The organism is Lelliottia nimipressuralis, from assembly GCF_041464075.1.
GTDB lineage: Bacteria > Pseudomonadota > Gammaproteobacteria > Enterobacterales > Enterobacteriaceae > Enterobacter > Enterobacter nimipressuralis.
In genome coordinates, this window is record NZ_CP167172.1 from 286737 (window position 1) to 514566 (window position 227830).

At 55.9% G+C, this 227830-nt stretch carries 222 protein-coding genes, 5 tRNA genes, 3 rRNA genes and 1 pseudogene (2 of these 231 only partly in view); 135 read left to right on the forward strand and 96 right to left on the reverse strand.

The window, feature by feature from the left end:
- From tyrB to ACB496_RS01335, 3 genes are all read left to right on the forward strand, one after another.
- Nucleotides 1–567: the end of an aromatic amino acid transaminase gene (gene tyrB, locus ACB496_RS01325; RefSeq protein WP_102105616.1), read on the forward strand. 627 nt of this gene lie to the left of the window's left edge; 567 of the gene's 1194 nt are visible here — the last part of the coding sequence; its start codon lies beyond the left edge, outside the window; it ends in the stop codon at nt 565–567.
- Nucleotides 568–842: 275 nt separating this feature from the next.
- The gene (gene aphA / locus ACB496_RS01330) at nt 843–1556 is read left to right on the forward strand and encodes an acid phosphatase AphA (protein WP_100778052.1); all 714 of its coding nucleotides are present in this window, start codon (nt 843–845) and stop codon (nt 1554–1556) included.
- Nucleotides 1557–1673: 117 nt separating this feature from the next.
- On the forward strand, nt 1674–2027 hold the full coding sequence (locus ACB496_RS01335) for an MmcQ/YjbR family DNA-binding protein (RefSeq protein WP_100778051.1): 354 nt from the start codon (nt 1674–1676) through the stop codon (nt 2025–2027).
- 3 nt (nt 2028–2030) lie between these two features.
- Here ACB496_RS01335 and uvrA read toward each other — a convergent pair whose 3' ends face one another.
- Nucleotides 2031–4853, reverse strand: a complete 2823-nt coding sequence (gene uvrA / locus ACB496_RS01340; protein WP_100778050.1) for an excinuclease ABC subunit UvrA — start codon at nt 4851–4853, stop codon at nt 2031–2033.
- A gap of 246 nt (nt 4854–5099) precedes the next feature.
- Between uvrA and ssb1 the strand changes: the two genes are divergently transcribed.
- Entirely contained in the window at nt 5100–5627 is a 528-nt protein-coding gene (ssb1, locus tag ACB496_RS01345; protein ID WP_371974118.1) for a single-stranded DNA-binding protein SSB1, read from the forward strand.
- Nucleotides 5628–5776: 149 nt separating this feature from the next.
- Here ssb1 and ACB496_RS01350 read toward each other — a convergent pair whose 3' ends face one another.
- Both ACB496_RS01350 and ACB496_RS01355 read right to left on the reverse strand, forming a co-directional pair.
- The gene (locus ACB496_RS01350) at nt 5777–6538 is read right to left on the reverse strand and encodes an EAL domain-containing protein (protein WP_371974120.1); all 762 of its coding nucleotides are present in this window, start codon (nt 6536–6538) and stop codon (nt 5777–5779) included.
- 227 nt (nt 6539–6765) lie between these two features.
- Nucleotides 6766–7014 (reverse strand): hypothetical protein, encoded by a 249-nt coding sequence (locus ACB496_RS01355; RefSeq protein WP_100778046.1) that lies wholly within the window; start codon nt 7012–7014, stop codon nt 6766–6768.
- Between the two features lie 174 nt (nt 7015–7188).
- On the opposite strand from ACB496_RS01355, the gene ACB496_RS01360 reads away from it, so the two are divergent.
- The gene (locus tag ACB496_RS01360) at nt 7189–8175 is read left to right on the forward strand and encodes a lysozyme inhibitor LprI family protein (protein WP_100778045.1); all 987 of its coding nucleotides are present in this window, start codon (nt 7189–7191) and stop codon (nt 8173–8175) included.
- Nucleotides 8176–8256: 81 nt separating this feature from the next.
- Here ACB496_RS01360 and ACB496_RS01365 read toward each other — a convergent pair whose 3' ends face one another.
- From ACB496_RS01365 to ACB496_RS01395, 7 genes are read right to left on the reverse strand one after another with little or no spacing between them, the layout of a single operon-like run.
- Nucleotides 8257–10353, reverse strand: a complete 2097-nt coding sequence (locus tag ACB496_RS01365) for a flagellar biosynthesis protein FlhA (RefSeq protein ID WP_100778044.1) — start codon at nt 10351–10353, stop codon at nt 8257–8259.
- A complete protein-coding gene (flhB, locus tag ACB496_RS01370) occupies nt 10340–11476 on the reverse strand; it encodes a flagellar biosynthesis protein FlhB (RefSeq protein ID WP_371975201.1) in 1137 nt (378 codons plus the stop codon). Before flhB ends, ACB496_RS01365 begins: the two co-directional genes overlap by 14 nt.
- Nucleotides 11473–12246 (reverse strand): flagellar biosynthetic protein FliR, encoded by a 774-nt coding sequence (gene fliR / locus ACB496_RS01375; RefSeq protein WP_371974123.1) that lies wholly within the window; start codon nt 12244–12246, stop codon nt 11473–11475. Before fliR ends, flhB begins: the two co-directional genes overlap by 4 nt.
- Before the next feature lie 5 nt (nt 12247–12251).
- Nucleotides 12252–12524, reverse strand: coding sequence for a flagellar biosynthesis protein FliQ (gene fliQ / locus ACB496_RS01380; RefSeq protein ID WP_100778041.1), 273 nt, complete (start codon nt 12522–12524; stop codon nt 12252–12254).
- Nucleotides 12525–12526: 2 nt separating this feature from the next.
- Nucleotides 12527–13279, reverse strand: a complete 753-nt coding sequence (gene fliP / locus ACB496_RS01385; RefSeq protein ID WP_100778040.1) for a flagellar type III secretion system pore protein FliP — start codon at nt 13277–13279, stop codon at nt 12527–12529.
- Complete coding sequence (locus tag ACB496_RS01390; protein ID WP_100778039.1) at nt 13276–13677, reverse strand: FliM/FliN family flagellar motor switch protein; 402 nt, start codon at nt 13675–13677, stop codon at nt 13276–13278. Before ACB496_RS01390 ends, fliP begins: the two co-directional genes overlap by 4 nt.
- On the reverse strand, nt 13670–14551 hold the full coding sequence (locus ACB496_RS01395) for a FliM/FliN family flagellar motor switch protein (protein WP_371974126.1): 882 nt from the start codon (nt 14549–14551) through the stop codon (nt 13670–13672). Before ACB496_RS01395 ends, ACB496_RS01390 begins: the two co-directional genes overlap by 8 nt.
- Before the next feature lie 486 nt (nt 14552–15037).
- On the opposite strand from ACB496_RS01395, the gene ACB496_RS01400 reads away from it, so the two are divergent.
- Genes ACB496_RS01400 through ACB496_RS01450 form a run of 11 tightly spaced genes read left to right on the forward strand, consistent with a single transcriptional unit; the run spans nt 15038 to nt 25362 of the window.
- Nucleotides 15038–16069 carry a sigma-54 interaction domain-containing protein gene (locus ACB496_RS01400; RefSeq protein WP_100778037.1) on the forward strand — a complete coding sequence of 344 codons (1032 nt, stop codon included), beginning with the start codon at nt 15038–15040 and terminating at the stop codon, nt 16067–16069.
- Between the two features lie 20 nt (nt 16070–16089).
- Nucleotides 16090–16464, forward strand: a complete 375-nt coding sequence (gene fliE, locus ACB496_RS01405; RefSeq protein ID WP_100778036.1) for a flagellar hook-basal body complex protein FliE — start codon at nt 16090–16092, stop codon at nt 16462–16464.
- A 10-nt stretch (nt 16465–16474) separates the two neighbouring features.
- Nucleotides 16475–18148, forward strand: coding sequence for a flagellar basal-body MS-ring/collar protein FliF (gene fliF, locus ACB496_RS01410; protein ID WP_371974129.1), 1674 nt, complete (start codon nt 16475–16477; stop codon nt 18146–18148).
- On the forward strand, nt 18117–19151 hold the full coding sequence (locus ACB496_RS01415) for a flagellar motor switch protein FliG (protein WP_100778034.1): 1035 nt from the start codon (nt 18117–18119) through the stop codon (nt 19149–19151). Before fliF ends, ACB496_RS01415 begins: the two co-directional genes overlap by 32 nt.
- 2 nt (nt 19152–19153) lie before the next feature.
- The gene (fliH, locus tag ACB496_RS01420; protein ID WP_102105612.1) at nt 19154–19900 is read left to right on the forward strand and encodes a flagellar assembly protein FliH; all 747 of its coding nucleotides are present in this window, start codon (nt 19154–19156) and stop codon (nt 19898–19900) included.
- On the forward strand, nt 19893–21212 hold the full coding sequence (fliI, locus tag ACB496_RS01425; RefSeq protein WP_371974131.1) for a flagellar protein export ATPase FliI: 1320 nt from the start codon (nt 19893–19895) through the stop codon (nt 21210–21212). Before fliH ends, fliI begins: the two co-directional genes overlap by 8 nt.
- 6 nt (nt 21213–21218) lie before the next feature.
- Nucleotides 21219–21662: a flagellar export protein FliJ gene (gene fliJ / locus ACB496_RS01430; protein ID WP_100778031.1), complete on the forward strand. Its 444-nt coding sequence runs from the start codon at nt 21219–21221 to the stop codon at nt 21660–21662.
- Between the two features lies 1 nt (nt 21663).
- Entirely contained in the window at nt 21664–23043 is a 1380-nt protein-coding gene (locus ACB496_RS01435; protein ID WP_371974133.1) for a glycosyltransferase family 2 protein, read from the forward strand.
- A 34-nt stretch (nt 23044–23077) separates the two neighbouring features.
- On the forward strand, nt 23078–24016 hold the full coding sequence (locus ACB496_RS01440; RefSeq protein WP_371974135.1) for a hypothetical protein: 939 nt from the start codon (nt 23078–23080) through the stop codon (nt 24014–24016).
- A 28-nt stretch (nt 24017–24044) separates the two neighbouring features.
- Nucleotides 24045–24716, forward strand: coding sequence for a hypothetical protein (locus ACB496_RS01445; protein WP_371974137.1), 672 nt, complete (start codon nt 24045–24047; stop codon nt 24714–24716).
- Between the two features lie 34 nt (nt 24717–24750).
- Nucleotides 24751–25362, forward strand: a complete 612-nt coding sequence (locus tag ACB496_RS01450; RefSeq protein ID WP_371974139.1) for a glycosyltransferase family 32 protein — start codon at nt 24751–24753, stop codon at nt 25360–25362.
- 36 nt (nt 25363–25398) lie between these two features.
- Here the strand turns inward: ACB496_RS01450 and ACB496_RS01455 are convergent, their stop codons facing one another.
- From ACB496_RS01455 to flgA, 3 genes are all read right to left on the reverse strand, one after another.
- Nucleotides 25399–25836 carry a flagellar protein FlgN gene (locus tag ACB496_RS01455; RefSeq protein WP_312070058.1) on the reverse strand — a complete coding sequence of 146 codons (438 nt, stop codon included), beginning with the start codon at nt 25834–25836 and terminating at the stop codon, nt 25399–25401.
- Between the two features lie 2 nt (nt 25837–25838).
- Nucleotides 25839–26111, reverse strand: a complete 273-nt coding sequence (gene flgM, locus ACB496_RS01460) for a flagellar biosynthesis anti-sigma factor FlgM (protein ID WP_100778025.1) — start codon at nt 26109–26111, stop codon at nt 25839–25841.
- A gap of 128 nt (nt 26112–26239) precedes the next feature.
- Nucleotides 26240–27025: a flagellar basal body P-ring formation chaperone FlgA gene (flgA, locus tag ACB496_RS01465; RefSeq protein ID WP_371974142.1), complete on the reverse strand. Its 786-nt coding sequence runs from the start codon at nt 27023–27025 to the stop codon at nt 26240–26242.
- Between the two features lie 87 nt (nt 27026–27112).
- On the opposite strand from flgA, the gene flgB reads away from it, so the two are divergent.
- The 17 genes from flgB (at nt 27113) to ACB496_RS01550 (ending at nt 41870) form a co-directional block, all read left to right on the forward strand.
- On the forward strand, nt 27113–27463 hold the full coding sequence (gene flgB, locus ACB496_RS01470; protein WP_100778023.1) for a flagellar basal body rod protein FlgB: 351 nt from the start codon (nt 27113–27115) through the stop codon (nt 27461–27463).
- A gap of 19 nt (nt 27464–27482) precedes the next feature.
- On the forward strand, nt 27483–27908 hold the full coding sequence (flgC, locus tag ACB496_RS01475; RefSeq protein ID WP_100778022.1) for a flagellar basal body rod protein FlgC: 426 nt from the start codon (nt 27483–27485) through the stop codon (nt 27906–27908).
- Between the two features lie 3 nt (nt 27909–27911).
- Nucleotides 27912–28604: a flagellar hook assembly protein FlgD gene (gene flgD, locus ACB496_RS01480; protein ID WP_100778021.1), complete on the forward strand. Its 693-nt coding sequence runs from the start codon at nt 27912–27914 to the stop codon at nt 28602–28604.
- A 12-nt stretch (nt 28605–28616) separates the two neighbouring features.
- Complete coding sequence (flgE, locus tag ACB496_RS01485) at nt 28617–29804, forward strand: flagellar hook protein FlgE (RefSeq protein ID WP_100778020.1); 1188 nt, start codon at nt 28617–28619, stop codon at nt 29802–29804.
- Entirely contained in the window at nt 29804–30535 is a 732-nt protein-coding gene (locus ACB496_RS01490) for a flagellar basal body rod protein FlgF (protein WP_371974145.1), read from the forward strand. Before flgE ends, ACB496_RS01490 begins: the two co-directional genes overlap by 1 nt.
- A 30-nt stretch (nt 30536–30565) precedes the next feature.
- Nucleotides 30566–31351 (forward strand): flagellar basal-body rod protein FlgG, encoded by a 786-nt coding sequence (gene flgG / locus ACB496_RS01495; protein ID WP_371974147.1) that lies wholly within the window; start codon nt 30566–30568, stop codon nt 31349–31351.
- Nucleotides 31352–31370: 19 nt separating this feature from the next.
- Nucleotides 31371–32036: a flagellar basal body L-ring protein FlgH gene (flgH, locus tag ACB496_RS01500; protein ID WP_371974149.1), complete on the forward strand. Its 666-nt coding sequence runs from the start codon at nt 31371–31373 to the stop codon at nt 32034–32036.
- 11 nt (nt 32037–32047) lie between these two features.
- Nucleotides 32048–33139, forward strand: a complete 1092-nt coding sequence (locus ACB496_RS01505; protein WP_181827182.1) for a flagellar basal body P-ring protein FlgI — start codon at nt 32048–32050, stop codon at nt 33137–33139.
- Nucleotides 33140–33148: 9 nt separating this feature from the next.
- A complete protein-coding gene (locus tag ACB496_RS01510) occupies nt 33149–33541 on the forward strand; it encodes a rod-binding protein (protein WP_129036130.1) in 393 nt (130 codons plus the stop codon).
- A 3-nt stretch (nt 33542–33544) separates the two neighbouring features.
- Nucleotides 33545–34915: a flagellar hook-associated protein FlgK gene (gene flgK / locus ACB496_RS01515; protein ID WP_100778014.1), complete on the forward strand. Its 1371-nt coding sequence runs from the start codon at nt 33545–33547 to the stop codon at nt 34913–34915.
- Between the two features lie 21 nt (nt 34916–34936).
- On the forward strand, nt 34937–35851 hold the full coding sequence (flgL, locus tag ACB496_RS01520; protein ID WP_100778013.1) for a flagellar hook-associated protein FlgL: 915 nt from the start codon (nt 34937–34939) through the stop codon (nt 35849–35851).
- Nucleotides 35851–36846, forward strand: a complete 996-nt coding sequence (locus ACB496_RS01525) for a hypothetical protein (RefSeq protein WP_371974152.1) — start codon at nt 35851–35853, stop codon at nt 36844–36846. Before flgL ends, ACB496_RS01525 begins: the two co-directional genes overlap by 1 nt.
- Before the next feature lie 231 nt (nt 36847–37077).
- Nucleotides 37078–39069, forward strand: coding sequence for a type VI secretion system tube protein TssD (gene tssD, locus ACB496_RS01530; protein ID WP_371974154.1), 1992 nt, complete (start codon nt 37078–37080; stop codon nt 39067–39069).
- Nucleotides 39066–39734 carry a DUF2931 family protein gene (locus ACB496_RS01535; protein WP_371974156.1) on the forward strand — a complete coding sequence of 223 codons (669 nt, stop codon included), beginning with the start codon at nt 39066–39068 and terminating at the stop codon, nt 39732–39734. The genes tssD and ACB496_RS01535 overlap by 4 nt, the downstream gene beginning before the upstream one ends.
- A 41-nt stretch (nt 39735–39775) precedes the next feature.
- Nucleotides 39776–40444, forward strand: a complete 669-nt coding sequence (locus ACB496_RS01540; protein WP_371974158.1) for a DUF2931 family protein — start codon at nt 39776–39778, stop codon at nt 40442–40444.
- A 41-nt stretch (nt 40445–40485) separates the two neighbouring features.
- Complete coding sequence (locus ACB496_RS01545) at nt 40486–41157, forward strand: DUF2931 family protein (protein ID WP_371974160.1); 672 nt, start codon at nt 40486–40488, stop codon at nt 41155–41157.
- A gap of 41 nt (nt 41158–41198) precedes the next feature.
- The gene (locus tag ACB496_RS01550; protein WP_371974162.1) at nt 41199–41870 is read left to right on the forward strand and encodes a DUF2931 family protein; all 672 of its coding nucleotides are present in this window, start codon (nt 41199–41201) and stop codon (nt 41868–41870) included.
- Between the two features lie 24 nt (nt 41871–41894).
- Here ACB496_RS01550 and ACB496_RS01555 read toward each other — a convergent pair whose 3' ends face one another.
- Together ACB496_RS01555 and ACB496_RS01560 are read right to left on the reverse strand one after the other, a co-directional pair.
- Nucleotides 41895–42359, reverse strand: a complete 465-nt coding sequence (locus tag ACB496_RS01555; RefSeq protein WP_102105714.1) for a hypothetical protein — start codon at nt 42357–42359, stop codon at nt 41895–41897.
- Nucleotides 42337–43299, reverse strand: a complete 963-nt coding sequence (locus tag ACB496_RS01560) for a transcriptional regulator (protein ID WP_194514355.1) — start codon at nt 43297–43299, stop codon at nt 42337–42339. The genes ACB496_RS01555 and ACB496_RS01560 overlap by 23 nt, the downstream gene beginning before the upstream one ends.
- A 679-nt stretch (nt 43300–43978) precedes the next feature.
- On the opposite strand from ACB496_RS01560, the gene ACB496_RS01565 reads away from it, so the two are divergent.
- From ACB496_RS01565 to ACB496_RS01620, 12 genes are all read left to right on the forward strand, one after another.
- Nucleotides 43979–44827, forward strand: a complete 849-nt coding sequence (locus tag ACB496_RS01565) for a flagellin (protein WP_123429890.1) — start codon at nt 43979–43981, stop codon at nt 44825–44827.
- A gap of 184 nt (nt 44828–45011) precedes the next feature.
- Nucleotides 45012–46331, forward strand: coding sequence for a flagellar filament capping protein FliD (gene fliD, locus ACB496_RS01570; protein ID WP_371974164.1), 1320 nt, complete (start codon nt 45012–45014; stop codon nt 46329–46331).
- A gap of 16 nt (nt 46332–46347) precedes the next feature.
- Nucleotides 46348–46743, forward strand: coding sequence for a flagellar export chaperone FliS (gene fliS / locus ACB496_RS01575; RefSeq protein ID WP_100778003.1), 396 nt, complete (start codon nt 46348–46350; stop codon nt 46741–46743).
- Nucleotides 46736–47041, forward strand: coding sequence for a hypothetical protein (locus tag ACB496_RS01580; protein ID WP_371974166.1), 306 nt, complete (start codon nt 46736–46738; stop codon nt 47039–47041). The genes fliS and ACB496_RS01580 overlap by 8 nt, the downstream gene beginning before the upstream one ends.
- Nucleotides 47041–48090 (forward strand): flagellar hook-length control protein FliK, encoded by a 1050-nt coding sequence (locus tag ACB496_RS01585; protein ID WP_371974168.1) that lies wholly within the window; start codon nt 47041–47043, stop codon nt 48088–48090. Before ACB496_RS01580 ends, ACB496_RS01585 begins: the two co-directional genes overlap by 1 nt.
- A 3-nt stretch (nt 48091–48093) precedes the next feature.
- Entirely contained in the window at nt 48094–48561 is a 468-nt protein-coding gene (gene fliL / locus ACB496_RS01590; protein WP_100778001.1) for a flagellar basal body-associated protein FliL, read from the forward strand.
- A 22-nt stretch (nt 48562–48583) separates the two neighbouring features.
- Complete coding sequence (locus tag ACB496_RS01595; RefSeq protein WP_164971819.1) at nt 48584–49276, forward strand: FliA/WhiG family RNA polymerase sigma factor; 693 nt, start codon at nt 48584–48586, stop codon at nt 49274–49276.
- A gap of 7 nt (nt 49277–49283) precedes the next feature.
- Entirely contained in the window at nt 49284–50147 is an 864-nt protein-coding gene (gene motA / locus ACB496_RS01600) for a flagellar motor stator protein MotA (RefSeq protein WP_100777999.1), read from the forward strand.
- Complete coding sequence (lafU, locus tag ACB496_RS01605; RefSeq protein ID WP_102105717.1) at nt 50147–51067, forward strand: putative lateral flagellar export/assembly protein LafU; 921 nt, start codon at nt 50147–50149, stop codon at nt 51065–51067. Before motA ends, lafU begins: the two co-directional genes overlap by 1 nt.
- An 11-nt stretch (nt 51068–51078) precedes the next feature.
- Nucleotides 51079–51837, forward strand: coding sequence for a C40 family peptidase (locus tag ACB496_RS01610; protein ID WP_371974170.1), 759 nt, complete (start codon nt 51079–51081; stop codon nt 51835–51837).
- A gap of 37 nt (nt 51838–51874) precedes the next feature.
- Nucleotides 51875–52924, forward strand: coding sequence for a plasmid segregation protein ParM domain-containing protein (parM, locus tag ACB496_RS01615; protein ID WP_371974172.1), 1050 nt, complete (start codon nt 51875–51877; stop codon nt 52922–52924).
- Complete coding sequence (locus ACB496_RS01620; RefSeq protein WP_371974174.1) at nt 52917–53456, forward strand: hypothetical protein; 540 nt, start codon at nt 52917–52919, stop codon at nt 53454–53456. The genes parM and ACB496_RS01620 overlap by 8 nt, the downstream gene beginning before the upstream one ends.
- Before the next feature lie 72 nt (nt 53457–53528).
- On the opposite strand, the gene ACB496_RS01625 is transcribed toward ACB496_RS01620, so the two are convergent.
- Entirely contained in the window at nt 53529–53810 is a 282-nt protein-coding gene (locus tag ACB496_RS01625) for a YjcB family protein (protein WP_100777994.1), read from the reverse strand.
- A 496-nt stretch (nt 53811–54306) separates the two neighbouring features.
- On the opposite strand from ACB496_RS01625, the gene ACB496_RS01630 reads away from it, so the two are divergent.
- Entirely contained in the window at nt 54307–55704 is a 1398-nt protein-coding gene (locus tag ACB496_RS01630; protein ID WP_371975202.1) for a diguanylate cyclase, read from the forward strand.
- 338 nt (nt 55705–56042) lie between these two features.
- Nucleotides 56043–57629, forward strand: coding sequence for an EAL domain-containing protein (locus ACB496_RS01635; RefSeq protein ID WP_102105722.1), 1587 nt, complete (start codon nt 56043–56045; stop codon nt 57627–57629).
- Here ACB496_RS01635 and soxS read toward each other — a convergent pair.
- Nucleotides 57626–57952: a superoxide response transcriptional regulator SoxS gene (soxS, locus tag ACB496_RS01640; protein WP_100777992.1), complete on the reverse strand. Its 327-nt coding sequence runs from the start codon at nt 57950–57952 to the stop codon at nt 57626–57628. The genes ACB496_RS01635 and soxS overlap by 4 nt on opposite strands.
- 98 nt (nt 57953–58050) lie before the next feature.
- Here soxS and soxR point away from each other — a divergent pair, with 98 nt between their 5' ends.
- The 4 genes from soxR to ACB496_RS01660 all read left to right on the forward strand — a co-directional run bounded on the left by soxR (nt 58051) and on the right by ACB496_RS01660 (nt 63115).
- Nucleotides 58051–58509, forward strand: coding sequence for a redox-sensitive transcriptional activator SoxR (soxR, locus tag ACB496_RS01645; protein ID WP_371974177.1), 459 nt, complete (start codon nt 58051–58053; stop codon nt 58507–58509).
- 366 nt (nt 58510–58875) lie between these two features.
- A complete protein-coding gene (locus ACB496_RS01650; protein ID WP_371974179.1) occupies nt 58876–59544 on the forward strand; it encodes a glutathione S-transferase family protein in 669 nt (222 codons plus the stop codon).
- Nucleotides 59545–59848: 304 nt separating this feature from the next.
- Nucleotides 59849–61198 carry a guanine/hypoxanthine transporter GhxP gene (gene ghxP / locus ACB496_RS01655; protein WP_371974181.1) on the forward strand — a complete coding sequence of 450 codons (1350 nt, stop codon included), beginning with the start codon at nt 59849–59851 and terminating at the stop codon, nt 61196–61198.
- 273 nt (nt 61199–61471) lie between these two features.
- Nucleotides 61472–63115: a Na+/H+ antiporter gene (locus tag ACB496_RS01660; RefSeq protein WP_231276214.1), complete on the forward strand. Its 1644-nt coding sequence runs from the start codon at nt 61472–61474 to the stop codon at nt 63113–63115.
- A gap of 69 nt (nt 63116–63184) precedes the next feature.
- Here ACB496_RS01660 and ACB496_RS01665 read toward each other — a convergent pair whose 3' ends face one another.
- On the reverse strand, nt 63185–64072 hold the full coding sequence (locus ACB496_RS01665) for a LysR family transcriptional regulator (RefSeq protein ID WP_100777987.1): 888 nt from the start codon (nt 64070–64072) through the stop codon (nt 63185–63187).
- A gap of 102 nt (nt 64073–64174) precedes the next feature.
- Here ACB496_RS01665 and ACB496_RS01670 point away from each other — a divergent pair, with 102 nt between their 5' ends.
- Entirely contained in the window at nt 64175–64585 is a 411-nt protein-coding gene (locus tag ACB496_RS01670; protein WP_371974183.1) for a CidA/LrgA family protein, read from the forward strand.
- Nucleotides 64578–65267 (forward strand): LrgB family protein, encoded by a 690-nt coding sequence (locus tag ACB496_RS01675; RefSeq protein WP_100777985.1) that lies wholly within the window; start codon nt 64578–64580, stop codon nt 65265–65267. The genes ACB496_RS01670 and ACB496_RS01675 overlap by 8 nt, the downstream gene beginning before the upstream one ends.
- Before the next feature lie 36 nt (nt 65268–65303).
- Here the strand turns inward: ACB496_RS01675 and actP are convergent, their stop codons facing one another.
- The 3 genes from actP to acs all read right to left on the reverse strand — a co-directional run bounded on the left by actP (nt 65304) and on the right by acs (nt 69314).
- Complete coding sequence (gene actP, locus ACB496_RS01680) at nt 65304–66953, reverse strand: cation/acetate symporter ActP (protein WP_371974185.1); 1650 nt, start codon at nt 66951–66953, stop codon at nt 65304–65306.
- Nucleotides 66950–67264, reverse strand: a complete 315-nt coding sequence (locus tag ACB496_RS01685; protein WP_100777983.1) for a DUF485 domain-containing protein — start codon at nt 67262–67264, stop codon at nt 66950–66952. Before ACB496_RS01685 ends, actP begins: the two co-directional genes overlap by 4 nt.
- A 91-nt stretch (nt 67265–67355) precedes the next feature.
- Nucleotides 67356–69314 (reverse strand): acetate--CoA ligase, encoded by a 1959-nt coding sequence (gene acs / locus ACB496_RS01690; protein ID WP_371974187.1) that lies wholly within the window; start codon nt 69312–69314, stop codon nt 67356–67358.
- Between the two features lie 421 nt (nt 69315–69735).
- Between acs and gltP the strand changes: the two genes are divergently transcribed.
- Entirely contained in the window at nt 69736–71049 is a 1314-nt protein-coding gene (gltP, locus tag ACB496_RS01695) for a glutamate/aspartate:proton symporter GltP (RefSeq protein WP_100777981.1), read from the forward strand.
- Between the two features lie 57 nt (nt 71050–71106).
- On the opposite strand, the gene ACB496_RS01700 is transcribed toward gltP, so the two are convergent.
- From ACB496_RS01700 to fdhF, 3 genes are all read right to left on the reverse strand, one after another.
- Nucleotides 71107–71781: a tetratricopeptide repeat protein gene (locus ACB496_RS01700; protein WP_102105727.1), complete on the reverse strand. Its 675-nt coding sequence runs from the start codon at nt 71779–71781 to the stop codon at nt 71107–71109.
- A 117-nt stretch (nt 71782–71898) separates the two neighbouring features.
- The gene (locus ACB496_RS01705; RefSeq protein WP_102105728.1) at nt 71899–72051 is read right to left on the reverse strand and encodes a Hok/Gef family protein; all 153 of its coding nucleotides are present in this window, start codon (nt 72049–72051) and stop codon (nt 71899–71901) included.
- Between the two features lie 324 nt (nt 72052–72375).
- Nucleotides 72376–74523, reverse strand: coding sequence for a formate dehydrogenase subunit alpha (gene fdhF / locus ACB496_RS01710; RefSeq protein WP_371974190.1), 2148 nt, complete (start codon nt 74521–74523; stop codon nt 72376–72378).
- 258 nt (nt 74524–74781) lie between these two features.
- Here fdhF and ACB496_RS01715 point away from each other — a divergent pair, with 258 nt between their 5' ends.
- Nucleotides 74782–75513, forward strand: a complete 732-nt coding sequence (locus ACB496_RS01715; protein WP_100777977.1) for a response regulator — start codon at nt 74782–74784, stop codon at nt 75511–75513.
- Here the strand turns inward: ACB496_RS01715 and ACB496_RS01720 are convergent.
- From ACB496_RS01720 to ACB496_RS01745, 6 genes are all read right to left on the reverse strand, one after another.
- A complete protein-coding gene (locus tag ACB496_RS01720; RefSeq protein WP_231276205.1) occupies nt 75510–76502 on the reverse strand; it encodes a carbohydrate kinase family protein in 993 nt (330 codons plus the stop codon). The two genes, ACB496_RS01715 and ACB496_RS01720, sit on opposite strands and share 4 nt — an antisense overlap.
- A complete protein-coding gene (locus ACB496_RS01725) occupies nt 76502–77362 on the reverse strand; it encodes a ketose 1,6-bisphosphate aldolase (RefSeq protein WP_100777975.1) in 861 nt (286 codons plus the stop codon). Before ACB496_RS01725 ends, ACB496_RS01720 begins: the two co-directional genes overlap by 1 nt.
- Before the next feature lie 10 nt (nt 77363–77372).
- The gene (locus ACB496_RS01730) at nt 77373–78059 is read right to left on the reverse strand and encodes a D-lyxose/D-mannose family sugar isomerase (protein ID WP_100777974.1); all 687 of its coding nucleotides are present in this window, start codon (nt 78057–78059) and stop codon (nt 77373–77375) included.
- An 80-nt stretch (nt 78060–78139) separates the two neighbouring features.
- A complete protein-coding gene (locus tag ACB496_RS01735; protein ID WP_100777973.1) occupies nt 78140–79081 on the reverse strand; it encodes an ABC transporter substrate-binding protein in 942 nt (313 codons plus the stop codon).
- Nucleotides 79082–79113: 32 nt separating this feature from the next.
- Nucleotides 79114–80109 (reverse strand): ABC transporter permease subunit, encoded by a 996-nt coding sequence (locus ACB496_RS01740; RefSeq protein ID WP_100777972.1) that lies wholly within the window; start codon nt 80107–80109, stop codon nt 79114–79116.
- A complete protein-coding gene (locus ACB496_RS01745) occupies nt 80106–81623 on the reverse strand; it encodes a sugar ABC transporter ATP-binding protein (protein ID WP_371974193.1) in 1518 nt (505 codons plus the stop codon). Before ACB496_RS01745 ends, ACB496_RS01740 begins: the two co-directional genes overlap by 4 nt.
- 144 nt (nt 81624–81767) lie before the next feature.
- Between ACB496_RS01745 and ACB496_RS01750 the strand changes: the two genes are divergently transcribed.
- Nucleotides 81768–84047, forward strand: a complete 2280-nt coding sequence (locus ACB496_RS01750; protein WP_371974195.1) for an ATP-binding protein — start codon at nt 81768–81770, stop codon at nt 84045–84047.
- Between the two features lie 104 nt (nt 84048–84151).
- Nucleotides 84152–84472, forward strand: coding sequence for a DDRRRQL repeat protein YjdP (yjdP, locus tag ACB496_RS01755; protein WP_100777969.1), 321 nt, complete (start codon nt 84152–84154; stop codon nt 84470–84472).
- A 43-nt stretch (nt 84473–84515) separates the two neighbouring features.
- Here the strand turns inward: yjdP and phnP are convergent, their stop codons facing one another.
- The 16 genes from phnP to ACB496_RS01835 form a co-directional block, all read right to left on the reverse strand.
- Nucleotides 84516–85274, reverse strand: a complete 759-nt coding sequence (gene phnP, locus ACB496_RS01760) for a phosphonate metabolism protein PhnP (protein ID WP_371974197.1) — start codon at nt 85272–85274, stop codon at nt 84516–84518.
- 46 nt (nt 85275–85320) lie between these two features.
- Nucleotides 85321–85755 (reverse strand): aminoalkylphosphonate N-acetyltransferase, encoded by a 435-nt coding sequence (gene phnO / locus ACB496_RS01765; protein WP_107702424.1) that lies wholly within the window; start codon nt 85753–85755, stop codon nt 85321–85323.
- Complete coding sequence (gene phnN / locus ACB496_RS01770) at nt 85748–86299, reverse strand: ribose 1,5-bisphosphokinase (protein WP_371975203.1); 552 nt, start codon at nt 86297–86299, stop codon at nt 85748–85750. Before phnN ends, phnO begins: the two co-directional genes overlap by 8 nt.
- Nucleotides 86296–87432, reverse strand: a complete 1137-nt coding sequence (gene phnM / locus ACB496_RS01775) for an alpha-D-ribose 1-methylphosphonate 5-triphosphate diphosphatase (RefSeq protein ID WP_231276194.1) — start codon at nt 87430–87432, stop codon at nt 86296–86298. The genes phnN and phnM overlap by 4 nt, the downstream gene beginning before the upstream one ends.
- Nucleotides 87429–88109, reverse strand: coding sequence for a phosphonate C-P lyase system protein PhnL (gene phnL, locus ACB496_RS01780; protein ID WP_107702422.1), 681 nt, complete (start codon nt 88107–88109; stop codon nt 87429–87431). Before phnL ends, phnM begins: the two co-directional genes overlap by 4 nt.
- A gap of 9 nt (nt 88110–88118) precedes the next feature.
- A complete protein-coding gene (phnK, locus tag ACB496_RS01785) occupies nt 88119–88874 on the reverse strand; it encodes a phosphonate C-P lyase system protein PhnK (protein ID WP_194514336.1) in 756 nt (251 codons plus the stop codon).
- The gene (phnJ, locus tag ACB496_RS01790; RefSeq protein WP_100777962.1) at nt 88871–89716 is read right to left on the reverse strand and encodes an alpha-D-ribose 1-methylphosphonate 5-phosphate C-P-lyase PhnJ; all 846 of its coding nucleotides are present in this window, start codon (nt 89714–89716) and stop codon (nt 88871–88873) included. Before phnJ ends, phnK begins: the two co-directional genes overlap by 4 nt.
- Nucleotides 89709–90773 carry a carbon-phosphorus lyase complex subunit PhnI gene (locus ACB496_RS01795; RefSeq protein ID WP_371974201.1) on the reverse strand — a complete coding sequence of 355 codons (1065 nt, stop codon included), beginning with the start codon at nt 90771–90773 and terminating at the stop codon, nt 89709–89711. The genes phnJ and ACB496_RS01795 overlap by 8 nt, the downstream gene beginning before the upstream one ends.
- The gene (gene phnH / locus ACB496_RS01800; RefSeq protein WP_371974203.1) at nt 90773–91357 is read right to left on the reverse strand and encodes a phosphonate C-P lyase system protein PhnH; all 585 of its coding nucleotides are present in this window, start codon (nt 91355–91357) and stop codon (nt 90773–90775) included. The genes ACB496_RS01795 and phnH overlap by 1 nt, the downstream gene beginning before the upstream one ends.
- On the reverse strand, nt 91354–91806 hold the full coding sequence (phnG, locus tag ACB496_RS01805) for a phosphonate C-P lyase system protein PhnG (RefSeq protein ID WP_100777959.1): 453 nt from the start codon (nt 91804–91806) through the stop codon (nt 91354–91356). Before phnG ends, phnH begins: the two co-directional genes overlap by 4 nt.
- Complete coding sequence (gene phnF, locus ACB496_RS01810; protein WP_371974205.1) at nt 91807–92532, reverse strand: phosphonate metabolism transcriptional regulator PhnF; 726 nt, start codon at nt 92530–92532, stop codon at nt 91807–91809.
- 20 nt (nt 92533–92552) lie between these two features.
- Nucleotides 92553–93332 carry a phosphonate ABC transporter, permease protein PhnE gene (phnE, locus tag ACB496_RS01815; RefSeq protein WP_100777957.1) on the reverse strand — a complete coding sequence of 260 codons (780 nt, stop codon included), beginning with the start codon at nt 93330–93332 and terminating at the stop codon, nt 92553–92555.
- Between the two features lie 51 nt (nt 93333–93383).
- Nucleotides 93384–94406, reverse strand: a complete 1023-nt coding sequence (phnD, locus tag ACB496_RS01820) for a phosphonate ABC transporter substrate-binding protein (protein ID WP_149045011.1) — start codon at nt 94404–94406, stop codon at nt 93384–93386.
- A 63-nt stretch (nt 94407–94469) separates the two neighbouring features.
- Nucleotides 94470–95258: a phosphonate ABC transporter ATP-binding protein gene (gene phnC, locus ACB496_RS01825; protein WP_194514330.1), complete on the reverse strand. Its 789-nt coding sequence runs from the start codon at nt 95256–95258 to the stop codon at nt 94470–94472.
- A 132-nt stretch (nt 95259–95390) separates the two neighbouring features.
- Entirely contained in the window at nt 95391–95822 is a 432-nt protein-coding gene (yjdN, locus tag ACB496_RS01830; RefSeq protein ID WP_100780778.1) for a VOC family metalloprotein YjdN, read from the reverse strand.
- 145 nt (nt 95823–95967) lie between these two features.
- Entirely contained in the window at nt 95968–96303 is a 336-nt protein-coding gene (locus tag ACB496_RS01835; RefSeq protein ID WP_100777954.1) for a zinc ribbon domain-containing protein YjdM, read from the reverse strand.
- Between the two features lie 601 nt (nt 96304–96904).
- Here ACB496_RS01835 and crfC point away from each other — a divergent pair.
- Together crfC and ACB496_RS01845 are read left to right on the forward strand one after the other, a co-directional pair.
- Nucleotides 96905–99259, forward strand: a complete 2355-nt coding sequence (gene crfC / locus ACB496_RS01840; protein WP_107702414.1) for a clamp-binding protein CrfC — start codon at nt 96905–96907, stop codon at nt 99257–99259.
- Nucleotides 99256–100137, forward strand: a complete 882-nt coding sequence (locus tag ACB496_RS01845) for a diguanylate cyclase regulator RdcB family protein (protein WP_102105749.1) — start codon at nt 99256–99258, stop codon at nt 100135–100137. The genes crfC and ACB496_RS01845 overlap by 4 nt, the downstream gene beginning before the upstream one ends.
- A 34-nt stretch (nt 100138–100171) precedes the next feature.
- On the opposite strand, the gene kdgT is transcribed toward ACB496_RS01845, so the two are convergent.
- Entirely contained in the window at nt 100172–101167 is a 996-nt protein-coding gene (gene kdgT / locus ACB496_RS01850) for a 2-keto-3-deoxygluconate transporter (protein WP_100777951.1), read from the reverse strand.
- 653 nt (nt 101168–101820) lie between these two features.
- On the opposite strand from kdgT, the gene proP reads away from it, so the two are divergent.
- Complete coding sequence (gene proP / locus ACB496_RS01855; protein WP_100777950.1) at nt 101821–103323, forward strand: glycine betaine/L-proline transporter ProP; 1503 nt, start codon at nt 101821–101823, stop codon at nt 103321–103323.
- A gap of 33 nt (nt 103324–103356) precedes the next feature.
- On the opposite strand, the gene ACB496_RS01860 is transcribed toward proP, so the two are convergent.
- Both ACB496_RS01860 and ACB496_RS01865 read right to left on the reverse strand, forming a co-directional pair.
- On the reverse strand, nt 103357–104310 hold the full coding sequence (locus ACB496_RS01860; RefSeq protein ID WP_371974210.1) for a nickel/cobalt transporter: 954 nt from the start codon (nt 104308–104310) through the stop codon (nt 103357–103359).
- A 64-nt stretch (nt 104311–104374) separates the two neighbouring features.
- Nucleotides 104375–105736 carry an HdeD family acid-resistance protein gene (locus ACB496_RS01865; RefSeq protein WP_371974212.1) on the reverse strand — a complete coding sequence of 454 codons (1362 nt, stop codon included), beginning with the start codon at nt 105734–105736 and terminating at the stop codon, nt 104375–104377.
- A gap of 501 nt (nt 105737–106237) precedes the next feature.
- Here ACB496_RS01865 and ACB496_RS01870 point away from each other — a divergent pair.
- The 4 genes from ACB496_RS01870 to rrf all read left to right on the forward strand — a co-directional run bounded on the left by ACB496_RS01870 (nt 106238) and on the right by rrf (nt 111274).
- Nucleotides 106238–107777 (forward strand): 16S ribosomal RNA (locus tag ACB496_RS01870).
- An 85-nt stretch (nt 107778–107862) separates the two neighbouring features.
- Nucleotides 107863–107938, forward strand: a tRNA-Glu gene (locus ACB496_RS01875).
- Nucleotides 107939–108157: 219 nt separating this feature from the next.
- Nucleotides 108158–111063: ribosomal RNA gene (locus tag ACB496_RS01880) — 23S ribosomal RNA — on the forward strand.
- 95 nt (nt 111064–111158) lie between these two features.
- Nucleotides 111159–111274 (forward strand): 5S ribosomal RNA (gene rrf / locus ACB496_RS01885).
- The 16S, 23S and 5S rRNA genes sit together here with 1 tRNA gene alongside, the layout of an rRNA operon.
- 343 nt (nt 111275–111617) lie before the next feature.
- Here rrf and ACB496_RS01890 read toward each other — a convergent pair.
- Nucleotides 111618–111693: transfer RNA gene (locus tag ACB496_RS01890), tRNA-Phe, on the reverse strand.
- 170 nt (nt 111694–111863) lie between these two features.
- On the opposite strand from ACB496_RS01890, the gene ACB496_RS01895 reads away from it, so the two are divergent.
- The gene (locus ACB496_RS01895; protein WP_158238460.1) at nt 111864–112709 is read left to right on the forward strand and encodes an AraC family transcriptional regulator; all 846 of its coding nucleotides are present in this window, start codon (nt 111864–111866) and stop codon (nt 112707–112709) included.
- Between the two features lie 36 nt (nt 112710–112745).
- The gene (locus ACB496_RS01900; RefSeq protein WP_371974214.1) at nt 112746–113336 is read left to right on the forward strand and encodes a LysE family translocator; all 591 of its coding nucleotides are present in this window, start codon (nt 112746–112748) and stop codon (nt 113334–113336) included.
- Here the strand turns inward: ACB496_RS01900 and ACB496_RS01905 are convergent.
- The 5 genes from ACB496_RS01905 to aspA form a co-directional block, all read right to left on the reverse strand.
- On the reverse strand, nt 113333–113908 hold the full coding sequence (locus ACB496_RS01905) for a transcriptional regulator (protein WP_102104422.1): 576 nt from the start codon (nt 113906–113908) through the stop codon (nt 113333–113335). The genes ACB496_RS01900 and ACB496_RS01905 overlap by 4 nt on opposite strands.
- 47 nt (nt 113909–113955) lie before the next feature.
- Nucleotides 113956–115644, reverse strand: coding sequence for a protein-disulfide reductase DsbD (locus ACB496_RS01910; RefSeq protein WP_371974216.1), 1689 nt, complete (start codon nt 115642–115644; stop codon nt 113956–113958).
- Nucleotides 115620–115943: a divalent cation tolerance protein CutA gene (gene cutA, locus ACB496_RS01915; protein WP_095280450.1), complete on the reverse strand. Its 324-nt coding sequence runs from the start codon at nt 115941–115943 to the stop codon at nt 115620–115622. The genes ACB496_RS01910 and cutA overlap by 25 nt, the downstream gene beginning before the upstream one ends.
- 111 nt (nt 115944–116054) lie before the next feature.
- The gene (locus tag ACB496_RS01920; RefSeq protein WP_100777922.1) at nt 116055–117356 is read right to left on the reverse strand and encodes an anaerobic C4-dicarboxylate transporter; all 1302 of its coding nucleotides are present in this window, start codon (nt 117354–117356) and stop codon (nt 116055–116057) included.
- A 115-nt stretch (nt 117357–117471) separates the two neighbouring features.
- Complete coding sequence (gene aspA / locus ACB496_RS01925) at nt 117472–118908, reverse strand: aspartate ammonia-lyase (protein ID WP_100777921.1); 1437 nt, start codon at nt 118906–118908, stop codon at nt 117472–117474.
- Between the two features lie 334 nt (nt 118909–119242).
- Here aspA and ACB496_RS01930 point away from each other — a divergent pair, with 334 nt between their 5' ends.
- The gene (locus tag ACB496_RS01930) at nt 119243–119713 is read left to right on the forward strand and encodes an FxsA family protein (RefSeq protein ID WP_371974219.1); all 471 of its coding nucleotides are present in this window, start codon (nt 119243–119245) and stop codon (nt 119711–119713) included.
- A gap of 75 nt (nt 119714–119788) precedes the next feature.
- Here ACB496_RS01930 and yjeH read toward each other — a convergent pair.
- A pseudogene (gene yjeH, locus ACB496_RS01935) lies at nt 119789–121022 on the reverse strand (L-methionine/branched-chain amino acid transporter).
- 178 nt (nt 121023–121200) lie between these two features.
- Between yjeH and ACB496_RS01940 the strand changes: the two are divergent.
- The 3 genes from ACB496_RS01940 (at nt 121201) to ACB496_RS01950 (ending at nt 123702) form a co-directional block, all read left to right on the forward strand.
- Nucleotides 121201–121494 carry a co-chaperone GroES gene (locus ACB496_RS01940; protein ID WP_003855929.1) on the forward strand — a complete coding sequence of 98 codons (294 nt, stop codon included), beginning with the start codon at nt 121201–121203 and terminating at the stop codon, nt 121492–121494.
- A gap of 40 nt (nt 121495–121534) precedes the next feature.
- On the forward strand, nt 121535–123178 hold the full coding sequence (gene groL, locus ACB496_RS01945; RefSeq protein ID WP_100777917.1) for a chaperonin GroEL: 1644 nt from the start codon (nt 121535–121537) through the stop codon (nt 123176–123178).
- 170 nt (nt 123179–123348) lie between these two features.
- The gene (locus ACB496_RS01950; RefSeq protein WP_100777916.1) at nt 123349–123702 is read left to right on the forward strand and encodes a DUF4156 domain-containing protein; all 354 of its coding nucleotides are present in this window, start codon (nt 123349–123351) and stop codon (nt 123700–123702) included.
- Between the two features lie 111 nt (nt 123703–123813).
- On the opposite strand, the gene epmB is transcribed toward ACB496_RS01950, so the two are convergent.
- Nucleotides 123814–124842 (reverse strand): EF-P beta-lysylation protein EpmB, encoded by a 1029-nt coding sequence (gene epmB, locus ACB496_RS01955; RefSeq protein WP_371974224.1) that lies wholly within the window; start codon nt 124840–124842, stop codon nt 123814–123816.
- Between the two features lie 41 nt (nt 124843–124883).
- Here epmB and efp point away from each other — a divergent pair, with 41 nt between their 5' ends.
- The 3 genes from efp to ecnB all read left to right on the forward strand — a co-directional run bounded on the left by efp (nt 124884) and on the right by ecnB (nt 125897).
- Nucleotides 124884–125450 (forward strand): elongation factor P, encoded by a 567-nt coding sequence (gene efp, locus ACB496_RS01960; RefSeq protein ID WP_095280459.1) that lies wholly within the window; start codon nt 124884–124886, stop codon nt 125448–125450.
- A gap of 58 nt (nt 125451–125508) precedes the next feature.
- A complete protein-coding gene (locus tag ACB496_RS01965) occupies nt 125509–125640 on the forward strand; it encodes an entericidin A/B family lipoprotein (protein ID WP_100777914.1) in 132 nt (43 codons plus the stop codon).
- 110 nt (nt 125641–125750) lie between these two features.
- Nucleotides 125751–125897, forward strand: coding sequence for a lipoprotein toxin entericidin B (gene ecnB, locus ACB496_RS01970; RefSeq protein WP_100777913.1), 147 nt, complete (start codon nt 125751–125753; stop codon nt 125895–125897).
- A gap of 40 nt (nt 125898–125937) precedes the next feature.
- Here ecnB and ACB496_RS01975 read toward each other — a convergent pair whose 3' ends face one another.
- The gene (locus tag ACB496_RS01975; RefSeq protein WP_371975204.1) at nt 125938–126537 is read right to left on the reverse strand and encodes a LuxR C-terminal-related transcriptional regulator; all 600 of its coding nucleotides are present in this window, start codon (nt 126535–126537) and stop codon (nt 125938–125940) included.
- Nucleotides 126538–126800: 263 nt separating this feature from the next.
- Here ACB496_RS01975 and sugE point away from each other — a divergent pair, with 263 nt between their 5' ends.
- Nucleotides 126801–127118, forward strand: a complete 318-nt coding sequence (sugE, locus tag ACB496_RS01980; protein WP_100777912.1) for a quaternary ammonium compound efflux SMR transporter SugE — start codon at nt 126801–126803, stop codon at nt 127116–127118.
- Here the strand turns inward: sugE and ACB496_RS01985 are convergent.
- The 6 genes from ACB496_RS01985 to frdA all read right to left on the reverse strand — a co-directional run bounded on the left by ACB496_RS01985 (nt 127115) and on the right by frdA (nt 132206).
- On the reverse strand, nt 127115–127645 hold the full coding sequence (locus tag ACB496_RS01985; protein ID WP_100777911.1) for a lipocalin family protein: 531 nt from the start codon (nt 127643–127645) through the stop codon (nt 127115–127117). The genes sugE and ACB496_RS01985 overlap by 4 nt on opposite strands.
- Nucleotides 127646–127709: 64 nt before the next feature.
- Nucleotides 127710–128852 (reverse strand): CMY2/MIR/ACT/EC family class C beta-lactamase, encoded by a 1143-nt coding sequence (ampC, locus tag ACB496_RS01990; protein WP_371974225.1) that lies wholly within the window; start codon nt 128850–128852, stop codon nt 127710–127712.
- Nucleotides 128853–128912: 60 nt separating this feature from the next.
- Nucleotides 128913–129272, reverse strand: coding sequence for a fumarate reductase subunit FrdD (gene frdD / locus ACB496_RS01995; protein ID WP_371974226.1), 360 nt, complete (start codon nt 129270–129272; stop codon nt 128913–128915).
- A gap of 10 nt (nt 129273–129282) precedes the next feature.
- The gene (gene frdC, locus ACB496_RS02000) at nt 129283–129678 is read right to left on the reverse strand and encodes a fumarate reductase subunit FrdC (RefSeq protein WP_100777909.1); all 396 of its coding nucleotides are present in this window, start codon (nt 129676–129678) and stop codon (nt 129283–129285) included.
- A 10-nt stretch (nt 129679–129688) separates the two neighbouring features.
- Nucleotides 129689–130423, reverse strand: coding sequence for a succinate dehydrogenase/fumarate reductase iron-sulfur subunit (locus tag ACB496_RS02005; RefSeq protein WP_100777908.1), 735 nt, complete (start codon nt 130421–130423; stop codon nt 129689–129691).
- Complete coding sequence (gene frdA, locus ACB496_RS02010; protein ID WP_371974227.1) at nt 130416–132206, reverse strand: fumarate reductase (quinol) flavoprotein subunit; 1791 nt, start codon at nt 132204–132206, stop codon at nt 130416–130418. The genes ACB496_RS02005 and frdA overlap by 8 nt, the downstream gene beginning before the upstream one ends.
- A 308-nt stretch (nt 132207–132514) precedes the next feature.
- Here frdA and epmA point away from each other — a divergent pair, with 308 nt between their 5' ends.
- Nucleotides 132515–133492, forward strand: a complete 978-nt coding sequence (gene epmA, locus ACB496_RS02015; protein ID WP_100777906.1) for an elongation factor P--(R)-beta-lysine ligase — start codon at nt 132515–132517, stop codon at nt 133490–133492.
- A gap of 93 nt (nt 133493–133585) precedes the next feature.
- Here the strand turns inward: epmA and mscM are convergent, their stop codons facing one another.
- The 3 genes from mscM to rsgA all read right to left on the reverse strand — a co-directional run bounded on the left by mscM (nt 133586) and on the right by rsgA (nt 139033).
- Nucleotides 133586–136897, reverse strand: a complete 3312-nt coding sequence (gene mscM, locus ACB496_RS02020) for a miniconductance mechanosensitive channel MscM (protein ID WP_102104430.1) — start codon at nt 136895–136897, stop codon at nt 133586–133588.
- A 17-nt stretch (nt 136898–136914) separates the two neighbouring features.
- Nucleotides 136915–137883: an archaetidylserine decarboxylase gene (gene asd / locus ACB496_RS02025; RefSeq protein WP_102104431.1), complete on the reverse strand. Its 969-nt coding sequence runs from the start codon at nt 137881–137883 to the stop codon at nt 136915–136917.
- A 97-nt stretch (nt 137884–137980) separates the two neighbouring features.
- Nucleotides 137981–139033, reverse strand: a complete 1053-nt coding sequence (gene rsgA / locus ACB496_RS02030) for a small ribosomal subunit biogenesis GTPase RsgA (protein WP_102104432.1) — start codon at nt 139031–139033, stop codon at nt 137981–137983.
- A gap of 107 nt (nt 139034–139140) precedes the next feature.
- Here rsgA and orn point away from each other — a divergent pair, with 107 nt between their 5' ends.
- The 4 genes from orn to ACB496_RS02050 all read left to right on the forward strand — a co-directional run bounded on the left by orn (nt 139141) and on the right by ACB496_RS02050 (nt 140175).
- Nucleotides 139141–139686, forward strand: coding sequence for an oligoribonuclease (orn, locus tag ACB496_RS02035; protein WP_100777902.1), 546 nt, complete (start codon nt 139141–139143; stop codon nt 139684–139686).
- A 188-nt stretch (nt 139687–139874) separates the two neighbouring features.
- Nucleotides 139875–139950 (forward strand) — tRNA-Gly (locus tag ACB496_RS02040).
- 37 nt (nt 139951–139987) lie between these two features.
- Nucleotides 139988–140063: transfer RNA gene (locus ACB496_RS02045), tRNA-Gly, on the forward strand.
- A gap of 36 nt (nt 140064–140099) precedes the next feature.
- Nucleotides 140100–140175 (forward strand) — tRNA-Gly (locus ACB496_RS02050).
- Between the two features lie 270 nt (nt 140176–140445).
- Here the strand turns inward: ACB496_RS02050 and queG are convergent.
- Entirely contained in the window at nt 140446–141585 is a 1140-nt protein-coding gene (queG, locus tag ACB496_RS02055; RefSeq protein ID WP_319424112.1) for a tRNA epoxyqueuosine(34) reductase QueG, read from the reverse strand.
- On the opposite strand from queG, the gene nnr reads away from it, so the two are divergent.
- From nnr to rlmB, 14 genes are all read left to right on the forward strand, one after another.
- On the forward strand, nt 141584–143110 hold the full coding sequence (gene nnr, locus ACB496_RS02060) for a bifunctional ADP-dependent NAD(P)H-hydrate dehydratase/NAD(P)H-hydrate epimerase (RefSeq protein ID WP_371974228.1): 1527 nt from the start codon (nt 141584–141586) through the stop codon (nt 143108–143110). The two genes, queG and nnr, sit on opposite strands and share 2 nt — an antisense overlap.
- On the forward strand, nt 143103–143564 hold the full coding sequence (tsaE, locus tag ACB496_RS02065) for a tRNA (adenosine(37)-N6)-threonylcarbamoyltransferase complex ATPase subunit type 1 TsaE (protein WP_371974229.1): 462 nt from the start codon (nt 143103–143105) through the stop codon (nt 143562–143564). Before nnr ends, tsaE begins: the two co-directional genes overlap by 8 nt.
- 16 nt (nt 143565–143580) lie before the next feature.
- A complete protein-coding gene (amiB, locus tag ACB496_RS02070; protein ID WP_100777898.1) occupies nt 143581–144924 on the forward strand; it encodes an N-acetylmuramoyl-L-alanine amidase AmiB in 1344 nt (447 codons plus the stop codon).
- A 9-nt stretch (nt 144925–144933) separates the two neighbouring features.
- Nucleotides 144934–146775, forward strand: coding sequence for a DNA mismatch repair endonuclease MutL (mutL, locus tag ACB496_RS02075; RefSeq protein ID WP_371974230.1), 1842 nt, complete (start codon nt 144934–144936; stop codon nt 146773–146775).
- Nucleotides 146768–147718, forward strand: a complete 951-nt coding sequence (miaA, locus tag ACB496_RS02080; RefSeq protein WP_371974231.1) for a tRNA (adenosine(37)-N6)-dimethylallyltransferase MiaA — start codon at nt 146768–146770, stop codon at nt 147716–147718. The genes mutL and miaA overlap by 8 nt, the downstream gene beginning before the upstream one ends.
- An 85-nt stretch (nt 147719–147803) precedes the next feature.
- A complete protein-coding gene (hfq, locus tag ACB496_RS02085; protein ID WP_006810391.1) occupies nt 147804–148115 on the forward strand; it encodes an RNA chaperone Hfq in 312 nt (103 codons plus the stop codon).
- 74 nt (nt 148116–148189) lie between these two features.
- Nucleotides 148190–149470 (forward strand): ribosome rescue GTPase HflX, encoded by a 1281-nt coding sequence (hflX, locus tag ACB496_RS02090; RefSeq protein ID WP_100777896.1) that lies wholly within the window; start codon nt 148190–148192, stop codon nt 149468–149470.
- 60 nt (nt 149471–149530) lie between these two features.
- On the forward strand, nt 149531–150793 hold the full coding sequence (gene hflK, locus ACB496_RS02095; RefSeq protein WP_100777895.1) for an FtsH protease activity modulator HflK: 1263 nt from the start codon (nt 149531–149533) through the stop codon (nt 150791–150793).
- 2 nt (nt 150794–150795) lie between these two features.
- On the forward strand, nt 150796–151800 hold the full coding sequence (gene hflC / locus ACB496_RS02100) for a protease modulator HflC (RefSeq protein WP_100777894.1): 1005 nt from the start codon (nt 150796–150798) through the stop codon (nt 151798–151800).
- Nucleotides 151801–151871: 71 nt separating this feature from the next.
- Nucleotides 151872–152069: a DUF2065 domain-containing protein gene (locus tag ACB496_RS02105; protein ID WP_095280484.1), complete on the forward strand. Its 198-nt coding sequence runs from the start codon at nt 151872–151874 to the stop codon at nt 152067–152069.
- Nucleotides 152070–152171: 102 nt separating this feature from the next.
- Nucleotides 152172–153470: an adenylosuccinate synthase gene (locus tag ACB496_RS02110; RefSeq protein WP_100777893.1), complete on the forward strand. Its 1299-nt coding sequence runs from the start codon at nt 152172–152174 to the stop codon at nt 153468–153470.
- Between the two features lie 202 nt (nt 153471–153672).
- Nucleotides 153673–154098 (forward strand): nitric oxide-sensing transcriptional repressor NsrR, encoded by a 426-nt coding sequence (gene nsrR / locus ACB496_RS02115; RefSeq protein ID WP_100777892.1) that lies wholly within the window; start codon nt 153673–153675, stop codon nt 154096–154098.
- Between the two features lie 38 nt (nt 154099–154136).
- Nucleotides 154137–156584 carry a ribonuclease R gene (gene rnr / locus ACB496_RS02120; RefSeq protein ID WP_100777891.1) on the forward strand — a complete coding sequence of 816 codons (2448 nt, stop codon included), beginning with the start codon at nt 154137–154139 and terminating at the stop codon, nt 156582–156584.
- A 70-nt stretch (nt 156585–156654) separates the two neighbouring features.
- Entirely contained in the window at nt 156655–157386 is a 732-nt protein-coding gene (gene rlmB / locus ACB496_RS02125) for a 23S rRNA (guanosine(2251)-2'-O)-methyltransferase RlmB (protein ID WP_095280487.1), read from the forward strand.
- A gap of 84 nt (nt 157387–157470) precedes the next feature.
- Here the strand turns inward: rlmB and ACB496_RS02130 are convergent, their stop codons facing one another.
- The gene (locus tag ACB496_RS02130) at nt 157471–158760 is read right to left on the reverse strand and encodes an MFS transporter (protein ID WP_181827213.1); all 1290 of its coding nucleotides are present in this window, start codon (nt 158758–158760) and stop codon (nt 157471–157473) included.
- Between the two features lie 191 nt (nt 158761–158951).
- Between ACB496_RS02130 and ACB496_RS02135 the strand changes: the two genes are divergently transcribed.
- A complete protein-coding gene (locus ACB496_RS02135) occupies nt 158952–160574 on the forward strand; it encodes an isovaleryl-CoA dehydrogenase (RefSeq protein WP_371974232.1) in 1623 nt (540 codons plus the stop codon).
- On the opposite strand, the gene ACB496_RS02140 is transcribed toward ACB496_RS02135, so the two are convergent.
- The 3 genes from ACB496_RS02140 to bsmA all read right to left on the reverse strand — a co-directional run bounded on the left by ACB496_RS02140 (nt 160571) and on the right by bsmA (nt 163428).
- A complete protein-coding gene (locus ACB496_RS02140) occupies nt 160571–162502 on the reverse strand; it encodes a methyl-accepting chemotaxis protein (RefSeq protein ID WP_100777888.1) in 1932 nt (643 codons plus the stop codon). The two genes, ACB496_RS02135 and ACB496_RS02140, sit on opposite strands and share 4 nt — an antisense overlap.
- 172 nt (nt 162503–162674) lie before the next feature.
- Nucleotides 162675–162962, reverse strand: a complete 288-nt coding sequence (yjfN, locus tag ACB496_RS02145; protein ID WP_371974233.1) for a DUF1471 family protease activator YjfN — start codon at nt 162960–162962, stop codon at nt 162675–162677.
- 136 nt (nt 162963–163098) lie between these two features.
- Nucleotides 163099–163428: a biofilm peroxide resistance protein BsmA gene (gene bsmA / locus ACB496_RS02150; RefSeq protein ID WP_100780773.1), complete on the reverse strand. Its 330-nt coding sequence runs from the start codon at nt 163426–163428 to the stop codon at nt 163099–163101.
- Nucleotides 163429–163566: 138 nt separating this feature from the next.
- On the opposite strand from bsmA, the gene yjfP reads away from it, so the two are divergent.
- A complete protein-coding gene (gene yjfP, locus ACB496_RS02155) occupies nt 163567–164295 on the forward strand; it encodes an esterase (protein ID WP_312155534.1) in 729 nt (242 codons plus the stop codon).
- On the opposite strand, the gene ulaR is transcribed toward yjfP, so the two are convergent.
- A complete protein-coding gene (gene ulaR / locus ACB496_RS02160; RefSeq protein WP_100777885.1) occupies nt 164292–165047 on the reverse strand; it encodes an HTH-type transcriptional regulator UlaR in 756 nt (251 codons plus the stop codon). The two genes, yjfP and ulaR, sit on opposite strands and share 4 nt — an antisense overlap.
- A 111-nt stretch (nt 165048–165158) precedes the next feature.
- A complete protein-coding gene (gene ulaG / locus ACB496_RS02165) occupies nt 165159–166223 on the reverse strand; it encodes an L-ascorbate 6-phosphate lactonase (RefSeq protein WP_107702393.1) in 1065 nt (354 codons plus the stop codon).
- Nucleotides 166224–166583: 360 nt separating this feature from the next.
- On the opposite strand from ulaG, the gene ulaA reads away from it, so the two are divergent.
- The 6 genes from ulaA to ACB496_RS02195 are packed head-to-tail and all read left to right on the forward strand — an operon-like array spanning nt 166584 to nt 170992.
- Nucleotides 166584–167981 (forward strand): PTS ascorbate transporter subunit IIC, encoded by a 1398-nt coding sequence (ulaA, locus tag ACB496_RS02170; protein ID WP_129035686.1) that lies wholly within the window; start codon nt 166584–166586, stop codon nt 167979–167981.
- A gap of 15 nt (nt 167982–167996) precedes the next feature.
- Nucleotides 167997–168302, forward strand: coding sequence for a PTS ascorbate transporter subunit IIB (gene ulaB / locus ACB496_RS02175; protein ID WP_100777882.1), 306 nt, complete (start codon nt 167997–167999; stop codon nt 168300–168302).
- Nucleotides 168303–168311: 9 nt separating this feature from the next.
- Complete coding sequence (gene ulaC / locus ACB496_RS02180; RefSeq protein ID WP_102104443.1) at nt 168312–168779, forward strand: PTS ascorbate transporter subunit IIA; 468 nt, start codon at nt 168312–168314, stop codon at nt 168777–168779.
- A gap of 13 nt (nt 168780–168792) precedes the next feature.
- Nucleotides 168793–169443 (forward strand): 3-keto-L-gulonate-6-phosphate decarboxylase UlaD, encoded by a 651-nt coding sequence (gene ulaD, locus ACB496_RS02185; protein WP_100777880.1) that lies wholly within the window; start codon nt 168793–168795, stop codon nt 169441–169443.
- A gap of 9 nt (nt 169444–169452) precedes the next feature.
- Nucleotides 169453–170319, forward strand: coding sequence for an L-ribulose-5-phosphate 3-epimerase (locus ACB496_RS02190; RefSeq protein WP_371974234.1), 867 nt, complete (start codon nt 169453–169455; stop codon nt 170317–170319).
- Nucleotides 170306–170992, forward strand: coding sequence for an L-ribulose-5-phosphate 4-epimerase (locus ACB496_RS02195; RefSeq protein WP_371974235.1), 687 nt, complete (start codon nt 170306–170308; stop codon nt 170990–170992). The genes ACB496_RS02190 and ACB496_RS02195 overlap by 14 nt, the downstream gene beginning before the upstream one ends.
- A 78-nt stretch (nt 170993–171070) precedes the next feature.
- Here the strand turns inward: ACB496_RS02195 and yjfY are convergent, their stop codons facing one another.
- On the reverse strand, nt 171071–171346 hold the full coding sequence (gene yjfY, locus ACB496_RS02200; protein ID WP_100777877.1) for a DUF1471 family protein YjfY: 276 nt from the start codon (nt 171344–171346) through the stop codon (nt 171071–171073).
- A 342-nt stretch (nt 171347–171688) separates the two neighbouring features.
- Here yjfY and rpsF point away from each other — a divergent pair, with 342 nt between their 5' ends.
- The 5 genes from rpsF (at nt 171689) to ACB496_RS02225 (ending at nt 174216) form a co-directional block, all read left to right on the forward strand.
- The gene (rpsF, locus tag ACB496_RS02205; RefSeq protein ID WP_100777876.1) at nt 171689–172084 is read left to right on the forward strand and encodes a 30S ribosomal protein S6; all 396 of its coding nucleotides are present in this window, start codon (nt 171689–171691) and stop codon (nt 172082–172084) included.
- A 6-nt stretch (nt 172085–172090) separates the two neighbouring features.
- Nucleotides 172091–172405, forward strand: coding sequence for a primosomal replication protein N (priB, locus tag ACB496_RS02210; RefSeq protein WP_100777875.1), 315 nt, complete (start codon nt 172091–172093; stop codon nt 172403–172405).
- 4 nt (nt 172406–172409) lie between these two features.
- Nucleotides 172410–172637, forward strand: coding sequence for a 30S ribosomal protein S18 (rpsR, locus tag ACB496_RS02215; protein ID WP_000135199.1), 228 nt, complete (start codon nt 172410–172412; stop codon nt 172635–172637).
- 41 nt (nt 172638–172678) lie between these two features.
- Nucleotides 172679–173128, forward strand: a complete 450-nt coding sequence (rplI, locus tag ACB496_RS02220) for a 50S ribosomal protein L9 (protein WP_059179941.1) — start codon at nt 172679–172681, stop codon at nt 173126–173128.
- Nucleotides 173129–173280: 152 nt separating this feature from the next.
- Complete coding sequence (locus tag ACB496_RS02225; RefSeq protein WP_371974236.1) at nt 173281–174216, forward strand: DMT family transporter; 936 nt, start codon at nt 173281–173283, stop codon at nt 174214–174216.
- A 34-nt stretch (nt 174217–174250) separates the two neighbouring features.
- Here ACB496_RS02225 and ACB496_RS02230 read toward each other — a convergent pair whose 3' ends face one another.
- Nucleotides 174251–174895 carry an OapA family protein gene (locus tag ACB496_RS02230; RefSeq protein WP_371974237.1) on the reverse strand — a complete coding sequence of 215 codons (645 nt, stop codon included), beginning with the start codon at nt 174893–174895 and terminating at the stop codon, nt 174251–174253.
- A gap of 233 nt (nt 174896–175128) precedes the next feature.
- Between ACB496_RS02230 and fklB the strand changes: the two genes are divergently transcribed.
- Nucleotides 175129–175749 carry an FKBP-type peptidyl-prolyl cis-trans isomerase gene (fklB, locus tag ACB496_RS02235; protein ID WP_181827225.1) on the forward strand — a complete coding sequence of 207 codons (621 nt, stop codon included), beginning with the start codon at nt 175129–175131 and terminating at the stop codon, nt 175747–175749.
- 309 nt (nt 175750–176058) lie between these two features.
- Complete coding sequence (gene cycA, locus ACB496_RS02240) at nt 176059–177468, forward strand: D-serine/D-alanine/glycine transporter (protein WP_100777871.1); 1410 nt, start codon at nt 176059–176061, stop codon at nt 177466–177468.
- A gap of 87 nt (nt 177469–177555) precedes the next feature.
- Here cycA and ytfE read toward each other — a convergent pair whose 3' ends face one another.
- A complete protein-coding gene (gene ytfE, locus ACB496_RS02245) occupies nt 177556–178218 on the reverse strand; it encodes an iron-sulfur cluster repair protein YtfE (protein ID WP_371974238.1) in 663 nt (220 codons plus the stop codon).
- Between the two features lie 248 nt (nt 178219–178466).
- Between ytfE and ACB496_RS02250 the strand changes: the two genes are divergently transcribed.
- Nucleotides 178467–180116 carry a methyl-accepting chemotaxis protein gene (locus ACB496_RS02250; protein WP_100777869.1) on the forward strand — a complete coding sequence of 550 codons (1650 nt, stop codon included), beginning with the start codon at nt 178467–178469 and terminating at the stop codon, nt 180114–180116.
- Nucleotides 180117–180195: 79 nt separating this feature from the next.
- Here the strand turns inward: ACB496_RS02250 and ACB496_RS02255 are convergent, their stop codons facing one another.
- The 3 genes from ACB496_RS02255 to ACB496_RS02265 all read right to left on the reverse strand — a co-directional run bounded on the left by ACB496_RS02255 (nt 180196) and on the right by ACB496_RS02265 (nt 182994).
- Nucleotides 180196–181164, reverse strand: coding sequence for a DMT family transporter (locus ACB496_RS02255; protein ID WP_371975205.1), 969 nt, complete (start codon nt 181162–181164; stop codon nt 180196–180198).
- Between the two features lie 75 nt (nt 181165–181239).
- Nucleotides 181240–182064: an AraC family ligand binding domain-containing protein gene (locus ACB496_RS02260; RefSeq protein WP_371974239.1), complete on the reverse strand. Its 825-nt coding sequence runs from the start codon at nt 182062–182064 to the stop codon at nt 181240–181242.
- An 81-nt stretch (nt 182065–182145) separates the two neighbouring features.
- Entirely contained in the window at nt 182146–182994 is an 849-nt protein-coding gene (locus ACB496_RS02265) for an SDR family oxidoreductase (RefSeq protein WP_371974240.1), read from the reverse strand.
- A gap of 169 nt (nt 182995–183163) precedes the next feature.
- Between ACB496_RS02265 and ACB496_RS02270 the strand changes: the two genes are divergently transcribed.
- Genes ACB496_RS02270 through ACB496_RS02290 form a run of 5 tightly spaced genes read left to right on the forward strand, consistent with a single transcriptional unit; the run spans nt 183164 to nt 187100 of the window.
- The gene (locus ACB496_RS02270) at nt 183164–183523 is read left to right on the forward strand and encodes a copper resistance protein (protein WP_371974241.1); all 360 of its coding nucleotides are present in this window, start codon (nt 183164–183166) and stop codon (nt 183521–183523) included.
- Nucleotides 183524–183571: 48 nt separating this feature from the next.
- Nucleotides 183572–185584, forward strand: a complete 2013-nt coding sequence (locus ACB496_RS02275; RefSeq protein WP_371974242.1) for a protein-disulfide reductase DsbD family protein — start codon at nt 183572–183574, stop codon at nt 185582–185584.
- A gap of 2 nt (nt 185585–185586) precedes the next feature.
- A complete protein-coding gene (locus ACB496_RS02280; protein ID WP_312155545.1) occupies nt 185587–186171 on the forward strand; it encodes a DsbA family protein in 585 nt (194 codons plus the stop codon).
- The gene (locus ACB496_RS02285) at nt 186161–186664 is read left to right on the forward strand and encodes a protein disulfide oxidoreductase (protein ID WP_371974243.1); all 504 of its coding nucleotides are present in this window, start codon (nt 186161–186163) and stop codon (nt 186662–186664) included. Before ACB496_RS02280 ends, ACB496_RS02285 begins: the two co-directional genes overlap by 11 nt.
- A gap of 49 nt (nt 186665–186713) precedes the next feature.
- Complete coding sequence (locus tag ACB496_RS02290; protein WP_100777862.1) at nt 186714–187100, forward strand: winged helix-turn-helix transcriptional regulator; 387 nt, start codon at nt 186714–186716, stop codon at nt 187098–187100.
- 58 nt (nt 187101–187158) lie between these two features.
- Here the strand turns inward: ACB496_RS02290 and ACB496_RS02295 are convergent, their stop codons facing one another.
- Entirely contained in the window at nt 187159–189102 is a 1944-nt protein-coding gene (locus tag ACB496_RS02295) for a bifunctional 2',3'-cyclic-nucleotide 2'-phosphodiesterase/3'-nucleotidase (protein WP_371974244.1), read from the reverse strand.
- Nucleotides 189103–189292: 190 nt separating this feature from the next.
- Between ACB496_RS02295 and cysQ the strand changes: the two genes are divergently transcribed.
- Nucleotides 189293–190033, forward strand: a complete 741-nt coding sequence (gene cysQ, locus ACB496_RS02300; protein WP_100777860.1) for a 3'(2'),5'-bisphosphate nucleotidase CysQ — start codon at nt 189293–189295, stop codon at nt 190031–190033.
- On the opposite strand, the gene ACB496_RS02305 is transcribed toward cysQ, so the two are convergent.
- Nucleotides 190027–190584, reverse strand: a complete 558-nt coding sequence (locus tag ACB496_RS02305; protein ID WP_100777859.1) for a YtfJ family protein — start codon at nt 190582–190584, stop codon at nt 190027–190029. The two genes, cysQ and ACB496_RS02305, sit on opposite strands and share 7 nt — an antisense overlap.
- A gap of 320 nt (nt 190585–190904) precedes the next feature.
- Here ACB496_RS02305 and ACB496_RS02310 point away from each other — a divergent pair, with 320 nt between their 5' ends.
- Nucleotides 190905–191111: a DUF1107 domain-containing protein gene (locus ACB496_RS02310; protein ID WP_012015808.1), complete on the forward strand. Its 207-nt coding sequence runs from the start codon at nt 190905–190907 to the stop codon at nt 191109–191111.
- Nucleotides 191112–191185: 74 nt separating this feature from the next.
- On the opposite strand, the gene ACB496_RS02315 is transcribed toward ACB496_RS02310, so the two are convergent.
- From ACB496_RS02315 to ACB496_RS02340, 6 genes are all read right to left on the reverse strand, one after another.
- Nucleotides 191186–192523: a hemolysin family protein gene (locus ACB496_RS02315; protein WP_100777858.1), complete on the reverse strand. Its 1338-nt coding sequence runs from the start codon at nt 192521–192523 to the stop codon at nt 191186–191188.
- 193 nt (nt 192524–192716) lie between these two features.
- Nucleotides 192717–194255 (reverse strand): MFS transporter, encoded by a 1539-nt coding sequence (locus ACB496_RS02320; protein WP_123429602.1) that lies wholly within the window; start codon nt 194253–194255, stop codon nt 192717–192719.
- 58 nt (nt 194256–194313) lie between these two features.
- The gene (locus ACB496_RS02325; protein ID WP_371974245.1) at nt 194314–195339 is read right to left on the reverse strand and encodes a Gfo/Idh/MocA family protein; all 1026 of its coding nucleotides are present in this window, start codon (nt 195337–195339) and stop codon (nt 194314–194316) included.
- 12 nt (nt 195340–195351) lie between these two features.
- Nucleotides 195352–196419: a Gfo/Idh/MocA family protein gene (locus ACB496_RS02330; protein ID WP_371974246.1), complete on the reverse strand. Its 1068-nt coding sequence runs from the start codon at nt 196417–196419 to the stop codon at nt 195352–195354.
- 2 nt (nt 196420–196421) lie between these two features.
- Entirely contained in the window at nt 196422–197600 is a 1179-nt protein-coding gene (locus ACB496_RS02335; protein ID WP_371974247.1) for a Gfo/Idh/MocA family protein, read from the reverse strand.
- A 17-nt stretch (nt 197601–197617) separates the two neighbouring features.
- Nucleotides 197618–198772 (reverse strand): Gfo/Idh/MocA family protein, encoded by a 1155-nt coding sequence (locus ACB496_RS02340; RefSeq protein ID WP_371974248.1) that lies wholly within the window; start codon nt 198770–198772, stop codon nt 197618–197620.
- Nucleotides 198773–198962: 190 nt separating this feature from the next.
- Between ACB496_RS02340 and ACB496_RS02345 the strand changes: the two genes are divergently transcribed.
- A complete protein-coding gene (locus tag ACB496_RS02345) occupies nt 198963–200021 on the forward strand; it encodes a LacI family DNA-binding transcriptional regulator (RefSeq protein ID WP_100777852.1) in 1059 nt (352 codons plus the stop codon).
- Here the strand turns inward: ACB496_RS02345 and msrA are convergent, their stop codons facing one another.
- Nucleotides 200022–200663 carry a peptide-methionine (S)-S-oxide reductase MsrA gene (gene msrA, locus ACB496_RS02350; protein ID WP_107702372.1) on the reverse strand — a complete coding sequence of 214 codons (642 nt, stop codon included), beginning with the start codon at nt 200661–200663 and terminating at the stop codon, nt 200022–200024. It lies immediately after the preceding gene.
- A 224-nt stretch (nt 200664–200887) separates the two neighbouring features.
- On the opposite strand from msrA, the gene tamA reads away from it, so the two are divergent.
- Genes tamA through ACB496_RS02365 form a run of 3 tightly spaced genes read left to right on the forward strand, consistent with a single transcriptional unit; the run spans nt 200888 to nt 206741 of the window.
- On the forward strand, nt 200888–202621 hold the full coding sequence (gene tamA / locus ACB496_RS02355) for an autotransporter assembly complex protein TamA (RefSeq protein WP_100777850.1): 1734 nt from the start codon (nt 200888–200890) through the stop codon (nt 202619–202621).
- Nucleotides 202618–206394 carry an autotransporter assembly complex protein TamB gene (gene tamB / locus ACB496_RS02360; protein ID WP_371974249.1) on the forward strand — a complete coding sequence of 1259 codons (3777 nt, stop codon included), beginning with the start codon at nt 202618–202620 and terminating at the stop codon, nt 206392–206394. The genes tamA and tamB overlap by 4 nt, the downstream gene beginning before the upstream one ends.
- Before the next feature lie 2 nt (nt 206395–206396).
- Nucleotides 206397–206741, forward strand: coding sequence for a gamma-glutamylcyclotransferase (locus tag ACB496_RS02365; RefSeq protein WP_095280525.1), 345 nt, complete (start codon nt 206397–206399; stop codon nt 206739–206741).
- 41 nt (nt 206742–206782) lie between these two features.
- Here the strand turns inward: ACB496_RS02365 and ACB496_RS02370 are convergent, their stop codons facing one another.
- The 3 genes from ACB496_RS02370 to ppa all read right to left on the reverse strand — a co-directional run bounded on the left by ACB496_RS02370 (nt 206783) and on the right by ppa (nt 210623).
- A complete protein-coding gene (locus tag ACB496_RS02370) occupies nt 206783–208765 on the reverse strand; it encodes a TonB-dependent receptor domain-containing protein (protein ID WP_371974250.1) in 1983 nt (660 codons plus the stop codon).
- Between the two features lie 71 nt (nt 208766–208836).
- Nucleotides 208837–209907 (reverse strand): YncE family protein, encoded by a 1071-nt coding sequence (locus ACB496_RS02375; RefSeq protein WP_371974251.1) that lies wholly within the window; start codon nt 209905–209907, stop codon nt 208837–208839.
- A 185-nt stretch (nt 209908–210092) separates the two neighbouring features.
- Complete coding sequence (gene ppa / locus ACB496_RS02380) at nt 210093–210623, reverse strand: inorganic diphosphatase (RefSeq protein ID WP_064324598.1); 531 nt, start codon at nt 210621–210623, stop codon at nt 210093–210095.
- Nucleotides 210624–210929: 306 nt separating this feature from the next.
- Between ppa and ytfQ the strand changes: the two genes are divergently transcribed.
- The 5 genes from ytfQ to ACB496_RS02405 all read left to right on the forward strand — a co-directional run bounded on the left by ytfQ (nt 210930) and on the right by ACB496_RS02405 (nt 217185).
- Entirely contained in the window at nt 210930–211886 is a 957-nt protein-coding gene (gene ytfQ, locus ACB496_RS02385; protein ID WP_095284160.1) for a galactofuranose ABC transporter substrate-binding protein YtfQ, read from the forward strand.
- A gap of 110 nt (nt 211887–211996) precedes the next feature.
- On the forward strand, nt 211997–213499 hold the full coding sequence (gene ytfR, locus ACB496_RS02390; protein WP_371974252.1) for a galactofuranose ABC transporter, ATP-binding protein YtfR: 1503 nt from the start codon (nt 211997–211999) through the stop codon (nt 213497–213499).
- Nucleotides 213500–213509: 10 nt separating this feature from the next.
- Entirely contained in the window at nt 213510–214535 is a 1026-nt protein-coding gene (ytfT, locus tag ACB496_RS02395; protein WP_371974253.1) for a galactofuranose ABC transporter, ATP-binding protein YtfT, read from the forward strand.
- Entirely contained in the window at nt 214522–215523 is a 1002-nt protein-coding gene (gene yjfF / locus ACB496_RS02400; RefSeq protein ID WP_371974254.1) for a galactofuranose ABC transporter, permease protein YjfF, read from the forward strand. Before ytfT ends, yjfF begins: the two co-directional genes overlap by 14 nt.
- A 93-nt stretch (nt 215524–215616) precedes the next feature.
- A complete protein-coding gene (locus ACB496_RS02405) occupies nt 215617–217185 on the forward strand; it encodes a methyl-accepting chemotaxis protein (protein ID WP_102104470.1) in 1569 nt (522 codons plus the stop codon).
- 34 nt (nt 217186–217219) lie between these two features.
- Here ACB496_RS02405 and ACB496_RS02410 read toward each other — a convergent pair whose 3' ends face one another.
- On the reverse strand, nt 217220–217513 hold the full coding sequence (locus ACB496_RS02410; protein WP_100777842.1) for a LysR family transcriptional regulator: 294 nt from the start codon (nt 217511–217513) through the stop codon (nt 217220–217222).
- Nucleotides 217514–217661: 148 nt separating this feature from the next.
- Complete coding sequence (gene fbp / locus ACB496_RS02415; RefSeq protein WP_100777841.1) at nt 217662–218660, reverse strand: class 1 fructose-bisphosphatase; 999 nt, start codon at nt 218658–218660, stop codon at nt 217662–217664.
- Nucleotides 218661–218858: 198 nt separating this feature from the next.
- On the opposite strand from fbp, the gene mpl reads away from it, so the two are divergent.
- Nucleotides 218859–220235, forward strand: a complete 1377-nt coding sequence (gene mpl / locus ACB496_RS02420) for a UDP-N-acetylmuramate:L-alanyl-gamma-D-glutamyl-meso-diaminopimelate ligase (RefSeq protein WP_102104471.1) — start codon at nt 218859–218861, stop codon at nt 220233–220235.
- 63 nt (nt 220236–220298) lie between these two features.
- Here the strand turns inward: mpl and yjgA are convergent, their stop codons facing one another.
- Entirely contained in the window at nt 220299–220850 is a 552-nt protein-coding gene (gene yjgA / locus ACB496_RS02425; RefSeq protein WP_095280536.1) for a ribosome biogenesis factor YjgA, read from the reverse strand.
- Between the two features lie 94 nt (nt 220851–220944).
- Here yjgA and pmbA point away from each other — a divergent pair, with 94 nt between their 5' ends.
- Entirely contained in the window at nt 220945–222297 is a 1353-nt protein-coding gene (gene pmbA, locus ACB496_RS02430; protein WP_100777839.1) for a metalloprotease PmbA, read from the forward strand.
- 101 nt (nt 222298–222398) lie between these two features.
- The gene (gene cybC / locus ACB496_RS02435) at nt 222399–222785 is read left to right on the forward strand and encodes a cytochrome b562 (RefSeq protein ID WP_371974255.1); all 387 of its coding nucleotides are present in this window, start codon (nt 222399–222401) and stop codon (nt 222783–222785) included.
- Between the two features lie 69 nt (nt 222786–222854).
- Here cybC and ACB496_RS02440 read toward each other — a convergent pair whose 3' ends face one another.
- Nucleotides 222855–223010, reverse strand: a complete 156-nt coding sequence (locus ACB496_RS02440) for a Hok/Gef family protein (protein ID WP_100777837.1) — start codon at nt 223008–223010, stop codon at nt 222855–222857.
- Between the two features lie 412 nt (nt 223011–223422).
- Here ACB496_RS02440 and ACB496_RS02445 point away from each other — a divergent pair, with 412 nt between their 5' ends.
- The 7 genes in view from ACB496_RS02445 to ACB496_RS02475 are tightly spaced (at most 42 nt apart) and all read left to right on the forward strand, a layout consistent with a single transcriptional unit that may run on beyond the window.
- The gene (locus tag ACB496_RS02445) at nt 223423–223761 is read left to right on the forward strand and encodes a glycine dehydrogenase (RefSeq protein WP_100777836.1); all 339 of its coding nucleotides are present in this window, start codon (nt 223423–223425) and stop codon (nt 223759–223761) included.
- Between the two features lie 11 nt (nt 223762–223772).
- On the forward strand, nt 223773–224135 hold the full coding sequence (locus ACB496_RS02450; RefSeq protein WP_100777835.1) for an SFCGS family glycine-rich protein: 363 nt from the start codon (nt 223773–223775) through the stop codon (nt 224133–224135).
- Between the two features lie 2 nt (nt 224136–224137).
- Nucleotides 224138–224437: a DUF4312 family protein gene (locus ACB496_RS02455; RefSeq protein ID WP_100777834.1), complete on the forward strand. Its 300-nt coding sequence runs from the start codon at nt 224138–224140 to the stop codon at nt 224435–224437.
- Nucleotides 224438–224459: 22 nt separating this feature from the next.
- Nucleotides 224460–225236, forward strand: a complete 777-nt coding sequence (locus ACB496_RS02460) for a DUF4311 domain-containing protein (RefSeq protein ID WP_103947894.1) — start codon at nt 224460–224462, stop codon at nt 225234–225236.
- 13 nt (nt 225237–225249) lie between these two features.
- On the forward strand, nt 225250–225891 hold the full coding sequence (locus ACB496_RS02465; RefSeq protein WP_095280544.1) for a DUF4310 family protein: 642 nt from the start codon (nt 225250–225252) through the stop codon (nt 225889–225891).
- Nucleotides 225892–225933: 42 nt separating this feature from the next.
- On the forward strand, nt 225934–227067 hold the full coding sequence (locus ACB496_RS02470) for an amidohydrolase/deacetylase family metallohydrolase (RefSeq protein WP_371974256.1): 1134 nt from the start codon (nt 225934–225936) through the stop codon (nt 227065–227067).
- A protein-coding gene (locus ACB496_RS02475) for a DgaE family pyridoxal phosphate-dependent ammonia lyase (protein WP_100777832.1) crosses the window boundary here: on the forward strand, nt 227051–227830 show its 5' portion. It continues 339 nt past the right edge of the window; only the first 780 of its 1119 coding nucleotides appear in the window; the start codon lies at nt 227051–227053; the stop codon falls past the right edge of the window. Before ACB496_RS02470 ends, ACB496_RS02475 begins: the two co-directional genes overlap by 17 nt.

Consider the following 227830-nt stretch of genomic DNA (forward strand, 5'->3'; position numbering starts at 1 on the left):
TTCCTCGACATCGCCTATCAGGGCTTTGGCGCAGGCATGGAAGAGGACGCCTACGCGATCCGCGCGATTGCCAGCGCCGGGCTGCCAGCACTGGTGAGCAACTCCTTCTCGAAGATTTTCTCCCTGTACGGCGAGCGCGTCGGCGGGTTGTCGGTGGTCTGCGAAGACGAACAGGCAGCAGGCCGCGTGCTCGGCCAGCTCAAAGCCACCGTCCGTCGTATCTACTCCAGCCCGCCGGCTTTCGGTGCGCAGGTCGTGGCGACGGTTCTGGGCGATGAGGGCCTGAAAGCGACCTGGCTTGCTGAAGTGGAAGCGATGCGTACGCGTATTCTGGCGATGCGTCAGGCGCTGGTTAACGCCCTGAAAAGCGCGTTACCGGAGCATAACTTCGATTATCTGCTCAAGCAGCGCGGGATGTTCAGCTACACCGGGCTGAGCGCGCAGCAGGTCGATCGTCTGCGTGAAGAGTTTGGCGTCTATCTGATTGCCAGCGGCCGTATGTGTGTCGCAGGGCTGAATGCGCATAACGTTCAACGCGTCGCACAGGCGTTTGCGGCTGTAATGTAAGCACTCACTTACTCTTTTGGGTTCGTACCTTTTAACGCCCGGTTGCGCTGTGCGTACCGGGCCAACAACGGCGACCACGACCTGAATCGCAGGCCGGGTAAGGCGCAATGGCCACCCGGCTTTTTTGTTTTTCTCGCTTTGTGATATCCCTCCCTTTACCAGGGACAATCTGAAAAATTTCCTTTCCTTCGCCTGGCTCAGGGGTTAAGGTCTGATAGATTTTTGACCATTCGCTCAATTTAAAACGATAACAAACTGAATATTCAGGGGAATACATGCGCAAGATCACACTGGCGCTCAGCGCCGCCTGCTTATTGTTCTCGCTTAATAGTGCAGTCGGTGCCCGAGCCTCCGCACCAACGCCGCTTTACACCGGAACCACCGCCGCCATTCTGGCTGAACAAGCCCCCATTCACTGGGTCTCCGTGGCACAAATTGAAAATAGCCTGATGGGCCGCGCGCCAATGGCTGTCGGTTTTGACATCGACGATACCGTCCTCTTTTCCAGCCCTGGCTTCTGGCGAGGCAAAAAAACTTACTCGCCTGAGAGCGAGGAGTATCTGAAGAACCCGGAATTCTGGGAAAAAATGAACAACGGCTGGGATGAATTCAGTATCCCGAAAGAGGTGGGTCGCGCACTGATTGCGATGCACGTAAAACGCGGCGACAGCATCTATTTCATCACCGGTCGCAGCCAGACCAAAACGGAAACCGTCAGCAAAACCCTGCAGGGCGATTTTTCCATTCCGCCAGCGAATATGAATCCGGTGATTTTTGCCGGGGACAAGCACGGGCAAAACACCAAAACCCAGTGGCTGGAACAGAAAAATATCAAAGTGTTCTACGGCGATTCGGATAACGATATCTCTGCCGCCCGTGATGTCGGTGCTCGTGGCATCCGCGTTCTGCGTGCCTCCAACTCGACGTACCGCCCGCTGCCCATGGCCGGCTCTTTTGGCGAAGAGGTGATTGTTAATTCTGAATACTGATAATCGATGATTATTTGTACAAATCGGGCCTGCCCGGGTTTACCTTTTGTCGTCTTGCTGCACACTTAAAGAGGCAAGTCCTCAGGTCGCACTCAACCCACTCACAGGGGAGCAAAGATGACAATTTCGGAGATACTGCAATATTGCATGAATAAACCGGGCGCCGGGCAAAGTGTCCACAGCGACTGGAAAGCCACGCAGATCAAAGTGGCTGACGTGCTGTTTGCGATGGTAAAAGAGGTAGAAGGGCGTCCGGCGGCATCGTTAAAAACCAGCCCGGAACTGGCGGACCTGTTGCGTCAGCAGCACAGCGATGTGCGCCCGAGCAAGCATCTGAATAAAGCGCACTGGAGCACTGTCTATCTCGACGGCTCGCTGCCCGATTCGCAGATTTACTATTTGGTGGATGCCTCTTACAAGCAGGCCTTTGAACTGCTGCCGGAAAATACCCGACAGCAGCTTTCAGACTGAGGATTACAGCAGAGGTTTAAGGAAGCGCGCGGTGTGCGAGGCTTCGCACTCGGCAACTGTCTCTGGCGTACCGGAGACGAGGATTTCACCGCCGCCGCTGCCGCCTTCCGGACCGAGATCCACAATCCAGTCTGCGGTTTTGATGACATCCAGATTGTGCTCAATGACCACAATGGTGTTGCCCTGATCGCGCAGCTGATGCAGCACTTCAAGCAACTGCTGGATATCGGCAAAGTGCAGGCCGGTGGTTGGCTCATCCAGGATATACAGCGTCTGGCCTGTGCCGCGTTTCGACAGTTCACGCGCCAGCTTCACGCGCTGGGCTTCACCGCCGGAGAGCGTTGTCGCTGACTGCCCGAGACGAATGTAGGTCAGCCCCACGTCCATCAGCGTTTGCAGCTTACGCGCCAGCGCAGGCACCGCATCGAAGAACTCACGCGCCTCTTCAATGGTCATATCCAGCACTTCGTGGATCGTTTTGCCTTTGTACTTAATCTCCAGCGTTTCGCGGTTATAGCGCTTGCCTTTGCACTGATCGCACGGCACGTAGATATCCGGCAGGAAGTGCATTTCAACTTTGATCACACCGTCGCCCTGACAGGCTTCACAGCGGCCACCGCGCACGTTAAAGCTGAAACGTCCTGGCGTATACCCACGCGAGCGTGATTCAGGAACACCGGCAAACAGTTCACGTACAGGCGTAAAGACGCCCGTATACGTAGCCGGGTTTGAACGCGGCGTACGGCCAATCGGGCTTTGGTCGATATCGATCACTTTATCGAAATGTTCCAGGCCCTGAATGTCGCGATACGGCGCTGGCTCGGCGAGCGTTGCACCGTTCAGCTGAGTCTGTGCAATCGGGAACAAGGTATCGTTAATCAGCGTCGATTTACCGGAACCCGACACCCCGGTGACACAGGTGAACAGCCCAACCGGCAGCGTCAGCGTGACGTCTTTCAGGTTGTTGCCGCGCGCGCCAGTCAGCTTCAGCACTTTCTCTGGGTTGGCCGCAACGCGCTGCTTCGGCACGTCGATTTTGCGTTTGCCGCTCATGAACTGCCCGGTCAACGACTCCGGAACGGCCATGATGTCGGCCAGCGTCCCTTCGGCGACCACCTGGCCGCCATGCACACCCGCGCCAGGGCCGATATCGATGACGTGGTCTGCGGCGCGGATTGCGTCTTCGTCGTGCTCGACCACAATCACCGTGTTGCCCAAATTACGCAGGTGGATCAGCGTGCCGAGCAGGCGTTCGTTATCGCGCTGGTGCAGGCCGATGGACGGCTCATCCAGCACGTACATCACCCCGACTAAGCCCGCGCCAATCTGGCTTGCCAGACGGATACGCTGCGCTTCGCCGCCGGAGAGGGTCTCCGCTGAGCGAGAAAGTGACAGATAGTTCAGGCCGACGTTCACGAGGAACTTCAGGCGATCGCCAATCTCTTTCAGCACTTTCTCCGCAATCTGCGCGCGCTGGCCGGAGAGCTTAAGATTGGTGAAGAAGTCCATCGCGTGGCCGATGCTCATGTCTGAGATGGTCGGCAGCGCCGTGTTCTCGACAAAGACATGGCGAGCCTCGCGGCGCAGACGCGTCCCTTCACAGGTGGTGCAGGAGCGGTTGCTGATAAACTTCGCCAGCTCCTCGCGCACTGCGCTGGACTCGGTCTCTTTGTAGCGGCGTTCCATGTTATGCAGCACGCCTTCGAACGGATGGCGGCGCACGGAGGTATCGCCGCGATCGTTCATGTACTTGAACTCGATGTTCTCTTTGCCGGAACCTGACAGCACCACTTTATGAACATTTGGGCTTAAACTCGCCCACGGCGCTTCGATGTCGAACTTATAGTGTTCGGCCAGAGATTTCAGCATCTGGAAGTAGTAGAAATTACGGCGATCCCAGCCGCGAATCGCGCCACCCGCCAGCGAAAGCTCCGGATTCTGAATGATGCGATCCGGATCGAAATATTGCTGCACGCCCAGACCATCACAGGTAGGGCACGCGCCAGCCGGGTTGTTGAACGAGAACAGACGTGGTTCCAGTTCGCGCATGCTGTAGCCGCAAATCGGACAGGCAAAGTTCGCGGAGAAGAGCAGCTCTTCGGCTTTCGCATCGTCCATATCCGCGACGATAGCGGACCCACCCGACAGCTCCAGCGCCGTTTCGAACGATTCGGCCAGACGCTGCGTGAGATCGTCGCGCACTTTAAAGCGGTCAATCACCACTTCAATGGTGTGTTTCTTTTGCAGTTCCAGCTTCGGCGGATCGGAAAGGTCACACACTTCCCCGTCGATACGCGCGCGGATGTAGCCCTGGCTTGCCAGGTTTTCCAGCGTTTTGGTGTGCTCGCCTTTCCTGTCTTTAATGATAGGCGCCAGCAGCATCAGGCGCTTGCCTTCAGGCTGCGCCAGCACGTTATCCACCATCTGACTGACGGTTTGCGCGGCCAGCGGCACGTCATGATCCGGGCAGCGCGGCTCGCCCACGCGGGCAAACAGCAGGCGCAGATAGTCATGAATTTCAGTAATCGTACCGACCGTAGAACGCGGGTTGTGGGACGTTGATTTCTGCTCAATGGAAATCGCAGGCGACAACCCTTCGATATGGTCGACGTCCGGCTTTTCCATCAGTGACAGGAACTGACGCGCATAGGCGGAGAGCGATTCAACGTAACGACGCTGTCCTTCGGCATACAAGGTGTCGAAAGCCAGAGATGACTTGCCAGAACCCGATAGCCCGGTCACGACAATCAGCTTGTCGCGAGGGATTATGAGGTTGATATTCTTGAGATTATGGGTGCGGGCGCCCCGTACTTCGATCTTATCCATTCACCTTTCCCGGTAGAGACTCGGATGCCTGGTTTGTTTGAAGGACAAACGGCAGAAACGGCTAATTATGACACAATCTGACCTGTTTTAATATACAGTATTGGAAAGCAGGTTCCGATTTAATGTGCAACAATGTTTAGGTAGCGTGAGTTCTGTGGAATCGCGGTCGCAGCTATCAAATTGCACCGTGGAAATGGTACACTCGCGCGTTTACACTATTAAGAAACGTATTCAGGAGACACAATCATGGCCAGCAGAGGCGTAAACAAGGTGATTCTCGTCGGTAATCTGGGCCAGGACCCGGAAGTACGCTACATGCCGAGTGGTGGCGCAGTTGCCAACATTACGCTGGCTACTTCCGAATCCTGGCGTGATAAAGCGACCGGTGAGATGAAAGAGCAGACTGAATGGCACCGCGTTGTGCTGTTCGGCAAACTGGCAGAAGTGGCTGGTGAATATCTGCGTAAAGGTTCTCAGGTGTATATCGAAGGTCAGCTTCGTACCCGTAAATGGACCGATCAGTCCGGTGCAGAAAAGTACACCACTGAAGTTGTGGTAAACGTCGGCGGCACCATGCAGATGCTGGGTGGCCGTCAGAGCGGTGGCGCACCTGCGGGCGGCGGCCAGCAGCAGCAGGGCAGCTGGGGTCAGCCTCAGCAGCCACAGGGCGGCAATCAGTTCAGCGGCGGCGCGCAGTCTCGTCCGCAGCAGCAGTCTGCTCCAGCACCGTCTAATGAACCACCAATGGATTTCGACGACGATATCCCGTTCTAAGACTCAGACCGTGCTGTCGCCTGGCGGCACGCTGTTTGCACTGGCCTGCTCATCATTTTGCAGGCCAGAGAAGCGCAGCGCCGCCCGGTGATAAAACGCAAAAGCCCCTTTTTGGGGCTTTTTGTTTTTTATCTCTCCAGGGAAAATGGCTAGCGTTCGGGCTGCATATACTCCTGGTGAAAATGCTCTTTACTGATCGGGCGGGAGAAGAGAAAACCTTGTCCGTATTTCACACCGTGGCGCAGCATCGCGGAGACGTGCGTGTAATTTTCCACGCCTTCAATAATGACATCGATATCAATCTCATTGATATAATCCAGCATTAAAAACGTCTTTTCGATATTTCCGGCAGTCAGACAACTTCTGTCGAGCTTAATATAATCTGTTGTCCAGATAGCAAGCCGTGATTTCAATGTCTCCAGGCTGTCAATACCATCCCAGGCGAGCTGAATGCCGGCTTCGCTCAGCCGGTCGAGATTTTGGCAGACAGATTCTTCCGGTGTATCGATGATATCCGTAATTTCAAAAATAAAGTTTCGCGGTGACAGATTATTTTGCTGCATCATGTCTAACGCGCGCGCCGAAAAATCATTATCGTTCAACTGTACCTGTGAAATATTCAGGGTAAAAAGCGGATTTTCCCGCAACGCCTGCGGCTGTCTGGCGATAAATTTAAATGCCTGGGCCATGACATAATCACCCATCGGCAAAATTCCGCCCGTCTCTTCCAGCTGGCTGATAAAACAATTCGGTGGCACGATATTGCGCCGATGGGTGCCGCGCACCAGAACTTCACCGCCTATACAGGCGAAGCGCGAAAGATCGAAAATGGGTTGAATAACAAAATCGATACCAGCATCGAGCTTGTTTTTTTCGACACACTGAACAACAAAATGTGTACTTTTTTCCATGCCAGCCTCATCACCATAACGTTACCCGTTCAAAGCGACACACTCTGCGCCAGACTTAAACAGGAAGGGTAACAATGCGGCGGTGCAGAATAAGCCAGTGTATTACAGAATTCTGCAGGAAGTATAAATACGGAAAAGCGTTTGAAACGGGAAAGAATAATATTATGGGAAATTTTATTGTTTTACATCTGGAAATGAAATTTCCCATAGAGTGAATAACAATAACCTCATTCGTTCTTTAAATCGTATTCGATAAGTTTCCAGGTGACGGGGTAGCCATTTTGCCAGGGCATCGTGTCACCCTTTATAACATTTACCACATTGGTCACCGCAGGGTTATCTATTCGCCAGTAACCGCTTTGTGGACATGCATTTCCACTGGAGCGTTTTATACCTAAGGGGCTGCGCGAGGATTCTGTTTGCGATCCGTAGGCGGCTACGGTTGCCATGGTCAAATTACTACTGTCAATTTTCATTATTAAGTATCCATAATTTAATCATCCCATTTTTAATATTGCGACAAAATACCAACAAAACTTAACACCTCATTCTCATTAATTATAAATATAGATACCCTGAATGGGTTTATATTGCAAAGTGGGGAGGCATTCGCCACAATAGAGCTATTATTGGATGAAAGTTGAGCAATTATGATCTCTCGCCGCATTCTGTTTTGCCTCATGCTAATGTTGAGCAGCAGCGCCATGGCGGTGAACTGCCAAAGAGCCGTCACGCCGCTGGAAAATACGATTTGTAATAACGACAACTTGCACTGGCTCGACAGCACCCTGTCGGTGGTTTATCAGCAGGCGATTCATCAGGATGGTCTGGCGGCAAACGATAAAGAGTATCTCCACTGGGAAAAACTGCTGGAAAAATGCACAACCGCTGTCTGCATTGAACGTGCGTACTACGCCGGGATCAGTGGGATTTCCAACGTTAACCGCGATTTTAAGTGGGAAGGCAAATGGTGGAACATGCTGGCGCCCAATATGAGCGGCGGGGTGATCCAGTTCAGTCGCAGTGCCCAGTGGAGCGAGACGCTGGATATTCGTGCCTGGGCGGGGTTAAACAAAGATGAATTCACCGCTGAGGCACGCAAACTCTACGGGATGCTGGTGGTCGAGAAGGTGGTGGACACCAATAACTGCAAACTGCTGCTGATCCCCAAACACGACGGCTCCCTCCAGGTTTACAGTAACTCCGACTGGGGCTGCCGCATGTCGATGCCAGCCGGGGTATTCCTCGATGGCGCTTATCAGATGGCGGAACACGATCCGCGCCCCAAAGCGACGCTGCTCACCCTCGGGATCTTCCAGGATGCCGCCCTCGACGACAAATTCCGCACGCTGGTCGGCGACGATTACCAGAACTTCGTCAACAGCGCGAACGTCTATATTTATCAGAATGATATCGACAACATCGGTGCCCGCGTGATCTCCATGTGGGTGCAAGGTGCGGCAAATAAACACACGGCTATCGTGATGTACACGCCGAAAGGGGAAATCTGGGCCGGGCTGATTTCGCCAGCGAAAGGGGGTGGCCTGATGTTCAGCTATTACAGCACCGACGGTAGCGATCAGCGCCATATGCCGCGCACCCTCGCCGGATGGAAACTGCGTTTTTTGGATGATTAATTGGCAGGAATTGCCGGGTAACGCAGCGCTTGCCCGGCTGACAAAACCGCTCACGCAGTGCCGCCGGGCATTCATCACGGACTACGACAACGTCCCCACAATCGTCAAATCACTGTCATCCGGCACCTCGTTATACGACAGCACATTCAAATTGCTGGCAAACAGACGTCCATAGCGTGAAATCAATGGTCGCAGCTGCGGCGTCACCAGCAGCAGCGGTGGCATCCCTTTCGCTTTCATCTGCTCCTGAATAATCGGCATCGTGTTCTGCAACTGCGTCAGAATGTTCGGGTCGACCGGGAAGCTATCCAGCGCCACTTTTCCACTCTGTTGAGACTGATTTAGCGCGCCCAGCAGCATATTCTCCAGCGCGTTATCAATGGTGTAGGCCGCCAGCTTCTGCCGGTCACCATTGATATTATGAATAATGGCGCGACGCAGGGCGTAACGCACGTCGGAGGTCAGCAGGATCGGATCTTTAGTCACTGCCGAGCTTTCCAGCAGCGTCGAGGCGATGGTGACGATATCTTTCAGTGACACCTGCTCCAGCAGCAGCTGGCGATAAATCCGCAGCAGCAGGCTAAAGTTGAGGGCGTTCGACAGATCCTCCGCCAGCTTCGGTGCCTGTTGCGCCAGACGGGCGTGCAGATGGGTAATATCGTCGTAATTAAACAGTTCCGGCAGATGCTCGCGGGCGACTTTATTCACGTGCGTCGCGACCACGCTGGCGCAGTCCACTACCTGATAACCCAGATTTAATGCATTGGCTTTCTGTTCCGGGTCGATCCAGACGATCGCCATGCCGTACGCCGGATCCGTATCCAGCACGCCGTCGATTTCGCCGTAAAGCTCCGCCCCTGGAATCGCCATCAGTTTTTCAGCATACACCTCCGCCAGCGCAGTGCGGATGCCGTTGATATGAATCGCATATTGCGCAGGCTTGAGGCGGAAATTCTCCCGGATGCGAATCTCCGGCAGCAGCACGCCACACTGCTCAGACACCACCTGGCGCACCCCGCGAATACGTTGCGACAGCGGGCTGCCCTTTGCCGAGTCAATCAGCGTCACCAGTTTGTACCCCAGATTCAGGCCAATCGGCTCCACCAGCGGAATGCTTTCCCAGTTGATGGCAGGCGCGACATCCTGGCCCAGTGCATCGGTGATCGCCTCGTAATCCGTCTCTTCTTCGGCGGGTTTAACCACTTTGCTCTGCCGCCAGGCGGCAAACAGCAGTAAACCGGTGAAGCACAGAAACGCGATATGTGGCATACCGGGGACAATCGCCAGAATAAACATGACGAAGGCGGCGGTGTAGAGCACATGCGGTTTGGCCAGCAGCTGGGTTTTGATCTCATCGCTGACGTCATCGCCGTCGCTGACGCGCGTCACGATAATCGCTGCGGCGGTCGCCAGCAGCAGGGAAGGGATCTGCGCCGCCAGGCCGTCACCGATGGTCAGCAGAACGTACTGCTGGAACGCGTGGCTGGCATCAAGATCGTATTTGAAGATACCGATACAGATCCCGCCGATGACGTTAATCACCAGCACCATGATCCCGGCGATGGCGTCACCACGGACAAACTTCGAGGCTCCGTCCATCGCGCCGTAGAAGTCGGCCTCTTTCGACACCTCTTTACGCCGATCGCGCGCCTGTTTCTGGTTAATTAGCCCCGCATTCAGGTCGGCGTCGATCGCCATCTGTTTACCGGGCAGGGCATCAAGGGTAAAACGCGCCGACACTTCGGAGATACGTTCTGCCCCTTTGGTGACCACCACAAAGTTGATGATCATCAGGATGATGAATACGACAAAACCGACGACGAAATCGCCGCCGATCACCACCTGTCCAAAGGCCTCGATCACCTTACCGGCTGCACCTTCCCCTTCGTGGCCGTGGAGTAACACCACGCGCGTGGAGGCGACGTTCAGGGTCAGTCGCATCAGGGTGGTGATCAGCAGGAGCGTCGGGAACACGGCAAAATCGAGCGGACGCTGCATGTTTACCGCCACCAGCAGGACCGTCACGGCCAGCACGATGTTGAAGGTAAACAAAATATCCAGCATCAGCGGAGACAATGGCAACATCACCATCGCCAGCACGCTGAGCAGTAATATCGGTACGCCGATGCGGCCCTGACGGAGAATGGCAAGCATTTGCTGTGACTTACTGTTCGCCATGGGTTTTTAATACCTCTTTAGGAATGTTGATCTGTTTGTTCAGGTTCGGTTTGGCCTCAAGCTGGCCGGTGCGCCAGGATTTGAGCTGCATGACGTAGGTCAGCACATGCGCAATGGCGCGAAAAAGCTGGGCCGGAATTTGCTGGTTAACGCGCGTGGAGTGGTAAACCGCTCGCGCCAGCGGCGGAAACTCCACCACTTCAATCTGGTGCTGGCTTGCCACTTCACGGATGTAGAGGGCGATATCATCGACCCCTTTCGCCACGATGTACGGGGCTTCTGCTTTGTTCGGATCGTATTTCAGCGCCACCGCGAAATGGGTTGGGTTGGTGATGATCACGTCCGCTTCCGGTACGGTGCGGTTAATCTGCCCCATCGCCATCTGGCGCTGGAGCTGGCGGATACGCCCCTTGATCTGCGGATTCCCGTCGTTATTTTTGTACTCTTCCTTCACCTCTTGCTTGGTCATGCGCATCTTTTTGGTGAACATGAATTTGGTCAGCGGCACGTCGAGCAGAGCAAAAATCACAATCACCGAAATGAAGTAGATCAGCACATGGTGAAAAATGCCAAAACCGGCGTGGATCGCCTGGTTGAGGTTCAGGCGCTGCAGATGCAGCAGCGGATTCAGGGAGCTGTGAACCATCGAATACAGCACCGCCAGAATCACCCCGCACTTGAGCATCATCTTGCCCACTTCCACGTAATGGCTGGCGGCAAACATGCGCTTTATGCCGCTGATCGGGCTGATTTTTTTGAAATCGGGCTTCAGCTTCGACAGCGTAAAAATCCAGCCGCCGGGGATCAGGCTCGCCACAATACAGGCCAGTGGAATCGGCGCGAGGGTGGCGATAAAGCGCAGGATCACCGAGACGTTGAGCATCAGAAACTGGCTCAGCGCGCCGCTATCGTCCAGCCGCCCGGCCATCATTCCCACCGAGGTAAAAGATTCCGTAATCAGCTGCTGGTAATAGGGGAAAAAGCTGCTCAAAGTGATAAACGAGGTCAGCAGCCCCACCGCCATGGTCAGGTCTTTCGAGCGCGGCAGATCGCCCTTTTCCCGTGCCTTGCGCAGTTTCTGGGGAGTGGGTTTTTCGCTCTTATCTCCGCCCTGGGCCATCAGTGGCTCCTTACGGCTTCGAGCCTGGCCAGAATTTCATTGGTCAGGTTGAGATAGTGGTCGGGAATATTGGTCATCATCATCGAAATACAGAGCAGGCCGAACAGCATGCTGATGGGAAAGCCGAGCGAGAACAGGTTCAGGGTCGGAGAGATGCGGTTCAGCAGGCCAAACCCCCCTTGCACAATCAGCATCACAAAGGTGGTGGGAAGGGCGATTAATGTCGCCGCAGACATTATCCAGCCCAGGCTTTGTACGATTAATAATAATGTCGGTTTATTAATCGCCTGACCGAGGGGCCACCAGACAAAGCCTTTAAACAGAATCGTCACCACCAGCAGATGCCCGTCCATAATGAAAAACAGCAGGGCGCAAAAGGTGTAAATAATCTGCGAAATCACGGTGGTTGAGCTGCCGTTGACCGGGTCGTTCATCATCGCCATCCCAAGGCCCATATTCATTGAAAGAATATGTCCGGCGGTTTGCAGGGCGACAAACACCAAATGCATTGCCATGCCAAACAGCATGCCCCACAGCATCTGCTCGCCGATGAGCAGAAGGGTACGCACCGACAGCAGCCCGGTGAGCAGCACTTTTTCCGGCAGCATCGGGGTGATAATCACCGACAGCGCGAGGGCGAGCGCCGCTTTGATGCGTTTGCTAAAGGCGCGGTTATCCAGCACCGGGCAAAAGTGGATAAACGCCAGAATGCGCACAAACGGCAGAACGAGCGCCATCAGCGGGTTAATCAGAGTGAGAATATCGATGCCCATGGCCGTCAGCCCACCAGCGCCGCCGCCTGGTGAAAGAGATTGACGGTAAAGTCGACTAACTGGGTCAGCATCCATTTGCCGCCAATGATCAACACCGCCAGCGTCACCAGCAGACGCGGCAGAAAGCTCAGGGTCTGTTCGTTAATTTGCGTGGTCGCCTGAAAAATACTGACGCACAGGCCGACGATCAGGCTCGGCACAATTGCCACCGCCGAGATAATCAGCACCAGCTTGATGCCGCTCGCCATGATGTCACCGGCAATATCCATCGTGACCATGGCTATACCCCTTGCACGCTGGAGGTGAGGGTGCCGACAATCAGCGTCCAGCCGTCACAGAGCACAAACAGCATCAGCTTGAACGGCAGCGACACAATCAGCGGCGACAGCATCATCATCCCCATCGCCATCAGAATACTGGCGACAATCAGGTCGATAACCAGGAACGGGATGTAGATCATGAAGCCAATCTGGAAGGCGGTTTTCAGCTCGCTCAGCAGGTACGCGGGGGTAACCACCGTCAGATCCTGCTCGCGCGGATCGCCCGTCACTTTGGCGATATCCATCATCTGCGCCATTGCTTTATTGCTGGTTTGCGCCAGCATGTAGTTCTTCAGCGGCGTCTCCGCTTTGCCAAACGCCTGTTTCATGGTGATTTCATCATTCTGAAACGGCACGATGGCCTCATCGTAAATCGTCGTCCAGACCGGGCGCATCACCAGCAGCGTCAGGGCCAGCGCGATGCCGGTGAGGATTTTGTTCGGCGGGCTTTGCTGCAGCCCGAGCGCCTGGCGCAAAATCGCCAGCACGATGATAAACCGCGTAAAGCAGGTCATCATCAGCACCATCACCGGCAGTAACCCCAGCAGGGTCATCAGGATCAGGATTTCAATTTTGACGTTGTAATCCTGGCCGCCGTCGGTGGTGGCCGAGCTAAAGAGCGTAATATCGCCGTTCGCCGCAAACAGCTGCGGTGAAAAGAGCAGCCCGGCAAACAGCAGCGCGGGCGCCACGGCGCGAAGCAGCGGTTTCATCGCGTCAGTTCACCCAGTTCTTTGCTGTTGAACTCCAGAATGCGCAGGCCGTATTTATCGTTCAACACCACCGCTTCGGCTTTACCGAACAGAATGCCGTTCACTTTGATGTCCAGCGCTTCACCGGCCATTTTATCCAGCTCAATCACCGAGTCATGGTTGACGGTCATCAGGTCGGCCAGCGAAATCTCCACCGACGCCACTTCCAGGGTCAGGGTGACCGGAATGCGGCTGAACAGCGCCATTTTGCGCAGATCGTCGATGCCGCTCGCCGTCTCAGGTTGTTCCTGAATATCCAGGCGGATATTGCCTTCAACCGTCTCTTCGCGCGGCATATCGCCGAGGTTGAGATCGCTGAAATCCAGGGACTGGCTCAATTCTTGTTGCAGATCACTCATAAGGCTTCTCGATGGTTCTGTCGTTAAATCCACAGAGGAATAACTTGCTGTGGTCTTCGGCGATGTTGGCGTCAAAAATCTGCTCTTTCCCGATATACACAGGAACGGGATCGTTGATGCTCATAGGGATGATGTCGCCCGGCTTGATTTTGGCCAGTTGGGCGACGGTTAAATTCAGGCTGGCGACTTTGCCGCTCAGTTTTAGCGGCAGGCTGTAAAACAGACGTTCGATCTGCGAACGGTCCGGCGTGGGTTTAGGGCCTGCTTGGCTGTCCGTCAGCGGGTCGCGCAAATTCATCAACATGTGATCGACGTGCTGATTATCAAATAACAGCGTAAAACTGCCGTGCTCATACCCTTCGAGACTAAAAGTGACGCACCACGCCCACTGATTAATAATGGTGGTGTTATCGCTTTTAATTTCGAGGTCCTGGCCAAAGGTCTCTTTATCAATCAGCAAACGGGTGAGATCCAGCCCGATTTTTGTTTTCAGACGATCTTCTGTTTTGGTTACCGGTTGGCTGATGTCCGGTGAAATATTTCCGCTCTCTTTCCCCAGACCATAATAGTCATGAAGAATGTGCAGGAGTAATGAACGCTCGATGCTAAACGCAATGGAACCGAGCGGCGTGGAAAAAAGTTGGGTGTTTTTATGCGTCTGGTCAATCGCAAACGTCATCGATTCCAGTGCGACATTTACCCGCAATTTTTTAAGAAAATAAATGCTCAGACGCGAATCAAAGATATCGAAGCTGTCATTCATTAACTTGGGTAATTTATGCCATGGGCGACCGAGCTTGCTCACATCGAGCTTCACCATGTCGGGAATCGCCTGACGTGGGTAGATTCTGATTCGCTGAGGAGCTGCTTGCATAGTTCTTCCGCATAAAAAGAGTGATAAGCGTAAAGCGTCAGAGATAAAACAAAAAACGCTAATCGGTTCTAAAATAATTTAAGTTTCTTAAAACGGTGCCGCTTTACCTATTCAGGAGGAATTACCTGCCAGAGATAAATCCAGACGCACACAGTTTATTAAGGACAAGAATTAGACTCTTTTTAGACGATCGGTACAAGATTGTCCGGGTTATTAATTCCTTATTTTACAGGCGCTTATTAAGATTAATAACTTTTGTAACTCTATGATATTTATAGATTAATATTTTAATACCCATTAAAAACAAGACATCTCACCCCGCACCGATATACTGCGCTTCAGTCATGAATTCCGATGCTTCACTGTATCCGGTGACTTTCGTAACCCATATCGAACTTATGCATTTATAAATATCCGCGCCAGGCGGCGGAATATCTGTGCAGCAGTTTCAGGTTAATGAATTGATTAAATTGTTGGTGAGTTGTTATGAGTATTGTTATTGAACATGAAGCCCAAAATGAAAATGGATTTGTTGCCAGCGCACCAGAAAGCGTCAATGTATTTTCATTAGCGCGTCGCGTGGCTAAATATAATGTATCGGTACTTATTACTGGCGAGACCGGAACAGGAAAAGAGTGTATCTCCCGCTATATTCATGAGAATGCATTAGGTGCCGATGCACCTTATGTTGGCGTGAACTGTGCGGCCATTCCGGAAAGCATGCTTGAGGCAATTTTATTCGGCTACGAAAAAGGTGCTTTTACCGGAGCGGTCACAGGCGTTGCCGGTAAATTCGAACAGGCGAATGGCGGAACCTTATTGCTCGATGAAATCGGTGATATGCCGTTAGCCCTGCAGGCGAAATTATTGCGCGTCTTGCAGGAGCAGGAAGTTGAGCGTCTCGGCAGCCATAAACGTATTCCTCTGGATATTCGCCTGGTCGCCTCCACCAATAAAGATTTACAGCAGGAAATTGCCGAAGGGCGTTTTCGTCAGGATCTCTTTTACCGTATTTCCGTCGTGCCCATTCATATCACCCCGCTGCGTGAACGCCGTCAGGACATTATTCCTTTAGCGCTGCGTTTTATTGCTAAATATAAAGCCTTCCATAAAGGCAATATTCGTCTGAGCGACGAAGCGCGCCACGCGCTGCTGGCTTACGAATGGCCGGGCAACGTGCGTGAGCTGGAGAACGTTATTCAGCGCGGCATGATTCTGAGCAACGGCGAAGAGATCACGGCGGTGGATTTTGGCCTGCCGGTGATGATTCCTACCGTCGAAATGCCCGACCTCGACGTCATGCCTGCCTACCGCGAGCAGCAGAGCGCGGCCAGCGCGATGAGCAACGTGAAGCTTCATGGCCGTATGGCGGAGTTCCAGTACATCCTCGAACTGCTAAAACGTCACAACGGCAACAAATCTAAAACGGCGGCTTTTTTGGGTATCACCCCGCGCGCGCTGCGCTATCGACTGGCGTCAATGCGTGAAGAAGGCATTGATGCCGGTTGCTACTCGTAACGGCATAAGGGACTTAACCAATGGACAAAATTACCGCTATCGGTCTTCACGCCAGCCAGCAGGCGATGCTGGACAAAATGCACAATACGGCCGCGATGGCGGCGTCTGGCGCAGTGAATCAGGGGCAGATGATCGCCCCCGGTGCGTCGTTTCCCGACGTGGCGGGCGCAGGCAATCTCTCCTTTTCCCAGGTGCTGAATAACGCGATCGATAACGTCGATGCGGTCCAGCACTCTGCCGGAGCAAAGCAAAAAGCGATTGAAATGGGACAGAGCGACGATCTGGCTGGTGCGATGATCGAATCGCAGAAGGCGAGCGTGGCCTTCTCCGCCATGATGCAGGTTCGCAACAAACTCACCACTGCGCTCGACGAAGTGATGAATACTCCGCTCTAAGGTCTCCTCCGTGCTGAATAAGTTAAAAGAAAAACTCTCCGCTTTACCCTTGCCTGCCGGGCGGCTGAAACCCCAGTGGCTGATTACCGCAGGTGGCTTGCTGCTGGTGGGGGCGATCGTCTTCTCCCTGTGGCGCAGCAATCAGGGCTATGTGGCCCTGTACGGCAGCCAGGAAAATATTCCCGTGGCGCAGGTGGTGGAAGTTCTGGGCGCAGAGGCGATTGCCTACCGCATAAACCCCGACAACGGCCAGATCCTGATCCCGGAAAACAAGCTCCCGCGTGCACGCATGGCGCTGGCGGCGAAAGGGATTACGGCGGTGATGCCGGAAGGCTACGAGCTGATGGACAAAGAGGAGATGCTCGGCAGCAGCCAGTTTGTGCAGAACGTTCGCTACAAACGCAGCCTCGAAGGGGAACTGGCGCGCAGCATTATGGCGCTCGACCCGGTGGAAAGCGCCCGTGTGCATCTCGGCCTGAGCGAATCCAGCTCCTTTGTGATGACCAACAAACCCCAGAGCAGCGCCTCGGTGATGTTGCAGTTGCGCTACGGCAAACATCTGGATGAGCAGCAGGTCGCCGCGATTGTCCAGTTGGTCGCCGGCAGCGTGCCGGGCATGCAGGCAAACAGCGTGCGCGTGGTGGATCAGGCGGGCAATCTGCTGTCGGAGAACGGCCAGCAGGGCACCACCAATATGGCCAGCATCCGCCAGGGGCGCGATGTGATTGAGCGTATCAAACACGAAACCACCAGTAATATCGCCGGGCTGCTGACACCGCTGTTTGGTAGCGAAAACTACCGCATCAGCGTGACGCCGTCCGTGGACATGAGCAGCGTCGAAGAGACTCAGGAGCGCTTGGGCAAAGAGCCGCTGGTCAGCGACGAGAATATCTCCCGCGAAAACACCACCAACGAGCTGGCGATGGGCATTCCTGGCTCGCTCAGCAACCGTCCGGTGACGCCACCGGCAGCCGCCACGGCACCTGACGCGCAGCAGCAGACCACGCAAACTCAGAGCAGCGATCCGCGCTCCCTCACCAACCGCACCCAGGAGCAGCGTAAGTTTGCCTTCGATCGCGATATCCGCCACATCCGTCATCCCGGCTACAAGCTGGAGAAACTGCGCGTGGCGGTGGCCCTGAATCAGGCCGCGCCATCTCTCGCCTCGATGACGCCGGAACAGCTCGCCACGCTGACGCGGCTGGTCGAGGACGCCGCTGGCATCGAAAAAGATCGCGGTGACTCCCTGACCCTCGACCGTCTGACCTTTGTTGATATCACGGGCGACGGCCTGCCGGTGCTGAAATGGTGGCAAGACCCGTCCATTCAATACTGGGGACAAATGGGCGGTATCGGCCTGCTGGCGCTGTTAACCCTGCTGTTTGGCGTGCGACCTCTGGCTCAGCGCCTGGCGCGCCGCGACACGCCTGCCATCGATGCGATTGAAGCGAAAGGGCTGGACGACGCACCGGAAAATGAGCTGGTCACCACCGAAAACGGCCTGACCGGATTGCCAGGCCCGGCATTCAATCAGGATACCGACTTGCCGCCACTCAGTTCTGGCCTTGAAACCAAGGTGGAATACCTGCAAATGCTGGCGGAAAACGAAACCGAACGTATGGCTGAAGTACTGAAACAATGGATCAACAGCAATGAGCGAACACCTAATAAACAAGAGCAGTAAAGGTAGCGTCAAAAGTGGACGCAGCCGCCTGGAGCAGGCCGCCATTCTGTTGCTCAGTGTGGGCGAAGAAGCTGCCGCAAAGCTGATGCAGAAGATGAACCGTGATGAAGTGATTTTACTCAGCGACACCATGGCGCGGCTGCACGGCGTGAAGGTGGACCACGCGCGCTATGCGATGAACAACTTTTTTGACGACTACCGCGAGCAGAGCGGTATCAACGGCGCCTCGCGCAGTTATCTGCGCAGCATTCTGGAGAAAGCGCTGGGCGGCGAAATCGCCAGCAGCGTGATCAACGGTATCTACGGCGACGAGATCCGCCACCGCATGGCGCGTCTGCAGTGGGTCGACGTGCCGCAACTGGCGGCGCTGATCGAGCAGGAGCACCTCCAGTTACAGGCGGTATTCCTTGCTTTCCTGCCGCCGGACGTGGCCGCTAGCGTGCTCAGCGCCCTGTCGCAGGAGCGTCAGGACGAAATCGTCTGGCGTATCGCGCGCCTCGATGACGTTAACCGCGACGTGATTGACGAACTGGATCGCCTGATCGAACGCGGCGTGGCGGTGCTGTCCGAGCACGGCTCGAAAGTGGTCGGCATCAAACATGCAGCCAATATCGTCAACCGTATTCCGTCCAACCAGCAGCAACTGCTCGATCAGCTGCGCGAACGGGATGCGGGCGTGGTGGAGGAGCTGGAAGAGGAGATGTACGAGTTCTTCATCCTGAGTCGTCAGACGCCAGCCACGCTGCAGCGTCTGATGGAGGAGATCTCCATCGAAGAGTGGGCGGTTGCCCTGAAAGGCACCGAGCCGGTACTGCGCCAGACCATTTTCAACGTCATGCCGAAACGCCAGGTTACCCTGCTGCAATCCACCACTACGCGTCTGGGTCCGGTTCCTGTGAGCCGCGTCGATCATGTGCGTAAAGAGATCATGGCCACCGTCCGTCAGCTGGCGGAAGAGGGCGAGATTCAGGTGCAGCTGTTTGCCGAACAGACCATGGAGTAACCATGTTTAAAAAGCACAGCTTACCTTTAAGCGCCCTGACCCCGACCCGACAGGCGGTGATCAAACCGCGCCTGTACAAATTCCCGCCGCTGCGTAAACGCCGCCCGGCACACAGCGTGGCGGATGATATTCCCGCTGCGGCTGACGGCGCGGCGATACAGGAGCAGCTTCAGCAGGGATTTCAGGACGGCCTGAACCGTGGATTTGCCCAGGGTATGGAGGAGGGTAAAGAAGAGGGATATCAGGAGGGGCTGCGCCTCGGTTTTGACGAAGGCGTGCGGAAAGGGCGATCCGAAGGGAAAACCCAGGCGCGCCAGCAGTTTCTCGACGCGGCCCATCCGCTGGATGAGATCATTCAGTCGATGGAAACCTTCATGGCGAACTACGAACAGCGTCGCCGCGAGGAGTTATTACAGCTGGTGGAGAAAGTGACCCGGCAGGTGATCCGCTGTGAACTGACCCTGCATCCTACGCAGATTTTGACGCTGGTGGAGGAAGCGCTGAGCGCATTGCCCCAGCAACCCGAGCAGATCAACGTCATGCTCAACAGCGAAGAACATCGCCGCATCAGTGAAGCCGAGCCGGAAAAAGTGGCCCAGTGGGGGCTAATGGCGGACCCCGATCTGGCCCCCGGTGAATGCCGCGTGGTGACCAACACCACTGAAATGGACGTGGGCTGCCAGCACCGACTGGACCAGTGCATGGACGTGCTGAAAGAGACGCTGCTGCCGGAATCCCGCGATGAGTAACACCGATTTCGCGCAGGTTTTGCGCTCCATCGACAACATCAACCTCGCCCGCGTGGCCGGGCGCCTGGTGCGCGTGGCGGGCATTTTGCTGGAGTGCGTCGGGTGCCGTCTCGCCGTCGGCCAGCTGTGCCAGGTCGAAAGCGCCGAAGGGGAGTTTATCGAGGCGCAGGTGGTCGGGTTCGATCGCGACGTAACCTTTTTAATGCCCTTCAAACAGCCTTCCGGCCTGATGGCGGGCGCGCGCGTTTATCCCGCCGATAAACAGCAGGGGGTGCTGATTGGCGATCAGTGGCTCGGGCGGGTGGTGAACGGCCTCGGCGAGCCGATTGACGACAAAGGCAAACTCTCCGGCGACACGGTACTGCCGCAGCAACTCCCGCAGGTGCATCCTCTGCGACGTCAGCCGGTGGCCGCACCGCTCGACGTGGGCGTGCGGGCGATTAACGGCCTGTTGACCATCGGCAAAGGCCAGCGAGTGGGGTTAATGGCGGGGAGCGGCGTTGGCAAAAGCGTGCTCCTCGGCATGATCACCCGCTATACCCAGGCCGACGTGGTAGTCGTGGGGCTGATCGGCGAGCGCGGGCGCGAAGTGAAAGAGTTTATCGAACATTCGCTGGGTGAAGAGGGGCGGCGCAAATCCGTGATCGTCGCCGCACCAGCCGACGAATCGCCGCTGATGCGTATCAAAGCCACAGAGCTGTGCCACACCATCGCCAGCTACTACCGCGACAAGGGTAAAGACGTCCTGTTGCTGGTGGACTCCTTAACCCGCTACGCCATGGCGCAGCGTGAAATCGCCCTTTCGTTGGGCGAACCGCCCGCCACGAAAGGCTATCCGCCATCGGCATTCGGCATGATCCCGAGACTGGTTGAAAGCGCGGGCAACAGCGAAAGCCACGGCTCAATGACCGCAATCTACACGGTGCTGGCAGAAGGCGATGACCAGCAGGACCCGATAGTCGACTGCGCCCGTGCGGTGCTGGACGGGCACATCGTCCTGTCGCGCCATCTGGCGGAAGCGGGCCACTATCCGGCCATCGACATCGGGCAATCCATCAGCCGCTGTATGAGCCAGGTGACGGAGCGCGAACACCAGCTTTCGGCGCGCACCCTCAAGCAGCTGTACGCCGAATACCAGAGCATCAAGCCGCTCATCCCGCTGGGCGGATACGTGGTGGGCGCCGATCCGATGGCCGATAAAGCGGTCAATCTCGCCCCGGCAATCACCCGGTTCCTGCAGCAGGAAGTGCAGGATGCGGCGCTGCTCGACAAAACCATCTCCGATCTCAACGTACTGGCGAAAGCAGGATAATCGACGATGAGTAAACTGATTCAGACCCTCGAACAACTCCATGTGCTGCGCAACCGCGCGGTAAAAGATCTCAGCAGTAAACTCGCCACTCAGCAGCAGCTGTGCCAGCGCCTGGAGAAGAACATTCACGCCCTGTCGAACCTCGTCAACCACAGCACGCCGGAGATGCAGGGCAGCGCGACCATGCTTCACAACCAGTCGTTCTACAAACGCAATATCCAGCGAGTGATCGACTGGCAGCGGCAGGAGCAGGCGCTCGCGACAGTCGAAGCGCAAAAATTGCAGGGGAATTTGCTGGCGGAATCGCGCCGGGAAAAGAGCCTCGAACTGGTGCTCGATGGTCGTCGACAGGACCTGCGCCAGGCGCAGGAGCGACGCGAGCAAAAAGTCACTGACGCCGTCTCCGCGCAGTGTTGGTTAAGACAACAACAGGCCCAGCGGCAGCGATAAGATGGCTACTAATTTGATGCAGTCGCTGCTCAAACGCCAGCAGCAGAAAAAAATCACCGAATTCCCGTTTGTCAGCGTGATCTGTCCGACGTGGGAGCGCCGGGCGTTCCTGCCCTATCTGCTCTATCTCTTTCAGTATCAGGACTATCCGGCCGATAAACGCGAGCTGGTGATCCTCGACGATTCCGCGCAAAGCAACGAAGATCTGATCGCCATGATGGTCGATGCGCGCGTGGACAATGTGCGTTATATCCACAGCCCGGAGCGGCTGGATCTCGGTGAAAAACGCAACAAACTCAACGAGCTGGCCAAAGGGGAGTACATCGTCTGCTTTGACGATGACGACTACTACCCGCCGAACAAAATCAGCGCGCAAGTGGGCGAGATGCAGCGCAACAATGCCCTCTTTTCCGGCAGCGACACCATTTACATCTGGTACAGCCATCTCGATAAAATCTATCGCACCCATTCGTTTGGCGCCCACCACGCCCTGAACGGCACCTTTGCCTATCATCGCCACTTCCTGAAAAACCATCGCTATGAAGACTCCGCGAGGCTGGCGGAAGAGCAGGCGTTTCTGAATAACTTCACCGCGCCAGTGCTGCAAATCGATCCCCGCGAGGCGATTTTGTGCATTTCGCACAGTGCTAACACCTACGACAAAGATTTCGTGCTCGGCTCCAGCCAGCCGACGGCGCTGACGCTGGAAGATTTCGTCTCCGATCGCAATCTGCTGAACCACTATCGCCGCCTGAGCCACGCGCCGCTCAGCACCTCCGTGCAGTGGTCGGCGTTCGATAAGGTGGCGGTGCTGTATGACCAGCCCGATGAGCTTGAACATCAGCGTCAGGCGCTGGTCGCTCTTGGACTCGATGCGCAACAGCTGGTGCCTTTTGCCCGCGACGGGCAGGACGGGCTGACGTCCCACTGCCAGGTGCTGGACACGGCGATGCGCGAGCAGTGGCAAAGCGTGGTGCTGGTGGATGCGTCGGTGAAATACGTGCGCAAAGAGATGTCGATAAAAACGGTAAACCAGCTCCTTTCCCGCCTGGCTCATATCGACTGGCAGGTGGTGGTGCTGGGGGCGCGCTATCAGCGTATTTCACCTCTCAAGGCGTTGCCGGGCGTGGCCCGCATAGCGCGCGCTGACTGCGGCTGCGCGTATGCCGTCAACGGCGAATACATCCCCGAGCTACTGGCGTGCTACCGCCAGGCCATCGCGCAACAGCTCACTCTTGATGAATGCTGGCCTGCGCTCATGCAGGCCCGCTGCTGGCTTGGTCTGCAGCCGAGCTTTGCTTTTTTACCCGAGATATCCGACCGCGAAAGCGGGAAGCGTATCGATTGCACCCACTGGTTTTTTCGCAAAAACTTTCAATGAAGAAGGGCCGCCACTCCAGCGGCCGGAGTACCCTATGGAACTGATTGAGCACTACCAACCCGAATATGTCGTCCGCTTTGCCGAGCGGGTACGGCCCTGCGAATGCCCTGCCTGTCAGGGGCGTACGGACGACTGGCCCGTCACTCACGTGAAGCTGAAAAACCAGCAGCGCGACAGCCTCGACGCGGGCTGCGAGACTGCGGCCCGCGAGATCCTGCTCAACCCGCAGGCCTTTGTTCTGCATACCTCAACGACCCGGCCGCAGAGCGAGCAGGGGCTGAGCGCCTGGGACGAAACCCTGAACCAGCAGTGCATCAACCTGGCGGTCCATCCGGCGCTGACGCTGGAGAGCAGCCTGTACGCCATCGGCGTGTTGCTCAGTAAAGCGCAGCGTTATCTCGACAGCGATCAGTGCGAGCCGCACCAGCTGCTGGAGATGGGCGAGCAGCTTTCGGCGCTGGCGGAGCGCGGGATCCTCGACGAACAGCTGCGCCTTCTGCCGCCGATTGAGGTGAATCGCGTGGAAGCGCTGGAGCAGATGGGCGCGATGCGCCTGACCCTCAATCTGCCCGTAATGCAGAAAATGAGCATGATGCTGAAACTCAGCGAGCTGGCGGTGATGCAGCCTGCCCGTCTGCAGGATCGCTTACGCGAGCTGGAAGCCGGTGCGGCGCGCAACGCCCTGCTGAACGAACAGCCGCATATCCTACGCAACGCCCTGATCTATAAACTGTATGGCGAATGTTTGCCAGGTCCCGACGCCGACAACTACGGTGATGTGCTGATGTCCCTGACCCGCATGATGTTCCAGCTGAAAATGCTGTGCGCCATGTGGCTCGAGGACAACGCTCAGCTCACCCACAACGATGTGGTGGCGCTGTTTAGCGCATGGTTTAACTGGCAGAGCGGAAATGTGTGGAAGGGCGCAAATTCTGCGGATTACACGTTACTGTGTGGGCTGTCGTTGATTTGATGTACATGAGCCATGTGGAAGGAAAATCATGAGCATAAATTGGGATCTGATCGATAAGGTTATTTACATTAATTTGAAAGATCGCGTCGACAGAAAAAAACGAATTAAAACGGAGCTGCAATTTCTCGGCATTCCCGAAGATAAAATTGTTCGTCTCAATGCGACTTACCACATGGTCGCTCAGATTGGCTGTGCACAATCACATATGAATGCAATGACGATGGCGATCAATGAACGTTGGGGAAATGTGCTGGTGGTTGAAGACGATATGGTCTTTAACCGGGATGATGAGTCTCAAGCGCGTATGCACTATTTCCTCAGCGCACTCGGGCATGTTGAATGGGATGCCGCTTTGCTCAGTGCTAACTATTTCAAAGTGAAAACGCTGAAAAGCACTTCCAGAATTGTGAAACCTGTTCAGGCATTGTGCGCCTGCGCCTATCTTGTACATGCAAATTATCTTCATACTCTGCGTGAAGTCTTTTCGCAGTCTGTTGAACGCCTCCTGAAAGGGGGGCATAAATATGATCATGCAGTCGATGTCGCCTGGCTGCCTGTAATGGCACGGGATCGCTGGTTGGGGATCTATCCTGTGGCGGGGCATCAGGCTCCTGGTTATTCCGATATAGAAAAACGGGTTATGGATTACACCGAACATTTTTATAAAGATTTGGCCGCCATTTCGGCGTCAGGAGGCTGATATTAACATCCCAAAAAAAATCCATATTGTCTGGGTGGGTGATGAATCAAAGACGCCTCGCGCCATGATTGATACCTGGAAAAAGCGCAATCCCGAATGGCAAGTGACGGTGTGGGGGAATGCTTCCCTGAAAAAAACAAAATGGATTAACCAAAAGCATATTAATGCGATGGCTGCATCAGGACAGTTTTGTGGTGTGGCAGATATCATGCGCTATGAGATTTTGTTTCATCACGGCGGATTTGCGATTGATGCCGACAGTATTTGTCTCCGTAAACTTGACGACTGGCTTTTTGACAGTCAGGTCTGTGCCAGCATGGAAAACGAGGTTGCGCGCCCAGGGCTTATTGCGAATGGCTATCTCGCCAGTGAACCAGGTGCCGCTTTGATGGCTGAACTCATTATGGGGCTCAGTGCGAAGAATACAGTCATTGATGACTTGCCGTGGAAAACGACGGGGCCTCAATATTTAACCGAAACGATCCATCGGTTGAAATATTCCAATATTACTCTCTGGCCGAGTCATTATTTTATTCCGGAACATTTCACCGGACAGAAATATCTCGGCAAAGGTCACCATTTTGCCTGTCAGATATGGGGATCAACCAAAGGGATTAATGATCGCCTTAACAACCTCGCTATCTAATCTATAAACAGGGCGTTCCTGCAACGCCCTATCATCTTACACCTGCCGATAAAGCCAGTTCTCCGGCTCGCCTACGTTAAACAGGTTTTGCAGAACCTCCTGCTGCATCGCCAGCACCATGCCGTTGCTGTCGTTCAGCGTTTTACATTCTGCGGCTAGCTGCTCCAGCGAATCCCAGAGCGTGTTGAGCTGCGACTGATTGGCGGCGGGCAGGCGGGTGAAGAGCGTGCGCAGGCCGTGCGCACCGGCGGGGATACCGAGCCGGGTCAGGAGCTGATAGCGCTGTTTGCTGTTTTCCAGAAGCTGTTCATACACCGTGAAAATGCTGGCGTTCAGCGTCTCCAGTGCCTGCGCGTTACGCGCGATCAGGAACTGGCGCTGATCCGTCAGCAAGGTCTTTAGCTGGTTGTAATGGTTGCGATCGTCGACCATGCCCTGAATCAGCGTTCTGACGCTCTGTGCGGCGTTACTCATTTTTACCTCTGATAGTATTGCTCTATCGCGCTGGTCAGGGCATCGAGATCGACGCTGATTTTCCCGCTGGCGATAGCCTCTTTCATACTGGCGACGCGCGCCATATCCACTTCTGGCAGGCTTGCCAGCTGCGTCTGCGCATCACCGAGAACCGGATCAATCGCGGTGGTGCGTGCGACTTTCATCTCCTCAGCACCTGCGGTGCGAGTCTGTGCCGTCGCACTGGACTGATTAATCGCGCTCGTCATGGCGTACTGGGGGGATGTCACTTTCATCGCTTACTCCATCTTCTTGGTTGTGCAGGTTGCGTCAGCTGTTCAGCGGGCGGAAAAAACGTTTCCGATCTCCATACCCCTGTAAAGCGACGCACTCAGGGCGAAACTTAAGCCCTGCGTAAAGTTTTTTAATTTTTCGCGCTCAGGCTGGTTCTGACCACGCCCATCTCGCTGACGATGGCGGTCACTTCCCGCTCGCTGCTCTCATTCTTCACTTTGATCATCTCGCCTTTGCGCCCTTTTTTGCTGGCGATCCCCATGGTGCGGGCCTCGACGCCATCCTGATCGGCAATCATCAGTACCCGCTGACCGCGCTCAACCATCACCGGCGAATCGAGTTGGCTCATGCTTAAAGGCTGGAGTTCCCGCACGCGGCGCTTGAGCGTCAGGCCAACCACATCATCCGGATGGGTGACGTAACCGCTGCGCAGGTTGCTGATATTGAACTTCTTCAGAGTGATATCGGACGGGCCGAGCACGTGCCCGCGCTCCAGGGTGTTTTTGGCCATCAATACGGCGAGATAGATGTCCGGTTTGACCGTCACCGCCACTTCCCAGCCGCCCGCGTTTTCACAACGCACGTCAAAACGCAGCCGGCGCAGATCGAGGCGTTCGCCCGTCGGCATGCTGACGGTGAGCGGGGCGGCGCAGGGGGCGTACTGCGAGATCTCAGAGGGAATAAACAGATTGAGCTTTGCCTGGTAATCCTCCCAGCGGCTGCGCTGGGCTTCCTGACGAATCGCCTCGGAGGCCGCCTGCTGGACGCGGGAATGCACCTGCTTACGGGCGGTGGTGGGCTGGGGCGGCGCGGCGGCGGAAGCCGCGGAAAAGCACAGTATGGCTGCGGTCAACGAGGAGCGGAAAAAGCCCTTCCCATTGCGCGGTGAAAACAGTGATAAAACGCTATTAATCATGATGTTATGAACCTGGCACGATAGTTGCTTTAAAGATTGTAGCAACACGGACTATCGGCACTGTCCACCATCACGAAGGAGTGAGTTGTGAGTATTAGTTTTGATAAGGCATTGGGCGTTCATCCGCAAGCTGTAGCACTTCGACTTTCCAGGGCGGAACTGCTTTCAGCAAACCTGGCTAACGTCGATACACCCAATTTCCAGGCTAAAGATATTGATTTTGCCGCGGAGATGCAACGTTCGCAGCGGGATTTCTTTCCCGGCTCGGCGGCGCAACAGATGTATCGCGTGCCCTATCAGCCCTCCTCGGACGGCAATACCGTTGCGCTGGATGTGGAACAAACAGAGTTTGCCAAAAACGTTCAGGACTACCAGATGAGCCTGGCGTTTTTGAATATGAAATTCACTGGTCTCAAAAAGGCCATTGAAGGTAAGTAATTGAATCAGGTAACGATAAATGGCTTTTACCGATATCTACCGAGTGTCAGGCTCGGCCATGACGGCACAGACCGTCCGCCTGAATACCGTCGCCAGTAACCTCGCCAACGCCGACACCGCGGCGACGGCAGAAGCGGGCGTGTACAAAGCGCGCCGCCCGGTGTTCGCGGCGGTGTATCAGAACGACGAGCTGATGAACAACAACGGCTTGTCCGGTGCCCGCGTGCAGGTGATGGACGTCGTGGAATCCGGCAACGCGGTGCAGCGGTACGAACCGCATCACCCGATGGCGAACCCGGACGGCTACGTCTGGTATCCGGACATCAACGTGGTGGAGGAGATGGCCGACATGATGTCCGCGTCGCGCAATTTCGAAACCAACGTCGATGTTCTTAACAATGTAAAAAGCATGCAGCAGAGCCTGCTGCGTCTGGGCGAGGCGTAATAGATGAGCGTGAATGGCGTTTCCACTCAATCCGGTACTACCCCTTACGATAGTGGTGTATCCGCCAATGACAACAGCGCGGCAGGAATGAACAACCTGTTTATGCAGCTGCTGGTGGCACAAATCCAGAATCAGGACCCGCTGAACCCGACCGATGGCACGGAATACGTCGGCCAGCTGGCGCAACTGACCCAGGTGCAGTCGATGGAGACCATGTCGCAATTAATGGCCAACAACGCGGTGCTGATGGACAACCTGCAAACCCTGTCGACGGGCAATCTGGTCGGGCAGAAGGTGATGGTTCAGACCGATACCCTCCAGAGTGATGGCAGCACCAATATCGAAGGCCGCCTGACGCTGGATCACGCCGCCAACACCGTCACGGTGATCGTCAAAGACGAAAGCGGCAACGAGACCAAAATCGAGCTGGGCAAACAGGAAGCCGGTTCCGTGGACTTTACCCTCAACCCGCAAGAGCTGGGGCTGAAAGAGGGCAAATACACCATGACCGTCATGACGGACAACGAACCGGCCAAAGTGCCGATTGAAGTCGGCGGTGTGGTGAACAACGTGCGGATCCCGCTCGATGGCACTGCGACCATGCTCAACATCAGCGGCATCGGTGAAGTGGCGTACCACAACATCACTCAGTTCGGCCAGTCGAACGACAAAAACCCGAAGGGATTAACGAGTTAATCAGGAATTATTATGAGTTTTGATATTGCAGTTTCTGGCCTGAATGCCATCAACCAACAGCTCGGCGCGATCTCCAACAACATCGCTAACTCCGGCACCGTGGGCTTTAAATCCGGGCGCGCGGAGTTCGCGTCCCTGTATGCCGAAGGTCAGCCACTGGGCGTGGGCGTGACCGCCGTTGCGCAGAGTATTTCCAAAAGCGGAGCCATTTTTGCCTCTGCCAACAGCCTCGATTTGGCCATTAATGGCGACGGCTTCTTTATGATGCGCGACAGCACCGGCACCACCGCCTACACCCGCGCCGGCTATATGGCCACCGACAACAACGGTAACCTGGTTAACAACCTCGGCATGTACCTGCAGGGCTATCCGGTGGATGCCAACGGCGTGGTGCAGACCGGGACCATCGGCAATCTGACCATCAGCAGCGGCTCTATTCCGGCGAAAGCGACCAGCACTCTCGACTTCACCGCCAACCTGAATGCCAACGAAAAGTTGCCGGAAAATCCCGATTTCGATCCGACCGACGAGAAATCTTACAACCACACCTACGCCACTCAGGTGTATGACTCTCTGGGCCGCGAACACACCATGAAGCAGTACTTCGTTAAAACCACCGACAACGAGTGGGAAGTGCACTACTACATGGACGATCAGGATCTTGGCACTACCGAGAAAATGACCTTCACCGAGCAGGGCGTGCTGCAGACGCCGACCGGCCCGGTCACCATTAATGCCAGTATTCCGGGCGCAGACGGCATCGAACTGACCCTGAGCTACAGCGGCACCACTCAGTTTGGCTCCGATTTCTCGGTCAGCAAAAACTCCGGTAACGGCTACGCCTCAGGGGAACGTACCGGGCAAATGATCGACAAAGACGGCAGCGTCTACGCCACCTTCTCCAACGGTGAGCGCCTGCTGCAGGGCCAGCTGGTGCTGGCGAGCTTCTCCAATCCGAACGGTCTCTCTTCGCAGGACGGCACCACCTGGTCGCAAACCGCCAGCTCCGGTACGCCGCTGACGGGCGCGCCGGGCACCGGGCTGCTGGGGTCGATCAGCTCCAACACTCTCGAAGGCTCCAACGTCGATCTCACCGCCGAACTGGTCGGGCTGATGACGGCGCAGCGTAACTACCAGGCCAACACCAAAGTGATCAGCACCAACGACAACATGATGTCGGCGCTGTTCCAGGCACTGTAATGGACCACTTAATTTATACCGCCGTGAGCGGAGCGTCCCGCAGCCTCGCGCAGCAGCAGATCCACGCGAACAACCTGGCGAACGTCAACACCCAGGGGTTTCGTCACGATCTGGACAGCGCGATGTCGCAGCAAATTCAGGGGGAGGGTTACGCCTCCCGTTTCTTGGTGCAACAGCAGCAGGGCGGCGTCGATCTGACGCCAGGGGCAACGCGTGAGACGGGGCGCGATCTTGATGTCGCCGTCAAAGGCAGCGGCCTGATTGCGCTGGTCAGCGGCAACCGCGAGGTCTACACCCGCAACGGCCAGATTGAAGTCGGCCCGGAGGGCGATCTGACCATCGACGGCCTGCCGGTCTCCGGCGACAACGGCCCGATCGTGCTGCCGCCGTTTTCGTCCGTCAGCATCGCCGACGACGGGGTCATCACCATCGTGGCGGATGACGGCGACATCGCCGCGCCGATGGACGTCGACCGTATCAAGCTGGTGGATATCGCCGCCAGCGAGCTGAGCAAAAACAGCGCCGGTTTCCTGGTGACCAACGCCAACGTCAATCCGCGTACCGAAGAGGTCGAGGTGGTTGCCGGGCACCTGGAAACCTCTAACGTCTCGGCGATTAACGAAATGGTCTCCAGCATCGCGCTTAACCGTCAGTTCGAAGCCCAAATCAAAATGATGAAGGCGGCAGAAGATCTGGCGACGGCGGGCAATCGCCTGCTGCGTAACGTCTGATTTTTGCCCGTTTAGCCAAAAGGAATAACGATGAATCCCGCTTTATGGATCAGTAAAACCGGTCTTGCCGCGCAAGACGTGAAGATGAGCGCCATCTCCAACAACCTGGCGAACGTTAACACCACCGGGTTTAAGCGCGATCGCGTGATGTTCGCCGATCTGTTCTATCAGAATCAGCGCACGCCGGGCGGTCAGCTTGACCAGAACAATATCTCGCCGACGGGCATTCAGTTTGGTACCGGCGTCAAAATTGTCGGCACCCAAAAAGAGTTCACCACCGGCAATATCCAGAACACCGGACAGTCGCTGGACGTCGCCATCACCGGACAGGGCTTTTTCCAGGTTGAAACCAGCGACGGCGATATCGCCTATACCCGCTCCGGTAACTTCCAGAAAAACCCGGACGGCCTGCTGACTAACGCTCAGGGGCTGCCGCTGGTGCCACAGATTGAACTGCCGGACAACGTTAAAGACCTGCAAATCGGCAAAGACGGCACCGTCACGGCCACGGTCGCGGGCGAAGCTGATCCGGTCGAGCTTGGGCAGATCACGCTGGTGAACTTCGTCAATCCGGCCGGACTGGAAGCCCTCGGCGGCAACCTGTATCGCGAAACGGCAGCCAGCGGCGAAGCGGTAGAAGGCGTGGCGGGCGAAGAGGCTTTCGGGCAGCTCGAACAAGGCTCGCTGGAAGGCTCCAATGTGCAGGTCGTGGAGGAGATGGTCGATATGATCACCGTTCAGCGCGCCTATGAGATGAACGCCAAAATGGTCTCGGCGGCGGATGACATGCTCAAATTTGTCACGCAGTCGATGTAACGCGTGAAGTGAAAAAGAAATGAAAAAGCAGTTAGTTATTGGATGCATTGCACTGCTGCTGGCCGGGTGTGAAAGCCCGGCGCTGTTAGTGCAAAAAGATGACGCGGCCTACGCGCCGCCAGAAGATTTCTCCATGCCGACCACCAAAGTGCAGGGCGGCGGGCTGTATAACGGCAACTACAACTGGTCCCTGACGCAGGATCGCCGCGCCTACCGCGTGGGCGACATCCTGACCGTCAAACTGGACGAATCCACCCAGGCCAGCAAACAGGCGCGGACCAACTTCGGCAAGAAAAATGACGTCTCGATTGGCGTGCCGGAAGCCTTTGGTCACTCCGTCGATAAGCTTTCCGGCTCCATCGACGGCAGCCGCAACTTCAACGGCAACGCCACTTCCCAGCAGCAAAACAGCATGCGCGGAGCCATCACCGTGGCGGTCTACAAAGTGCTGCCCAACGGCGTGCTCGCCGTGCGCGGTGAAAAATGGCTGACCCTTAATCAGGGCGATGAATACATGCGTGTAACCGGGCTGGTACGCGCAGAAGACGTGGAACGCGACAACTCAGTCTCCTCCCAGCGGATCGCCAACGCGCGTATCTCCTACGCCGGACGTGGAGCGCTTAGCGACTCCAACTCCGCAGGCTGGCTGACGCGCTTCTTTAACCATCCGCTGTTCCCGATTTAATGGAGTCTGCCATGCGTAAAGCGATGCTATTTCTGATGCTGCTGTGGACGACGGCGGCAACCGCAGAACGACTGGGAAATGTGGTCGATATTCAGGGCGTGCGCGGTAACCAACTGGTGGGATACAGCCTGGTGGTCGGCCTCGACGGCACGGGCGATAAAAATCAGGTGAAGTTCACCAGCCAGTCGGTGACCAACATGCTGCGCCAGTTTGGCGTTCAGCTGCCGACCAAAATCGATCCAAAAGTGAAAAACGTTGCCGCCGTGGCGATTAGCGCCACGCTGCCGCCGGGCTACGCGCGCGGGCAGAGTATCGACATTACCGTCTCGTCCATCGGCGACGCCAAAAGCCTGCGCGGCGGCACCTTGCTGCTGACGCAGCTGCGCGGAGCCGACGGCGAAGTCTATGCTCTGGCGCAGGGGAACGTGGTGGTCGGCGGTGTGAAAGCCGAAGGCAACAGCGGGTCGAGCGTCACCATCAACACCCCGACCGTGGGTCGCGTGCCGAACGGAGGGTCCGTTGAGCGCGAAGTGCCGTCCGATTTTCAGCAAAACAACCAGGTGATTCTCAACCTTAAGCGCCCGAGTTTTAAAACCGCCAACAGCGTGGCGGTGGCGCTGAACAGCGCCTTTGGCTCCGGCACGGCGACGGCGCAGAGCGCCACTAACGTGGTGGTCAACGCTCCGCTGCCGGCGGGCGAGCGCGTGGCGTTTATGTCGATGCTGGAAGATGTGCAGATCAACGCCGGTAAACAGCCGCCGCGCGTGGTATTTAACGCCCGCACCGGCACGGTGGTGATTGGCGATGGCGTGGTGGTTCGCGCGGCGGCGGTGTCGCACGGCAACCTGACCGTCACCATTCGCGAATCGTCGAACGTTAGCCAGCCGGGCGCGTTCAGCCAGGGTCAGACGGTGGTCACACCGCAAAGCGACGTCGATGTGAATCGCGGTAGCGGCCAGATGGTGACCATTGCAGCAGGCACCAGCCTGCGCAGCATCGTGAATACCATTAACAGCCTCGGCGCGTCGCCGGACGACACCATGGCGATCCTGCAGGCCCTGCATGAAGCAGGCGCGCTGGATGCCGAACTGGTTGTGATTTAAGGAGAGACAATGCTACAGGCGATCAAACCCCAGACCAGCGTGCTGCCCGGCGATTTTACCGGCCAGGTAAAACCGCAGAATCTGGAACAGGCAGCGGAACAGTTCGAAGGTATTTTCCTGCGTTCGATGCTCCAGCAAATGCGAAAAGCCTCCGAAGCGCTGGTGGACAACAACCCGTTCGACAGCAAGCAGCAGCGCATGATGCGCGACTTTTACGATGACAAGCTGGCGTCACAGCTGGCTTCCCAGCGCAGCACGGGCATCGCCCAGATGATCATCACCCAGCTCGGCCCGCAGGAGAGTGCGCCGCTTAAGAATTCGCAGGGAATGGTCGCTTTACAGGAACATCCGAAGACATTAACGCCCCCCGTCGTCCCGGTAATACGTCGCGGGCAGGAGTAATCCATGAACATGATTAACATTGCCTTTAGCGGCTTGCAGGCCGCGCAGTTTGGGATGAGCGTGACCTCCATGAACATCTCCAACGTGCTGACTCCGGGCTACAGCCGTCAGGGCATTATCCAAAGCTCCGTGACGACGATGGGGCCGGGCGGTATGTCCGCCGGGGCGGGTGTGCAGGTGGACAGCATCCGCCGGATTTCCGATCAATACCTGACGGGCCAGGTGTGGCAGAGCAACAGCAAAGCTAACTACTACGGCATTAACAACCAGTATCTCAGCTCGCTGGAGAAGGTGATTGGCACGGATTCCACCAGTCTCGGCACCGGGCTGGACGATTTCTTCTCGGCCCTCGGCGCCTTAACCGCCGGGCCAGAAAGTGAAGCTAACCGCCAGCAGTTGTTGAACCAGGCGCAGTCCCTGGCGACCCGTTTCAACAACATGAACGACTTCATCAACAGTCAGAAAACCTCGGTCGGTAATCAGCGCAACACCATTGTCGAGCAGATGAACACCCTGACCACCGGGATCGCTGACTACAACAAAAAAATCATGGAGATGGACTCCACGGGCGGCAACAGCAACGTGCTGCGCGATCAGCGTGACGAGCTGGTGAAACAGCTCAGCACCTACAGCGACGTGAAAGTGGTGGAGGACAGCAACGGCAGCTACTCCGTATCGATGAAAAACGGCCAGCCGCTGGTGAGCGGCAAAGTGGCTGGACAGCTCAGCGCCAGCACCGATGCCAACGGTAACTCTGTCTTAACGCTGAAGTTTTCCGGCAGCGATTTCTCGTTAAATCCGTCGACGGGCGGCCAGCTTGGCGCGCTGTACGATTACGAAACCGGTGAACTGGCGAACATGCAGGCCTCGGTCCAGGGGATGGCAGAAACCGTCGCCACGCTGTTTAACGATCAGCTGGCGCAAGGTTTTGACAAAAACGGTAATCCGGGCAAACCGCTGTTCAGTTTCGATCTCACCAATCCGGCGGGCATTTTGCAGGTCAACGATTTGAAACCCGACGAACTGGCGCTCTCCGGCAAGCCTGACGAGCAGGGGAATGGCGACAACCTTGAGGCACTGATCGATCTGAAAAATAAAAAGGTCGATATCGGCGGGATGGGCAACATGAGCCTGAACGAAGGGGCGGCGGCGATCATCTCCAACATCGGTATTGCCAGTAAACAGTCGCAAAGCGAGCTGGAAGCGGCGCAGGCGGTGTTTGACCAGGCACAGCTGCAGCGCAACAACCTCAGCGCCGTCAACCAGGACGAAGAGGCGATAAACCTGCAGGTTTATATGCAGGCGTATCAGTCCAACGTCAAAGTGATCGCCACCGGCAACCAGATTTTTACTGACCTGTTAGGCATGTTTTAACCGGCGTTAAGGAACGAATTTATGCGAATCAGTAGTCTTTATAATTCCGACGCCATGCTGGCGCAGCTTGGCGTTAATGGCACGCGCATGAGCAAGCTGATGGAACAGATGGCGACCCAGAAACGAATCAACGTCCCGTCGGACGATCCGGTTGCCGCCACGCGTCTGGTGCAGCTGAACCGCGAGCAGTCGGCCATTAAGCAGTATCAGAGCAACATTTCGCGCCTCAGCGGGTCGCTCGCGAGCCAGGAAGCGCACGTCAGCGCGATGAGCAATCAGCTGTTGTCCCTCAACGATAAACTGCTGGCGGCGGCCAACGGCACCCACAGCAGCGAAGATATGAACGGTTTTGGCACCGAACTGTCGTCGATGCTGGACTCGCTGGTGGCGTCGATTAACGCCCAGAATGAGAGCGGCAGCTATCTCTTCTCCGGCACTAAAACCGACGCCAAACCGGTGGTCTGGGACGAGGCGCAGGGGAAATACGTTTATCAGGGCAACGACGGCTCGCGAGAAACCACGGTGGCAAACGGGGTGAGCGTGACGGAAAACACCAACGTCGTGCAGGCGTTTGGTAACGGCAGCGATCTGGAGATGCTGAACAAGCTGAAAGCCCTGAGCGAGAAGATGCAGGACCCAGACATTCCGGTCAGCGATTATCAGGATGAGATGCAAGAGATGCTGACGCTCTCCTCCGACACGCGCGACAAAGTGGCGGCGATGTTTACCGATCTGGGTGGGCGTCAGAATCGCCTGACGATGCTCGGCGATGCCCACACGGACGTCAGCACCGCCAACGATCAGGTGGTGCGCGACCTGTCGGACACCGACTGGGCGACCACCAGTATCAACCTTCAGCTGTACACCAACTCCGTGCAGGTCACTAACAAAGCGTACAGCATGATCAGTCAGCTTTCGCTCTTCAGCATGTTGTAATGGTTATGCAGGTAGGATTAAAAACCACCACCGCCTCCAGCACTGCGTCCGCCGTCCGGACGCTGCCGGGGGCACCGGCCCAGATTGCCCGAACAGAACGCGTCGCCACCCCGAATCGTGTGACGCCGCCCTTTCCTGAAGCGGCGCTGCTGTCGCGCCGTCCGCTGCGCTATAACGTGCAGCTTAATCAGCAGCTGACGGCGGTTCAGCAGGCGGATAATTATCTGTCCGAAACAGAAACCCAACTGCTGGTGCTGCGCCATCAGAACGGTTCTGCGCCGTCGGGGCTGAACACGCTGCTGAATCAGCGCGGAAAGCTGTCGGGCGGTACGATCGATCGGAACTTCAACATCACGCTCCAGCAAAAAAGCCAGGTCACGTTCACCCTGCCGGGCGTGGAAAAACTGCTGGAGCAGCCGCAGGGCGAGACGCTGGTATTTCAGCTCGGCGGCGGCCAGCGTGAACTCACCGCCGTGGCGCTGCCCGAGCAGGCGTCTCCGCGTCAGATCCTGGCCCATCTCAATGTGGGATTGGGTCGCCTGGGAATCAACGCGACGCTCGCCCCTGAGGGGAAAGTCGCTTTCCAGGTCGACGAAGCGCGCTGGTCGCGCGTCAACCAGCATCTCAGCGTGCGCGGCGAAGGGCAACACTTCCCGGCGGATGCTTTTACCCTGCTGGCTCCGCAGGCAGAAACCAGCCGCGAAGACGAAATCAGCCAGCTGGCCCTTCGCTGGGAGCGCGGCGACAGTAAAAAGCTGCAGCAGACGCTGGACCAAATCACCCGCGAGCGCAGTAAATTGCATTTTCACCAGGATCGCGTTTCGACGCGGATTCAGGATATGTCGACGGTTTATACCCCAGGCGAGGCGCTCGAAACGGCACGTGCGCTGGGTGATGCCCTGGCGGGGAGCGGTAAGCAGTTTGGCCTGCTAACGCAAGCGCTGGCGGCGCAAGGGAACGTTCATCAGGTGACGGTGAAGAATTTGTTAGGCTAGCCCTGCGCGGTCATTTCCTCTCCTTGCTGGGAGGGGAAACCCGCGACTCAGGTTTTATACTCTCTCTTTATTTTATTTATTCCTGCCACATAGCATTCCTTCATTTTCGTTTTACTTTCCATTTTCATGATCTCAGCTGCGATATTGTAAAAATAAAAAAGACTACACTGCTGCCCAGCATAATTAATGATTGCAATATATTTTGTTGGAAAATGATAAGGACATCATTGAGTGAGCAACGTTATCTATTTAACGCTGACGGGTGAGCGCCAGGGGGAAATATCCGCAGGCTGTGGAACAGAAAAGTCTATTGGTAATCGCTTTCAGTACCGCCATGAAAACGAAATTCTGGTTTATCAGCTCTCCTCCAGCAGCGTCAGCACCGCGGGCGGCGTGCATCATCAGGGCCTGCGCTTCACCAAACCCACCGACAAAAGCTCACCACTCCTGACCACCGCCATTAATGAGAATGAAAAACTGCGGCTCAGTTTTGACTATTACCGTACTAACCGCTTCGGCCGTCAGGAAAAATATTATCATATCGAACTGCGTGGGGCGTCGATTAAGGGGATAACCAGCTCGCATAATAAAGACAGGCTGGATACGGAAAGTATCACTGTGAGTTATGAATATATTCGCAGTAAACATCTTATTGCGAATACAGAGTTCAGCAATCTGCTCCTGCCTGACGCCTATAACCAACTGTTTCCACCCGATGAAATAAAACAACCTGAAAAACGCAATATTACCCTGACGCTCGGTGTTTTTTTTGATGGAACCGGTAATAACGCCGTGAACACGCAAAACATGCTCGCGGCCTGTACCGCCGCGCACTTTGACATTTCTGACCCGGATGCAGAAAGCATTCTTGCCCGCATGGCGCAGGAGCAGATGGGCGTCTCCGGCACAGGGGCCACCAGCTACACCGGCGGGTATACCAATATTCACTGGTTAAATACGTTGTACAAAACGGATCTCCCCATTGAATCAGGACAGGCGCAGGCGGCCATTTATGTAGAGGGGATTGGCACCGAAGCCGGCAGACCGGACAGCATGATTGGCCTGAGTTTAGGCGTGGCCGATACGGGGGTGATCGCGAAGACGGACCTTGCGGTGAAGCAGATTGCCGAGGCGATAAAGGATGCTCTGCGCAAGTTGCAGCAAAAAATGCATGGGTGTGTGGTTAAGGTCACCTCCTTCCAGTTCGATATTTTCGGATTTAGTCGCGGCGCAGCGGCGGCACGCCACTTTGCCAATCGCATTCAGACGGAAGATCGGGCCGTTATCAATGCGATTCGCTACGGAATGAACGATGTCGAATACGCTGGCGCACCGGCCGGGAAAACGCGTTTTATCGGTATTTTCGATACCGTCGCCGCCATTGGGACACCGCAAAATGGTCTCAACCCGCACACAGCGAATACCGGTGACGTGAATATCGTGTTGCGTCCCGGCGTGGCGGAGAAAGTCCTCCATATCACGGCGCAGCACGAGTGCCGCTTTAACTTCGCCCTGAACAGCGTGCAACCCGCGTGGCCGGAGCTGGCTCTGCCCGGCGCGCATTCCGATATTGGCGGCGGCTACCTGCCTGCGACACGGGAAAACATCTACCTGACCCGACCGGAAGCAGTAACCGTGCCGCTGGATACCCCGCTGGCGGATACGCGAACTTACAGACATGCCATGGAACAGCTATCGATACTCGAATCCTCTACGGTCGCGGCACCGCTCATTCGCACTAATGACATTACGGCTGATGCCTGGGAGGACACGAGAATGCCTTCCCATCCAAGAGACGGGATGCAGAAGCGCGCATTTGCTGCTCTGACAATGAAAAAACGGATCGTGAAGAACGACTGGTCGAAGGTGGTGCTGCGGGTGATGATCGATGCTGCACAGGATGCGGGGGTGGTGTTTAAGCCGATAACGCATGAATACAGTGAATTAATTTTGCCTTCAGTTCTTTCACCTCTGAGTGAGAAAGCAATTGTATCAGCAGCCGCGATACGCTCAGGCATAACTGCAAATACTTTTACTCGTGCTGAGATCGATATCATTGCCCAGGACTATATCCATTGCTCGGCAAACTGGAACAGCATTGTTTTTGATAGTACCAAAAAGCCCTACGGTGGCACCTCCGTGTCGGAGATCCTTAGTTTCGTAAACCGGCCAGATCAAAACTGGCAGAGGACAATCTACAACATGGATGGTAACCAGAAATGAAAGGTATTAAACAACTATTTTTCACCCTATTACTGACACTATCTGGGTGCCATTACAGCGATGCAACAACACCTGAAGCAACGGGTGAAATGCCTTATGGATTATGGGGCTTCGCTTTTTTTACCCCCAAGGATCTGCCTGCTCGAGTGACTTATGTTGGAATCATTGATGATAAAAAAGTCCTCTATTCGTTCAGAAATCTTGATAACACAGAGGATGATGACTCAAGTATAAATCGCTGGGATAAGCGATATATGCGCTTTGCACAGTTTAACAAAGCCCGTCATCCACCAGTCACTATGCTTTTTTGCTGGGACTCTATTATCGATAAAAAAACCTATGAAACACGGATCATCTTTCCAGAGACAGTACGGGAAAAAATGAGCGTATCGACGGGAGTGGATATGTTCGGCGACAAGGCGTGGTACAGCACGATGTTATTTGGCCTGGCGCCAGAAGGGAAGGTCAGAGTCTGGCTACAAAATAGTGGCGGCGGAGACAATTTGCCCGTAGAACCAAAAAAAATTACCACACTTTCCGGCGATAAGCTGGAGGGGTGTAAAGGCATTACCCTCGCCAATTTCGATTACAGCATCCCTGATGGATACGACCAAAATATAAAAGACTTTATCAAAGGCAAAACCTATCCGTACGGCGAATGGTGAGGTTTAGATGAGTAACGCATTCAACATGGAAGGAATTAGAAATGAATTATGGAAAACAGTCTTTACTCATAATGCTGCTTGTTTTATCAGGCTGTCATACTGGCGAACCCGCATTGCCAGAAGAAACTGGCGCAATGCCATATGGGATGTGGGAATTTGCTTTTTTCACTCCTAAAGGACTTCCCGCTCGAGTGACCTATGTCGGTATCATCGATGATAAAAAGATCCTGTATTCCTTCAGAACACTGGACAGTACTGAAGATAGCTACCTTACAGTCGATAAATGGAATAATAAGGTTGGAAGACATGCACAGTTTAATAAAGCTCGGCATCCCCCTGTTGCGATGCTTTTTTGTTGGGATTCAATCATTGATAAAAAAACCTACGAGACACGAATAACGTTTCAGGCATCGTTGCGAGAGACAATGAACAAGTCTACAGGGACAGACAGGCTAGGGGAAAAAGCATGGTATAACAGCCTCCTGTTTGGCCTGGCGCCTGAAGGGAAGGTCAGAGTCTGGCTACAAAATAGTGGCGGTGGAGACAACTTGCCCGTAGAACCAAAAAAAATTACCACGCTTTCCGGCGATAAACTGGAGGGGTGTAAAGGCATCACCCTCGCCAATTTCGACTACAGCATCCCCGATGGCTACGACCAAGATATAAAAGACTTTATCAAAGGCAAAACCTATCCGTACGGTGAGTGGTGAGGTTCTGGCGAGTTACAGAATAAACATGGACGGAATTAGAAATGAATTATGGAAAACAATCTTTACTCGCAGTGTTACTTTTTTTATCAGCCTGTCATTCTGATGAGTATGCAACACCGGAAGAAACCGGGGAAATGCCGTATGGACTTTGGGAATTCGCCTTCTTTACGCCGAAAGATCTTCCGGCATTTGTAAACTACGTAGGTATTATTGATGACAAAAAGATCGTCTACTCTTTCAGATCTCTCGACAGTGTAGATGATAGCTGGGCAACCGTAGGTACATGGAATAATAAAGTAAGACGGCATGCGCAGTTCAATAAAGCCCGCCATCCACCAGTCACTATGCTTTTCTGCTGGGACTCAATCATCGATAAAAAAACGTATGAAACGCGGATAACCTTCCCAGAGTCCCTTGGAGACCAAATGAGTGTTTCAACCGGGTTAGATCATTATGGTGAAAAGGCGTGGAATAACACGCTGCTCTTCGGCCTTGCTCCTGGAGGCAAGGTGAGGGTCTGGCTTCAAAATTCTTCAGGAGGTAATGGGAGCATACCTGTGGAGCCGAAAAGAATAACAACTGTGTATGGGGATAAACTGGAGGGATGTAAGGGGATAAGCAACCTTGATATGTCTTATGAAATTCCTGATGGCTACGACCAAAATATAAAAGACTTTATCAAAGGCAAAATCTATCCGTACGGCGAATGGTGAGATTCAGGCAAGTAACAGTTTAAGCATGGACGGAGTTAGAAATGAATTATGGAAAACGGTCTTTACTCATAATGCTGCTTGTTTTATCAGGCTGTCATACTGGCGAACCCGCATTGCCAGAAGATACTGGCACAATGCCATATGGGATGTGGGAGTTTGCTTTTTTTACTCCTAAAGCACTTCCCGCTCGAGTGACCTATGTCGGTATCATCGATGATAAAAAGATCCTGTATTCCTTCAGAACGCTCGACAGTACTGAGGATAGTTGGGCAACCGTGGGTACCTGGAATAACAAAGTAAGACGGCATGCTCAGTTCAATAAAGCTCGGCACCCTCCGGTCACAATGCTTTTTTGTTGGGATTCAATCATCGATAAAAAAACCTACGAAACGCAAGTCACGTTTCCTCAAAGTATCAGGGAAAAGATGAGTATTTCATTTGGGTTAGATCACCATGATGAAAAAGCCTGGTACAACACGTTGGTGTTTGGTCTGGCTCCTGAAGGTAAGGTGAGGATTTGGTTACAGGATACCGTTGGGGGGAATGGGAACTTGCCCGTAGAGCCGAAAAAAATTACCACACTTTCCGGCGATAAGCTGGAGGGTTGTAAAGGCATTACTCTCGCCAATTTCGACTACAGCATCCCTGATGGCTACGACCAAAATATAAAAGACTTTATCAAAGGCAAAACCTATCCGTACGGCGAATGGTGAAGCGGGTGGCGGCTGCCACCCTGCTTACTTCTTCAACGGATACAAAAATATTGCCCCACTTTGCCCCACCACCAGCTGCTGATTGCCGACAAACAGCGGCTGCATCCAGATATCAATGTGCAGCAGCATATCCACCAGACCATCAATCATCAGCCCTTTTTGCGCGGTGCTGTAGTAGATGGGGGTGTAGGCGAAAAACTGTCTGCCGTTCTGTTCGTTAATGCCGGTGAACTTTCCTTTCAGCACGAAGCGGTTGTCGTTCGGGCTGGTGATGGTCGTTAAAATCGAACCATTCACCGTCTGCATGTGCGAATCGTAAATCTCTTTTCGCATCGACATCAAATCGTAAAACCCCAGCTGCAAAAACCCCTCGACGTTTGACTGCGGGACGTTTGCGGTTTGCATAACTCGCAGCCCCGCAAAAGCGAGCGCCACAAGCAGAAAGCAGGACAGGGCCAGTTTCCAGTTAAGCGCAGGTTTCCATCTCACTGATTTTTCTCCTCGTCTCACGCAGTATCAGGTTGTTCAGTTGGGTCGGGTCGATGCGCCAGTGATAGATGGCCATCACCAGCTGTTTTTTGTCGCAGCGGCTATTCAACGCAAAGGTGTAGTTCAGCGTTTGATCGATACTCTGGTAATAGACCGTCATGGTCATGGACTGGGTTTTGATCTGCTGGTTAATGGTATACAGCGTGTCTTTGATTTTGCTGTAAAAATCTTCTTTGCTCATCTCCAGGCGGTTGGACTCGGACAGCTCGTAAATATGAATGTTGCTGTAAACCGCGACTTCCTGCTCTGCCGCGACGATTTTTGGGCCCTGATTACCGGCATAGTGCCAGCCAAAGATCGCGCCAATCATGACGGTGACCAGCAGGGCCGCCAGGGTGATGAGCGGATGCTGAAACCGGGGTTTGGCCGGTACAATAACGGGGCGTTCAGCGGGAACCGCGATCTCAATGGAGGGCGTTTCCATCACCTTAACGGGTTCAGAAACGATGTCCGGCTCGTCGGCAGCGTTGTGCTCAACGGTTGGGCTGAGCGTGGGCAACACAAAGCCATCGATCTCCGTGTCCGGCAGATCAATCTCTTCGCTCTCTTTCTCAACGAAACGGCACCACGCCTGCTCAAGCAAATACCCCTTTTTGGGGATTGTTTTGATAATTTTTTGTTGTTTGCCGTCGTCTTCTAAAGCAGAGCGTAAAGCATGGATGGCATTGGGCAGACTATTATTACCAATAACCCGACGCTCCCAGACCAGCGTCGTCAATTCTTCGCGAGTGAGAATTTTTCCTGCATTTTCAAGAAGTACATCTAATAGTTTTAATTGATATTCCCCCAGGCGTTTTCTTTCGCCTGTGACCATGCTTATGAGGGAGCCGGAGGGTAGATCAACTAACCAGTTATTAACGGTGGAATATTTTTTTCTCATGGCGACAGGTGACAAAAAGCCACTCCTGAATCAATTATTCATCTCCGCACCGAGCGAAAAAGTCGCGCAATGCTTAATGTAAATTAATCATTAATTCCGTTTAAAATTCATTTGAGAATTGCCGCGTGCCTGCGGAGATTATGCAAAAACGAGCGGTTTTACGACGTAAACAGGGATTTCGCTCTGCGGAACGGCATGTGCTTGCCGGTCATTTTCCGCCTTTTCCAGTATGAGATTAGGAAGTTTCTCTTCCTTGACACATTTTTACGCGATAAAACTGTGATGTGCAACAAATTATTAAGTTAATTCTCTAAACAACCATTAATGAGAATCGTTAAACGTTAATAGTGATCTGTGGATGTATTTTATATTAATAGATTGTTCTTTTATGTGAATTTGGTGTTTTGTTTTTTCCCGACGATAAAATATTGTTACATTTGGATAAATGAATACATTAAATATTTTTAAGTTGTGTTTAAGTTAAGGAGAGAGTGTGTCGCATTGGTTTTTAATTTAGCTTTCGCAATTTATGCGGTTATTACTCAGTCCAGGCTTTTTCTTATAGACGTAATTTTTAATTTTTTTTCATCGCCGATTTAATTCTCCCTTTCAGTGTGTCGTTTTACTTGAGTACCAGAGAGAAGAGCCTGACAGACAGGTTCACAAGGAGATTACTAACATGGCACTTTCTATTTTCACTAACGCGTCTTCCATGGCTTCTACTAACGCACTGAATAAATCCAACAGCATGCTGTCTACTGCAATGGAACGTCTGGGTACCGGTAAACGTATCAACTCCGCAGCGGACGATGCAGCTGGCCTGCAAATCGCAACCCGCCTGCAGGGTCAGAGCAATGGTATGGCTGTTGCACAGCGCAACATCTCTGACGCGACTGCGCTGCTGCAGACCGCAGAAGGTGCTTTTGATGAAGTGAGCAACATCATGTACCGCATGAAAGACCTCGCAACACAGGCAGCGAACGACACGAACGGTACTGAAGATCGCGCTGCGCTGCAGTCTGAAATGGACGAACTGAACGCTGAACTGACCAACATTATGGACAACACCAAATACGCAGGCGAAAACCTGTTCGGTGCGAGCGGTAAATTCGCTTCTGCAATGAACTTCCAGATCGGTGCATCTGAAGGCGAGAAACTGACTGTAGACGTGAGCGCAGAACTGACCACCGTGACCGGTTCCGGCGGTATGGGTGGACTGACTGCTTCTGGCGCGCTGACCACTGTTTCTGGCGCACAGGCGATGATCACAAGCGTAGAAGGCGCTATCTCTGAAGTGGGTACCCTGCGTTCTAAACTGGGTGCAAACATCAACCGTCTGGGCCACACCGCGGCTAACCTGGCGAACATGAAAGACAACACCGACCTGGCGCTGGGTAACATCCGTGATGCTGACTTCGCGTCTGAAGCCTCCAGCATGACCCGTAACCAGATGCTGGCCCAAACCAGCATGTCCATGCTGAAGCAGTCCAACAGCATGTCCGGAATGGTGATGTCTCTGCTGGGCTAATCCCAATCCGTTCGATGAAAACACCGCTGTAAGGCGGTGTTTTTGTTTGCGGCCTTTCCCCTTCCTGTCTTTTCCCATTCGGGGAAAGTTGCCTTCCCGGTAAATCGTAACTAACTGAATTAACTAAATTTAAAAACTGGCACGATGGTTGCATTAACTGAGCGTGGTTTAGCAACAGGTGCGAATGGAGACAACTACTATGGCAGATTTCAGCAGCATAGATCCGACGACGCTGGCGCAGTCGCTGGCGTCCTACGACATCATGTCGATCCAGAATCAGCTGAAGACCAAAACAGCCACGATGACGTCGCAGAAAAAAGCGCTGGACGCGCTTCGCACCGCATTAACCGATTTTCGCAGCGCCATTAAAGGGCTGAACAGCACCAATGACGGGATGTTGCAAAACAGCGCCACCGTCAACCGCGAAGGGATTGCGACCGTCACGGCCAACTCCTCGGCGCAGAAGGGCACATACAACATCGAAGTCGATCAGCTGGCGTCCGCCCATCAGATCGGTTTCGGCGATCTGACGGATGATGCCATCAATGATGCCACCGGCATGATGGAGATCACCCTCGGCGAAGGGGCGGATGCGAAAACCATCAACGTTGATATGGACAGTATCAACAGCCTGAGCGATCTCACCAAAGCCATTAATGGCGACGAAAATAACCCCGGCGTCACCGCTTCGCTGATTCGCACCGACGGCAAAGTGACGCTGATGCTGAGCAGCGACGAAAGCGGCGCAGCCAATAAGGTAACCGTCGGCGGGACGGCAGGTTTTGACTCGGCGAACGCCAAAGAGATCTCGAAAGCGCAAGACGCCAAATTCCGCATGGGCGAAATGGAATTTTCCAACAGCAGCAACACGCTGGATAAGCTCATCGACGGCGTGACCATCGAACTGACGTCGAAGACCGAAGCCGACAAGCCTCTGACCATCACCATCGGCACAGATACAGCGGCCACCAAAGAGCAGCTGCAGACCTTCATTACCTCATACAACACCCTGCAGGACACGCTGCAAAAGCTGACCAAAAGCGGCAGCGGCGACGGTGAAGAGCGAGGTGCGTTTGCGGGCGATGCCACCATGGCCTCCCTCGATCGCGAGCTGAACGACGTGCTGCGCACCCAGTTTGGCGGCAAGCGGATGTCCGATTTCGGCATCACAGCGGATAAAGACGGCAAGCTGGAGATCGACAGCAAAAAGCTCGACGCCGCGCTGACCGCCGATCCGCAGGCGCTGACGGGCCTGTTCAACGGCAAAGACGGGCTGATCGCGGCGGTGGATAAATCCCTCGACCGTTACCTCAATTCGACCACCGGCCTGCTGAAAGGTCGCCAGGAAGTGCTCGACCGCCAGCAGAGCGATATCGACACCAAAACCGAAGCCATGAATTCGCGTTATGACTCCTCGTATAACCGCTATCTGAAGCAATTTACTCAGTTGCAGCAGGCCATGGCCCAGATGGAAAACACCAAGAGTATGTTTGGTTTAGAGTAAGGAAAACAGAGCTTTTATGTACGGGAACGAACAGCAGGGCTTCGGCCATTACCAGCAGTCCGACTTAGCAATTCAGGCGGCGGCAGCGAATCCGCATCAACTGGTTTTGATGCTGTTTAACGGCCTGATGGATGAACTGGTGCGGGCAAAAAGCCACATCGCAGCGCGTCGCTATGACCGTAAGGTCCAGAGCATTAACAAATGCATCGACATCCTTAATGCCCTGACCAGCTCGCTGGATTTCGACAAAGGGGGCGAGCTGGCGCTGAGCCTGGCGAACCTCTACGACTACTGCGTCTATCGTCTGTATGACGCCAGCCATAAGCTCTCCGTTGAGCACGTTGAAGAGGTGGAAGTGATCCTCCGCAACCTGCAGGACGGCTGGGAAAAAATGGGGCAGCAGAATGGATGATCTACAGGTTATGCGTTTTCTGGCGCGTTCCCTGGAGCAGGCGGCTAGTCAGCACGACTGGCCGAAAATGCAGGAGGTCGACGCGCAGATCGCCGGGCTATTGATCTCCCTGCAAGGGCAGACGCTGACAGCGGAAAAACGTGAGGCGCTGACGGCACTGCGCACGGAGCATCAGCAGGTGAGCCAGTACAGCCAGCAGCAAAGCGATGAGCTGGCGCAGCAGATGGCCCGCGCGCGTCGCAACCGTGAAGGCGCAAGTGCCTACGCGCAGTTTGCCGATGTGGGAGAGAGAGGCTGATGAATCTGCTGCTCACGCCACTGACGTTAACGCCTGCCACCCCGGAGCCGGGAGCCATTGCCCCGGCGCTGCCCGCGACGGACACAGCATCGGCGACGATGCCGGGTACGCCTGTCGGCGAGCCCGCGCCTGCGGTGTTCAACGACGCGCTGCTCAATATCATCAATAACCTGTTGGGCGGTGAGAAAACGCGCGACACCACCATGGTGCTGGCGGGACTTAAGACGGATGACGAAGACGACGACGCGACGACTAACACCGCCGACCGCGCACAACCGGCGCCGGATACGCTAACGCCACCGCAGGCGCTGCTGGACACCTTGCTGATGGCAAGCCAGATGCCGGTCAAAACGCTGAATGCCGCCCCGGCCGCACCGCAAAGTGGCGAAGCGCTAAAAATGCAGACGCTGTCGGCGGGGCTTATGCCGCAGGCCCACGCGTCACAACCGACGCCTGTGCCCGCACCATTACCTGTGGCGCAGGCGCAGGCAGTCGAGCATACCAAACCGCTCGCCGCCGAGGTGGTGAAAACCCTGGCTGACGTGCTGCCTGTTGCAGGGCAACCGGTCGCCAGCGGGCAGACATTCTCGACGGCGATGGAGAAGCAAACCGTGCATTTGCCGCCGGTCAAACTGGACGCAGACGAAACCAAATGGGCGCAGCAGTTGCACAGCGCGCTTAACGATCGGCTGCAGATTCAGGTCAAAAACCAGGTGCAGCACGCCACCATCCGTCTCGATCCGCCAGAGATGGGCAAAGTGGATATCTCGCTGCAGATCGAAAATGGTCGGATGCAGGTGCACATCAGCGCCAGCAACAGCGAGACGGCGCGCGCGCTCCAGCAGATCAGCAATGAACTGCGCCAGAGCCTGACAGAGCAAAACGTTGTCCAGGTGAACGTGCAGGTATCTACCCAGTCCGGACAGCAGCAAGGACGCGGACAGCAACTGCCATCCCAGGCAGACAGGCCTGAAGCAGGGGCAGAGATAGCCGCAGAGGACGCACACTCCACTGACGGTACAGACGATTCAGTATTACTTACGGTTTAACTTATGACTTTGAAGACTTTTTCTTTAGGGCTGGTGATTGCCCTGATAGCAGCCACTTTTGCCGCCGTACTGACCGTCATGGGCACGCATTTGCTCAGCCAGGACGAGCATAAACGCTCCATCATTTCTGATTTCTTCAGCTCGTCGAAAGAGAGCGTGGTGGAGTTTGTCGAAATCAAAAACGTGGTTGTGACCTTAAAAAGCCCCGGCGATTCCGAGCGCTATCTGCTGCTGGAGCTGGCCCTGACCACTGATTCCGCCGCCGACACCAGCCGCGCGGAGGAGATGTCTCCGGCCATTCGCGGCGCGACGGTCAATGCCCTCTCGGCGATGGACTACGACGCGGTGCGTGAAATGAGCGTGGAAGCCCTGCGCGATAAGCTGATGAATGCCTACACGGCCCGCTTTGAGAGCCTCAATACGCGTATGCCGTTTAAAGACGTCATCATCAGCAAAATGGTTTTCCAGTAAGAAACGGTAGTCGACTGACATGATGGATTTTATTGCGGATGACGCGCTGACCCCGGCTGATGAAGCGAAGTACATCAACGCGTACTTACCGCTTGTGCACCGGGTGGTGAAGCAGCTCTCCTGGCAAACCAGCAGCGTAATGGACAAAGAGGACATGGAGCAGATCGCCCTGATGGGTCTGCTGACCTCCCTGCGCCGCTACGGCCACCCCGATGAGCAGTTTGGCGCTTACGCGGCTGCGCGCGTGCGTGGCGCGGTGCTGGATGAGCTGCGCGAGCTGGACTGGCGTCCGCGTCGGCTTCGACAGAAGAGCCACAAAATCAACGATGCGATCCGCGACATCACGCGCAAGCTGGGGCGCACGCCGACGTTTGAGGATCTCAGCGAGCACCTCTCCATCACCGCTGACGAATACCACGAGTATTTACTGCTGGATTGCGCCAGGACGCTGGAAAGTCTCGATGAATTATTAGGTGAGGATGCGCTGCACGGCACCCTCAACACCCGCTCGCTGGAGGACGAAATGGTCACCAGCGGCACGTTAAAGGCTGCGCTGGCGAGCCTTGATGAGCGTGAACAACTGATTCTGACGCTCTATTACCAGCAGGAAATGAGTCTGAAAGAAATCGCGCTGGTTCTCGATCTGACCGAGGCGCGCGTCTGCCAGCTTAATAAAAAGATCGCTCAAAAGATCCAGTGTTTTTTCCAGAAGTGAAAGGTATATGCAAAAGTTTCTCGGTATTTTCATTATTTTTGCCTGCGTTGTCGGCGGGTTTCTGATGTCCGGCGGCCGTCTCGCCTCGTTCTGGCAGCCCGGTGAAATCATCATCATTTTAGGGGCCGGTCTGGGGGCGATGGTGCTCGCGAATCCGCGTCCGGTTCTGGCGGAAATGTATCGTCAGTTTCGCGGCATTATGCGCAAAAACGAGTACACGGATGAGTATCAACGCCAGCTGCTGATGCTGCTGTTTGAACTGCTGGAGCTGGTGCAGGACGGTGGTCTGAAGGTACTGGATGCACACATCGAAGTGCCGGAAAGCAGCCCGCTGTTCCAGAAATATCCGCTGATCCTGCAGAACAAAGCGCTGATCACCTTTATCTCTGACAACTTCCGCCTGATGGCGATGGGCAAGATTAACGAGCACGAGCTGGAAGGGATTCTGGAGCAGGAGCTGGTGGCGATGGAAGAGAACCTGCTGCAACCGTCCCGCTCGCTGCAACGTACCGCAGAAGCGATGCCGGGCTTCGGTATCTGTGCGGCGGTACTGGGGATCATCATCACCATGCAATCCATCGACGGCTCCATTGCGGTGATCGGCGTGAAAGTGGCGGCGGCGCTGGTCGGGACCTTCCTCGGCGTTTTCTTCTGCTATTGCCTGATGGACCCGGTGGCGAACGCCATGGAGCAGAACACCAAAAAACAGCTCGCGGTGATCGAGTGCGTGCGTACCGTGCTGGTGAATCACGTGGCGGGCAAGCCCACGCTGCTGGCGGTGGATGCCGGACGTAAAATGCTGCCGCTCGATTCGAAACCGACCTTCGCCACGCTCGACGGCTGGGTGAACCAGATGACGGGTGAATCCTGATGCGCGGCACACGCGGAAAAGAACATACCACCATCATCAAACGCTCCTCGCGCAAAAGCCACGACACCTTTCATGGCGGGGCGTGGAAGGTGGCCTTCGCCGACTTTACTCTCGCGATGATGGCGCTGTTTATGGTGCTGTGGATCATGGGCTCGGTGACGGAAGAGGAGCGCAAAGAGATCGTCTCTCAACTCAACGGCGAGTCGATTTTTGAGGGCAACTCCCTGACGCCAATCACCCAGCCGCACGGCAGCGGCGGTAAAATTGCGGTCACGGAAAAACGCGATCGCGAAGCGAAAAAATCATCCGCAGAAAAACCGATGACTATTCAGGCGGGGCTGAAAGGCGAAAGCCTGGAGGACGTGAATAAGCGTTCCCAAAGGGAGATCGAAGATCTGGCGCGGATCATCATGAAGATCACCTCGGCCTACGATGCCCAGTCGAACCTGAAAATGGAGATCGTCCCGCAGGGGCTGCGGATCCTGATCACCGACGATCAGAAGCGCGAGATGTTCCAGCGCAGCAGCGCGATCCTGACGCCGTTCTTCACCCGTCTGCTGACAGAGTTCTCCCCGGCGCTCAACAAGATCGACAACAAAATCATTATCACCGGCCACACGGACGCTACCCGTTTCCGCGACCAGGATCTCTACAACAACTGGAACCTGTCCGGCGAGCGAGCCATGCAGGCGCGTAAAGTCCTGACCAGAGCCGGGTTAGCGCCAGGGAAAATTTTGCAGGTGAGTGGAATGGCCGATCAGATGCTGCTCGACCCGGAAAATCCGCTCAGTTCCTCGAACCGCCGCATTGAAATCATGGTGCTGACCCACTCGGCGAGCGAGTCGCTGTACCAGTTCTTTGGTCAGCACGGCGAGAAAGTGATCAAGCCGATCATTGATAAACTCTCGCAGAAACAATAGACGATTGAGTGATGTTGACCTTTATCCCTTTCCCGATCCTGCGCTGTATGGCGCTGGCTGCCGCGCTGATGGTGGCCGGGACTTTTCATGCCGACGCCGCGCCGCGGCGTGAGACGGTCTCCGAAGAAGAGGCCGCCGCCAAAACGCGGATGCGCAATCGCGCGGCGCTGCTGAAAAAAGCCCGCACCCGCATCGCCGTGGTGCCGGTGACGCCGGAGCAAAAGCGCAAGCTGAGCGAGGCGAAACGCCTTGAGCGGGTACAAAATCGCGAACAGCTGGCGATGCATAAACGCTGGCAGCCCGGAAAGCTCTCTACGGACATGATCTGGGAGCCGCTCCCCGTCGAGAAGATGAGCCCGCGCCTGCAGGCGTCGCTGAAAAAAGTGATTCATTTGCTGCAAGAGCAGATTGGCAAACCCTACGTCTGGGGCGGCCAGACGCCGGAGCAGGGCTTTGATTGCAGCGGCCTGGTGTTCTACGCGTTCACGCCGGTGCTGAGCCGCAATCTGCCGCGCACCGCCAACGGTATGTATCAGGACCGCACGCTGCGCCAGATAAAACAGGACAAATTGCGACGCGGCGATCTGGTGTTCTTCAACATCAACCAGCGCCCCGGCGCGGATCACGTCGGCGTCTATCTTGGGGACGGCAAATTTATCGAAGCCCCGCGCACCGGCCTGAATATTCGTATCAGCCAGCTTTCCGATAACTTCTGGCAGAACCACTATCTCGGTGCCCGCCGCATTTTAACTGACGAGGCTGTGCTCTGACGCGGCCCCCTTTTTCAGAACGATTGAGACATTTTCCATGACCCAGACTTGCAAAAAATTCGCCATCGACGACGGTTCCACTAACGTCAAAATCAGCTGGATTGAAAACGGCACCCTGAAGACCGTGGTCTCGCCAAACTCCTTCCGCAAAGACTGGAAGAGCGCGGCGCTGCTGCGCGGCCAGGCGGTGCACAACTACACCATCGGCACCACCAAATACACCTACGATGCCACGTCCGATAAGGCGCTCTCCACCACCCATATCGATTATCAATATGACGATCTAAACCTGCTGGCGGTGCATCACGCCCTGCTTCAGACCGGGGTAACGCCGTGCGACGTAGAGGTGATTGTGACCTTACCGATCACCCAGTTCTACAAGCCGGACGACTGTCAGCGTAACGAAGAACGCATCGAAGCGAAGCGCCAGAATCTGATGCGCGATATCACCCTGAACAAAGGCGAGCTGTTCCGCATCGTGGATGTGCAGGTGATGCCGGAGAGCCTGCCTGCGGCGCTGTCCCATCTGCTCAACTCGAACGTTAATGAATTTACCAAATCGCTGGTGATCGACTGCGGCGGCACCACCCTGGATATGGGCGTGGTGATTGGCGAATTTGACGATGTGTCGGCCATCTACGGCAACAACGAAATCGGCGTGGCGATGGTGACGGACGCGACGCGCAAACTGCTGGCCGCTGCCGACAGTGACTCCAGCTATCTGGTGGCGAATGAGCTGATCAAGCGCCGCCACGATCTTAACTTTGTAAAAAGCGTGATTAACGACGAATCGCGCATCGACGACATCCTCGAAAAGATTGAGATTAAAATTCAGGAGCTGGGCGATCAGGTCGCTTACGAAGCGAAAAAATTCGCCAAAAACCCGAACCGCGTTTACCTGGTCGGCGGCGGTGCGCACCTGATCGAAGGGGCGATTCGCGACGTCTACGCGACCCTCGGCGATCGCGTGGTGAGCATTGAAAATCCGCAGAGCGCCCTGTCGCGCGAAATCTGCCTGTACCACTCTGACGCCGGTGCGCAGACGGTCGAGGAGCCGTTAATGGCCGAGGTGGGTGACGATGTGTAAGGGACAGATTCGCCGCGTCAATCTGTCCCTGCACCTGACGCCAGACCAGTCGCGCGCGGATCTGCGCGCGATGCAGCAGCTGCAAAAGTGGCATCAGTCCATGGACAAGTCTGCCAGTATTGACGACACGAATATGGAGATCCGCGCGTTCCACCGTGACGTCTACCTGGCGGGCCTGCAGCTGCACCTGATGGACCCGTCCCTGTGCCACCATGTGGCGGAATCGCTGGGGCGCGAAACGCTAACGCTCGCGCAGCTGCTGGAGGAATTGACGCCGCAGGAGTCTGTGCCGGAAAAAGCGGTGGATACTTCCGCAGAGCAGCTGGCGCAGTTACAGATGATTCGTGACGAAGTTGCGGCCCTGAAGCCGCTGCTGGAGCAGCAGAAGCTGGCGTTACAGCAGTTAAGAATGGCCGGGAAAACGGCGGCGGAACCTGAGCGTGCGGCGAGTGGCAAAGAGGAGCTGGATTTGAGTCAGGTGGATGCGCCGACGGAGAAGATGAAGAAGGTGCGGCAGAAGGGCATTTTCTAACGGCTTGTGCCTGCTATCCTGACCCTCTCTCTATGTGAGAGGGCCGGGATGTGAGGACTAAACACGCAGCGATCAGGTAATGACCATCGGCCAGTCAGGCGGAGTATGGCTCATCGCTTCGATCATCACCTCTTTCATGTTGCCCCAGATCGTCGCCACGTCCACCATGGTGATACCCAGTAATCCCGTCGCGAACCAGCATGCAGCGCCCACGCCCAGTAAGGTGCTAATCACCGCCAGCCCCGCAAGGTCAGATTTACGAAATTGAATGTTCAGCGTGCTGGCTAAAAACATCAAAACCGCACTCAACAACGGCCAGCGCAGTAAAACCATGCTGGTGGTAATGGTCGCCATAAAACCAAATCCTCGAAAAGCGTGTGAACAACAATGAAACAGTGTTTCGCGTTACAGAATATGTGTGAACTATATCACATTTGTTCTTTTATTCGCCAGTCTCGTTGCGGCAAAAATGTGCGCTTTTTAACCCTTCTCAGTAAAAGAAGGGGTACGCAAAATATATCTTTGCAGACTAATCGTGATTTCATGTACGTCTTTATAACGAATTCATTGAGATACAAAAGTCTCTACAGCCAGGAGGGGTCTGTACAATATTTACAGTATTAGACCTATGGCTTATGCTTGAACGGACAATAAAATATACACAATTAATAATTCAGGTTACTGAATTCATTGCTTTTTATTCTCTGGTGTCACTTATTATTCACACACACATGCAATTTTTCACATATTTATGCGTTGCCTGGAATAAAAGCTCTCAATGAGATTATTCGAATCCTGAGTTATTCGTTGCGCCTGTTTTCTAAGTTTCAACGACCTGCGAATAAACATGATGAAAGAGACATGCCGCGAAATTGTTAACGACAGCATGCAGGCTTTGCATGCTTTAGCAAAATTGATGCCGCTGTTAACGTCCCAGTGTTCGCTGACTGAGATGCTGGAAACGATCAACCGCTCGCTGGGTTCGGCGCTGGCGTGGGTGAGTGTGGATGATGATAGCGGCTTGCCGCGCGTGGTTTGCGCGGGTGATGTCACCTGCCACTCTTTTGAAGTGACCGATTTTCTTGCCAGCACGCTGATGAAGCGTCATCACCGCTCGTGGCGCGCCATTTACTGGAAAGAAAATATTGGCCGCTCGCTTTTTAACGCCCAGCATCCGGGTTATGTGCAATTACAAAGCGGCGTGTTATGTAAACTCTCTTCCCGGGATGGCAGCTGCAACGGCTATTTCTTCCTGGGGTTTTCGCAACGATTGTGTGCATTACCGACGCTGAAAAATGTGGTGGTCGTGCTGGTCGAAAAATTAAAAGATTATTTTGCCGATATGATTTCCCGCGAGCGAACGGCAAAAGAGATGCAGCTGGTGGTGACGCAATACAAAACGTTATTTGAACGCGCGCCGGTATTAATGAACTCTTTTGATCGGCGTAATCGCTGCGTACTGTGGAATATGGAGTGTGAAAAGATATTTGGCTGGACGATGGCGGAGATCAATATGTATCCCGATCCTCTGGCGCTCTTTTATCCCGATCCGGAAGTGCGGCAGCGGGTCCGCGAATCGGTCCATGTGTCGCCTCTGAAAGATATGTACGAGTGGCATCCGATCCGTAAAGACGGGGAAGAACTCACCATTCTGTGGTCGAACATTCTGCTGCCGGACGGCTCTATTCTGAATATTGGTCTGGATATCACCGAGCGTAAAAAAGCCGAGCAGCAGTTGGCGCTGAAAGCCACCACCGACGACCTGACCGGCTGCTTGAATCGTTCGGCGATTTTACAGGCGCTGCAGAGCGCTCTTGAGCGCAATCAATCGCACGATAGCCCTTTCTGCGTGCTGATGTTTGACCTGGATTATTTCAAGCAGATCAACGACGAGTGGGGCCATCAGGTGGGTGATGCTGCGCTGATCCACTTCTGCGATCGCCTGCGCGAGTTAAGCCCCGCACATTCCGCGCTGGGGCGGGTTGGCGGAGAAGAGTTTTTACTTCTACTCTCAGAGGCGGACTGTGAAGCGGCTATAGCCCTCTCGACAAAACTGCGCGCGGCACTGCTGGAGCGGCCGATGTGGGTGGGCGATAAATCTCTGCTCCTCACCTTTAGTGCCGGAGTGGTGGAGGTCGGGCGTGGACAGCGCGATACCTCGTCGCTGCTTACCCGCGCCGACAAAGCTTTATATGATGCAAAACGAAGCGGCAGAGGGAAAACGGTGATTGCCATTGATTATTTATAAATCAATATCGGGGTAAGCCGTATCCAATAAGTCTGAAAATTCATGATCACGCTGAGCTTTTTTCATGCTGTCGTGAGTTTGGCTTAATCAATGATCCTCTGTTGTGTTATCTTAAAACTCACCGTTAAGTCTTGATATTTATTTTCCTTAATAAAAACGGCACGCATTCTTTAAGTTTGGCTTACGGACAAATAATATCGTCATAACCAAATATTGGGTTTCTGATGATAAAAGTCAGTTGCTAACTTCGCATGATTCATGCAACGTAATCACCTGTTTATCAAAGCATCCGGCCTTCATTACTACAGGCACACATATTGCAGGGATATAGGGCGGAAATGAATCGTAGCGCACGGCGCAAGGTGCTGAGGGTAGTCGGGATCATCATGGTAGTTTTGCTACCGGTGATGCTGGCGCTATGGTTTGCCCAGCTAAGAGCCGTCACCGAAACAAGCAGTCAGCTACGCTCCTTTGCGCAACTCGCTTTAGATAAAACTGAACTGGTAATTGAACAGGTTGATTTAGCCCGCGACGCCGCCGAAAAATATCAGGGAGAGATTTGTTCCCCCGCCCATCGGCAATATATGTTGAACGTTGTGCGTGGCCGTCTGTATGTGTCCGATTTAATTTATGCCGAAGGCCAGCAGTTTCTCTGCTCCACGGTAATGACTCCCGATAAGCCGTATCTGATACCTGACGCCAATTACAAACGAAAACCTGACGTCTCTATCTATTATTTCCGCGATACGCCCTTTTTTGCTGGTTATAAAATGACTTATATGCAGCGCGGGAATTATGTCGTCGTGGTCAATCCGCTCTCATACAGTGAAGTGATGTCGACAGATCACTCTCTGGCGTGGGGCGTATTTGATACGGTGACCAATGCCTTCTTTTCCGTCAGTCCACGGGCCAATATTTCTTTATTACACACGCTCGTCGGAAATGTGAGCGCGCCATTTCAAAAAGACGATCGTTTTTACACCATCGTCAGCTCAGCGAAGCGGCCTATTGCCGCGATCGTCTCAACATCCAATACCCGTTTTTATGAAATTCTTTACCACCAGGCCACATTGACCCTGCCGCTGGGGATGATTTGCAGCATTATTATTTTGCTGGTCTGGTCGCGCACGCACCGTGAATTTAATTCGCCAGGACGGTTATTGCACCGCGCACTCAATAAGCGCCAGCTGTGCGTTCATTATCAGCCGATCATTGATATTAAAAATAACCGCTGCGTCGGCGCCGAAGCGCTGCTGCGCTGGCCGGGGTTTAATGGCCCGGTGATGAGCCCGGCAGAGTTTATTCCGCTGGCGGAAAAAGAGGGGATGATTGAGCGCATTACCGATTATGTCGTCGAAGAGGTGTTTAACGATCTCGGAGATTTCCTCGGCAACAATCCGCACCTCTATATTTCGATTAACCTGTCGGCGTCGGATTTCCACTCGTCGCGCCTGATTGCTCTGATCTCGGATAAAGCGCGGCATTACTCCGTGCGGGCGCAGCAGATTAAAATTGAGGTAACGGAGCGCGGATTTATTGATGTGCCGAAAACCACGCCGGTGATTCAGGCGTTTCGCCAGGCGGGTTATGAGGTGGCGATCGATGATTTTGGCACCGGGTATTCGAACTTGCATAACCTCTATTCGCTCAACGTCGATATCCTGAAAATCGATAAGTCGTTTATCGATACCCTGACCACCAACAGCACCAGCCACCTGATTGCGGAACACATCATTGAGATGGCCCAGAGTCTGCGGCTGAAAACCATTGCGGAAGGGGTGGAAACGGCGGAGCAGGTGACCTGGCTCCTCAAGCGCGGCGTGCAATATTGTCAGGGCTGGCACTTTGCGAAGGCGATGCCGCCGCAGGAATTTATGACCTGGCAGCAACAGCCTGTCGGCGTGCTGATCCCGCGCACGAGTTAATTCAGCTGGTGGCGGTAGTCGCTCGGCGTGCGGTCGAATTCGCGACGAAACACCCTGGAGAACGTCTGCTGCGACACATATCCCAAATCCATCGCAATATCAAAAATCGGACGCTTGGTCGTGCGCAGAGCCTGTGCCGCCAGCAGTAACCGACGCTGACGGATGTAATCCCCCAGCGTCTGATGCATAACGGTGCGGAACATCCGCTGCAGATACCACTTCGAATAGCCCGACTTTTTAGCGACAGCGTCAATATTTAACGGTTGGTCGATATGTTCATCAATCCATTCAATCAGTGTCTGAATAATTTGCTGATGCGACATAAGGTTGCCCCTCTTTAGATACAACTTTCTCTGTTGATTCGTCGTTTTCTCTGCGGGGGAGTATAATTCCTCAAGTTAACTTGAGGTAAAGAGGTTTTATGGAAAAGAGATTACCCAGAATTAAGGCGCTGCTGACGCCGGGGGAAGTCGCAAAGCGTAGTGGGGTGGCGGTCTCAGCGCTGCATTTCTATGAAAGCAAAGGCTTAATTAAAAGTATCCGCAACGGGGGCAATCAGCGCCGCTACACCCGCGATGTGTTGCGCTACGTAGCGATTATCAAAATTGCGCAACGGATCGGCATTCCGCTGGCGACCATCGGCGATGCGTTTGGCGTGCTGCCGGAGGGACACTCCCTGAGTACGAAAGAGTGGACGCAGCTTTCCTCCCAGTGGCGTGAGGAGCTGGATCGGCGCATTCATACGCTGGTGGCGTTGCGCGATGAACTGGACGGGTGTATCGGCTGCGGGTGTCTGTCGCGCAGCGACTGCCCGCTGCGAAATCCGGGGGATACGCTGGGTGCGCAGGGGACCGGCGCGCGGCTGCTGGAAGAAGATTGAATTCGCAGGGTTTGAGTGCCGGATGGCGCAGTGTGTATCCGGCCAACAAAAAACGCACAATCCTGTGGACTGACTAAAATGTCATAGCTACCCAACGCAGAAAAAACTAAAGCGCCAGACTAAGGCGCTTTAGTTTATTCCCGGTCTTTGTCTTTCTCTCTATCCCGTTGGTACACGGGAGGGTTTCCCCCGACATCAACACCCCTCATGTCGAGCACGTTGGGGAGGTTCCGGTTTGTGTTGACACTTTAATTGTATGCAAAACCCGGTTGTTCGCCAGTGGCTTTGGTCAGAATCTCGCCAAAACTTTTTCGCCATGTTGTGCAATTTTCTATAGTTAGTTTGTATGAATCACAGGAGAAAACCATGCTGACGCTCCACCACCTGAACCAGTCCCGCTCCCAGCGCGTCATCTGGGCGCTTGAAGAGTTATCTGTGCCGTATCAGATTGTCCGCTACCAGCGTGAAAAGACGATGATGGCGCCCCCGTCGCTCAAAAAAGTGCATCCCCTGGGCAAATCGCCGGTAATCGAGGATAACGGCCTGATCCTCGCAGAGTCCGGCGCCATTCTGGAATATCTGCAGGAGACCTATGACACCGAGTCGCAGCTCAAGCCCGAGGGCGCGGCGGACAAAAATCAATACCGCTTCTGGCTGCACTATGCGGAAGGTTCCCTGATGCCGCTCCTGCTGATGAAGCTGGTGTTTGCCAGCCTCGGTAAGCCGCCGATTCCGTTTGGTATGCGCTCGCTTGGCAAAGTGCTGGGTGGGGGCGTGCAAAAAGCCTGGCTCAATCCGCAGCTCGAAACCCACGCGCGCTATATCGAATCCCATCTCAGCGAACACCCCTGGTTTGCCGGTGAGCAGCTGAGCATGGCCGATATCCAGATGACTTATCCGATCTTCGCACTGCTGGCACGCGGTGGGATCGATAATCTTCCGCACACCCAGGCGTGGAAAAAAAGAGTGGAAATGCGTCCTGCCTGGCAACGCGCCATTCAGCAGGGTGGGCCTTTTGAGATCCCTGGCGAGTGACAGATTGTTATCAAATTGCGCATTCACGATAACGTTTGCGCATCCTCTGGTTATTTCTTCAGCGTCATAAGGGAATTTTAGCGAAAAACGATAAAGTTCAGTTGAAAAGGGCGTGGATTACGCTAGATAATCGTTTGCCTTCAATTCACCACCCGTTTTGTCAGCGCGGAGCTAAACGTTTGCTTTTTTTGTGACGGCCCCTTTTCGTCGCAAACGCAGCACAAGGATTTGACGTTTCGCTGGCAGTGGAGTTGTCCACCACGCTGACAGGCGAATGATAAAAATTTCTCAGGGGATGTTTTCTATGTCTACGCCATCAGCGCGTACCGGCGGTTCACTCGACGCCTTGTTTAAAATTTCTGCTCGCGGCAGCACCGTGCGTCAGGAAGTTGTTGCAGGTCTGACGACGTTTCTGGCGATGGTTTACTCCGTCATCGTGGTGCCTGGCATGCTGGGTAAAGCGGGTTTCCCACCGGCGGCCGTTTTCGTTGCCACCTGTCTGGTTGCGGGCGTCGGCTCCATCGTCATGGGTCTGTGGGCAAACCTGCCGCTGGCGATTGGCTGTGCGATCTCGCTGACCGCCTTTACCGCGTTTAGCCTGGTGCTGGGTCAGCACATCAGCGTGCCGGTCGCGCTGGGTGCGGTATTCCTGATGGGTGTGTTGTTCACCATCATCTCCGCCACCGGGATTCGTAGCTGGATCTTGCGCAACCTGCCGCAGGGCGTGGCGCACGGCACCGGTATCGGTATCGGCCTGTTCCTGCTGCTGATTGCGGCGAACGGCGTTGGTCTGGTAATCAAAAACCCACTGGACGGCCTGCCAGTGACCATGGGCCACTTCGCCAGCTTCCCGGTGATTATGTCCCTGATTGGTCTGGCGGTGATTATCGGCCTGGAAAAACTGAAGGTGCCGGGCGGTATTCTGCTGACCATCATCGGTGTTTCGATTGTCGGTTTGATTTTTGATCCGACCGTTCACTTCTCCGGCGTTTTCGCCATGCCGTCTCTGAGCGACGACCAGGGTAACTCCCTGATTGGTAGCCTGGATATCGTCGGCGCCCTGAACCCGATTGTTCTGCCAAGCGTGCTGGCGCTGGTGATGACCGCGGTGTTTGATGCCACTGGCACCATCCGCGCTGTCGCGGGGCAAGCGAACCTGCTGGATAAAGACGGGCAGATTATCGATGGCGGCAAAGCGCTGACCACCGACTCCCTGAGCAGCGTCTTCTCCGGCCTGGTCGGTGCGGCACCGGCGGCGGTGTACATCGAGTCCGCAGCGGGCACGGCGGCAGGTGGTAAAACCGGTCTGACGGCGATCACCGTGGGCGTGCTGTTCCTGCTGATCCTGTTCCTCTCTCCGCTCTCTTATCTGGTTCCGGCCTACGCGACCGCGCCTGCGCTGATGTACGTGGGTCTGCTGATGCTGAGCAACGTGGCGAAAATTGATTTCGCGGATTTCGTCGATGCGATGTCCGGCCTGATTACCGCCGTGTTTATCGTGCTGACCTGTAACATCGTGACCGGCATCATGATCGGTTTCGCCTCGCTGGTGATTGGTCGTCTGGTCTCCGGTGAGTGGCGCAGGCTGAACATCGGCACCGTGGTGATTGCCATTGCGCTGGTGGCATTCTATGCGGGCGGCTGGGCGATTTAAGCCTGTCCGACGCCTTAAAACGGGTGGCTTAGGCCGCCCGTTTTCATTTTCAGACCCATTTCGTTGTCTTTTGCGTTACTCTGGAAGCGGTAGAATAGAAGCACGACGCTTCATGCTTATGCCTGTCATACGTCTGGTTGCACGTGCGTTGGCTGCGGTCATTCTCCCTCATCACTTACTTGAGTAAGCTCATGGAGATGCACTTACTGCCACCTTCTTTCAACTCGACTTATTTAGGGCATACACAATAAGAAACACGCAAACAGGGAACGCATGGAAATCTTCTTCACAATACTCATCATGACCCTTGTGGTCTCACTTTCCGGGGTAGTTACCCGCGTACTACCCTTCCAGTTACCCCTCCCGCTGATGCAAATCGCCATTGGTGCGCTGCTGGCGTGGCCGACGTTTGGCCTGCACGTTGAGTTCGACCCCGAGCTGTTCCTCGTGCTGTTCATTCCGCCGCTGCTGTTTGCCGACGGCTGGAAAACGCCGACGCGTGAATTTCTTGAACACGGGCGAGAGATATTTGGTCTGGCGCTGGCGCTGGTCGTCGTCACGGTTGTCGGGATAGGGTTCCTGATTTACTGGATCGTTCCGGGCATTCCGCTGATACCGGCCTTTGCACTCGCCGCCGTCCTGTCGCCAACGGATGCCGTGGCCCTTTCCGGTATCGTCGGCGAAGGCCGGATACCGAAGAAAATCATGGGCATCCTGCAGGGCGAGGCGCTGATGAACGACGCTTCCGGCCTGGTAGCGCTGAAATTTGCCGTCGCAGTGGCGATGGGAACCATGATTTTTACCATCGGTGGCGCGACCGTTGAATTCTTCAAGGTGGCGATTGGCGGCATCCTGGCCGGGTTTGTGGTGAGCTGGCTGTACGGTCGCTCGCTCGGGTTCCTCAGCCGCTGGGGCGGTGACGAACCCGCCACACAGATCGTCCTGCTGTTCCTGCTGCCGTTTGCCTCTTACCTGATTGCCGAACACATTGGCGTATCGGGCATCCTGGCAGCCGTCGCGGCGGGGATGACCATCACCCGTGCGGGCGTGATGCGCCGCGCACCGCTGGCGATGCGTCTGCGCGCCAACAGCACCTGGGCGATGCTGGAGTTTGTCTTTAACGGCATGGTGTTCCTGCTGTTGGGCCTGCAGCTGCCGGGCATTCTGGAGTCCTCGCTGGTGGCGGCAGAAGCCGATCCGAACGTGGAAACCTGGATGCTGTTTACCGATATCGTGCTGATTTACCTGGCGCTGATGCTGGTGCGTTTCGGCTGGCTGTGGACGATGAAAAAATTCAGCCTGCGTTTTCTGCACAAGAAGCCGATGGAGTTTGGCTCCTGGACCACGCGCGAGCTGCTGATTGCCTCGTTTGCGGGCGTTCGCGGGGCGATTACCCTCGCCGGTGTGCTCTCGATTCCCCTGCTGCTGCCGGATGGCAACGTCTTCCCGGCGCGTTACGAACTGGTGTTCCTGGCGGCTGGCGTGATCCTGTTCTCGCTGTTTATCGGCGTGGTGATGCTGCCGATTCTGCTGCAACACCTGGAGGTGGCCGACCACTCCCAGCAGCATAAAGAGGAGCGTATCGCGCGCGCGGCGACCGCCGAAGTGGCGATTGTGGCGATTGAGAAGATGGAAGAGCGTCTGGCGTCCGATGCGGAAGAGAACATAGATAATCAGCTGCTGAAAGAGGTGAGTTCGCGGGTGATTGGTAACCTGCGCCGCCGCGCCGATGGGCGTAACGACGTAGAAAGTTCGATGCAGGAAGAGAATCTGGAGCGCCGCTTCCGTCTGGCCGCGCTGCGCTCAGAGCGAGCCGAACTTTACCACCTGCGTGCTACGCGCCAGATCAGCAATGAGACGCTGCAAAAACTGCTGCACGATCTGGATTTGCTGGAAGCCTTGTTGATAGAACAGTAGAGCGCGCGGCCTGATGGCGGCATCCATTCCCTCTCCCTTTCGGGGGAGGGGGAACACCCGCCGCAGGACTTACTCCGCTGCGACCCAAAACCCCTCGCAACACGTCAGCCACGCCTGGGCGCTGTGCGACAAATACACCCCTTCGCGCCAAATCATCCCCAGCTGCCAGTGCAGATCGCTCTCAAGCGGTATCCAGCGCAGCGTGTTCTTATCTAGGCGCTCGCAAATCGGCTGCGGCAAAATCGCAATCCCGACGCCCGCCTGCACCATGGCGGCAAGAAAATCCCACTGACCGCTGCGCACGGCGATACGCGGTTTGACGTCATGCTGATGGAAAAGCTGCATCAGCTGGCGGCTCAGGGCGAAATCCTCGTTGTAAATCAGCAGAGGATGCTCCGCCAGCAGCTCGGGTTTTACCGTATCGATCTGCAGCCAGTCGCCGGAGCGCGGGACCAACACGCACAGGGGGTGGCTGAACAGCGGCAGCGTCGCCAGGCCGCTGTCCTCTTCGACTGGCAGGGCCGTCATCGCCAGATCCAGTTCGCCGTTCATTACCGCCTGTTGGACGGTCAGCCCGCCGAACTCGGAGATCTTCAGCTCGACGCCGGGATAGCGCTGGCGATAGAGGCTGATCGGTCCGGCCATCATCATGCCGACCATCGGCGGAATGCCTAAGCGCAGCAGGCCCTTGTTCAGGTGGTTAATATCGCCAAGCTCGGCTTCCAGCTGGCGGAACTCGGCCAGAATCGCCAGACCGCGCTCAAACACGACGCGCCCGGTATCTGTCAGCAACAGCTTGCGGCCATCGCGAATCAGCAGGGTACAGTTCAGTTCATCTTCGAGATTTTTCAGCATTTTGCTGATGGTGGGCTGGGTGACAAATAACTTCTCCGCTGCGCGGGTAAAACTCTGCTGGCGAACCACTTCGACAAAATAGCGCAGCGTTCTTATGTCCATGATTATTCCTCGAAACTATACCTTTGATGATTTTAATTCATTTCTGTCCACTCCGTGTGGTCACTATACTGGCGCCTCGTCTCATTTCTGAGGAATTCCCCCATGGCCGTGGCGTTAGGTCGTGTTACGCCTGCTGTTGTGCAACGGCTCCAGGTACCGATTCAGGTACTGCTTTATGCCGCGCTGTTTGTTTTCGCTGAATATCTCGTTACCTGGCTGCATCTGCCGCTGCCCGCCAATCTGGTGGGAATGGTACTGATGCTGACGCTCATTCTGTGCCGCATCATTCCCCTGAACTGGATCCGCGCGGGCTCTCGCTGGCTGCTGGCGGAAATGCTGCTGTTCTTTGTTCCGGCGGTGGTGGCGGTGGTGAACTATGCGCAGCTGTTGATGGTCGACGGCTGGCGGATTTTCGCCGTCATCGCCCTGAGCACGCTGATGGTGCTCGGCGCGACGGGATGGGTGGTGGATAAAGTCTATCGCTATGAGATCAGCAGGCAGAAGCATGACTAATTTTCACATCAGCGTGCTGTGCCTGGTGGTCACGCTGGTGATCTATTTTGCCAACAAACGCCTCTATCGCCGCTTCCACGCCCTGCCGCTGATGCCGCTGGTCTTTACCCCGTTGTTACTGGTGCTGATGCTGATCTTCGGCCACATCTCCTGGCAAAACTACATCGGTGAATCCCACTGGCTACTGTGGCTGCTCGGCCCGGCGACTATCGCCTTTGCCGTGCCGGTTTATGACAATCTGGCGGTGATCCGACGCCACTGGATGTCCCTGACGGCGGGGGTTGTGACGGCAACGGTCGTGGCAGTAACCAGCTCTGTGTGGCTGGCACGCTTGTTCACGCTGTCGGATGAGATCCAGCGCAGTCTGGCGGTGCGTTCCGTCACCACGCCCTTTGCGCTTGCGGCGGCGAAACCTCTCGGCGGCCAGCCGGATCTGGTGGCGCTGTTTGTGGTCGTAACCGGCGTGTTTGGGATGGCGGTGGGCGATATGCTGTTTTTACGCCTGTCGATCCGCGAAGGGATGGCAAAAGGTGCCGGGTTTGGCGCGGCGTCGCACGGCGCGGGGACGGCGCGTTCTTATGAGATGGGTCAGCAGGAGGGCGTGGTCGCCAGCCTGGTGATGATGCTGTCCGGTGTGGTGATGGTGCTGGTTGCCCCGCTGGTGGCGTGGGTGATGTTCTGAAGACTCCCCGGTCGCGTGACCGGGGAGAGTTAGCACTTAATGCGCGCGGCCCTGATCGATCCCAAGACCCGTTTGTGAGCGAATAAACTGGGCGCGGAATTTGTCGCGTTCCAGATTTCCTTCCGGTGAATTATCGGTGGCCGAGAAGAACCAAATTCCGATAAACGCCACGGCAATGGAGAACAGCGCCGGGTATTCGTACGGGAAGATGGCTTTTTCGTGACCGAGGATCTGTACCCAAATAGTCGGGCCGAGGATCATCAGAATCACCGCCGTCAGCAGGCCCAGCCAGCCGCCAATCATCGCGCCACGGGTGGTCAGTTTTGACCAGTACATGGAGAGCAGAATGATCGGGAAGTTGCAGCTTGCGGCAATCGAGAACGCCAGGCCGACCATGAAGGCGATGTTCTGTTTCTCGAACAGAATGCCCAGCAGAATCGCCACCACGCCCAGGATCAGCACGGTGATTTTAGAGACTTTCAACTCCTGACGCTCCGTTGCCCCTTTACGCCACACGTTCGCATAGAGATCATGCGAGACCGCCGATGCGCCCGCCAGGGTCAGGCCAGCAACCACCGCCAGAATCGTGGCGAACGCCACGGCGGAGATAAAGCCGAGGAACAGGTTGCCGCCCACGGCATCGGCCAGATGTACCGCCGCCATGTTATTGCCGCCAATTAGCTGCCCCGCCGCATCTTTAAACGCCGGATTCGCCCCAACCAGCATGATCGCGCCAAAGCCGATGATAAAGGTCAGAATGTAGAAATAGCCCATAAAACCGGTGGCATAGAAGACGCTTTTACGCGCTTCGCGAGCGTCGCTGACGGTAAAGAAGCGCATCAGGATGTGCGGCAGACCGGCCGTACCAAACATCAGACCGAGACCGAGCGACAGCGCGGATATCGGATCTTTCACCAGCCCGCCTGGGCTCATGATCGCTTCCCCTTTCGGGTGAACCGCCATTGCTTCGGTAAACAGGTTGTTGAAGCTAAAGCCGACGTGTTTCATCACCATAAAGGCCATGAAACTTGCGCCGAACAGCAGCAGCACGGCTTTGATGATCTGCACCCAGGTGGTGGCGAGCATCCCGCCGAACAGAACGTACATCACCATCAGCACGCCGACCAGCACCACGGCGACGTGGTAGTTCAGGCCAAACAGCAGTTCGATCAATTTACCTGCGCCCACCATCTGGGCAATCAGGTACAGCGCCACCACCACCAGCGAACCGCAGGCGGAGAGGGTACGGATCGGGCCTTGCTTCAGGCGATACGAGGCCACGTCAGCAAAGGTATAACGCCCGAGGTTACGCAGACGCTCAGCGATCATGAACAGAATAATCGGCCAGCCGACGAGGAAGCCGAGAGAGTAAATCAGACCGTCGTAGCCGGAGGTGTAAACCAGCGCGGAGATCCCGAGGAATGACGCAGCTGACATAAAATCGCCCGCAATCGCCAGCCCGTTCTGGAAGCCGGTAATGTTGCCACCCGCCGTGTAGTAGTCATTACGCGAGCGCACGCGTTTTGACGCCCAGTAGGTGATGTAGAGGGTCAGCAGCACGAAAATCAGGAACATGATAATCGCCTGCCAGTTGGTCGGCTGGCGTTGGACGTCGCCGGTCAGGGCATCGGCCGCATGCGCCGCAAAAGGCAGTGTGGCGGCTAGCGCCGTCAGAACTCGCTTCATGATGCTTTTACCTCACGCAGTACTGCTTTATTGAGACGATCAAATTCACCGTTCGCGCGCCAGACGTAGACGCCGGTCAGCACGAAGGAGATGACAATCACACCGATGCCGATGGGGATCCCGCGCGTGACGCTGGTTCCGGCGTGCAGGGGGGTGCCCAGCCAGTGCGGGGCAAAGGCGATCAGCAGAATAAAGCCGACGTAGATAATCAGCATGATGATGGAAAGGATGAAGGCAAACCGTTGCCGTTTTTCGACGAGCTCCCTGAAATGCGCACTATTTTCTATCTGCTGATAAATATCAGTATTCATCACAGAACTCTCCAGAGTATTGGTGTAGGGAAGGGCGTTTTTATTATTCCCTCTCCCTGTCTGGGAGAGGGTTAGGTTGAGGGGAACTCAGTTATGAAGGCATTGCGATGGCCTGCTTCTCTTCGAGCAGTTTGTCCACCACGCCAGGATCGGCGAGCGTTGAGGTATCACCGAGGTTACTGGTGTCGCCCGCAGCGATTTTGCGCAGAATACGGCGCATAATTTTGCCGGAGCGGGTTTTCGGCAGCGAGTCGGTCCAGTGCAGCACATCCGGCGTGGCGAGCGGGCCGATCTCTTTGCGCACCCAGTTACGCACTTCGGTGTACAGCTCAGGCGTCGGCTCTTCGCCATGGTTCAAGGTGACGTAGGCGTAAATCGCCTGGCCTTTAATGTTGTGTGGGATCCCAACCACCGCCGCTTCGGCGATTTTCGGATGGGAAACCAGCGCCGACTCAATCTCAGCGGTGCCCAGACGGTGGCCGGAGACGTTCAGGACATCGTCCACGCGCCCGGTGATCCAGTAGTAGCCGTCTTCGTCACGACGCGCGCCGTCGCCGCTGAAATACATGTTTTTAAAGGTCGAGAAGTAGGTCTGCTCGAAGCGATCGTGATCGCCAAACAGGGTACGCGCCTGGCCCGGCCAGGAGTCGGTGATCACCAGGTTGCCTTCGGTCGCGCCGTCGAGCGGGTTACCTTCGTTATCCACGAGCGCAGGCTGCACGCCGAAGAACGGACGAGTCGCGGAACCGGCTTTTAGCGGGATTGCGCCCGGCAGCGGAGTGATCATGAAGCCGCCGGTTTCGGTCTGCCACCAGGTGTCCATCACCGGGCATTTTTCGTTGCCGATTTTCTTCCAGTACCACTCCCAGGCTTCCGGGTTAATTGGCTCGCCGACGGAACCAAGAATGCGCAGGGAGGAGCGGTCGGTGCCTTCGATGGCTTTGTCGCCTTCGGCCATCAGCGCGCGGATCGCGGTCGGCGCGGTGTAGAGAATGTTGACCTTATGCTTATCGACCACCTGACACATACGGGCAGGTGTCGGCCAGTTCGGAACGCCTTCGAACATCAGCGTAGTCGCGCCGCAGGCCAGCGGGCCATACAGCAGGTAGCTGTGGCCGGTGACCCAGCCCACGTCGGCGGTACACCAGTAAACATCGCCCTGGTGGTAGTCGAAGACATATTTAAAGGTCGTGGCCGCGTAAACCAGATAGCCGCCAGTGGTGTGCAGCACACCTTTCGGCTTGCCGGTCGAGCCGGAGGTATAGAGGATAAACAGCGGATCTTCCGCGTTCATCGCTTCGGGCTGATGCTGATCGCTGGCATTTTCGATCAGATCGCTCCACCACAGGTCACGCCCCTCTTTCCACTCGACGTTGCCGCCGGTGCGCTTAAGGACGATGACGTTGCTAATGGTTTTGACGTTCGGGTTTTTCAGCGCTTCGTCGACGTTTTTCTTCAACGGAATACTGCGACCGGCGCGCACGCCTTCGTCGGCGGTGATCACCAGTTTTGAACTGGAATCAATGATGCGCCCGGCGACGGCTTCCGGCGAGAAACCGCCGAAAATCACCGAATGCACGGCACCGATGCGCGCACAGGCGAGCATCGCCACGGCCGCTTCCGGCACCATGGGCATATAGATAGCAACCACATCGCCTTTTTTGATGCCCTGCGCTAACAGCACGTTGGCAAAGCGGCAGACGTCGCGGTGAAGTTCTTTATAGGTGATGTGTTTGCTCTGCGAGGCGTCGTCGCCTTCCCAGATAATGGCGGTCTGATCGCCGCGCTCGGCCAGATGGCGGTCCAGGCAGTTCGCGGCCAGGTTCAGGGTGCCGTCTTCGTACCATTTAATCGAGATATTGCCTGGCGCGAAGGAGGTGTTCTTCACCTTCTGGTAGGGGGTGATCCAGTCAAGAATTTTGCCCTGCTCGCCCCAGAAGGCATCAGGGTCGGTGAGAGATTGTTGATACTTTTGCTGGTACTGCTCCGGATTTATCAGGCAACGGTCCGCAATATTTGCGGGAATGTCATGTTTGTGAATTTCGCTCATGGCTTTTGTTCTCCTTTTAGGATGTTAATAATATGTCGCAAAAACGTTAATTGTAGGGGCTTTGGTAGCTTTGTTTGTTATTTGGGCGACAGATCACGCAATAAATGAACAGGTGAAAAAAGCAGCAAATGAAACTTTGAAGGAAAATAATTTACACTGTCGATTATTCACAATTAGTTAAAAAAAACCGTTTTTATAACAAAAGGTTATTTATAAGAATTATTACAAATTAGCGTCCTATGACCTTTTTGCAGTGGAAAGCCTTGTTCTTTAAGGCTTGCGCAGCAGGCCATGCAAATGATACTGATACGGCGCGTTAAAAAACCCCATAAACCAACGCAACACAATTCATACCCTTTCAGTATGTGTCATTCCTGCCAGTGATGGGGGGAAGGGCGCTTCATTGAGGAAGTCTGTTTTTATGAAAAACTTGAAAATCAGCCTCGCCTGGCAAATTTTGCTGGCCATGGTGCTGGGCATCTTGCTGGGCAGTTATCTGCATTATCACAGTGACGACCGCGAGTGGCTGGTGGCGAATATGCTGTCACCGGCGGGCGATATCTTTATTCACCTGATCAAAATGATTGTCGTCCCGATTGTGATCTCAACGCTTATCGTCGGTATTGCCGGTGTCGGTGATGCGAAGCAGCTCGGGCGTATCGGTGCGAAAACCATCATCTATTTCGAAGTGATCACTACGGTTGCTATCATTCTGGGTATTACGCTGGCGAATGTGTTCCAGCCGGGTGCCGGGATTGATATGTCGCAGCTGGCAACGGTGGATATTTCGAAATACCAAAGCACAACCGCAGATGTGCAAAGCCATGCGCATGGCCTGATGGGAACCATCCTGTCGCTGGTGCCGACCAATATCGTGGCGTCGATGGCGAAGGGCGAAATGCTGCCGATTATCTTCTTCTCGGTGCTGTTTGGTCTGGGCCTCTCTTCCCTGCCTGCCACGCACCGCGAACCGCTGGTGACCGTGTTCCGTTCCATCTCCGAAACCATGTTTAAAGTGACACACATGGTGATGCGCTACGCCCCTGTGGGGGTGTTCGCGCTGATTGCCGTGACCGTTGCGAACTTCGGCTTTGCCTCCCTGTGGCCGCTGGCGAAGCTGGTGATTCTGGTTCACTTCGCGATTCTGTTCTTTGCGCTGGTCGTGCTGGGGCTGGTTGCGCGTCTGTGCGGCCTGAGCATCTGGATCCTGATTCGCATCCTGAAAGACGAGCTGATTCTGGCGTACTCTACCGCCAGCTCCGAGAGCGTGCTGCCGCGTATTATCGAGAAGATGGAAGCCTACGGCGCGCCGGCGTCGATCACCAGTTTCGTGGTGCCGACGGGCTACTCCTTTAACCTCGATGGCTCAACCCTGTATCAAAGTATCGCGGCAATTTTCATCGCGCAGCTGTACGGTATCGATCTCTCCCTGTGGCAGGAGATCGTCCTGGTGCTGACCCTGATGGTGACTTCGAAAGGGATCGCAGGCGTGCCGGGTGTCTCCTTCGTGGTGCTGCTGGCAACGCTTGGTAGCGTCGGTATTCCGCTGGAAGGCCTGGCGTTTATCGCCGGTGTTGACCGTATTCTCGACATGGCACGTACCGCGCTGAATGTGGTGGGAAATGCGCTGGCGGTGCTGGTGATCGCCAAGTGGGAACATCAGTTCGACCGCAAAAAGGCGCTGGCGTACGAACGCGACGTGCTGGGTCGTTTTGATAAGACTGCCGATCAGTAATATAAAAAGCCGGGGGGCGGTTTTGCCTGACCCGGCTCACTTTTTAAGCGTGGAGAGTTACTCCCCGCTCAAGGCATCAAACTCTTCGCATCCCGTATCAAACCCTTCGCTACAGCTCAGATTGAACCAGTACAGCGCCTTCTGTTTGTTCGGGGTAATAAACCCTTTTTCGCCCTGCTGGAAAACCATTCCTGCCCAATATTCCGCGTAACCGGTTCGCGAAAGCGCTGAGCTGCGTTTGAACCACATTTGCGCCTGAGCATCGTCCTGAGCCATTGATACGCCGTTGGCGTAGATCAGCCCCAACAGCATCTGGGCATCGACTGCAGAGTCGTTGTCGATATCATCCGTGGCGGTTTGCAGCAGTTTGATTGCCTGCGGATAGTCCGTTTTACCGGCCTGCGTATTTACCAGCAGGCGCGCCAGCATGATCGCCCCGCGTTTACTGCCGGCAATGGTCGCCTGTTGCGCCAGGGTTTTGGACTGGGCGTAATCGGCATGCTTAAAGTGGATTTGCGACAGCAGCGCCACGGCATCGACATCGCCGCCTTTTGCCGCTTTCTCCGCCCACAGCGCAGCCTGCTTATCATCACCTGCGCTGAAGTAGGTATCGGCCAGATAGTACTGAGCGCGCGCGTCGCCCGCTTCGGCCTGTTCTTTATATTGGCTACCGGGTTCGTCAGCGTGAGCAAACGCGGTAAAAAGGAAGAGTAACATCAAAAGGGTTTTCATGAGTTCTTATCATCCGGGTACATAGCGCGCAGTATAAGCGCGGTCAATGAAGAATAAAAAGGGTGCGTTAAGACCTCAACGTCCAGACAAGCCGGGCGGGTTTCCCCGCCCACAAAATCATCCTGATATACAGGCTAATTTTGCCGCCACTTCCTGATGTTCACTCTTTATTGTCAGCTCACAAAGTTTGCCGCGATTAATAAAGGTAAAAATCACGATGGTCAGGCAAATAATAAAAACAATGCCTAACACAGTTTTTAATGGCGTCATGCCTTTTACTCCTTGCATTTATAAGAATAAGAGGCTAACTTCAACTTGTTGGAGTTGATGTTGTTTGGTAGCCTCGGGTGAGTTTAACTTTCCCGGGGCTTTCAACTTTCTGCTCCTCACACATGCTCAAAACAGAAAGTCTTAAGCACCCGCCGCCATCTTATCCTTCTGAATTAAAATGCAAAGATGTAATTCCCGCATTTAAAATTTGCATTGATTTCTGCGAGCTACATTCCAGAATAATATTGATAAAATTAATGCTAAATATACAAATAAAAATGGGGTGAATATTTCACCCCATTTATTCATTGAACATCTACTTAATTAACCCATTGCGCTTTCGCGTAGGCGGGCTTTCAATTTCGTGTATTCATCAATCACATATTGCTCGGCGCTTTGCTGATCGGCAATCGGCTCCACGCGCACGGCGCAATATTTATACTCAGGCGTTTTGGTTATCGGGCTGAGGTTTTCCGTCACCAGCTCGTTACAGGCACCAATCCACCACTGGTAGGTCATATAAACCGCCCCTTTGTTCGGACGATCGCTAACCTGCGCGCGGGTGATGATGCGGCCTTTGCGTGAATTCACCCACACCAGCGCTTCATCCTCAATGCCCAGACGGGCGGCATCGGCGGTGTTGAGCTGCGCGTAGCCCGGCTCGTCTGCCAGTGCAGCCAGCGCGGCACAGTTCCCGGTCATCGAGCGACAGGAGTAGTGACCCACTTCACGCACCGTCGAGAGCACCATGGGGTACTCGTCAGTGAGTTTGTCGATAGGCGCCACCCAGTCGCAGGTGAAGAACTGCGCCAGCCCGTTCGGGGTATCGAACTTCTCGGCGAAGAGGTATGACGTCCCCTGATCCGCCTCGGATTCGTCCCGGCATGGCCACTGAATATACCCCAGCTCGCCCATCTTCTCGTAGGTCGCCCCGGTGAAATCCGGACACAAATTGCGCAACTCATCCCAGATCTCCTGGGTGTTGTTGTAGTGCATCGGATAGCCCATGCGGGTGGCGATTTCGCTGATAATCTGCCAGTCCGTTTTCAGATCCCACTTCGGCTCGACCGCTTTAAAGAAGCGCTGGAAACCGCGATCCGCTGCCGTATAGACGCCTTCGTGCTCGCCCCACGACGTTGACGGTAAAATCACATCCGCCGCCGCCGCTGTTTTGGTCATGAAGATGTCCTGCACAATCACCAGTTCGAGATCCTCAAAGCCTTTGCGCACCGCCGACAGTTCAGCGTCGGTTTGCAGCGGATCTTCGCCCATGATGTAAGCGGCACGCACTTCACCGTGCGCTGCGCGGTGCGGCAGCTCGCTGATGCGATAGCCCGTGTGCTCCGGCAGGCTTTCAACGCCCCAGGCCCTGGCGAATTTCGCCCGGTTTTCCGGGTACTTGACGTACTGATAGCCCGGATAGGTATCCGGCAGCGCGCCCATGTCACAGGCACCCTGAACGTTGTTCTGCCCGCGCACCGGGTTTACGCCCACATGCGGTTTGCCGAGGTTGCCCGTCAGCATTGCGAGGCTGGTCAGTGACCGCACGGTTTCGACGCCCTGATAGAACTGGGTTACACCCATGCCCCACAGAATCGACGCGGTTTTCGCGGCGGCGTACATGCGCGCAGCCTGGCGAATCTCTTGTGCGCTGACGCCTGTAATATCTTCGACCGACTCCGGCGTATAGCCTTCGACAATCTTGCGATACTCCTCGAAACCTTCCGTACGTGTGGCCACAAAGGCCTGGTCATAGAGGTTTTCTTCAATAATCACGTGCCCGATGGCGTTAAGCAGCGCGATATTCGAGCCGTTGCGTAAGGCGATATGCATATCCGCAATGCGCGCGGTTTCGATTTTACGCGGGTCGCAGACGATGATTTTCGCCCCGTTGCGTTTCGCGTTAATGACGTGATTTGCCACGATAGGGTGGGAATCCGCCGGGTTATAGCCGAAAACAAACACCAGATCGGTGTTATCGATTTCGTTGATAGCGTTACTCATTGCGCCGTTACCGACCGACTGGTGCAGACCTGCAACCGATGGGCCGTGTCAGACGCGAGCGCAGCAGTCGACGTTATTGGTACCAATAACGGCGCGCGCGAATTTTTGCATTACATAGTTGGTTTCATTCCCCGTCCCGCGTGAAGAGCCGGTGGTCTGGATCGCGTCCGGGCCGTATTTGGCTTTGATCTCGCTCAGGCGGCGGGCGACATAGTCCAGCGCTTCCGTCCAGGAGACGGACTCCAGCTTGCCGCCGCGCTCACGGCGAATCATAGGGGTTTTCAGACGGGGGGTGAGGATCTGGGTATCGTTAATAAAATCCCAGCCATAGTAGCCTTTCAGGCACAGCGTACCCTGATTGGTCTTACCCTGTGCAGCCTCCGCCCGGACGATTTTGCCGTTATCGACCACCAGGTTTATCTTGCAACCTGAGGCACAATAGGGGCAAACCGTGACGACTTTTTTCATCGGTCTCGCTCCAGTTAATCAATGCTTTCCCACCCCATTATGCAGCTTCTATGCCATGTTTTTATTGTGGGTATCCCCTGACTTTACGGCCAAAGTTTGGTCAAAACCCTGACGAGAAGCAGGCAATCGTCAAAATTGACGTGTCGAAAGGGCAATGGATGTGACATGGGTTGAAATTCCATCACGCAACAATGGATTTGGCTGGAGCCGTTTGCAGAATAGGTCAGACTTAACATAATCCCCTGACGGAAGCATACGATGAAACCGGCGATTCTGGTGGTTGATGACGATACGGCGGTCTGCGAACTGCTGCAGGATGTGCTTAACGAGCACGTCTTTACGGTGCACGTCTGTCACAACGGGCTGGACGCGCTGGCGCTGGCTCAGCGAGAACCGGGTATTGCGCTGGTATTGCTGGATATGATGCTCCCTGATATCAACGGGTTACAGGTTTTACAGCAGCTACAAAAGCAGCGCGCCGAGCTGCCGGTGATTATGCTCACCGGCCTTGGCAGCGAATCGGACGTCGTGGTGGGGCTGGAGATGGGCGCGGATGATTACATCGGCAAGCCGTTTAATCCGCGTGTCGTGGTCGCCCGCGTAAAAGCGGTACTGCGCCGCACGGGCGTGCTGGCGGCGGAACCCACCGCACCGCGCGCGTCGGGCATGGGCTTCAACGGCTGGACCCTCGACACCACCCGCTGCGAATTAAGCGATCCGAAGCAGGTGACGGTACCGTTAACTCAAGGGGAGTACGGTTTACTGCTGGCCCTCGCGCAGAATGCCCGGCGGGTTTTGAGCCGCGAACAGCTGTTGGAGCTGACCCACAGCGAAAGCGCCGAAGTCTTTGACCGCACCATCGACGTGCTGATCATGCGCCTGCGGCGAAAAATCGAAATTAACCCTCATCAGCCGCTGCTGATCAAAACCATTCGCGGCCTCGGCTACGTGTTTGCCGCAGACGTGTCTCACCACGACAAAGCCGCTTAAAGATTCAACTTCAGTTCGTCCAGCGTTTTCGCCCCGTCGATAGCATTGGCCGCCAGCAGGCTGGCCCGCGCGCAGGCGTGCGCCAGGGCAATGCTCTCGGGCAGCGACCACGCCTCGTGGCAGCCGTACAAAAAGCCCGCGCAAAACGCATCGCCCGCGCCGACGCTGCCGATAATCTCATCCTTTTCAAGCTGCCGTGACGGCACCCACTGGCCTGGCTCACCCGGCGCTTCGCCCCAGGCGCCTTCCGGACAATGAATGACCACGCGCTGACGCACTCCGGCCGCCAGCAGTTGTGACGCGGCTTCGGCGATATGCAGAATGTTCGGCGCATCGAACTCGTCGCGCATCTCCAGCCCGCTAAACTCACCGGCCTCCAGCTCGTTGATCACCAGATAATCCACATAGCGCAGGGCAGGGAGCACCAGCGGCTGATAGCGCGGATCGCCTTTACGCGACACCAAATCCAGTGAGGTTTCATACCCCAGATCGCGCATCTGAGACAGCAGGCGTGCGCTGCGGGTGCCAAACTCGTCGTCCGGCATATCCAGGCTGTCGAGCAGCAGCAAATAGCCGAGATGGAAAATTTTCATCGTCGGGTCGAGGCGGTCGAAGGCCGGAAGATCCAGCAGCCGGTTGGCCGCCGGGGAGTGGAAAAAGGTACGCTGCCCGCTGGGATCGGTCATCACTTGCGACATGGAGGTCGGCGCAAAAGTGGTGCGCTGCACCCGCTGGCGGTTGACGTGGTACTGATCGAGCATGGCCAGAATGTAGTCCCCGTCGCTGTCGTCGCCAATCAGCCCCACCGCCTGCAGCGGCAGGCCGACGTGCATTTTGGCGAGCGTCAGCAGGACGTTCAGCGGTGCGCCGCCGGTGGCCCGTTCGCTATGAATAATTTCCGCCAGCCAGCCGCGCTCCGGCCACTGCACAATCTGATGCACGTGGTCGACGAGCATATTCCCTGCGGCGATAACGCCCCGGCGTACCATCAGGCTCTCCCCGCGCTACCGAAGATGCGCATTTGTTCCGATACGGTGTCGGTAATTGCCTCTTCAATGCCCAGCAGCAGTTCGGCGAATTCGTCATAAATCGGCTGACGATGGGTGATCCGCTGCTCGACGGAGGCCAGCGCCGCCTGCGACATCCCGGTGTAGAAATTGATTTTGTGAATGCCCAGTTCAATCGCGCGGCGGAAATCGGCGTCGCTGATCCCGGAACCCCCGTGCAGCACCAGCGGCAGGCCGGTTTGCAGGCGGATCGCATCAAGCCGCGCGAAATCGAGCTTCGGCTCGCCTTTATATTTGCCGTGCGCATTGCCGATGGCGACGGCGAGCGCGTCAATGCCGGTCTGATCGACAAAATCGCGCGCCAGTGCCGGATCGGTGAAAAAGGCTTCATCGGCATGGCCGTACAGCGCACCGCCCTCGTCACCGCCCACGGCGCCCAGTTCGGCCTCCACCGACACCCCCACGGCGTGACACATTTTCACGACTTCCCTGGTCTGGCGAATATTCTCTTCGTAACTCAGGGTGGAGCCATCAAACATCACGGAGCTGAAGCCTAAGCGCAGCGCCCGCACCACTGCCTCAAAATGCAGGCCGTGATCGAGATTGAGGACCACCGGAATATCGTGTCGCGCGGCCTCGAACCGGACCGCTTCAACTAATGAATCGAGCGATAAATACTTAAAATGCACTTCGGCGATGTTGATGATAAAGGGCGAGCGCTCCTGTTTTGCCGCGGCGAACAGGGCGCGCAAAAAGTGGGAGTCGAGAACGTTAAATGCGCCCAGGGCGTAGCGATGTTCACGGGCGTGTTCCAGCCCGGCGGCGAGAGAAATTAGCGGCATCATTCACTCCTTAGGTTCGAAACAGGCTGTACTCGTTACAGAGCACCAGCACCGCCGTTTCGTCTTCTTCAATATTGTTATAGCGCGCGAGCGGCTGTAAAAAGTGGTTGTCGTGTTCGTCGTCATTCACGGATGACACTTCACCGACCAGCACATCGCCAAAACCGCGCTCCCCCCAGAAACTGTGGTACAGGCCGGGCGTGAGACAGATGCTTTCCCCTGGTGTGAGGCGCAGCTGGCTGCCGGGAGCGTGAGTCTGAATGCAGCCGTCAACCACCACCGTAACGTCGGTGTTTTCCGTCTCTTCATGCCCACCCGCGTTCCACAGCTCAATAATCAGATTTCCTCCGCCGCGATTAATGATGTCCTCGCGTTTACGCCAGTGGAAATGCATCGGTGTGACCTGCCCGTCGCGGACGTGCATGATCTTCTCCGCGTAGCATTTTTCGTAAGGTACGCCGTTCGGCGAGCCGTTGCGCAGAGTGAAAAGGGTGAGTCCCTGTGCGGCAAAATGGTTGCCGCCGAAGGCGGTGACGTCCCAGCCGAGTTTGAGATCGAAGACTTCGCGCCAGGCGTGGCGATCGAGCTGCCGCCACTGGGTCGGCGGGAAACTGGCAAACGGTGGCAGGTGTACGTCATGCATCGAAAAGAACTGCCGCGTATGGCCGAGGATTTCGTTGATTTCGGAGCGTTTCATGGGAACTCCTTTAATGGTGCGCTGCGCTGACCCCTCACCCTCTTTGCGGGAGAGGGTGAGGGCATCAACGCGCACAAACCTTATTTAACCGTCCACCCCTTGTACGTCCCGACGCTCTTCTTATCGATCATCGTCACCGGGATCAGCACCGGCTCTTTGGGTGCCGGTTTGCCCTGCAGAATGTCATAGCCGATCTCTACCGCTTTGGCCGCCATGACCTGCGGGTCCTGCGCAGGCGTTGCCACAAACAGAGAGTTTTCGCGCTTCAGCGCCTCTTCACCGTCCGGGCTGCCGTCCACGCCAACGATAAAGAACTCGCTGCGCTGCGCCTGTTTCGCCGCCAGATCAGCACCGATCGCTGTCGGATCGTTAATCGCGAAGACACCGTCGATCTTCGGATTCGCGGCCAGCAGCGCGGTCATCACTTCCAGGCCGCCTTCGCGACTGCCTTTGGCGTTCTGGTTATCCGACAGCACTTTGATATCCGGGTGGCGCTTGAACTCGGTCTGACAGCCTTCCACACGGTTTTGTACCGCAGAGACCGGTGGTCCGTTGATGATCACCACGTTGCCTTTGCCTTTCAGGCGATCGGTGATGTATTTACAGGCCATTTCGCCCGCCTGGGTGTTATCCGAGGTGATAGTGGCGTCGGCCCCTTCGGCCGCCACGTCAACGGCGACCACCACAATCCCCGCTTCTTTCGCGCGCTTCACCGCCGGGCCAATCCCTTTCGAATCAGCGGCGTTGAGGATGATCATATCGACCTTCGCGGCGATAAAGTTATCAATCTGAGAAACCTGCTGGCCCAGATCGTAGCCGCTGGAGACCAGCGTCACTTTTACGTTATCCCCCGCCAGTTTACGGGCTTCAAGCTCCGCACCTTTGGTGATCTGCACGAAGAACGGGTTGGCGAGATCGCCCACCGTCACGCCGATGGATTTCAGATCTTTCGCCTGCGCAAACGGGGCTGCGGCAAGCAGTGCGCCAGCACAGAGCGCGGTGACCAATGGCTTCAATCTCATGCTGTTATCCTCATTATCGTAGGGTGTTGTTGTTATGCACTTTGATGGTGTCGGGTACGGTATTTGTCGATCAGTACCGCAATGATGATCACCGCCCCTTTGATCACCAGTTGCCAGAAGTAGGAAACGCCCATTAACGTCATGCCGTTATTCAGGGTGGCGATAATCAGCGCGCCCACCAGCGTGCCGGTGATCGTGCCGATCCCGCCGACAAAACTGGTCCCGCCGAGGATCACCGCCGCGATGGCGTCCAGCTCGTAGCCGGTGCCTAAGTTGCCGTTGGCGCTGTAAAGCCGCGAGGCGCTCATCACCCCGCCGAGACCGGACAGCAGGCCGCTCATGCCGTAGACAAACAGCAGCACCAGCCAGACTTTGATCCCCGTGAGACGGGCAGCCTGCATGTTGCCGCCCACCGCGTAGATATGAACGCCGAGCGTGGTGCGACGCAAAATGAACCAGCACACCACGATCACCGCCAGGGCGATCACCACCAGCCACGGCACCGGGCCGAGATAGTTATTGCCGATCCATTCAAAATTAATATTCGAGTTAATTACCGTGGTGCCGTCGGCCAGCAGATAGGCCGCGCCGCGCAGGGCGGTATAGGTGCCGAGGGTGACAATAAACGGCGGAAGTCCGGCAAAGGCCACCAGTGCGCCGTTGAAGAGACCCAGCACCATGCCGAGCATCAGCGCCGCCGGAATCGACAGCATCGCCAGTTCAGGCATCAGGGAGACCACCATCGCCGCCACTGCCGTGGTGCCGAGAATCGACCCCACCGACAGGTCGATCCCGCCGGTCAAAATGATGAAAGTCATCCCGGCGGCCAGCACGATGTTGATCGACGCCTGACGGGTAATATTGAGCAGATTGCTCTCGGTGAAGAAGTTCGGCGCGATAAAGCCAAAGACCGCCACGATCAGGATCAGAATCGGCAAAATCCCGACCGTTTGCATCAGATCGCTCATCAGCATTTTTTTGGCGGAAGCGGATTTCGCCACCTGCTGCGGGTTAGTTGAATGTGTCATGATTGCACCGCCTGATGAGTGTCGTTCACGCCAGTTGCCAGCGTCATAATATTTTCCTGAGTGATGGTTGGGCCGTGTAACTCCCCGGCAATGCTCCCTTCGCGCATCACGTAGACCCGGTCGCTCATGCCCACCACTTCCGGCAGCTCGCTGGAGATCATCAGGATCGCCACACCTTTACGCGCCATCTGGTTCATGATGCGATAGATCTCGCTTTTCGCCCCGACGTCCACGCCGCGCGTTGGTTCATCGAGGATCAGAATGCGCGGGCCGATCGCTACCCAGCGGGAGATCAGCAGCTTTTGCTGATTACCGCCCGACAGCCCACCCGCGCGCACCTGCGAATGCGGCACGCGAATATTGAGCAGGGCGATGGCGTCATCTGAGATCGACTGCGCTTTTTTGCGGTCCAGCATGCCCCAGGTGGCGTCGCGCTCCAGCGTCGCCATGGTGATGTTCTCTTGCGCCGCCAGCTCCAAAAACAGCCCCTGTTCTTTGCGGTTCTCGGTTAAAAAACCGATGCCGTGGTCGATGGCGGCGCGCGGGGAGTGGATCACCACCGGCTCGCCGTCGACTTCAATCATCCCGCCCGTCGCTTTGCGCACGCCGAAGATCAGCTGTGCCAGCTCCGAACGTCCGGCCCCTACCAGCCCGGCGAGACCGACGATCTCCCCGGAACGCACCTGCAGGCTGCACGGCTGCACTTTTTTGCCGTCGGTGAGGTGATGGACGTTGAGCAGCGCGCTGCCAAGAGGGATATCGCGCTCTTTGTTGAACAGGTCGCTTAAGGGGCGGCCCACCATCATCCTGACCAGCTCCGAAGCGTTGAGTTTGTCGCGGGTCAAACTGCCGACGTACTGCCCGTCGCGCAGCACGCTGACGCGGTCGGAAAGCTCGTACACCTCCGCCATGCGGTGGCTGATATAGATAATCGCCATCCCCTCATCGCGCAGACGCAAAATCAGTTCAAACAGGCGGTGAGTTTCGCGCGAGGAGAGGGCGGCGGTGGGTTCATCCATCACCAGCACGCGGCTGTTGCGGTGCAGCGCGCGGGCGATTTCAACCTGCTGCTGTTCGGCAATGGTCAGTTTCATCACCAGATCGGTGGCGCTGAAATGGGCGCCGAGACGGTCAATTACCGTCTGGGCCTGCGCGGCCATCTCTTTCCGCTTCACCAGCCCGCCACGCGACAGCTCGCTGCCGAGAAAGATGTTTTCCGCCACCGTGAGGTTTGGCGCGAGCTGCATCTCCTGGTAAATCAAAGTTATACCTGCGGCCAGCGCGTCTTTCGGCCCTTTGATGTGGTACGGCTGGCCGTCAATCAATATCTCGCCGCTGGTGGCGATATACGCCCCGGCGAGGATTTTCATCAGGGTGCTTTTGCCTGCGCCGTTTTCGCCCATTAACGCGTGGATCTCGCCGGGCCAGACCGTCAGATCCACACCCTTGAGCGCGTGAAAGTTGCCAAAGGTTTTGGCAATGTTGCGCATCTCTAATACCGGGGTCCTGCTCATGGCGGATCTCCTGTGAAGGTCGATATCAGCAGTGCATCACATCCCGGTAAATGCAAAATGTCAGAAGCCGTTCATATTTGTCATAGTTATGAATAGTTAACGGGCGTCACAATTCTGAGCCTTTTTCCTCTCACCGGAGCCACCATGCCATCACGCCGCCCTCCCTTTTTTGCCAGCGCCCGTGGCCGCCTGCTGATCTTCAATCTGCTGGTGGTGGCGGTGACATTGATGGTCAGCGGCGTGGCGGTGCTGGGCTTTCGGCATGCCAGCCAGATTCAGGAGCAGGTGCAGCAGCAGACCTTAAACGACATGACCGGCAGCATGAATCTGGCGCGCGACACCGCCAATGTGGCCACGGCGGCGGTGCGTCTTTCGCAGGTGGTGGGGGCGCTGGAGTACAAAAGCGAAGCGGATCGCCTGAAGCAGACGCAGACGGCACTGCGTCACTCCCTTGAGCAGCTCGCCGATGCACCGCTGGCGCAGCAGGAACCGGCGCTGGTGGCGCGAATCATTCGCCGCAGTAATGAGTTACAGCAAAGCGTCACCGGGATGCTGGAACGCGGTCAGCGACGTCATCTGGAGCGCAACGCGCTGCTCAGTTCGCTTTATCAAAGCCAAAGTTTTTTACGCCATTTGCAGGATATCAACCGTCGCTTCGGCGACAACGTGCCGGACGCGCGCCAGCTTGCTGAAATGGACCGCCTGATTATGGCGGCCATCGAAACGCCGTCGCCGCGCGCTACCATTCAGCAGCTGAATACCGTAACCATCACGCTGCCAGAGACCGCCCGCCAGCCGGTGATTGACTTTGTGCTGCCCGATTTCAACGCCGAGCTGCAAAAGCTCGCGCCGCTTTCGAAGCAGCTCGAAGAGAGCGATCTGACGATCAACTGGTACATGTTCCACATCAAAGCGCTGGTGGCGATTTTAAACAGCGATATCAACCAGTACGTGGCGCAGGTAGCCCAGGCGTCGGAGCTGCGCACCGCCCAGAGTCATCAGGAGTTGCGCTCTATTAGCGTCTTTATCAGCGTGTTTGCTGTACTGGCGCTGATGATCACCGGCTGCGCCTGCTGGTATATCTACCGCAATTTAGGCTCCAACCTGACGGCCATCTCCAGAGCGATGTCGCGCCTGGCCCACGGCGAGCCGGATGTGTCGGTACCGGCCCTCCAGCGCCGCGACGAGCTTGGCGAACTGGCACGTGCATTCAACGTGTTTGCACGTAACACCGCGTCGCTTGAGCACACCACCCGCCTGCTGAAAGAGAAAACGACGCAGATGGAGATCGACCGGCTTGAACGCGTGGGGCTGGAAGAGGCGCTGCTGCACAGTCAAAAAATGAAGGCGGTCGGGCAGTTGACGGGCGGGCTGGCGCACGATTTTAACAATCTGCTGGCGGTCATTATCGGCAGCCTGGAGCTGGTTGATCCCGAGTCGCCGGATGCGCCGCGCATCACCCGCGCGCTGAAAGCCGCCGAGCGTGGCGCGCTCCTGACCCAGCGGCTGCTGGCCTTCTCGCGTAAACAGTCTCTGCATCCGCATGCGGTGGAAATGAAACCGCTGCTGGAAAACCTCGGCGAGCTGATGTGCCACTCGCTCCCGGCCACCCTGACGCTGGATATCGAAGCGCAGCACCCGGCGTGGCCCGCGTGGATTGACGTCAGCCAGCTGGAAAACGCGATTATCAATCTGGTCATGAACGCCCGCGACGCGATGGAGGGGCAGAGCGGTGTGATCCGCATTCGCACCTGGAATCAGCGTGTCACCCGCAGCGACGGGCGCAGGCAGGATATGGTGGCGCTGGAGGTGATCGACCATGGCTGCGGGATGTCACAGGAAGTGAAATCTCAGGTCTTCGAGCCGTTCTTCACCACGAAACAGACCGGCAGCGGCAGCGGGCTGGGTTTGTCGATGGTCTACGGTTTTGTGCGCCAGTCCGGTGGGCGCGTTGAAATTGAAAGCGCACCGGGGCAGGGAACCACCGTGCGCCTGCAGCTTCCGCGCTCCGCGCAGGCGGTGGTGGAGCATGATGAAGGGCTGGCGGCAACGGAGTCAGAACAGAGCGACCGGCTGGTGCTGGTGCTTGAAGATGAAAGCGACGTGCGTCAGACGTTATGCGAACAGCTGCATCAGCTCGGCTATCTGACGCTCGAAGCGGAAACGGGCGAGCAGGCGTTGAAGATGCTGGAGGCCTCGGCCGATATCGAACTCTTTATCAGCGACCTGATGCTGCCGGGGGCGTTAAGTGGCGCAGAGGTGATCCACCACGTCCGCACCCATTTCCCGCATCTGCCGGTGCTGCTGGTGAGCGGGCAGGATTTACGCCCCACCCACAATCCGCAGCTGCCGGACGTGGAGTTGCTACGAAAACCCTTCACCCGAGCGCAGCTGGCACAGGCGCTCCGTAAGGCGTCGGCATAACGCGTACCGCCTGCATGAAAGGCGCGTTTTGAGATTCCTCCGCTACTCCGTCTGAGCGCCGATGATTAACGTAAAGCCAGCTCACCTGCTGCGAGACTGGCTCTATGAAACGCTCTACCACCGCTCTGTTATTTGGCCTGCTGTCATTAACCAGCCAGCTTGCCCACGCTGATATCATTGACGACGCCATTGGGAATATCCAGCAGGCGATCGGCGAAGCGTACAACCCCACCAGCAGCCGTCAGAATGACGACGATGACCGCTATGAAGAGAGCCGTCGTACGGACAGTCGCCAGTACGATGATCGTCGTCGACAGCTTGAGGATCGTCGCCGTCAGTTAGACGACAGGCAGCGCCAGCTCGATCAGGACCGGCGTCAGCTCGAGGACGATGAGCGCAGGCTGGAAGATGATTACGACCGGTGAGGAAATCCGTGAGATGCGTGCAGCCTGACGCCCGGCGTGCCGCTCAGTCCAGCACGATTCTCATCCCGTCATACCCCGCCTCAAACCCTTCTGGCAGCGGGTTATCCATCATCCATACGTCGAACTGATGGCTGATGTGCGTCAAAATGACCTGCGGACAGCCAATGACTTTGTTGAGCGCGATGACGGTGTTTAAATCACAATGGTTGCGCGGCGTCTGCTCGCGCGGTTCGTGGCTGCAATCGATCACCATCACCTGCGGATGATTATTGAGTAAAAATTTCAGCGTTTTGTCCGGCAGCCCGGCAGTGTCCGACAGCCACGCCACGCGGCTGTGGGCGCTCTCCAGCAGATAGCCGAAGGTCAGTTTTGAGTGATTGAGCGGCAGCGGCGTTACGCGCAGCCCCTGAAGCTCAAACACCACAAAGGGCTGGACGGTATGGCTGAAATCGAGAAGACCGGGATGTTTTAACAGATCGTCGCAGCCTGCCTCGTCCGGCGGGCCGTACACCGGAATCGTCGCCCCCACGCCCCAGCGCAGCGGGAACAGCCCCTGGACATGATCCATATGATAGTGGGTCAGTAAAAACTGCTGAAAACTGCCCGCGGGCCAGTCGTCCATCAGGTGCGGAATGCCCGCGTCCAGCAGCGTCACCGCGTCGTTGAAGGTCACGACCGCGCTGCACGGGCGACGGCGATGCGCCTCCTGCAAACGCGCCCGGCGGCAGGCCGCGCAGTCGCAGCCGAAGACAGGTACCAGCTGGGCACCGCCGGTGCCGGTCAGTTGGATGGTTAGGGCCATGGTTTCCCCCTTTAACGACATTGCCAGGCGGCGCTGTGCTTAGGTTTTATAGCGCTTTGGTAAAACGAAAATGGCTCTGGGCATACCCTTCGCGAAGATAAAACCGGTGCGCATCCACGCGCTTTACGCTGGTCGACAGCTCGGTCATCTCAGCACCTGCATGTCGCGCCTGCGCTTCGGCCCAGGCCAGCAGTTGGCTGCCGACTTTCAGGCCACGGGCCTGCGGCAATACCACCAGCTCCTGAATCTCACCGATCCAGTTGGCGTGATGCAGATGAAACTGCAAATGCAGGCCAATCATCCCGACAACGTGCCCGTCCAGCTCCGCAAGATGGTAGTGCATGTTACGATCCTGAAGATTCGCGAGATACCCGGCGTGAAAGGCTTTCTGGTCGAATTCCGCCTGTTTTAACTCACAGATCAGACCGTAAACGGCCTGCGCATCGTCCGCAGTGGCGGGGCGCAGCTGGCAGTCAGGCATGTTGTTTCTCCTTTTGACGGATAAGCGATAACAAATTCTCGACTGACTGTAGCAAACTTTCGTCGTTATTGAGCAGATGGCAGTCCGACGGCGTGTAGCGCGCTGCACGCGCCAGGCGCAGGTCGATCTCCCGCGCGCTTTCGCGCCCGCGCTGCTGCAAACGCTGGCGCAGCACTTCCGGTGAAACCTGCAAACAGACCGGCATCAGCGCCTGGGCGTAGCGCGCGCGGGCCTGTTGCAGATGGGCGCGCGAGCCGTTCACCAGCACGTCGAAACCGGCGTGCAGCCACAGGTCGATCTCAATGCCCACACCGTAGTACAAGCCGTTCGCGTGCCAGCTCAGTGCCAGTAAGTTCTGCCCGGCGCGGGTAAAAAACTCCTGCTCGCTCAGGGCAATATGATTCTCGCTGCCCGCGTTCGCCGCGCGCGTGATGTAGCGATGCGCCACCAGCAATTGCGTATGCTCCTGCTGGCGCAGCGCCGACAGCAGGCTGTCTTTTCCGGAGCCGGACGGCCCCATGAGCCAGATCAGTTTTCCCATCAGAACACCCGTTTTCCCTGACGCCAGACGTGGTCGATATGGATGTGCTCGCCCTTGCGATGCGCCAGCACCAGATCCGCCCGTTTGCCTTCGCCTATCACCCCGCGATCGCTCAGGTTCAGCGCGTCAGCCGGGTTTTTGGTCACCAGACGAATGGCCTGCGGCAGGGTGAAAGGGTTGCCCGTGTCATCGGCGACGCGAAAGGCCGCGTCCAGCAGGCTCGCCGGATAGTAATCTGAGGAGAGAATATCCAGCAGGCCGAGCGCCGCCAGCTGGCTGGCCGCCACGTTGCCGGAGTGCGAGCCTCCGCGCACGATGTTGGGCGCGCCCATCAGGACGTTCATTCCGTGCTGGCGGGAGGCTTCTGCTGCGGCAAACGTGGTAGGAAATTCGGCGATCACGCTGCCAAGCTGATGGGATTCCCGCACATGGTCGTGCGTGGCGTCGTCATGACTTGCCAGCGCGATGTTACGCTCCCGGCACATCGCCGCAATCGACAGGCGGTTCGGCTGGGACCATTGGGCCGCCAGCGCCAGCTGCTCCTCTTCGTAGCGTGCCATTTCCTCGTCATTCAGGGCGTATTTGCCCTGATAATATTCACGGTACTTCTCGATATTGGCGAACTGACGCTGGCCTGGTGAGTGGTCCATCAGCGACACCAAAGAGACCGGCTCGCGGCCAACCAGCTTTTCAAACAGCGGCAGGGTGGTGTGGTGCGGCAGTTCGCAGCGCAGATGCAGGCGATGCTCGGCGCGGTTCAGGCCGCGCTTTTGCGTCTCTTCCACCGCGTTGATCATCTTTTCAAGATTCTCCAGACGGTCGCCGCCGTCGCGCACATCCCCAATCGCCACGGCGTCGAGTACCGTGGTGATGCCGCTGGCGACCATCAGCGCGTCGTGGCTGCTCATCGCCGAGTGGGCCGGCCAGTCCACCTTTGGGCGCGGGGTGAAGAATTTATCCAGATTATCCGTATGCAGTTCGATAAGCCCCGGCAGCAGCCAGCCGCCGTCGCCATCCATCGCCTCCGGCAAGCGGCTCTGGGTTTCGGCGTATGTGCGAATCACGCCGTCCTGAATGTCGATCGATCCCGCGATCACGTCGTTTTCCAGCACCAGTTTGACGTTATTGATGATCATGCTGCGGCTCCCATCGGATGAAGACGATCCGCCACGCGATCGCGGACTGCGGCGTCGTGGAAGATCCCCACGATCGCCGCTCCGCGCGCTTTGGCCTGTTCGATCAGCTCGACGACGGCGGCGCTGTTTTTGGCATCCAGCGAGGCGGTCGGTTCATCGAGCAGTAAAATCGGGTAATCGACGATAAAGCCGCGGGCGATATTCACGCGCTGCTGCTCGCCGCCGGAGAACGTCGACGGTGCCAGGTGCCACAGGTGTTCCGGGACGTTGAGGCGCGTCAGCAGCCGGGCAGCTTTCGCCGCACATTCGTCGCGGGAGACGCCCAAATCCAGCAGGGGCTGCATGACCACGTCCAGCGCGGAGATCCTCGGGATCACCCGCAGAAACTGGCTCACCCAGCCGATCGTCGCCCGGCGGACTTCCAGCACTTTGCGCGCCGGGGCCTGCACCAGATCCACCCACTCGTCGCCATGACAGATATGAATGTGGCCCTGGTCGGGCAGATAGTTGGCGTAAAGGGAGCGCAGCAGCGTTGATTTTCCGCTGCCCGAATGGCCATGCAGCACCACGCATTCCCCCTTTTTGACCTCAAGAGAGGCATTTTGCAGCACCGGCAGTCGCACGCCGTTTTGCTGGTGGAGCACAAACGTCTTACTCACATTTTCTACGCGGATCATGTTGGCCTCTTAGTTCTGCAATACCGATGAAACCAGCAACTGAGTGTACGGGTGGTGCGGATCGTCGAGCACGCGGTCGGTTAATCCACTTTCCACCACCTGACCCTCCTTCATCACCATCAGACGGTCTGCCAGCAGGCGGGCCACGCCCAGATCGTGGGTAACAATCACCACCGCCAGATCCAGCTCTACCACCAAGCCGCGCAGCAGGTCGAGCAAACGCGCCTGCACGGAGACATCCAGCCCGCCCGTCGGTTCATCCATAAACACCAGTTTCGGATGGGTGACGAGGTTGCGGGCGATTTGCAGGCGCTGCTGCATTCCGCCGGAAAAGGTGGTTGGCAGATCGTCGATACGCGACGCCGGGATTTCGACATCGGTCAGCCACTGCTGGGCAGTCGCGCGGATATTGCCGTAGTGGCGCGCGCCCGTTGCCATCAGCCGTTCGCCAATGTTTCCGCCCGCCGAGACCTGGCGGCGCAGGCCGTCCATGGGATGCTGATGCACCACGCCCCACTCGGTGCGCAGCAGGCGACGGCGCTCGGCTTCGCTCATGTCGTACAGGGACTGATCCTGATAACGGATCTCGCCGGTTTGCGGCGTCAGGCGTGCGGAGATGGATTTGAGCAGGGTGGTTTTGCCGGAGCCGGACTCGCCGACAATCCCCAGCACTTCACCAGGCCACAGCTCAAACGACACGTCGCTAAAGCCTTTGCCGGGCGCATACAAATGGGTCAGGTTGTTCACCGAAAGCAGCGGTTTCATTGGCCGTTCGCCTCACTCTGTTGGCGGCAGAAATCGGTGTCGGAGCAGACAAACATGCGTTTGCCCGTATCGTCGAGCACCACTTCGTCGAGATAGCTGTGTTTTGAACCGCAGATGGCACACGGCTCGTCCCACTCCTGCACCCGGAACGGGTGATCGTCGAAATCGAGGCTTTCGACGCTGGTGTAGGGCGGCACGGCATAAATGCGTTTTTCGCGTCCGGCGCCGAACAGTTGCAGCGCGGGCATCATGTCCATTTTCGGGTTATCGAATTTCGGGATTGGCGATGGGTCCATCACGTAGCGCCCGTTCACCTTCACCGGGTAGGCGTAGGTGGTGGCGATATGACCGAAGCGGGCGATATCTTCGTACAGTTTCACCTGCATCACGCCGTACTCTTCGAGGGCGTGCATGGTGCGGGTTTCCGTTTCGCGCGGCTCGATAAAGCGCAGCGGCTCAGGGATGGGCACCTGGAAAATCAGAATCTGATCTTCCGTCAGCGGCGTTTCCGGGATGCGGTGGCGGGTCTGAATCAGGGTGGCATCTTCCGTGCGCTCGGTGGTGTTCACGCCGGTGACGCGCTTGAAGAAGTTGCGAATCGACACGGCATTGGTGGTGTCATCCGCCCCCTGGTCGATGACTTTCAGCACGTCCGCTTCGCCAATCACGCTGGCAGTCAGCTGAATGCCGCCGGTGCCCCAGCCGTAGGGCATCGGCATTTCGCGGCCGCCAAACGGGACCTGATAGCCGGGAATCGCCACGGCTTTTAAAATCGCGCGGCGGATCATGCGCTTGGTTTGTTCGTCCAGATAGGCAAAGTTATAGCCGCTGAGGTTAGCCATGATTGCGCTCCCGTTGCAGACGTTTCAGCAGTTCCAGTTCCGCCTGGAAATCGACGTAATGCGGCAGTTTGAGGTGCGATACAAAGCCCGCCGCTTCAACGTTATCCGCGTGGGCCAGCACGAACTCTTCGTCCTGCGCCGGGCCGGAAATCGTCTCGTCATAGTCCGGGGCCTGGAGCGCGCGATCGACCAGCGCCATCGCCATCGCCTTGCGCTCGCTCATGCCGAACACTAAGCCGTAGCCGCGCGTAAAGTGCGGCGCGTCGTTTTCAGGGGCCACGAAGCCGTTCACCATTTCACACTCTGTCATTAGCAGTTCGCCGACGTTGACCGCAAACCCCAGCTCTTCGGGCACGATATCGATCTCAACGAACCCGCTGCGGATTTCGGCAGCAAACGGGTGGTTGCGCCCGTAACCGCGTTGGGTGGAGTAGGCCAGCGCTAACAGATAGCCTTCGTCCCCGCGCATTAGCTGTTGCAGGCGCGAGGCGCGCGAGCACGGATAGACCGGCGGTGTACGGGTGACGTCGGCCGGCACGCGGCCCGTGTCCTCTTCGGCTTTCGCCAGCCCCTGATTCGCCAGCAGGCTAAAGACGTGGGGAGCGGATTCTTGCTCTGCGTCTGAGGTGTTCAGCCTCGGGGCTTCGCCGTTCGCCAGCAGGGTGAAATCGAGCAGGCGGTGGGTGTAGTCGTAGGTGGGGCCGAGCAACTGGCCGCCGGGAATGTCTTTGTAGACGGCGGAAATGCGGCGCTCCAGTCGCATCTTCGCGCTGTCCAGCGGCTCGCTGACCGCCAGTTTGGCCAGCGTTGTGCGGTAGGCGCGCAGCAGGAAGATGGCTTCGACGTTATCGCCGCTGGCCTGTTTCAGCGCCAGGGCCGCCAGCTCGCGGTCGGCAATTCCGCCTTCGGTCATCACCCGGTCAACGGCCAGGTTTAGCTGCTGTTCGATTTGCGCGACGCTCAGCTCGCTAAGCGCTTCATCGCCGCGTCTTCTGTGCTCTTGCAGCGCATGGGCGGCGGCTATCGCCTTCTCGCCCCCTTTAACGGCAACGTACATCAGCACACCTCGACATGTGTGGTCCGTGGGATTGCCAGCAGGCGTTCGCCGCAGGTGAGGATCAGGTCGATCCCCAGTGGGAACGGATGCGGACGTTCAGTGAGCTCGTGAATGATGCATTCGGGCAGTTGTGGCGCGACCATGCGCTCGTCGGCGATCCCGGCTCCGGTCAGGCGCAACATGCGCCCACCGCTGAGGCTTGTGACCTGCAGAATCAGCGTGGCGCTGGTCTCCGGGGCGACGGCGCTGCCGGACGAGAGCGCGTTCAGCTGCTCGTGGCTAATCAGCTCGTCGGCCACGGCAAACACCGCCTGCTGCGGCTGATCCACCCGTGGGGCGCTGGTGTGAAAGCGCAGGTTCTGGCTGGCAATGTCGTTGGCCATGCTGGCCGACAGCCAGACCGGCGTGTCGTTATCCGCCAATGTCAGCAGTACGCTGGTGGTGGCGAGATTCAGCGGCTGCCAGCCGTGGGTGAGCTGATGCAGCGAGACAATTACGCCCGGCTCGCTCATGGCTTTCAGGAGGCGACGAAAGCTGTGCTGGGCATCCTGCACGGCGTGGGTAAAAGCGGGTTGAAGCGTCATGCGTTATCTCCGCGAACGAGCGTAAAGAAGTCGACCCGGCTGGTATTGATTTCGGCCTGACGGGCGGCGATGCGCGCGGCACGGTCGGCTTCCAGCGGGGCAATTAAGGTTTCCATTAACGACTGAAAATGGGTGGGTTCCTGCAGCAGCGCGTCGACGACGGCGCACTGCTCGGCGTGCTGTTTATCGCGCCCCAGCAGGTAGCTGTAGCCCGTGGTGCCGCTCTTAAGGCGAATCACCGCACGGGTCAGGGTGGCGTCTCCGGCAAAAAAACGGTCGCCGGTGCCGCCCATCCGCGCCTGTATCTGCACCAGGCCGATCTCGGGGGCGCGCAGGGTGTCGTATTCCGGAGCGAGATTCAGCAGGCGCAGACGCTCGCGCAGGGCGGCGGGCTGGCTGTGGGCCAGGGCGCTCATCCAGCGCTGGCGAGTGGGAGTATCGAAGTGCATTCAGTGCTCCATGGTGAATTCAATCATGTCGGCGCGGGTCAGGCTGACGGAGTATTCCGTCGCGTTGACCACGCCGTCACGGTGGTTGAGGGTGCGCACGCAGAGCAGCGGTGCCATGTTCGGGATCTCCAACACCTTGCTCTCTTTGGCCTGCGCGCGACGGGCGCTGATCCGCGTCTGGGTGCGCCTGAGGGCGATGCCGGTGGCGTCGAAGAGAAAGTCATGCAGTGAGCCGCTGGAAAAATGTTGCAGCGTCGGCCATAGAGTGAGGTCGGCGAAGTAGTGGTCGATCTGGCAGACCGCCACGCCGTTGACGCGTCTTAAGGTGCGCAGATGCACGACGTTGTCGCCCTCCTGAATCCCCAGCGCATCAGCGATGTGGCTGGAGGCCGGGCGCAGTACCGAGAGCAGTTTTTCGCTGGTCGGGTGGCTGCCCTGATCGAGCAGGTTCTGGCTGAAACGCGCCTGGGAGTTCAGCGGATAGTCGAAGGGGCGCATCAGCACCAGTACGCCAATCCCCTGGCGGCGCTGGACCCAGCCGCGTTCCACCAGCTGGTCAATGGCGCGGCGCAAGGTGTGGCGGTTGACTTCGTAGCGGTCGGCGAGCTGCTGTTCGGCGGGCAAATAGTCGCCGCAGCGGTAGTGGGTGCGCAGCTCGATTTCGAGCCTGGCGGCGATCTCTTGCCAGCGCGTGGGGTAACTGGTCGGATGTCTGGATAAGTGCATGGAAATCAAAGCCTCGCTTCTCAGATGAAGTGCTTACGCAAACGTTGAGAGAGGAAATCCAGCAGGCTGACGGTGATGATGATTAAGACCATCAGGGCGCAGGTTTGCTGGAACTGGAAGCCGCGAATCGCTTCCCACAGGGTGACGCCAATCCCGCCCGCGCCGACCATGCCGACCACCGTTGCCGAGCGAACGTTGGATTCGAAACGGTAGAGGGAGTAGGAGATCAGCAGCGGCATGACCTGCGGCAGGACGCCGTAGAGAATTTCTTCGATTTTGTTGGCCCCCGTGGCGCGGATGCCTTCAACCGGGCCGGGTTCGATGGCTTCAACCGCCTCAGACAGCAGTTTGGAGAGCACGCCGGTGGTGTGGATGAACAGCGCCATGACGCCAGCAAACGGGCCGAGACCGACGGCGACCACAAAGAGCATCGCGAAAACCATTTCGTTGATGGCGCGACAGGCGTCCATCAGGCGGCGCATCGGCTGGTAAATCCACCAGGGGACGATGTTTTCGGCGCTCATCAGGCCAAACGGAATAGAGAGGATGACCGCCAGCGCGGTGCCCCAGACGGCGATTTGCATGGTGACGGCCATTTCGCCGAGGTAGTCCTGCCACTGGCTGAAGTCTGGCGGGAAGAAGTCTGCCGCGAAGGTCGCCATGTTGCCGGAGTCTTTGACCAGCATCAGCGGGTCCATTTCCGCACCTTTCCAGGAGATGACGAGCACCGCCAGCAGAATGGCCCAGCTTATCAACGAGAACCAGCTGCGTTTCGGAGGTGGGACGGTGATGGTTTGCATGAGTTCTCCTAATGTTCTCTCCCTCTTCGTGTGGAAGAGGGAGAGGGACGGTTACTGCACCGCTTTGTTCACTGACGTCATCGCGCTCAGCGCGGCGGTCAGGCGGTCCAGATCTTCCAGCTGCGCCTGAATCACAGAGACTTTGCTGGTCTTCTCTTCGGCGTTCAGCCCTTTGTTGTCCTTCACGCCCTGCATCTCTTTAAACAGGGCCAGCTGACGGATAGGCACCAGCTGCAGATCGCTTGAGGCGCGGAACGGTGCCCAGCCCAGACGTTCGAGAACCGTTTTCTCTTCCGCCGTTTTGCCGTAATTCATAAAGAAGTCGTAGATCTTGTCTTTGGTGCCCTCAGAGAGGTTTTTGCGCCAGACAATCGGGTCGCCCGGAATGAGTGGCGATTTCCAGATCACCTTCAGTTGTTTCAGTTTTTCCGGCGCGGAGGTTTTCAGTTTGTCGAGGTTTTCGGTGTTGTTGGTGGCGACGTCGACCTGCTTGTTGGCGACGGCCAGCGCGTTGGTTTCGTGTCCGGCGTTAACCGTGCGTTTGAACTCGCTGGTGGAGACGTTGTTTTTGGCGAAGACGTAATAGCCCGGGACCAGGAAGCCGGAGGTGGAGTTTGGATCGCCGTTGCCGAAGGTGAGATCTTTGCGTTTGGCGAGCATATCGTTGAGGTTGTTGATCGGACTGTCTTTGTTGACGATCAGCACGCTCCAGTAGCCCGGTGAGCCGTCTGCGGCGACGGTCTGGGCGAAGACCTGACCGTTGGCGCGGTCCACCGCTTCCATGGCGGAGAGGTTGCCGTACCAGGCGATGTCGACTTTGTTAAAACGCATCCCCTGGATGATGCCCGCGTAATCCGGGGCGAAGAAGGCGTTCACTTTGATGCCCAGTTTGGTTTCCATATCTTTCAGGAAGGGTTCCCACTGGGGTTTCAGGTTTTGCTGTGATTCTGTCGAAATAATGCCGAAGTTCAGGGCTTTTTCCTGTTCCTGCTCCTGCGCATAGGCCGGGCTTAACAGGGTGCTGATGCTGAACATGCTGGTGAAGGCCAGCGCGGCAACGGCTTTATAGCTCATCTATCATCCTCTTTTGGCATTGTTCCAGGCCAGTTCATTTGCCAGCCTGAACGCTTCGTGAAATTACGCAGCCTGCGCGTTCTCTTCGACGCGGTTAATGCTGCGGTACAGGTGGTCAAAACGTTCGTTATCAAAGTGTTGGCTTGCGCCGTCATAGAACACATGGCCCTGACGCAGGGCGACGATGCGCTCGCAGTAGCGCAGGGCGTAATCCACCTGATGCAGCGTGACCACGACGGTGATGCCGTCGTTCTGGTTAATGTCGCGCAGGGTTTCCATCACGATGCGGGCTGATTCCGGGTCCAGCGAGGCGATGGGTTCATCGGCGAGGATCACTTTGGCTTTTTGCATTAGGGCTCTGGCGATGGCCACGCGCTGCTGCTGGCCGCCAGAAAGGGTAGAGACGCGCTGATGGGCGAAATGGGCCATCCCGACGCGGGTCAGGGCCTGGAGTGCCTGCTGTTTTTGTGCCGGGGAGAACCAGCGCAGGCAGGTGCGCCAGAAGGGGGTACTGCCGAGGGCGCCGATCAGGACGTTCTCCAGCACCGTCAGGCGATTCACCAGGTTAAATTGCTGGAAGATGCAGCCCGTTTGCGTACGGCTTTTACGAATATCGCCCGCCAGACGGCCCGCGCGTTGCACGGTCTTCCCCAGCAGCTCGACGTGACTTTCCGGCGTTTTATCGCCGGTGATGAGGCCGCTGAGATGGCGCAGGAGGGTGGATTTTCCGGAGCCGGAAGGCCCGAGCAGCGCTACCATGTCGCCCTGCTGGACAGTCAGATCAACGGCATGCAGAGCCTTGTTGTGATGAAAGGTCTTGCTCAGTTTCTCGACGCGGATGACAGTTTGCATGTTCAGGCCTCACGATAAATGTGGCCTCATGCTGGCGGATTAATGTGACATTTAGGTTAAGTATTGGTTGCGGGATTTTGAAGAGTTGAAGTGAATGGGATGACAGGCGGAGGGGGCGCCTCCGCCAGACGATCACTGCTGTTTAACGACGTTGATCATCCATGGCACGCCATATTTATCGGTCACTTTGCCGAAACCGTGTGCCCAGAAGGTCTCCTGCCAGGCCATTTCAACGTTACCGCCCGCGGCGAGCTTGTCGAACCAGCCTTTGCCTTCGGCGACGTCCTGGGTGTCGAGCACCAGCGTGAAACCCGCGTACTGGGCGTTACCGCCGGGCACGCCGTCGCTCATCATGATTTCGCTGCCAGCGATACGAACGTTGGAGTGGGCAATCGCGGTGTCCGGGAATGTCATGCCAGACGGGCAGCCTTCTTCGCTGTTTTCGTCTTTGGGCATTTCGCCGTAGGTGATTTTATAGGTGAGTTCTGCGCCGACTGCTTGCTGGTAGAAGGCGATGGCTTCTGCACAGTTTCCGGCGAATGAGATGTAGGGACTTAACGACATAATCATTACCTCAGGTAAGAGAAGCTCGTTAAGTGTAGTACGAATTTTGTACAATATTCTGTCGGCCCGGTCAGCGCAGCGCCGCCGGGCAACTGGCCGGATGCGTTGCGCTTATCCGGCCTACAAAACAATAAAAGCTTATATATCAGTTCTTTTTCACGAACTCAGATTTGAGCTTCATCGGGCCAAAGCCGTCAATTTTGCAGTCAATATTATGATCGCCTTCAACCAGACGAATATTCTTCACTTTGGTGCCGATTTTCAGCATCGAAGAGGCGCCTTTGACTTTCAGGTCTTTTACCACGGTGACGCTATCGCCATCGGCCAGCAGATTACCGTTGGCATCTTTTACAATCAGCGTATCGCTGTCTTGCGCTGGCTCTGCATCATTCCATTCATGGGCGCATTCAGGACAAATGAACATCCCGTTATCTTCGTAGGTGTATTCGGAATTACATTTTGGGCAGTGTGGAAGTGACATATTGAGTTCCTCAAAAGTGCTAACGGGGCTGGAAAGCGCCAGCCAAAAGATGGCAGTTTGCCGAAAAAGGCGTCAAGTATAGCGTAAGTCCACACCGTTGTCGGTGATATTATTTTTTTTGCGAAGAGTGAAATCGCCGTGTCTGGAGTGACACTTTCTGTCAGTCACTTAAGCGATGCTAACAGCGTACTTAAGATTTAAACGGCGCGACGAAATATATCGAATATTTTATTGCGTAAATTGCCAGGTACTGTCATTTCGGATAAGGTGAGGTGAGCAGTTGTTATTTATCAACGGCACCCGCGATTGCCATTCCTCCTTAGGCGTGCGGGAATTACCTCTCATTTTGGGTGGGTAAATTACTTTGATATATCCTATAGCTTCATAAGAAATGGTCTACGCTCATTATCTTTCGGCTTTCTTTGTCGAGAGGAGCGTACGAGCGCTCTACGCTTCAGGCCGAATATATTCCGGTTTGTCATCAGGCGCTTATATTCATTGAACATATTTTCCACGCGTAATCTAAAAAGCCGAAATTTCATTATTAAAACTATCCGGCTAAATAAAAGTAATAAATTTGCGTTAAGGAAAGGCTTTTATCATGCATACACAAACAATTTTTGAATTAAGCCAGGAAGCGGAAAGGCTTCTGCAACTTGCTTTGCAGAATCTTGACGCCCTGAAATCAATGCCGATTGCGGTGCTGGATAGCACCACCGCTGCGATGACCGGGGAGACGAATAATGTTCTGCCTCTGCATTTCAGCACCCGTGGCGTTGAAACGCAGCTTTCTATGCTTAATAACGAATTACGCAAAATTACCCGTCTGGAGATGGTGCTGGCGATTGTCGGGACCATGAAAGCCGGGAAATCGACCACTATTAATGCCATCGTTGGAACCGAGGTGTTGCCAAACCGCAATCGCCCGATGACCGCGCTGCCAACGCTGATCCGCCATACGCCTGGCCAGACCGAGCCGGTGCTGCACTTCGCCCATGTGTCGCCAATTGATACGCTGATCAAGCAGTTGCAGGAGAAACTCTGCAATCACGATCGGGGAAAACTGACTCAGCGCCTTGAGATCGATAAAGACATGAACGCGCTGCTCGGGCGTATTGAGCAGGGCGAAGCGTTTGAAAAACACTATCTGGGCGCGCAGCCGATTTTCCAGTGTCTGAAAAACCTCAACGATCTGGTGCGTCTGTCGAAAGCGCTCGGCGTCGATTTTCCGTTCTCGGAATATGCGGCGATTGAACATATTCCGGTTATTGAGGTGGAATTTGTCCATCTTGCCGGGCTGGATTCCCATCTGGGCCAGCTGACACTGCTCGACACCCCAGGGCCGAACGAAGCCGGACAGCCGCATCTGCAGAAAATGCTCAGTGAACAGCTGGCGCGCTCGTCGGCGGTGCTGGCGGTGATGGACTACACCCAGTTGAAATCGATCTCCGATGAAGAGGTGCGACAGGCTATTTCGGCGGTCGGAAAATCGGTGCCGCTGTATGCGCTGGTGAATAAGTTTGATCAGAAAGATCGCAACAGCGATGACGAAGAGCAGGTGCGGGCGATGATCTCCGGCACGCTGATGAAAGGCAATATTTCGCCGGGGCAGATTTATCCGGTGTCGTCGATGTGGGCCTATCTCGCCAACCGCGCGCGCTATGAAATTGCCAGCCATGGCCGCTTGCCGAACCCTCAGGAGCAGCGCTGGGTGCAGGATTTTGCCGAAGCGGCGCTCGGACGTCGCTGGCGGACGGCGGATCTGGATGATGTTGAGCATATTCGCCATGCAGCCGATCTGCTGTGGGAAGATTCGTTATTCGAACAGCCGATCCGCAAACTGATCTACGCCGCTTACGCCAACGCGTCGCTCTATGCCCTGCGATCGGCTTCCCATAAGCTGCTGAATTACGCGCAGAATGCCCGCGAGTACCTGGATTTTCGCTATCAGGGGCTGACGGTGGCCTTCGAGGAGCTGCAGGTAAATATCACGCGTCTTGAAGAGGATATGGCGCTGTTGCAGATGCGCCAGGAGGTCGTCAGCGACGAAGTGGGGCATGAAGTGGAACAGGCGTTGGATGCGGCGAACGCGTTTATTTCGCAGCAGAAAAGCCAGATTCAGCAGGCCATCGGCCACATCTTTAACAGAGATAATATTCTCGATTTAGCGGGCATCCAGCCTATGAGCCTGAGAAATAGCTCCCAGGAAGAGATGGGGCAGCTGGTGCTGGATGATGAAGGGCAGGCGCAGATTGTGTTGAGCAAAATCCGCTCCTCCTGCGAGCTGATCATGCTGGATGCGCAGGGAAAAATCAGCCGCGAGCTGGCGCTGCGCTTTGACCAGCTTGAGTCCACGCTGGCGCGTTCCCTTAACGAAGCGATGCGCCCCATTGAGAAACGCATTAAAGAAGAGCTGAGCCATGCCGGTTTCCGGGCGCGGATCAGCTTCCCGGCGTTCCAGGCGAGTCAGCTTAATTTCAACACGCGTGGGCTGTTTACTGACGCCATTGCGTCGGAAAATCGTCCGGCGGGTGATGTGTCGGCCTCAGGCAGCGTGCGTGAGACAGTGTCGCGCTGGCTGAACAATCCGGGTTGGGGTTTTGAAGATTACGTGATGACACGCACCCGATATGTTATTGACATCGCGCAGCTTCATGAGCGATTTAAACAGCATATTGATCAATTTTGTGAACAAATCTGTAAAGCTTTGGTGGCGCAGGTCGATGTCTCTGTTACGGCAGGAATGGCGACGTTTTTCGCAGAATTCTCGTTATGTCTGACCGGGTTACAGGAAAGCTTGCGTGATAGCCTCGCAGTGCGCCAGCAAAACGAGCACTCCACCCGAGCGCTTAGCCAGCTGTTGCAGCAAAGTATTACTACTGCGACGTGGATTCAGGAAGATACCCGACTGTTACGCGATGATATTCAAACCTTATTCGCGGCTGAGCAACTATGACAACACAACTACTGGACGGTCCCGGGCGGACGCTGGAGTGTATTCATCCGAAGTTTATGGTCGATCTGGTACAAGGGGTGGACGCGGTGCGTCTCCCCCCTCTCGCCCCTCAGCAGCAGCAATTTCGTGAGCGTTTAACTCAGGAGATCATGACCCAGACGAAGCTTCGGCCCTGGGCGATGACGGGAATGTTCAGCGAAAATGCTGCCCTGCGGCTGGGGCTTGCGGAAAAACTGGCGGGGATGTTCGATCCCGGCCATCTGGCGCTGACGCGCATGACGGAAAAACTCACCACGCTGCGCCAGCAGACCAGCCGCCAGGGGCAACAGTCTCCGGGCCTGATGCAGCAGTACGACGATCTCTCTGCCCATTTTTCCCAGCGTGCAGCCTATAAAGAGAAAGCACTTTCCCAGCGTGGCCTGACGGTGCAGGCGGGCGAACATAGTGAGCAAATTTTTACCCACTGGCGGGCCGGGCAATACGATGGCTGGTCGCTGGCCGGGCGCTGTTACCTCGCGCTGGAAGAGCTGCGCTGGGGGGCGTTTGGCGATGCCTGTCGCCTGGCAAACGAAGACGTTGGCGCGATGCTGAAAGACAATTTACGCAGCCTGGCGGCAAATTATCTGGCGCAGGGCATCAACGCTTCTCCCGCCACTCGCCATTTCTATCACCAGTGGCTTGCCACACCGATTTCAACGGGCTTAATGGACCATAAGGATATGCTGGGCTGGCTGGGGGACTGGTGTCATCCTGACCGTCATCCGGTGAGCTGGTCTGTGACGCAAAGCTGGCAGACGGTGGCACTGGGAATGCCGAGACTCTGCTCAGCGAAAAGGCTGGCGGATGCGATGGTGAGTGAGGTGTTTGGCGAGGGATAACCAAAACCCTCTCCGAAGAGAGGGCGTAGAAATCTTAGTGATGTAAGGATTCAACCGGCTGCGGCTCTGACTCGGCCTGCGGGATATTGCCGTAGCGTTTGGCGTACAGCGCCGTAATAATCGGTACCAGAATCGCGGTCACAATCACAGCCGCTGCAACCAGCGCGGTTGCCGAGGCGGCCACCGGTTCGAAGGCCGGGTTAATCTGCGCGATAATCACCGGGTTCGCCACGGCTGCACCTGCAGCAGATGACGCAGCGACACCTGCGGTCCCATTCCCTCCTCCAATCACGCGGTCTGCGATAATCAGTGGAATACCGGTGATGATGATAACCGCGACGCCCAGGGCGATGCCCAGCAGACCGGTATCCATAATCACGCCTAGGTTGATGGTGTTACCCAGTGCGAAGCCGAAGAACGGAATCAACACCGGCGTGGCTTTGCTGAAGAAATCGCGCAGATCGGTGTCCAGGTTACCCAGTGCGAAACCGATCAGGAACGGCAGAATTGCGCCGACGAAGTGGTGCGGTTCAAACGAGGCCAGACCGGCGGAGCCCAGGATCAGCATGGTCATCAGCGGACCGGATTCCAGCGACATTAAAACGAAGGCGCCAGACTCTTCTTTGGTGCCGTACTGGTTCATCAGGCTGGCGTAGAGACCGCCGTTGGTCATATCCATTGCCGAAACAATCGCCAGAATGGACAAGCCGGCGAAGAATCCGGTCTGAATTCCGTTCTCAGGAATAAACATGGCGCAGACCATTGCGACGACCCAGGCGACCGCAATTTTGGTAATGACCAGCGTACCTGATTTACGCAGAACGGTACCTGTAGCCCGTAAATTAATAGAGGCGCCAATACAAAAGAACCAGACCGCCAGAATGGGAACGGTGCCGGTGATCATCCCTTTTGTGAATCCGCCAAAATAAGCGCCGGTATTTGGCGCAAGGGTATTTAATATTGCGCCAAGGACCAGGGGAACCAGCATCATCCCGCCAGGGATGCGTTCAATTGTGGCTTTAATCTTCATGATAAATCCTCACATCTCATCTCGCGTTTCTGGCGGACAAGTCAGGTAATATTAATGATTACATTCAAATGATTACGAAAATTTAACTGTCTGAAGTTCCGTCTGGTAATGCACAAACCGCAGCCCGTTTACACGTGTTAAACGGTTGGTGAGTTGCAGCCATCGCGGCGTGTTCGGGCTTATCATGCGATCATTGGAATTGCGATTCAATGAAAATAAAACAGTGTTTTAGTTATCTTGATCACATATTTGCGTAAACGAAGAGATTGACCGCTTGTAATTAAAAAAGCTGTGAATTGGATGTAAATGAAAGTCAGTGTTTTATTTAATTGCGAGAGGAATAATAACCAGCGGAAGAATCGTCTGAATGCGATTAAAACGTAACGAAAGAGAGAGGGGTGCTTACGTTTTCTGACAACTTCTGACGCCATACGTAAGTTTTTGTGAAGTTGATCACTAATTTAAACGCTGGTAGGGTAAAGAGGTCACTAACTGCCCAGACAGGCGTCAACAGGTTCGGTTGTATCGACAGTAAATGTCAATGTAAGTAAACCTGCTACGCTTGAAGAAGAAGATTCGCATGAGGCGAATCTCACTTTACAGACCGCATGAGTTTCTGTGGTATGGACAGGGCTGAGTCTACGAGGATAGCAATGCTTAAAAGGAAAAAAGTAAAACCCATTACGCTCGGCGATGTCACCATTATTGATGACAGCAAGCTGCGCAAGGCCATCACTGCCGCATCGCTGGGTAACGCGATGGAATGGTTTGACTTCGGTGTTTACGGCTTCGTTGCCTATGCACTCGGTAAGGTCTTCTTCCCCGGCGCCGATCCCAGCCTGCAGATGATTGCAGCGCTAGGTACCTTCTCTGTACCCTTCCTGATTCGCCCGCTCGGTGGGTTGTTCTTCGGGATGCTGGGCGATAAATATGGTCGCCAGAAAATTCTCGCCATCACAATCGTGATTATGTCGATAAGTACCTTCTGTATCGGCCTGATCCCGTCTTACGCCACCATTGGCATCTGGGCACCAATATTGCTGCTGCTGTGTAAAATGGCGCAGGGCTTCTCCGTCGGCGGTGAGTATACGGGCGCATCGATCTTCGTTGCCGAATACTCCCCGGACCGTAAACGCGGCTTTATGGGAAGCTGGCTGGACTTTGGCTCGATTGCCGGGTTTGTGCTGGGTGCGGGCGTGGTGGTATTGATTTCCACCGTCGTCGGGGAAGAGAACTTCCTCGAGTGGGGCTGGCGTATTCCGTTCTTCCTGGCGCTGCCGCTGGGTATCATCGGCCTCTATTTGCGTCATGCATTAGAAGAGACCCCGGCGTTCCAGCAGCACGTGGAGAAACTGGAGCAGGGCGATCGCGAAGGCCTGCAGGATGGACCGAAAGTTTCGTTCCGCGAAATTGCGACCAAACACTGGCGTAGCCTGCTGACCTGTATCGGTCTGGTGATTTCGACCAACGTGACCTACTACATGTTGCTCACGTATATGCCGAGCTACCTGTCGCATAACCTGCACTATTCAGAAGATCACGGCGTGCTGATCATTATCGCCATCATGGTTGGTATGCTGTTTGTGCAGCCGATTATGGGTCTGATGAGTGACCGCTTCGGTCGTCGTCCGTTCATTATTCTGGGTAGCGTCGCGTTATTCGCCCTGGCGATTCCGGCCTTTATCCTTATTAACAGTAATGTGCTGGGGCTGATTTTTGCCGGTCTGCTGATGCTGGCGGTGATCCTGAACTGCTTCATCGGGGTGATGGCGTCAACGCTCCCGGCGATGTTCCCAACGCACATTCGTTACAGTGCGCTGGCGGCAGCATTTAATATCTCGGTACTGATTGCGGGTCTGACGCCGACACTGGCGGCCTCGCTGGTCGAAAGCACCCAGGACCTGATGATGCCGGCTTATTATCTGATGGTTATCGCGGTTATCGGTTTAGCGACCGGTCTGACGATGAAAGAGACGGCCAACCGACCTCTGAAAGGAGCGACGCCGGCGGCATCGGATATTCAGGAAGCGAAAGATATCCTGCGCGAGCACTACGATAATGTTGAACAGAAAATTGATGACATTGACGTAGAGATTGAAGAGCTGCAGAAGAAACGTTCTCGTCTGGTGGATCAGCATCCACGGATTAACGAGTAACAAACGAAAAACCCGCCGCTGGCGGGTTTTTTATTAGCAGCCTGCGGCAATGTAGTCGCCGTTAGCGCTGATGGGAATGACCGTTAAGAACAGCACCGTCGCGAATAGAATCAGCACAATCCCGCCGGCAATTTTTGCCACCGGCACCAGCCAGCTCAGGTGAGACTCTCCGCCGAAGAGCGCCACCGTGCGTTCGCGCGCATAGCGCACCGCCAGCGACAGTCCCATGATCGACAGCGCCGTGCCGAGGGACATGGTCATTACCGCCGCAATTCCCCAGGTCACAATACCCAGCGCGTTCGAGAACATCAGAATCATAATCGCCCCACTGCATGGGCGCGCGCCGATGGCCAGGATTACCCCCAGACGTATTTTCCAGTTTTCCCCATTCAGCGCGGCACCCACACCGTGGTGACCGCAGCCGCAACTTTCATCATGTTGATGAAGAGGTTTAAGGGCGTGAACCGTCATCCTGCGAGGGCGCAGGCTTTTCAGCGCCTGGTAAATGACAAATACGCCGAATGCACCAATCATGACCGCGCTGATTTTTTCCACATACCAGCGGCTGGCGCTGAGATCGCCGGAGGCGAGATTAAACCCCACGGCCAGAATAAAGACGAAAAGAATGGCGCTTACACCCTGCATCAGGCTGCCAAGGAAGGGCACCACGCGTGCGGCGAGCTGGCTTTCTTTATTAGTCGAGAGATAGGTGGTGACGATAAATTTGCCGTGGCCTGGCCCAATGGCGTGAAGCACACCATAAAAGAACGCGCCCGTCAGTAGCCACAGCCCACCGGCGTACTGGTGATTATTGAGTTGCAGAAGGTACATCACCAGATAGCGGTGCAGGGTGATTTGCGTTGCGAGGCACCACTGAATAAAGGCGTTCCAGTGGGCGTGTAGCGTAAAGGCTGCCAGCAGAATGCCCAGCGCCATCAGCCCGGCAGTGGGGAGACGCCAGTCACGTGCGAGACGTTGTGTGGTCATGGTATGGCCTGCGGGAGAGGATTTTTGGCAAGTATAGCGCTTATGATCGCGAGCGCGCTGAGGTTTACTCTTCCGTCATCCCTTCGCCGCTTTTTCCTTTCACCCATGCGACCCGGCGGTGGAACATTTTTTTCAGCGCCCGGCCCAGGGTATTAAACCAGCCTGTCGGGCGTGGATCGGCAAGCATGCTCAGGGCGCGGGCGTAGTCCAGCACCAGCCCTGGCGTCCAGGCCATGGTCTCGGCGCGTTTACGCAGCTGGAGTGCGACCCAAAGTTCCGGCGTGGACATCAGCTTTCCAATCGCCAGCCAGAACCCGCGCGTTTGCCAGAGTCTTCCGACGGATCCCTCCAGCGCGGCTTCCAGCGCTCGCGCCACGCTGCTGGAGCAGTTACGGTGGGTCAAATTGTAGGATGCATTCTGACGGTAGTTTTCCCAGAAGGCGCTCAGGCGGGTTTCACTGTAATTGCGGATGCGTACTTTTCGCGTAGAGGGGCACCATTGCGCTGACTCTGTTGCATAGTCGGGCTGGAACAGCCCTTGCACATTATTCTCCGGCGTCGCCCGCAACAGTCGGGCGAAGGCATCCGGCGAGCGGTCGATGAGTTCCGCAGGGTACAGACTGATATAGATCCCGCCAGGAGATTCCAGCGCAGCGTGGCCGGTGGAGATAATGCCGTTTTGATCCACGGCGGCGATATAACGGTTAATGACCGGGCGAGGGATGGTTTCGCCGGGCGCGGAACCTACGGGAGTCCAGATGTGAACCGTCAGCGCTTTTTCGTCATCTTCCGGCGGGCCATCCCATTCCACAGTCGCGGGCGGGAGCGTATCTGCTTCTTCCATATATTCTTCGCCTTTAAGACCCGGGTTGGCGGCGGCCACTTTGACGCGGTTGGCGAGGATAAACATGTTCCATCCCGCGAAGGCGAGGCCCAGGCCCAGACAGTAAGGAACGGTGCCGGCATAATTTGACGGCCAGGGCTGATAGAAGAAGATGGCCAGCGCGATCTCGACGATCCCGCCTGCCAGGGCGGAGCGCCAGCGTTGATAACGAACGACCAGGGCGGAGGCTATTTGTAGCGAACCATCGAGCAAGAACAGCGTGCCGAAGATGATCGCCAGTACAATATCGCCATCGTGGTTCCCCGCCAGGATCAGAACCGCGGCGAGTGAAAAGGTGGCACCTTTGACATAGCGTAAAATGCGCTGCCCGCCCATGCCGCTGTGCGCCACCATTAATGTAAGGGCACCTTCGAATAATAGAAGGCAGGCGAAAGGTTCAATCGGGAAGAACAGCGACCCGTCCATGGCGTCGATGAAGATGACGGTGCCGGCGATCAGAGTGATCCAGCCAAAGCGGCGAAGCCCGCGCCAGTGTGAACGCAGGAAATCGATACCCAGCAGGATCAGGATCAGTCGCATCATAGGAAAACGTCCGGAAATAGCCTTCCACATATATAGCTTATTGGGTCGTTTAGTGCGTGATGAGTGAGAAACGTGTCGGTAATACTGGCCGGGTTGTGGATAAGTCTGTGTGCAAAAGGGTATAAGGCGGGGTTTTGCTGTGGAATGCAGCAGTCAGTCATTTTTCTGTCATTTAGCGGTTGCGGGCTGACGAGAACTCCCTATAATGCGCCTCCATCGACACGGCAGATGTGAATCACTTCACACAAACAGCCGGTTCGGTTGAAGAGAAAAAATCCTGAAATTCAGGGTTGACTCTGAAAGAGGAAAGCGTAATATACGCCACCTCGCAACGGTGAGCGAAAGCCGCGTTGCACTGCTCTTTAACAATTTATCAGACAATCTGTGTGGGCACTCAAAGTGACATGGATTCTAAACGTCGCAAGACGCTAAATGAATACCAAAGTCTCTGAGTGAACATACGTAATTCATTACGAAGTTTAATTCACGAGCATCAAACTTAAATTGAAGAGTTTGATCATGGCTCAGATTGAACGCTGGCGGCAGGCCTAACACATGCAAGTCGAGCGGTAGCACAGAGAGCTTGCTCTCGGGTGACGAGCGGCGGACGGGTGAGTAATGTCTGGGAAACTGCCTGATGGAGGGGGATAACTACTGGAAACGGTAGCTAATACCGCATAACGTCGCAAGACCAAAGAGGGGGACCTTCGGGCCTCTTGCCATCAGATGTGCCCAGATGGGATTAGCTAGTAGGTGGGGTAACGGCTCACCTAGGCGACGATCCCTAGCTGGTCTGAGAGGATGACCAGCCACACTGGAACTGAGACACGGTCCAGACTCCTACGGGAGGCAGCAGTGGGGAATATTGCACAATGGGCGCAAGCCTGATGCAGCCATGCCGCGTGTATGAAGAAGGCCTTCGGGTTGTAAAGTACTTTCAGCGAGGAGGAAGGCATTGTGGTTAATAACCACAGTGATTGACGTTACTCGCAGAAGAAGCACCGGCTAACTCCGTGCCAGCAGCCGCGGTAATACGGAGGGTGCAAGCGTTAATCGGAATTACTGGGCGTAAAGCGCACGCAGGCGGTCTGTCAAGTCGGATGTGAAATCCCCGGGCTCAACCTGGGAACTGCATTCGAAACTGGCAGGCTAGAGTCTTGTAGAGGGGGGTAGAATTCCAGGTGTAGCGGTGAAATGCGTAGAGATCTGGAGGAATACCGGTGGCGAAGGCGGCCCCCTGGACAAAGACTGACGCTCAGGTGCGAAAGCGTGGGGAGCAAACAGGATTAGATACCCTGGTAGTCCACGCCGTAAACGATGTCGACTTGGAGGTTGTTCCCTTGAGGAGTGGCTTCCGGAGCTAACGCGTTAAGTCGACCGCCTGGGGAGTACGGCCGCAAGGTTAAAACTCAAATGAATTGACGGGGGCCCGCACAAGCGGTGGAGCATGTGGTTTAATTCGATGCAACGCGAAGAACCTTACCTACTCTTGACATCCACGGAATTTAGCAGAGATGCTTTAGTGCCTTCGGGAACCGTGAGACAGGTGCTGCATGGCTGTCGTCAGCTCGTGTTGTGAAATGTTGGGTTAAGTCCCGCAACGAGCGCAACCCTTATCCTTTGTTGCCAGCGGTCCGGCCGGGAACTCAAAGGAGACTGCCAGTGATAAACTGGAGGAAGGTGGGGATGACGTCAAGTCATCATGGCCCTTACGAGTAGGGCTACACACGTGCTACAATGGCGTATACAAAGAGAAGCGACCTCGCGAGAGCAAGCGGACCTCATAAAGTACGTCGTAGTCCGGATTGGAGTCTGCAACTCGACTCCATGAAGTCGGAATCGCTAGTAATCGTAGATCAGAATGCTACGGTGAATACGTTCCCGGGCCTTGTACACACCGCCCGTCACACCATGGGAGTGGGTTGCAAAAGAAGTAGGTAGCTTAACCTTCGGGAGGGCGCTTACCACTTTGTGATTCATGACTGGGGTGAAGTCGTAACAAGGTAACCGTAGGGGAACCTGCGGTTGGATCACCTCCTTACCTGAAAGAACCTGCCTTTGTAGTGTCCACACAGATTGTCTGATGAAAAGTAAATAGCAAGGCGTCTTGCGATTGAGACTTCAGTGTCCCCTTCGTCTAGAGGCCCAGGACACCGCCCTTTCACGGCGGTAACAGGGGTTCGAATCCCCTAGGGGACGCCACTTGCTGGTTTGTGAGTGAAAGTCACCTGCCTTAATATCTCAAAACTGATTCTCAGGAATCATGTTTGAGATATTTGCTCTTTAAAAATCTGGATCAAGCTGAAAATTGAAACGACACACTGCGTCTGTTCTCCGTAATAAGAACAGAGTGACGGTGTGTTCGAGTCTCTCAAATTTTCGCGACACGATGATGTTTTACGAAACATCTTCGGGTTGTGAGGTTAAGCGACTAAGCGTACACGGTGGATGCCCTGGCAGTCAGAGGCGATGAAGGGCGTGCTAATCTGCGATAAGCGTCGGCGAGGTGATATGAACCTTTGACCCGGCGATACCCGAATGGGGAAACCCAGTGTGTTCCGACACACTATCATGTCATGAATACATAGTGGCATGAGGCGAACCGGGGGAACTGAAACATCTAAGTACCCCGAGGAAAAGAAATCAACCGAGATTCCCCCAGTAGCGGCGAGCGAACGGGGAGGAGCCCAGAGTCTGAATCAGCGCGTGTGTTAGTGGAAGCGTCTGGAAAGTCGCACGATACAGGGTGAAAGTCCCGTACACAAAAATGCACACGTTGTGAACTCGAAGAGTAGGGCGGGACACGTGGTATCCTGTCTGAATATGGGGGGACCATCCTCCAAGGCTAAATACTCCTGACTGACCGATAGTGAACCAGTACCGTGAGGGAAAGGCGAAAAGAACCCCGGCGAGGGGAGTGAAAAAGAACCTGAAACCGTGTACGTACAAGCAGTGGGAGCCTCTTTATGGGGTGACTGCGTACCTTTTGTATAATGGGTCAGCGACTTATATTCTGTAGCAAGGTTAACCGTATAGGGGAGCCGAAGGGAAACCGAGTCTTAACTGGGCGTTAAGTTGCAGGGTATAGACCCGAAACCCGGTGATCTAGCCATGGGCAGGTTGAAGGTTGGGTAACACTAACTGGAGGACCGAACCGACTAATGTTGAAAAATTAGCGGATGACTTGTGGCTGGGGGTGAAAGGCCAATCAAACCGGGAGATAGCTGGTTCTCCCCGAAAGCTATTTAGGTAGCGCCTCGTGAACTCATCTTCGGGGGTAGAGCACTGTTTCGGCTAGGGGGCCATCCCGGCTTACCAACCCGATGCAAACTACGAATACCGAAGAATGTTATCACGGGAGACACACGGCGGGTGCTAACGTCCGTCGTGAAGAGGGAAACAACCCAGACCGCCAGCTAAGGTCCCAAAGTCATGGTTAAGTGGGAAACGATGTGGGAAGGCACAGACAGCCAGGATGTTGGCTTAGAAGCAGCCATCATTTAAAGAAAGCGTAATAGCTCACTGGTCGAGTCGGCCTGCGCGGAAGATGTAACGGGGCTAAACCATGCACCGAAGCTGCGGCAGCGACACTTAGGTGTTGTTGGGTAGGGGAGCGTTCTGTAAGCCGTTGAAGGTGTGCTGTGAGGCATGCTGGAGGTATCAGAAGTGCGAATGCTGACATAAGTAACGATAAAGCGGGTGAAAAGCCCGCTCGCCGGAAGACCAAGGGTTCCTGTCCAACGTTAATCGGGGCAGGGTGAGTCGACCCCTAAGGCGAGGCCGAAAGGCGTAGTCGATGGGAAACAGGTTAATATTCCTGTACTTGGTGTTACTGCGAAGGGGGGACGGAGAAGGCTATGTTAGCCGGGCGACGGTTGTCCCGGTTTAAGCATGTAGGCGGAGGTTCCAGGTAAATCCGGTACCTTTTTAACGCTGAGGTGTGATGACGAGGCACTACGGTGCTGAAGTAACAAATGCCCTGCTTCCAGGAAAAGCCTCTAAGCATCAGGTAACATCAAATCGTACCCCAAACCGACACAGGTGGTCAGGTAGAGAATACCAAGGCGCTTGAGAGAACTCGGGTGAAGGAACTAGGCAAAATGGTGCCGTAACTTCGGGAGAAGGCACGCTGGTGTGTAGGTGAAGTCCCTGCGGACGGAGCTGAAACCAGTCGAAGATACCAGCTGGCTGCAACTGTTTATTAAAAACACAGCACTGTGCAAACACGAAAGTGGACGTATACGGTGTGACGCCTGCCCGGTGCCGGAAGGTTAATTGATGGGGTTAGCGGCAACGCGAAGCTCTTGATCGAAGCCCCGGTAAACGGCGGCCGTAACTATAACGGTCCTAAGGTAGCGAAATTCCTTGTCGGGTAAGTTCCGACCTGCACGAATGGCGTAATGATGGCCAGGCTGTCTCCACCCGAGACTCAGTGAAATTGAACTCGCTGTGAAGATGCAGTGTACCCGCGGCAAGACGGAAAGACCCCGTGAACCTTTACTATAGCTTGACACTGAACACTGGTCCTTGATGTGTAGGATAGGTGGGAGGCTTTGAAGCGTGGACGCCAGTCTGCGTGGAGCCAACCTTGAAATACCACCCTTTAATGGCTGGTGTTCTAACGTAGACCCGTAATCCGGGTTGCGGACAGTGTCTGGTGGGTAGTTTGACTGGGGCGGTCTCCTCCTAAAGAGTAACGGAGGAGCACGAAGGTTAGCTAATCCTGGTCGGACATCAGGAGGTTAGTGCAATGGCATAAGCTAGCTTGACTGCGAGAGTGACGGCTCGAGCAGGTGCGAAAGCAGGTCATAGTGATCCGGTGGTTCTGAATGGAAGGGCCATCGCTCAACGGATAAAAGGTACTCCGGGGATAACAGGCTGATACCGCCCAAGAGTTCATATCGACGGCGGTGTTTGGCACCTCGATGTCGGCTCATCACATCCTGGGGCTGAAGTAGGTCCCAAGGGTACGGCTGTTCGCCGTTTAAAGTGGTACGCGAGCTGGGTTTAGAACGTCGTGAGACAGTTCGGTCCCTATCTGCCGTGGGCGCTGGAGAATTGAGGGGGGCTGCTCCTAGTACGAGAGGACCGGAGTGGACGCATCACTGGTGTTCGGGTTGTCATGCCAATGGCATTGCCCGGTAGCTAAATGCGGAAAAGATAAGTGCTGAAAGCATCTAAGCACGAAACTTGCCCCGAGATGAGTTCTCCCTGACTCCTTGAGAGTCCTGAAGGAACGTTGAAGACTACGACGTTGATAGGCTGGGTGTGTAAGTGCAGCGATGTATTGAGCTAACCAGTACTAATGAACCGTGAGGCTTAACCTTACAACGCCGAAGATGTTTTGGCGAAGCAGAGACAGTCGATTTTCAGCTGATACAGATTAATTAATGCGCAGAGATGCGTGTTGATACAGAATTTGCCTGGCGGCTTTAGCGCGGTGGTCCCACCTGACCCCATGCCGAACTCAGAAGTGAAACGCCGTAGCGCCGATGGTAGTGTGGGGTCTCCCCATGTGAGAGTAGGGAACTGCCAGGCATCAAATTAAGTGAAGAGGCCATCCGCGAGGATGGCCTTTTTGCGTTTTTGTCATTATCCAAAATAGTCCCAGACCGGCACAACAGCCCGGTTACTGTCCTGCCATCCAGTCACGAATCACCCTCCTCAATCGCATCAAACCCCTTCTATGCAAAGAGTCAGCCTCTTATAGCGCCGCTATAAGCTTGAAAAAGTAAGTCGAGTAGTGGAATTCGAGCGAAGTACTGCTGAAAAGAGGCGTTCAGACTGTGGGGAAGCAATCCATAGTGTTGAATGACACGGCCAGAATTTACCGAATCCCCAAAAGCAAAAAACCAGCCCTAAGGCTGGTTTTTCTAAATAGTGGTGCCCGGACTCGGAATCGAACCAAGGACACGGGGATTTTCAATCCCCTGCTCTACCGACTGAGCTATCCGGGCAACGGAGCGCATTAAACCTTAATCCCGGATGGTCGTCAACCCTAATTCAGGAAAAGCTGTTCAACTGCTTAACTTTACGGCAATCTGTCCGTTTGCACCGCGAAATTGCACAAATCTTCCAGACAAGGAGGGGGCTAAATAGCAATGCTGACAGATCAGAGGAGGGCGATATGGCGAACGACTGGCTTGAGCTACGTCAGCATGCAGACACAGGTATTGAAACCATTAAGGCACACTTCGAAGGCCATGCTTTCGACCCACACTGGCACGACAGCTATCTGGTGGGCATTACGCTTTCTGGCACTCAGCAGTTCCATTGCCGCCGCGAGCGTCACCAGAGCCAGCCGGGAGATGCCTTTCTGCTTGAACCCGGTGAAATCCATGATGGCGATGCCCCCGTCGAGGGCGGCTTTACCTATCTGACGTTCTATCTGGACGAACAGTGGCTGAATAACACGCTGCACGGGCTATACGAATCCACGCCCGGTAGTTATTCACTCCATTTTGCGCAAACCCTGACGCGTGAGCCGCAGCTGGTTCGCACCATCGGTGAGACGTTTAATGCGCTGCATCAGGATGAGATGAAAATCGTCCAGCAAAGCACGATGGATCACATGCTGGCGCAGATCACTTCCCATTGCCACTGGCGCAAAAGGCTCCCTTCGCAACTGCAAAGCGCGGCGGTGGCACATCGGGCGCGTGACTATCTGTATGCGCATATGGGCGAAAATCTTGGGCTGTCTGATCTTGCGCGCGAGACGGGAACCGATCGCTTTACGCTGACGCGCTGTTTCAAACGTGAGTTCCATCTGGCACCGCACGCCTGGCTTATCCAGCTTCGGCTCGCCAAAGCCCGTCAGATGTTGGCTCGTGGCGATTTACCGGTGGATGTCGCTGCGTCGCTGGGTTTTGCCGATCAGAGCCATCTTGGACGCTGGTTCCAGCGGGCCTATCGCATCACCCCAGCCCATTACCGAAAGTTGTGCACAAACCTTCCAGACGTTTCCAGAAAATAGCGGCACAGTCAGAGCTCCAAAAATAAGGAGCTACCTGTGAACGTGATGCCGTTTCTGCTGTTTGCTTTTGTCGCCTCGATAACGCCCGGCCCAACCAATATCCTTGTTCTGACCAACAGCCAGCACTACGGGGTCAAGGCGACGATTCCTGCTCTTGTCAGCGGCTGTATGGCGGCCAGTGCCATCGTGCTGATCTCTGGTGCGGGTGCCGGGGAAGTGTTGCGCCAGTACCCGCTGATTCGTCAGGTGATGAGCTGGGCTGGCGTGCTGTGGTTAAGCTGGATGAGCTGGCAGTTATTCAGTGCGCCAGCGGCAAACCTGTCACATGGCTCGCATCACCGTTTTACGGCGCGTGCGGCGGCGCTTTTACAGGTGATCAATCCAAAGACATGGATGATGGCGTTGGCCGTCGTGAGCCTGTTTGCGCCAGTGGGAGAGCATGCCCTGCGGGAGGTGGCGCTGATGGCGCTCTGGTTCTTAATCATTTCGATTGCGTGTCTGATGTGCTGGGCGTGGCTGGGAAAGGCGGTAAATCGGGTGTTTCGCACCACCGTGGCGATGGTGCGCTTTCAACGCGTAATGGCGCTTTGCCTGCTTATCTCTGCGTGGGCAGGCATCCTGGCTTAAGTCAGCGCGCCACCCATACGGCACTGCGCAAAACGCAGGATATCTTCCGCGAGACGGTGCGCCGTCTCGACGTCAGCCAGGCTGCGATTGACCAGCATACGGCTCAGGCAACCTTCCAGCACCAGCTCCATCTGCCGCGCGACCATTGCCGGATCGTCGACTTCGAGTCGGGTGAGCAGCTCATGGGTAAAGTCGTGCGCCGCGCTTTTTTGCTGATCCGCCAGCTGATGGATCGGGTGCCCTGGATCAGGATAGAAAGTGCAGGCGGCGATAAACAGGCAGCCCGGGTAGCGTTTGTTGCGAACGCAATCCGCGAGGGCCGTATAACGCGCCAGTATTTTCTGCTCGTCCGTCAGCTCTTCGTTAAGCATTAACTGCCTGCGCCAGATATCCACCTGCTGGCTCAGATAGCGCAGGGCGTCGTACAGCAGCGCTTCTTTATCGGGCCAGAAGCGGCGAAGCTCATCCAGAGGATAATCGATGCGTTCGGCAACCATCTCAAGCGTGGTGCTGGCGATCCCTTGAACCTCAAGTAATTGCAGGGCTTGTCCCAGTACGTCTTCACGTTGCACGGTTTTCTCCTCCCAATGCTAACGGTTTCTCCCGTTAACAGTGTCGTTTACGGTTGGCGATCGCGCAAATGCGCGCTGAACGCTGCGGCATCCATAAAACCCGTCACGCGTCCGGCAGGCTGCTCTTCTCCTTGCTCATTAAAGAACAAAATAGTCGGCAGGCCGAGCACGTTGAGCTGTTTTAACAGAGCCTTGTCCTGCGCGTTATTGGCCGTCACATTGGCCTGCAGCAGAACGGTATTTTTCAGCGCGTTTTGCACCTGCGGATCGCTAAAGGTGTATTTTTCAAACTCTTTACAGGCTACGCACCAGTCGGCGTAGAGATCGAGCATCACGGGTTTGCCTTTGGCCTGCGCCAGGGCGGTGTTCAGCTCATCAACGTTACTGATTTGAGTAAAGCTAAGATGCGCCTGGGTTTGTACGCCTGGGGAACCAAACGCCCAGTCCTGAAGGGGACGCACGCTCACCAGCGCGGCGGCCAGCAGGATAATTTGCACGATTCGCATCCACGGCTTCTGCGCCTGCAGGCTGGTAATAAATGCCCAGCCGAAGAACGCCACACCCAGAAGCGCCCACAGGCGCACTCCCCAGACATCGCCAATCACACGTTCGAGCAGGAATACCGGCAGTGCCAGAATCACAAAGCCGAACGCCGTTTTCACGGTTTCCATCCACGGACCGCTTTTCGGCAGCAGACGGTTGCCAAAGACGGTGACCAGAATCAGCGGCAGCCCCATGCCCAGTGCATAAAGATAGAGCGTCCCGCCACCGAACCACATGTTCCCGCTCTGAGCGATGTAAAGCAGAATGGCGCTGAGCGGCGCGGTGGTGCAGGGGGAGCAGATCAGCCCGGCAATGGCGCCCATTGCAAAGACGCCGCCAGCAGAACCGCCCTGCTGACGGTTGCTCATCAGTGTCAGGCGTGTTTGCAGTGACGACGGCAGCTGCAAGGTGAATAACCCAAACATCGACAGTGCCAGCAGGGTAAAGACCACCGACAGCCCGATGAGCACATAAGGGTGCTGGAGCGCCGCCTGGAACTGAAGCCCTGCTGCGGCCACGATCAGGCCAAGGGCGGTGTATGTCAGCGCCATCCCCTGTACGTAGATAAAGGCCAGCAGCAACGCACGGGCGGTGGATAAACGCTGTTTGCCGCCGAGGACGATGCCGGAAATCAGGGGATACATCGGCAGGACACAGGGCGTGAAGGCGATACCAATACCGATCAATAGCGCCCACAGCGCGGAGAAGGGCAGCTTAGCACTGGTATCATCCGTTTCCACTGCGGGAGCTGAAGGTGCTGGGGACGCCTGCACTTCGCTCAGCGGTACCACTTTGGTCTCTGGCGGATAGCAGAAACCTGCGTCGGCGCAGCCCTGGTATGTCACCGTCAGCGTGGCGCCCGAACTGGCCTGATTTACCGTGACCGGCACTGTCAGCCGATGGCGATAGATTTCGCTTTTGCCGTAGAACTCATCTTCGTGCCATTCGCCTGCGGGCAGCTGCGGCTCGCCAACGGTCGCGCGAGCGGGGGTAATGCTCACCTGCTTGCGGTAGAGGTAATAGCCCTCTTTGACCTGCCAGGTCAGATTGAGATCGTGCTGGTACTGCTGGAAGTCGAAGACAAACGCCTGGTCGGCGGGAATAAAATTAGAGCGGCCGGGCGCGTCGAACAACCCGGCAAAAACTGATGTGCTGCACAGCAGCAGGATCAGCGTAAGGAAGCGTTGAGCCATGAGAGATAATCGTTATCGCCGTGAACCACTGGCAGCACCAGCAGTTCTGGGGTCTGGTATGGATGATGAGACTTGAGGCAGTCGAGAAGCGCTTGCTGATGCGCGACGTTGGTTTTCAGCAGCATCTGCACTTCGTACTCCTGTTCCAGCTTGCCTTCCCAGTAGTACATCGAGGTTGCGCCAGGCAGGATCGTCACACAGGCAGCGAGCTGTTCTGCCAGCACTTTGGCGGCAAGCTCCTGGGCAGTGGCTTCATCGGGGGCGGTACACAGTACAACGACAGCGTCAGGTGTATTCACTACTCGACCTCCTCTTCGCGAAAAAATCACTATATCACGCTGAGCCTGAGGGCATTAATGAATCGGGCCGCTGAGCGGCCCGACTTTAACTATTTTTACAACACCGAAAGCTTAAAGAATCACGCTACCGATCAGGAAACCGAAGCACACGGCAAACACCACGCCCATCGTGCCCGGAATAAAGAACGGATGGTTAAAGACGAAGCGTCCGATGCGCGTCGTCCCGGTATCGTCCATCTGCACGGCCGCGACCAGCGTCGGATAGGTTGGCAGAATAAACAGGCCAGAAACGGCAGCGAAAGAGGCCACAGCGGTCAGCGGCGACACGTTCAGTGCCAGCGCCATCGGCATCAGCGCTTTCGCCGTCGCGGCCTGAGAATACAGCAGCGCGGAAGCCACAAAGAAAATCACCGCCAGCAGCCACGGATGGCCCTGAATCACGGTACCTGCGGTCTCTTTAATCCAGTCGATATTGTGGGAAACGAAGGTATCACCCAGCCACGCCACGCCGAGGATACAGATACAGGCGCTCATCCCGGCTTTGAAGGTGCTGGAGCTGAGAATGCTGTCCGTTTCCACGCCGCACAGCACGGTGGTCAGGGTCGCGACGCTCAGCATAATAATCAGGATTGCGTTGGTGGTATTCATCAGCGGTGTTGCCACCAGGCCGAGGCTTGGGCTGTTGACGATGGCATAAATCACCACACAGACCACGCCCAGCAGGAACAGCAGTACCGACAGTTTCGCGCGTGGTTTGATCTCAACTTTATTTTCACCGCGCAGTTCGATCAGACCTTCTTCCAGACGTTTCAGGTACACCGGATCGTCAGAAAGTTTGGAGTTAAACAGTATAGTGACCAGGAACGACATCAGCAGCACAGCCAGCAGCGTCGAGGGGATCACCACGGAGAGCAGATGAATATAGCTAACGCCATGACCTTCCATTACCGATGACATATAGACCACTGCGGCAGAAATCGGCGAGGCGGTAATCGCGATCTGCGCGGACACCACAGCAGTCGACAGTGGGCGGCACGGCTTAATACCTTGCTCTTTCGCCACTTCGGCAATAACCGGCAGCGTTGCCAGAGAGATGTTGCCCGTACCGGCAAAAATCGTCAGGAAGTAGGTCACGACCGGCGCGAGAATGGTGATGTATTTCGGGTTTTTGCGCAGCAGTTTTTCCGTTTGATTAACCAGATAATCCAGACCACCCGCAATCTGCATGGCCGAGATGGCTGCAATCACCGCCATGATGATGGAGATAACGTCAAACGGGATTTTCCCCGGTGCGACACCAATGGCTGCCAGAACCAGCACGCCCAAACCCCCGGCATAGCCGATACCAATCCCTCCTAGCCTGGCGCCGAGGAAAATCGCCGCTAAAACGATAATCAGCTCAATGACAATCATAATCGCTTCCTTGAATGTTAGTTGTTGGATACGTAAATGTTATTTTTGTGATGTCCTATAAAAGCAAAAAGGCACGTCACAAGTGACGTGCCTTTCGGAAGTTTAACCCGAACTGTTATTGTTCGCTTTCATCGGTATAACGCTTCGCTTTGTAGGCCGGGTGCATCAGGTTCTGCGCCGAGAAGATATCATCCAGCTCAGCCTCTGTCAGCAGTCCACGCTCAAGGACGACTTCGCGCACGCTCTTACCGGTTTCGGCACAAATCTTCCCGACGATGTCACCGTTATGGTGGCCGATGAACGGGTTCAGGTAAGTGACGATACCGATGGAGTTGTAGACGAAGCTTTCGCACACGGCTTTGTTCGCCGTGATGCCGTTAATGCATTTTTCCAGCAGGTTGTAGCAGGCATTGGTCAGAATGTGGATGGATTCAAACATCGCCTGGCCAATCACTGGCTCCATGACGTTCAACTGCAGCTGACCCGCTTCGGAGGCCATGGTCACGGTAATGTCGTTGCCGATGACTTTGAAGCACACCTGGTTAACCACTTCTGGCACAACCGGGTTCACTTTAGCTGGCATGATGGACGAACCGGCCTGCAGTTCTGGCAGGTTGATTTCGTTCAGGCCAGCGCGTGGACCGGAGGAGAGCAGGCGCAGGTCGTTACAGATTTTGGAGAGTTTCACTGCCAGACGTTTCAGCGCACTGTGCACCATCACGTAGGCACCGCAGTCGGAGGTCGCTTCGATCAGGTCCTCCGCCGGAACAACCGCCAGATTGGAGACTTCCGCCAGTTTCTGCACCGCCAGCTGTTGATAGCCGTCCGGGGTATTCAGACGCGTACCGATGGCGGTGGCGCCAAGGTTCACTTCCAGCAGCAGCTCAGAGGTGCGCAGGATGTTGCGGGTCTCTTCGTTCAGCAGCACGTTAAAGGCATGGAATTCCTGGCCGAGGGTCATCGGCACGGCATCCTGCAGCTGGGTACGGCCCATTTTCAGAATGTCCTGGAACTCAACGGCTTTACGCTGGAAGCCATCACCCAGCTGGTTAATCGCGTCGATCAGTTTCACCACAGAGGCGTAAACGGCGATACGGAAACCGGTCGGGTAGGCGTCGTTGGTAGACTGGCACTTGTTAACGTGGTCGTTTGGATTGAGGTACTGGTACTCACCTTTCTGGTGGCCCATCAGTTCAAGACCGATGTTTGCCAGCACCTCGTTGGTATTCATGTTGACGGAGGTCCCCGCACCGCCCTGATAGACGTCAACCGGGAACTGATCCATGCATTTGCCGTTGTTCAGCACTTCATCGCAGGCGGCGATGATGGCATTTGCAGCGCTTTTCGGAATGGTTTGCAGCTCTTTGTTTGCCAGTGCTGCGGCTTTTTTCACCATCACCATGCCACGTACAAATTCAGGGATGTCGCTGATTTTGTTGTTGCTGATGTAAAAGTTTTCAATCGCTCTCAGAGTGTGAATACCGTAGTAGGCATCCGCTGGAACTTCCCTGGTACCCAACAAATCTTCTTCGATACGAATGTTGTTTAACATGTGAACCTTCTTTTAAAGCGGCCGATGGATTGTACTAAACACACAGTAGATATGTGGTTTTCAATATTTGCTGACCGACGATTATTCCCTCAATCAGCCAGATACTCGAGATCATATGCTGATGATAGCGAATTGCCGTAATCTGGATCACTTATTATCGCCCTCATCTCATGATAATTATTAATCTGTGAAATGAATCACCGCTTGAATATTTCCAGAAAAAATATCCGTGCAAACCGATTGAAATTTGGCTAACCGTCTCCATCTCAGAAAGACGCGACTCGCAAACACATACAGACAGAGGCCAGAGGCGTCTGCCACACAGGAGAAACCAGTGCGCTGGATACCTTTTATTGCCATTTTTCTCTATGTTTACATCGAGATTTCTATTTTTATCCAGGTCGCCCACGTGCTGGGCGTCCTGCTGACGCTGATCCTGGTCATCTTCACATCCGTAATTGGGATGTCGCTGGTGCGCAATCAGGGTTTCAAAAATTTCCTGTTAATGCAGCAGAAGATGGCGGCGGGAGAAAGCCCGGCAGCCGAGATGATCAAAAGCGTGTCCCTGATTCTTGCGGGCCTGCTGCTGATTCTGCCGGGGTTCTTCACCGATTTCCTTGGCCTGTTACTGCTGTTGCCACCGGTGCAAAAACTTCTGACCATGAGACTGCTACCGCATCTGCGTTTTAACCGCATGCCTGGCGGCGGTTTCAGCACTGGGCCGGGAAATGGAGAGACCTTTGACGGGGAGTTTCAGCGCAAGGACGATCATCGCGACCGCCTCGATCATAAAGACGACCGCTGACAGGCGTACCCGGTGGCGCTTCGCTTACCGGGCCTGATATCTTGCAGGCCGGAAAAGCGCAGCGCTATCCGGCGTTTAAAGCACGCTTCGTTTCGGCAAGAACATCCACAGCCCTGCCAGCATCACCAAAGCGTACAAACTCTTCCAGCCAACCATCACCAGCAGCAGCAAACACAGTACGCCGCCGACTACCGCCAGCACTTTAAATCGTCCTTTCAGCAACCGGCATCCTGCCAGCATGCACAGCAGATAAATGATGATGAAAATGCCGTTCGCATAGACGATCAGCGCATCGAGATTGATATTCAGAAATACACAGGGTGCTCAGCACGCAACAGCCCAGCACGGCGTTTAGCGCGTTCAGGGGTAACTGGCGCTTTGACAGGCGTGACAGGCGGCTGTCCGGCTTATACTGCGCCTGGGACCACACCAGGCGGGCGAAGCTCTGAATATAAATATTCAGGCTGGCAAAGCAGGCGAGATAACCAATCACGCAGGCAATCCACAGGGCTTTGACGCCAAAGAGTTGCACCACCATCCCTGGCAGCGAAGCGGCTGCGGCCATGTCGGCGCTATACGCACTGAAATGCAGCACCAGCACTGTACAGGCCCAGTAAACGGTGCCCGCCAGCAGCAGGCCAATCATCAGCGCGCGCGGGAAATCTCTCTCCGGCTGTTTAAACTCTGACGCCAGATGCGCAAACGCCTCCAGCCCGACAAAGCACCAGAACATCACCGCAAGCGCGGCGAATAGTTGTGTGTGCTCGACATCTGCGATCGCCGGGAACGGAATCGCGCTCACCTGAATATCGCCCGCCCACCATATCGCCGCAATCAACGCGACGATCAGCACGGCGACCAACGTTTGCAGATTAGCGCTGGAACTGGCGCCGCGAGACCCGACCCACCAGACGATCGCCAGTGTCCCCAGCTCCGCCAGCAGCAGCTGTTCGTCATGCCAGCCAAACAGCGCCTGACCAAAACCGGTGGCGATGTGCAGAGCAGCAGGAAGCCCTACAGGGATGACCGACAGGAAAAGCCAGCCGGTGACGCGCTCCAGCCGTGGGCCAAACGCCATGCCGACAAAATGCGCCACGCCACCGGCGCTGGGGAAATGGCGGCCGAGCGTCGCAAAGACAATCGCAATCGGAAAAACCAGCACGATCAGCACCGGCCACGCCCACAGACTGTTATTTCCTGCCACCAGAGCCGCCAGTGCGGGCACGGCAAAAACACCGGTACCTAACAAGGAGGTGGAGAGCAAACCAACGCCCTGCGCCAGCCCCAGCTCCTGTTTGAGTCCACTCATTCACTTCGTCCTGCCACCATCAAAAGAGAGGCGATGGTAACACTTTCACAAATTTTTTTTCGACTGCCCCTTGAAGGGGCAAAATCCGACCCCCATCTCTCAGGGCACCAGTCGGTAAACCTTTTACGGCCCGGCGTCTTCCATAACTGATAATGACTTTCTCGAAGGAGAGCTATCAATGAGTATTCGTCCGTTACATGATCGTGTGATCGTCAAGCGTAAAGAAGTTGAAACCAAATCTGCAGGCGGCATCGTACTGACCGGTTCTGCAGCAGCCAAATCAACTCGTGGCGAAATCATCGCTGTCGGTAAGGGCCGCATCCTGGAAAACGGTACAGTGCAACCGCTGGACGTTAAAGTTGGCGACATCGTGATTTTCAACGATGGCTACGGCGTGAAATCCGAGAAGATCGACAATGAAGAAGTGTTGATCATGTCCGAAAGCGACATCCTGGCAATTGTTGAAGCGTAATCCGCGAAACGATACTGAACGAATTTGAGGAAATAAGAACATGGCAGCTAAAGACGTAAAATTCGGTAACGACGCTCGTGTGAAAATGCTGCGCGGCGTAAACGTACTGGCAGATGCAGTTAAAGTGACCCTGGGCCCGAAAGGCCGTAACGTAGTGCTGGATAAATCCTTCGGCGCACCAACCATCACTAAAGATGGCGTTTCCGTTGCACGTGAAATCGAACTGGAAGACAAATTCGAAAACATGGGCGCGCAGATGGTGAAAGAAGTTGCCTCTAAAGCGAACGACGCTGCAGGCGACGGTACCACCACCGCGACCGTGCTGGCTCAGGCGATCATCGCTGAAGGCCTGAAAGCTGTTGCTGCGGGCATGAACCCAATGGACCTGAAGCGCGGTATCGACAAAGCGGTTATCGCCGCTGTTGAAGAGCTGAAAGCCCTGTCCGTACCATGCTCCGACTCAAAAGCGATTGCGCAGGTTGGTACTATCTCCGCTAACTCCGACGAAACCGTAGGCAAACTGATCGCTGAAGCGATGGACAAAGTCGGTAAAGAAGGCGTGATCACCGTTGAAGACGGTACCGGTCTGGAAGACGAACTGGACGTAGTAGAAGGTATGCAGTTCGACCGCGGCTACCTGTCCCCATACTTCATCAACAAGCCAGAAACCGGCGCTGTTGAACTCGAAAGCCCGTTCATCCTGCTGGCTGACAAAAAAATCTCCAACATCCGTGAAATGCTGCCAGTACTGGAAGCCGTTGCGAAAGCCGGTAAACCGCTGGTTATCATCGCTGAAGATGTTGAAGGCGAAGCACTGGCAACGCTTGTGGTTAACACCATGCGTGGCATCGTGAAAGTCGCTGCGGTTAAAGCACCTGGCTTCGGCGATCGTCGTAAAGCGATGCTGCAGGACATCGCAACGCTGACCGGCGGTACCGTGATTTCTGAAGAAATCGGTATGGAACTGGAAAAAGCGACTCTGGAAGACCTGGGTCAGGCGAAACGCGTTGTGATCAACAAAGACACCACCACCATCATCGATGGCGTGGGTGACGAAGGCGCAATCCAGGGCCGTGTTACTCAGATCCGTAAGCAGATCGAAGAAGCGACCTCTGACTACGACCGTGAAAAACTGCAGGAGCGCGTAGCGAAACTGGCAGGCGGCGTTGCAGTAATCAAAGTCGGTGCTGCTACCGAAGTTGAAATGAAAGAGAAGAAAGCGCGCGTTGATGACGCCCTGCACGCAACCCGTGCTGCGGTAGAAGAAGGCGTGGTTGCCGGTGGTGGTGTTGCGCTGGTTCGCGTTGCCGCTAAACTGGCTGGCCTGACTGCTCAGAACGAAGATCAGAACGTGGGTATCAAAGTTGCGCTGCGCGCAATGGAAGCCCCACTGCGTCAGATCGTGTCCAACGCCGGTGAAGAGCCGTCTGTTGTGGCGAACAACGTGAAAGCAGGCGAAGGTAACTACGGTTACAACGCAGCAACTGAAGAATACGGCAACATGATCGACTTCGGTATCCTGGACCCAACTAAAGTTACCCGTTCTGCTCTGCAGTACGCGGCCTCTGTAGCGGGTCTGATGATCACCACCGAATGCATGGTGACCGACCTGCCTAAAGGCGATGCTCCTGACTTAGGCGCAGGCGGCATGGGCGGTATGGGTGGAATGGGCGGCATGATGTAATTGCCCTACGCCCGGCATCGTTCTGTAACCAGAATGCGTTGGGCGTAACCCTCCCAGAAATGAAAAACCCCTAGGCAGAAATGTCTGGGGGTTTTTCTTTTGTTCATCTTTTTAGTATAAGGTTTACACACGGACAACTCTTGTCCAGCTTATTGCAAACGGGGAATAACATGCGCGTTAAAGTCTGTGCAGGGATCGTAGGGGCAGCGTTGCTGCTGGCAGGTTGTAGCTCCAGTAATGAGCTCTCCTCGGCGGGTCAGGGCGTTCGCTTTGTGGAAGATAAGCCGGGCAGCGAGTGCCAGCTGTTAGGTTCGGCAACCGGTGAGCAGAGTAACTGGATGTCGGGTCAGCACGGTGACGAAGGCGGTTCAATGCGTGGTGCCGCGAATGCGCTGCGTAACCAGGCGGCGGCAATGGGTGGCAACGTCATTTACGGTGTGAGCAGCCCATCGCAAGGCATTCTGTCGAGCTTTGTCCCGACGGCGAGTTCCATGAACGGCCAGGTCTATAAGTGCCCGAACTGAGTCACGTGCGGGCTAATGTCCTCACCTGAACCCTCTGTTTATCGCAGAGGCTACAAACAAAAAACGGCAACACCGGTTGCCGTTTTGTTTTGACTCTACACCATCCGCTTTTTACGACTGACGTAGCTGCAAATCCAGCGGCGTTTTGCTCGGCTCACCACCAATTTCTCGCGCCAGTTTCGGCACCATATAGCCTGATACCAGCGTCAGCAGCTCCCGCATAATCTGCCGGGCTTCCTCATCGCTCACCATGAAATGCGACGCACCCTGAACGCGGTCCAGCACATGCAGGTAATAAGGCATAACCGACGCATCAAACAGCGCGTTGCTCAGATCGGCGAGCGCACGTGCGTTATCATTCACGCCGCGCAACAGCACGCTCTGGTTTAACAAGGTCACGCCAGCCTGGCGCAGACGAATCATCGCCGAACGAAAAGCGTCGTCGATCTCGTTGGCGTGGTTAATGTGATTCACCAGCAGGATTTGCAGCCGCGACTGTTCGAAGCGCGAAACCAGGGTATCCGTAATGCGCGCGGGGATCACAATCGGCAGACGACTGTGAATGCGTAACCGTTTGATGTGGGGGATCGCTTCGAGTTGCGTGAGCAGCCAGTCCAGCTCATGATCCTTCGCCATCAGCGGATCGCCACCGGAAAAGATGATCTCATCCAGCTCCGGATGGGCGGCAATATAGTCCAGTGCCACCTGCCAGTTGCGCTTATTGCCCTGATTTTCGGCATACGGGAAGTGGCGACGGAAGCAATAGCGACAATTTACCGCACAGCCACCTTTCACCAGCAGCAGCGCACGGTTGAGGTATTTATGCAGCAGGCCCGGCACCACACTGTTCTGTTCTTCCAGCGGATCGGTGCTATAGCCCGGTGCTGTCACGAACTCATCCTGCGAGGTAAGTACCTGTTTCAGAAGCGGATCGTCGGGGTTGCCTTTCTCCATACGCGCGACAAACGCACGCGGGACGCGCAAGGCAAAGAGGCGTTTTGCTTCACGACCGGCGAGCAAATTTTCATCTGTGTCTATATTCAATAGACGCAGCAGTTCATCAGGACTGGTGATTACATCGGCAAGTTGCGATAACCAATCTTCTCTGGACGGGGTATTTAGGGTTACAATATGCGCCATTTTGTGGCTTAGCTACCAGTTAACAATTTTCAGAGGGCCTTATGGCGACTTACTATAGCAACGATTTTCGTGCTGGTCTTAAAATCATGATGGACGGCGAACCGTATGCGGTTGAAGCCAGCGAATTCGTTAAACCAGGTAAAGGCCAGGCATTTGCGCGCGTTAAGCTGCGTCGCCTGCTGACCGGTACCCGTGTTGAGAAAACCTTCAAATCCACCGACTCCGCTGAAGGCGCTGACGTGGTCGATATGAACCTGACCTTCCTGTACAACGACGGCGAGTTCTATCACTTCATGAACAACGAAACTTTTGAGCAGCTGGCTGCTGACGAGAAAGCCGTTGGTGACAACGCGAAGTGGCTGCTGGATCAGGCTGAATGCATCGTGACCCTGTGGAACGGTCAGCCTATCAGCGTGACTCCGCCTAACTTCGTTGAGCTGGAAATCATTGAAACCGATCCAGGCCTGAAAGGTGACACCGCAGGGACTGGCGGCAAGCCAGCAACGCTGTCCACTGGCGCAGTGGTTAAAGTTCCACTGTTCGTTCAGATTGGCGAAGTGATCAAAGTGGATACTCGCTCTGGCGAATACGTATCCCGCGTGAAGTAATTCATGTAAATGATTGAGGCGCAGCGTCTGCTGCGCCTGATTGATTCAGGCAGGGATGATGAAACGTACCGTTAAAATTCTGCTGATGCTGGTGCTCTCCAGCGCGATCCTTTCCGGGTGCAATACCGCACGTGGTGTCGGCGAGGATATTAAAGATCTGGGCCATGTTATTTCCCACGCGGCCAGCTAATCACTTCTAAAACTCCGAAAAAATACGTCCTTTTCCGTCGACCGGCGGGATTTTGTCTATCCTTAAGTGGCTATACACAAATAACATTGGCTATAAAAGGAAGATATATTATGGTTAAGAAAACAATTGCAGCGATCTTTTCTGTACTGGTGCTTTCCTCAGTATTAACCGCATGCAACACCACGCGTGGCGTGGGTGAAGATATCCAAAGCGGCGGTAACGCTATTTCCGGTGCAGCAACGAAAGCACAGAATTAATAGCGGTGTTAACGGACGGTACGGAACTGCCACCGTACCGTCAGCTTGCAACGTCCTGAAGTGTCAAAAACGGTGAAAACCGCGTATCCATATGCAGCTTCATACGGATGTTCCGTTTGTAGGTGTAGACCGTCTTACTGTTAATACTTAGTTTACCGGCAATTTTCTGATTGCTGGCACCTTCCATCCACAGTGCTAATACTTTCTCTTCCTGTCGGGTCAAGAGCGGCGTCGCAATTTGCGGTATCTCATAGCTGGCACAGGAACTCAGGGCGTCATTAATCACCGTCGCCAGCGTGTAGAGCGGCGTGCTTTTACACAGCGAGGCCCACAGCGGGAACTGTTTTATATATTGCGACATGTCCGTTTTTTCGCTGGATTGCAGCAAAATAAAAGGCCGCGTCTCGCTGGCAATGAGCAGCGAGGAGAGCTGCTGGATATCACCCATATCCTGAGTAAAACTATTTAAGTCAGCAATAATCAGTGTAGGGTTCCATTGCAGGATATGCTCCCGGGCAAGGAACAGGTTGTTAACGCCGGTGACCATAAAAGAGCCGGGGAACAGACCTGAATGATTGAGCCATGCTGCAAACCCTGAGCGGGTGAAGTGACAACGGTCAATCAAGAGAATTTTAAACATGTTTTTTTTCGCATCAGGCAACGGGTTCGGCTTTCTGCCATCAGAAAGCACACCATCATAGGGAAGTCCGATGAGTGATAAATGATGGAACTCCGTTGCATACTGAGGCTATTTCAGGCTTTTACTTACATTCAGCAAACAGATTGAAAAAAAATCACATCTTGCGCAGAATAGGCCTCTCAACTCAGCCTTGCGGGACGACCTGCAAGCGCTTCTCTCACCGGGGACGGCCCCAGACTGTTATTTAAGTTAAGGAGCCTGATATGTCCTGGATAATTCTTTTGATCGCCGGTTTGCTGGAAGTGGTGTGGGCCATTGGCCTGAAATACACCCACGGTTTTACGCGCCTCACGCCCAGCATCATTACCGTCACCGCGATGATTGTCAGTATTGCACTGCTCTCCTGGGCGATGCGCACGCTGCCCGTGGGGACAGCCTATGCCGTGTGGACGGGGATTGGCGCAGTCGGTGCGGCAATTACCGGCATTCTGCTGCTGGGGGAATCCGCGAGTCCGGCGCGAATCGCCAGCCTCGCGTTAATCGTCGCGGGGATTATTGGGCTTAAACTCAGCACCCATTAATGCGGCTGTTCAACCCAGATTAATTTCGACACATCAAACCCTTGTCGGGTCGCGACATCGAGCATTTGCTTTTTCATTTCGTCAGAAATGGTCGGTGTGCGTGAGAGTATCCACAGATAGTCGCGATCCGGCCCGCAGACCAGCGCATGGCGATATTCCCGGTCCAGCGCAATCACGTTATAGCCGCCGTAGAACGGGCCAAAGAACGACACTTTCAGCGCGGCTCTGCTCGGGTCGCCGGTAAAGTAGGCTTTGCCGATCGTCTGCTGCCACATTCCACGCTCTGGATTATATCCCTTATTAATGACCTGAATGCCGCCGTCATCCATGGTGCTGTAGGTTGCGGTGACGCGCTGTAGCCCGCGCTCAAAGCGGTGATCGAGACGGGCGATTTCATACCAGGTACCGAGATAACGCTGTGCATCAAAGTTATTAACTACGGTGACGCCATTCGGCGGGGTAGGGGAACTACAGGCCACAACTAAAAACGCGGCTGTCACCGCGGCGATAACAGGCAAAATGCGCATAGAAGTTTCCTTGCTGTTTTTTTGTTAAGTGTAGATGACAGCAAGGAAAATGCGGGACAAAAGGTTACTGGAGCGCGTCCAGAATACGGAACGCGGCATCTACACGAGCTGGGTTGGGATAGCTTTTATTCGCCAGCATCACGATGCCGAGATCTTTTTGCGGAATAAAGGCCACGTAGCTACCAAATCCGCCGGTAGATCCGGTTTTATGTACCCATGATGCTTTCACGGCAGGCGCAGGCGGATTAATTTCCACTGCAGTGGCCGGCGCCAGCGCCACTTTATTATCGCTGCCGGTCACCACCGTTTTCGCCTTCACCGGCCAGTTCAGCATTTCCCAGCCTAAGCCCTGATACATCTCACCTATCTGCCAGTAGCGCGATTGAGCAAGCGTAATGCCCTGCTGAAGTTTTTGATCGCTTACGGTTGTCGGATTCATGTTGGCCTTCACCCAGCTCGCCATATCCTCAATCGTGGTTTTAACGCCGTAGGCTTCTGCATCCAACTGGCCCGGCGAAACGTGAACCGCTTTGCCGTCGCGATAGCCCCAGGCGTAATGCTGCTGTTCGCTCTCGGGTACGGTCAGCCAGGTGTGATTGAGTTTCAGCGGCTGGAGTACGCGCGTGGTCATGGCCTGTTCAAAGCTCATACCGGAGGGTTTGACCGCAAGCGAACCAAACAGGCCAATGCTGGCGTTCGCGTAAAGACGCTTTTCGCCGGGTGCCCACTGTGGCTGCCAGTTTTGATAAAACGTCAGCAAGGCTGCCCGATCGGTTACTTCATCAGGCACCTGCAACGGCAAACCACCCGCCGTGTAGGTCGCCAGATGAAGCAGGTTAATCTGCTGCCACTGCTTACCCGTCAGCTCAGGCCAGTATTTTGTCACAGGATCGCTCAGGCGAATTTCGCCGCGCGCGATGGCATCGCCGCCCAGCACACCGGTGAAGGTTTTGCTCACGGAACCCAGTTCAAACAACGTTTGCTGAGTGACGGGGCGGTTTGCGGCGATATCGGCTTTACCCCAGGTGAAGAAGTGAGGTTTGCCCTGGTAAATCACCGCGACCGCCATCCCTGGGATAGCCTGCTCCTGCATTAGCGGGGTAATGGTGCGGTTAACGATGTCGGCCAGCTGTTTGTCTGTCACGGGTGCCGCGAGCGTTGAGAATGACGCGCTGAGCAGTAACGCACAGCAAAATGATTTTTTCATCTGAGCATCTTCCATAAAAAAAGCCCGCCGGAAGGGCGGGCCGGATGAAGACGCACAATATCAAATTGTGACGATAGCAACCAGGGTGACAACCGTCAGAATGGTCGCCAGACCGTAGAACACCCACTTGCCGTTTGGCACGTGGATTTTCAGGTCATGCATGGCGTGGTGGATGCGATGCAGCCCCAGCCAGAGCGGCAGAACAATCATCAGGAAGATAAACACGCGGCCAATAAAGCTGCTGGCGAACGCAAACACGCGGTCGTAGCCCAGCGCATCGCCAGGGAACAGCCCCAGCGGCAGCAAGATCGCTACCAGCAGGATGATGACCGGTGCGACGATGGCGCTCCACACGCCGCCTGCACCGAACAGGCCCCAGAATACCGGCTCGTCAGAGCGTTTTGGATTGGGATTAATCACTCAGGCCTCCTTACCAGAACAGTGCCACAAACAGAACGACCACAGTCACCACTGCAGTCACCGCCCAAAGCCCTTTAATGACAGGCTCCGGTCCCATTTTCTCGCCTTTCACGATGATGTTTGCTGCTTTCGGCGCCAGCTCAAACCAGGTTTTCGTATGCAGCAGCGCGGCGGCGAGCACGATCAGGTTCAGGATCACCACGATCGGGTTTTGCAGGAAGCCCACGAAACTGGCCCAGGTTTCCGGGCCGTGCTTCAGCGCGAAAAGGCCGTACATCAGTTCAAGGCTGAACCAGACCGCGGGAACCGCCGTGCCTTCACGCAGCATATAGAAGCGATAAAACGGCAGTTTCTTCCACCAGGTGGCTGGCATTGGCCGCACGTAGGCTTTGCGTTTAGTCGTCATCATGCACTCCTTAGCGTGGTTTCAGGGTGGCGATAAGAAAGTCTTTCGAGCTTTCCACTTTACCCTGCTGAATAGCGGCGGCCGGGTCGACATGCTTCGGACACACTTCCGAGCAATAGCCCACAAAGGTGCAACTCCACACGCCGTTCTGGCTGTTCAGCTGCGCCATACGTTCTTTCTTCCCGTGGTCGCGGCTGTCTTCGTTATAACGGTGTGCCAGCGTGATGGCGGCCGGGCCGATAAACTCCGGATTCAGGCCGAACTGCGGGCAGGCGGCGTAGCACAGACCGCAGTTGATGCAGCCGGAGAATTGATGGTATTTCGCCATCTGCGCCGGGGTTTGGGTGTTTGGACCCTGATCCGGCGTGCGCGGGTTGCCAATAATATACGGCTTAATCGCTTCCAGACTTTCGATAAAGTGGGTCATATCGACCACCAGATCGCGTTCAATCGGGAAGTTACCCAGCGCTTCGACCTTCATGCCCTTGGTGTACTCGCGCAGGAAGGTTTTACAGGCCAGTTTCGGCACTTTGTTGACCATCATGCCGCAGGAGCCGCAGATAGCCATGCGGCAGGACCAGCGATAGCTGAGGTCGGGTGCCAGGTTATCTTTGATGTACCCGAGCGCATCCAGCAGGGAGGTCTGCTCATCAAAAGGCACGTCGTAGAACGCGCTGTGCGGTGCGACGTCCACTTCCGGGTTGTAGCGCACCACTTCAATTTTCAACGTCTGCATCTCAGCCATTCGCCTTCTCCTTCTTATCGGCTGCTTCCGCTTCTGCCCCATACACGCGTTTTGCTGGTGGCAGCGTGGTAATTTTCACGTCGCTGTAATCCAGACGAGTGGTACCGTCCGCGTCGCGATAAGCGAGGGTATGCTTGAGGAAATTCACGTCGTCGCGTTCGGTACAGCCTTCGTCCAGACGCTGATGCGCGCCGCGCGACTCTTTACGCGCCAGGGCGGAGTGCGCCATACATTCGGCAACGTTCAGGCCGTGGCCCAGCTCGATGGTGTAGAGCAGGTCGGTGTTAAACACGCTGGAGGTATCGGTAATGCGCACGCGTTTGAAGCGCTCCTGCAGTTCCGCCAGCTTATCGACGGTTTTCTGCATCAGCTCCGGCGTACGGTAGATGCCGCAGCCTTCTTCCATGGAGAGTCCCATTTCGTCGCGGATTTTCGCCCAGTTTTCCGTCCCTTCCTGGTTAACCAGCGCTTTCAGGCGTTTTTCGACATCCACCACCTGCGCGTCCAGCGCAGCGCTGTTGGCTTCACCGGCGGAAGCAGCACGCTCCATCGCACGCTCACCCGCCATACGACCAAACACCACCAGCTCTGCCAGCGAGTTAGAGCCGAGACGGTTGGCACCGTGCAGGCCGACGGAAGAGCACTCTCCGACGGCAAACAGCCCTTTTATGCGCGTTTCGCACTGCTGATCGGTTTCGATACCGCCCATGGTGTAGTGCGCCGTTGGACGCACTGGAATCGGTTCTTTCACCGGGTCGACGCCAACGTAGGCTTTCGCCAGTTCGCAGATGAACGGCAGACGCTCCAGCAATTTCTTTTCGCCCAGATGGCGCAGGTCGAGATAGACCACATCGCCGCGCGGCGTGGAGATGGTGTTACCTTTGCGCCATTCGTGCCAGAACGCCTGAGAAACTTTGTCGCGCGGACCAAGTTCCATGTATTTGTTTTTCGGCTCACCGAGCGGTGTTTCCGGGCCCATGCCGTAATCCTGCAGATAGCGATAGCCATCTTTGTTGACCAGAATACCGCCTTCACCACGGCAGCCTTCCGTCATCAGAATGCCGGAACCCGGGAGACCGGTTGGGTGGTACTGCACGAACTCCATGTCGCGCAGCGGAATGCCGTGGCTAAGCGCCATGCCCATGCCATCACCGGTGACGATCCCGCCGTTGGTGTTGTAGCGATAGACGCGGCCTGCGCCGCCCGTCGCCATCACTACCGCATTGGCGCGAATCTGAATCAGCGTGCCTTCCATCATGTTCATCGCCACCAGACCACGGGCATGACCGTCGTCAACCAGAATGTCGAGGACGAAGTGTTCGTCGAAGCGTTGAATTTGAGGGAACTGAAGGGAGGTCTGGAACAGGGTGTGAAGCATGTGGAAGCCGGTTTTATCGGCGGCAAACCAGGTGCGTTCGATTTTCATTCCGCCGAAGCGGCGCACGTTAACGCTACCGTCCGGACGGCGACTCCACGGGCAGCCCCACTGCTCCAGCTGGGTCATTTCCGTCGGGCAGTGATGGACAAAGTAGTCAACGACGTCCTGTTCGCAAAGCCAGTCGCCCCCTGCAACCGTGTCGTGGAAATGGTATTCGAAGCTGTCATGATCCTGCGCTACGGCGGCGGACCCTCCTTCTGCGGCAACCGTGTGGCTGCGCATCGGATAGACTTTTGAAATCAGTGCGATTTTAGCGGTTGGATTCGCTTGTGCTGCAGCAATCGCAGCCCGTAATCCTGCGCCGCCAGCACCTATAACGACAAGATCGGCTTGAAAAGTTTGCACGACATTCCTCCAGATTTTTGTTATTTCGCAACGTGTGACCTGACAGGTTTCACTTGCCGCAAGGGCGGTTGCGAATGCGTTTCCACTGCTCCTTTATGGGTAAAACAGTATAACCGTATGGATGTGGGGGAAATTTGACGCGTTCGATTTTTTTGCTGTTAAGTCCTGGGATTTATCACCGTAATTGATGGATTGCGTCACGGAATTTAGCGGATTGCTGAATCGAGAAAATTTACTGTGCAAAATTTGTCTCTCTCCCCGCTAACGAGTAGACTTCGTGCCCTTGTCTGAATCCGGAGAAAATTCCCATGAGCGAAACGGCCACCTGGCAGCCGAGCGCAACCATCCCTAACCTGTTAAAACGTGCAGCAATTATGGCAGAAATTCGCCGCTTCTTTGCTGACCGTGGTGTACTTGAGGTGGAAACGCCGTGCATGAGTCAGGCAACGGTAACAGATATTCATCTGGTCCCGTTTGAAACCCGTTTTGTCGGTCCTGGTCACTCTCAGGGGATGAATCTGTACCTGATGACCAGTCCGGAATATCACATGAAGCGCCTGCTGGCGGCGGGCTGTGGCCCGGTGTATCAGCTGTGCCGCAGTTTCCGCAATGAAGAGATGGGGCGTCACCACAACCCAGAATTCACCATGCTGGAGTGGTATCGCCCGCATTACGACATGTACCGTCTGATGAACGAAGTGGACGATCTGCTGCAACAGGTGCTGGAGTGCGCCGGTGCTGAGACGCTCTCTTATCAGCAGGCTTTCCAGCGTCATCTGGAAATCGATCCCCTGTCCGCGGACAAAACGCAGCTGCGTGAAGTGGCGGCGAAGCTGGATCTGAGCAACGTCGCGGATACAGAAGAAGATCGCGATACCTTGCTGCAACTGCTGTTCACCTTTGGCGTGGAGCCGCAGATTGGTAAAGACCGCCCGACCTTTGTTTATCACTTCCCGGCAAGTCAGGCGTCGCTGGCGCAGATCAGCACCGAAGATCACCGCGTCGCCGAGCGTTTTGAGGTCTATTACAAAGGCATGGAACTGGCGAATGGTTTCCACGAGCTGACCGATGCCCGCGAACAGCAGCAGCGCTTCGAACAGGATAACCGCAAGCGTACCGCGCGCGGCCTGCCGCAGCAGCCAATTGATACCCATCTGCTGGAAGCATTAAAAGCCGGTCTGCCGGACTGCTCCGGCGTAGCGCTGGGTGTGGATCGTCTGGTGATGCTGGCGCTCGGTGCCGAGCAATTAGGCGATGTGATTGCGTTTACGGTTGATCGTGCCTAGATAAGCAGCAAAAACCCTCTTGAGAGAGGGTTTTTTTATGTGTGCCCTACTCCTGAGGGAGAGGGCGGGTGAGAACATCAGACCGTACTCACCCTACAAACTTCCCGCCGGGCGCTTGCGCGCCGCAGACGTCAACGTTCTTCCCGTTTTACGCCCATCGAGTGTTTCCAGACGCATCTGGAACGGTGGGAATGGCATATCAATACCGTGCTCGCGGAACCCGGCCAGAATCAGCTGGTGGATTTCATGACGCAGCGGCATACGGTGACCCATCTCAGCGGCGTAGATACGCAGTTCGAAAATCTGAATCCCCTGCTGCAAATCGACCAGGAACACTTCCGGTGCCGGGTTATCGATCACCAGCGAACAGCGCTCGGCAGCGGTGTACAGAATCTGCGTCACCTCTTCGCTGTTAGCATCTGATGGCGCGGGAACGGTCAGCACCACACGCGTCACGGAGTCGGACAGCGACCAGTTGATAAACTGCTCGGTGATAAACGCCTTATTCGGCACGATGATCTCTTTGCGATCCCAGTCGCTGATGGTAGTCGCACGGGTGTTGATCTTGGTGATGCTCCCGGTCAGATCGCGGATCGTCACGGTATCGCCAATGCGGATGGGTTTTTCGAACAGGATGATCAGGCCGGAGATGAAGTTAGCGAAGATCTCCTGCAAACCAAAGCCCAGACCGACACCCAGTGCCGCGACCAGCCATTGCAGCTTGGACCACTCAATCCCAATCATCGAGAAGCCGACCAGTCCGCCAAACAGCAGAATCAGGTATTTTGTAATCGTAGTGATGGCATATCCGGTACCGGGGGTGAGATCCAGATGCTGTAATAGCGCCAGCTCCAGCAGAGCAGGGAAGTTACGCACCAGTTGGGTGGTAATGATCAGCACCAGAATCGCAATCAACACTGCACCCAGCGTAATCGGCTCAAGGCTTTCGACGCCCTGCACGGTAGATGTGGCATCCCACAGAGAGATGTTCTCAAGGAAGCCAAACGCCGAGTGGATCTCCGACCACAGTACGATCACCGACAGCAGCGCGATGAGCATCAGGATGGAGCGCACCAGGCGCAGGGACTGGGTACTGATGGCATCCAGATCCAGTTCGACCTCGTCCACTTCCGTTGTGCCTTCAGTGCTGCTGGTGCTGTGCGGATCGTCTTCGCCACGCGCACGCTGGGCGAGGATTTCGGCGCGACGATGTTTGGCGCGGTCAAACGCCAGTCGGCGACGCTGAATCAGCATCCAGCGGCGGATAATGTGATACACGACCAGCAGCAGGAACCAGATCGCCACCGACGTTTCCAGACGGGCAAGCAGGGCCTGAGCGGTTGCCAGATACCCAACTGCTGCGGCAAGAATCGCCGCCAGCGGAGCGCTGAGCAGCAGGTTCCACAGCATGCGGTTCACCATGTTTTCGCCACTACCGGTTTTGTCGACATACAGCGGAATTCCGGCTCGTTTCAGGCTCAGAGTTACCATCGCCAGCGCGCCGCAGATCAGCATAAAGCACAGACGTCCGAGGGAGCCGGAAAACTCACGGTCGTTGAGATTATCGAACATAATGAGCGCCATAATCAGCGGCACAATAAGCCCGATACTCATCAGGTAATAGCGCATCGCCCGCGTTACGCGCTGGCGCGGCCAGGCGAAGTGGGCGATAAACAGCCCGTTTGGACGGGCAAAGGTCGCGCAAATCATCACCACCCACAGCAACGGCACCGTGGCCGTCACGCCATCGCCAATCGCTACGGCGAGCGGATACGGCCAGGCTTCTCGCAGGCCATAGCCCAGCGTCATCCACAGCACCGGCAGCGGGGACGCCACCAGAATCGACCAAAACACGGTGCGCAGCGTGAGCCAGAAGTGGTCCTGCGTCACTTTCCCCACCCGGGCGCTGGAACGCTCCAGGAAACGGGTGAAGTGCCTGCGCGAGTAAATGCTAAAACCAACCAGAATCAGCGCGCCGAGCAGCGGGAAAATCGTCTCTTTGCTGGTGAGGATCATCACGCCCGCTTTGCCTAACTGACCAAAAGTATCCAGCGAAATCAGGCGGCGCAGGTCTTGCACAAGGTCAATCGGCCAGGAGATGCTCATCGGGCGCACGTCAGAGGTCCAGAACAGATAGCGGTGCGTGGCTTCGTTCACCTCTTTCAGCGCGTCTTCCAGCTGGCTGTTGGAGACTTTCAGCTTGGTCAGTTCCAGAATCAGCGTGTCGCCGCCCTGCAGCAGAGAGTTCAGCAATTCGCGCTGAGTGCGCAGCTGAGCGTCGAGAATGCGATTCTCTTCGCTGGTCAACGGCTCGCCATCGGCCTGATGCTGCTGACGGACTTGAGACTGTTTGTTGAGAAGATCTTCATAACGCAAACGCTGGACGCGCAGCTGCGCCATTTCCGTGTCCAACTGCTGCGGCTTAGGCATCTCCGGCAGACGCGCTACCTGAGCGCGTAAGGCTTCGCCCAGCAAATTCGATGAGCCCAGCCACTGGGACTGTTCGCGCAGGGTGTTCAGCGCCTGACGCACCTGTAAGGTTTGATTGGTCGCCTGGCGCTGCTGCGAGGCCACCAGATCCATACGCTGGGCCTGCTGGTTCAGGGCTGCGGACAGTTCGCGGTTAATCTTGAACTGCGCCACGATCCCCGCCGGGAGATTTTCGCTGTTTTCTGCCAGCAGCTCGGTGCTCTCCAGCGCGCGTTCTGCCTCGCGCTGACGCTGGCTGTTAAGCTGATTTCGCAGGGCTTGCAGATAGGTATCGAGCTGCTGGCCCTGTTTCTGCGCCAGTTCGGAACGCATTCGCGCCAGTTCCTGACGGTTATTGGCAGACAACTGGGCCAGCTCCAGCTCATCGACCAGGGCTTTCAGTTTGGCCGATTCGGCCTGCAGGCTGAGATTTTGCGGATTATTACCGGGCTGGGTGCCGATACGACGCTCGACTTCGTTCAGCTGGCGGCGAGCATCGGTTTGCTGTTGGGGCAGTTGGCTGAGCGAATCTGCGATTTCACGCGCCCGTTCTTGCTCCTGCTGCGCCTGACGGCTTTTCTCCAGCAGCTGGCTGCTGACCTGCAGGATTTCCTGATTCAGGGCGTCCGTCGTCATGCCCGAGGGAACGTTACGCGGCTCATCGCGTAAATTATTCAGCTGCGAGCGGAGCGTTTGGGAGAGTTTGGGGAAGTTATCGATAACCTGCTGATATTGCTCTGCGCGCTCGAGGGAACCTTTACGTTCCTCAAGCGCGTTCAGCGCGGCCTGGAGCTGCTCAACGGCTTCCGGCTGGGCGGGTTTGGCCGCCTTTGCCTGCTCCAGTTCTTGAGAGATCTGTTTGGCATCAGGGGCTGTCGCTGCGTACGCCCCTGTACTGAGGCACCAGGCCATCAGAAAAATGATAATCGGGCGCACTTCAGTAACCCCTTTGGTTAGCCTTGGTCGTTCTTGTCGTCAACCAGCGGGCTGGCGTCGTGTTCGGCTTTAATCTCTTCTTCTGCCAGTGGCGCTGGCTCGACTTCTGGTGTCACGAAGGTTTCCGTCGAGATAGCCAGCGGCTGACCAATTTTAGTCACAGACAGGCTTTGCAGAGAATCCACCAGATTCACTTTACCCGGCGCGAACAGGTTGATCACGGTAGAACCCAGTTTGAAGCGACCCATCTCCTGGCCTTTCAGCAGGGCAATCGAGCCTTCGTTTTCGCCAGCCGGCCATGTCCAGCGTTTGATTACACCTTCGCGTGGCGGCGTGATGGTGCCAGCCCAGACGGTTTCGATGCTGCCAACAATGGTAGCACCCACCAGAATCTGCGCCATTGGACCAAATTCAGTATCAAACAGGCAGATGACGCGCTCGTTACGGGCGAACAGGTTCGGGACGTTTTGCGCCGTCAAATGGTTCACGGAGAACAGATCGCCCGGCACGTAGATCATCTCACGCAGGATACCGTTGCACGGCATGTGTACACGGTGATAGTCGCGCGGCGAGAGGTAGGTGGTGACAAATGAGCCGTTGCGGAACAGGTCTGCCATCAGATAGTTACCTGCCAGCAGGGCTTCCATGCTGTAGTCGTGGCCTTTGGCCTGCAGAATTTTGTCTTCTTCGATTTTACCAAGCTGGCTTATCACGCCGTCTGCCGGCATCACCAGCACATTCGGGTCGGTGTTCAGCGGACGAACGTCATCACGCAATGGGCGGACAAAGAAATCGTTAAAGGTGCGGTAGCTGGCGGTGTCCGGCTTCTGCGCCTCTTTCATGTCGACCTTGTAGTATTTAACGAACAGATCGATAACCAGCTTAGTCAGCCAGCCCGCTCGTTTGCTCGCGCCCCAGCCCGCCAGGCGGGTGAGCCATAGTTTAGGCAGAATGTATTGAAGCGAAAGTTTAAATGAGTTTAACAAGGTAGCCTCCAGGCCATTGTTTTGTCGTTCCTGATCCGGCTTCACAGCGCCGGAACCTGAAAAAAGGGGACGATTTTAGCGACGCTTAGCTTAGTTGTCAGTTATCAGAATCAGAAAAGTTTTTACGCGTTTTTACCTGGTCCATGCTTTCGAGGATGCGGTGGTAGTTGTAGAAACGGGTTTCGGCAATTTTCCCGTTTTCAACCGCTTCACGAATGGCGCAGCCAGGGTCGTTGTCGTGTTTACAGTCGCGGTATTTGCAAGCGCCTAAATAGTCATGGAATTCGACAAATCCATTGAAGATTTGTTCCGGCTCAAGGTGCCACAAACCAAATTCACGCACCCCTGGGGAGTCAATGACATCGCCGCCGTGTGGGAAGTGGTACAGGCGCGAGGCCGTGGTGGTGTGCTGACCCAGCCCGGAGTTGTCGGACACATCGTTGGTCAAGATCTCTTCCTGCAGCCCCAGAAGATTGTTTAACAGGCTGGATTTCCCCACGCCAGACTGACCCGCAAAGATGCTGATGCGGTCGGTGAGCGCCTCTTCAAGCGGTTTCAGGCCATCTTTCTTGTGGCTGGAGACCATCAGTACGCGATAGCCAATATCACGGTAGATGTCCATTTGCTCGTTCACAAATGCCATTCCCTCGTCATCCAGCAGATCGATTTTGTTGAGTACGATCAGCGGCTCAACGTCCAGCGTTTCGCAGGCAACGAGATAGCGGTCGATAATATTGAGCGAAAGCTCAGGTAAGATCGCCGATACAATCACGATCTGATTGATGTTGGCAGCGATCGGTTTGACGCCGTCGTAGAAGTCGGGGCGTGTCAGAACGGACGTGCGCTCATGAACCGCTTCGACGATCCCTTTTACGTTGACACCTTCGGACGCCGCTTTGCCTGGACGCCATACCACGCGGTCACCGGTCACCAGTGAACGGATGGTGCGACGAATGTTGCAGCGGTGGACGCTACCGTCGGCGGCTTCCACATCGGCGTGCATGCCGAAACGGCTGATCACCATGCCTTCGGTTGTTTCGCCAAACAGGTTGTCGTCGTAATCGGGTTTCTCCGAAGTGGTCTTAAGACGGCGCTGATGGTTGGCACTCACACGGCGCTGTTGCCCTTTGGAGAGTTTATTTTTACTCAATCGTGCTGACTCCTGGTCGCCCGTATCGGGCAAAACCTCTATGATACACACTAATTAATACTAGTTAACCTGCTACTGCCGGTTATGCGAGAAGGGTGGAAAATAACATGAGCGCGGATGAAAACAACCTGATTTGGATTGATCTTGAAATGACCGGTCTGGATCCCGAGCGCGATCGCATCATTGAGATCGCAACGCTGGTGACCGATGCCAACCTGAACATTCTGGCGGAAGGCCCGACCATTGCGGTACATCAGTCTGACGAACAGCTGGCGCTGATGGACGACTGGAACGTGCGCACCCATACCGGCAGCGGGCTGGTAGAGCGCGTGAAAGCCAGCACTCAGGGCGATCGCGACGCGGAGCTGGCGACCATTGAGTTTCTGAAACAGTGGGTGCCTGCCGGTAAATCACCGATCTGCGGTAACAGCATCGGCCAGGATCGCCGCTTCCTGTTTAAGTACATGCCTGAGCTTGAAGCCTATTTCCATTACCGCTATCTGGATGTGAGCACCCTGAAAGAGCTGGCGCGTCGCTGGAAACCGGAAATTCTGGATGGCTTCAAAAAGCAGGGCACCCATCAGGCGATGGACGATATTCGTGAGTCGGTGGCTGAGCTGGCGTATTACCGCGAAAACTTTATTAAGTTGTAAGTTTGCTGCCCGGCGCGCTTGCGCAGCCGGGTTTTTGCCGTTAAATTGTGCAGCTTGCCGATTAATTAGGCACTTGAACAGGATTTCAAAAAAATCGCTTTCAGGGGGGTTGCAGCTAAAAGGATTTCTCGTATAATGCGCCTCCCGTAACGACAGAGAATTACACGTTACGACAGCAACAAATTTTTGCGGGAATAGCTCAGTTGGTAGAGCACGACCTTGCCAAGGTCGGGGTCGCGAGTTCGAGTCTCGTTTCCCGCTCCAAATTTGAAAAGTATCGCAAGATGTACGCACCACCCAAGCGGGAATAGCTCAGTTGGTAGAGCACGACCTTGCCAAGGTCGGGGTCGCGAGTTCGAGTCTCGTTTCCCGCTCCAAAATTTGAAAAGTGTCGCAAGACACGCACCACCCAAGCGGGAATAGCTCAGTTGGTAGAGCACGACCTTGCCAAGGTCGGGGTCGCGAGTTCGAGTCTCGTTTCCCGCTCCAAATTCTTCTTCATACCCAGTTTATCCACAGCGAAGTGCTTCGTTGGGGACGCTTTCTTTTGTTTCTGACAAACTCTTGTGAACAGAGTTATCCACAGATTCCACTATTTTGCTAAAAGCCCAAAAACCTTCGCAGGGTGAACGGTATATTCATAACCAATTGAATATAAAGCTAAAAATATCATTTCAAAATGTTATTGAGATCTCTTGACCTCTCTGCAAAGCCCGATGGTTGCTGACTTCATGATTTTATTCACAGGCTGTGAATAGTTCAGGCGTCGCGTACAAGCCCCTTTTCGATCACTCTCACCAGACGTTTTTTCTGAGGTAATTGCACCTCGACTACACAGGCGTTTCGCTTCTCAATTTGCTGCGCAATCGCCCATTCTATGTGTTCGTCGAGAAGTGGGTGCTCACCTCTGCGCTTTTCAAGCGCCAGAATATTGGCCTCGTCCCAGGGAGCATTTCCCAGCGCAACGGCAATATTTCTCAGCCAGCGCAGATGCCCGATACGGCGAATCGCCGAACCTTCGGTGATCCTGAGGAAATACGGTTCGTCCCAGGCAAACAGCTCCGTCAGTTTCGGCGCATGTAACGCTTTACGCGGACTAAAATCGTCTTCATCCGTGAGCTGCGAGTAGCGATTCCAGGGGCAGATGAGCTGACAGTCGTCACAGCCATAAATTCGATTGCCAATCAGCGGGCGGAACTCTTCGGGGATCGCCCCTTCCAGTTCGATGGTGAGATACGAGATGCAGCGGCGTGCATCCACGGTGTAAGGCTCGACAATCGCTCCCGTCGGGCAGATGGTCATACACGCCACACAGCGACCACACCCTTCTTCGACCGGGCCGTCGACCGGCAGCGGCAAATCTATCAGCAATTCACCGAGAAAGAAGAATGAGCCTGCGTCGCGGCTGAGGATAAGTGAGTGCTTACCTGTCCAGCCAAGCCCGGCTTTTTCAGCGATAGGGCGCTCAAGAATAGGCGCAGAGTCGACAAAAGGTCTAAAATTCAGCGAGCCGCAGTGCTGCTGGATAGTTTCCCCGAGTTTTTTTAAGCGGTTACGCAGAAGCTTATGATAATCACGCCCAAGCGCATATCGGCTGACGTAACCCAGAGAGGGATCTTTCAGCGTGCGGGCAAACGCCGCGTTAGCGGGGAGGTAGTTCATGCGAACGCTAATGACGCGCAGGGTACCCGGTAAAAGCTCGTGGGGCCGGGCGCGCATCATCCCGTGACGCGCCATCCACTCCATCTCGCCGTGGTATTGTTTGTCCAGCCAGGCCTGCAGTTTTGGCTCGCTCGCGGAAAGATCAGTATCGGTGATACCGACTTTCTGAAAGCCAAGCTCAGCGCCCCATTGTTTAATGTTTTGCGCTAATTGATTGAGATCGAGGGGCTGTGACATGACGGACCATACGGTGAAGAAAATCCCCGCAAGTATACCACATTCCATTTGGCCTGCGGATGACCTGCGACGCGCTGAAAAAGAGGCGGCCGATAGCCTGGGCATTACCCTGTATGAGCTGATGCTTCGCGCGGGCGAAGCGGCGTTTCGCATTGCGCGTGAAACCTATCCGCACGCCACTCATTGGTTGATTCTTTGCGGGCACGGCAATAACGGCGGCGATGGCTACGTGGTGGCCCGACTGGCCGCCGCCGCTGGCCTGAATGTAACCCTGCTGGCACTTGAGAGCGACAAACCTTTACCAGAAGAAGCGAGCGAAGCCCGGGACGCCTGGCTAAACGCCGGTGGCGTGATCCATGCTGCGGATATCGTCTGGCCAGAGGGTATCGATCTGATTATTGATGGCCTACTCGGCACCGGGCTGAGCCAGGCTCCGCGCGACAACGTTGCGAAACTGATTGAACATGCCAACAGCCATCACGCTCCCGTGATCGCCCTGGATATTCCTTCGGGCCTGCTGGCGCAAACGGGCGCGACGCCTGGCGCGGTGATTCACGCCACGGCTACTGTGACCCTTATCGCCCTTAAACCTGGATTGTTGACCGGCAAAGCGCGCGATGTGGTGGGGACGCTTCACCATCATGCGCTCGGCCTGGATAGCTGGCTTGCGGGCCAGGAAACGTCGCTTTCCCGTTTTGATGCTTCCCAGCTTGCGCAGTGGCTGCCGCCGCGCCGTCCGACGTCCCACAAAGGCGATCACGGGAAACTGGTGATCATCGGTGGCGATCACGGCACGGCAGGGGCGATTCGTATGACCGGAGAGGCCGCTCAGCGGGCGGGCGCGGGTCTGGTGCGAGTGCTCACTCGCATCGAAAACATCCCGCCGTTAATTACTGCTCGCCCCGAACTGATGGTCAGCGAACTCACGCCGCACTCTCTTGAAGAGAGCCTGGCCTGGGCGGACGTGGTGGCGATAGGCCCGGGGCTGGGTCAACAGGAGTGGGGTAAAAAAGCGCTACAGAAAGTCGAGAATTGCCGTAAACCGATGCTGTGGGATGCCGACGCGCTGAACCTTCTGGCAATCAATCCTGATAAACGTCACAATCGCATCCTGACGCCACACCCCGGCGAAGCCGCGCGGCTGCTTAACTGCAGCGTCGCAGAAATTGAAAGCGATCGCTTACTTTCTGCGCAGCGTCTGGTAAAACGTTATGGGGGTGTTGCGGTTCTGAAAGGGGCAGGCACGATAGTGGCCTGTGAATCTGGCGCGCTGGGCATTATCGACGCGGGCAATGCGGGAATGGCAAGTGGCGGAATGGGCGATGTGCTCTCCGGCATTATCAGCGCGTTGCTTGGACAGAAACTTACCCCTTATGATGCAGCTATTGCAGGCTGCGTGGCGCACGGTGCCGCCGCTGACAGAGTGGCGGCGCAGTACGGAACGCGCGGCATGCTGGCCACCGATCTTTTTGACACGCTGCGGCGTGTTGTTAACCCGGATGTGATTGACGTAGAAAATGACTAATTGTGTGATTGCTTTACCCGACGAGCAGGCAACTTTGGATCTCGGCAAGCGCCTGGCACTGGCCTGTGACGGTGCCACCGTCATCTATCTGTACGGTGATTTGGGCGCGGGTAAAACCACCTTCAGCCGGGGTTTTTTACAGGCGCTAGGCCACAAAGGGAATGTGAAAAGCCCGACCTATACCCTGGTCGAACCCTACACGCTCGACAATCTGATGGTATATCACTTTGATCTTTACCGTCTTGCGGACCCAGAGGAGCTGGAATTTATGGGTATCCGTGACTATTTCGCCAACGATGCCATTTGCCTGGTGGAGTGGCCGCAACAAGGTGCGGGTGTGTTGCCTGACCCGGATGTCGAAATTCACTTAGATTACCAGGCGCAAGGGCGTGAGGCACGCATCAGTGCAGTTTCCTCATCAGGCTGTTCCTTGCTGGCTCGCTTAGCCAGCTGAATGAAGGGATAACGGGATGATTAATCGCGTTAAAGGTTGGTTGTTGGCCGCCACGGTGCTGCTGTGCGCGCAGGCCGGTGCGGCGAGCTTATCGGACATTCAGGTGTCCAACGGTGATGCGCAGGCGCGTATCACCTTCAGTTTTATGGGCGATCCCGATTACGCCTTTACCCAGGTCGATAAACGTAGCGTTGCGCTGGATATCAAACAGACCGGCGTGATCCAGGGGCTACCGCTGCAGTTTAGCGGGAATAACCTGGTGAAAAGTATTCGCTCCGGCAATGCAAAAGATCCTCAGTCCCTAAGACTGGTGGTGGATCTGACGCAAAACGGCAAAACCCGTGCGGTGAAGCAGCAAAATGGTGCCAACTACACCGTGGTCTTTACCATCAATGCCGATGTTCCGCCGCCGCCCCCTCCGCCGCCAGCGCCCGTCGTGGCACAACGTGTAGAGCAGCCGGTGGTCGCGCCGCGTCCTTCTGAACCGGCGCGGAATCCGTTCAAAGCGCAAAACGATCGTCTTACCAGCGTCACCAGCAGCAATACTGTGACGCGTCCTGCGGCGCGCGCCCGTGCGGTGTCGTCCGATGAGAGAGTGATCATTGCCATTGATGCCGGTCACGGCGGACAGGACCCTGGCGCGATTGGGCCGGGTGGTACGCAGGAGAAAAACGTCACGATTTCGATTGCGCGTAAGCTGCGAGCGTTGCTGAATGACGATCCGATGTTTAAAGGCGTCATGACCCGCGACGGCGACTACTTTATCTCCGTGATGGGGCGTTCCGACGTGGCACGTAAGCAAAACGCCAACTTCCTGGTGTCGATTCACGCGGATGCCGCGCCGAATCGCAGCGCGACCGGTGCGTCGGTGTGGGTGCTGTCAAATCGTCGTGCGAACAGCGAAATGGCGAACTGGCTCGAGGAGCACGAGAAACAGTCTGAACTGCTCGGCGGCGCAGGTGACGTACTGGCGAACAGCCAGTCCGACCCGTATCTCAGCCAGGCGGTGCTGGATTTACAATTCGGCCATTCTCAGCGCGTCGGGTATGATGTGGCGACGAACGTGATTAGCCAGCTTCAGCGCGTCGGTGCGATCCACAAACGCCGTCCTGAGCATGCGAGTTTAGGGGTGTTACGCTCACCGGATATCCCGTCGATTCTGGTTGAAACCGGCTTTATCACCAATAACGGCGAAGAGCGCCTGCTGGGCAGCGACAGCTATCAGCAGCAAATTGCCGATGCGATTTATAACGGTCTGCGCAACTATTTTGCCGCGCATCCGCTCCAGTCAGCGCCGCAAGGGGGCGCGGGTCAAACCGCCAGCGCCGCCCTGCCTGGCGACATGAGCGCGACCAACTAAGGAGAGATCATGCCGATTCAGGTTCTGCCGCCGCAGCTTGCGAACCAAATCGCCGCCGGCGAGGTGGTGGAGCGTCCTGCATCGGTCGTGAAAGAGCTGGTTGAAAACAGTCTCGATGCGGGAGCCACCCGCATCGATATTGATATTGAACGCGGCGGCGCCAAACTTATCCGCATTCGCGACAACGGCTGTGGGATCAAAAAAGACGAGCTGGCGCTGGCGCTGGCGCGTCACGCCACCAGTAAAATTGCCTCTCTCGACGATCTGGAAGCCATTATCAGCCTCGGTTTTCGCGGCGAAGCGCTGGCCAGTATCAGCTCCGTTTCTCGTCTGACGCTCACCTCCCGCACCGCCGAACAGCAGGAAGCCTGGCAGGCATACGCGGAAGGGCGCGACATGGACGTGACCGTCAAACCCGCCGCGCATCCGGTGGGCACCACGCTGGAAGTGCTGGACCTGTTCTACAACACCCCGGCGCGGCGCAAGTTTATGCGCACCGAAAAAACCGAATTTGGCCACATCGACGAAATCATTCGCCGCATCGCGCTGGCGCGTTTTGACGTGACGATCAACCTGAGCCACAACGGCAAAGTGATGCGCCAGTATCGCGCCGTTGCGGAAGGCGGGCAGAAAGAGCGTCGCTTGGGGGCGATTTGCGGGACTGGCTTTTTGGAACAGGCGCTGGCAATTGAATGGCAGCACGGCGATCTCGCGATGCGCGGCTGGGTGGCCGATCCAAAATCCATGAACGCGGCGTTGGCGGAAATCCAGTATTGTTACGTCAACGGTCGCATGATGCGCGACCGTCTGATCAACCATGCGATCCGCCAGGCCTGTGAAGATAAACTCGGCGCGGATCAGCAGCCTGCGTTTGTTCTCTATCTTGAAATCGATCCGCATCAGGTGGATGTCAACGTGCATCCTGCCAAGCATGAAGTGCGTTTCCATCAGTCGCGTCTGGTCCATGATTTTATTTATCAGGGCGTGTTGAGCGTTTTACAGCAGCAGGCGGAACCGGTATTGCCGCTGGAAGAAGAGAGCGTCGCGCCGCGTCCGATCCCGGAAAACCGCGTGGCGGCTGGCCGTAACCAGTTTGCAGAACCCGCCGTTGCCCGTGAACCCGAAACCCCGCGCTATTCCCCGACCAGCCCGGCACCGCGCCCGAGCGGGGCGAATTACCCTCATGCGCCGGGTTATCAAAAGCAGCAGGGTGCGCTTTATAGCAAATTGCTGGATACTCCGGCCTTAGAGCGCAAAGAGCCCGTGGCGCCAGCGGCCCCCGCGCTGGGAGGCCACAGCCAAAGTTTTGGTCGGGTGTTAACCATCATTGCGCCGGATATGGCGCTGCTGGAGCGTGACGGGAAACTGGCCCTGCTGGCGTTACCGGTTGCTGAGCGCTGGCTGAAGCAGGCGCAGCTGACGCCGGGGGCAAATGCGGCCTGTGCTCAGCCACTGCTGATTCCGGTTCGGCTCAAAATTTCAGCGGACGAAGCCGGCCTCTTAAACCGTGCGAAAGCGCTGTTGGCGGAAATGGGCATCGAATTTGTGTTAGAGGCGCATCATGTGACGATTCGCGCGGTGCCTTTACCCTTACGCCAACAAAATTTACAAAACTTGATTCCTGAACTGATAGGCTACCTGGCGCAGCAAACGACCTTTGATGCCACCAATACCGCGCAATGGATCGCCCGTCATTTAGCGAGTGACCATCATCCATGGAATATGGCGCAAGCCATTACCGTATTGGCCGAAGTTGAACGTCTTTGCCCTCATTTGGTCAAAGCACCGCCGGGTGGTTTATTACAACGTGTTGATTTAGATTCGGCGATGAATGCCCTGAAAAATGAGTGATGTGAGTAAGGTGAGCCTGCCAAAGGCGATTTTTTTAATGGGCCCAACGGCCTCGGGTAAAACCGCGTTAGCCATTGAGCTACGTAAAGTTTTGCCAGTAGAGTTGATTAGCGTCGATTCCGCCCTTATTTATCAAGGGATGGATATCGGCACGGCGAAGCCAGACGCAGAAGAACTGCGCGCGGCACCGCACCGACTGCTGGATATTCTCGACCCGTCGCAGGCGTACTCCGCAGCTGATTTCCGCCGCGATGCGCTGGCGCAAATGGCCGAGATCACCGCAGCGGGCCGGATACCGTTGTTAGTTGGCGGGACCATGCTCTACTTCAAGGCGCTGCTGGAAGGGTTATCACCCTTGCCATCCGCAGACCCTGAGGTGAGAGCCAGAATTGAGCAGCAGGCGGCAGAGCAGGGATGGGGCGCGTTGCACAAGCAGCTGGAGGAAATTGACCCGGTTGCCGCAGCACGGATTCATCCAAATGATCCGCAAAGGCTTTCCCGGGCACTGGAAGTTTTTTTCATTTCGGGTAAAACTTTAACGGAACTGACGCAAACGTCAGGAGAGGCTCTGCCGTATCAGGTGCATCAGTTCGCCATCGCCCCGGCGAGCCGTGAACTGCTCCATCAACGAATTGAGCAGCGTTTTCATCAGATGTTAGCTTCAGGTTTTGAAGCAGAAGTGCGGGCGCTATTTGCTCGCGGAGATTTGCATACGGACATGCCTTCCATTCGTTGTGTCGGATACCGCCAGATGTGGTCATACATTGAAGGCGAGATCTCATACGATGAAATGGTTTATCGAGGTGTTTGCGCCACCAGACAGTTAGCGAAACGCCAGATAACCTGGTTGCGCGGTTGGGACGGTATCCACTGGTTAGACAGTGAGAAACCAGACCAGGCGTACAATGAAGTTTTACAGGTTGTGGGTGCTATCGCAGACTGAATGTGTACAATTAAGTCGTATCGTGCGCAATTTTTCAGAATCGCAAGGTTCTAAGTACATAACAAGCATATAAGGAAAAGATAGAATGGCTAAGGGGCAATCTTTACAAGATCCGTTTCTGAACGCATTGCGTCGTGAACGTGTTCCAGTTTCTATTTATTTGGTGAATGGTATTAAGCTGCAAGGTCAGATTGAGTCTTTCGATCAGTTCGTGATCCTGTTGAAAAACACGGTCAGCCAGATGGTTTATAAGCACGCTATCTCTACTGTTGTTCCGTCTCGTCCAGTATCTCATCACAGCAACAACGCTGGCGGCGGCACCGGTAGTAACTACCATCATGGCAGCAACGCACAGGGCTCTTCTGCTCCTGCGCAGGACAGCGAAGAAACCGAATAAGGTAACGGGCTGTTTTTCCACACGGGGAGCCAGGTTTCTGCGTTCCCCGCTGATTTATTTTGAGGATAATACGCTTGTTTGACCGTTATGATGCCGGCGAGCATGCGGTACTGGTACACATCTATTTTACGCAAGACAAAGATATGGAAGATCTCCAGGAGTTTGAAGCTCTGGTCTCTTCCGCCGGTGTCGAAGCATTACAGGTGATTACCGGTAGCCGTAAAGCGCCGCACCCAAAGTTTTTTGTTGGTGAAGGTAAAGCAGTCGAAATTGCGGAAGCCGTAAAAGCAACCGGCGCGTCCGTCGTGCTGTTTGACCATGCGCTATCTCCGGCTCAAGAGCGTAACCTGGAAGCCCTGTGCGAATGTCGTGTTATCGACCGTACCGGACTGATTTTAGACATTTTTGCTCAACGTGCACGTACCCACGAGGGGAAATTGCAGGTTGAGCTGGCGCAATTGCGTCATCTGGCCACGCGTCTTGTGCGCGGCTGGACCCACCTTGAAAGGCAAAAAGGCGGGATTGGTTTACGCGGTCCGGGTGAAACCCAGCTCGAAACCGACCGTCGACTGCTGCGCGGCCGTATTACCCAGATCCTCTCACGTCTGGCAAGAGTTGAAAAACAGCGTGAGCAAGGACGTCGTTCGCGAACCAAAGCTGACATCCCAACGGTGTCGCTAGTGGGGTATACCAACGCCGGTAAATCCACCCTGTTTAACCAGATCACTGAGGCTAAGGTTTATGCCGCAGACCAGTTGTTTGCGACCCTTGACCCGACGCTGCGTCGCATTGACGTTGCGGATGTGGGTGAAACAGTGCTGGCGGATACCGTAGGGTTTATTCGTCATTTGCCACACGATCTGGTGGCCGCGTTTAAAGCCACACTGCAGGAGACGCGTCAGGCGACGCTGCTGCTGCATATCATCGACGCTGCGGATGTTCGCGTGCAGGAAAACATCGACGCGGTGAATACCGTGCTCGAAGAGATCGACGCGCACGAGATCCCAACGCTTCTGGTGATGAACAAAATCGATATGCTGGACGATTTCGAGCCGCGTATCGACCGAGATGAAGAGAACAAACCGATTCGGGTCTGGCTTTCCGCTCAGACCGGTGTCGGTGTGCCACTACTTTTCCAGGCTTTGACAGAACGTCTTTCTGGTGAGGTGGCTCAGCACACGCTGCGTCTGCCGCCACAGGAAGGCAGGCTGCGCAGCCGGTTTTATCAGCTTCAGGCGATAGAAAAAGAGTGGATGGAGGATGACGGCAGCGTGGGGATGCAGGTGCGTATGCCGATCGTTGACTGGCGTCGCCTCTGTAAACAAGAACCTACGCTGGTGGACTACGTCGTCTGACCAGATAAAGGTGCACGAGCCTGAAAATTCGCCCTTGCATAACAAATATGGAGCATATACATGGCGTGGAATCAGCCCGGTAATAACGGACAAGACCGCGACCCGTGGGGAAGCAGCAATAATCAAGGCGGCAACTCTGGGGGAAATGGCAACAAAGGTGGTCGCGAGCAGGGGCCTCCTGATCTGGACGATATCTTTCGCAAGCTGAGCAAAAAGCTTGGTGGTTTCGGTACAGGTAAAGGTTCTGGCTCGGGTGGAAATTCCACTCAGGGTCCGCGCCCGCACATGGGTGGCCGCGTAGTGAGCATTGTTGCTGCTGCCGTGGTCATCATTTGGGCTGCCAGCGGGTTCTACACCATTAAAGAAGCTGAACGCGGTGTGGTCACTCGTTTCGGTAAGTTTAGCCATCTGGTTGAGCCGGGTCTGAACTGGAAGCCAACGTTCGTGGATAACGTGACTGCGGTAAACGTGGAATCGGTACGCGAACTGGCGGCGTCTGGCGTGATGCTGACCTCTGACGAGAACGTGGTGCGCGTTGAGATGAACGTGCAGTACCGCGTCACCGATCCGCAGCACTATCTGTTCAGTGTGACCAGCGCCGACGACAGTCTGCGTCAGGCTACCGACAGCGCCCTGCGTGGCGTGATCGGTAAATACACCATGGACCGTATTCTGACCGAAGGTCGTACCGTTATTCGTAGCGATACCCAGCGCGAGCTGGAAGAGACCATCCGTCCGTACAACATGGGTATCACCCTGCTGGACGTCAACTTCCAGGCCGCTCGTCCGCCGGAAGAGGTCAAGGCCGCCTTCGATGATGCAATTGCCGCGCGTGAAAACGAACAGCAATACATCCGTGAAGCTGAAGCTTACACCAACGAAGTTCAGCCTCGTGCTAACGGTCAGGCGCAGCGTATCCTCGAAGAGGCGCGTGCGTATAAGACTCAGACCATCCTGGAAGCCCAGGGTGAAGTGGCTCGCTTCGCGAAGCTCCTGCCGGAATATAAAGCTGCCCCGGAAATTACCCGTGAGCGTCTGTATATCGAGACCATGGAGAAAGTGTTGAGCCACACCCGTAAAGTGCTGGTGAACGACAACAAAGGTGGCAACCTGATGGTGCTACCGCTGGACCAGATGCTGAAAGGCGGTAATGCGCCTGCGGCAAAGCAGGATAACAGCGGAGCAAACAATCTGCTGCGTCTGCCTCCGGCATCCAGCAGCAATTCCAGCGCCAATACCACGTCTTCTTCAAGCGATGGTGACATCATGGACCAACGCCGTGCCAACGCACAGCGTAACGACAGCCAGCGTCAGGGGGAATAACGATGCGTAAGTCAGTTATTGCGATTATCATCATCGCGCTGGTCGTACTTTATACCTCCATCTTTGTGGTGAAAGAGGGCGAGCGCGGGATTACCATGCGCTTCGGTAAAGTCCTTCGTGACGATGAAAACAAACCACTGGTCTTTGAACCGGGTCTGCACTTCAAGCTCCCGATGATTGAATCAGTGAAAATGCTCGACGCTCGTATCCAGACGATGGATAACCAGGCCGATCGTTTTGTCACCAAAGAGAAAAAAGACCTGATCGTCGATTCTTATATCAAATGGCGTATCAGCGACTTCAGCCGTTACTACCTGGCAACCGGCGGCGGTGACGTCTCTCAGGCCGAAGTGCTGCTGAAACGTAAGTTCTCTGACCGTCTGCGTTCTGAAATTGGTCGTCTGGATGTGAAAGACATCGTGACCGACTCCCGTGGTCGTCTGACCCTGGAAGTGCGTGATGCGCTGAACTCCGGTACTGCGGGCACGGAAGACGAAGTTGCGACGCCAGCAGCGGACGATGCGATTGCTAAAGCGGCTGAGCGTGTTCAGGCTGAAACCAACGGCAAAGTGCCGGTGATCAACCCGAACAGTATGGCGGCGTTAGGTATCGAAGTGGTCGATGTGCGTATCAAACAGATCAACCTGCCTGCGGAAGTGTCCGAAGCGATTTACAACCGTATGCGCGCTGAGCGTGAAGCGGTTGCCCGTCGCCACCGTTCACAGGGTCAGGAAGAGGCTGAGAAACTGCGCGCGACAGCGGACTATGAAGTGACGAAAACGCTGGCAGAATCCGAACGTCAGGGCCGCATTATGCGCGGTGAAGGCGATGCGGAAGCCGCGAAACTGTTTGCCGATGCATTCAGCCAGGATCCGGATTTCTATGCCTTTATCCGTAGCCTGCGTGCGTATGAAAACAGCTTCCAGAGCAACCAGGATGTGATGGTGCTCAGTCCTGACAGCGATTTCTTCCGTTATATGAAGACGCCAGGCAACGCCACGCGATAAACTCCTTCTCGTTTGAGTTATCAAACCACCGCTCTCAACGGAGCGGTGGTTTTCTTTTATCAGGAGCTAAAATGAATTCCACCATCTTGCTGGCGCTTGCTCTGGTTTTGGTGCTCGAAGGCCTTGGCCCGATGCTTTATCCGCGCGCCTGGCGCCGAATGATCGCCACCATGACCCAACTGCCGGATAATATTTTACGTCGTTTTGGCGGGGGTCTTGTGGTTGCAGGAGTGGTGATCTACTACATGTTGAGGAAAACGATTGGCTGATCAAAAAGTGGTCGGATTTGCATTATATTGAGGGCAAAAAGTGCTGTAACTCTGAAAAAGCGGTGGTAGAATCCATTTTTAAGCAATCGGTGATTTTGAAAAATGGGTAACAACGTTGTCGTACTGGGCACCCAATGGGGTGACGAAGGTAAAGGGAAGATTGTCGATCTTCTGACTGAACGTGCTAAATATGTTGTACGCTATCAGGGTGGTCACAACGCAGGCCATACTCTCGTAATCAACGGTGAAAAAACCGTCCTCCATCTTATTCCATCAGGCATTCTTCGTGAAAATGTGACCAGCATCATCGGTAACGGTGTTGTGCTGTCTCCTGCTGCGCTGATGAAAGAGATGAAAGGCCTGGAAGACCGTGGTATCCCGGTTCGTGAGCGTCTGCTGCTCTCCGAAGCCTGCCCGCTGATCCTCGACTATCACGTCGCACTGGACGTGGCGCGCGAAAAAGCACGTGGCGCGAAAGCTATCGGCACCACCGGCCGTGGTATCGGCCCTGCTTACGAAGATAAAGTCGCTCGTCGCGGTCTGCGCGTTGGCGACCTGTTCGACAAAGCCACCTTCGCTGAAAAACTGAAAGAAGTGATGGAATATCACAACTTCCAGCTGGTGAACTTCTACAAAGTAGACGCCGTTGACTACCAGAAAGTGCTGGATGATGTCATGGCGGTTGCTGACATCCTGACCGGTATGGTTGTGGATGTGTCTGACCTGCTGGACCAGGCGCGCAAACGTGGCGATTTCGTCATGTTCGAAGGCGCGCAGGGTACGCTGCTGGATATCGACCACGGTACCTATCCGTACGTGACCTCTTCTAACACCACCGCGGGTGGCGTGGCGACCGGCTCCGGCCTGGGTCCACGTTATGTGGATTACGTGCTGGGTATCATCAAAGCTTACTCCACTCGCGTGGGTGCAGGTCCGTTCCCGACTGAGCTGTTTGATGACATCGGCGAATTCCTGTGCAAGCAAGGTAACGAGTTTGGCGCGACCACCGGTCGTCGTCGTCGTACCGGCTGGCTGGATGCGGTTGCAGTGCGTCGCGCAGTGCAGATCAACTCCCTGTCTGGCTTCTGCCTGACCAAGCTGGACGTGCTGGACGGCCTGAAAGAAGTTAAAATCTGCGTGGGCTACCGTATGCCAGATGGCCGCGAAGTGACCACCACTCCGCTGGCCGCTGACGACTGGGAAGGCATCGAGCCGATTTACGAAACCATGCCAGGCTGGTCCGAAACCACCTTTGGTGTGAAAGAGCGTAGCGGTCTGCCGAAAGCCGCGCTGGACTACATCAAGCGTATTGAAGAACTGACCGAAGTGCCGATCGATATTATCTCTACCGGCCCTGACCGTACCGAAACGATGATTCTGCGCGACCCGTTCGACGCATAAACCTCGTTCTGCCTGGCGGCGCTACGCTTGCCAGGCCTACAAAACGCTTCTTAAGCCGGATAAGCAACGCGTATCCGGCTTTTTAGTTCCTCTTTCCCCCCTTTCAGTCAAATAAATTAGCCGCTAAGTATCTGGCTGGTTTATCATCAATAGTGAATATCTCTGCGGTTAGACCGCGTTTTTCCCTTTTCCTGAGGTTGATGTGCAGTTAACGAGTTTCACCGATTACGGCTTACGTGCGCTGATTTACATGGCGTCGTTGCCACAAGGACAGATGACCAGTATCTCTGAGGTGACAGAGGTGTACGGCGTGTCCCGTAATCATATGGTCAAAATAATCAATCAACTTAGCCGTGCGGGATACGTAACTGCCGTCCGCGGGAAAAACGGGGGGATTCGTCTCGGAAAACCTGCGCAGAGTATTCGTGTTGGAGATGTGGTACGTGAACTGGAGCCATTAACTCTGGTGAACTGCAGCAGCGACTTCTGCCACATCACCCCCGCTTGCCGCCTGAAAAAGGCGCTTTCTACGGCTGTGCAAAGTTTTCTCAAGGAACTGGATAACTACACGCTGGCCGATTTGGTTGAAGAGAATCAACCGCTATATAAATTATTGCTGGTGGAATGAAGAAAATTTCCACCGGAGCTGACAACGGAGGAACCGACATGTCACATGATCCTTTCCAGGAACGCGAAGCAGAAAAGTACGCGAATCCTATCCCAAGCCGCGAGTTCATTATCGAACACTTAACAAAACGCGAAAAGCCCGCCAATCGTGAAGAACTTGCCGTTGAATTAAACATTGAAGGCGAAGAGCAAATTGAAGCCCTTCGTCGCCGCCTGCGCGCCATGGAGCGTGATGGCCAGCTGGTCTTTACGCGTCGCCAGTGCTACGCGCTGCCGGAACGTCTCGACCTGCTCAAAGGCACCGTCATCGGCCATCGCGATGGTTTCGGCTTCCTGCGCGTCGAAGGCCGCAAAGACGACCTGTATCTGTCCTCTGAACAGATGAAGATGTGCATCCACGGCGATCAGATTCTGGCGCAGCCGTTAGGGGCTGACCGCAAGGGCCGCCGCGAAGCGCGCGTCGTTCGCGTGCTGGTACCTAAAACCAGCCAGATCGTCGGGCGTTACTTCACCGATGCAGGCGTGGGCTTTGTAGTGCCGGACGACAGCCGTCTGAGCTTCGACATTCTGATCCCGCCGGAAGAGGTGATGGGCGCACGCATGGGCTTTGTGGTGGTGGTTGAACTCACCCAGCGTCCAACGCGCCGCACCAAAGCGATTGGTAAGATCGTGGAAGTGCTGGGCGATAACATGGGCACCAGCATGGCCGTAGATATGGCGCTGCGTACGCATGAAATCCCTTACGTCTGGCCGGCTGCGGTTGAAAATCAGGTCAAAGATCTGAAAGAGCAGGTGCCGGAAGAGGCCAAAATTGGCCGCGTGGATCTGCGCGATCTGCCGCTGGTGACCATTGATGGCGAAGACGCCCGCGACTTCGATGACGCCGTCTTCTGCGAGAAAAAACGCGGCGGCGGCTGGCGTTTGTGGGTGGCGATTGCTGACGTCAGCTATTACGTCCGCCCCAACACCCCGCTGGACAGCGAAGCCCGCAGCCGTGGTACATCCGTGTACTTCCCGTCGCAGGTCGTTCCAATGCTGCCCGAAGTGCTCTCCAACGGGCTGTGCTCCCTGAACCCGCAGGTTGATCGTCTGTGTATGGTCTGTGAAATGACTATCTCCACCAAAGGGCGCTTAACCGGCTATAAATTCTATGAAGCGGTGATGAGCTCGCACGCGCGCCTGACGTACACCAAAGTCTGGCACATGCTGCAGGGTGACCAGGAGCTGCGCGAGCAATATGCGCCGCTGGTCAAACACATCGAAGAGCTGCACAACCTCTACAAAGTGCTGGACCAGGCGCGCGAGGAGCGCGGCGGGATCTCCTTTGAGAGCGAAGAGGCGAAGTTCATCTTCAACGCTGAGCGTCGTATCGAGCGTATCGAGCAGACGCAGCGTAACGATGCCCACAAACTGATTGAAGAGTGCATGATCCTGGCAAACATCTCGGCGGCGCGTTTCGTTGAGAAAGCCAAAGAGCCTGCGCTGTTCCGTATTCACGATAAACCGACCACCGAAGCGATCACCGCGTTCCGTTCGGTGCTGGCGGAGCTGGGCCTGGAGCTGCCGGGTGGCAGTAAACCAGAGCCGCGCGATTACGCCGAGCTGCTGGAGTCCATCAGCGATCGTCCGGATGCGGAAATGCTGCAAACCATGCTGCTGCGCTCCATGAAACAGGCGATTTACGATCCGGAAAACCGTGGTCACTTCGGCCTGGCGCTGCAGTCTTATGCGCACTTTACCTCGCCGATTCGTCGTTACCCGGATCTGTCACTGCACCGCGCCATTAAATATCTGCTGGCGCAAGAGCAGGGGCATAAGGGCAACACCACCGAAACGGGCGGCTACCACTATTCCATGGAAGAGATGCTCCAGCTTGGTCAGCACTGTTCCATGGCCGAACGTCGCGCCGACGAAGCAACGCGTGATGTGGCGGACTGGCTGAAGTGTGACTTCATGCTGGATCAGGTGGGCAATGTCTTTAAAGGCGTCATCGCCAGCGTCACCGGCTTTGGCTTCTTTGTGCGTCTCGACGAGCTGTTTATCGACGGCCTGGTCCACGTCTCCTCGCTGGATAACGATTACTACCGCTACGATCAGGTTGGTCAACGCCTGACGGGCGAATCCGGCGGCCAGACTTACCGTCTGGGCGATCGCGTGGAAGTGAAGGTGGAAGCCGTTAACATGGACGAACGTAAGATTGATTTCAGCCTGATCTCAAGCGAACGTGCTCCGCGTAACGTCGGCAAAACCGAGCGCGAAAAAGCGAAAAAAGGGTCGAATGGTAAAACCGGCGGCAGACGTCGTCAGGCGGGCAAAAAGGTGAACTTCGAGCCGGATGCCGCGTTCCGTGGTGATAAAGGCAAAGCAGCGCCAAAACCACCCAAAGCGAAGAAAGAGAAAGGCGCGAAAAAACCGTCCGCCAAGACCCAGAAAATAGCGGCCGCGACCAAAGCGAAGCGTGCTGCGAAGAAAAAAGTGGCGGAGTAACACTCCCTCACCCTTTGTCGGCCGGGCAAGCGTAGAATTGCCCGGCAAAAGCAATTAATGAGAACCATCAATGAGTGAAATGATTTACGGCATCCATGCGGTGCAGGCCCTGCTGGAGCGCGCTCCGGAGCGTTTTCAGGAAGTGTATATTCTGAAAGGCCGTGAGGATAAACGTCTGCTGCCGCTGATCCATGCGCTGGAAGCCCAGGGCGTGGTGATTCAGCTGGCGAGCCGCCAGTTCCTCGACGAAAAAAGCGAGGGTGCCGTTCACCAGGGCATTATCGCGCGTGCGAAACCGGGCCGTCAGTATCAGGAAAACGATCTGCCGGATCTGATCGCCCAGCTCGATAACCCGTTCTTCCTGATCCTCGACGGCGTGACCGATCCGCACAACCTCGGCGCGTGCCTGCGTAGCGCAGATGCGGCGGGCGTGCATGCGGTGATTGTGCCGCGCGACCGTTCTGCGCAGCTCAATGCTACGGCGAAGAAAGTCGCCTGTGGCGCGGCGGAAAACGTGCCGTTGATCCGCGTGACCAACCTGGCGCGCACCATGCGTCAGCTGCAGGAAGAGAACATCTGGATTGTCGGCACCGCTGGCGAAGCAGACCATACCCTTTATCAGAGCAAAATGACCGGCCGCATGGCGCTGGTGATGGGTGCTGAAGGGGAAGGGATGCGCCGTCTGACGCGCGAGCATTGCGACGAGCTGATCAGCATTCCGATGGCGGGCAGCGTCTCGTCTCTGAACGTGTCTGTGGCAACGGGTATTTGCCTGTTCGAAGCGGTGCGTCAGCGCGGGTGATTTTTTGTGCCCGGTAGCGCTTTGCCTACCGGGCCTACAAAAACGTCCAGGCCGGGTCAGGCGAAGCTGCCACCTGGCCGAAAACTACTCTTCTAAAGACCGCAAATGGTCATCTTTATTCAGCGTCATCAGCGCGACAATGCTCACCACCGCCGTCGCCATCACGTAATACGCTGGAATATCCAGATTCCCCGTCTGCTTGATCAACCCGGTGATAATCAACCCCGCGCAGCCAGAAAAAATGGCGTTAGACAGTGAATAGGCCAGACCCAGCCCGGTATAGCGCACGCGCGTCGGGAACATCTCCGACAGCATCGCAGGCCCTGGCCCCGCGAGCATCCCCACCAGACCGCCCGCAATTAACACCACAATCGCTTTCACCGCCAGGGTGCTGGATTCTGCCTGCAAAATTTTCAGCAGCGGCAGGGCGAGGATCAGCAGCAGCGCGGTCGCCATCACCATCACCGTGCGTCGCCCGATGCGGTCACTGAGGATTCCTGACGGGATAATCGTCAGCGCAAATCCGATATTCGAAATCACCGCAATCAGCAGCGCCTGGTTAAAGCCCGTGTGCAATGCGGATTGCAGATAGGTCGGCATGATCACCAGATAGGTATACCCGGCGGCTGACCAGACCATCACACGGCCAATCCCCATCACAATCGCTTTCAGCGTGGCAGCGGTGTGCGCTTCGGCGACCACCGGTTTTTCCTTTTGCTGCACAAAACTCGGCGTCTCTTCCATGCTGACGCGCAGCCACAGGGCGACCACGCCCATCGGCAGCGCGAGGAAGAACGGAATACGCCAGCCCCAGTCATGCAGCGCGTCCGGCGTCATCACGACCGAGAGCAGTGCGACGATGCCAGCGCCTGCCAGCAGCCCAAGTGCCACGGTAAAGGATTGCCACGCGCCGTAAAGCCCCCGTTTGCCGCGCGGGGCGAATTCGGTCATCAGCGACACGGCACCGCCGTACTCGCCGCCCGCAAACAGGCCCTGTAAAATGCGCAGCCCGGTAATGATCAGCGGTGCGGCAATGCCGATGCTGGCGTAAACCGGCACCATGCCGATAGCGGCCGTCGCGAGCGTCATCAGCACCAGCACGATAATCAGCGTCGGCTTACGGCCAATGCGGTCGCCGATGCGGCCAAAAACAACCGCGCCGAGCGGGCGGAAGAAGAACGCGATCGCAAATGAGGCGTAGGTGAGGATCAGGCTGGTCATCCCCGCTTCACCTTCCAGCTGGAAGAAGTTCTTCGCAATGACGGTCGCCATAAAACCGTATACCGCGAATTCATACCATTCGATGAAGTTGCCAATCGAACCTGCAATTAAAGCGCGCTTGTGCGCATCCGGCGCACGTTGGGAAGATTGCATAATGATTCTCTCTCGGAAGATGAGAATAAATTATTCAACAGAATGGCCGACGTGAAATAGTTTATTCTTATATTGTGTGACCTGTTTCACGAATGATTTCAATCAGATCGTCGCCTTGTGACCCGACTCCCATGCAGCCGTTGTGCAGTCTGTCCATACTTACCTTCATTGCCATTGAAGGAGGGAGACATATGCACTGGCAGACACACACGGTTTTCAATCAGCCTGTACCCCTGTCGAACAGCAATCTTTTTCTGTCCGATTGCGCGCTGCGTGAGGCGGTGGCACGCGAAGGGGCGGAGTGGGACAGCGAATTTCTCGCCAGCATCGGCCAGCAGCTCGGAACGGCGGAGTCGCTGGAGCTGGGCCGCCTCGCAAACGCCAATCCGCCGGAACTGTTACGTTACGATCCGCGCGGGGAGCGGCTGGACGATGTGCGCTTCCATCCGGCGTGGCATCTGCTGATGCAGGGGCTATGCGCTAATCGGGTCCACAATCTGGCGTGGGAGGAGGAGGTGCGTAAAGGGGCGTTTGTCGCCCGCGCCGTGCGGTTTGTGCTCCACGCGCAGGTTGAGGCCGGAACGCTTTGCCCCATCACCATGACCTTCGCCGCCACGCCGTTACTCCAGCAATCCCTTCCCAAACCCTTCCACGACTGGCTCTCGCCGCTGTTGAGCGATCGCTACGACCCGCATCTGGCGTCCGGCGCGCAAAAGCGTGGGCTGCTTATCGGTATGGGAATGACCGAAAAGCAGGGCGGGTCCGACGTGCTAAGCAACACCACGCGTGCAGAGAAGTGCGGCGACGGCAGCTATCGGCTGATAGGACATAAATGGTTTTTCTCTGTGCCGCAAAGCGATGCTCATCTGGTGCTGGCTCAGGCTCACGGTGGGCTGTCGTGCTTTTTCGTTCCGCGCATTCTGCCCGACGGGCAGCGTAACGCCGTCCGGCTGGAACGCCTGAAAGATAAGCTCGGTAACCGGTCGAACGCCAGCAGTGAGGTCGAGTTTATGAACGCCTCCGGTTGGCTTTTAGGTGAAGAGGGCGAAGGTGTGCGCCAGATCCTGAAGATGGGCGGCCTGACGCGCTTTGACTGTGCGCTGGGCAGCCACGGACTGATGCGCCGCGCGCTCTCGGTCGCGTTGTATCATGCCCATCAGCGGCAGACGTTTGGCAAAAACCTTATCGACCAGCCATTGATGCGCGATGTGCTGAGCCGGATGGCGCTCCAGCTCGAAGGGCAAACGGCGCTGCTGTTCCGCCTGGCGCGCGCCTGGGATCGTCGGGACGATCCGCAAGAATCTGCATGGGCGCGGCTCTTTACGCCCGCAGCGAAATTCAGCGTGTGCAAAGGCGGAATTCCCTTTGTCGCCGAGGCGATGGAAGTGCTGGGCGGTGCCGGGTATTGCGAAGAGAGCGAATTGCCGCGCCTGTACCGCGAAATGCCGGTGAACAGCATCTGGGAGGGGGCGGGCAACATCATGTGCCTGGATGTACTGCGGGTGCTGACGAAACATTCGGGCATTGTTGATGTGCTGCACGAAGACTTCGCGCAGGTGAAAGGTCAGGATCGTCATTTTGATCGTGGCTGGCGGCAGCTGCAGCAAAAACTGCGTAAACCGCAGGAGGCTCAGGGCCGGGAAATTACCCAGCAGCTCTTTTTGCTGGGTGCCGGGGCGCAGATGTTGCGACATGCCTCGCCGCCGGTGGCGCAAGCCTGGTGTCGCATGATGCTGGATCCCCGTGGCGGCTCACTGCTGAGCGAACAGGTGCAAAACGACCTGCTGCTACGCGCCACGGGGCGAGTCGGTTAACCCTTCAGGCGGAACAGGCTCACCAGCTCGGTCAGGTGTGAGCCTTTCTCGCGCAGCGTGTGTGCGGTTTGCTCGCTGCGCGATACGCGGTCGGCGTTAATATGTGTCGCTTCGCCGATGTGGGTCATCGCCAGATTGACCTGACGGATCCCCGCCGACTGCTCGTGCGAGGCGTGGTTAATCTCCGTGACCAGCTGGTTGATGTTATCGATATGCACGATGATCGAGTCCATCGCCTGCCGGGTTTGCTCGGACAGCTGGTGGCCCTCGCTTACCTTTTTCAGCGTGTCGCCGATAAGTTGCTCGATCTCTTTAACGGCGTTTGCACTGCGCGCGGCCAGCGCCCGGACCTCCTGCGCCACCACCGCAAAACCTTTGCCGTGTTCACCGGCGCGTGCGGCTTCTACCGCGGCGTTCAGCGCCAGAATATTGGTCTGGAACGCGATGGACTCAATCACGCGGGTGATATCCTCGATACGTTTCGATGCGTCGCGAATATCATCCATGGTGGCGACAGCGTTACCGACCGTTTCCCCGCCGTGATGAACAGCGCGCGATGTTTCCCGTACCAGCTGCTGCGTTTGTTCCATGTTCGCCGCATTTTGCTGCACGGTGGCGGCCAGTTGCTCCATGCTCGCGGAGGTTTCTTCAACGCTGCTGGCCTGTTTGTTGATCTGCCCGGAGATTTCGCCCGCATCGGCTGCCAGCGCGTTGGTGCCAAGGTGAATCTCACCTGCGGCTTCGCGCACCTGGTGCACGATTTGCTGAAGCCCGCCGCCGATGCCGTTAATCGCGCCGATCAGCTGCCCCACTTCATCCTGACGGCTGACGGGCAGTTCGGCGCGCAGATCGCCTGCGGCGTACTGGCGGGCAAGGTGAATCACATCGCGCAGAGGGCGGGTTAACCAGCGGCGAATGATAATGACAAACGCGGCAGCGAACAGCGCCGAGAGCACGACGCCTGCCAGCAGGAAGCGGTCACGTAAGGCGTTGACGTTCGCCAGCAGTACAGATTTATCCACTTCACCGACAATCGTCCAGTTCCAGCCCGGCAGCGGCGTATAGGCCATTTTCAGCGTGCGGCCATCGTCGCTGATGCGCTCGACGGTGCCCTCTTTTCCGCTCAACAGTTGCTGCTGGAGTGCGCTATCCCATTTTGGCAGTTGGCCCTCTTCGCTGGCGTGGAACAGATACTGCCCGCGTGTTTTGCCGTTGCTGCGATCCAGGACGTAAAAGTGGCCACTGTCGCCCAGGCGGCGATTGAGAATTTTATCGCGCATCACATTCCAGGAATGGCTGATATCTACGCCGACAAACACGATCGCAATCACCTGACCGCTCGCATCTTTAACCGGCTGGTACTGCGTGATGTAGCGCTTGCCAAACAGCAGGGCCAGGCCGCGATAGACGTCGCCTTTGGTGACGGCGTTGAAGGCGGCGCTGGAGTTGTCCAGAACGGTACCGATCGCACGTTCGCCGTTCTCTTTGCGCAGGGAGGTTGCCACGCGTACAAAGTCGTTGCCGCTGCGGACAAACAAGGTTGAGATCGCCCCGGTACGACTCAGAAAGTCGTCGGAGAAGCTGTTGTTTTCATGCAGTTCGGTATCGCCGCCTTTCAGCAAGGGGGCGTTTTGACCATTGATGGCGCGTAGCTGACCGGGATCGATGCTGAGCGGCTGGGGCAGAAAGGTGCCGAAGAGTTTAGTGTAACTCTCAACTTCTTCACTCAGGCTGGTATTAAACATCTGCACCATATCCACGATGCCGGTGGACTGGTTATGAAGATCTTCCACCGCCAGTGCTTCCAGCTGTTGGCTGGCTTTATGGCTCAGAAGAAAAGTGAACAGCAGAAAGAGCGTTGCGACACTCACGCCGGTAAGTAACGATAGCTTTGCGCCAAGGCCTGAACGGCGGAAAAAGTTGATCATAAATTGCTCATTGTTGAAAAGGTATGGCAGTTCAACGGCAGAGCGGAGCTAACATTTATCAACTTTATGTAACAAAATGTTACATTGATGTCTCTGTTTGGTAGCGCTAAAGATAATAGATGGGTAAAAATACAAAAGCCACTAAAATTAAGTGGCTTTTATCGGGGGCGTGTCAGGCGTAAAGAATAGCCTGTACTCGCCACTGGTCGGCGTATCGGTCTTCCTGCATCTGGACAATGCGATACCACGAAGCACCCTGCTCATCCGCTTTAAATGCAATCACACGTTCCACGTCTTGCGGGCTCCCTGAAATGTTACTCACGGAGATAAGGCCAATTTCATTTAAGCCTGTGACACAATCAGCGCTGGCAAATTCGGCTGACTGCGCGGTTGTGCTCATCAGCCCCGCTGAGAGCAGCAGTGAGGTCAAAGCAAGAGATCGTTTCATTGTCAGCTCCATTTCACATGTCTCCGGTATCCGCCGGGCAATCCTTCGCAAATAAACTCACTTCCATTGTCACAGGCATGGAGTTTATTGTGGACAGGAAAACGTCTATGGACGCAAAGCAGTGTAAATGTCGTTTAAATCCTGACAGTTATTTGCGATACAAAATGGCTTGCGAGTACCACTGTCCGGTAATAATGGTTTCATCCACCATAATAATGACGTAGTAATCTGCTTTTGCGGCGACAGCTTTCGCTTTTATTGCATCCTCCGCATCTGCCGGTGAGCCACGAACCAGCACACTGACGGTACCCATACGTTGTAATCCTTCGGTCTGATTACGACGAATTTCCTGAGGATAACTGGTGGCGGCCGGGGCGGGCTGTGGTGTTCCTTCCAGCACGCTACAGCTTGTTAACAGCAGCACCAGCAATAAAGCAGCGAACCTGCGCATAACCATATCTCGTTTCCTGATAGCCATAGTGTAGATGTCTGCGAATTTCATTTTGGGGGAATGTTCCCAAACTGTTATCTGTGACGTCATTTTCGAATGAAAATATCGTGAAAGCGTAATCCAGTTCTCAAGATTATGAATCACCCATTAGAAAGAGGATCGACGATGATTGAACTTAAGACACAGCGGCTTGGCGACCATGAAATTCTACACGCTTTCCCGGCGGGATTAAGTGAGCAACCTTTACCCGTTATTATTTTTTATCATGGGTTTACCTCATCAAAACTGGTTTACAGCTATTTTGCCGTCGCGCTGGCGCAGGCGGGTTTTCGCGTGGTGATGCCTGATGCACCCGAGCACGGGGCGCGATTTACGGGTGATGAACAGGCGCGGTTAGGGCAGTTCTGGCAAATATTACACGGCAGTTTGACGGAGTTCGCTGGGCTTCGCGATGCGCTTTATGCGGCGGGGCTGGTGGCCGATGAACGTCTTGCCGTCGCGGGGGCGTCGATGGGCGGGATGACCGCGCTGGGCATTATGGCGCGCCACCCGGAGGTAAAATGCGTAGCGAGCCTGATGGGGTCGGGATACTTTACCTCTCTGTCGCAGACTCTCTTTCCGCCACAGGCGCAGGACGTTGAAAGCGTTCTGACAACCCTCGCGGAGTGGGACGTGACACACGCCTTACCGCGTCTGGCAGACCGCCCTTTGCTGCTCTGGCACGGCGAAGCAGACGATATTGTGCCTGCCGCCGAGACATTCCGATTACAGCAGGCGTTGTTGCGTGAGGGGCTGGATAAAAACCTGACCTGCCTGTGGGAAGCCGGTGTGGGCCATCGCATCACGCCCACGGCGCTGGATGCCACGACCGGTTTTTTCCAAAAGCATCTCTAAACGCGAAGGATGGTGACACCCAGATCCTCAAGTTTTTGCAGGATCTGAGGGTTAGCGTTTTTGCCGGTGATCACCATGTCGATCTGTTCTGCCCGGCTGAACAGCATGCCGGCGCGCTCGCCTACTTTGCTGCTGTCGACCAGTACCACCAGTTTTCCGACAACGTTTAGCATATTCTGCTCCGCCATCGCCGTCAGCATATCGGTTTTGTACAGCCCGTCGGCAGTCAGGCCCTTACCGCTGGTAAACATCCAGTGCCCGGCATACAGGCTGTTTTCGCTATCCTGTGGGCTGAGGGTGATGGACTGACTCTTGTTGTACTGGCCGCCCATGATCACTACGCTTTCATGCTCCTGGTCGATCAGGTAATTGGCCAGCGGCAGATAGTTCGTGATGATTTGCACCGGTTTCCCGCACATCTCGCGGCCCAGTAAAAAGGCCGTGGAGCCGCAGTTGATCACCACGCTTTCCCCTGGATTCACCAGCTGCGAAGCCGCCCGCGCAATACGCACTTTTTCATCATGATTCTGCGCCTGATGGATATTCATCGGCGTCCAGCGCGGTCGCTGCTGGCTGATCGCCTCGGCACCGTTGCGTACTTTTTTGAGCTTCCCGCTCTCATCCAGTTTGTTGATATCACGCCGCGCCGTGGCTGGGGAGATCGCCAGGCGATCAATCACTTGTTCGACGGTGACAAAGCCGGTTTGCGCCAGGAGTTCCAGTAAAATTTGATGCCGTTGCGCTTCCGTCATGAGCTATTCCGAAATAAATTGATTTTAAAAGATGATATTTGAAATAGCCTGAAAATACTAAGCAAATGAGAGAATTGCCAGGCGACTCGCCTGGCAACCTGAGTTCCGCCACTACAGGAACGATTTGAACGGCAGATCGGGTTCTATCGTGAAGCAGTCATCGAAACCACGCGGGTAGTGGTACTCGAAATTATCTTTATCCAGCGGCCAGGTAAATTTGCCGCCGACCTGCCAGATAAACGGTTTGAAGCCATACTTCAGACGATCTTTTTTCATTTCCCACAGGACGCGGATCTCCTGTGGATCGGCCTGGAAGTTTGACCAGATATCGTGGTGGAATGGGATCACGACTTTGGTGTTGAGCGCTTCCGCCATGCGCAGCATATCGGCGCTGGTCATTTTGTCGGTGATACCGCGCGGGTTTTCCCCGTACGATCCCAGCGCTACGTCGATGTGATGCTCGTTGCCGTGCTTCGCATAGTAGTTGGAGTAGTGCGAATCGCCGCTGTGATAGAGCGATCCGCCAGGTGTTTTGAACAGGTAGTTCACCGCGCGCTCGTCCATGCCGTCCGGCAGCACGCCAGCCGCTTTTTGGTCGGCAGGCAGAGTAATCAATGCGGTACGGTCAAAGGCGTCGAGGGCATGGATCTCAATGTCTTTGATTTTCACCACGTCGCCGGGCTTCATCACGATGCAGCGCTCTTTTGGCACGCCCCAGCCCATCCACAGATCCACGCAGGTTTGTGGCCCAATAAAGGGCACATCGTCGGCGCAGTTTTGCATGACCGCTGCTGCTACGTTCACGTCGATATGATCGTTGTGATCGTGGGTTGAGAGCACGGCATCGATCTGACGAATCGCGAACGGATCCAGCACAAACGGCGTGGTGCGCAGGTTCGGCTGCAATTTTTTCACGCCAGCCATGCGCTGCATCTGATGGCCTGCTTTCATCAGCGGATTGCCATGGCTCTGCTTGCCCGTCCCGCACCAGAAATCGACACAGATGTTTGCGCCGCCCTCCGATTTCAGCCAAATCCCGGTGCAACCCAGCCACCACATTGCAAAGGTGCCCGGTGCGACCTGTTCCTGCTCGATCTCTTCATTCAGCCAGCTACCCCATTCCGGGAAAGTGCTCAGAATCCATGATTCGCGGGTGATGGATTTTACTTTACTCATCGTTTGACTCCCTGTTTCAATCATAATTAATCACAATGTGACGTGTTGTGATTTATGTTGTCACCATTAAATCAGCTTTGCAATGGTGATTTTACTGATTGATGGATCGGGTATGGGGGTCTTGAGCGGGTGCGCAAACAGGTTTAATTGTTAGCTTATTGAGTTAATTGTATAAATTCAAAGAAAAAATTGTTGATGGTGAATGCTGAATGAAAATCACTATAAAGTGCAGGGAAATAATTTGCGTGACACGTCACAAATAATCAAATGCAATCTTGTGGTGATTATTTGTGATTACTAGAGTGAGGACACTTCTTGTACGCAGTTTATCCTTCGTACCCTCACTTTCTGGAGTGTGTTATGGAAATCCTCTACAGCGTCTTTACCGTTTTCTTCAACCAGGTAATGACCAATGCGCCGCTGTTGTTGGGTATTGTGACTTGCCTCGGCTATATCCTGTTACGGAAAAGCGCGAGCGTAATTGTTAAAGGCACCATCAAAACGATTATCGGGTTTATGTTGCTGCAGGCAGGGTCAGGTATATTAACCAGCACGTTCAAGCCTGTTGTCGCCAAAATGTCGGAAGTTTACGGCATTAACGGTGCCATCTCTGACACCTACGCCTCAATGATGGCGACCATTGAACGCATGGGCGACGCTTACAGCTGGGTGGGGTATGCGGTGCTGCTCGCGCTGGCGTTGAACATTACGTTCGTCCTGCTGCGGCGTATTACCGGCATTCGCACCATCATGCTCACCGGGCACATCATGTTCCAGCAGGCGGGTCTGATTGCCGTCTTCTTCTATATCTTCGGCTACCCGATGTGGACCACCATTATCTGCACGGCAGTGCTGGTGTCGCTCTACTGGGGTATCACCTCCAACATGATGTACAAACCGACGCAGGAAGTGACCGACGGCTGCGGTTTCTCGATTGGTCACCAGCAGCAGTTTGCCTCCTGGATTGCGTATAAAGTTGCGCCGTACCTCGGTAAGAAAGAGGAGAGCGTTGAAGATCTCAAACTGCCCGGCTGGCTGAATATCTTCCACGACAATATTGTCTCCACTGCCATCGTCATGACCCTCTTTTTTGGCGCGATCCTGCTCTCCTTTGGCATTGACGTTGTGCAGGCAATGGCCGGCAAAACCCACTGGACTATCTACATTCTGCAAACGGGCTTCCAGTTCGCGGTGGCGATTTTCATCATCACCCAGGGCGTGCGCATGTTTGTGGCTGAACTTTCCGAAGCCTTCAACGGTATCTCTCAGCGCCTGATCCCCGGTGCCGTTCTGGCGATCGACTGTGCGGCAATCTATAGCTTTGCGCCGAACGCCGTGGTGTGGGGCTTTATGTGGGGCACCATCGGCCAGCTGATTGCCGTGGGCATTCTGGTTGGCTGCGGCTCCTCCATTCTGATCATTCCCGGCTTTATCCCGATGTTCTTCTCTAACGCCACCATCGGCGTGTTTGCTAACCACTTCGGCGGCTGGCGCGCGGCGCTGAAGATTTGTCTGGTGATGGGGATGATCGAAATCTTCGGCTGCGTATGGGCGGTCAAACTGACCGGCATGAGCGCCTGGATGGGCATGGCCGACTGGTCGATTCTGGCGCCGCCGATGATGCAGGGCTTCGCCTCTATCGGGCTCGCGTTTATGGCCATCATTATCCTGATTGCACTGGTTTATATGGTCTTCGCCGGACGCGCACTTCGCGCTGAAGAAGACGCAGAGAAACAACTGGCAGAGCAGTCTGCTTAATAAGGAGTTTTGATTATGACCGTACGTATTCTGGCAGTGTGTGGTAACGGACAGGGCAGCTCCATGATCATGAAAATGAAAGTGGACCAGTTTCTCACCGGGCAGGGCGTTGATCATTCGGTAAATAGCTGTGCCGTGGGCGAATACAAAAGCGAACTGAGCGGGGCAGATGTGATTATTGCCTCCACGCATATCGCAGGGGAGATCACGGTGACGGGCAATAAATATGTGGTGGGCGTGCGCAACATGCTCTCTGCTGCCGATTTTGGTCCGAAGCTGATGGAGGTCATCAAAGCGCACTTCCCTGGCGATATCAAATAAGGACGCGTCATGAAATTACGAGATTCGCTGGCGGAAAATCATTCCATCCTGCTTCAGGCCGAGGCCAGCACCTGGCAGGACGCCGTCAAACTGGGCGTCGATTTGCTGGTTAACGCCGATGTGGTTGAGCCGCGCTATTACCAGGCCATCCTCGATGGCGTGGCGCAGCACGGCCCGTACTTTGTTATCGCACCGGGTCTGGCTATGCCGCATGGCCGCCCGGAAGAGGGCGTTAAAAAAACCGGTTTTGCGCTGGTGACGCTGAAGTCGCCGCTGGTGTTTAACCATGAAGATAACGACCCGGTCGATATCCTGATCACCCTGGCGGCAGTCGATGCGACGACTCACCAGGAGGTGGGCATCATGCAGATCGTTAACCTGTTTGATGATGAAGCCAATTTCGACCGTTTACGCGCCTGCCGTACCGAGCAGGAAGTGCTGGAATTAATCGATCACGCCACTGCGGCGGCAGTTTAAGAGGGAATTGAAAATGTCATTACCGATGTTGCAGGTCGCACTGGATAACCAAACGATGGCCCATGCGTATGAAACCACGCGTCTGATTGCTGAAGAGGTGGACATCATCGAAGTCGGCACCATTCTATGCGTCGGAGAAGGTGTTCGCGCCGTCCGTGACCTGAAAGCGCTATACCCGCATAAAATCGTATTGGCCGACGCCAAGATCGCCGACGCCGGGAAAATTCTCTCCCGCATGTGTTTTGAAGCGAACGCAGACTGGGTGACGGTGATTTGCTGTGCCGATATCAATACCACCAAAGGCGCGCTGGAAGTGGCAAACGAATTCAATGGCGATGTACAGATTGAGCTGACCGGCTACTGGACCTGGGAGCAGGCGCAAGAGTGGCGTGATGCGGGCATTCAGCAGGTGGTGTATCACCGCAGCCGCGACGCGCAGGCCGCTGGTGTGGCCTGGGGCGACGCGGATATCAGCGCAATTAAACGTCTTTCGGAGATGGGCTTCAAAGTGACGGTGACCGGCGGCCTGGCGCTGGAGGATTTACCGCTGTTTAAAGGCATTCCGATTCACGTCTTTATTGCCGGGCGCAGCATTCGTGATGCGGTTTCACCGGTAGAGGCTGCGCGTCAGTTTAAACGCTCCATCGCCCAGCTGTGGGGATAAGGAGCGGATATGTTATCGAAACAGGTCCCGCTCGGGATCTACGAAAAAGCACTCCCTGCCGGGGAGTGCTGGCGGGAACGCCTGCAACTGGCGCGTCAGTTGGGGTTCGATTTTGTTGAAATGTCGGTAGATGAGACCGATCTTCGTCTCGCGCGTCTCGACTGGAGACGTGAACAGCGGCTGGCGCTGGTCAATGCGGTGGCGGAAACGGGCGTGCGGGTGCCGTCAATGTGCTTAAGTGCGCACCGCCGTTTTCCGCTGGGGAGCGAAGATGACCCGATTCGTGACCAGGGGCTGGAGATCATGCGTAAAGCCATCACTTTCGCGCAGGATGTCGGGATTCGCGTCATCCAGCTGGCGGGCTATGACGTCTATTATCAGGAGGCCAATGACGAAACGCGGCGTCGCTTTCGTGAGGGGCTGAAGCAAAGCGTAGAAATGGCCAGCCGTGCCCAGGTGACGCTGGCGATGGAGATCATGGATTATCCGCTGATGAACTCCATCAGCAAAGCGCTGGGCTACGCGCACTATCTCAATAATCCGTGGTTCCAGATCTATCCTGATATCGGCAATCTCTCGGCGTGGGATAACGACGTACAAATGGAGTTGCAGGCAGGTTGCGGGCATATCGTAGCTGTTCACGTCAAAGACACACGTCCCGGCGTATTCAAAAACGTACCGTTCGGCACCGGGGTGGTGGATTTCGAACAGTGCTTCCGGACACTCAAACAGAGCGGTTATTGCGGGCCTTATTTGATTGAGATGTGGAGCGAAACGGCAGACGACCCACTAGCGGAAGTGGCGAAAGCGCGCGACTGGGTTTGCGAGCGCATGGCGCGGGCGGGATTGCGGGAGGCGGCTCATGCAACAGCTTAAACAGCAGGTCTATGACGCGAATATGGATTTGCCGCGCTACGGCCTGGTGACGTTCACCTGGGGCAACGTGAGTGCTATCGACCGCGTGCGCGGGTGGGTGGTCATCAAACCAAGCGGGGTGGCGTATGACGTTATGCAGCCAGAGGATATGGTGGTAGTGGATCTTGAGGGTAACGTAATCGAGGGGAAATGGAATCCTTCCTCGGATACGGCAACTCATCTGGCGCTGTACCGCCGCTATCCTACCCTTGGCGGCGTGGTGCATACCCACTCTACCCATGCGACAGCCTGGGCGCAGGCCGGGCTCGCTATCCCGGCACTCGGCACTACGCACGCCGACTATTTCTTCGGTGATATTCCCTGTACCCGGCCATTAACCGAAGCAGAAGTACAGGGTGAATATGAGCTGAATACGGGCAAGGTCATCATCGAGACGATCGGCGAGTGCGAGCCGCTGCATACGCCGGGGATTGTCGTCTGGCAACACGGCCCGTTTGCGTGGGGCAAAAATGCTCACGAGGCGGTGCACAACGCGGTAGTACTTGAAGAGGTGGCGAAGATGGCGTGGATTGCGCGCGGAATCAATCCGCAGCTACAGCCCATTGATCGCTATTTGATGAACAAGCACTATCTGCGCAAGCATGGCCCTGATGCTTATTACGGGCAGAAATAAAAAAAGCCCCCGGGCAGGGGGCAAGTCAAACTATGGCTATGTTCTCGTTTTGGCTTTCCTGGTGCTAGCGTCAAAGTCTTATCGATAGATATCTGCGCTTGCATGCATATTGCCGTTGCTACCGGGCTCACGGGTCAAAATGACGTGGTAGTACTTTGCGCCCGATGCATCAGTCTCTTCATTCAGCGCCTGATCTGCTTCACTTTCGGTGGCGAAGTTATGATTTATGTAAATTACGCCTAAGCTCTGCACATCATCCATATTTCTGGCCTGTCGACCGTCGATCTTGATGGCTGCCATCGCGTTTGCACTGAGCAAAAGCGCAGCCAGAATGGCTATTACGATTTTTTTCATGATATGCGCTCCACGACTGCGTGCTGTGTGACGGTTTTCCTCTCCTTATTCGCCTGGGATAGGGTCTGATTAAAGTGTAATCGCTAATAGTGTGGGGAATGGCGACCATTTCTGATGCTGTTGTTCAAAAAAGTAGCGCTTTCCGATGTGTCTAATTTTAAATCATCCACTTAGGCCAGCTTTACGCTTTGTGCGAATTATTTGTGCAATCAGCTTGAGTTTATGGGGGTTCGCAATTAGAATGACGCGTCAATTTTTCGGCCGCCCTTTAACACGTTCCTTGCCTCCATGGGCCGCGGCTGACCCAGACAGGAGGCTGAATAATCCGTAAGGAGCAATTCGATGCGTCATTACGAAATCGTTTTTATGGTCCATCCTGACCAGAGCGAACAGGTTCCGGGTATGATCGAACGTTACACTGGTGCAATCACTGCAGCAGAAGGTACGATCCACCGTCTGGAAGACTGGGGCCGCCGTCAGCTGGCTTACCCGATCAACAAACTGCACAAAGCTCACTACGTTCTGCTGAACGTTGAAGCTCCGCAGGAAGTGATCGATGAGCTGGAAACTAACTTCCGCTTCAACGACGCCGTTATCCGCAGCATGGTAATGCGTACTAAGAACGCAGTTACCGAAGCATCTCCGATGGTTAAAGCGAAAGACGAGCGCCGTGAGCGTCGCGATGATTTCGCAAACGAAACCGCAGATGATTCTGATGCTGGGGATTCTGAAGAGTAATTTCTGATGACCAACCGTCTGGTGTTGTCCGGTACCGTGTGCAGGACCCCCCTTCGTAAGGTCAGCCCATCAGGAATTCCTCATTGCCAGTTCGTGCTTGAGCATCGTTCTGTGCAGGAGGAAGCCGGGTTTCACCGGCAGGCGTGGTGCCAAATGCCCGTTATTATTAGCGGACACGAAAACCAGGCCATTACTCACAGTATAACGGTCGGCTGTGCAGTCACCGTTCAGGGGTTCATCTCTTGCCACAAGGCAAAGAACGGCCTGAGCAAAATGGTTCTGCATGCCGAGCAGATTGATTTGATAGATTCTGGAGACTAGCCATATGGCACGTTATTTCCGTCGTCGCAAGTTCTGCCGTTTCACCGCGGAAGGCGTTCAAGAGATCGACTATAAAGATATCGCAACGCTGAAAAACTACATCACCGAAAGCGGTAAGATTGTCCCAAGCCGTATCACCGGTACTCGTGCAAAATATCAGCGTCAGCTGGCTCGCGCTATCAAACGCGCTCGCTACCTGTCCCTGCTGCCGTACACTGATCGTCATCAGTAATCGGGCACGGTCCATTAATACGACTTTAAGAGGATAAGGTAATGCAAGTTATTCTGCTTGATAAAGTAGCAAACCTGGGCAGCCTGGGTGATCAGGTTAACGTTAAAGCGGGTTACGCACGTAACTTCCTGGTTCCACAGGGTAAAGCTGTTCCAGCTACTAAGAAAAACGTTGAGTTTTTCGAAGCACGTCGTGCTGAACTGGAAGCCAAACTGGCTGACGTTCTGGCGGCTGCTAACGCTCGTGCTGAAGCAATCAATGCACTGGGCACCGTTACCATCGCGTCTAAATCTGGCGACGAAGGTAAACTGTTCGGTTCTATCGGTACCCGCGACATCGCTGACGCTGTAACTGCAGCTGGCGTTGAAGTGGCTAAGAGCGAAGTTCGCATGCCGAACGGCGTTCTGCGTACCACTGGTGAGCACGAAGTGGACTTCCAGGTTCACAGCGAAGTGTTCGCTAAACTGGTTGTTAACGTTGTAGCTGAGTAATTTTTTACTTAGTTAGCGTCTAAGCGCCGGCCTTGTGCCGGCGTTTTGTTTTTTTAGCCCCGCCAGAATCACACCTCTCAACTTGTATGGTAGCAATTCCCGTCGCAATCCCTGATAATAATTGAAACGCTATTTTATCTTTGAGATTTGCTATGGATGCCTCTCAGCCCGTATCCCTGTTTGCCCGTAAGAATATCGCCTACGCCAGCGCCACGCTCTGCTGCCTGCTGTGGGGAAGCTCTTATCCGGCGATCAAAAGCGGCTACGAACTTTTTCAGATAGCCACCGACGATATTCCGTCGAAAGTGGTCTTTGCCGGCTACCGTTTTCTCTTTGCAGGTCTGCTACTGCTGATGTTTGCCCTCGCGCAACGCAAACCCATCGCCCGGCTCACGCCCCGGCAGTTTGGGCAGCTGATACTGCTGGGCCTGACGCAAACGTCAATCCAGTACGTTTTCTTCTATGTGGGTCTCGCGTACACGACCGGCGTGAAAGGGTCGATCATGAATGCGACCGGAACCTTCTTCAGCGTACTGCTCGCGCACTTTATCTATCAAAACGACAAACTCAGCTATAACAAAACCATCGGCTGTATTCTGGGCTTTGCGGGCGTGATGCTGGTGAATTTCAACAGTGGATTACTGGATTTTCACTTTGTCTGGAACGGCGATGGTTTTGTGGTGCTGGCGGCGTTCATCCTCTCGGCAGCCACGCTGTACGGGAAACGTATTTCGCAAACCGTCGATCCCACGGTGATGACTGGGTGGCAGCTGGCCATTGGTGGGCTGGTGCTGGTGGTAGGAGGCTACTCGACGGGTGGGCGGCTGGAAGTGCACAGCACGGCTGCAGTGGCCGTTCTCGGCTATTTGACGCTGCTCTCGTCCGTGGCCTTTGCACTGTGGAGTATGCTGCTCAAAGTAAATCGCGTCAGCATGATAGCCCCCTTCAACTTTGTCATTCCCGTTGCCGGTACCGTGCTGTCCGCCATTTTCCTCGGGGAAAACATTCTGGAGATCAAATACGCTATCGCGCTGGTGCTGGTCTGTTCGGGGATCTGGTGGGTGAATAAGGCGAAAAAAACCGCCTGATGTGAATGCCCGGCCAGTGTGACCGGGCTTTCGGCTACTTCACGCGGATAAAGCTGCCGTTTGGCTCACGCATAAACAGCACCTGCTGGCCGCTGCCGGTATCAATCGTCAGCCCTGTCACCACGCCGCTGGCGTTCTGGCGAATCTGTACCATCTGGCCATTCTGCAAATTACTCAGGGGTTTTCCTTCGCCCTCTACCTGCGCCATGGCGTACACATCGGTCGGTGGCAGATTATGGTCGCGGAAGAGCTGCGCCATGGTTTTACCCGGCTCGACGCGATAGGAGCGCCACTGCTGTTCAATACCGGTGGGCTGCTGCGCCTGCGACTGAACAGGCGCTGCGGCTTGTTCCTGCGGCTGCTCTTCCTGAATCGGTTCCGGGGAGACCGGCGCCACCTGGCCTGGATCGTTTGAAGGCGTGACCAGCTGCGTTTGCATCGGCTGTTGATCGGGCTGTGGCCGCGACTGCGACTGAATATCTAACTGCGCATTACGCGTGACAGACTGCGTATCGCTGCTGTCATCGCCAGAAGGAAGCAGGAACCCAATCACCACCACCAGGGCGGCAATAATCACGCCTCTGCGATGGAAGGGCGGCAGCGGATCCATGATGCGAAAGTTGTCCGGCGCATGCCAGATTTTCGCCAGGGTAGGTTTCAGTTCAAATCGCCCGGGCATGGCTCTCCTCCTGCTCCGCATCATTATAATCCTGTCCTGAGAAGTATAGTCTGCTAACTGCCTGAATGGCGTAGTAAACCCGACTCGTGTGACTCACGTTTAGGAAAACACCTGGTCACCTCTATTGTTTCTGTTTCAGCGCAGTTTGTCATCTTAACTTAAGACAAAGTTTTACCCATAAGGGCGTGGCTGATATGCTGCCCGCTACTTTAAATGTGATGGAAGGAAAACCCATGACCACCCCGACTTTTGACACTATCGAAGCGCAGGCAAGCTACGGTATCGGTTTGCAGGTAGGACAGCAGCTGAGCGAATCCGGCCTGGAAGGACTGTTACCTGAAGCACTGGTGGCGGGTATCGCTGACGCGCTGGAAGGCAAACACCCGGCTGTACCGGTAGACGTTGTACATCGCGCACTGCGTGAAGTTCACGAACGTGCGGATGCCGTTCGTCGCGAGCGTTTTGAAGAGATGGCCGCCGAAGGCGTGAAATACCTGGAAGAGAACCGTGAGAAAGAGGGCGTGAACAGCACCGAATCCGGCCTGCAGTTCCGCGTCATCGCTCAGGGCGAAGGCGCAATCCCGGCACGTACTGACCATGTACGCGTGCACTACACCGGTAAACTGATCGACGGTACGGTGTTCGACAGCTCTGTCGCCCGTGGCGAACCGGCTGAATTCCCGGTCAACGGCGTGATCCCTGGCTGGATCGAAGCGCTGACGCTGATGCCTGTAGGTTCCAAATGGGAACTGACTATCCCACAGAACCTGGCTTACGGCGAGCGTGGCGCTGGCGCGTCCATCCCGCCATTCAGCACCCTGGTGTTTGAAGTCGAGCTGCTGGAAATTCTGTAATCGGCACACGCATTTCCTCTCCCCCGAAAGGGAGGGGAAATAGTGAGAAAACCTATAGTTAAGCCGATATCAATATTTTATCTTGCAAAGCTACGAGTTGCGTGTATTTTTGTGAGCTGTTTCGCGTTGTATGAGTGATATGACACTCACTTTAAACATATTATTAACATAATATCTATTTCATAGTATTCATCCCGCCGATTCTTACCTACTATCGATGAGTCCTTTTTAAGGGACCGTCACATCATGACGTAACTAAAGGCCAGAAGAGCCTTAACAACACAGACAGGCATAACAGGAAAAAAACACATGGTAGATCAGGTAAAAGTCGTTGCCGACGAAGAGGCTTCGTCTGAACAGTCGCTACGGCGCAATCTCACAAACCGTCATATTCAGCTTATCGCCATCGGCGGTGCCATCGGCACAGGGCTGTTCATGGGGTCGGGCAAAACCATCAGTCTTGCCGGGCCGTCGATCATCTTCGTCTATATGATCATCGGTTTTATGCTGTTCTTCGTGATGCGTGCAATGGGTGAATTGCTGCTCTCGAATCTCGAATACAAATCTTTTAGCGACTTCGCTTCTGACCTGCTCGGCCCCTGGGCGGGATACTTTACCGGCTGGACGTACTGGTTCTGCTGGGTGGTCACCGGCATGGCTGACGTTGTCGCCATCACCGCCTACGCGCAGTTCTGGTTCCCCGGTCTTTCCGACTGGGTGGCGTCCCTTGCGGTGATCGTCCTGCTGCTGAGCCTCAACCTCGCCACCGTAAAAATGTTTGGTGAGATGGAGTTCTGGTTTGCGATGATCAAAATCGTCGCCATCGTCGGGCTGATTGTCGTGGGGCTGGTGATGGTGCTGACGCACTTCCAGTCACCGACCGGCGTGCAGGCTTCCTTTACACACCTGTGGAATGACGGCGGCTGGTTCCCGAAAGGGCTGAGCGGCTTCTTTGCTGGCTTCCAGATTGCGGTGTTCGCCTTCGTGGGTATTGAGCTGGTGGGCACCACCGCTGCGGAAACCAAAGATCCGGAGAAATCCCTGCCGCGCGCAATCAACTCCATCCCTATTCGTATCATCATGTTCTACGTCTTTGCGCTGATCGTCATTATGTCCGTGACGCCGTGGAGCTCCGTCGTTCCAACCAAAAGCCCGTTCGTAGAACTGTTCGTGCTGGTTGGTCTGCCTGCTGCGGCAAGCCTGATTAACTTCGTGGTGCTGACGTCGGCGGCCTCTTCTGCCAACAGCGGCGTGTTCTCGACCAGCCGTATGCTGTTCGGTCTGGCGCAGGAAGGCGTGGCACCCAGCGCTTTCGCGAAGCTCTCCAAACGTGCCGTACCGGCGAAAGGGCTAACCTTCTCTTGTATCTGCCTGCTGGGCGGTGTGGTGATGCTGTACGTCAACCCGAGCGTGATTGGTGCATTCACCATGATCACCACGGTCTCCGCGATCCTGTTCATGTTTGTCTGGACCATCATCCTCTGCTCGTACCTGGTGTACCGCAAACAGCGTCCCCAGCTGCATGAGAAATCCATCTACAAAATGCCGCTCGGCAAGCTGATGTGCTGGGTCTGTATGGCGTTCTTCGTGTTTGTGCTGGTTCTGTTGACGCTGGAAGATGACACCCGTCAGGCGCTGATCGTGACGCCGCTGTGGTTCATTGCGCTGGGGTTAGGCTGGCTGTTTATCGGTAAGAAACGTATGGCAGGCATGCGCTAAGTCTGTTGCCGGGGCGCGTTTCGCCTCTTCGGCACACTAAGGCACAAAACAGAGGCCCGGTAAGCGTTCACGCAACCGGGCCTTTTTTTATTCCCCGGCTAATGCACGCGGGAACAGGACGTTATTTTCCAGACTGATGTGTTCCATCAGATCGTCGATCATCTCGTTAATGCCGTTGTACATCGCTTTCCAGGTTGTGCAGGCGTCTGGCGGCGGCGTCACGTTATTGGTGGTGTGTTTGATCACCTCCAGCAGTTCGCCCGCGTCGTCGTGCTCGCTCTCCATGACGCTGATCGGTCCCATCGCCTGCGTACCCATGCCCTGTTTGATCATCGGGAAGAGGATCTGCTCCTCTTTCATCATGTGGCTGGATAACTCTTCGTGCAGCATGGTCAGGTATTTCGCCAGGCCGCGCGGTACGGAGGCTTTATCGGCATGCACGCGCTCAACTTTGGTTGCCTGCAGAATCAGTTCCGGGAGCTGTTCGCGATGACGGTCGTGGTAACGCACGATGATGTGGTCGATGATTTCCGCCAGCGCCACGCTGCGCCAGTCTTTCTCGATGGGCTGTTCGGCCAGCTGCGCCAGTTCAGTTTCAATCGCATCAACATCCAGCGCCTTACGCAATGCCGCACGCGCCAGCGTTTGCTTCCCGCCGCAGCAGTAGTCCATATCGTATTTACGAAACAGCGCAGATGCGCGCGGGATGGAGAGCGCCAGCTCGCCTAAAGGTTGGTCGCGGAAGGCCATCGTCGTTACCTCATCATTAAGAATATAAGATGCATTTTAAATGCATCTTTATGGCGAAGCTATAACCCTTTGGGGGCAGCGGCGAAAATGAGAGATCCGTCACATTTATTTTGTTGTATTAACCTGCTGAATGGATTTGAAAAATTCCGCGAATGGGCTTCTCATGCCGGAGAAGGCGTTAAACAACCCCGCGCCCCTGCCGATAGATACAGGTCAGATAAAATCCTGCAGATAACTAAAGGCATCGCATGTTTAAACGTATAAAAGTCATCACCCTCTTAATCTCGGTGTTGCTCGGGCTAGGCGCCGTTCAGCTGATCTCCGCCGGGGTATTCATCAATGCTCTGAATAATGACAAAGACAATTTCACCGTTTCTCAGCTCTCCAGCCAGAACGTCGCGGAATTTACTGACGCCTGGATCAGCCTCAACCAGGCGCGCGTCACCCTCAACCGTGGAATGCTCCGTTTGCAGAGCAGCGTGGCGAGCCAAATTAACGGCGGGCAGTTGAATGAGCTGGTCGCTACCGCGAAAAACCTGCTGACGGAAGCGCAGGGTCATTACGATAAATATTACGCCCTGCCGGAAACGCCGGGAATGGACGAAAACCTCTCCAAACAGCTGGAAGAGCAGTACCGCGTCTACTCCGCCACTCTGACGCAAATGAACACCTTACTGGCACAGGGCAACCTGGAAGATATGTTCAAGCAAAACGCCGAGCAAAAGCAGACCGCGATGCAAAAGGTGTATCGCGAGTGGCGTGAAGCGCAGGCGAAGCTGACCAGCAAAGGCATTCAGGACAATGAAAGCGACTATACGCGTATCCTGTGGATCCTCTCCGCCATTATGGTGGTGGTCGCAGCGGTAATTATTACCAGCTGGATTGCGATGCGCCGCGTGCTGTTGCTCCCGTTGCATGATGTCATCAGCCATATCCGCGCGATTGCGGCAGGCGATCTGACGCAGCCGATCGACGCCCAGGGCAAGAACGAAATGGCGGTACTGGCGCGTAACGTGCAAGAGATGCAAACCGCACTGGCGAACACCGTCGGCGTGGTGCGCGAAGGGGCTGACACAATCTATACGGGCGCCGGTGAAATTTCCGCCGGCAGCAACGATCTCTCCTCCCGCACCGAGCAGCAGGCCGCGTCGCTGGAAGAGACCGCCGCGAGCATGGAACAGCTGACCGCCACCGTGAAGCAAAACGCCGATAACGCCCGTCAGGCGTCCCGACTGGCGCTGGATGCATCAACCACCGCCAAAAAAGGCGGCAGCGTGGTGGAAGGCGTAGTGCGCACGATGGATGAGATTGCCACTAGTTCCAGCAAAATTGCCCAGATCACTAACGTGATCGACGGCATTGCCTTCCAGACCAACATCCTGGCTCTCAACGCGGCGGTAGAAGCGGCGCGTGCAGGCGAGCAGGGCCGTGGTTTTGCAGTTGTGGCAGGGGAAGTCCGTACTCTGGCCCAGCGTAGCGCTCAGGCCGCGAAAGAGATCAAAGCGCTGATCGATGATTCAGGCGATCGCGTCAACGCCGGTTCTGCACTGGTGAATCAGGCCGGGGAGACCATGTCTGAGATCGTGAATGCCGTCACCCGCGTGACCGATATCATGGGCGAAATCGCCTCGGCGTCCGACGAGCAGAGCCGTGGTATCGATCAGGTCGGGCAGGCGGTCGCCGAGATGGATCGCGTGACTCAGCAGAACGCCTCGCTGGTGGAAGAGTCAGCGGCAGCCGCGGCGGCGCTGGAAGATCAGGCTGCGCGCCTGAACGAAGCGGTCGCGGTGTTTAAAATCACCCGCGGTCAGGCGGTAAAAGCGGCACCGGTGAAAACCTACGTCGCAAAAGCTAAACCCGCAGCAGCGATGGTTGACGGGAACTGGGAAACCTTCTGACAGAGGCCGGAGGGCGCTTGCGTCCATCCGGCTACTACAATCCACGCCCGGAAAGCCCTGACGCTTTCCGGGCGTGGTGTCAAACCTGCGAAACCGTCACCACGGTCGGTTTTTCCGGCTTCGCTCTGACGGCAATCACCACCCCCACCACCAGCAGCAAAATCCCGCACCCCGTTAACAGCGGCGGCACGCTCTGGCGCATCAGGAAGGTATAAAGCAGCCCGGCCAGGGTTTCAAAGACAATCAACGGCCCAAGAATCACCGTCGGCAATTTCTGGCTGGCGATATTCCAGCACAAAGCACCCACCCACGAGCACAGCACCGCAATCGCCACCATCAGGCCGACAAACACCCACGGACGCGGCCCGAACGGCAGGGCAAACTCCGGCTGTTGCAGCCCCAGCCACCAGCAAGATGCGATGTAGCCGAGCAGCGATACCGGCAGCGTCACCAGCGCCTGGGCGGTGGCCCACATCATCGGATGTTTATCCGGGTTTTCCCGCAGCCAGCGGGCGTTACGCAGGGCATACCACGCCCAGCAGACCACGGAGATCGACGCCAGCAAAATCCCCGACCCGTAACGCCAGCCGTCAAACTCATCGACACGCGCATGACGCAGCTCGGCGATGTTCACGAACGCCAGACCGATTGCGATACACACCAGCGCAGGCAGCATTTTCGACCACGCCAGTTTACCGTCGCGATGGCTATAGAGCAGGTTGGCGAACACCGGAATCACCACCGGCAGGGTGCCGATAATCATGGTCGACACGGGCGCGCCGGTGCGTTGAATGGCGCTGGCCAGACAAACGTAATAGATCAGATTGCCCATCATGGTCAGGCCCAGGGCGGTGACCCAGTCGCCGCGACTCAGCTGACGCAGGCGAGCGCGCCCCATCCACGCCAGCGGCAGGGCGAAAAGCCCTAGCGCCAGATAGCGCCCCATCGACTGCAACATTGCCGGGTATTCCGGCACAATGAGCGGGCCGACAAAAATTAATCCCCACATCAAACCCGCCAGCAGGGCATACAACACGCCGCTAATCATTTTGCTATCCACGTAAGAGAAACCTGCGCACAGTGTAGAAAGAGGTCCGCCGGGAATATTGTATGAGATTGCGCATTAGCGCCGTACGACCTGCTTCTGGTAGCGAACGGGGGTAATGCCGTAGCGATGGGTAAAGGCGCGGGTGAGATGAGACTGATCGGTCAGCCCGGTCGCGGCGGCCACTTCAGCGGCCGGCATGCCGAGGGTGAGAAACGCTTTGGCACGCCACAGGCGGATCGCCATCAGCATCTGGTGCGGCGTCACGTGAAAGTGCGCTTTGAACTGGCGCTGGAAATGGTACGGACTCAGCGAGACCACACGCGCCAGCTCATCCAGGGTCACCGGATGCATATAGTTGTCGTGCAGGTACTCGCGCGTCCGCTCGAAGCGGTGCGCCCCTTCCTGAATGACCGGAGCATGGCGCGCCAGTGGCTGAAATGTCTCGATCAGATCCAGCAGTAAGCCCTTCTGGGCCAGCGGATCGTCCGTGTGCCACAGTCCGTAAATCAGCTGACAGATCTGCTGCGAACGCAGCGGGTCGTGTCGCGTGACGTCGCTAAACCACCAGTGGCGAATGCCGGTCACCTCTTCGAGCAGATCGGGATCGAGATACACCATCCGGTAGCGCCAGCCGTCTTCAGTGGCGGCCTCGCCGGTGTGCAACTCGTCGGGATTCATGGTGACAACAGAGTGAACGGGCGCGACATGCTGCGCGCCACGATAGCGAAAGCGTTCGGCTCCGGCTTCTATCGCGCCGATCCCGAAGGCTTCGTGGGTGTGAGGTTCAAAGGCGTAACGTGAGATATGCGCATGATACAGTTCGACGCCCGGCACCTGCGGCAGATGGCGAAAGCGCGCGCTGTCTCTCTCATCAATGAACTGTTCGGGTACGCCTTGCACGGTGAGCCTCCAGGTGGGTCATCTTTTCATTATCAGAGATGACCCACGGGGATGCCACTAAAATTAACCACCACTTAACAATTACAGAATGCCTTTGATGCTCTCAGCCAGCGGCGTGGTCGGGCGACCGATCAGTTTGCTCAAGGTACGGCTGTCGTCGAACAGACCACCCTTCGAGGCTCCGACATCGGAATCTGCCAGCATATCCGCCAGCCCGGCCGGTAAGCCCACGCTTTTCAGCGCGGCGGCGAAATCGGCTTCGCTCATGTTCTGATAGGTCACCGGTTTTCCGCTCTGCTTGCTCAGCTCGGCAGCCAGTTCGCTCAGCGTCCACGCCGTGTCGCCAGCCAGTTCGTACACGTTGCCTGCGTGACCCTCTTCCGCGATCACTTTCGCCGCTGCAGCCGCATAATTTTCGCGTGTGGCTGCGGCGATTTTACCGTCACCCGCCGCGCCGATAAACACGCCGTGCTCCAGGGCCGGTGGTGCGCTGGCGAGATAGTTTTCGGTGTACCAGCCGTTACGCAGCAGGGCGTAAGGAATGCCGGACTCGGCCAGCGCCTTTTCGGTGGCGATGTGTTCATCGCGCAGGCCGAGTGGCGACTTATCCGCATGGAGCAGACTGGTGTAGGCGATAAATTTCACGCCCGCCGCTTTTGCCGCGTTGATAACATTCTGATGCTGGGTCGCACGCTGGCCGACCTCGCTTGAGGAGATCAGCAGCAGTTTCTCCACGCCGCTCAGGGCGGTGGTGAACGCGGCCTGGTCGGTGTAATCCGCCTGGCGAACGGTAATGCCTTTCTGGCTCAGGGCGTCGGCTTTTGCCGGGTTACGTACAATTGCCACGATCTCGCTGGCAGGAACGGTTTTAAGCAGGTTGTTGATAACGTGTTGGCCAAGCTGGCCGGTTGCGCCGGTAATTGCGATCATGAGTTATTTCCTCGTTGTTTGCATGGTATGACGGAACATTACCACCCTTACTAACTTTTAGTAAGTACGTACAAAAAGGTAAGTGTTAAATTTGTCATCACGACGTTTCTTTACAGCACAGCGCCTTTTTTGCCGCTAAGATATCCGCCTGAATTTGATTGAGGCGTCTATGATCCCCCGTCAGCGTAAAGCTTTTCTTCTTGTCGCTCTGGCATGTCTGGTGGTGCTTGTCTGCACCACTCAGCGCATGGCGGGGCTGCACGCGCTGGTGATGAACGCCGCTTCCGTGGCTCAGCAAACGGTAGAGCAGGCTGGCGACAGCGATTCCCCGGTCACCCCCTGTGAGCTGAGTGCCAAATCCCTGCTGGCAACACCGCCGATCATGTTTGAAGGCGCGCTGTTTGCCATCACGCTGGTCCTGGCGGTGCTGGCCGCCGTACCCCATCGCCCGGTGCGCCGCTGGCCGCCTCGCGTCATCTCTCCGCCCCGATTGCGGGTGCATCTGCGACTCTGCGTATTCCGTGAATGATTAATTGCCTGCTAATTCAGGTTAATTAATTATTTATGGAGAAAATAAATGTATGCATTTTTAAGGCAGCTTGTGCTCTGCCTGTTCTGGCTATGGCTGCCCGTCAGTCAGGCCGCCGACAGCGGCTGGCTTCGCGCTGCGGATAATGATCACGCCAGCGTTCGCGTGCGGGCAGATGCCCGGCAAGGGCACGACACGCGCCTGCTGCTGGATGTCCGTCTCGAAAAAGGCTGGAAAACCTACTGGCGATCGCCCGGAGAGGGCGGCATCGCCCCGGCGATAAGCTGGAACACACCGCTGGAGATGGACTGGCGCTGGCCGGTGCCGCAGCGTTTCGAGGTGGCAGGCATTACCACGCAGGGCTACGACGGTAACGTGTCGTTTCCGATCACCCTGCGCGGCGCAATACCTGCGAAACTGACGGGCGTGCTCACGCTCTCCACCTGCAGCAACGTCTGCATCCTGACGGACTACCCCTTTGCGCTGGATCTCAGTGCGCCCGCCGATCCGCAATTTAGCTACGATTTCAGCCGCGCGCTGGGTACGCTGCCGCTCAAGGAAGGGCTCACTTCCGATCTAAGCGCCGGTTTCGGTGACGAAAAGCTTCGTATCACCGCCACTCGCGAGGCGGGCTGGCAAAAGCCCGAGCTGTTTATCGACACCCTGGCCGACACGGATTTTGGCAAACCGGTTTACCGGATTGACGGCCAGACCCTGACCGCGACGCTTCCCGTCAGCGACGGCTGGGGAGACAGCGCACCGGATCTACGGGGCAAAACCCTGTCGCTGGTCCTCGCCGATAGCGGTCAGGCGCAGGAGAGTCAGGTGACGGTGGCCGACGCGCCATCCGGTGACGCCCCGTTTAGCCTGGCGTGGATTCTGCTGATGGCGCTGGCCGGAGGGCTGATCCTCAACGTCATGCCGTGCGTCCTGCCGGTGCTGGCGATGAAACTGGGCAGTGTCGTGCAGGCCTCGTCGACTCATCGCCGCGTGGTGCGTCAGCAGTTTATGGCCTCGGCCGCCGGGATCGTGACCTCGTTCCTCGCGCTGGCGCTGATGATGACGGCGCTGCGTCTCAGCAATCAGGCGCTCGGCTGGGGCATCCAGTTCCAGAACCCGTGGTTTATCGCCGCGATGGTGCTGGTGATGGTGGGCTTCAGCGCCAGCTTGCTGGGGCTGTTTGAAATCAGGCTCTCCTCCGCTGTCTCTACGTTTCTCGCCACGCGGGGCGGCAATGGTCTGGTGGGTCATTTCTGCCAGGGAGCCTTTGCGACGCTGCTGGCAACTCCGTGCACCGCGCCGTTTCTCGGCACGGCAGTTTCGGTGGCGCTGGTCGCCCCGTTGTCCCTGCTGTGGGGGATATTCCTGGTGATGGGGATCGGCATGAGCCTGCCGTGGCTGTTGATCGCTGCATGGCCAGGGCTGGCGCTGCGCCTGCCGCGTCCGGGACGCTGGATGAACGTCGTGCGGATAATCCTCGGCCTGATGATGCTCGCGTCAGGGCTGTGGCTTGCCAGCCTGCTCGCCGTTCACATTGGGCGAGTGCCGACGCAGGCATTAGGCGCGTTCATCGTCATCACGCTGCTGATCGCCACGCTATGGCGCTGGGGATGGCGGGTGGCGTTGTGGAGTGCCCTGGCCGCGATGGTGTCGCTCGGTATTTCCCTTCAGCTCATCGGCGCCGGTCAACCGGGGCTGGCGAAAGATCACATCGTCTGGCAGCCGCTCAGCGAACAGGCGATTACCGCCGCGTTGGCCGACAACAAACGGGTCTTCGTCGATGTCACCGCCGACTGGTGCGTGACCTGCAAAGCGAACAAATACAACGTGCTGCTACGCGACGAGGTGCAAAACGCCCTCAGCGAGCCGGATGTGGTTGCGCTGCGCGGCGACTGGAGCCGTCCATCCGAGACGATTAGCCAGTTCCTCCGCGCGCGTCAGAGTGCCGCCGTCCCCTTCAACCAAATTTATGGCCCCGGGCTGGAGCAAGGCCGCATATTGCCGCCGCTGCTGGATCGTGACGATCTCCTTCAGACCCTGAATAACGCCAAAGGACACTAACAATGCGTATTTTAACCTTGATCATGCTGTTCTGTTTTTCGACCCTGAGTTTTGCCGCTGAACCCGATCTGGAGAATTTGCTCTGGAATGATCCCGACACGCCTGCGATGGGCGCAGAAAAACCACGCCTGACGCTGGTGTCGTTTACCGATTACAACTGCCCCTACTGCAAGCAGTTTGACCCGGAGCTTGAGAAGATTGTGCATAAATTTCCGGACGTCAAACTGGTGGTGAAACTGCTGCCGTTTCGCAGTGAAAGCTCGGCCCACTCAGCGCGAATTGCGCTGACGGCCTGGCGACAGCAGCCTCAGCAGTATTGGGCGCTGCACCAGCGATTGATGTCGAAGAAAGGCTATCACGACGAGGCTTCTATCCTGGCCGCACAGCAGAAAACGGGCACGGGTGCCATCAAGGCCGATGAGAAAAGTGGCGAAACCCTGCAAATGAATTTGATTCTTGCTCAGGTGCTGGGCGTGCAGGGCACTCCGGCGACCCTGGTCGGCAAAACCCTGGTGCCGGGCGCTATTCCGTACGACGACCTGGAGGCGCTGGTGAAGCAAGAGCTGGCGAAGCCAGATGCGCAGTAAAACGCTGCGCTGGCTGCGTGAGGGTATTGTCTGGCTGCTGATTGCCCTCGCGGCAGTGCTGATCACCGATCAGTTCCGCAAACCTGCGCTTCCATCGACCTTTATCAGCACGCCGCTGCAGACGCTGGACGGCGAATCGGTGGATCTGGCGCAGCGCAGCCACGACAGACCGCTGCTGGTGTATGTCTGGGCGACCTGGTGTGGCGTATGCCGCTACACCACGCCGTCGGTGGCAGAGATGGCAGAGGAGGGGAGAAACGTCATCAGCGTGGCGCTGCGTTCCGGTGACGATGCCACGCTGAGCCATTGGCTGGCGAAAAAACGCTACGGAATGCCGACGGTCAACGACCCTCAGGGCCAGCTCGCACGCCGCTGGCAGGTGCAGGTGACCCCGACGGTGCTGATCGTCTCGCGCGGAGAGGTCAAATCCATTACCACGGGTTACACCAGCGGCTGGGGCATGAAGCTGCGGCTCTGGTGGGCGGGATTTTGATGTGGCATAATATCACTAACTTTTAGTTAGTATGTGTGAAAAGATCAGTATGAAAACAGCAATCCCTACCCTCAGCGAGCAAATGCGCGACGGCAACCTGTTTGCCGAGCAGTGTCCGTCCCGTGAAGTGCTCAAACACGTCACCAGCCGTTGGGGCGTGCTGATTCTGGTGGCGTTGCGCCAGGGCACGCATCGCTTTAGCGACCTGCGTCGTAAAATGGGTGGCGTCAGCGAGAAGATGCTGGCGCAGTCATTACAGGCGCTGGAGCAGGATGGATTTGTGAATCGCGTGTCGTATCCGGTGGTGCCTCCGCACGTGGAGTACAGCCTCACGCCGCTGGGCGATGAGGTGAGCGAGAAGGTCGCCGCGCTGGTGGACTGGATCGAGGTAAATACGCCGCAGGTGTTGGCTCATCGCGAGGATCGTGCGGCGTGATTGCCGCACGGCGTTAACCTTTACCCGGCCTGCCATTGTGCAGGCCGGGTAAATACGTTTACTTGCTCAAATCCACCTGATAAATCGCGAATCCGATATCATCGGTCCCGGTCTTGCTCATCGGATACTGCGCTTTGTCTTTAATAAACGCCGCCGCTTTGTCAGACGGTGACGTCTCAAAACGAATATCCAGCTTAGACGCGCCCTGAATCGGGGCCAGACGCCAGTTGTTGTCTGCCGCCGGATGGATCGCGCCATCCTTTTTCGACTGCTCCCCAATCCACGCCGCCAGCACCGAGCGGTTCTCGTCCGGTGATGCAAACGCGATATGGCTATCGCCGGTCCCGGCGAATTTGCCGCCGTACGCGCGATAGTTATTGGTCGCGACCAGGAATACCGCGTTCGGGTCGATCGGTTTACCCTTGAAGGTCAGATGCTTGATACGTTCCGCCTGCGGGTTCACCGTCTGGCACTCGCCGTCGTATTTCGCCGGCTGTGACACGTCGATCTGGTATTCCACGCCGTCGATCACGTCGAAGTTATAGGTGCGGAAACCGTCCCAGTTGATCAGCGACTGCGGCTTACTGTTGTGAACGTCGATCTGGTTAAACTGACCGGCGGAACACTCCAGCCACTCTTTCACCTCTTTCCCCGTGGCTTTTACCACCACCAGCGTGTTCGGATAGAGGTAGAGATCCGCCGCGTTGCGGAAGGTGAGCTGACCTTTTTCCACTTCAACGTAGCTGGCCGGATCGTTTTTACGCCCACCGACTTTAAACGGAGCCGCGGCGGAAAGCACCGGCAGTTTCGCCAGGTCCGGATCGCCCTGAATAAAGCGCTCAACGTAGGCTTTCTGCGCCATATTCACCACCTGAACAGTGGGATCGTCCTGCACCAGCGCCAGGTAGCTGTACATATTGTCGGAGGATTTCCCGACCGGCTTGCTGACAAATTCGCGGGTCGCATCGTGATCGTGTTTCAGCACGTTCAGGATATTTTTATCTTCGGCCGCCAGCGATTTTTTCGCCGCCGCGTCGTAGATTGGGCGCGCTTCGGCTTTCGACTGGGTCACCTGCCATTTTCCGCCATCGTTATTCAGCACCAGGTCCACCACGCCCAGATGATCGCCCCACATGCCGGGCATCACCGACGGCACGCCGTTGAGGGTTCCTTTCTCGATATCGGCACCTTTAATGCTGGCGAAATCTTTGCCTGGGAAGACCGCGTGCGCGTGACCAAACAGAATGGCGTCAACGCCCGGTACTTCGCTGAGGTAATAGACGGAGTTCTCGGCCATCGCCTGATACGGATCGGCAGACAGCCCGGAGTGCGCCACTACGACCACCAGATCAGCCCCTTTCTCACGCATTTCCGGAACATACTTGCGCGCGGTTTCGGTGATGTCATTAACGGTCACTTTGCCCGAGAGATTGGCTTTATCCCAGGTCATGATCTGCGGTGGCACAAACCCGATATAGCCGATTTTCAGCGTCTGCTTTTTACCGTCCTGATCCACGACCTCAGTCTCTTTAATCAGATAGGGCGTAAATAGCGGCTTTTGAGTCTTAACGTCGATAATATTGGCGTTAACGTACGGGAATTTTGCGCCAGCGAGCGCCATATGCAGATAATCCAGCCCGTAGTTAAACTCGTGGTTTCCGAGGTTACCGACGGCGTAATCCAGGGTATTCAACGCCTTATAAACCGGGTGAATATCGCCTTTTTTCAGCCCCTTCGCCGCCATGTAATCGCCGAGCGGACTACCCTGAATTAAGTCGCCGTTATCGACCAGCACGCTGTTTTTCACCTCGCCGCGCGCGGCGTTAATCAAACTTGCGGTGCGTACCAGTCCGAATTTTTCGGTCGGGGTATCTTTGTAGTAATCGAAATCCATCATGTTGCTATGCAGGTCGGTAGTTTCCAGAATGCGAAGATCTACCGTCGCGGCCTGCACGCTTGCGGCAATCAGCGTTGCCAGGAGCGTTGCGCTAAACTTAATCATCAGAGGAGTCCTTTTTACGATCCAAGCCACAAAAGAATATGTATGTATATTTTGTTGCTTACAGAAGTGTGAATCCTGCCAGAAAAAAGCGTCGTGAAACCAGAATTGCTTCACAGATAGCGGAATTGTTAACAATACGATATAACTAAAACAATAAGTTATGACCACTGCGATAACGAAGAGGTGGATAATGTTAGATAAAATTTGTCAGCTCGCACGGGATGCGGGTGATGCCATTATGCAGGTCTACGATGGCACAAAGCCGATGGACGTTGTCAGCAAAGCGGATGACTCTCCGGTGACAGCGGCCGATCTCGCGGCCCACGAGGTGATCCTCAAAGGACTTCAGGCCCTGACGCCGGATATCCCGGTGCTGTCTGAAGAAGATCCGCAGAGCTGGGATGTGCGCCAGCACTGGCAGCGCTACTGGCTGGTTGACCCGCTGGATGGCACCAAAGAATTTATCAAGCGTAACGGTGAGTTCACCGTCAATATTGCCTTGATTGAAAACGGGAAAGCGGTGCTGGGCGTGGTCTACGCGCCGGTGCTGAAGGTGATGTACAGCGCCGCAGAAGGCAAGGCGTGGAAGGAAGAGAGCGGTACGCGCAAGCCCATCCAGGTGCGCGACGCGCGACCACCGCTGGTGGTCATTAGCCGTTCCCACAGTGACGCTGAGCTGCAGGAGTACCTGCATCAAATCGGCGAACACCAGACGACGTCGATTGGCTCGTCGCTGAAATTCTGCCTGGTGGCGGAAGGGCAGGCGCAGCTGTATCCGCGCTTTGGGCCAACCAACGTCTGGGATACGGCGGCAGGTCACGCGGTGGCGTCTGCCGCGGGCGCACACGTTCACGACTGGCAGGGCAAGCCACTGGACTACACCCCGCGCGAGTCGTTCTTAAATCCGGGCTTCCGGGTCTCGATTTACTGACCGAGCAATTTGTGCAGCAGGGCGACAACCTGCTGCACCTCTTCCTGCGTCAGCGCGCCGTCTTTCACCCATTGCACGCGGCCATCTTTATCCAGCACCACAATCGCTGAACTCTCCTCTTCCAGACCCCAGGCTTTACGCGTCACGCCATCGCTGTCGACAATAAACTGCGACCACGGATAGAGCTTTTTATTGCTCTCCAGGCTGCTGCGCACAAACATGCCCGAGCCTGGAATCGCGTCATCGGTGTTCACGATGGTGGTGGTCTGGTAACGGTCGTGCGGGAATTTTCCAGTCTTAATCGCTTCCACGAGGGTGGCATTTTTCTCTTTTGCCGAGGTACGACCGGCAATATGTTGCACCACTCGCACTTTGCCCGCGAGCTGCGCGCTATTCCAGGGTTTATAGCTAAACTTATCATTGTCGAGAATCAATTCTCCCCGATCGGCGATACCGACTGGTGGCACACGTTGTCCCTTTTCAATGTTGTGTGCGGAAGCCATCAGCGGCAGTAACAGGCAGGCTGCGGCCAGGATGTTACGAAGGGTCATGGTGTTTCCTTATAGTTGCAGGTGATCCGACCACTTGGTCTTACGGTTAATCATAAGTGCGATCAATCGGCTTTTCCCGCAATCCGAGTGCCAGTTTGCGGGCGAACGCACATATCCGTAAAAAAACGAAGGCTTATACTGCTTTTAGAAATGCTATGCAAAGAATGTTCTGAATATTTGTAATCAAACGGTAAATAAACTTATGCATACTGGGTATCAACGTTTTTCTGGTCTATAGTCATTGAGCAATAAATTTGCGCTCAGGACAGTCGGCCCGATTGTGGCGCCGCAAGAGCGTATGATTCGCAGGAGATACAAGAATGAAAATTTTCCAACGCTACAACCCGCTTCAGGTGGCGAAGTACGTGAAGATCCTGTTCCGAGGACGGTTGTACATCAAGGATGTTGGCGCTTTCGAATTTGATAAGGGCAAAATTCTTATCCCGAAAGTGAAGGACAAACAGCACTATTCTGTGATGTCCGAAGTCAACCGCCAGGTTATGCGTCTGCAAACTGAGATGGCTTAACCACGTGCTATGCAGTAGTTAAAGCAGTATATAAAAACGGCTCCCATTGGGAGCCGTTGATGTTTGTGGGGCACTTACGCCGAGGCTTTCTCTTCCGCGTCTGGCAGCTTCGGCACCAGCACGGTCGGTTTGTTATCGATGCGTGTCACCAGCAGCTGGTCGATGCGGTAGTTGTCGATATCCACCACTTCAAACTTATAGCCGGAGAACTTCACCGAGTCGGTACGTTTCGGGATTTTACGCAGCATAAACATCATAAAGCCGCCAATCGTCTCGTAGTTGCCCGACTGCGGGAATTCGTCGATATCCAGCACGCGCATCACGTCTTCAATCGGCGTGCCGCCATCCACCAGCCATGAGTTCTCATCGCGCGCGACGATCTGCTCTTCCAGACCCTGGCCCACCAAGTCACCCATCAGGGTGGTCATCACGTCGTTGAGCGTAATGATACCCACCACCAGCGCGTATTCATTCATGATCACCGCGAAGTCTTCGCCCGCAGTTTTGAAACTTTCCAACGCTTCGGAGAGCGTCAGGGTGTCCGGCACAATCAGGGTATTGCGGATCTGCACACCGCTGTTCAGCGCCAGGCTTTGGTTAGCCAGTACGCGGTTCAGCAGGTCTTTTGAATCGACGTAACCGATGATGTGATCGATATCTTCGTTACAGACCAGGAACTTGGAGTGCGGATGCTCGGCCACTTTGTTTTTAAGGCTCTGCTCGTCTTCGTGCAGATCAAACCAAATCACGTTTTCGCGCCCGGTCATGGAGGACGGCACGGTACGGGATTCGAGTTCAAACACGTTCTCGATCAGTTCATGCTCCTGCTTACGCAGAACACCTGCCAGCGCACCGGCTTCAAACACCGCGTAAATATCATCAGACGTGATGTCATCTTTACGCACCATAGGCAGTTTGAAGAGGCGGAAAATGGTGTTTGCCAGGCCGTTAAAGAACCAGACCAGCGGACGGAACACGTACAGGCAGAAGCGCATCGGGTTGATGATGCGCAAAGCCACAGCTTCTGGCGCAATCATACCGATGCGTTTCGGGGTTAAATCCGCGAACAGGATGAACAGGCCGGTCACCAGCGAGAAGGAGAGAATAAAGCTCAGCTGCTCGGACAGTTCAGGCGAGAAGTACTTCGAGAACAGGCTATAGAAAGCCGGAGAAAAGGCTGCGTCACCCACGATACCGCCGAGAATGGCGACGGCGTTCAGACCGATTTGCACCACGGTAAAGAACATACCGGGATTTTCCTGCATTTTCAGGATGCGTTGTGCATTGAGATTGCCATCGTCGGCAAGCAGTTTAAGTTTGATCTTACGGGAGGCGGCCAGCGAAATCTCAGATATCGAGAAAAATGCACTGACGGCAATAAGACAAAGTATTACTAAAATACTGTTTAACATAGTTTATCCGGCTTCTCGCCAGATCCTCGGAAGGGAAGTTGATTTCGTTTGTGTGAAGACACATTGAACATCGGCTCGTAGCGTTGAGCCGATTATTTCAGCGGGTAGTATAGCGTAAACGTGTGTAAATCCGCCAGAGGTCACATTTTTGGCAAAAACAGGCCGGGCAGGCGGGTGCTGCCCGGCCCCTTAATCAGGACAAACTGACATTATCCACTGGTCGCCGTGCGGCGTTACCGCCCCAGACCTCGTCGTACTCATAGCCCGTGAGCTGTTTAATGACCACCCGGGTACGCGCATCGCAGTCGCGGTAATCGCCGCCAAGTTTGCGACGGGCGATCTCTTTGAGCAGCAGTTTGTGGGTGTCGCGCGTTAGGGTGAATTTATAGGTAGTGATGAAACTCACCGCCAGCAGCGCGGAGGTGGCAAACAGCATCAGGCCGATAATGGCGTACAGTGCCGATTCAGGCTGCGCACCGTTGCCTTTCACAAACCCGGACTCCTGCAACACCACGCCGATCAGCATGATCGCCAGCGCGACGGTGCTTTTACGCGTCAGCACCATGACGCCGGCAAAAATCCCCTCCCGGCGCTGCTGGGTAACCATCTCGTCGATGTCAGGAATAAAGCTGTAGATGTTCCACGGGATGTAATACAACCCGGCACGCGCCGCGCCAAGCAGAATAAAGACCGCCGAGAACAGCAGAGCAGGGACCTGGGTTTCCGTGTAATAGACGGCGAACAAGAACGCCAGCACGAAGAATATACAGCCGTAAGCGATTCGCAGCGCCGCCGACGGAGAAATATTCAGCCGGTTTAACAGCAACATAAATCCGTAAGTGCCCGGCACCGAGGCGAACGCGGCGATACTGAGCCAGCCTGAAACCGCCGCTGCGTCCTGGCTCAGACAATAAACCACGTAATAAGTAAAAACTGAACCGAACACATCCATCGCGGTAAACGAGAAAATATAGATGATGATGTGTAAACGAAAGGCGCGAATTTGGAAGGCGGAGAAGAGATCCAGCACCAGATATTTCAGGTGATTGAGTAAACCGCTACTGCGGTGGGTCTCAATTTTAAAATCGGACTCCTGATGCACATCTTTCGCCTCCCAGGTGGTGCGCCAGGTAATAAATACCGCGAGACAAAAGACGCAGGAGAAGATCAATCCGGTGAGGGTATAAGTAAACGGATTATCTTTCCCGGTGAAATGCATAATCACGCCGGGCACGGACACCGCCAGAAAACCGCCGAGCTGGGAGCAGATCATCCGCACTCCGGACAAGCGGCTGCGCTCTTCGTAGCGGTTGGTCATCTCAGCCGCCAGCGTTTCCCACGGTACCAGCACCATCGCCGACAATAATTCAATCGACAAATAGGTGCCGAGATAATACCAGTAGCCCATATCGGTTACCCACAGCAGGGCATATAAAAACATCAGCGGTGAACTTAATAATAAAAAGAAGCGGCGGCGACCAAATTTCCGCCCGAGCCAGGTATTGCCAAAATTGTCGGTGATATAACCCATGATCGGGCTTAATACGGCGTCAATTACCCGCGCAATAGCAAAGATAGAACCGGCTTCCAGCACGCTCAGTCCGCAATAGGTGGTATAAAAAAATAACAGCCAGGTGCCAATAATGGCGAAAGCGCCTCCGCCAAACAGATCGGTTATGCCGTAGCCAAGCGCCACACCATAACCAACCCTGCGTTCAGTTGGTTTGACCATAATTTTGATACTCAGAGTAGGGTTATTATGAACCAGATTTATTCTGGCCGATTTTTATTCACTGCTGATTAATCTCAATCCATTGCCGAATCTGGGATGAACGATAAATGGCCTCCACAAGGTTGATTGATTTTCCGGCTTCGCGAATATCGGTGTAATCCGCTTTTTCCGGGTTTTGGATGGCGGCATAAAAATCGCCAATCGCGTGCTGGTGGCCTAAACCCCAGTAGCTTTTTGCCACACCGTTTGGCGATGCGTCGCTTACCAGTTTCACCCGCTCGCCGTTGCACAACCGCCACAGGACGTTATCGCACAGCTGCAAGGTGCCGTGTTCGCAGTGAATCTCGAGCAGCAACGGCGAGTCGGTGGTGTGGCAGTTGGTGGCGTAAAACAGGCCACGTGCGCCGTTGGTGAAGTGCAGCGTCGCCATCGCACTGTCCTCGGCTTGCGTCACGTCGGCCAGCTCGCCGCTGTCGACGACCCCTTTCAGGCGCGTCACGCCGCCCGCAAACCACTGCATCAGATCGAGGGTGTGAATCGCCTGATTGATCAGCAAGCTCCCGCCCTCGGTGGCAAAATGCCCGCGCCAGGGGCTTTCGGTGTAATAAGCGCCCGAACGCGACCAGGTGAGCACGGCTTTGATACTCAGCATCTTGCCCATCTCCCCCTCTGCCAGCTCCCGTCGGATGCGCTGGCTGGTGGGGTTGAGCCGGTTCTGATAGCACACGCCAAGCAGACCTGCCGCATTCTGCACGGCGTGCGCGATCTCAGTGATTTCGCCGCCGTTCATCCCCACCGGCTTTTCGCAGAACACATGCCTTCCTGCCGCAAGGGCCGCCAGAATCATCCGTTTATGCTCGAAATGCGGCGTGCAGATGTGAATCACGTCGATTTCGTCATCCAGCAGCATCTCCTGATAATCCTGATAAAAGCGGCACTGATACGCCATCGCCAGCTTCAAACCGACTTCGCTGTTGATATCCGCCAGCGCGCGCAGGGTCACGCCAGGCATCTGGCGCAGGGCATTGACGTGGCAGCTGTGGATCGCACCGCCGCCGATAAGGGCTGCATTGAGCGTTTTCATCCGCACCTCTCGTTAATCCGCCGCGTTTGCCAGCATCTGCGCTTTCACGCACAGCTCGGCCGCTTTAAAGGCGTGCGCCTGGGTCATCGCGTTTTCGGTGCGATTCAGGCAGTCCAGAATTAGCTCGCCAAAGAACGGGAAGCCGACCTGGCCCGCCACCGGATAGCGGAATTCGCCCTCGTTGTTGACGAGATAGACCACGTCCTGTTCGCCGCGCGTGAGATCGACATATTTACGAATTTCGATATACCCGTCGGTGCCGAGCAGCGTCAGACGCCCATCGCCCCAGGTTGACAGCCCGTTGGGGGTAAACCAGTCGCAGCGGAAGTAGCCGCTGGCCCCGTTTTCACCCTTGAGCATCGCGTCGCCGAAATCTTCAAAATCTGGGTGGTGCGGATGGTTGAAATTTCGTGCCTGGCTGGCGACCACCGTGGCCTCGTGGTTGCCGGTGTAAAACAGGAATTGCTCGATCTGGTGGCTGCCGATATCGCACAGAATGCCGCCGAAATAGCGCCGCTCGTAGAACCAGTCCGGGCGGCCTTGCCCTTCGCGGTGCGGGCCCGTGCCGAGGGTCTGTACCACGCGACCTATCGCCCCCTGTTTCACCAGTTGCCCGGCAAACACTGCGCTTTCGACGTGCAGACGCTCGCTGTAATAGACCGCGTATTTACGCCCGGTTTTCGCCACCATCGCTTTGGCATCATCGAGCTGCTCCAGCGTGGTCAGCGGCGCTTTGTCGGTGAAATAGTCTTTACCGGCGGCCATGGCCTTCAGCCCCAGCGCGCAGCGCTCGGACGGAACCGCCGCCCCGGCGACCAGCTGCACGTCGCTGTCGGCAAGAATCACCTCCAGCGAGTCAGCGACCTTCACATGCGGATACTGCTGCACAAATTTATCCACTTTCGCGGGATCGGGATCGTAGACCCACTTCAGCGTCGCCCCGGCCTCCATCAGCCCGTTGCAGATGCCGTAGATATGGCCGTGATCGAGAGCCGCTGCCGCAAAGACAAATTCACCGGGCTGGACCACCGGCTGTGGTTTGCCCACGGGCGCGTAATTCATACCGTCATGTTTATTCATGGTCAGATCCCCTGGTCCAGATTTTTGCCTAATGGAATGGCGCCGGTTTCGCTGAAATTGGCGACGCTGGCGGATTTTTGGTAGAAGCGCGGGGCGAGCACGTTGGTGCCACCGGTGCGATAGAACGGGTCATCGCGGGAGATGGGCAGTCGGACCACACTTCCGGTGATGGACGATTTATAGATGGCGGTGATAAGTTCAAGGGAGCGTTTGCCCTGTACGCCATCGACCAGCGGAGCGGTTTGCTGTTCAACCGCGCGCAGCAGGTCGTGGATCTGCCCGGTATGCAGCGTCCACTCGAGTTTGGGCGTCTCGTGAAATACCGCATTCAGCTGCGTTTCGCGCGTCGTATCGTTCGTGGCCTGCGGGAAACCGTTGTCGGCGCTGACGCTGGCGAACACCTCCCACGGTGCGGAGATCCGCGCTTTCTCACCCTGAATCACAATCTTCTGATCTTCTCCGTGGTGCACCACGGAAGCGGTGAGCTGCGTGAGTGCGCCGCTGGGGTATTTGAAAATCGCGGCGCTCAGATCTTCCACTTCGGCGTTGTCGTGGGCGACGTTGGTCATCATCGCCACCACTTCCGACGGAAAGCCCAGCATCCACTGGATGGCGTCGATGTGGTGAACCGCATGGTTGAGGGTGCAGCCGCCGCCCTCTTTCTCCCAGGTGCCGCGCCACCACAGGTCGTAATAGCAGTGGCCGCGCCACCAGAACGAGTCCACCTGCGCGTGGCAGATTTTGCCCGCCAGGCCGGAATCCAGCGCCGCTTTCAGCCGCCAGAAGGCGTCGGTAAAGCGGTTCTGGGCGATAATCGACAGGGTTTTCCCGCTGGCTTGTTGTGCGGCAATCATCGCGTCGCACTCCTCAAGCGACGCGGCCATCGGTTTTTCACACAGGACGTGACACCCGGCGTTCAGGGCGTCGATGCTGATTTCGGCGTGGACGTAGGGCGGCGTGCAGACGTCGACGATATCAATATCCGCTTCGGCGGCCAGCATCTGCTGGTGGCTTTCATAGATGTGCGCGTCATTCAGGCCGTAGCGCGCTTTTTTCTCGTGCGCTTTTTCCGGGTAGATGTCCACCAGCGCCACGATGGTGCAGCGCTGGCCGAACTGCAAATAGCTCTGAATATGGTTATGCGAGATGTTCCCTGTTCCCACGATGGCGATTTTTAACATCGTTCTTTTCTCCGGTGTTACCAGGTGCCTGAGGCATCCAGGGTGCGGCTGGTGGTCTCTTTGTCCACAGAGGTGGCGATGCGCTGTTGCAGCAGGCGCAGGTACTGTTTTTCATTGAGCGGGAGCGTGACCCAGTCGTCCGTCCAGGTTGATAAATGCATGGCGTTGGAGAGCGTCAGGCCGTTGATCCCCTCAAACCCGGGTGCAATCAGCGGCTCGCCGCGCAGCACGGCGGCGCAGAAGTTGGCGGTAATGACGTGGTGTTCGCTGCACTCCGCAGCGACCGGGATGGAAACCTCCCAGCACTCCGGCTCGCCAAAGCCGTTTTGCCAGCGGGCGTTAAAGTCGGTTTCGGACTCCCGCAGCCGCCAGTAGCGCAGTTTTCCCTCTTCGACCACCACTTTGCCGCGATCGCCGGTGATCTCCAGCCGGTTGGTTCCCGGCGTTTCGGCGACGGTGGTGATAAACACCCCGGTCGCGCCATTGGCGTATTCGGCGTAGGCGGTCACCTCGTCTTCCACTTCAATCTGACGATGTTTACCGAACTGGCAAAACGCCCGCAGCCGCACCGGCATCCCGACCAGCCACTGCCAGAGATCGAGCTGATGCGGGTCCTGGTTGAGCAGCACGCCGCCACCTTCGCCCTTCCAGGTAGCGCGCCAGCCGCCGGAGTTGTAATAGCTTTGTGAGCGATACCAGTTGGTGATAATCCAGTTAGAGCGGCGGATTTCGCCCAGCTCGCCGCTGTCGATCAGATCTTTCACTTTCTGATACAGCGGGTTAGGGCGCTGGTTGTACATGATGCCGAACACCACGTCGCACTCGCGTGCGCAGGCGTTCATCTCCTGCACTTGTGCGGTGTAGACGCCCGCCGGTTTCTCGCACAGGGTATGAATGCCGTGGCGCATCGCCATGATGGAAAGCCGGGGGTGATCGTAGTGGGGCGTGGCGACAATGACAGCGTCGATTCGCCCGCTGGTGAGCAGCTCTTCGGCCTCATGAAAGAGCGCGACGGACTCGCCGACGAGCTGCCGAATGGCGTGATGTTTCTCGGGATCGTTATCGCAGACCGCCGTCAGACAGGCATCTTTAACGACACCCGCTAAAAGATAGCGCGCATGAACCGTGCCGATATTGCCGATACCAATAATGCCAAACCGTACCTTTTCCATGTCACACCTTAAGTCGTTAAAAAGAGTGATGAGGGGAAAATAGGAAAGGCGAACCGCAGCGACAATGTGTTTTTGTGAGAATACTCGCAAGGCGCATAAGTAAACACCTACGCCCGGTAAATTTGGTTTTAAAATCAACAGGCTGTTTCTGCAAATAATTGCAAAAACTGAATGCGAGCGAGGTCACACTATGCCGGGCAAGCTAAAAATGGACGAAATTGCGGCGTTGACGGGCTACTCCGTCAGCACCGTTTCCAGGGTTTTAAGCGGCAAATCCTATACCAGCGACAAGGCCCGCGAGGCCATCGTGCGCTGCGCGCGGGAACTTGGCGTGCTGGCGTCCATGGCGAGCGGGCGGCTGCTGATTAACGGCATTGCGGTGTTTGCCCCTGAACGCACCTTTCAGGGACGCGGGGATATTTTTTATCTTGAGGTGACGAAAGGCATTGCCGAAGCCAGTGCACCCCATGATGTCTGGATCAGTTATTGCGGATTAGAAGAACAGCGCGCGGACGTAAAATTATTTCTCGAAAAAGCCGGGCATAAAAATATTAACGCGATCATTATTATCGGTACTGATGATTCCACCATCTTTAAACTCGCCACCACCCTGAATAAGCCCTGCGTTTTAATTAACTCCATCGATCGGGAAATGGCGCTCGATTCTGTTTCGCCCGATCATCGCGCCATCGGGTTTACCGCCATGCGCCATCTCTTCGAGCAGGGCCACCGCCGAATTCTGACCATGACCTGCCTGCGTCGGGAGACGCTCTACGCACGCCTCGACGGCATTAAAGAGGCGTACCGCCATTTTCACGTGCCGTTCGATCCGCAAAACGATTTGCTGGTAACCGAGTGGTTTACGGCGGAGGAGGCCGAGCGCGCCCTTGACGACTGGCTGGCCGGGCACGATAAAACCCAGTGGCCGCAGGTGATTTTTCCTAACAGCACCAGTATGACGGAGGGAGTGCTCAGGGCGTTGCAGCGTCGCGGTCTGCGCGTGCCGGAGGATATCTCTATTATCACCACCGATTTCACCTGGAATCTGCAAAACCGGCTGGATGCGCCGGTGACAGGCGTCACGGTGCCGTGTCGTGAGCTGGGGATTGAGGCGGTGCACCTGCTTCAGACGCGGCTGAACCGGCCACAGGCGTCGGTGTTTAACCTGCTGTTGCAGGGTAAAGTGATGGATTTTGGATCGGTCAGTAATGCCACGCGCCACGCGGCTCGCGTGGCGCTGGATCAGTAATCAGGCCAACTGTGGCGGCAGGCAGACACCAATCCCGCCGATCCCGCAGTAGCCGTACGGGTTTTTGTGCAGATACTGCTGGTGGTCATCTTCCGCGTAGTAGAACGGCGTGGCGTTGGCGATTTCGGTGGTGACGTGACGCTTATCGCCCGCGGCGCTCATCGCCTCCTGGAAGCGGGTCAGGCTGGCGCGCGCGGCAGCGTCCTGCTCCGGCGTCAGCGGGTAAATGGCGGAACGGTATTGCGTGCCGTGATCGTTACCCTGCTGCATCCCCTGGGCCGGATCGTGGTTTTCCCAGAAAACCTGCAATAATTGTTCGTAGCTGATGATCGCCGGGTCGTACACCACGCGCACGGCTTCCGCGTGGCCGGTGTCACCCGAGCAGACTTCGCGGTAGGTCGGATTAGGCGTGTAACCGCCGGTGTAGCCCGCCGCCGTGCTGTATACGCCCGGCAGTTGCCAGAACAGACGCTCGACGCCCCAGAAGCAGCCCATGGCGAAGAGGGCGATCTCCATCCCGTCCGGGACGTTAGTCATTGAATGATTGTTCACAGCGTGTAAGGTAGCGACCGGCATTGGCGTATTACGTCCCGGCAGTGCATCTGCTTGAGAAACAAGATGCTTTTTGTCGAATAAACTCACGGTATGGCCTCCGGGGCAGCGATGTTTCAGTTAAGGTTGTCATGGAGCGTTTAATTGAACACAATAAATACGCTGAATGAGTCTAGATTTAAACATAAGAAATATTAGGCCTCTCGGCCATTTTTCAACCCTCTTATTGGGTTTTGGGCTTTATGCCGTGATACGCCGCGGAGCGGTACATCAATTGCTTCCAGGGGTGGAAACAAGGATATTCAGGAGAGAACGTGCCAAAGATCCGCCAGTTTTGTTTGGTCAGTTTATTGCTGACAAGCGGGGTCGCCAGCGCGGCGAATGTCCGTTTGCAGGTTGAGGGGTTATCCGGGACGCTGGAAAAAAACGTGCGTGCACAGCTGTCAACGATTGAGAGTGACGAAGTGACGCCGGACCGGCGCTTTCGCGCGCGCGTAGATGACGCGATCCGCGAAGGGTTAAAAGCGCTGGGCTACTACGAACCCACCATTGATTTCGATTTACGTCCACCACCGGCCAAGGGCCGTCAGGTGTTAATTGCCCGCGTTTCCAAGGGCGAGCCGGTGCTGATCGGCGGCACCAACGTGGTGCTGCGCGGCGGCGCGCGTACTGACCGTGATTATCTGGATCTGCTGGGCACGCGCCCGAAAGTCGGCACCGTGCTGAACCACGGCGACTACGACCACTTCAAAAAAGAGCTTACCAGCGTCGCGCTGCGTAAGGGCTACTTCGACAGCCAGTTCAATAAAAGCCAGCTGGGCGTTGCCCTCGACCGCCGCCAGGCGTTCTGGGATATCGATTACGATAGCGGCGAACGCTACCGTTTTGGCGACGTGACCTTCGAAGGCTCGCAAATCCGCGACGAGTATCTGCAAAACCTGATCCCTTTCAAAGAGGGCGATTACTACCAGTCAAAAGATCTGGCAGAGCTGAACCGCCGCCTGTCGGCGACCGGCTGGTTTAACTCCGTGGTTGTTGCGCCGGAATTCGACAAGGCGCGCAAAACCAAAGTGTTACCGCTGCACGGCGTGGTTTCACCGCGTACCGAAAACACCATCGAAACCGGTGTCGGTTACTCAACGGACGTCGGCCCGCGCGTGAAAGCGACGTGGAAAAAGCCGTGGATGAACTCCTACGGCCACAGCCTGACCACCAGCGCCAGCATCTCGGCGCCGGAACAGCAGCTCGATTTCAGCTATAAAATGCCGCTGCTGAAGAACCCGCTGGAGCAGTATTACCTGGTGCAGGGCGGTTTTAAGCGTACCGATTTAAACGATACGGAGTCTGACTCCACCACTCTCGCGCTGTCGCGCTTCTGGGACCTCTCCAGCGGCTGGCAGCGGGCGATTAATTTGCGCTGGAGTCTCGACCACTTTACCCAGGCAAACGTCACCAACACCACCATGCTGCTCTATCCGGGCGTGATGATCAGCCGTACCCGCTCGCGCGGCGGCCTGATGCCGACCTGGGGCGATTCCCAGCGTTACTCGATTGATTACTCCAATACCGCCTGGGGATCGGACGTCGATTTCTCGGTAGTACAGGCGCAAAACGTCTGGATCCGTACGTTCTATGACAAACACCGCTTTGTGACGCGCGGAAACCTCGGCTGGATAGAAACCGGCGATTTCGAACGTGTGCCGCCAGACCTGCGTTTCTTCGCGGGTGGCGACCGCAGTATTCGCGGCTACAAATACAAATCGATCTCCCCGAAAAATGACAAAGGCCAGCTGATGGGGGCCTCCAAACTGGCGACCGGCTCGCTGGAATACCAGTACAACGTCAGCGGCAAATGGTGGGGAGCGATGTTTGTCGACGGCGGTGAAGCGGTGAGCGATATTCGCAAAAGCGATTTCAAAACCGGTGCGGGCGTGGGCGTGCGCTGGCAATCGCCGGTCGGGCCGATCAAGCTCGATTTCGCCGTTCCGGTCGGCGACAAAGACGAACACGGTTTACAGTTTTACATCGGTCTGGGGCCTGAATTATGAGTTTATGGAAGAAGATCAGCCTCGGCGTTCTGATTTTTATCGTGCTGCTGCTCGGCACGGTGGCGTTCCTGGTGGGCACGACCACCGGCTTGCATCTGCTGTTTAACGCGGCTAACCGCTGGGTGCCGGGGCTTGAGATTGGCCAGGTGACGGGCGGCTGGCGCGATCTGCGTCTGAAGAATATCCGCTACCAGCAGCCCGGCGTGGCGGTGAACGCGGGCGAGTTTCACCTTGCGGTTAAGCTCAGCTGTCTGCGTGACAGCAGCCTGTGCGTCAACGATCTGTCGTTAAAAGACGTCAACGTGGCGATAGATTCGGACAAAATGCCGAAATCTGCCCCTGTCGAGGAGGAGGACAGCGGCCCGCTGAACCTCTCCACTCCCTATCCGATTGCGCTGTACCGCGTGGCGCTCAATAACGTCAATATTAAGATCGACGACACCACCGTTTCGGTAATGGACTTCACCTCCGGCCTGCGCTGGCAGGAGAAAAACCTGACGCTGACGCCGACCTCTCTACAGGGGCTGCTGATCGCCCTGCCGAAAGTGGCGAAAGTGGCACAGGAAGAGATCGTCGAACCGAAAATTCAGAACCCGCAGCCGGAAGAGAAACCGCTCGGCGAGACCCTGAAAGATCTCTTCTCGAAGCCGGTTCTGCCGGAGATGACCGACGTTCATTTGCCGCTCAATCTGAATATCGAAGAGTTTAAGGGCGAACAGCTGCGCCTGACGGGCGACACGGATTTGACCGTGTTCAACATGCTGCTGAAAGTGAGCAGCATCGACGGCACCATGAAGCTCGATGCGCTGGATATTGATACCAACCAGGGGAGCGTGAACGCGACCGGACAGGCGCTGCTGCGCGACAACTGGCCGGTGGATATCACCCTCAACAGCGCCCTGAATATCGACCCGCTCAAAGGCGAAAAGGTGAAGCTGAAAGTGGGCGGTGCGCTGCGCGAGAAGCTGGAGTTTGGCGTGAATCTCTCCGGCCCGGTAGATATGGTGTTGCGCGGGCAGACTCAGCTGGCGGAAGCGGGTTTACCGCTGAATCTGGAGGTGATGAGCGAACAGCTTTACTGGCCGTTTACCGGCGAAAAACAGTTCCAGGCCGATAAGCTGAAGCTCAAGCTGAGCGGTAAAATGACCGATTACACCCTGTCGTTCCGCACGTCGGTGAAAGGCGAAGGGTTACCGCCTGCGGACATTACCCTGGATGCGAAGGGTAACGAGCAGCAGATTAACCTCGACAAACTCTCCGTGGCGGCGCTGGAAGGCAAAACCGAACTGACGGCGCTGCTCGACTGGCAGAAAGCGATCAGCTGGCGCGGCGAGCTGAACCTCAAAGGGCTCAACACCGCCAAAGAGGTGCCGGACTGGCCGTCGAAACTCGACGGGACGATCAAAACGCGCGGCAGTCTGTACGGCGAAAGCTGGCAGATGGAGGTGCCGGAGCTCAAAATCACCGGCAACGTGAAGCAGAATAAAGTGAACGTCGAAGGTTCTTTGCGCGGGAACAGCTATCTGCAGTGGATCATCCCGAAACTGCACGTGGCGCTCGGACGCAACACCGCCGATATCAAAGGCGAGCTGGGCGTGAAAGATCTCAATCTGGATGCCACCATCGATGCGCCAAATCTCGACAATGCCCTGCCGGGCCTCGGCGGCACTGCGAAAGGCTTAGTTAAAGTGCGTGGCACCGTCGATGCGCCGCAGCTGTTGGCGGATATCACCGCCAACAATCTGCGCTGGCAGGAGCTGTCCGTCGCGCGCGTTCTGGTGAAAGGCGACGTCAAATCCACCGATCAGATCGCGGGTAACCTGAACCTGCGCGTCGAGCGGATTTCCCAGCCGGATGTGAATATCAGCCTGGTCACGCTGGACGCAAAAGGGAGCGAGAAGCAGCACGACCTCCAGCTGCGCGTGCAGGGCGAGCCGGTCTCCGGCCAGCTGCATCTGACGGGGAGTTTCGACCGCAAAGAGGAGCGCTGGAAAGGGGTTCTGGATAATACCCGGTTCAGCACGCCGGTAGGGCCACTGACGCTGTCCCGCTCCATCGCGCTGGATTACCGCAATGCCGAGCAGAAAATCAGCATCGGGCCACACTGCTGGACTAACCCGAACGCCGAACTGTGCGTGCCGCAGACCATTGATGCCGGTGCGGAAGGGCGTGCGGTGGTGAATCTGAACCGCTTCGATCTCGCGATGCTCAAGCCGTTTATGCCAGAAACTACCGAAGCGAGCGGCGTCTTTAGCGGTAAAGCCGATGTGTCCTGGGACACCACCAAAGAAGGGCTGCCGCAAGGTAACGTGACCCTCTCCGGGCGCAACGTAAAAGTGACCCAGACGGTGAACGACGCGCCGCTGCCGGTGGCGTTCGAGACACTGAACCTGACGGCGGATCTGCATAACAACCGTGCGGAGCTGGGCTGGCTGATTCGCCTGACCAACAACGGACAGTTTGACGGCCAGGTGCAGATCACCGATCCGCAGGGACGGCGTAATCTGGGCGGTAACGTCAATATTCGCAATATGAACCTGGCGATGGTGAACCCGATCTTCTCCCGCGGCGAAAAAGCGGCGGGGATGCTCAGCGCCAATCTGCGTCTGGCGGGCAACGCCGAAAGCCCACAGCTGTTTGGCCAGATGCAGCTCAACGGTGTGGATATCGACGGCAACTTTATGCCGTTTGATATGCAGCCGAGCCAGCTCTCAATGAACTTTAACGGCATGAGCTCGACGCTGGCCGGGGTGGTGCGTACGCAGCAAGGGCAAATCAACCTGAGCGGTGACGCCGACTGGAGCCAGATCGATAACTGGCGCGCGCGCGTGGCGGCGAAAGGCAGCCGGGTGCGTATCACGGTGCCACCAATGGTGCGCCTCGACGTGTCGCCGGATGTGGTGTTCGAGGCGACGCCGAGCCTGTTTACCCTCGATGGCCGTGTCGATGTGCCGTGGGCGCGCATCGTGGTTCACGACGTGCCGGAAAGCGCCGTCGGCGTTTCCAGTGATGAGGTTATGCTGAATAACGATCTGAAGCCGGTCGAAACTAAAAGCGCCGCGATTCCGATTAACAGTAACCTGATCATTCACGTTGGCAACAACGTGCGTCTCGATGCGTTTGGCCTGAAGGCGCGACTGACGGGTGACCTGAAAGTGGCGCAGGATCAGCAAGGACTGGGCCTGAACGGGCAAATTAACATTCCGGAAGGGCGTTTCCACGCCTACGGCCAGGATCTGATTGTGCGCAAAGGTGAGTTGCTGTTCTCCGGCCCGCCGGACCAGCCGCTGCTCAACATCGAAGCGATTCGTAACCCAGAGTCGACCGAAAACGATGTGATTGCCGGGGTGCGCGTCACTGGAACGGCCGACGAGCCGAAGGCGGAGATCTTCTCCGATCCGGCGATGTCGCAGCAGGAAGCGCTCTCTTATCTGCTGCGCGGGCAGGGTCTGGACAGCCAGCAGAGCGATAGTGCGGCGATGACCTCAATGTTAGTCGGCCTGGGGGTTGCACAAAGTGGTCAGGTTGTGGGTAAAATCGGCGAGACGTTTGGCGTAAGTAATCTGGCGCTGGACACCCAGGGGGTCGGTGACTCTTCGCAGGTGGTGGTCAGCGGCTATGTACTGCCGGGTCTACAGGTGAAATATGGCGTGGGGATCTTTGACTCACTGGCAACTCTCACGCTACGCTATCGGCTGATGCCTAAGCTATATCTGGAAGCGGTGTCTGGCGTAGACCAGGCGCTCGATTTGCTCTATCAGTTTGAGTTTTAGCAATGCGAATATTTGTATACGGCAGTTTACGCACCAGGCAGGGCAACAGTCACTGGATGACGAACGCCCAGTTGCTGGGAAATTACAATATCGAGAACTACCAGTTGTACAGTCTGGGCCACTATCCAGGCGCGGTTCCGGGGAACGGGACGGTACAGGGTGAAGTTTATCGTATTGATAACGCTACACTTGCCGAACTTGATGCCTTGCGCACCAGGGGCGGTGAATATGCACGCCAGTTGATCCAGACCCCGTATGGCAGTGCATGGATGTACGTGTACCAGCGTCCGGTCGATGGATTGAAACTGATTGAAAGCGGTAACTGGTTAGACAGAGACCAGTACTGATAAAAACAACGCCACCTTCGGGTGGCGTTGTTTTTGGTACCTTAAAACTCGATGCGCGCGCCAAGATTATACCGACGCCCTTCGAGTTGCCCGTATTCTCCCCACGACGTTTCGCGTTTCGGATCCGCATCAAACAGGTTGTAAATCCCCGCCAGCAGCTGCGTATTCTTATTCAGCTTATAGCGCGCACCGATATCGACCAGCGTGTAAGCCTCATACTTCGTACCGCTGTTGCTGTCCCGGTTACTGCTGCGGTAGTTCGCGTTGCTCCACAGATCCAGCGACTGCGTTGCCGCCCAGTTCAGCGACAGGTTCGCCATGTGGCGCGGATAGTCGTTCAGCGCGTAGCCTTTATTCACGCCGGATTTCTGCTCGCTGTGGTTGTAGGTGTAGTTCGCATTCGCTTTCAGATCCTGAGTGATCTGCCAGTCGCCATTCAGCTCGATACCGTAAACATCCGCTTTGCTGACGTTAAAGTATTTATCGACGGAATCCGCTTTATAGCCGTTCACTTCGCACTGGTTGGTGGCGGTGGTTTCGCAAATCGTCTGCTCGGAGATCTTGTCCTTAAACTGGGTGTAGAAGACGGTGCCGTCCAGCGATACGGCTTCCCCGGTCCAGTAGAGGCCCGTTTCGGCGTTGAGGCTTTTCTCTGGTTTCAGATCGTCGTTACCCACGGTCAGGAACGGATAGGGCGGCGTTGATCCGTGCGGCGTGACAAACTGATCGGAGGTGGCGCGCAGCTCCGGTTTTTTATAGCCAGCGGAGATCCCGCCTTTCAGCGCCCAGGCGTCGGAGATCGCCCAGTTGCCGTACAGTTTTGGTGTGATGTGCGCGCCGAAGTAGCTGTCGTAATCGCCGCGCGCGGAGGTGGTCAAGGTAAAGTCGTTAATCGCCCAGCCATCTTCCGCGAACAGCGCCCAGCCGTTGCGGGTCACTTTGGTGACCGGCTCGACGCCCGGCAGCGTTTTGCCCGACTCATAGAAGTGGTCGTTCAGCTCTTCGCGCGTGAAGTTCGCGCCGACGGTGAGTTTATGGTTATCGAAGGTAAAAGTGGTTTGCGAGTTGGCGACGTAGTTTTCCGTCTGCACGTACTCCGGCGAGGTGTTATCGAGCAGGTACTTCGAACGCCCTTTCTCGTAGTTGATGTAGTTAGTGGTGGCAATGGTGTCATCCGCATACCAGCCGGTGTGGGTGAGGGTCACGGCGTCGCGATCGAATTTCCACATCCACGGCGTACCGCGTTTTTTGGTGCGATTTTTTTCCTGTTCGCCGACAACCACATTCAGGTCAAAGAGGTTATTTTCGCTGGCCTTGAGGCCCAGGGTGGCATCGACGGATTTACGGTTGTGCTTGCCGAAGTAGTTCTGGCGCTCGTCATCGCGGCGATCCAGCCCGTCGGCGGCAATGCTCAGGCCAAGTTTGTCCTGGATGAGCGGTCCCATCGCGAACAGGTTCAGCTGGCTGGTGTTGCCCAGATCTTTATGCTCCTGCAGCCAGGTATTGGCGGCGATAGCGCCGGTCCAGTCGGCCACGCCGTAGGGTTTTTTGGTGATCACGTTCACCACGCCGCCGATGGCGTCAGAGCCGTACAGAGATGACATCGGGCCGCGAATCACTTCGATGCGTTCAATGGCTTCCATTGGCGGTAAAAAGCCTGCTTCGGCACCGATATCCTGGCCATAGGGGCGCGATTCGCTGGTGTTCTGCTTCACGCTGTTGACCATAAACGCCGTGTAGCTCGAATCCATACCGCGCATCATGATGCTGCCGTTGGCCATATCGCTGCCGCCGTTAGAGACCGACACGCCGGGGATATTTTTAATTGCGTCGCCGATGGTCTGGTCGGGCTGAATATCCAGCGTTTTGCGATCGATACTTGAAATCGTCGCGGGCGCTTCTTTTTTCTGTTGTGAAAAGCCGGTGGCGGTGACCACCATTTCATCATCCGCCTGCGCGGGTAAAACCAGTGTGCCGGTTAACGCCACCATGCCTGTGAACGTAATAAATTGACGCGTTTTCATAGCCATAAACCCAAAAGGAAAAATAAAAAAACACCCTGCGGTCTTACGCCGCAAGGTGTGGGGGGATGAAATCAGAGCTTATCGAGCGTGATTTTGATGACGTAATCCGGTTTCTCTTTTGCCACTTTCTCGTCTTGTTTAATGCTGGCGTACAGCACGTTACCGTCGGAGGAGAGGGCGAGGCTGTTCGGCATCGCGGTGGTCGCAATGCTGTTTTTCAGCTGGTACGTCTGGCTGTCGATAATGCTGATGAGTTTGGCGTTGCGGTGCGTGACGTAAACTTCGTGACGCTTTTCGTTATAGAGCACCGCCAGCGAGTTGGTGACGTCGATGTGCTGGAGCACCTTGCCGGTAGTGATATCCACCACCAGCACCTTCGGTAAATCCGGGTCGGTGAGGAAGGCGCGGTTGTTTTTGCTGTCGAGGGCGATATTCAGAAAGAAGTGTTTTTTCTCCGGTTCGACGCTGAACCGGCTGACGATGGTATCGCTTTGGGTATCTACAGCAATCAGCTCGTTGCGGCCATTCACCACGTACAGACGGTTTTTCTCCGCGTCCAGCGCCAGCCCGGTCGGGTACTCGCCCATATTGGTCAGCGTGTTGATGAGCTGACGCTTTTTCGTATCCACCACCCAGACGATGCCTTTCTCCACCACGCCGGTAACGTACAGGCGGTGATGCTGTTTATCGAGCACCATTTCGCGGGTGTGGGCGATATCTTTCGGGTTGCTGGTGTCGGCGAGCTGAATCACGGCCTGCTCTTTGCCGGTGCGCGTATCGATCAGGGTCACGGAGCCTTCGAGGGTATTGCCCACGTAAAGCGTCTGACTCTCTTCGTCCAGCACAGTTGCAAACGCGCGGCGCGTGGTTTCAATGACGCCCGTGCCGGTCAAATCTTCCAGGTTCAGCTTGTAGATTTTGCCGTTGGTTTTGTCTTTATCAAAAGAGGGGGCGCTGGCGGCAAACAGCACCTTTGCCTCTCCGTCGTAGGCCAGTTCGTAGACACCGTGGCCCACGGGCTGGGTGATAAAGTCTTTCTCTGGCAGGGTGGCCGAGTAACCAGACACGCTGGTCAGCATAAAAGCAGCAGTAACCGCGAGTGCGACGGAGGCTTTGAGGGTCTTCACATTGTGTAGGGTCATTGACGTTTATTCACATTTATTTACGAAGTGAAAATGATAATGATATCTACTCTCATTATCAATTGAGTTATGTGAACAACGGCTACCTTTTCTGGTAGGACAATAACCGGTTAATTGTTAAGGGGATATGGAATGACAGGCACAAAAAAGCCCCGACTCGCGGGGCTTAGCATTGGGCGTAAGAATTACTTCTTAGCAGCGCGTTCGAAGGATGCAACGATTTCAGCTTTCGCTGCTTCTGCGTTGTCCCAGCCGTCAACTTTAACCCATTTGCCTTTTTCGAGATCTTTGTAGTGCTCGAAGAAGTGAGTGATCTGCGCTTTCAGCAGTTCTGGCAGGTCGTTCACATCTTTAATGTGATCGTACTCTTTGCTCAGCTTAGTGTGCGGAACCGCAACCAGTTTCGCATCTTCACCGGCTTCGTCGGTCATTTTCAGAACGCCAACCGGACGGCAGCGAACCACAGAACCTGGGGCCAGTGGGTATGGCGTTGGGACCAGCACGTCTACCGGGTCACCGTCCAGAGACAGGGTGTGGTTGATGTAACCGTAGTTGCACGGGTAGAACATCGCAGTGGACATGAAACGGTCAACGAACAGCGCACCGGTGTCTTTGTCGATTTCGTATTTGATAGGATCTGCGTTGGCCGGGATTTCGATAACAACGTAGATGTCTTCCGGCAGTTCTTTACCCGCAGGGACGTTGAGTAAGCTCATGTGAGTGTCCTATATGTATGCTAAACAAGTGGCGAGTATTATAGCCAACTCGCGCCGAAAGTCTCCGCCTGTTTTCATTCTCATCCGCATCCTCGTGCCATTTTCAGACCCTTTCCATGACAGGAAAATCCATAAACTCAGCCGCATATTTAATGGGCGAATGAAAGCGATTACAAACTTGTGATTAACGTTTTATTCACTTTTCTGAAGTGTGATGTAACGCAATCCGTTACATCGCCCATTGGCTATAGTTTTTTCGCAGAACATCTTTTGACCAACAATAACCTGGGCTACGAGGGCATCATTATGTGGAAGCGCTTACTTCTTGTCACAGCAGTTTCGGCAGCCATGTCGTCTATGGCGATGGCCGCACCATTAACCGTCGGTTTTTCACAGGTTGGCTCGGAATCAGGCTGGCGAGCGGCGGAAACCAATGTCGCGAAAAGCGAAGCCCAAAAGCGCGGCATCACGCTGAAAATCGCCGATGGCCAGCAAAAACAGGAAAACCAGATCAAAGCGGTGCGCTCGTTTATCGCCCAGGGCGTAGACGCCATCTTCATCGCGCCGGTGGTGGCGACGGGCTGGGAACCGGTGCTGAAAGAAGCCAAAGACGCTGAAATCCCAGTATTCCTGCTCGACCGTTCCATTGATGTCAAAGACAAATCTCTCTATATGACCACCGTCACCGCCAACAACGTGCTCGAAGGGCAGCTGATTGGCGACTGGCTGATTAAGCAGGTGGATGGCAAGCCGTGTAACGTCGTCGAACTGCAAGGCACCGTCGGCGCGAGCGTGGCGATTGACCGTAAGAAAGGCTTTGCGGAAGCCATCGCCAAAGCGCCAAACATCAAAATCATCCGTTCTCAGTCCGGTGACTTTACCCGCAGTAAAGGTAAAGAGGTTATGGAGAGCTTCATCAAAGCGGAAAACAACGGCAAAAACATCTGCATGGTTTACGCCCATAACGACGACATGGTGATCGGTGCGATTCAGGCGATCAAAGAAGCGGGCCTGAAGCCGGGCAAAGATATTCTCACCGGCTCTATCGACGGCGTACCGGATATCTACAAAGCAATGATCGACGGCGAAGCGAATGCCAGCGTCGAGCTGACGCCAAACATGGCTGGTCCGGCGTTTGATGCCCTTGAGAAATTCAAGAAAGACGGCACCAAACCTGAACAGCTGACCATCACCAAATCGACCCTCTATCTGCCAGATACGGCGAAAGAAGAGTTAGAGAAGAAGAAAAACATGGGCTACTAAGCCTTTAAACCAGGAAAAAAGCCGGGTGGCGCTGCGCTTGCCCGGCCTACAGTACACGATTTTGTAGGCCGGATAAGCGTAGCGCCATCCAGCTTGATGCAGGGGGAACCATGACCGTTGAACAACACCAGGAAATCCTCCGAACCGAAGGATTAAGCAAATTCTTCCCCGGCGTGAAAGCGCTGGATAACGTCGATTTCAGCCTGCGACGCGGTGAGATTTTGGCACTGCTCGGGGAAAACGGCGCCGGGAAATCGACGCTGATCAAGGCCTTAACCGGGGTGTATCACGCCGATCGCGGCAGCATCTGGCTGGAAGGCAACGCCATTTCACCGAAAAATACCGCTCACGCCCAGCAGCTGGGCATCGGGACCGTATACCAGGAAGTGAACCTGCTGCCGAACATGTCGGTGGCGGATAATCTGTTTATTGGCCGTGAGCCGCGTCGGTTTGGTCTGCTGCGCCGAAAAGAGATGGAGGCGCGTGCCACCCGGCTGATGGAATCCTACGGTTTCTCCCTCGACGTACGCGAGCCGCTGAACCGCTTTTCCGTAGCGATGCAGCAGATTGTCGCTATTTGCCGGGCCATCGATCTCTCTGCCAAAGTGCTGATCCTCGATGAACCCACCGCCAGCCTCGATACTCAGGAAGTGGAAATGCTCTTCACCCTGATGCGCCAGCTGCGCGATCAGGGCGTCAGCCTGATCTTCGTCACCCACTTCCTCGATCAGGTCTATCAGGTCAGCGATCGTATTACGGTTCTGCGCAACGGCAGTTTTGTCGGCTGCCGCGACACCCGCGAGCTGCCGCAGATCGAACTGGTCAAAATGATGCTGGGTCGCGAGCTGGACACCCATGCGCTGCAGCGCGCAGGCCGCACATTGCTGAGCGACAAACCCGTCGCCGCCTTCAAAGATTTCGGCAAAAAAGGGACCATCACGCCGTTCGACCTGGAAGTGCGTCCCGGCGAAATTGTCGGTCTGGCGGGCCTGCTGGGGTCCGGTCGCACCGAAACCGCCGAGGTGATCTTCGGCATCAAGCCCGCCGACAGCGGCAGCGCGATGATCAAAGGCAAACCGCAAACCCTGCGATCGCCGCATCAGGCCTCGTGCCTGGGGATCGGTTTTTGCCCGGAAGACCGGAAAACCGACGGCATCATTGCCGCTGCTTCAGTGCGCGAAAATATCGTCCTGGCGCTACAGGCGCAGCGCGGCTGGCTACGGCCCATTCCGAAGCGCGAGCAGATCGCCATCGCTGAACGCTTTATCCGCCAGCTGGGTATTCGCACCCCCAGTCCTGAACAGCCGATTGAGTTTCTCTCCGGCGGCAATCAGCAAAAAGTGTTGCTCTCCCGCTGGCTGCTGACCAAACCGCAGTTCCTGATCCTCGATGAGCCGACGCGCGGTATCGACGTTGGCGCGCACGCGGAAATTATTCGCCTGATCGAAACGCTTTGCGCCGACGGTCTGGCGCTGCTGGTTATCTCATCCGAGCTTGAGGAGCTGGTGGGGTATGCCGATCGCGTGATTATCATGCGCGATCGCAAGCAGGTGGCAGAGATCCCGCTGGATGAACTCTCCGTTCCGGCGATCATGAATGCCATCGCGGCATAAGGAGTCAATCGTGATGTCCCGTTCTCTTCCGAAGCCTGGCGAGTCCAGGCGCCGCTTCAGCTGGCCAACCGGCACGCCGCAAATTGTGGCGCTGCTGCTGGTGCTGGTGGTGGACAGCCTCGTTGCGCCGCACTTTTTCCAGATCATTTTGCAGGATGGGCGGCTGTTCGGTAGCCCCATCGATATCCTAAACCGCGCGGCACCGGTGGCGCTGCTGGCGATCGGTATGACGCTGGTGATTGCCACCGGCGGCATTGATCTCTCTGTGGGGGCGACCATGGCTATCGCCGGCGCGACTGCCGCCTCGATGACGGTCGCCGGGCACAGTCTGCCTGTGGTGATTTTAGCGGCGCTGGGCACCGGGGTGCTGGCGGGGCTATGGAACGGGATCCTCGTTTCGCTTCTCAAAATTCAGCCGTTCGTCGCGACCTTAATTCTGATGGTGGCCGGGCGCGGCGTGGCGCAGCTGATTACCTCCGGGCAGATCGTCACCTTTGACTCACCGTCGCTGGCGTGGATCGGCAGCGGCAAGCTGCTGCTGTTCCCGACGCCGGTGATCATTGCCCTCGTCACGCTGATCGTATTCTGGCTGTTTACCCGCAAAACGGCGCTGGGGATGTTTATCGAAGCGGTCGGGATCAACATTCGCGCCGCGAAAAATGCGGGCGTCAGCACCCGTTTGGTAGTGATGCTGACCTATGTGCTGAGCGGTGTCTGCGCGGCGATTGCCGGGATCATCGTCGCCGCCGATATTCGCGGTGCCGATGCCAACAACGCCGGGCTGTGGCTGGAGCTGGACGCCATTCTGGCGGTGGTGATTGGCGGCGGATCGCTGATGGGTGGGCGCTTTAACCTGCTGCTGTCGGTGATTGGCGCGCTGATTATCCAGGGGATGAACACTGGCATTCTGCTTTCGGGCTTCCAGCCGGAGCTGAATCAGGTGGTGAAAGCGGTGGTTGTGCTCTGCGTGCTGATTGTTCAGTCGTCGCGCTTTATTAGCATCATCAAGGGGATTCGCGGCCATGATAAAACGTAATTTACCGCTCATGATCACGCTGGGGGTCTTCGTGCTGGGCTATCTCTACTGCCTGACGCAATTCCCCGGTTTCGCCTCCACGCGCGTGATTTGCAACATTCTGACGGATAACGCCTTTCTCGGGATCATCGCCGTCGGCATGACCTTCGTGATCCTCTCTGGCGGGATCGATCTCTCCGTCGGCTCGGTGATCGCTTTTACCGGCGTATTCCTTGCCAAAGCGATCGGTTTCTGGGGGATCTCGCCGCTGCTGGCCTTCCCGCTGGTGCTGGTGATGGGCTGCGCGTTTGGCGCGTTCATGGGACTGCTGATCGATGCCCTGAAGATCCCGGCGTTTATCATTACCCTCGCCGGAATGTTCTTCCTGCGCGGCGTGAGTTATCTGGTGTCGGAAGAGTCGATCCCGATTAACCACCCGATCTACGACACGCTCTCAAGCCTGGCGTGGAAAATCCCCGGCGGCGGGCGTCTGAGCGCGATGGGCCTGCTGATGTTAGGCGTGGTGGTGATTGGCATTTTCCTCGCCCATCGCACCCGTTTTGGTAACCAGGTGTACGCCATCGGCGGCAGCGCGACCTCGGCGAATCTGATGGGGATCTCCACCCGCAGCACGACCATTCGCATCTATATGCTCTCGACGGGGCTGGCGACGCTGGCGGGGATTGTCTTCTCCATCTACACCCAGGCGGGCTACGCGCTGGCGGGCGTGGGCGTAGAGCTGGATGCGATTGCATCGGTGGTGATTGGCGGCACGCTGTTGAGTGGCGGCGTGGGGACAGTGCTTGGGACACTGTTTGGCGTGGCGATCCAGGGGCTTATTCAGACCTACATCAACTTCGACGGCACGCTGAGCTCCTGGTGGACCAAAATCGCGATTGGCATTTTGTTGTTCATCTTTATCACGCTGCAGCGAGGCCTGACGGTGCTGTGGGAAAACCGCCTCAGCTCGCCTGTGACGCGCGTTAGCACCACACCGCTCAACAGATAACACCCTGAATTTGCTTAAAGTGTAAACTTTTTCCGGTAGCGGTCGATAACCTTTATTTCTGTCCAGAAATATCTCGCTACCGGAAATAACATCATGCTGAAAACGCTATCGATTCGTACCGGCTTGCTTTCGTTACTGGCCGTTATGACCCTTCTGCTGCTGATTGTCAGCGGCATTGGCATTTATGCCCTCACACAGAGTTCCTCTTCTTTACAGCGCATCAATCACCTTCAGGGTGAACAGATGGTGCAGCTCAACGCGGGTTACACGCTGATTTTGCGTGCGCGCAATGAGGCGGGTCAGGCCGTTCGGCTGATGGAGATCGGCATGCTGGATGATGCCGCCAAATCCGTGCAGAACATCAATCGCGAAGTTGCCCAGGCGCAAAAAACGCTGAAAGGGGTGATCGACGGCGGCATTGATAATCCGAAAGGGCAGCAACTGCTGGATAAGGTGGCGGCGAGTTTTGCCACCTATAACGCCGAAGGGATCACCCCGATGGTGGCTGCCCTTAACCAGCAAAGCGCCGATGCCTATTACGATCTGCTGGAGAACAAGCTGATTCCGGTCGCGCGCCAGTTTGATAACGATATGCAGGCGTTCCAGTCGTGGAGCGAAAAGCGCGGGAAATCGGAAGTGAAAGCGGTGCAGTCGAGCAAAAACCGGGTGATGCTGCTGATCGTGATCGCCGCTCTGCTGACTGCCGGGATCATCGTGCTGGCGTGGTTGTCCCTGCGCCATATGCTGCTCAAGCCGCTTCTGGCTTCTATCGCCCAGCTTGAACATGTGGCGGCGGGCGATCTGACTCACAGCCTGAACGCGCCGACCAGCCAGGAGTTTAACCGCCTGAATGCGGCTATCGAAGAGATGCGCCAGTCGCTGATGGGCTCCGTCATGCGCGTGCGTGATGCCAGCTCGCAGATTGATACGGGCAGTCGGGAACTGACGGCGGGTAACCTGGATCTGGCCCAGCGCACGGAATCCACGGCAACCTCCCTTGAGCAAACGGCGGCCAGCATGGAAGAGATCACCGCTACCGTGAAGCAAAACGCCGATAACGCCGAGCAGGCGCATCAGCTGGCGAAACGCGTCTCGGATACCGCCGATCACGGCAGCGAAATGGTGTGCTATGTGATTGAAAAAATGCGTGATATCTCAGGCAGCTCTGCGCGCATCGCCGACATTCTGAGTGTGATTGACGGCATCGCCTTCCAGACCAACATTCTGGCGCTCAACGCCTCGGTGGAAGCGGCGCGTGCGGGCGAGCAGGGGCGTGGGTTTGCGGTGGTGGCCGGGGAAGTGCGTAATCTTGCCAGCCGAAGCGCCGATGCGGCGAAAGAGATCCGCACCCTCATCAGCGATTCGCAGACTCACGTCAGCGAAGGGAGCGAGCTGGCGCAACAGGCCGGTGAGACGATGGATGAGATTGCAACGGAAGTGCTGCGCATGACCAAACTGATGCGAGAGATCGCCAACGCGTCGCTTGAGCAGAGTCGAGGTATTGAGCAGGTGAATATTGCAGTCAATCAAATGGATGAGACAGCGCAGCAAAATGCCGCGCTGGTACAACAATCTTCCGCCGCGACGCGTTCCCTTGAAGAGCAGTCGCGCGAACTGATTGAAGCGATGTCATCGTTTAAACTGTCGGCGCAAACGGCCTGATAATAATAAACCCTGGCGTATAACGCGTCAGGGTTTATGCTTCCGCAGTATTCACCGCGCCAATATTTTCATGAATATCAGCCATTAAATTTTCCAGCGAATTTGTCAATTCTAACGCTTTTGGCGTTGGCTCAAGATATAAGCCTTTACGAATAAATAATGGCTCGTCAAAAAGCTGATTAAAACGCTTCAACGCCAGGCTGACGGCGGGGCGGGACATCTCAAGGCGCACAGAGGCTTTCGCCATGCTGCCGCATCGGACAATCTCAATAAAAACGGGAATGAGGTTTAAATCAATACCGGTGTTTGCACGAGAATAATTTTGCATCGCGACGGGCGCTCCTCTGAATAAATAGTTAACTGTTCAGAATAATGCGCGAGAGGGCGGGAAGATTAAAGCGCCATTTTTATATTCATTTATACGGTAAAATATATAAATGGAAAAAGGGGGAGCAACGCTCCCCATGTTAAAAACGTTATGCGTCCGGGTATTCGCGGATCAGACGCTCAACGTCTTCGACCATATGATCGTTGCCAACAAAGAACGAGCGGCGCTGATGCAGGCTTTCCGGGATGATATCCAGAATGCGCTCTTTACCGTCGCTCGCCTTGCCGCCGGCCTGTTCGGCCAGGAACGCCATTGGGTTGCATTCGTACAGCAGGCGCAGTTTCCCTTCCGGGTGGCTGGCGGTGCTTGGGTAGAGATAGATGCCGCCTTTCAGCAGGTTGCGGTGGAAATCCGCCACCAGAGAGCCGATGTAGCGCGAGGTGTATGGGCGCTGGGTTAACTTATCTTCTTCCTGGCAGAACTTGATGTATTTCTTCACGCCGTTCGGGAATTTGATGTAGTTACCTTCGTTGATGGAGTAGGTGCTGCCACTCGCAGGGTAACGCATACGCTCCTGGCACAGGCAGAACACGCCTAGTGACGGATCGTATGTAAAGGCGTGAACGCCGCAGCCGGTGGTGTAAACCAGCATGGTGGAAGAGCCGTAAACCACATACCCGGCCGCGACCTGCTTGCTGCCCGGCTGGAGGAAATCTTCTTCGGTGACCGGCGTACCGACCGGGGTCACGCGGCGATAGATAGAGAAAATCGTGCCGACAGAAACGTTAACGTCGATGTTTGAGGAGCCATCCAGCGGGTCCATCAGAACGACATATTTAGCATGCTCGCAGCCTTCGAAAACAACGATTTCATCTTCTTCTTCGGAGGCGATCCCTGCGACGATGTCGCGTGCGCGCAGTGCCGCTTTCAGTTTTTCATTCGCGAACAGATCGAGCTTCTGCTGAACCTCGCCCTGCACGTTTTCGGCACCGCTGGCACCCAGGATATCGACCAGACCGGCCTTGTTGATATCGCGGTGGATGATCTTCGCGCCGAGCTTTATTGCCGACAGCAAAGCAGTGAGCTCACCGGTAGCATGAGAGAACTCGTGCTGCTTTTCGACAATAAATTCACCTAACGTTTTCATAACACTTTCCCTGCATCGTATGTGAGTAAAGCGATCGTATGTTGCGTATAAAGCCTGAAGTCCAACAATCTTAACAAACATTCAAATATTAGCGCAGAGGTGAATCGCGCCAGCAAAATACGGATTTACCTGAAATGCGTTTCTCTGGCGCTGACATGTGAGTAAAATGTGCGCCACACAGAAGAGGGATAGTGACGTATGCGCATTCATATATTGGGGATTTGTGGCACATTCATGGGCGGACTGGCGATGCTGGCGCGCTCTTTAGGCCATGAGGTGACAGGTTCGGACGCCAATGTGTATCCGCCGATGAGCACGTTGCTTGAGAAGCAGGGTATCGACCTGATTTCAGGATATGACGCCAGTCAGCTCGATTCTGAGCCAGACCTGGTGATTATCGGCAACGCCATGACCCGTGGTAATCCGTGTGTGGAAGCGGTGCTGGAACGCAACATTCCATTCATGTCCGGCCCTGAGTGGCTGCATGATTTCGTGCTGCGCGATCGCTGGGTGCTGGCCGTTGCCGGTACGCACGGCAAAACCACCACCGCCGGTATGGCGACCTGGATCTTAGAGGCTTGCGGCTACAAGCCGGGCTTTGTGATCGGCGGCGTACCGGGGAATTTCGACGTCTCCGCGCGTCTGGGCGACAGCCCGTTTTTTGTGATTGAAGCGGACGAATACGACTGCGCGTTCTTTGATAAGCGTTCCAAATTCGTGCATTACTGCCCGCGCACGCTGATCCTCAACAACCTTGAGTTCGATCACGCGGATATCTTTGACGATCTGAAAGCCATTCAGAAACAGTTCCACCACCTGGTGCGTATCGTGCCGGGGCAGGGCCGCATCATCTACCCGGAAAACGACATCAATCTGAAACAGACGATGGCGATGGGCTGCTGGAGCGAGCAGGAGCTGGTGGGCGAGCAGGGCCACTGGCAGGCGAAAAAGCTGACCACCGACGCCTCCGAATGGGAAGTGCTGCTGGACGGTGAGAAAGTGGGTGAAGTGAAGTGGGAGCTGGTCGGCGAACACAACATGCATAACGGTTTGATGGCGATTGCCGCCGCCCGTCACGTAGGCGTGCTGCCTGCCGACGCCGCGAATGCGCTCAATTCGTTCATCAATGCCCGTCGTCGTCTCGAACTGCGCGGCGAAGCCAACGGCGTGACCGTGTATGACGATTTCGCCCATCACCCCACGGCGATCCTCGCTACGCTGGCTGCCCTGCGCGGCAAAGTGGGCGGTACGGCGCGTATTCTGGCGGTGCTGGAACCTCGCTCGAACACCATGAAAATGGGGATCTGCAAAGACGATCTCGCGCCGTCGTTAGGCCGTGCGGATGAAGTCTTCCTGCTGCAACCGCAGCATATTCCGTGGCAGGTCGCGGAAGTTGCTGAAGCCTGTGTGCAGCCTGCACACTGGCATGCGGACGTAGACACGCTGGCCGATATGATCGTGAAAACGGCACAGCCGGGCGATCACATTCTGGTGATGAGTAACGGCGGTTTTGGTGGGATACATCAGAAACTGCTGGATGGTCTGGCGAAGAAAGCAGAAGCGGTAGAGCAGTAGAGTAACCGCTGTCCGGCCTACGGAGACGTAGGCCGGATAAGTGCAGCGTTATCCGGCAAAAATTTAACCTTCGTTCTCAGCCAGCTCGCGCAGATACTGGAAAATCAGGCGCGCAGATTTCGGCGGCTTATTCCCTTCTTTCTCTTTCTTCGCGTTACGGATAAGCGAACGTAACTGCTGACGGTCGGCGTCCGGCCACAGGTTCAACACTTCTGCGACCGCGTCGTCGCCATTGTCGACCAGGCGGTCGCGGATCTGTTCCAGCTTATGGAACAGCGCAACCTGCTGGTTGTGGCGGTTCTTCAGCTTGTCCAGCGCCTGGCGAATCGGTTCTACATCGCGCTGGCGCAGCATTTTACCGATCAGCTGCAGCTGACGGCGACGGCCTTCTTTTTTGATTCGTTGGGCCAGTTCAATGGCTCCGCGCAGATCCGGGTCGAGCGGGAGTTTATCCAGCGCGTTTTTACCCAGCTCTACCATTTCCGCACCAAGTTGCTTTAACTCTTCGGCGTCGCGTTTAATTTCACTTTTACTGACCCAGATGATTTCATCATCTTCGTCTTCGATGTCATCACCGGGAACGTCGTCGAGCCAGTCTTCGGGCTGCTTAGTCATGTCAGGCTCCTTAAAAAAGAGGCTAATGTTACCAGTTAAGACGCGCACTGAAAAACGGTTCTCTGTTAGACTTCAGATAACTCCCTCTTACAGTATGGCATTTGCGATGAAAGTAACCTCACAAGTTGAAGCGCAGCGTAAGATTCTTGAAGAAGCGGTATCCACCGCACTGATGCTGGCATCAGGCCAATCCGATGGCGCCGAAGTGGCGGTCAGCAAGACCACGGGCATTAGCGTCAGCACCCGCTTTGGCGAAGTGGAAAACGTTGAATTTAACAGTGACGGCGCGCTGGGGATTACGGTTTATCACCAGAATCGCAAAGGCAGCGCCTCTTCGACGGATTTAAGCCCGGATGCGATCGCCCGCACCGTGCAGGCGGCGCTGGATATTGCGCGCTATACCTCGCCGGACCCTTACGCAGGCGTGGCGGATAAAGAGCTGCTGGCGTTTGACGCGCCGGATCTCGACCTGTTCCATCCGGCTGAAGTGACGCCGGACGAAGCCATCGAGTTCGCTGCCCGCGCCGAGCAAGCCTCTCTGAAAGCAGATAAACGCATCACGAATACCGAAGGCGGCAGCTTCAACAGCCACTACGGCATCAAAGTTTTCGGCAACAGCCACGGCATGCTGCAGGGCTACTGCTCGACGCGCCATTCGCTCTCCAGCTGCGTGATTGCAGAAGAAAACGGTGACATGGAGCGTGATTACGCCTACACCATTGGCCGCGCGATGGGCGATTTGCAGTCGCCGGAGTGGGTCGGCGAAGAGTGCGCAAAACGCACCCTTTCCCGTTTGTCGCCGCGCAAACTCTCCACCATGAAAGCGCCCGTGATTTTTGCCAATGAAGTGGCAACCGGCCTCTTTGGTCATCTGGTTGGTGCGATTGCAGGTGGCGCGGTGTATCGCAAATCCACCTTCCTGCTCGACGCGCTCGGCACGCAAATCCTGCCAGAATGGCTCACCATCGAAGAGCATCCGCACCTGCTGAAAGGGCTGGCGTCCACGCCGTTCGACAGCGAAGGCGTGCGCACGGAGCGTCGCGATATCATCAAAGACGGCGTGCTGACGCAGTGGCTGCTGACCAACTACTCTGCGCGCAAGCTGGGGCTGAAAAGCACCGGTCACGCGGGCGGTATCCACAACTGGCGCATCGAAGGCCAGGGTCTGAGTTTTGAACAGATGCTGAAGCAGATGGGCACCGGTCTGGTGGTCACCGAGCTGATGGGCCAGGGTGTGAGCGGTATTACCGGGGACTACTCGCGCGGTGCGGCGGGGTTCTGGGTTGAAAACGGTGAAATTCAGTATCCGGTGAGTGAAATTACCATCGCCGGCAACTTAAAAGATATGTGGCGCAATATTGTTACGGTCGGTAACGATATTGAAACGCGCAGCAATATACAGTGTGGTTCAGTGCTGTTGCCGGAGATGAAAATCGCCGGTCAGTAATACCCGTCCTGTTTCGGGCAGCAGGTGCGTTGAGTGCGCGCGTGCCTGCACCTTGAATGCGGCAGGTATGACTTTTTTCATAATAAAAAAGGATGTGAGCAATGTATAAGAGCCTGTTAGCCGTCGTCGTCGCTTCAACGCTGGTCATGAGTTCGGCTGCCTTCTCCGCCGATCTTGAAGACAATATGGATACCCTCAGCACCAATCTGAAAGTGGTGCAAAAAACGGATAATGCGACGGAAATGAAAGACGCATTAACCAAAATGCGCGCCGCCGCGCTCGATGCGCAAAAAGCGACGCCGCCGAAGCTGGAAAACGCAGCTCCCGACAGCGCCGAGATGAAAGATTTCCGCCACGGTTTTGACGTGCTGGTCGGCCAGATCGACAGTGCGCTGAAGCTGGCCAATGAAGGTAAAGTCAAAGAGGCACAGGCCGCGGCTGACGGCTTTGTCACCACCCGCAATGAGTACCACAAAAAGTATCGTTAATTGGGTGCCTGAGCGGTACGCCCATCCTCGTGAAGCGGAGGCATAATCCCTGCCTCCGCATTTAGCTCCTTACTTCCAGGAGCGGCAGTCCATCCGCGCAACTAACTCTAGCGAACCCTGACGAAAGCGGATTTCGCAAAGCGTTTTGCGGTTTATCAGAGATAAGATGATTATTGTCAAAGCAACAATCATCAGAGCCCTGATAATCGGTTTCTGCTGCTTCATGGATGCCTCCTTGGCAGCGGGTAAGGCATTACTTCACGTGGTAAGACGTGTTGTTCCAGCCCCGACCCTGATTTAAATTCAGATAGGGGCTTTCCACTTTCCGTCCCATGCATGAGACGGTCAGTCTCAAGCACCCACGCGCACTTTACCGAATCCCCATAAGAAAACCTTATCCAGTTCACATTTCTACGAGCCTGCTCGTAAACTTTTTCGTTCTCTTTCCTGCCGTTTGACCACCGAATAGCGTGACATTCATCACGCAAATCCAGCTGATAATTCATATTCGCCGCAATTATGTGGCACAGATCACTGGTGCCGCTCTCCTTTCCACTTCGAAGTGGAAAACAACTCGCTACAAACAAATAACCGCCAGCGTTAGTTTTATTCCAGAGCCATTAACGGGGTAAGACGAGTGATTAACGGAGCGGTAATGAACGACGTTGGGGAACAGGCAGCGCAGACGGCACAGCTCGCCGACACCATGCTGGAGCAGGTATTCACTCTGCTTCGCCATCACAACATCATTCCCAATGACGTCCAGGTTCAGATGCTGACGTCCCACGTTCGCGCAATGGCGCACCGGTCCGTGACCGGCGAACCGCTGCCGGACGTAGAAGCTGACCTGTTTGACGAAATTTCTGCAGATTCAATGCGGCTTGCCCGCGAAGTGGTCGCGCAGTTTGGCAACCTTCCTGATGAAGAAGCCTGGCTGCTCTCCGTTCACTTCGAAGTCGCGAAAGACAACCTTTAAGGAGCACTACCATGGAACAAATTACTGTTGTGATTGGCGATCGTCTGGGCAAAGGCCAGAAAGTGGCTATCGGCGTTGAAAAAGCAGGCGGACGTGCGGTTGTCGTGCCAGGCGTGGCGGCAGACATGAAACTGGGCGACGTTATGAAAGCGGAAAACGCCACTTTCGGCATCTCTTTCTGCGGCAGCGGCGGCGCGGGTGCAATCACCGCACAGACCAAATATGGCTACAAAGCGAAATACGGCATGCGTTCAGTGGAAGAGGGCGTCACTGCCATTAACGAAGGCTGCAACGTGCTGGGCTTCGGCTTTATGGATAAAGAAGAGCTGGGCGAGCGTCTGGTTCAGGCGTGGCAGAAGAAGCACGGCGCCTGAACATGAAAGAGCAATTCACCACCACGGTGAGAGTGAAAGGCAAAGGCGAGATGAAATCCCGCGCCTTTGCCGACGCACTAAACCACGTTCAGGCCGCGGTGATGAAAGCATCGCCGCATATCTTACTGCGTATTGAGCCACAGGATGTGCAGGTTGTTCAGGCGCAAGAAGCGGTGCGTAAGGAAGCTTTTCTGTACTTCTTTTTGCGCCGGGAAAGACGCACCTACAGCGTGGAGCTGGATGTGACCGTCAACGTGACCGCCATCAATCTCGACAAGGTGGACTTTGTCACGCAACGCTGATTCTTACTAATAGGGCAGACTAATGTTCCTGATAATTTTAATAAAATCGCTCATCATCGGCGGCCTGGTTGGCGTCGGCGTGGGCGCCGGGGCTGCACGCATGTTTCATGCGCCTACCACACAGGGTATGGGCGCGTTTCGTACGTTGGGGGAACTGAACTCCTGTGAAGGGGACCCTGCGTCTCACTTCTCCTTTGGTCTGGGGTTCTTCTTTAACGCCTGGGCATCGTCAGTGGCTGCGGGGGCATTCACTCAAGACGTTGACCATCGCATCATCCCGAACTGGGGTGCGGCGGCGCTGATGCTGAAAAACCGCAACGTGGGCGAAACACTGCACGACCCACGCAAAATGGCGATTGCCTGCGGCATCATCGGCATGTTCGTGGTCACCTTCCTTAACCTCACCGCCTCGTCCGTTCCGGCTGCCCTGCAGGTCACCGCCGTGAAGGTGCTGGTTCCGGCAGCGAACCTGCTGGTGAACACCGTGATGCCTGTGATTTTCTGGCTGGCGGCTATCGATGCGGGCAAAAAATCGGGCTTCTGGGCGACCGTGTTTGGCGGCGCAGCGCAGCTGATTATGGGGAACGCCGTACCGGGTCTGGTGCTGGGCATTCTGATCGGTAAGGGCGTTGAAGAGAGCGGCTGGAACCACGTCACCAAAGTGATGATGGTCGCCATCGTGCTGCTGTTCGTTCTGAGCGGCTTCTTCCGCGGCTTCGACATGAAGATGATCGAATCCTTCCATCTGACCGTGCCGAACTGGCTCGAACTAATCCACAGCTCGCTCAGCGGCAAATAACAGGAGCCTCGACATGGAACAGAATAAAGGTTTTTGGTATGCCGACTGGTCGTTCCCGATCTTCGTTGGCCTGCTCTCTTCCGGCGTCTTCGCCGGGACGCACATGTACTACCTGTACGGCATCGGCGCGTTTAACGAAGTGGCTTTCGTGGCGATGCTGAAAGCGGGTATCGACACCGGTGTTTACGGTGCGGTCGCCGCGTTCGGCGCAAGCTTCCTGTTCGCCCGTATCATCGAAGGCTCCCTGGTGGGGATCCTGGATATCGGCGGTGCAATTCAGACCGGCGTGGGCCTCGGCGTTCCGGCGCTGCTGCTGGGCGCGGGGATCATGTTCCCGGTGACCAACTTTATCGCCTCGCTGGCGACCGGCCTGGTGATTGGTCTGGCGATTGGTTACGTGATCATTCTGGCGCGTAAATTCACCATCAATCAGAGCAACTCCACCTACGGGGCTGACGTGATGATGGGCGCGGGTAACGCCTCTGGCCGCTTCCTCGGGCCGTTGATTATTCTCAGCGCCATGACCGCCTCTATTCCGATTGGTATCGGTTCGCTGGTCGGCGCGCTGCTGTTTTACCTCTGGCAGAAGCCGATTACCGGCGGCGCGATCCTCGGCGCCATGATTTTAGGTTCGCTGTTCCCGGTGGCCCTTTAACTCCCACGGGCGCTCACGCGCCCGTCCTTTCAGGAGATACGCATGTTTGATTTACTCCTGCGCCGTGCGCGCCTGACCGACGATACCCTGACCGATATCGCTATCCAGGACGGTAAAATCGCAGCGCTGGGCGAGATTTCCACTCCCGCACACAAAACCGTCGAGCTGAATGGCGAAGTCTTCGTCAGCGCTGGCTGGATTGACTCCCACGTTCACTGCTATCCAAATTCCCCGATCTACCACGATGAGCCAGACAGCGTTGGCATCGCCACGGGCGTGACCTCGGTGGTGGACGCGGGCAGTACCGGCGCAGATGACGTGGACGACTTCTACGAAATTACCCGCAAAGCCTCAACGGAGGTTTTCGCCCTGCTGAACATCTCCCGCGTGGGGCTGATCGCCCAGAACGAACTGGCGAACATGGCCAATATCGACGCCGATGCGGTGAAACAGGCCGTTGCACGCCACCCGGATTTCATCGTCGGCCTGAAAGCGCGCATGAGCAGCAGTGTGGTCGGCGAAAACGGCATCACGCCGCTGGAGCGCGCGAAAGCGATTCAGAAAGAGAACGGCGATCTGCCGCTGATGGTCCACATCGGTAACAATCCGCCGAATCTCGACGAGATTGCCGAACTGCTCAGTTCCGGCGACATCATCACCCACTGCTATAACGGCAAACCGAACCGCATTCTGACGCCAGAGGGCGAACTGCGCGCCTCCATCACCCGTGCGCTCAAGCGCGGCGTGCGACTGGACGTGGGCCACGGTACCGCAAGCTTTAGCTTTGAAGTGGCGAAACGCGCCATCGCGATGGGCATTCTGCCGCACACCATCAGCTCGGACATTTACTGCCGCAACCGTATTAATGGGCCGGTGGGCAGCCTGGCGAGCGTGATGTCGAAATTCCTCGCAATCGGCATGTCGCTTCCGCAGGTGATCGAGTGCGTCACCGCGAACGCCGCCGATGGCCTGCGTCTGGCCCATAAAGGCCGAATTCAGCCGGGTCTGGATGCCGATCTGACGCTGTTCACCGTTAAACGCCAGCCCACGCTGCTGGTGGATGCGGAAAACGACAGTCTGCAGGCTGAACATATTCTGGTGCCGCTTGCCGCGATCCGCGCGGGCAAGGGCTATATGGCCGAACAAGGGAGTACGGAAAATGCCTTCGATTTATGAGAAATACAATTTAAAACAGGTGATTAACACCTCAGGCCGCATGACCGCGCTGGGCGTGTCGACGCCGCGCCCGGAAGTGGTGCAGGCGGCGATGGACGGCATGAACCAGTACTTCGAAATGAAAGATCTGGTGAATAAAACCGGGGAGTACATCGCGAAGCTGCTGGACGTGGAAGGGGCGACGGTGGTCTCGTGCGCGTCAGCAGGAATTGCCCAATCCGTGGCTGCGGTGCTGGTCAAGGACAGCGACTGGCTGCTGGAAAACCTGCACGTTACGCCGATTGAGAACAACGAAATCGTGCTGCCGAAAGGCCACAACGTCAACTTTGGCGCACCGGTCGGCACCATGGTTGCGCTCGGCGGCGGTAAACTGGTGGAAGCCGGTTACGCCAACGAGTGCTCCGCCGATCAGCTGGCGGCGGCGATCACTCCGCGCACGGCGGCGATTCTCTACATCAAATCGCACCACTGCGTGCAGAAAAGCATGCTCAGCGTTGAGCAGGCCGCGGTGGTCGCGCGAAAACACGATCTGCCGCTGATCGTCGATGCGGCGGCCGAAGAAGATCTTCATACCTACTATCGTTCCGGCGCGGATCTGGTGATCTACAGCGGCGCGAAAGCGATCGAAGGGCCAACCAGCGGCCTGGTGATTGGCAAAACCCAGTACGTAGAGTGGGTCAAACGCCAGACCGCGGGTATTGGCCGCGCGATGAAAGTGGGCAAAGAGGGGATTCTGGGCCTGACCTGCGCCATCGAACATTAT

Coding starts and splice junctions, on each gene's coding strand:
- aphA (WP_100778052.1), top strand. CDS start 843: ATGCGCAAGATCACACTGGCGCTCAGCGCCGCCTGCTTATTGTTCTCG.
- ACB496_RS01335 (WP_100778051.1), top strand. CDS start 1,674: ATGACAATTTCGGAGATACTGCAATATTGCATGAATAAACCGGGCGCC.
- uvrA (WP_100778050.1), bottom strand. CDS start 4,853: ATGGATAAGATCGAAGTACGGGGCGCCCGCACCCATAATCTCAAGAAT.
- ssb1 (WP_371974118.1), top strand. CDS start 5,100: ATGGCCAGCAGAGGCGTAAACAAGGTGATTCTCGTCGGTAATCTGGGC.
- ACB496_RS01350 (WP_371974120.1), bottom strand. CDS start 6,538: ATGGAAAAAAGTACACATTTTGTTGTTCAGTGTGTCGAAAAAAACAAG.
- ACB496_RS01355 (WP_100778046.1), bottom strand. CDS start 7,014: ATGAAAATTGACAGTAGTAATTTGACCATGGCAACCGTAGCCGCCTAC.
- ACB496_RS01360 (WP_100778045.1), top strand. CDS start 7,189: ATGATCTCTCGCCGCATTCTGTTTTGCCTCATGCTAATGTTGAGCAGC.
- ACB496_RS01365 (WP_100778044.1), bottom strand. CDS start 10,353: ATGGCGAACAGTAAGTCACAGCAAATGCTTGCCATTCTCCGTCAGGGC.
- fliR (WP_371974123.1), bottom strand. CDS start 12,246: ATGGGCATCGATATTCTCACTCTGATTAACCCGCTGATGGCGCTCGTT.
- fliQ (WP_100778041.1), bottom strand. CDS start 12,524: ATGGTCACGATGGATATTGCCGGTGACATCATGGCGAGCGGCATCAAG.
- fliP (WP_100778040.1), bottom strand. CDS start 13,279: ATGAAACCGCTGCTTCGCGCCGTGGCGCCCGCGCTGCTGTTTGCCGGG.
- ACB496_RS01390 (WP_100778039.1), bottom strand. CDS start 13,677: ATGAGTGATCTGCAACAAGAATTGAGCCAGTCCCTGGATTTCAGCGAT.
- ACB496_RS01395 (WP_371974126.1), bottom strand. CDS start 14,551: ATGCAAGCAGCTCCTCAGCGAATCAGAATCTACCCACGTCAGGCGATT.
- ACB496_RS01400 (WP_100778037.1), top strand. CDS start 15,038: ATGAGTATTGTTATTGAACATGAAGCCCAAAATGAAAATGGATTTGTT.
- fliE (WP_100778036.1), top strand. CDS start 16,090: ATGGACAAAATTACCGCTATCGGTCTTCACGCCAGCCAGCAGGCGATG.
- ACB496_RS01415 (WP_100778034.1), top strand. CDS start 18,117: ATGAGCGAACACCTAATAAACAAGAGCAGTAAAGGTAGCGTCAAAAGT.
- fliH (WP_102105612.1), top strand. CDS start 19,154: ATGTTTAAAAAGCACAGCTTACCTTTAAGCGCCCTGACCCCGACCCGA.
- fliI (WP_371974131.1), top strand. CDS start 19,893: ATGAGTAACACCGATTTCGCGCAGGTTTTGCGCTCCATCGACAACATC.
- fliJ (WP_100778031.1), top strand. CDS start 21,219: ATGAGTAAACTGATTCAGACCCTCGAACAACTCCATGTGCTGCGCAAC.
- ACB496_RS01435 (WP_371974133.1), top strand. CDS start 21,664: ATGGCTACTAATTTGATGCAGTCGCTGCTCAAACGCCAGCAGCAGAAA.
- ACB496_RS01440 (WP_371974135.1), top strand. CDS start 23,078: ATGGAACTGATTGAGCACTACCAACCCGAATATGTCGTCCGCTTTGCC.
- ACB496_RS01445 (WP_371974137.1), top strand. CDS start 24,045: ATGAGCATAAATTGGGATCTGATCGATAAGGTTATTTACATTAATTTG.
- ACB496_RS01455 (WP_312070058.1), bottom strand. CDS start 25,836: ATGAGTAACGCCGCACAGAGCGTCAGAACGCTGATTCAGGGCATGGTC.
- flgM (WP_100778025.1), bottom strand. CDS start 26,111: ATGAAAGTGACATCCCCCCAGTACGCCATGACGAGCGCGATTAATCAG.
- flgA (WP_371974142.1), bottom strand. CDS start 27,025: ATGATTAATAGCGTTTTATCACTGTTTTCACCGCGCAATGGGAAGGGC.
- flgC (WP_100778022.1), top strand. CDS start 27,483: ATGGCTTTTACCGATATCTACCGAGTGTCAGGCTCGGCCATGACGGCA.
- flgD (WP_100778021.1), top strand. CDS start 27,912: ATGAGCGTGAATGGCGTTTCCACTCAATCCGGTACTACCCCTTACGAT.
- flgE (WP_100778020.1), top strand. CDS start 28,617: ATGAGTTTTGATATTGCAGTTTCTGGCCTGAATGCCATCAACCAACAG.
- ACB496_RS01490 (WP_371974145.1), top strand. CDS start 29,804: ATGGACCACTTAATTTATACCGCCGTGAGCGGAGCGTCCCGCAGCCTC.
- flgG (WP_371974147.1), top strand. CDS start 30,566: ATGAATCCCGCTTTATGGATCAGTAAAACCGGTCTTGCCGCGCAAGAC.
- flgH (WP_371974149.1), top strand. CDS start 31,371: ATGAAAAAGCAGTTAGTTATTGGATGCATTGCACTGCTGCTGGCCGGG.
- ACB496_RS01505 (WP_181827182.1), top strand. CDS start 32,048: ATGCGTAAAGCGATGCTATTTCTGATGCTGCTGTGGACGACGGCGGCA.
- ACB496_RS01510 (WP_129036130.1), top strand. CDS start 33,149: ATGCTACAGGCGATCAAACCCCAGACCAGCGTGCTGCCCGGCGATTTT.
- flgK (WP_100778014.1), top strand. CDS start 33,545: ATGAACATGATTAACATTGCCTTTAGCGGCTTGCAGGCCGCGCAGTTT.
- flgL (WP_100778013.1), top strand. CDS start 34,937: ATGCGAATCAGTAGTCTTTATAATTCCGACGCCATGCTGGCGCAGCTT.
- ACB496_RS01525 (WP_371974152.1), top strand. CDS start 35,851: ATGGTTATGCAGGTAGGATTAAAAACCACCACCGCCTCCAGCACTGCG.
- ACB496_RS01535 (WP_371974156.1), top strand. CDS start 39,066: ATGAAAGGTATTAAACAACTATTTTTCACCCTATTACTGACACTATCT.
- ACB496_RS01540 (WP_371974158.1), top strand. CDS start 39,776: ATGAATTATGGAAAACAGTCTTTACTCATAATGCTGCTTGTTTTATCA.
- ACB496_RS01545 (WP_371974160.1), top strand. CDS start 40,486: ATGAATTATGGAAAACAATCTTTACTCGCAGTGTTACTTTTTTTATCA.
- ACB496_RS01550 (WP_371974162.1), top strand. CDS start 41,199: ATGAATTATGGAAAACGGTCTTTACTCATAATGCTGCTTGTTTTATCA.
- ACB496_RS01560 (WP_194514355.1), bottom strand. CDS start 43,299: ATGAGAAAAAAATATTCCACCGTTAATAACTGGTTAGTTGATCTACCC.
- ACB496_RS01565 (WP_123429890.1), top strand. CDS start 43,979: ATGGCACTTTCTATTTTCACTAACGCGTCTTCCATGGCTTCTACTAAC.
- fliD (WP_371974164.1), top strand. CDS start 45,012: ATGGAGACAACTACTATGGCAGATTTCAGCAGCATAGATCCGACGACG.
- fliS (WP_100778003.1), top strand. CDS start 46,348: ATGTACGGGAACGAACAGCAGGGCTTCGGCCATTACCAGCAGTCCGAC.
- ACB496_RS01580 (WP_371974166.1), top strand. CDS start 46,736: ATGGATGATCTACAGGTTATGCGTTTTCTGGCGCGTTCCCTGGAGCAG.
- ACB496_RS01585 (WP_371974168.1), top strand. CDS start 47,041: ATGAATCTGCTGCTCACGCCACTGACGTTAACGCCTGCCACCCCGGAG.
- fliL (WP_100778001.1), top strand. CDS start 48,094: ATGACTTTGAAGACTTTTTCTTTAGGGCTGGTGATTGCCCTGATAGCA.
- ACB496_RS01595 (WP_164971819.1), top strand. CDS start 48,584: ATGGATTTTATTGCGGATGACGCGCTGACCCCGGCTGATGAAGCGAAG.
- motA (WP_100777999.1), top strand. CDS start 49,284: ATGCAAAAGTTTCTCGGTATTTTCATTATTTTTGCCTGCGTTGTCGGC.
- lafU (WP_102105717.1), top strand. CDS start 50,147: ATGCGCGGCACACGCGGAAAAGAACATACCACCATCATCAAACGCTCC.
- ACB496_RS01610 (WP_371974170.1), top strand. CDS start 51,079: ATGTTGACCTTTATCCCTTTCCCGATCCTGCGCTGTATGGCGCTGGCT.
- parM (WP_371974172.1), top strand. CDS start 51,875: ATGACCCAGACTTGCAAAAAATTCGCCATCGACGACGGTTCCACTAAC.
- ACB496_RS01620 (WP_371974174.1), top strand. CDS start 52,917: ATGTGTAAGGGACAGATTCGCCGCGTCAATCTGTCCCTGCACCTGACG.
- ACB496_RS01625 (WP_100777994.1), bottom strand. CDS start 53,810: ATGGCGACCATTACCACCAGCATGGTTTTACTGCGCTGGCCGTTGTTG.
- ACB496_RS01630 (WP_371975202.1), top strand. CDS start 54,307: ATGAAAGAGACATGCCGCGAAATTGTTAACGACAGCATGCAGGCTTTG.
- ACB496_RS01635 (WP_102105722.1), top strand. CDS start 56,043: ATGAATCGTAGCGCACGGCGCAAGGTGCTGAGGGTAGTCGGGATCATC.
- soxS (WP_100777992.1), bottom strand. CDS start 57,952: ATGTCGCATCAGCAAATTATTCAGACACTGATTGAATGGATTGATGAA.
- soxR (WP_371974177.1), top strand. CDS start 58,051: ATGGAAAAGAGATTACCCAGAATTAAGGCGCTGCTGACGCCGGGGGAA.
- ACB496_RS01650 (WP_371974179.1), top strand. CDS start 58,876: ATGCTGACGCTCCACCACCTGAACCAGTCCCGCTCCCAGCGCGTCATC.
- ghxP (WP_371974181.1), top strand. CDS start 59,849: ATGTCTACGCCATCAGCGCGTACCGGCGGTTCACTCGACGCCTTGTTT.
- ACB496_RS01660 (WP_231276214.1), top strand. CDS start 61,472: ATGGAAATCTTCTTCACAATACTCATCATGACCCTTGTGGTCTCACTT.
- ACB496_RS01665 (WP_100777987.1), bottom strand. CDS start 64,072: ATGGACATAAGAACGCTGCGCTATTTTGTCGAAGTGGTTCGCCAGCAG.
- ACB496_RS01670 (WP_371974183.1), top strand. CDS start 64,175: ATGGCCGTGGCGTTAGGTCGTGTTACGCCTGCTGTTGTGCAACGGCTC.
- ACB496_RS01675 (WP_100777985.1), top strand. CDS start 64,578: ATGACTAATTTTCACATCAGCGTGCTGTGCCTGGTGGTCACGCTGGTG.
- actP (WP_371974185.1), bottom strand. CDS start 66,953: ATGAAGCGAGTTCTGACGGCGCTAGCCGCCACACTGCCTTTTGCGGCG.
- ACB496_RS01685 (WP_100777983.1), bottom strand. CDS start 67,264: ATGAATACTGATATTTATCAGCAGATAGAAAATAGTGCGCATTTCAGG.
- acs (WP_371974187.1), bottom strand. CDS start 69,314: ATGAGCGAAATTCACAAACATGACATTCCCGCAAATATTGCGGACCGT.
- gltP (WP_100777981.1), top strand. CDS start 69,736: ATGAAAAACTTGAAAATCAGCCTCGCCTGGCAAATTTTGCTGGCCATG.
- ACB496_RS01700 (WP_102105727.1), bottom strand. CDS start 71,781: ATGAAAACCCTTTTGATGTTACTCTTCCTTTTTACCGCGTTTGCTCAC.
- ACB496_RS01705 (WP_102105728.1), bottom strand. CDS start 72,051: ATGACGCCATTAAAAACTGTGTTAGGCATTGTTTTTATTATTTGCCTG.
- ACB496_RS01715 (WP_100777977.1), top strand. CDS start 74,782: ATGAAACCGGCGATTCTGGTGGTTGATGACGATACGGCGGTCTGCGAA.
- ACB496_RS01720 (WP_231276205.1), bottom strand. CDS start 76,502: ATGGTACGCCGGGGCGTTATCGCCGCAGGGAATATGCTCGTCGACCAC.
- ACB496_RS01725 (WP_100777975.1), bottom strand. CDS start 77,362: ATGCCGCTAATTTCTCTCGCCGCCGGGCTGGAACACGCCCGTGAACAT.
- ACB496_RS01730 (WP_100777974.1), bottom strand. CDS start 78,059: ATGAAACGCTCCGAAATCAACGAAATCCTCGGCCATACGCGGCAGTTC.
- ACB496_RS01735 (WP_100777973.1), bottom strand. CDS start 79,081: ATGAGATTGAAGCCATTGGTCACCGCGCTCTGTGCTGGCGCACTGCTT.
- ACB496_RS01740 (WP_100777972.1), bottom strand. CDS start 80,109: ATGACACATTCAACTAACCCGCAGCAGGTGGCGAAATCCGCTTCCGCC.
- ACB496_RS01745 (WP_371974193.1), bottom strand. CDS start 81,623: ATGAGCAGGACCCCGGTATTAGAGATGCGCAACATTGCCAAAACCTTT.
- ACB496_RS01750 (WP_371974195.1), top strand. CDS start 81,768: ATGCCATCACGCCGCCCTCCCTTTTTTGCCAGCGCCCGTGGCCGCCTG.
- yjdP (WP_100777969.1), top strand. CDS start 84,152: ATGAAACGCTCTACCACCGCTCTGTTATTTGGCCTGCTGTCATTAACC.
- phnP (WP_371974197.1), bottom strand. CDS start 85,274: ATGGCCCTAACCATCCAACTGACCGGCACCGGCGGTGCCCAGCTGGTA.
- phnO (WP_107702424.1), bottom strand. CDS start 85,755: ATGCCTGACTGCCAGCTGCGCCCCGCCACTGCGGACGATGCGCAGGCC.
- phnM (WP_231276194.1), bottom strand. CDS start 87,432: ATGATCATCAATAACGTCAAACTGGTGCTGGAAAACGACGTGATCGCG.
- phnL (WP_107702422.1), bottom strand. CDS start 88,109: ATGATCCGCGTAGAAAATGTGAGTAAGACGTTTGTGCTCCACCAGCAA.
- phnK (WP_194514336.1), bottom strand. CDS start 88,874: ATGAAACCGCTGCTTTCGGTGAACAACCTGACCCATTTGTATGCGCCC.
- phnJ (WP_100777962.1), bottom strand. CDS start 89,716: ATGGCTAACCTCAGCGGCTATAACTTTGCCTATCTGGACGAACAAACC.
- ACB496_RS01795 (WP_371974201.1), bottom strand. CDS start 90,773: ATGTACGTTGCCGTTAAAGGGGGCGAGAAGGCGATAGCCGCCGCCCAT.
- phnH (WP_371974203.1), bottom strand. CDS start 91,357: ATGACGCTTCAACCCGCTTTTACCCACGCCGTGCAGGATGCCCAGCAC.
- phnG (WP_100777959.1), bottom strand. CDS start 91,806: ATGCACTTCGATACTCCCACTCGCCAGCGCTGGATGAGCGCCCTGGCC.
- phnF (WP_371974205.1), bottom strand. CDS start 92,532: ATGCACTTATCCAGACATCCGACCAGTTACCCCACGCGCTGGCAAGAG.
- phnE (WP_100777957.1), bottom strand. CDS start 93,332: ATGCAAACCATCACCGTCCCACCTCCGAAACGCAGCTGGTTCTCGTTG.
- phnD (WP_149045011.1), bottom strand. CDS start 94,406: ATGAGCTATAAAGCCGTTGCCGCGCTGGCCTTCACCAGCATGTTCAGC.
- phnC (WP_194514330.1), bottom strand. CDS start 95,258: ATGCAAACTGTCATCCGCGTCGAGAAACTGAGCAAGACCTTTCATCAC.
- yjdN (WP_100780778.1), bottom strand. CDS start 95,822: ATGTCGTTAAGTCCCTACATCTCATTCGCCGGAAACTGTGCAGAAGCC.
- ACB496_RS01835 (WP_100777954.1), bottom strand. CDS start 96,303: ATGTCACTTCCACACTGCCCAAAATGTAATTCCGAATACACCTACGAA.
- crfC (WP_107702414.1), top strand. CDS start 96,905: ATGCATACACAAACAATTTTTGAATTAAGCCAGGAAGCGGAAAGGCTT.
- ACB496_RS01845 (WP_102105749.1), top strand. CDS start 99,256: ATGACAACACAACTACTGGACGGTCCCGGGCGGACGCTGGAGTGTATT.
- kdgT (WP_100777951.1), bottom strand. CDS start 101,167: ATGAAGATTAAAGCCACAATTGAACGCATCCCTGGCGGGATGATGCTG.
- proP (WP_100777950.1), top strand. CDS start 101,821: ATGCTTAAAAGGAAAAAAGTAAAACCCATTACGCTCGGCGATGTCACC.
- ACB496_RS01860 (WP_371974210.1), bottom strand. CDS start 104,310: ATGACCACACAACGTCTCGCACGTGACTGGCGTCTCCCCACTGCCGGG.
- ACB496_RS01865 (WP_371974212.1), bottom strand. CDS start 105,736: ATGATGCGACTGATCCTGATCCTGCTGGGTATCGATTTCCTGCGTTCA.
- ACB496_RS01895 (WP_158238460.1), top strand. CDS start 111,864: ATGGCGAACGACTGGCTTGAGCTACGTCAGCATGCAGACACAGGTATT.
- ACB496_RS01910 (WP_371974216.1), bottom strand. CDS start 115,644: ATGGCTCAACGCTTCCTTACGCTGATCCTGCTGCTGTGCAGCACATCA.
- ACB496_RS01920 (WP_100777922.1), bottom strand. CDS start 117,356: ATGATTGTCATTGAGCTGATTATCGTTTTAGCGGCGATTTTCCTCGGC.
- aspA (WP_100777921.1), bottom strand. CDS start 118,908: ATGTTAAACAACATTCGTATCGAAGAAGATTTGTTGGGTACCAGGGAA.
- ACB496_RS01940 (WP_003855929.1), top strand. CDS start 121,201: ATGAGTATTCGTCCGTTACATGATCGTGTGATCGTCAAGCGTAAAGAA.
- groL (WP_100777917.1), top strand. CDS start 121,535: ATGGCAGCTAAAGACGTAAAATTCGGTAACGACGCTCGTGTGAAAATG.
- ACB496_RS01950 (WP_100777916.1), top strand. CDS start 123,349: ATGCGCGTTAAAGTCTGTGCAGGGATCGTAGGGGCAGCGTTGCTGCTG.
- epmB (WP_371974224.1), bottom strand. CDS start 124,842: ATGGCGCATATTGTAACCCTAAATACCCCGTCCAGAGAAGATTGGTTA.
- efp (WP_095280459.1), top strand. CDS start 124,884: ATGGCGACTTACTATAGCAACGATTTTCGTGCTGGTCTTAAAATCATG.
- ACB496_RS01965 (WP_100777914.1), top strand. CDS start 125,509: ATGAAACGTACCGTTAAAATTCTGCTGATGCTGGTGCTCTCCAGCGCG.
- ecnB (WP_100777913.1), top strand. CDS start 125,751: ATGGTTAAGAAAACAATTGCAGCGATCTTTTCTGTACTGGTGCTTTCC.
- ACB496_RS01975 (WP_371975204.1), bottom strand. CDS start 126,537: ATGTTTAAAATTCTCTTGATTGACCGTTGTCACTTCACCCGCTCAGGG.
- sugE (WP_100777912.1), top strand. CDS start 126,801: ATGTCCTGGATAATTCTTTTGATCGCCGGTTTGCTGGAAGTGGTGTGG.
- ACB496_RS01985 (WP_100777911.1), bottom strand. CDS start 127,645: ATGCGCATTTTGCCTGTTATCGCCGCGGTGACAGCCGCGTTTTTAGTT.
- ampC (WP_371974225.1), bottom strand. CDS start 128,852: ATGAAAAAATCATTTTGCTGTGCGTTACTGCTCAGCGCGTCATTCTCA.
- frdC (WP_100777909.1), bottom strand. CDS start 129,678: ATGACGACTAAACGCAAAGCCTACGTGCGGCCAATGCCAGCCACCTGG.
- ACB496_RS02005 (WP_100777908.1), bottom strand. CDS start 130,423: ATGGCTGAGATGCAGACGTTGAAAATTGAAGTGGTGCGCTACAACCCG.
- epmA (WP_100777906.1), top strand. CDS start 132,515: ATGAGCGAAACGGCCACCTGGCAGCCGAGCGCAACCATCCCTAACCTG.
- orn (WP_100777902.1), top strand. CDS start 139,141: ATGAGCGCGGATGAAAACAACCTGATTTGGATTGATCTTGAAATGACC.
- nnr (WP_371974228.1), top strand. CDS start 141,584: ATGACGGACCATACGGTGAAGAAAATCCCCGCAAGTATACCACATTCC.
- queG (WP_319424112.1), bottom strand. CDS start 141,585: ATGTCACAGCCCCTCGATCTCAATCAATTAGCGCAAAACATTAAACAA.
- tsaE (WP_371974229.1), top strand. CDS start 143,103: ATGACTAATTGTGTGATTGCTTTACCCGACGAGCAGGCAACTTTGGAT.
- amiB (WP_100777898.1), top strand. CDS start 143,581: ATGATTAATCGCGTTAAAGGTTGGTTGTTGGCCGCCACGGTGCTGCTG.
- mutL (WP_371974230.1), top strand. CDS start 144,934: ATGCCGATTCAGGTTCTGCCGCCGCAGCTTGCGAACCAAATCGCCGCC.
- miaA (WP_371974231.1), top strand. CDS start 146,768: ATGAGTGATGTGAGTAAGGTGAGCCTGCCAAAGGCGATTTTTTTAATG.
- hfq (WP_006810391.1), top strand. CDS start 147,804: ATGGCTAAGGGGCAATCTTTACAAGATCCGTTTCTGAACGCATTGCGT.
- hflK (WP_100777895.1), top strand. CDS start 149,531: ATGGCGTGGAATCAGCCCGGTAATAACGGACAAGACCGCGACCCGTGG.
- hflC (WP_100777894.1), top strand. CDS start 150,796: ATGCGTAAGTCAGTTATTGCGATTATCATCATCGCGCTGGTCGTACTT.
- ACB496_RS02105 (WP_095280484.1), top strand. CDS start 151,872: ATGAATTCCACCATCTTGCTGGCGCTTGCTCTGGTTTTGGTGCTCGAA.
- ACB496_RS02110 (WP_100777893.1), top strand. CDS start 152,172: ATGGGTAACAACGTTGTCGTACTGGGCACCCAATGGGGTGACGAAGGT.
- rnr (WP_100777891.1), top strand. CDS start 154,137: ATGTCACATGATCCTTTCCAGGAACGCGAAGCAGAAAAGTACGCGAAT.
- rlmB (WP_095280487.1), top strand. CDS start 156,655: ATGAGTGAAATGATTTACGGCATCCATGCGGTGCAGGCCCTGCTGGAG.
- ACB496_RS02130 (WP_181827213.1), bottom strand. CDS start 158,760: ATGCAATCTTCCCAACGTGCGCCGGATGCGCACAAGCGCGCTTTAATT.
- ACB496_RS02135 (WP_371974232.1), top strand. CDS start 158,952: ATGCACTGGCAGACACACACGGTTTTCAATCAGCCTGTACCCCTGTCG.
- ACB496_RS02140 (WP_100777888.1), bottom strand. CDS start 162,502: ATGATCAACTTTTTCCGCCGTTCAGGCCTTGGCGCAAAGCTATCGTTA.
- yjfN (WP_371974233.1), bottom strand. CDS start 162,962: ATGGAGCTGACAATGAAACGATCTCTTGCTTTGACCTCACTGCTGCTC.
- bsmA (WP_100780773.1), bottom strand. CDS start 163,428: ATGGCTATCAGGAAACGAGATATGGTTATGCGCAGGTTCGCTGCTTTA.
- yjfP (WP_312155534.1), top strand. CDS start 163,567: ATGATTGAACTTAAGACACAGCGGCTTGGCGACCATGAAATTCTACAC.
- ulaR (WP_100777885.1), bottom strand. CDS start 165,047: ATGACGGAAGCGCAACGGCATCAAATTTTACTGGAACTCCTGGCGCAA.
- ulaG (WP_107702393.1), bottom strand. CDS start 166,223: ATGAGTAAAGTAAAATCCATCACCCGCGAATCATGGATTCTGAGCACT.
- ulaA (WP_129035686.1), top strand. CDS start 166,584: ATGGAAATCCTCTACAGCGTCTTTACCGTTTTCTTCAACCAGGTAATG.
- ulaB (WP_100777882.1), top strand. CDS start 167,997: ATGACCGTACGTATTCTGGCAGTGTGTGGTAACGGACAGGGCAGCTCC.
- ulaC (WP_102104443.1), top strand. CDS start 168,312: ATGAAATTACGAGATTCGCTGGCGGAAAATCATTCCATCCTGCTTCAG.
- ulaD (WP_100777880.1), top strand. CDS start 168,793: ATGTCATTACCGATGTTGCAGGTCGCACTGGATAACCAAACGATGGCC.
- ACB496_RS02190 (WP_371974234.1), top strand. CDS start 169,453: ATGTTATCGAAACAGGTCCCGCTCGGGATCTACGAAAAAGCACTCCCT.
- ACB496_RS02195 (WP_371974235.1), top strand. CDS start 170,306: ATGCAACAGCTTAAACAGCAGGTCTATGACGCGAATATGGATTTGCCG.
- yjfY (WP_100777877.1), bottom strand. CDS start 171,346: ATGAAAAAAATCGTAATAGCCATTCTGGCTGCGCTTTTGCTCAGTGCA.
- rpsF (WP_100777876.1), top strand. CDS start 171,689: ATGCGTCATTACGAAATCGTTTTTATGGTCCATCCTGACCAGAGCGAA.
- priB (WP_100777875.1), top strand. CDS start 172,091: ATGACCAACCGTCTGGTGTTGTCCGGTACCGTGTGCAGGACCCCCCTT.
- rpsR (WP_000135199.1), top strand. CDS start 172,410: ATGGCACGTTATTTCCGTCGTCGCAAGTTCTGCCGTTTCACCGCGGAA.
- rplI (WP_059179941.1), top strand. CDS start 172,679: ATGCAAGTTATTCTGCTTGATAAAGTAGCAAACCTGGGCAGCCTGGGT.
- ACB496_RS02225 (WP_371974236.1), top strand. CDS start 173,281: ATGGATGCCTCTCAGCCCGTATCCCTGTTTGCCCGTAAGAATATCGCC.
- ACB496_RS02230 (WP_371974237.1), bottom strand. CDS start 174,895: ATGCCCGGGCGATTTGAACTGAAACCTACCCTGGCGAAAATCTGGCAT.
- fklB (WP_181827225.1), top strand. CDS start 175,129: ATGACCACCCCGACTTTTGACACTATCGAAGCGCAGGCAAGCTACGGT.
- cycA (WP_100777871.1), top strand. CDS start 176,059: ATGGTAGATCAGGTAAAAGTCGTTGCCGACGAAGAGGCTTCGTCTGAA.
- ytfE (WP_371974238.1), bottom strand. CDS start 178,218: ATGGCCTTCCGCGACCAACCTTTAGGCGAGCTGGCGCTCTCCATCCCG.
- ACB496_RS02250 (WP_100777869.1), top strand. CDS start 178,467: ATGTTTAAACGTATAAAAGTCATCACCCTCTTAATCTCGGTGTTGCTC.
- ACB496_RS02255 (WP_371975205.1), bottom strand. CDS start 181,164: ATGATTAGCGGCGTGTTGTATGCCCTGCTGGCGGGTTTGATGTGGGGA.
- ACB496_RS02265 (WP_371974240.1), bottom strand. CDS start 182,994: ATGATCGCAATTACCGGCGCAACCGGCCAGCTTGGCCAACACGTTATC.
- ACB496_RS02270 (WP_371974241.1), top strand. CDS start 183,164: ATGATCCCCCGTCAGCGTAAAGCTTTTCTTCTTGTCGCTCTGGCATGT.
- ACB496_RS02275 (WP_371974242.1), top strand. CDS start 183,572: ATGTATGCATTTTTAAGGCAGCTTGTGCTCTGCCTGTTCTGGCTATGG.
- ACB496_RS02280 (WP_312155545.1), top strand. CDS start 185,587: ATGCGTATTTTAACCTTGATCATGCTGTTCTGTTTTTCGACCCTGAGT.
- ACB496_RS02285 (WP_371974243.1), top strand. CDS start 186,161: ATGCGCAGTAAAACGCTGCGCTGGCTGCGTGAGGGTATTGTCTGGCTG.
- ACB496_RS02290 (WP_100777862.1), top strand. CDS start 186,714: ATGAAAACAGCAATCCCTACCCTCAGCGAGCAAATGCGCGACGGCAAC.
- ACB496_RS02295 (WP_371974244.1), bottom strand. CDS start 189,102: ATGATTAAGTTTAGCGCAACGCTCCTGGCAACGCTGATTGCCGCAAGC.
- cysQ (WP_100777860.1), top strand. CDS start 189,293: ATGTTAGATAAAATTTGTCAGCTCGCACGGGATGCGGGTGATGCCATT.
- ACB496_RS02305 (WP_100777859.1), bottom strand. CDS start 190,584: ATGACCCTTCGTAACATCCTGGCCGCAGCCTGCCTGTTACTGCCGCTG.
- ACB496_RS02310 (WP_012015808.1), top strand. CDS start 190,905: ATGAAAATTTTCCAACGCTACAACCCGCTTCAGGTGGCGAAGTACGTG.
- ACB496_RS02315 (WP_100777858.1), bottom strand. CDS start 192,523: ATGTTAAACAGTATTTTAGTAATACTTTGTCTTATTGCCGTCAGTGCA.
- ACB496_RS02320 (WP_123429602.1), bottom strand. CDS start 194,255: ATGGTCAAACCAACTGAACGCAGGGTTGGTTATGGTGTGGCGCTTGGC.
- ACB496_RS02325 (WP_371974245.1), bottom strand. CDS start 195,339: ATGAAAACGCTCAATGCAGCCCTTATCGGCGGCGGTGCGATCCACAGC.
- ACB496_RS02330 (WP_371974246.1), bottom strand. CDS start 196,419: ATGAATAAACATGACGGTATGAATTACGCGCCCGTGGGCAAACCACAG.
- ACB496_RS02335 (WP_371974247.1), bottom strand. CDS start 197,600: ATGTTAAAAATCGCCATCGTGGGAACAGGGAACATCTCGCATAACCAT.
- ACB496_RS02340 (WP_371974248.1), bottom strand. CDS start 198,772: ATGGAAAAGGTACGGTTTGGCATTATTGGTATCGGCAATATCGGCACG.
- ACB496_RS02345 (WP_100777852.1), top strand. CDS start 198,963: ATGCCGGGCAAGCTAAAAATGGACGAAATTGCGGCGTTGACGGGCTAC.
- tamB (WP_371974249.1), top strand. CDS start 202,618: ATGAGTTTATGGAAGAAGATCAGCCTCGGCGTTCTGATTTTTATCGTG.
- ACB496_RS02365 (WP_095280525.1), top strand. CDS start 206,397: ATGCGAATATTTGTATACGGCAGTTTACGCACCAGGCAGGGCAACAGT.
- ACB496_RS02370 (WP_371974250.1), bottom strand. CDS start 208,765: ATGAAAACGCGTCAATTTATTACGTTCACAGGCATGGTGGCGTTAACC.
- ACB496_RS02375 (WP_371974251.1), bottom strand. CDS start 209,907: ATGACCCTACACAATGTGAAGACCCTCAAAGCCTCCGTCGCACTCGCG.
- ppa (WP_064324598.1), bottom strand. CDS start 210,623: ATGAGCTTACTCAACGTCCCTGCGGGTAAAGAACTGCCGGAAGACATC.
- ytfQ (WP_095284160.1), top strand. CDS start 210,930: ATGTGGAAGCGCTTACTTCTTGTCACAGCAGTTTCGGCAGCCATGTCG.
- ytfR (WP_371974252.1), top strand. CDS start 211,997: ATGACCGTTGAACAACACCAGGAAATCCTCCGAACCGAAGGATTAAGC.
- yjfF (WP_371974254.1), top strand. CDS start 214,522: ATGATAAAACGTAATTTACCGCTCATGATCACGCTGGGGGTCTTCGTG.
- ACB496_RS02405 (WP_102104470.1), top strand. CDS start 215,617: ATGCTGAAAACGCTATCGATTCGTACCGGCTTGCTTTCGTTACTGGCC.
- ACB496_RS02410 (WP_100777842.1), bottom strand. CDS start 217,513: ATGCAAAATTATTCTCGTGCAAACACCGGTATTGATTTAAACCTCATT.
- fbp (WP_100777841.1), bottom strand. CDS start 218,660: ATGAAAACGTTAGGTGAATTTATTGTCGAAAAGCAGCACGAGTTCTCT.
- mpl (WP_102104471.1), top strand. CDS start 218,859: ATGCGCATTCATATATTGGGGATTTGTGGCACATTCATGGGCGGACTG.
- yjgA (WP_095280536.1), bottom strand. CDS start 220,850: ATGACTAAGCAGCCCGAAGACTGGCTCGACGACGTTCCCGGTGATGAC.
- pmbA (WP_100777839.1), top strand. CDS start 220,945: ATGGCATTTGCGATGAAAGTAACCTCACAAGTTGAAGCGCAGCGTAAG.
- cybC (WP_371974255.1), top strand. CDS start 222,399: ATGTATAAGAGCCTGTTAGCCGTCGTCGTCGCTTCAACGCTGGTCATG.
- ACB496_RS02440 (WP_100777837.1), bottom strand. CDS start 223,010: ATGAAGCAGCAGAAACCGATTATCAGGGCTCTGATGATTGTTGCTTTG.
- ACB496_RS02450 (WP_100777835.1), top strand. CDS start 223,773: ATGGAACAAATTACTGTTGTGATTGGCGATCGTCTGGGCAAAGGCCAG.
- ACB496_RS02455 (WP_100777834.1), top strand. CDS start 224,138: ATGAAAGAGCAATTCACCACCACGGTGAGAGTGAAAGGCAAAGGCGAG.
- ACB496_RS02460 (WP_103947894.1), top strand. CDS start 224,460: ATGTTCCTGATAATTTTAATAAAATCGCTCATCATCGGCGGCCTGGTT.
- ACB496_RS02465 (WP_095280544.1), top strand. CDS start 225,250: ATGGAACAGAATAAAGGTTTTTGGTATGCCGACTGGTCGTTCCCGATC.
- ACB496_RS02470 (WP_371974256.1), top strand. CDS start 225,934: ATGTTTGATTTACTCCTGCGCCGTGCGCGCCTGACCGACGATACCCTG.